Origin of the sequence: Thiohalorhabdus denitrificans (genome assembly GCF_001399755.1) — a bacterium.
Lineage (GTDB): Bacteria > Pseudomonadota > Gammaproteobacteria > Thiohalorhabdales > Thiohalorhabdaceae > Thiohalorhabdus > Thiohalorhabdus denitrificans.
The window spans coordinates 283,615-447,509 of the sequence record NZ_LJCP01000011.1 but is presented as its reverse complement, the minus strand read 5'-3'; the positions used below and the strand labels follow the sequence as shown (position 1 = coordinate 447,509).

The 163,895-nt window shown below is 70.4% G+C and carries 176 protein-coding genes and 1 riboswitch (1 of these 177 running past the window's edge); of the genes, 108 read left to right on the top strand and 68 right to left on the bottom strand.

The window, feature by feature from the left end; genetic code table 11:
* The first annotated feature begins 144 nt into the window (after positions 1–144).
* The 12 genes from AN478_RS11630 (at position 145) to AN478_RS11575 (ending at position 10,368) form a co-directional block, all read left to right on the top strand.
* Entirely contained in the window at positions 145–717 is a 573-nt protein-coding gene (locus tag AN478_RS11630; RefSeq protein ID WP_082433054.1) for a TlpA family protein disulfide reductase, read from the top strand.
* Between the two features lie 138 nt (positions 718–855).
* On the top strand, positions 856–1,389 hold the full coding sequence (locus AN478_RS11625) for a tetratricopeptide repeat protein (RefSeq protein WP_054966762.1): 534 nt from the start codon (positions 856–858) through the stop codon (positions 1,387–1,389).
* An 82-nt stretch (positions 1,390–1,471) separates the two neighbouring features.
* Complete coding sequence (gene accB, locus AN478_RS11620; protein ID WP_054966761.1) at positions 1,472–1,921, top strand: acetyl-CoA carboxylase biotin carboxyl carrier protein; 450 nt, start codon at positions 1,472–1,474, stop codon at positions 1,919–1,921.
* An 8-nt stretch (positions 1,922–1,929) separates the two neighbouring features.
* Positions 1,930–3,273: an acetyl-CoA carboxylase biotin carboxylase subunit gene (accC, locus tag AN478_RS11615; protein WP_054966760.1), complete on the top strand. Its 1,344-nt coding sequence runs from the start codon at positions 1,930–1,932 to the stop codon at positions 3,271–3,273.
* Between the two features lie 53 nt (positions 3,274–3,326).
* Positions 3,327–4,202, top strand: coding sequence for a 50S ribosomal protein L11 methyltransferase (gene prmA, locus AN478_RS11610; protein WP_054966759.1), 876 nt, complete (start codon positions 3,327–3,329; stop codon positions 4,200–4,202).
* Positions 4,203–4,205: 3 nt separating this feature from the next.
* Entirely contained in the window at positions 4,206–5,024 is an 819-nt protein-coding gene (locus tag AN478_RS11605; RefSeq protein WP_054966758.1) for a DUF3426 domain-containing protein, read from the top strand.
* A 104-nt stretch (positions 5,025–5,128) separates the two neighbouring features.
* Positions 5,129–6,121, top strand: coding sequence for a tRNA dihydrouridine synthase DusB (gene dusB, locus AN478_RS11600; RefSeq protein WP_269434447.1), 993 nt, complete (start codon positions 5,129–5,131; stop codon positions 6,119–6,121).
* A gap of 1 nt (position 6,122) precedes the next feature.
* Complete coding sequence (locus AN478_RS11595; protein WP_054966757.1) at positions 6,123–6,392, top strand: helix-turn-helix domain-containing protein; 270 nt, start codon at positions 6,123–6,125, stop codon at positions 6,390–6,392.
* 35 nt (positions 6,393–6,427) lie between these two features.
* Positions 6,428–6,736: a 2Fe-2S iron-sulfur cluster-binding protein gene (locus AN478_RS11590; RefSeq protein WP_054966756.1), complete on the top strand. Its 309-nt coding sequence runs from the start codon at positions 6,428–6,430 to the stop codon at positions 6,734–6,736.
* A gap of 128 nt (positions 6,737–6,864) precedes the next feature.
* Complete coding sequence (gene purH / locus AN478_RS11585) at positions 6,865–8,430, top strand: bifunctional phosphoribosylaminoimidazolecarboxamide formyltransferase/IMP cyclohydrolase (RefSeq protein ID WP_054966755.1); 1,566 nt, start codon at positions 6,865–6,867, stop codon at positions 8,428–8,430.
* Between the two features lie 88 nt (positions 8,431–8,518).
* The gene (gene purD / locus AN478_RS11580) at positions 8,519–9,796 is read left to right on the top strand and encodes a phosphoribosylamine--glycine ligase (protein WP_054966754.1); all 1,278 of its coding nucleotides are present in this window, start codon (positions 8,519–8,521) and stop codon (positions 9,794–9,796) included.
* 11 nt (positions 9,797–9,807) lie between these two features.
* Positions 9,808–10,368 carry an L-threonylcarbamoyladenylate synthase gene (locus tag AN478_RS11575; RefSeq protein ID WP_231627405.1) on the top strand — a complete coding sequence of 187 codons (561 nt, stop codon included), beginning with the start codon at positions 9,808–9,810 and terminating at the stop codon, positions 10,366–10,368.
* A gap of 176 nt (positions 10,369–10,544) precedes the next feature.
* Here the strand turns inward: AN478_RS11575 and yihA are convergent, their stop codons facing one another.
* Complete coding sequence (yihA, locus tag AN478_RS11570; protein WP_054966753.1) at positions 10,545–11,156, bottom strand: ribosome biogenesis GTP-binding protein YihA/YsxC; 612 nt, start codon at positions 11,154–11,156, stop codon at positions 10,545–10,547.
* Between the two features lie 163 nt (positions 11,157–11,319).
* On the opposite strand from yihA, the gene AN478_RS11565 reads away from it, so the two are divergent.
* Both AN478_RS11565 and AN478_RS11560 read left to right on the top strand, forming a co-directional pair.
* Positions 11,320–11,664 (top strand): c-type cytochrome, encoded by a 345-nt coding sequence (locus AN478_RS11565; RefSeq protein ID WP_054966752.1) that lies wholly within the window; start codon positions 11,320–11,322, stop codon positions 11,662–11,664.
* 123 nt (positions 11,665–11,787) lie between these two features.
* The gene (locus AN478_RS11560) at positions 11,788–12,471 is read left to right on the top strand and encodes a c-type cytochrome (RefSeq protein WP_074471237.1); all 684 of its coding nucleotides are present in this window, start codon (positions 11,788–11,790) and stop codon (positions 12,469–12,471) included.
* A gap of 316 nt (positions 12,472–12,787) precedes the next feature.
* On the opposite strand, the gene ccmI is transcribed toward AN478_RS11560, so the two are convergent.
* From ccmI to thiE, 11 genes are all read right to left on the bottom strand, one after another.
* Complete coding sequence (ccmI, locus tag AN478_RS11555; protein WP_054966750.1) at positions 12,788–14,032, bottom strand: c-type cytochrome biogenesis protein CcmI; 1,245 nt, start codon at positions 14,030–14,032, stop codon at positions 12,788–12,790.
* Entirely contained in the window at positions 14,029–14,517 is a 489-nt protein-coding gene (locus AN478_RS11550; RefSeq protein ID WP_082433051.1) for a cytochrome c-type biogenesis protein, read from the bottom strand. Before AN478_RS11550 ends, ccmI begins: the two co-directional genes overlap by 4 nt.
* Positions 14,514–15,050: a DsbE family thiol:disulfide interchange protein gene (locus tag AN478_RS11545; RefSeq protein WP_054966749.1), complete on the bottom strand. Its 537-nt coding sequence runs from the start codon at positions 15,048–15,050 to the stop codon at positions 14,514–14,516. Before AN478_RS11545 ends, AN478_RS11550 begins: the two co-directional genes overlap by 4 nt.
* Before the next feature lie 3 nt (positions 15,051–15,053).
* Positions 15,054–17,051: a heme lyase CcmF/NrfE family subunit gene (locus AN478_RS11540; protein WP_054966748.1), complete on the bottom strand. Its 1,998-nt coding sequence runs from the start codon at positions 17,049–17,051 to the stop codon at positions 15,054–15,056.
* Positions 17,052–17,064: 13 nt separating this feature from the next.
* Positions 17,065–17,520: a cytochrome c maturation protein CcmE gene (gene ccmE, locus AN478_RS11535; protein WP_054966747.1), complete on the bottom strand. Its 456-nt coding sequence runs from the start codon at positions 17,518–17,520 to the stop codon at positions 17,065–17,067.
* A gap of 10 nt (positions 17,521–17,530) precedes the next feature.
* Positions 17,531–17,686 (bottom strand): heme exporter protein CcmD, encoded by a 156-nt coding sequence (ccmD, locus tag AN478_RS11530; protein ID WP_054966746.1) that lies wholly within the window; start codon positions 17,684–17,686, stop codon positions 17,531–17,533.
* 4 nt (positions 17,687–17,690) lie between these two features.
* Positions 17,691–18,434 carry a heme ABC transporter permease gene (locus AN478_RS11525; protein WP_054966745.1) on the bottom strand — a complete coding sequence of 248 codons (744 nt, stop codon included), beginning with the start codon at positions 18,432–18,434 and terminating at the stop codon, positions 17,691–17,693.
* Between the two features lie 79 nt (positions 18,435–18,513).
* On the bottom strand, positions 18,514–19,182 hold the full coding sequence (ccmB, locus tag AN478_RS11520; RefSeq protein WP_054966744.1) for a heme exporter protein CcmB: 669 nt from the start codon (positions 19,180–19,182) through the stop codon (positions 18,514–18,516).
* A 2-nt stretch (positions 19,183–19,184) separates the two neighbouring features.
* Complete coding sequence (gene ccmA, locus AN478_RS11515) at positions 19,185–19,847, bottom strand: cytochrome c biogenesis heme-transporting ATPase CcmA (RefSeq protein WP_054966743.1); 663 nt, start codon at positions 19,845–19,847, stop codon at positions 19,185–19,187.
* A 243-nt stretch (positions 19,848–20,090) separates the two neighbouring features.
* Positions 20,091–21,374, bottom strand: a complete 1,284-nt coding sequence (hemL, locus tag AN478_RS11510; RefSeq protein WP_054966742.1) for a glutamate-1-semialdehyde 2,1-aminomutase — start codon at positions 21,372–21,374, stop codon at positions 20,091–20,093.
* A 71-nt stretch (positions 21,375–21,445) separates the two neighbouring features.
* Positions 21,446–22,114 (bottom strand): thiamine phosphate synthase, encoded by a 669-nt coding sequence (thiE, locus tag AN478_RS11505; RefSeq protein ID WP_231627403.1) that lies wholly within the window; start codon positions 22,112–22,114, stop codon positions 21,446–21,448.
* 99 nt (positions 22,115–22,213) lie between these two features.
* Between thiE and AN478_RS11500 the strand changes: the two genes are divergently transcribed.
* Positions 22,214–23,356 (top strand): glycosyltransferase, encoded by a 1,143-nt coding sequence (locus AN478_RS11500; RefSeq protein ID WP_054966740.1) that lies wholly within the window; start codon positions 22,214–22,216, stop codon positions 23,354–23,356.
* A gap of 225 nt (positions 23,357–23,581) precedes the next feature.
* Here the strand turns inward: AN478_RS11500 and thiD are convergent, their stop codons facing one another.
* Positions 23,582–24,397 (bottom strand): bifunctional hydroxymethylpyrimidine kinase/phosphomethylpyrimidine kinase, encoded by an 816-nt coding sequence (thiD, locus tag AN478_RS11495; protein ID WP_054966799.1) that lies wholly within the window; start codon positions 24,395–24,397, stop codon positions 23,582–23,584.
* Between the two features lie 107 nt (positions 24,398–24,504).
* Positions 24,505–24,924: a protoporphyrinogen oxidase HemJ gene (gene hemJ / locus AN478_RS11490; protein ID WP_054966739.1), complete on the bottom strand. Its 420-nt coding sequence runs from the start codon at positions 24,922–24,924 to the stop codon at positions 24,505–24,507.
* A gap of 105 nt (positions 24,925–25,029) precedes the next feature.
* On the opposite strand from hemJ, the gene AN478_RS11485 reads away from it, so the two are divergent.
* The 3 genes from AN478_RS11485 to AN478_RS11475 all read left to right on the top strand — a co-directional run bounded on the left by AN478_RS11485 (position 25,030) and on the right by AN478_RS11475 (position 27,909).
* On the top strand, positions 25,030–25,671 hold the full coding sequence (locus AN478_RS11485; protein ID WP_054966738.1) for a hypothetical protein: 642 nt from the start codon (positions 25,030–25,032) through the stop codon (positions 25,669–25,671).
* Positions 25,672–25,840: 169 nt separating this feature from the next.
* The gene (locus AN478_RS11480) at positions 25,841–27,130 is read left to right on the top strand and encodes an adenosylmethionine--8-amino-7-oxononanoate transaminase (protein WP_054966737.1); all 1,290 of its coding nucleotides are present in this window, start codon (positions 25,841–25,843) and stop codon (positions 27,128–27,130) included.
* Positions 27,131–27,246: 116 nt separating this feature from the next.
* A complete protein-coding gene (locus AN478_RS11475) occupies positions 27,247–27,909 on the top strand; it encodes a hypothetical protein (protein WP_054966736.1) in 663 nt (220 codons plus the stop codon).
* An 81-nt stretch (positions 27,910–27,990) separates the two neighbouring features.
* Here AN478_RS11475 and bioD read toward each other — a convergent pair whose 3' ends face one another.
* Genes bioD through AN478_RS11440 form a run of 7 tightly spaced genes read right to left on the bottom strand, consistent with a single transcriptional unit; the run spans position 27,991 to position 32,985 of the window.
* The gene (gene bioD / locus AN478_RS11470; RefSeq protein ID WP_054966735.1) at positions 27,991–28,698 is read right to left on the bottom strand and encodes a dethiobiotin synthase; all 708 of its coding nucleotides are present in this window, start codon (positions 28,696–28,698) and stop codon (positions 27,991–27,993) included.
* Complete coding sequence (locus tag AN478_RS11465) at positions 28,695–29,378, bottom strand: methyltransferase family protein (RefSeq protein WP_054966734.1); 684 nt, start codon at positions 29,376–29,378, stop codon at positions 28,695–28,697. The genes bioD and AN478_RS11465 overlap by 4 nt, the downstream gene beginning before the upstream one ends.
* Positions 29,363–30,181, bottom strand: coding sequence for a methyltransferase domain-containing protein (locus tag AN478_RS11460; RefSeq protein WP_054966733.1), 819 nt, complete (start codon positions 30,179–30,181; stop codon positions 29,363–29,365). Before AN478_RS11460 ends, AN478_RS11465 begins: the two co-directional genes overlap by 16 nt.
* Entirely contained in the window at positions 30,150–30,896 is a 747-nt protein-coding gene (locus tag AN478_RS11455) for an alpha/beta fold hydrolase (protein WP_054966732.1), read from the bottom strand. Before AN478_RS11455 ends, AN478_RS11460 begins: the two co-directional genes overlap by 32 nt.
* Positions 30,893–32,068, bottom strand: coding sequence for an 8-amino-7-oxononanoate synthase (gene bioF, locus AN478_RS11450; protein ID WP_054966731.1), 1,176 nt, complete (start codon positions 32,066–32,068; stop codon positions 30,893–30,895). The genes AN478_RS11455 and bioF overlap by 4 nt, the downstream gene beginning before the upstream one ends.
* A 4-nt stretch (positions 32,069–32,072) precedes the next feature.
* Positions 32,073–32,414, bottom strand: a complete 342-nt coding sequence (locus tag AN478_RS11445; RefSeq protein WP_176758720.1) for a tetratricopeptide repeat protein — start codon at positions 32,412–32,414, stop codon at positions 32,073–32,075.
* Positions 32,415–32,436: 22 nt separating this feature from the next.
* Positions 32,437–32,985, bottom strand: coding sequence for a hemerythrin domain-containing protein (locus AN478_RS11440; RefSeq protein ID WP_054966730.1), 549 nt, complete (start codon positions 32,983–32,985; stop codon positions 32,437–32,439).
* A gap of 310 nt (positions 32,986–33,295) precedes the next feature.
* Between AN478_RS11440 and AN478_RS11435 the strand changes: the two genes are divergently transcribed.
* Both AN478_RS11435 and AN478_RS11430 read left to right on the top strand, forming a co-directional pair.
* Positions 33,296–33,622 (top strand): c-type cytochrome, encoded by a 327-nt coding sequence (locus tag AN478_RS11435; RefSeq protein WP_054966729.1) that lies wholly within the window; start codon positions 33,296–33,298, stop codon positions 33,620–33,622.
* 45 nt (positions 33,623–33,667) lie between these two features.
* Positions 33,668–34,054, top strand: coding sequence for a c-type cytochrome (locus tag AN478_RS11430; RefSeq protein WP_054966728.1), 387 nt, complete (start codon positions 33,668–33,670; stop codon positions 34,052–34,054).
* Between the two features lie 69 nt (positions 34,055–34,123).
* Here the strand turns inward: AN478_RS11430 and AN478_RS11425 are convergent, their stop codons facing one another.
* Positions 34,124–35,023, bottom strand: coding sequence for a choice-of-anchor L domain-containing protein (locus AN478_RS11425; protein ID WP_054966727.1), 900 nt, complete (start codon positions 35,021–35,023; stop codon positions 34,124–34,126).
* A 114-nt stretch (positions 35,024–35,137) separates the two neighbouring features.
* On the opposite strand from AN478_RS11425, the gene AN478_RS11420 reads away from it, so the two are divergent.
* The 6 genes from AN478_RS11420 to AN478_RS13655 all read left to right on the top strand — a co-directional run bounded on the left by AN478_RS11420 (position 35,138) and on the right by AN478_RS13655 (position 40,880).
* Positions 35,138–36,451 carry an ABC transporter substrate-binding protein gene (locus AN478_RS11420; RefSeq protein ID WP_054966726.1) on the top strand — a complete coding sequence of 438 codons (1,314 nt, stop codon included), beginning with the start codon at positions 35,138–35,140 and terminating at the stop codon, positions 36,449–36,451.
* Positions 36,452–36,548: 97 nt separating this feature from the next.
* On the top strand, positions 36,549–37,328 hold the full coding sequence (locus tag AN478_RS11415; protein WP_317622999.1) for a carbohydrate ABC transporter permease: 780 nt from the start codon (positions 36,549–36,551) through the stop codon (positions 37,326–37,328).
* Positions 37,329–37,459: 131 nt separating this feature from the next.
* Positions 37,460–38,299, top strand: coding sequence for a carbohydrate ABC transporter permease (locus tag AN478_RS11410; protein WP_054966725.1), 840 nt, complete (start codon positions 37,460–37,462; stop codon positions 38,297–38,299).
* Positions 38,300–38,623: 324 nt separating this feature from the next.
* Positions 38,624–39,016, top strand: coding sequence for a TIR domain-containing protein (locus AN478_RS13665; RefSeq protein ID WP_074471239.1), 393 nt, complete (start codon positions 38,624–38,626; stop codon positions 39,014–39,016).
* 12 nt (positions 39,017–39,028) lie between these two features.
* Positions 39,029–40,348 carry a TRAFs-binding domain-containing protein gene (locus tag AN478_RS13660; protein ID WP_074471240.1) on the top strand — a complete coding sequence of 440 codons (1,320 nt, stop codon included), beginning with the start codon at positions 39,029–39,031 and terminating at the stop codon, positions 40,346–40,348.
* 85 nt (positions 40,349–40,433) lie between these two features.
* Positions 40,434–40,880, top strand: a complete 447-nt coding sequence (locus AN478_RS13655) for a DUF4231 domain-containing protein (protein ID WP_074471241.1) — start codon at positions 40,434–40,436, stop codon at positions 40,878–40,880.
* Positions 40,881–41,041: 161 nt separating this feature from the next.
* Here AN478_RS13655 and AN478_RS11405 read toward each other — a convergent pair whose 3' ends face one another.
* Entirely contained in the window at positions 41,042–41,734 is a 693-nt protein-coding gene (locus tag AN478_RS11405) for a dienelactone hydrolase family protein (RefSeq protein ID WP_231627402.1), read from the bottom strand.
* Between the two features lie 233 nt (positions 41,735–41,967).
* Here AN478_RS11405 and AN478_RS11400 point away from each other — a divergent pair, with 233 nt between their 5' ends.
* From AN478_RS11400 to AN478_RS11370, 7 genes are all read left to right on the top strand, one after another.
* Positions 41,968–42,696, top strand: coding sequence for a class I SAM-dependent methyltransferase (locus AN478_RS11400; protein WP_054966724.1), 729 nt, complete (start codon positions 41,968–41,970; stop codon positions 42,694–42,696).
* Positions 42,697–42,825: 129 nt separating this feature from the next.
* Positions 42,826–43,722 carry a fumarylacetoacetate hydrolase family protein gene (locus tag AN478_RS11395; RefSeq protein ID WP_054966723.1) on the top strand — a complete coding sequence of 299 codons (897 nt, stop codon included), beginning with the start codon at positions 42,826–42,828 and terminating at the stop codon, positions 43,720–43,722.
* Positions 43,723–43,727: 5 nt separating this feature from the next.
* Positions 43,728–44,852: an ABC transporter ATP-binding protein gene (locus AN478_RS11390; RefSeq protein WP_054966722.1), complete on the top strand. Its 1,125-nt coding sequence runs from the start codon at positions 43,728–43,730 to the stop codon at positions 44,850–44,852.
* Between the two features lie 66 nt (positions 44,853–44,918).
* Entirely contained in the window at positions 44,919–46,196 is a 1,278-nt protein-coding gene (locus AN478_RS11385; protein WP_074471242.1) for an efflux RND transporter periplasmic adaptor subunit, read from the top strand.
* Positions 46,193–49,333 carry an efflux RND transporter permease subunit gene (locus AN478_RS11380; protein ID WP_054966720.1) on the top strand — a complete coding sequence of 1,047 codons (3,141 nt, stop codon included), beginning with the start codon at positions 46,193–46,195 and terminating at the stop codon, positions 49,331–49,333. The genes AN478_RS11385 and AN478_RS11380 overlap by 4 nt, the downstream gene beginning before the upstream one ends.
* A 4-nt stretch (positions 49,334–49,337) precedes the next feature.
* Positions 49,338–49,958, top strand: a complete 621-nt coding sequence (locus AN478_RS11375; RefSeq protein ID WP_143004061.1) for a hypothetical protein — start codon at positions 49,338–49,340, stop codon at positions 49,956–49,958.
* Between the two features lie 131 nt (positions 49,959–50,089).
* On the top strand, positions 50,090–51,523 hold the full coding sequence (locus tag AN478_RS11370; RefSeq protein WP_054966718.1) for a sensor domain-containing diguanylate cyclase: 1,434 nt from the start codon (positions 50,090–50,092) through the stop codon (positions 51,521–51,523).
* 12 nt (positions 51,524–51,535) lie between these two features.
* Here the strand turns inward: AN478_RS11370 and AN478_RS11365 are convergent, their stop codons facing one another.
* A complete protein-coding gene (locus AN478_RS11365; protein WP_143004062.1) occupies positions 51,536–51,880 on the bottom strand; it encodes a hypothetical protein in 345 nt (114 codons plus the stop codon).
* Positions 51,880–52,383, bottom strand: coding sequence for an Hsp20/alpha crystallin family protein (locus tag AN478_RS11360; protein ID WP_054966716.1), 504 nt, complete (start codon positions 52,381–52,383; stop codon positions 51,880–51,882). The genes AN478_RS11365 and AN478_RS11360 overlap by 1 nt, the downstream gene beginning before the upstream one ends.
* A gap of 75 nt (positions 52,384–52,458) precedes the next feature.
* On the opposite strand from AN478_RS11360, the gene AN478_RS11355 reads away from it, so the two are divergent.
* The 3 genes from AN478_RS11355 to AN478_RS11345 all read left to right on the top strand — a co-directional run bounded on the left by AN478_RS11355 (position 52,459) and on the right by AN478_RS11345 (position 54,582).
* Positions 52,459–52,791, top strand: a complete 333-nt coding sequence (locus tag AN478_RS11355; protein ID WP_399354422.1) for an antibiotic biosynthesis monooxygenase family protein — start codon at positions 52,459–52,461, stop codon at positions 52,789–52,791.
* Between the two features lie 398 nt (positions 52,792–53,189).
* Positions 53,190–54,095, top strand: a complete 906-nt coding sequence (locus AN478_RS11350; protein ID WP_054966714.1) for an RsmB/NOP family class I SAM-dependent RNA methyltransferase — start codon at positions 53,190–53,192, stop codon at positions 54,093–54,095.
* On the top strand, positions 54,070–54,582 hold the full coding sequence (locus AN478_RS11345; protein WP_054966713.1) for a hypothetical protein: 513 nt from the start codon (positions 54,070–54,072) through the stop codon (positions 54,580–54,582). The genes AN478_RS11350 and AN478_RS11345 overlap by 26 nt, the downstream gene beginning before the upstream one ends.
* 35 nt (positions 54,583–54,617) lie before the next feature.
* On the opposite strand, the gene AN478_RS11340 is transcribed toward AN478_RS11345, so the two are convergent.
* The 4 genes from AN478_RS11340 to AN478_RS11325 form a co-directional block, all read right to left on the bottom strand.
* A complete protein-coding gene (locus AN478_RS11340) occupies positions 54,618–55,700 on the bottom strand; it encodes a methyltransferase (protein ID WP_054966712.1) in 1,083 nt (360 codons plus the stop codon).
* Between the two features lie 113 nt (positions 55,701–55,813).
* Positions 55,814–57,415, bottom strand: coding sequence for a R3H domain-containing nucleic acid-binding protein (locus AN478_RS11335; protein WP_054966711.1), 1,602 nt, complete (start codon positions 57,413–57,415; stop codon positions 55,814–55,816).
* Between the two features lie 274 nt (positions 57,416–57,689).
* Positions 57,690–58,064: a hypothetical protein gene (locus tag AN478_RS11330; protein WP_054966710.1), complete on the bottom strand. Its 375-nt coding sequence runs from the start codon at positions 58,062–58,064 to the stop codon at positions 57,690–57,692.
* Positions 58,065–58,100: 36 nt separating this feature from the next.
* Positions 58,101–58,499 carry a hypothetical protein gene (locus AN478_RS11325; RefSeq protein ID WP_054966709.1) on the bottom strand — a complete coding sequence of 133 codons (399 nt, stop codon included), beginning with the start codon at positions 58,497–58,499 and terminating at the stop codon, positions 58,101–58,103.
* A gap of 233 nt (positions 58,500–58,732) precedes the next feature.
* Here AN478_RS11325 and AN478_RS11320 point away from each other — a divergent pair, with 233 nt between their 5' ends.
* The 6 genes from AN478_RS11320 to AN478_RS11295 all read left to right on the top strand — a co-directional run bounded on the left by AN478_RS11320 (position 58,733) and on the right by AN478_RS11295 (position 64,361).
* The gene (locus tag AN478_RS11320; RefSeq protein ID WP_054966708.1) at positions 58,733–60,166 is read left to right on the top strand and encodes a hypothetical protein; all 1,434 of its coding nucleotides are present in this window, start codon (positions 58,733–58,735) and stop codon (positions 60,164–60,166) included.
* Positions 60,167–60,216: 50 nt separating this feature from the next.
* Positions 60,217–61,263, top strand: a complete 1,047-nt coding sequence (locus tag AN478_RS11315) for a M14 family metallopeptidase (RefSeq protein WP_054966796.1) — start codon at positions 60,217–60,219, stop codon at positions 61,261–61,263.
* A gap of 37 nt (positions 61,264–61,300) precedes the next feature.
* Complete coding sequence (gene msrA / locus AN478_RS11310; RefSeq protein ID WP_054966707.1) at positions 61,301–61,753, top strand: peptide-methionine (S)-S-oxide reductase MsrA; 453 nt, start codon at positions 61,301–61,303, stop codon at positions 61,751–61,753.
* Positions 61,754–61,823: 70 nt separating this feature from the next.
* Positions 61,824–62,204, top strand: coding sequence for a DUF423 domain-containing protein (locus AN478_RS11305; RefSeq protein WP_054966706.1), 381 nt, complete (start codon positions 61,824–61,826; stop codon positions 62,202–62,204).
* 144 nt (positions 62,205–62,348) lie between these two features.
* Positions 62,349–63,971, top strand: coding sequence for a BCCT family transporter (locus AN478_RS11300; protein ID WP_074471244.1), 1,623 nt, complete (start codon positions 62,349–62,351; stop codon positions 63,969–63,971).
* A gap of 9 nt (positions 63,972–63,980) precedes the next feature.
* Entirely contained in the window at positions 63,981–64,361 is a 381-nt protein-coding gene (locus AN478_RS11295) for a group III truncated hemoglobin (protein WP_054966705.1), read from the top strand.
* Positions 64,362–64,498: 137 nt separating this feature from the next.
* On the opposite strand, the gene hemH is transcribed toward AN478_RS11295, so the two are convergent.
* From hemH to AN478_RS11270, 5 genes are all read right to left on the bottom strand, one after another.
* On the bottom strand, positions 64,499–65,614 hold the full coding sequence (gene hemH, locus AN478_RS11290; RefSeq protein ID WP_054966704.1) for a ferrochelatase: 1,116 nt from the start codon (positions 65,612–65,614) through the stop codon (positions 64,499–64,501).
* 115 nt (positions 65,615–65,729) lie between these two features.
* A complete protein-coding gene (locus AN478_RS11285) occupies positions 65,730–67,031 on the bottom strand; it encodes a tetratricopeptide repeat protein (protein ID WP_054966703.1) in 1,302 nt (433 codons plus the stop codon).
* A gap of 144 nt (positions 67,032–67,175) precedes the next feature.
* Positions 67,176–67,646 (bottom strand): hypothetical protein, encoded by a 471-nt coding sequence (locus AN478_RS11280; RefSeq protein ID WP_054966702.1) that lies wholly within the window; start codon positions 67,644–67,646, stop codon positions 67,176–67,178.
* Between the two features lie 50 nt (positions 67,647–67,696).
* Positions 67,697–68,368, bottom strand: coding sequence for an anti-sigma factor family protein (locus AN478_RS11275; RefSeq protein WP_054966701.1), 672 nt, complete (start codon positions 68,366–68,368; stop codon positions 67,697–67,699).
* Positions 68,369–68,405: 37 nt separating this feature from the next.
* On the bottom strand, positions 68,406–68,972 hold the full coding sequence (locus AN478_RS11270) for an RNA polymerase sigma factor (protein WP_082433047.1): 567 nt from the start codon (positions 68,970–68,972) through the stop codon (positions 68,406–68,408).
* A 123-nt stretch (positions 68,973–69,095) separates the two neighbouring features.
* Here AN478_RS11270 and AN478_RS11265 point away from each other — a divergent pair, with 123 nt between their 5' ends.
* The 4 genes from AN478_RS11265 to AN478_RS11250 are packed head-to-tail and all read left to right on the top strand — an operon-like array spanning position 69,096 to position 73,457.
* Positions 69,096–70,049 carry an AAA family ATPase gene (locus AN478_RS11265; RefSeq protein ID WP_054966699.1) on the top strand — a complete coding sequence of 318 codons (954 nt, stop codon included), beginning with the start codon at positions 69,096–69,098 and terminating at the stop codon, positions 70,047–70,049.
* Positions 70,049–71,014: a DUF58 domain-containing protein gene (locus AN478_RS11260; RefSeq protein ID WP_054966698.1), complete on the top strand. Its 966-nt coding sequence runs from the start codon at positions 70,049–70,051 to the stop codon at positions 71,012–71,014. The genes AN478_RS11265 and AN478_RS11260 overlap by 1 nt, the downstream gene beginning before the upstream one ends.
* Complete coding sequence (locus AN478_RS11255) at positions 71,011–72,990, top strand: transglutaminase TgpA family protein (protein WP_074471245.1); 1,980 nt, start codon at positions 71,011–71,013, stop codon at positions 72,988–72,990. Before AN478_RS11260 ends, AN478_RS11255 begins: the two co-directional genes overlap by 4 nt.
* On the top strand, positions 72,987–73,457 hold the full coding sequence (locus AN478_RS11250; RefSeq protein WP_054966696.1) for a potassium channel family protein: 471 nt from the start codon (positions 72,987–72,989) through the stop codon (positions 73,455–73,457). The genes AN478_RS11255 and AN478_RS11250 overlap by 4 nt, the downstream gene beginning before the upstream one ends.
* A 6-nt stretch (positions 73,458–73,463) precedes the next feature.
* Here AN478_RS11250 and AN478_RS11245 read toward each other — a convergent pair whose 3' ends face one another.
* A complete protein-coding gene (locus AN478_RS11245) occupies positions 73,464–74,189 on the bottom strand; it encodes a hemerythrin domain-containing protein (protein ID WP_054966695.1) in 726 nt (241 codons plus the stop codon).
* A 123-nt stretch (positions 74,190–74,312) separates the two neighbouring features.
* Here AN478_RS11245 and AN478_RS11240 point away from each other — a divergent pair, with 123 nt between their 5' ends.
* The 5 genes from AN478_RS11240 (at position 74,313) to AN478_RS14775 (ending at position 79,613) form a co-directional block, all read left to right on the top strand.
* Positions 74,313–74,564, top strand: coding sequence for a hypothetical protein (locus AN478_RS11240; protein WP_054966694.1), 252 nt, complete (start codon positions 74,313–74,315; stop codon positions 74,562–74,564).
* A 433-nt stretch (positions 74,565–74,997) separates the two neighbouring features.
* Positions 74,998–75,414, top strand: coding sequence for a secondary thiamine-phosphate synthase enzyme YjbQ (locus tag AN478_RS11235; RefSeq protein ID WP_054966693.1), 417 nt, complete (start codon positions 74,998–75,000; stop codon positions 75,412–75,414).
* 20 nt (positions 75,415–75,434) lie between these two features.
* Complete coding sequence (gene pepN / locus AN478_RS11230) at positions 75,435–78,104, top strand: aminopeptidase N (RefSeq protein ID WP_054966692.1); 2,670 nt, start codon at positions 75,435–75,437, stop codon at positions 78,102–78,104.
* 435 nt (positions 78,105–78,539) lie between these two features.
* Entirely contained in the window at positions 78,540–78,899 is a 360-nt protein-coding gene (locus AN478_RS11225; protein ID WP_054966691.1) for an EF-hand domain-containing protein, read from the top strand.
* Positions 78,900–78,974: 75 nt separating this feature from the next.
* Positions 78,975–79,613, top strand: a complete 639-nt coding sequence (locus AN478_RS14775; RefSeq protein ID WP_054966690.1) for a hypothetical protein — start codon at positions 78,975–78,977, stop codon at positions 79,611–79,613.
* 94 nt (positions 79,614–79,707) lie between these two features.
* On the opposite strand, the gene AN478_RS11215 is transcribed toward AN478_RS14775, so the two are convergent.
* Complete coding sequence (locus tag AN478_RS11215) at positions 79,708–80,241, bottom strand: retropepsin-like aspartic protease (RefSeq protein ID WP_054966689.1); 534 nt, start codon at positions 80,239–80,241, stop codon at positions 79,708–79,710.
* 451 nt (positions 80,242–80,692) lie between these two features.
* Positions 80,693–81,040, bottom strand: a complete 348-nt coding sequence (locus AN478_RS11210; RefSeq protein WP_054966688.1) for a hypothetical protein — start codon at positions 81,038–81,040, stop codon at positions 80,693–80,695.
* Between the two features lie 378 nt (positions 81,041–81,418).
* On the opposite strand from AN478_RS11210, the gene AN478_RS11205 reads away from it, so the two are divergent.
* The 13 genes from AN478_RS11205 (at position 81,419) to AN478_RS11145 (ending at position 95,129) form a co-directional block, all read left to right on the top strand.
* Positions 81,419–84,073: a glycoside hydrolase family 15 protein gene (locus AN478_RS11205; RefSeq protein ID WP_054966687.1), complete on the top strand. Its 2,655-nt coding sequence runs from the start codon at positions 81,419–81,421 to the stop codon at positions 84,071–84,073.
* A 138-nt stretch (positions 84,074–84,211) separates the two neighbouring features.
* A complete protein-coding gene (locus AN478_RS11200) occupies positions 84,212–84,874 on the top strand; it encodes a c-type cytochrome (protein ID WP_054966686.1) in 663 nt (220 codons plus the stop codon).
* Between the two features lie 28 nt (positions 84,875–84,902).
* Entirely contained in the window at positions 84,903–85,877 is a 975-nt protein-coding gene (locus tag AN478_RS11195; protein ID WP_082433046.1) for a c-type cytochrome, read from the top strand.
* 191 nt (positions 85,878–86,068) lie between these two features.
* Positions 86,069–86,425: a DsrE family protein gene (locus tag AN478_RS11190; protein ID WP_054966685.1), complete on the top strand. Its 357-nt coding sequence runs from the start codon at positions 86,069–86,071 to the stop codon at positions 86,423–86,425.
* Positions 86,426–86,541: 116 nt separating this feature from the next.
* Entirely contained in the window at positions 86,542–87,639 is a 1,098-nt protein-coding gene (locus tag AN478_RS11185; RefSeq protein ID WP_054966794.1) for a 4Fe-4S dicluster domain-containing protein, read from the top strand.
* Positions 87,632–88,471 carry an FAD/NAD(P)-binding protein gene (locus AN478_RS11180; protein ID WP_054966684.1) on the top strand — a complete coding sequence of 280 codons (840 nt, stop codon included), beginning with the start codon at positions 87,632–87,634 and terminating at the stop codon, positions 88,469–88,471. Before AN478_RS11185 ends, AN478_RS11180 begins: the two co-directional genes overlap by 8 nt.
* A 121-nt stretch (positions 88,472–88,592) precedes the next feature.
* Positions 88,593–89,075 (top strand): FKBP-type peptidyl-prolyl cis-trans isomerase, encoded by a 483-nt coding sequence (locus AN478_RS11175; RefSeq protein ID WP_054966683.1) that lies wholly within the window; start codon positions 88,593–88,595, stop codon positions 89,073–89,075.
* A 549-nt stretch (positions 89,076–89,624) separates the two neighbouring features.
* Positions 89,625–90,854: a hypothetical protein gene (locus AN478_RS11170; RefSeq protein ID WP_054966682.1), complete on the top strand. Its 1,230-nt coding sequence runs from the start codon at positions 89,625–89,627 to the stop codon at positions 90,852–90,854.
* Positions 90,855–90,980: 126 nt separating this feature from the next.
* A complete protein-coding gene (locus AN478_RS11165) occupies positions 90,981–91,289 on the top strand; it encodes a hypothetical protein (RefSeq protein ID WP_074471247.1) in 309 nt (102 codons plus the stop codon).
* A 122-nt stretch (positions 91,290–91,411) separates the two neighbouring features.
* Complete coding sequence (locus AN478_RS11160) at positions 91,412–92,764, top strand: TonB-dependent receptor (RefSeq protein ID WP_054966680.1); 1,353 nt, start codon at positions 91,412–91,414, stop codon at positions 92,762–92,764.
* A 13-nt stretch (positions 92,765–92,777) separates the two neighbouring features.
* The gene (locus AN478_RS11155; protein ID WP_054966679.1) at positions 92,778–93,680 is read left to right on the top strand and encodes a metal ABC transporter substrate-binding protein; all 903 of its coding nucleotides are present in this window, start codon (positions 92,778–92,780) and stop codon (positions 93,678–93,680) included.
* 7 nt (positions 93,681–93,687) lie between these two features.
* On the top strand, positions 93,688–94,317 hold the full coding sequence (locus tag AN478_RS11150) for an ATP-binding cassette domain-containing protein (RefSeq protein ID WP_082433045.1): 630 nt from the start codon (positions 93,688–93,690) through the stop codon (positions 94,315–94,317).
* A complete protein-coding gene (locus AN478_RS11145; protein WP_054966678.1) occupies positions 94,314–95,129 on the top strand; it encodes a metal ABC transporter permease in 816 nt (271 codons plus the stop codon). Before AN478_RS11150 ends, AN478_RS11145 begins: the two co-directional genes overlap by 4 nt.
* Positions 95,130–95,139: 10 nt before the next feature.
* On the opposite strand, the gene modC is transcribed toward AN478_RS11145, so the two are convergent.
* The 4 genes from modC to AN478_RS11125 all read right to left on the bottom strand — a co-directional run bounded on the left by modC (position 95,140) and on the right by AN478_RS11125 (position 98,625).
* Positions 95,140–96,219, bottom strand: a complete 1,080-nt coding sequence (gene modC, locus AN478_RS11140; RefSeq protein ID WP_054966677.1) for a molybdenum ABC transporter ATP-binding protein — start codon at positions 96,217–96,219, stop codon at positions 95,140–95,142.
* A 31-nt stretch (positions 96,220–96,250) separates the two neighbouring features.
* A complete protein-coding gene (modB, locus tag AN478_RS11135) occupies positions 96,251–96,931 on the bottom strand; it encodes a molybdate ABC transporter permease subunit (RefSeq protein ID WP_054966676.1) in 681 nt (226 codons plus the stop codon).
* 6 nt (positions 96,932–96,937) lie between these two features.
* Positions 96,938–97,615, bottom strand: coding sequence for a molybdate ABC transporter substrate-binding protein (gene modA / locus AN478_RS11130; RefSeq protein WP_231627401.1), 678 nt, complete (start codon positions 97,613–97,615; stop codon positions 96,938–96,940).
* Between the two features lie 200 nt (positions 97,616–97,815).
* Positions 97,816–98,625: a TOBE domain-containing protein gene (locus tag AN478_RS11125; RefSeq protein ID WP_054966675.1), complete on the bottom strand. Its 810-nt coding sequence runs from the start codon at positions 98,623–98,625 to the stop codon at positions 97,816–97,818.
* A 157-nt stretch (positions 98,626–98,782) separates the two neighbouring features.
* On the opposite strand from AN478_RS11125, the gene AN478_RS11120 reads away from it, so the two are divergent.
* The 3 genes from AN478_RS11120 to AN478_RS11110 are packed head-to-tail and all read left to right on the top strand — an operon-like array spanning position 98,783 to position 101,324.
* Positions 98,783–99,589 carry an NADH-quinone oxidoreductase subunit B family protein gene (locus AN478_RS11120; protein WP_054966791.1) on the top strand — a complete coding sequence of 269 codons (807 nt, stop codon included), beginning with the start codon at positions 98,783–98,785 and terminating at the stop codon, positions 99,587–99,589.
* Positions 99,586–100,887 (top strand): Ni/Fe hydrogenase subunit alpha, encoded by a 1,302-nt coding sequence (locus tag AN478_RS11115; protein ID WP_054966674.1) that lies wholly within the window; start codon positions 99,586–99,588, stop codon positions 100,885–100,887. The genes AN478_RS11120 and AN478_RS11115 overlap by 4 nt, the downstream gene beginning before the upstream one ends.
* Positions 100,884–101,324 (top strand): hydrogenase maturation protease, encoded by a 441-nt coding sequence (locus AN478_RS11110; protein WP_054966673.1) that lies wholly within the window; start codon positions 100,884–100,886, stop codon positions 101,322–101,324. Before AN478_RS11115 ends, AN478_RS11110 begins: the two co-directional genes overlap by 4 nt.
* On the opposite strand, the gene AN478_RS14770 is transcribed toward AN478_RS11110, so the two are convergent.
* Positions 101,321–101,866 (bottom strand): hypothetical protein, encoded by a 546-nt coding sequence (locus AN478_RS14770; RefSeq protein WP_054966672.1) that lies wholly within the window; start codon positions 101,864–101,866, stop codon positions 101,321–101,323. The two genes, AN478_RS11110 and AN478_RS14770, sit on opposite strands and share 4 nt — an antisense overlap.
* A 147-nt stretch (positions 101,867–102,013) precedes the next feature.
* A riboswitch (cobalamin riboswitch) is annotated at positions 102,014–102,217 on the bottom strand.
* A gap of 96 nt (positions 102,218–102,313) precedes the next feature.
* Here AN478_RS14770 and AN478_RS11100 point away from each other — a divergent pair.
* From AN478_RS11100 to AN478_RS11090, 3 genes are all read left to right on the top strand, one after another.
* Positions 102,314–102,862 (top strand): hypothetical protein, encoded by a 549-nt coding sequence (locus AN478_RS11100; RefSeq protein ID WP_054966671.1) that lies wholly within the window; start codon positions 102,314–102,316, stop codon positions 102,860–102,862.
* Positions 102,863–103,022: 160 nt separating this feature from the next.
* Positions 103,023–103,718, top strand: coding sequence for an MBL fold metallo-hydrolase (locus AN478_RS11095; RefSeq protein WP_054966670.1), 696 nt, complete (start codon positions 103,023–103,025; stop codon positions 103,716–103,718).
* A gap of 687 nt (positions 103,719–104,405) precedes the next feature.
* Positions 104,406–104,984, top strand: a complete 579-nt coding sequence (locus AN478_RS11090) for a hypothetical protein (RefSeq protein ID WP_054966669.1) — start codon at positions 104,406–104,408, stop codon at positions 104,982–104,984.
* Positions 104,985–105,367: 383 nt separating this feature from the next.
* Here AN478_RS11090 and AN478_RS11085 read toward each other — a convergent pair whose 3' ends face one another.
* On the bottom strand, positions 105,368–105,682 hold the full coding sequence (locus tag AN478_RS11085) for a carboxymuconolactone decarboxylase family protein (protein ID WP_054966668.1): 315 nt from the start codon (positions 105,680–105,682) through the stop codon (positions 105,368–105,370).
* A gap of 126 nt (positions 105,683–105,808) precedes the next feature.
* Here AN478_RS11085 and AN478_RS11080 point away from each other — a divergent pair, with 126 nt between their 5' ends.
* From AN478_RS11080 to AN478_RS11065, 4 genes are all read left to right on the top strand, one after another.
* Entirely contained in the window at positions 105,809–106,489 is a 681-nt protein-coding gene (locus AN478_RS11080) for an ABC transporter ATP-binding protein (RefSeq protein ID WP_231627400.1), read from the top strand.
* Complete coding sequence (locus AN478_RS14765) at positions 106,486–109,026, top strand: ABC transporter permease (protein ID WP_054966667.1); 2,541 nt, start codon at positions 106,486–106,488, stop codon at positions 109,024–109,026. The genes AN478_RS11080 and AN478_RS14765 overlap by 4 nt, the downstream gene beginning before the upstream one ends.
* Positions 109,027–109,185: 159 nt before the next feature.
* The gene (dtd, locus tag AN478_RS11070) at positions 109,186–109,641 is read left to right on the top strand and encodes a D-aminoacyl-tRNA deacylase (RefSeq protein ID WP_054966666.1); all 456 of its coding nucleotides are present in this window, start codon (positions 109,186–109,188) and stop codon (positions 109,639–109,641) included.
* Positions 109,642–109,643: 2 nt separating this feature from the next.
* Positions 109,644–110,738 (top strand): lipocalin-like domain-containing protein, encoded by a 1,095-nt coding sequence (locus tag AN478_RS11065; protein WP_054966665.1) that lies wholly within the window; start codon positions 109,644–109,646, stop codon positions 110,736–110,738.
* 100 nt (positions 110,739–110,838) lie between these two features.
* Here the strand turns inward: AN478_RS11065 and AN478_RS11060 are convergent, their stop codons facing one another.
* Genes AN478_RS11060 through AN478_RS11050 form a run of 3 tightly spaced genes read right to left on the bottom strand, consistent with a single transcriptional unit; the run spans position 110,839 to position 112,884 of the window.
* The gene (locus AN478_RS11060) at positions 110,839–111,186 is read right to left on the bottom strand and encodes a rhodanese-like domain-containing protein (protein WP_054966664.1); all 348 of its coding nucleotides are present in this window, start codon (positions 111,184–111,186) and stop codon (positions 110,839–110,841) included.
* A 2-nt stretch (positions 111,187–111,188) separates the two neighbouring features.
* Positions 111,189–112,526, bottom strand: a complete 1,338-nt coding sequence (locus AN478_RS11055) for an MFS transporter (RefSeq protein ID WP_054966663.1) — start codon at positions 112,524–112,526, stop codon at positions 111,189–111,191.
* On the bottom strand, positions 112,519–112,884 hold the full coding sequence (locus tag AN478_RS11050; protein ID WP_054966662.1) for an ArsR/SmtB family transcription factor: 366 nt from the start codon (positions 112,882–112,884) through the stop codon (positions 112,519–112,521). Before AN478_RS11050 ends, AN478_RS11055 begins: the two co-directional genes overlap by 8 nt.
* 312 nt (positions 112,885–113,196) lie before the next feature.
* On the opposite strand from AN478_RS11050, the gene AN478_RS11045 reads away from it, so the two are divergent.
* The 9 genes from AN478_RS11045 (at position 113,197) to AN478_RS11005 (ending at position 122,973) form a co-directional block, all read left to right on the top strand.
* Positions 113,197–113,775: a TMEM165/GDT1 family protein gene (locus tag AN478_RS11045; protein WP_054966661.1), complete on the top strand. Its 579-nt coding sequence runs from the start codon at positions 113,197–113,199 to the stop codon at positions 113,773–113,775.
* 57 nt (positions 113,776–113,832) lie between these two features.
* The gene (locus AN478_RS11040) at positions 113,833–114,477 is read left to right on the top strand and encodes a cation diffusion facilitator family transporter (protein ID WP_054966660.1); all 645 of its coding nucleotides are present in this window, start codon (positions 113,833–113,835) and stop codon (positions 114,475–114,477) included.
* Positions 114,478–114,560: 83 nt separating this feature from the next.
* A complete protein-coding gene (locus AN478_RS11035) occupies positions 114,561–114,959 on the top strand; it encodes a BlaI/MecI/CopY family transcriptional regulator (protein WP_054966659.1) in 399 nt (132 codons plus the stop codon).
* A 2-nt stretch (positions 114,960–114,961) separates the two neighbouring features.
* The gene (locus AN478_RS14155; protein ID WP_054966658.1) at positions 114,962–115,927 is read left to right on the top strand and encodes a M56 family metallopeptidase; all 966 of its coding nucleotides are present in this window, start codon (positions 114,962–114,964) and stop codon (positions 115,925–115,927) included.
* Positions 115,928–116,000: 73 nt separating this feature from the next.
* The gene (locus tag AN478_RS11025) at positions 116,001–117,215 is read left to right on the top strand and encodes a TolC family protein (protein WP_074471249.1); all 1,215 of its coding nucleotides are present in this window, start codon (positions 116,001–116,003) and stop codon (positions 117,213–117,215) included.
* A 33-nt stretch (positions 117,216–117,248) separates the two neighbouring features.
* Positions 117,249–117,599, top strand: coding sequence for a DUF3147 family protein (locus tag AN478_RS11020; RefSeq protein ID WP_054966656.1), 351 nt, complete (start codon positions 117,249–117,251; stop codon positions 117,597–117,599).
* 171 nt (positions 117,600–117,770) lie between these two features.
* Entirely contained in the window at positions 117,771–118,070 is a 300-nt protein-coding gene (locus AN478_RS14150; RefSeq protein ID WP_054966655.1) for a hypothetical protein, read from the top strand.
* Complete coding sequence (locus AN478_RS11010; protein WP_176758721.1) at positions 118,015–119,667, top strand: efflux RND transporter periplasmic adaptor subunit; 1,653 nt, start codon at positions 118,015–118,017, stop codon at positions 119,665–119,667. The genes AN478_RS14150 and AN478_RS11010 overlap by 56 nt, the downstream gene beginning before the upstream one ends.
* 204 nt (positions 119,668–119,871) lie before the next feature.
* Positions 119,872–122,973, top strand: a complete 3,102-nt coding sequence (locus tag AN478_RS11005; protein WP_054966653.1) for an efflux RND transporter permease subunit — start codon at positions 119,872–119,874, stop codon at positions 122,971–122,973.
* Positions 122,974–123,091: 118 nt separating this feature from the next.
* Here the strand turns inward: AN478_RS11005 and AN478_RS11000 are convergent, their stop codons facing one another.
* The 8 genes from AN478_RS11000 to AN478_RS10965 form a co-directional block, all read right to left on the bottom strand.
* On the bottom strand, positions 123,092–123,619 hold the full coding sequence (locus AN478_RS11000; RefSeq protein WP_054966652.1) for a Spy/CpxP family protein refolding chaperone: 528 nt from the start codon (positions 123,617–123,619) through the stop codon (positions 123,092–123,094).
* Between the two features lie 154 nt (positions 123,620–123,773).
* Entirely contained in the window at positions 123,774–125,861 is a 2,088-nt protein-coding gene (locus tag AN478_RS10995; RefSeq protein ID WP_054966651.1) for a copper-translocating P-type ATPase, read from the bottom strand.
* A gap of 42 nt (positions 125,862–125,903) precedes the next feature.
* On the bottom strand, positions 125,904–126,137 hold the full coding sequence (locus AN478_RS10990; protein WP_054966650.1) for an SHOCT domain-containing protein: 234 nt from the start codon (positions 126,135–126,137) through the stop codon (positions 125,904–125,906).
* Positions 126,138–126,206: 69 nt separating this feature from the next.
* Positions 126,207–127,001 carry a copper resistance protein B gene (locus AN478_RS10985; RefSeq protein ID WP_054966649.1) on the bottom strand — a complete coding sequence of 265 codons (795 nt, stop codon included), beginning with the start codon at positions 126,999–127,001 and terminating at the stop codon, positions 126,207–126,209.
* A gap of 18 nt (positions 127,002–127,019) precedes the next feature.
* Positions 127,020–128,819 (bottom strand): copper resistance system multicopper oxidase, encoded by a 1,800-nt coding sequence (locus AN478_RS10980; protein ID WP_054966648.1) that lies wholly within the window; start codon positions 128,817–128,819, stop codon positions 127,020–127,022.
* 237 nt (positions 128,820–129,056) lie between these two features.
* Positions 129,057–129,464, bottom strand: a complete 408-nt coding sequence (locus AN478_RS10975; protein WP_054966647.1) for a hypothetical protein — start codon at positions 129,462–129,464, stop codon at positions 129,057–129,059.
* A 90-nt stretch (positions 129,465–129,554) separates the two neighbouring features.
* Entirely contained in the window at positions 129,555–130,781 is a 1,227-nt protein-coding gene (locus tag AN478_RS10970) for an amylo-alpha-1,6-glucosidase (RefSeq protein ID WP_176758722.1), read from the bottom strand.
* A 68-nt stretch (positions 130,782–130,849) separates the two neighbouring features.
* Positions 130,850–131,557 (bottom strand): DsbA family oxidoreductase, encoded by a 708-nt coding sequence (locus tag AN478_RS10965; protein WP_054966645.1) that lies wholly within the window; start codon positions 131,555–131,557, stop codon positions 130,850–130,852.
* Between the two features lie 128 nt (positions 131,558–131,685).
* Between AN478_RS10965 and AN478_RS10960 the strand changes: the two genes are divergently transcribed.
* From AN478_RS10960 to AN478_RS10930, 7 genes are all read left to right on the top strand, one after another.
* Entirely contained in the window at positions 131,686–132,609 is a 924-nt protein-coding gene (locus tag AN478_RS10960; protein ID WP_054966644.1) for a DMT family transporter, read from the top strand.
* 111 nt (positions 132,610–132,720) lie between these two features.
* Positions 132,721–132,960: an SHOCT domain-containing protein gene (locus tag AN478_RS10955; RefSeq protein ID WP_054966643.1), complete on the top strand. Its 240-nt coding sequence runs from the start codon at positions 132,721–132,723 to the stop codon at positions 132,958–132,960.
* A 27-nt stretch (positions 132,961–132,987) separates the two neighbouring features.
* Positions 132,988–133,482, top strand: a complete 495-nt coding sequence (locus tag AN478_RS10950; protein ID WP_054966642.1) for a hypothetical protein — start codon at positions 132,988–132,990, stop codon at positions 133,480–133,482.
* The gene (locus tag AN478_RS10945; protein ID WP_054966641.1) at positions 133,466–134,080 is read left to right on the top strand and encodes a class I SAM-dependent methyltransferase; all 615 of its coding nucleotides are present in this window, start codon (positions 133,466–133,468) and stop codon (positions 134,078–134,080) included. The genes AN478_RS10950 and AN478_RS10945 overlap by 17 nt, the downstream gene beginning before the upstream one ends.
* Before the next feature lie 178 nt (positions 134,081–134,258).
* A complete protein-coding gene (locus AN478_RS10940) occupies positions 134,259–134,657 on the top strand; it encodes a heavy metal-responsive transcriptional regulator (protein ID WP_176758735.1) in 399 nt (132 codons plus the stop codon).
* Positions 134,658–134,769: 112 nt separating this feature from the next.
* Positions 134,770–137,286 carry a heavy metal translocating P-type ATPase gene (locus tag AN478_RS10935; RefSeq protein ID WP_054966639.1) on the top strand — a complete coding sequence of 839 codons (2,517 nt, stop codon included), beginning with the start codon at positions 134,770–134,772 and terminating at the stop codon, positions 137,284–137,286.
* Positions 137,287–137,321: 35 nt separating this feature from the next.
* Positions 137,322–137,525 carry a CopZ family metallochaperone gene (locus AN478_RS10930; RefSeq protein WP_054966638.1) on the top strand — a complete coding sequence of 68 codons (204 nt, stop codon included), beginning with the start codon at positions 137,322–137,324 and terminating at the stop codon, positions 137,523–137,525.
* Between the two features lie 82 nt (positions 137,526–137,607).
* On the opposite strand, the gene AN478_RS10925 is transcribed toward AN478_RS10930, so the two are convergent.
* From AN478_RS10925 to AN478_RS10900, 6 genes are all read right to left on the bottom strand, one after another.
* On the bottom strand, positions 137,608–138,396 hold the full coding sequence (locus tag AN478_RS10925) for a sulfite exporter TauE/SafE family protein (protein WP_054966637.1): 789 nt from the start codon (positions 138,394–138,396) through the stop codon (positions 137,608–137,610).
* Positions 138,397–138,655: 259 nt separating this feature from the next.
* On the bottom strand, positions 138,656–139,111 hold the full coding sequence (locus AN478_RS10920) for a rhodanese-like domain-containing protein (RefSeq protein WP_074471250.1): 456 nt from the start codon (positions 139,109–139,111) through the stop codon (positions 138,656–138,658).
* Positions 139,112–139,145: 34 nt separating this feature from the next.
* Positions 139,146–140,261, bottom strand: a complete 1,116-nt coding sequence (locus tag AN478_RS10915) for a methyltransferase domain-containing protein (RefSeq protein ID WP_054966636.1) — start codon at positions 140,259–140,261, stop codon at positions 139,146–139,148.
* Positions 140,262–140,293: 32 nt separating this feature from the next.
* Positions 140,294–140,632, bottom strand: coding sequence for a DsrE family protein (locus tag AN478_RS10910; protein ID WP_054966635.1), 339 nt, complete (start codon positions 140,630–140,632; stop codon positions 140,294–140,296).
* Positions 140,629–141,639 (bottom strand): VTT domain-containing protein, encoded by a 1,011-nt coding sequence (locus tag AN478_RS10905; RefSeq protein ID WP_054966634.1) that lies wholly within the window; start codon positions 141,637–141,639, stop codon positions 140,629–140,631. The genes AN478_RS10910 and AN478_RS10905 overlap by 4 nt, the downstream gene beginning before the upstream one ends.
* Entirely contained in the window at positions 141,626–142,495 is an 870-nt protein-coding gene (locus AN478_RS10900; RefSeq protein ID WP_054966633.1) for a sterol desaturase family protein, read from the bottom strand. The genes AN478_RS10905 and AN478_RS10900 overlap by 14 nt, the downstream gene beginning before the upstream one ends.
* Before the next feature lie 92 nt (positions 142,496–142,587).
* On the opposite strand from AN478_RS10900, the gene AN478_RS10895 reads away from it, so the two are divergent.
* Positions 142,588–143,265, top strand: a complete 678-nt coding sequence (locus AN478_RS10895) for an ArsR/SmtB family transcription factor (protein WP_054966632.1) — start codon at positions 142,588–142,590, stop codon at positions 143,263–143,265.
* A gap of 150 nt (positions 143,266–143,415) precedes the next feature.
* Here AN478_RS10895 and AN478_RS10890 read toward each other — a convergent pair whose 3' ends face one another.
* The 4 genes from AN478_RS10890 to AN478_RS10875 form a co-directional block, all read right to left on the bottom strand.
* Entirely contained in the window at positions 143,416–144,102 is a 687-nt protein-coding gene (locus AN478_RS10890; RefSeq protein ID WP_054966631.1) for a TIGR04282 family arsenosugar biosynthesis glycosyltransferase, read from the bottom strand.
* On the bottom strand, positions 144,099–144,806 hold the full coding sequence (locus AN478_RS10885; RefSeq protein WP_054966630.1) for a TIGR04283 family arsenosugar biosynthesis glycosyltransferase: 708 nt from the start codon (positions 144,804–144,806) through the stop codon (positions 144,099–144,101). The genes AN478_RS10890 and AN478_RS10885 overlap by 4 nt, the downstream gene beginning before the upstream one ends.
* A complete protein-coding gene (arsS, locus tag AN478_RS10880) occupies positions 144,799–145,764 on the bottom strand; it encodes an arsenosugar biosynthesis radical SAM (seleno)protein ArsS (RefSeq protein ID WP_054966629.1) in 966 nt (321 codons plus the stop codon). Before arsS ends, AN478_RS10885 begins: the two co-directional genes overlap by 8 nt.
* 286 nt (positions 145,765–146,050) lie before the next feature.
* On the bottom strand, positions 146,051–147,493 hold the full coding sequence (locus tag AN478_RS10875; protein WP_054966628.1) for a dihydrolipoyl dehydrogenase family protein: 1,443 nt from the start codon (positions 147,491–147,493) through the stop codon (positions 146,051–146,053).
* Between the two features lie 233 nt (positions 147,494–147,726).
* Here AN478_RS10875 and AN478_RS10870 point away from each other — a divergent pair, with 233 nt between their 5' ends.
* The 3 genes from AN478_RS10870 to selD all read left to right on the top strand — a co-directional run bounded on the left by AN478_RS10870 (position 147,727) and on the right by selD (position 151,599).
* Positions 147,727–147,954, top strand: coding sequence for a hypothetical protein (locus tag AN478_RS10870; RefSeq protein ID WP_054966627.1), 228 nt, complete (start codon positions 147,727–147,729; stop codon positions 147,952–147,954).
* An 83-nt stretch (positions 147,955–148,037) separates the two neighbouring features.
* On the top strand, positions 148,038–149,153 hold the full coding sequence (locus tag AN478_RS10865) for a cobalamin-independent methionine synthase II family protein (protein WP_054966626.1): 1,116 nt from the start codon (positions 148,038–148,040) through the stop codon (positions 149,151–149,153).
* Positions 149,154–149,250: 97 nt separating this feature from the next.
* Positions 149,251–151,599, top strand: coding sequence for a selenide, water dikinase SelD (gene selD, locus AN478_RS10860; RefSeq protein WP_074471251.1), 2,349 nt, complete (start codon positions 149,251–149,253; stop codon positions 151,597–151,599).
* Positions 151,600–151,752: 153 nt separating this feature from the next.
* Here the strand turns inward: selD and senB are convergent, their stop codons facing one another.
* A complete protein-coding gene (gene senB, locus AN478_RS10855) occupies positions 151,753–152,712 on the bottom strand; it encodes a selenoneine biosynthesis selenosugar synthase SenB (protein WP_054966625.1) in 960 nt (319 codons plus the stop codon).
* 54 nt (positions 152,713–152,766) lie between these two features.
* On the opposite strand from senB, the gene senA reads away from it, so the two are divergent.
* The 11 genes from senA to AN478_RS10805 all read left to right on the top strand — a co-directional run bounded on the left by senA (position 152,767) and on the right by AN478_RS10805 (position 159,785).
* Positions 152,767–154,104, top strand: a complete 1,338-nt coding sequence (senA, locus tag AN478_RS10850; RefSeq protein ID WP_054966624.1) for a selenoneine synthase SenA — start codon at positions 152,767–152,769, stop codon at positions 154,102–154,104.
* A 105-nt stretch (positions 154,105–154,209) separates the two neighbouring features.
* Positions 154,210–154,557 (top strand): YnfA family protein, encoded by a 348-nt coding sequence (locus AN478_RS10845; protein ID WP_231627398.1) that lies wholly within the window; start codon positions 154,210–154,212, stop codon positions 154,555–154,557.
* Positions 154,558–154,665: 108 nt separating this feature from the next.
* Entirely contained in the window at positions 154,666–155,019 is a 354-nt protein-coding gene (locus tag AN478_RS10840; RefSeq protein ID WP_054966623.1) for an ArsR/SmtB family transcription factor, read from the top strand.
* A gap of 40 nt (positions 155,020–155,059) precedes the next feature.
* On the top strand, positions 155,060–156,148 hold the full coding sequence (gene arsB / locus AN478_RS10835; RefSeq protein ID WP_054966622.1) for an ACR3 family arsenite efflux transporter: 1,089 nt from the start codon (positions 155,060–155,062) through the stop codon (positions 156,146–156,148).
* Complete coding sequence (locus AN478_RS13985; RefSeq protein ID WP_156344093.1) at positions 156,145–156,288, top strand: hypothetical protein; 144 nt, start codon at positions 156,145–156,147, stop codon at positions 156,286–156,288. Before arsB ends, AN478_RS13985 begins: the two co-directional genes overlap by 4 nt.
* Before the next feature lie 102 nt (positions 156,289–156,390).
* Positions 156,391–156,819 carry an ArsI/CadI family heavy metal resistance metalloenzyme gene (locus tag AN478_RS10830; RefSeq protein WP_054966621.1) on the top strand — a complete coding sequence of 143 codons (429 nt, stop codon included), beginning with the start codon at positions 156,391–156,393 and terminating at the stop codon, positions 156,817–156,819.
* Between the two features lie 9 nt (positions 156,820–156,828).
* Positions 156,829–157,254, top strand: coding sequence for an arsenate reductase (thioredoxin) (gene arsC, locus AN478_RS10825; protein WP_074471252.1), 426 nt, complete (start codon positions 156,829–156,831; stop codon positions 157,252–157,254).
* A 145-nt stretch (positions 157,255–157,399) separates the two neighbouring features.
* Positions 157,400–158,353, top strand: coding sequence for a permease (locus AN478_RS10820; protein WP_054966620.1), 954 nt, complete (start codon positions 157,400–157,402; stop codon positions 158,351–158,353).
* A 14-nt stretch (positions 158,354–158,367) separates the two neighbouring features.
* Complete coding sequence (locus AN478_RS10815) at positions 158,368–158,727, top strand: hypothetical protein (protein ID WP_054966619.1); 360 nt, start codon at positions 158,368–158,370, stop codon at positions 158,725–158,727.
* A 30-nt stretch (positions 158,728–158,757) separates the two neighbouring features.
* Entirely contained in the window at positions 158,758–158,997 is a 240-nt protein-coding gene (locus tag AN478_RS10810; protein WP_054966618.1) for a thioredoxin family protein, read from the top strand.
* A gap of 353 nt (positions 158,998–159,350) precedes the next feature.
* Entirely contained in the window at positions 159,351–159,785 is a 435-nt protein-coding gene (locus tag AN478_RS10805) for a MerR family transcriptional regulator (protein WP_231627397.1), read from the top strand.
* Between the two features lie 10 nt (positions 159,786–159,795).
* On the opposite strand, the gene AN478_RS10800 is transcribed toward AN478_RS10805, so the two are convergent.
* The gene (locus tag AN478_RS10800) at positions 159,796–160,197 is read right to left on the bottom strand and encodes a YHS domain-containing protein (RefSeq protein ID WP_054966617.1); all 402 of its coding nucleotides are present in this window, start codon (positions 160,195–160,197) and stop codon (positions 159,796–159,798) included.
* A 149-nt stretch (positions 160,198–160,346) separates the two neighbouring features.
* Here AN478_RS10800 and AN478_RS10795 point away from each other — a divergent pair, with 149 nt between their 5' ends.
* Entirely contained in the window at positions 160,347–160,700 is a 354-nt protein-coding gene (locus AN478_RS10795; protein WP_054966616.1) for an NfeD family protein, read from the top strand.
* Positions 160,701–160,751: 51 nt separating this feature from the next.
* A complete protein-coding gene (locus AN478_RS10790; RefSeq protein ID WP_054966615.1) occupies positions 160,752–161,003 on the top strand; it encodes an SHOCT domain-containing protein in 252 nt (83 codons plus the stop codon).
* 85 nt (positions 161,004–161,088) lie between these two features.
* On the opposite strand, the gene AN478_RS10785 is transcribed toward AN478_RS10790, so the two are convergent.
* Both AN478_RS10785 and AN478_RS10780 read right to left on the bottom strand, forming a co-directional pair.
* A complete protein-coding gene (locus AN478_RS10785; protein ID WP_054966614.1) occupies positions 161,089–162,048 on the bottom strand; it encodes an ICP22 family protein in 960 nt (319 codons plus the stop codon).
* 947 nt (positions 162,049–162,995) lie between these two features.
* Entirely contained in the window at positions 162,996–163,475 is a 480-nt protein-coding gene (locus tag AN478_RS10780) for a hypothetical protein (protein ID WP_054966613.1), read from the bottom strand.
* 153 nt (positions 163,476–163,628) lie between these two features.
* Between AN478_RS10780 and AN478_RS10775 the strand changes: the two genes are divergently transcribed.
* Positions 163,629–163,895, top strand: the beginning of a protein-coding gene (locus AN478_RS10775; protein ID WP_054966612.1) for a hypothetical protein. 348 nt of this gene lie beyond the right edge of the window; only the first 267 of its 615 coding nucleotides appear in the window; the start codon lies at positions 163,629–163,631; the stop codon falls past the right edge of the window.

Here is a 163,895-nt window from a genome sequence, read left to right as displayed (position 1 = left end):
CCGAGCAGAGCGGCGCCCACAAGGAGCTGCAGCGCCGCTTCAACATCATCGGCCCGCCCGCCATCATGTTCTTCGGCCCCGACGGCGAGGAGATCCAGTCCGCACGCATCGCCGGGTACAAGGACGCCGGGGAGTTCGAGCGCCATGTGCGCCAGGTCTATGGCGGCTAGCGGCGGCCGGCTCCTGGCCTCCCTGGCTCTGGGGCTTGCCCTGGTGCTGGGCGGCTGCGGGGGCGGGGAGGAGGTGGTGATTCCGGCGGAGGAGGCCGAGCCCGCTCCCGCGCTGGAGCGGACCGGGCTGCAGGGGGAGCCGGTGGCCCTCGAGGACTACCGGGGCCGAGTGGTCCTGCTCAACTTCTGGGCCACCTGGTGCCCCTTCTGCAAGAAGGAGATCCCCCATCTCATCGAGCTCCAGGAGCGATACGGCGAGGAGGGCCTCCAGGTGGTGGGGGCCGCCCTCAACTGGAAGCTGGATAGCCGGGAGCCCAACGATCCCCAGGTCTTCCATCAGAATGTGGAGCGCTTCCACCTGGAGCAGGGCCTGAACTACCCCGTCCCCCTGATCAAGGAGGGTATGGACGAGGTGATGGCCCGCTTCGGCGATCCGCCGGGCATCCCCTATACCCTGCTCATCGACCGGGAAGGGCGGATCCGGCAGATGTTCCAGGGCAACCCCGGGAAGGAATCCCTGGAGAAAGCCGTTAGAACCCTCCTTTAGCCCTCCCGATCCCGACCTGTTATTGGACTTTACGGGACGATGCCTATAGGATGGCCGGTGCTTCGCGGGGTCCGGTCCCGGACCGGAACTGGGGGAAGGGTCCGGGCGTTCACGGCCCGGGTTTGAACGGATACCGGCATGATCCATGTGGAGCAGGCCATCCAGGAGGCCAACGGGGCCTATTCCGACGGGCGCCTGGAAGAGGCGGAACGGCACCTGCTGGCTGTCTTGGAGTTCGACGACTACGAGCCGCGGGCCTTGCGCCTGCTCGGCCGGATCGCCATGCGCCAGGGCCAGCCGGAGCGCGCCGCGGAGCTCTTCCAGCGCGCCCTGAAGGCCCGCGATCCCGAGGCCGAGGGCGCTCCCTCCGGGCCCAGGCCCACCCCAACCCTCGCCGAGCTGTATTTCCAACAGGGCTACCACGAGGCCGCCGCCGGGGTGTACCGCGAGCTCCTGAAAGGGGCCGCAGAGGATCCCCGGGCCGACGAGTGGCGTCGCCGGCTGCACGAGCTGGAGCAGGGCACCGCCGAGGAGCCCGCCGCCCCCGACCCGGCGGAGGGGGAGGAGGCGGCCGGGCGGCTGGAAGGCTTCGTGGAGCAGGTGGAGCGGAGTGGTGAGGTGCGCCGGCTGCAGGCCTTCCTCGACCGGCTGGAGTCACGCACTTCCCGCTAGCCCGAGCAAACGCCAAGGGACCGGGCCCGGGGCCGCCAGTCGTGGGGTGGCCGCTCGCTGCGGTTTGAGTCAGGGGGATTGTATGGATATTCGCAAGATCCGGCGATTGATCGAGCTTCTCGAGGATTCGGACGTAACCGAGATCGAGATCGCCGAGGGTGAGGAAAGCGTGCGCATCAGCCGCGGCAGCCCCGCGGCCCCGCCGCCGGCTCCGGTCCAGCCGGCCCCGGCCCAGCAGCCCGCCGCCGCGCCGGCTCCGGCCCCGGAGGCGCCCGCGGAGGAGGAGTCGGGCATCAAGGTGGAGGCGCCCATGGTGGGCACCTTCTACCGCGCCTCGTCGCCGGAGGCCGAGCCCTTCGTGCGCGAGGGTGACCGGGTGAACGTCGGTGACACCCTCTGCATCATCGAGGCCATGAAGCTGTTCAACGAGATCGAGTCGGAGTATTCCGGGCGGATCAAGAAGATCCTGGCGGAGAACGCCCAGCCGGTGGAATACGGCGAACCCCTCCTCATCATCGAACCGGACGCGTAGGGGGACCGATGTTCGACAAGGTCCTGATCGCCAACCGAGGCGAGGTCGCCCTGCGCATCCTCCGGGCCTGCCGGGAGCTCGGCATCAAGACGGTGGCCGTGCATTCCCAGGCCGACCGCGACGCCAAGTACGTCAAGCTCGCCGACGAGTCGGTGTGCATCGGCCCCAGCCAGTCCGGGGACAGCTACCTGCACGTGCCCGCCATCATGAGCGCGGCGGAGGTCACCGACGCCGAGGCCATCCACCCCGGCTACGGCTTCCTGTCCGAGAACGCCGACTTCGCCGAAATCGTACAGTCCTCCGGCCTCACCTTCATCGGGCCCACTGCCGAGCTGATCCGCACCATGGGCGACAAGGTGGCCGCCAAGCGGGCCATGAAGGAGGCAGGGGTGCCCTGCGTGCCCGGCTCCGAAGGCCCCGTGCCCGAGGACGACAAGGAGCTCCGGGATCTCGCCCGCGAGGTGGGCTATCCGGTCATGATCAAGGCGGCCGGCGGCGGGGGCGGCAAGGGCATGCGCGTGGTCCACACCGAGGCCAGCCTGTCCAACGCCGTTTCCATGACCAAGGCGGAGGCCGAGAAGGCCTTCGGCAACAGCATGGTCTACATGGAGAAGTTCCTCGGCCAGCCCCGGCACATCGAGTTCCAGGTGCTCGCCGACCAGCACGGTAACGCCATCCACCTGGGGGAGCGCGATTGCTCCGTGCAGCGCCGTCACCAGAAGCTGGTGGAGGAGGCCCCGGCCCCGGGTATCGACGAGGAAACCCGCCGAAGGATGGGCGAGCGCTGCGCGGAGGCCGCCCGCAAGCTGGGCTACACCGGCCTGGGCACCTACGAGTTCCTCTACGAGAACGGCGAGTTCTTCTTCATCGAGATGAACACCCGCCTGCAGGTGGAGCACCCCGTCACCGAGCAGATTACGGGGGTGGACCTGGTCAAGGAGCAGATCCGGGTGGCCGCCGGACAGCCCCTGCGCTTCCGGCAGGAGGACATCGAGATCGAGGGCCACGCGGTGGAATGCCGGATCAACGCCGAGAATCCGGAAAAGTTCACCCCCTCGCCGGGGACCATCTCCCACCTGCACCTGCCGGGCGGCCCCGGGGTGCGCATCGACTCCCACGCCTACACCGGCTACGTGATCCCGCCGTTCTACGACTCGCTGATAGGCAAGCTCATCGTCGAGGGCGAGGACCGGGAAGAGGCCATGGCCCGCATGGGCCGGGCGCTGGAGGAGTTCATCGTCGGGGGGATCGAGACCACCATCCCCCTGCACCAGCGCCTCCTGCGGGACGGCCGCTTCCAGGCGGGCGGGGTGGACATCCACTTTCTCGAACGCTTCCTGGGCGAGGAGTGATTCCGTTCCGCGGGGTCTGTGGTCCCGCGGGCCCGTGCTGAAGAGGGCTGGCCGTGGAATGGCTTGAGGTTCGCATCACCGTCCCGCTGCAGCAGCTGGACGCGGTGGAGGAGGCCCTGGCTGCCGCCGGGGCCGCCTCGGTCACCGTGGCCGGGGCGGACGACCAGCCCAATTTCGAGCCTGGGGCCGCCTGGGGAACCAACCTGGTCTCGGCCCTGTTCTCCGCCGCGGAGCTACCCGCGGATCTGGAGGTCCGACTGGCCGCCGCCGCCGGGGAGGCCCTGGCCCTGGAGCAGGTGCCGGTGGAGGGCCAGGACTGGGCCCATGCCTGGAAGGCGCGCTTCGGCGCCTTCCCCGTGGGGGAGCGGCTCTGGGTCCGGCCGAGCTGGGTGGAGGAGCCAGCTCCGCCGGGCCGGGTGGAGCTGGTCCTGGATCCGGGGATGGCCTTCGGCACCGGCCAGCACGAGACCACCCGGCTGTGCCTGGAATGGCTGGACGCCCGCGTCCATGGGGAGGAGGCCCCCGCCGTCCTCGATTACGGCTGCGGCAGCGGCATCCTGGCCATCGCCGCCGCCAAGTTGGGCGCCTCCCGGGTGCTCGGCGTGGACAACGACCCCCTCGCCCTGGAGGCGACGCGGAACAACGCCGCCATGAACGGCGTGGCCGACCGCGTGGCCGTGGCCGCCGTGGAGGAGGGGTTGGAGGGCGAAGGGCCCTTCCCGCGGGTGGTCGCCAATATCCTCTCCGGGACCCTGGTAGAGCTGGCCGACGAGCTGACCGCCGCCACCGCGCGGGGGGGCGAGCTTAGCCTGTCCGGGATCCTGGCGCCCCAGGCAGAGGCGGTGCGTGCCGGCTTCCCCGGAATCCGCTGGACCCGCGAGGCCCGGGAAGGGGAGTGGGTGCGGCTGGACGGCGTGCGGGAGTCCTGAAGGATGGAGATCCGCTGCCCCAACTGCGATACCCGGTTCCGCGTCCGGTCGGGCCAGATCCGGGAGGAGGGCACCAAGGTGCGCTGCTCCGTGTGCACCTTCCGTTTTTGGGCCTTTCCCGACGGCAGCGTACGCAGCGCCGTGGAGGACGCGGCCCCTCCGGAAGGGTCGGCGGGCGGCGCGGAGGAGGGTGCCGCGGCCCCGGCCCCGGACCGAACGGAGGAGAGCAGCGGGCGCCGCAAGGGCCGGGGGGCCAAGACCCTGCGGCCACCGGCCCCCGCCGGGGCCGTGGGACGAGGGGCGGGCCTGCTGCTCAAGCTCCTGGTCTTCCTGCTGGTCCTCGGCCTCCTGGTGGAGCTCGGCTACGCCTTCCGGAACCACTGGCTCGCCTGGCCGTGGGCCCGGTCCGCGGCGCAGACGGCCCTGGAATGGTCGGGCCTCGAGGTGGAGCTGCCGGTGGCCCTGCGTCATTACCGCGCGGAGCGGGTGGAGGCCCGGCGCGAGCCGTTGCGCTCGGGGCGCCACGTGACCCTTCTGCAGGGGGTGCTGGTCAACGACGCCCCCTTCGCGCAACGCCCCCCCCAGCTGGAGATCCAGGCCCTGGGGTCCGATGGGGAGGTACGGTACCGGCGCATGAAGCGGCCCGGCGCTCGCCTGGCCCTGGAGGAGCCGCCCGATATGCGGGAGTTGGGGCGGCGTTGGGAGCAGGCCCGGCGCGATTTCCCGGAGCGCCTGCGCTCCGGCCAGGAGGTGCCCTTCGCCGTGGTCCTGGAGGACGTGCCCCCGGGGATGCAGCGCTTCCGGATCGAGATGGTCCCCTGATCCCCGGGCCCCGGCCCGTAACCCGTTGATCCCCCATGTCACCCCGGAATACAATAGCCGGTTTCCCCAACACCGGCTCGCGGAAGGAGGGCCCGCCCGTGGCGCTGCAACCGCTGGCCATCGGCCCGCATATTCTGGCCAATAATCTGGCCCTGGCCCCCATGGCGGGGATCACCGAGCGGCCCTTCCGTCGCCTGTGCCGGGAATGGGGGGCAGGTCTGGCGGTATCGGAGATGATCCCCAGCCGGTCCATGCTGGCCGGCGACCGGTTGGCCCTGTCCAAGGCCGACCACACCGGCGAGGAAGGGTCCGTGGCCGTCCAGATCGCCGGCGGGGACCCGGACCTGCTGGCCGAGGCGGCGCGCTGGAACGAGGCGCGCGGCGCGGACATCATCGACATCAACATGGGCTGCCCGGCCAAGACCATCTGCAAGCAGGCGGCGGGCTCCGCCCTCATGCGGGACGAGGCCCTGGTCGGGCGCATCCTGGAGGCCGTAGTGGGCGCGGTCTCCGTGCCGGTGACCCTGAAGATGCGCACCGGCTGGGATCGTCAGCACAAGAACGCCCCCCGCCTCGCCCGGATGGCGGAGGAGGCCGGGATTCAGGCCCTGGCGGTCCATGGCCGGACCCGCGCCGACCGCTACCGGGGAGATGCGGAGTACGAGACCATCGCCGCGGTGAAGGAGGCCGTTTCCCTGCCGGTCTGGGCCAATGGCGACATCCGCACCCCCGAGGACGCGGCCCGGGTCCTGGATCAGTCCGGGGCCGACGGCGTCATGATCGGTCGGGGCGCCCAGGGGCGGCCCTGGCTGTTCCAGTCGGTGGCCCACTACCTGGCCACCGGCGAGGTGCCGCCGGAACCGGGGCTCGCGGAGCGCGGACGGGCGATCCTCATGCACTTGGAGGGGCTGAAGGAATTGTACGGTTCGGTACGGGGGGCCCGCGTGGCCCGCAAGCACCTGGGATGGTACGCCGAGGCCCTGCCCGGTGAGGCCGGCCGGGCCTTCCGCGCGCAGGCCAACAAGGCCGAGGCGCTGGAGCGCCAGGAGGCCCTGGTCCGCGGGGTCTTCCTGAACGACGACCAAGAGGCCGCCTAGGGTGTCGGGTCCCCGATCGGAACCGGATCCGGAGTACCCGGGCCTAAAGGCGTGCATCGAGGAGGCCCTCGACCAGTATTTCGCCAACCTGGACGGGGAGCAGCCCTGCGGGCGGCTCTTCTATCTGGTCCAGGGCGAGGTGGAGCAGGCCCTGCTGGAGCGCATCCTGCGCGAAACGGCGGGCAACCAGCGGCGGGCCGCGGAGCTCCTGGGTTTGAATCGCAACACGCTACGGAAGAAAATCCAGGAATACGGCATCAGCCCCAAATAGCCTGCAGGCCCGCGCAGCGGCCGAGGGGGTCGAGGATGGACGGCGTACGGCTTACCGTGGAGCCGGAAGGCGCCGAGGTGGAAGTGCCCCGCGGTACCACCCTGTTCGAGGCGGCGCGCCGGCTCGGCATCTACATCACCAGCGACTGCGGCGGTCACGGGGAATGCGGCAAATGCTTCGTGCGACTCCGTGGCACGCCCCGGCCGCCCACCGAGATCGACCGGCGGATGCTGGCCGAGGACCGCCTGGAGATGGGCACCCGGCTGTCCTGCCGGTACATCCTGGAGGCCGACACGGTCGTCTACATTCCCCCCGGGAAGCGGCGCCAGAACCGCTTCGCCTGAAGGGGCCCGGACCGGAACCCTGCGGGGCTGGATGGCGCCATCCAGCCCCTTTCGCTTTTCGCTCGTAGCTCGCGGGACCGTTGGGAACCAGCAAACCGGCCAGAACCGGTGAGGTGAGGAAAGAGGACATGGGAGAGATCAAGCGGGCGCTGATCAGCGTCTCGGACAAAAGCGGCCTGGAGGAGCTCGCCCGCAGCCTCCACGAGGAATTCGGGGTGGAGATCCTGTCCACGGGCGGTACCGCGCGCCTGTTGCGGGAAGCGGGCGTCCCCGTGACCGAGATCTCCGATTACACGGGCTTCCCGGAGCTGTTCGAGGGGCGCGTCAAGACCCTGCACCCGCGGGTGCACGGCGGCCTGCTGGCCCAGCGCGGCAAGCCGGAGCACCGGGAGCAGATGGCCGCCAACGACATCCCCGGCATCGACCTGGTGGTGGTCAACCTTTACCCCTTCGAGGACGTGGTGGCCGACCCCGAGGCCAGCCTGGAGGAGGCCATCGAGAACATCGACATCGGCGGCCCCACCATGCTGCGCGCCGCGGCGAAGAACCACGCCAGCGTCACCGTGGTGGTGGACAGCGACGATTACAGCCGGGTCCTCAAGGAGATGCGCTCGAGCGGCGGGGCCGTAGGGGAGAACACCCGCTTCGGTCTGGCCCGCAAGGCCTTTGCCCATACCGCCCGCTACGACGGCGCCATCGCCGATTTCCTCGGTGCCATCCGCGAGGACGGCAGCCGGGAGCACTTCCCGGAGACGCTCAATCTCTCCCTGCAGAAGGCGGCCAGCATGCGCTACGGGGAGAACCCCCACCAGCACGGGGCCTTCTACGTGGAGCCCAAGGTGGGCGGGGCCAACGTGGCTACCGCCACCCAGCTGCAGGGGAAGGAGCTCTCCTACAACAACGTGGCCGACCTGGACGCGGCCTTCGAGGCGGTGAAGGAATTCACCGAGCCGGCCTGCGTCATCGTCAAGCACGCCAACCCCTGCGGCGCGGCCCAGGCCACCGACGTGCTGAGCGCCTACCGGCAGGCCTTCGAGTGCGACCCCACCTCCGCCTTCGGCGGCCTGATCGCCTTCAACCGGCGGGTGGACCAGGCCACGGCCCGGGCCATCCTGGACCAGCAGTTCGTGGAGGCGGTGATCGCCCCGGCCTACGACGACAGCGCCCTGGAAGCCTTCGCCGGCAAGGCCAACGTGCGGGTTATGCAGACCCCCGCTCTGACCCTGGCCGACACCAGCCGCTGGGACTACAAGCGGGTCAACGGCGGTCTGCTGGTGCAGGACCGGGACACCGTGCTCTACGAGGCGGACCAGCTGCAGGCCGTCACCCAGCGGGAGCCCACCGAGCAGGAGTGGCGGGAGCTGCTGTTCGCCTGGCGGGTGGCCAAGCACGTCAAGTCCAATGCCATCGTCTACGCCAAGGATCTGGCTACGGTGGGCATCGGGGCGGGCCAGATGAGCCGGGTGGACTCCGCCCGCATCGCCGCCCAGAAGGCGCAGTCGCCCCTGGCCGGATCGGTGATGGCCTCGGACGCCTTCTTCCCCTTCCGCGACGGGCTGGACGCCGCCGTGGAAGTGGGCTGCACGGCGGTGATCCAGCCGGGCGGTTCCATCCGCGACAACGAGGTGATCGAGGCGGCGGACGAGCACGGCCTGGCCATGGTCCTGACCGGCATGCGGCACTTCCGCCACTGAGGACCGAGGTTCGAACGCGGCCCCGTAAGGGACAACAGCAGCGCGTCCACCCGCCCGGGTGGACCCAGCACGTTGGGGAGCAGCGACCATGCGTATCCTGGTAATCGGTGGTGGCGGACGCGAGCACGCTCTGGCCTGGAAGCTGGCCCGGAGCCCCCGGGTGCAAGAGGTGATCTGCGCCCCCGGCAACGCCGGCACCGCGGCCGAGCCCAAGGTGACCAACGCCCCGGTGGCGGACGACGACCTGGACGGCCTGCTGCGCCTGGCCCGGCGGGAGGCGGTGGACCTGACGGTGGTGGGTCCCGAGGCCCCTTTGGTGGCGGGTGTCGTGGACCGCTTCGAGGCGGCGGGGCTGCGCTGCTTCGGCCCCTCCGCGGCGGCGGCGCGGCTGGAGGGCTCCAAGGCCTTCGCCAAGGACTTCATGGCCCGCCACGCCATCCCCACCGCCGCCTACGGCACCTTTACCGATTCGGCGGACGCGCGCGCCTTCGTGGAGCGCCTCGGCCGTCCAGTGGCGGTGAAGGCCGACGGCCTGGCCGCCGGCAAGGGGGTGGTACTGGCCGATGACGCCGCCGAGGCGAACGCGGCCGTGGAGGAGATGCTCGGCGGGCGGTTCGGCGGGGCCGGGGCCCGTGTGGTGGTGGAGGAGCGCCTGGAGGGCGAGGAGGCCTCCTTCCTTTGCCTGGTGGACGGCGAGCACATCCTGCCCCTGGCCAGCTCCCAGGACCACAAGACCCTCAACGAGGGGGACACCGGCCCCAACACCGGCGGGATGGGGGCCTATTCCCCGGCCCCGGTGGTCACCGGCGGCGTGGCTCACCGGGTGATGGAGGAGGTGGTTCGTCCCACTGTGGCCGGGATGGCCGCCGAGGGGACCCCCTTCCGCGGCGTGCTCTACGCCGGGCTCATGATCCACCAGGGCCGGCCCCGGGTGCTGGAGTTCAACTGCCGCTTCGGCGATCCCGAGTGCCAGCCCCTGATGATGCGCCTGCGCAGCGACCTGGCCGCCCTGTTGGAGAAGGCCGCCGAGGGCCGGCTGGACGCCAATGAGGCGGCCTGGGATCCGCGCCCGGCGCTGACGGTGGTGCAGGCGGCGGGCGGTTACCCCGGGGCCTACGAGAAAGGCCACCCCATCGACGGCCTGGATGCGGTCCCGGAGGGGGACCAGCTCAAGGTGTTCCACGCCGGAACCGCGCGGGGCCCGCAGGGGGTGGTGACCGCCGGCGGGCGGGTGCTGGGGATCACCGCCCTCGGCGCCAGCGTGGCCGAGGCGCGCGACCGTGCCCTGGGCGCCGCCGACCGCATCCGCTGGCCGGGGGTGTATTACCGGCGGGACATCGGCCACCGCGCCCTCGGGCGGGGCTGAGGCCGGTCCCCTTGGCGGGCCCGCCCCCGCTAGACGTGGAGGCCGGTGCGGCCCTGCTCCGGGAAGGCGGGGTGCTGGCCTATCCCACGGAGAGCTGCTTCGGCCTGGGCTGCGATCCCCGCAACCAGGCCGCCGTGGAGCGGGTCCTGGCGGCCAAGGGGCGGGCCGAGGCGAAGGGCCTGATCCTGATCGGCGCCTCCTGGGAGCATCTGGCGCCCTACATGGGCCGGCTGACCGTTCCCATGCGCCGGCGCATGGACCGGGCCTGGCCGGGACCGGTCACCTTTCTGGTGCCGCCCTCAGCAGCGGTTCCACCCTGGGTGCGGGGGGATCATGCCCGGGTGGCGCTGCGCTGGACCGCCCACCCCCACGCCGCCCGCCTGTGCAAGGCCTTCGGCGGCGCCCTGGTTTCCACCAGCGCCAACCGGGAAGGCGAACCGCCCGCGCGCACCGCGGTCCAATGCCGGGAGACCTTCGGCTCCGCCCTGGACGGCTGCCTGCGGGGCCGGGTGGGTCCCCGGCGGGCCCCATCGGCCATCATCGACGCCGAAACGGGGTGCCGGCACCGGTAGCAAAAAATTTTTCGGCCCGCCGGAACTCCCACTATCAGCTGGCCTCTAATCCTATGAGACGGCCGAAAGCCGTCTCCGGCCCTGCCCCGCCCGTCAGGGCCGGTTCCTGGTGCCGCCCCTTCCCCGGGGGCGGGTGGAGCCCCGGTTTTCCCCCTTTTCCGGGGCTCTTTTTTTATCTATTCGCCGGAGTCAAACTCCAGCCACGCCCCCAGCCTTTCCCGCGCCTCCTCTACGCCGGTGCCCTTGAGCGCCGAGAACAGCTGCACCCCCACCTCCGGAAACCGACTGGCCAGATCCGAGCGCAGGAAGTCCAGGGTCCGCCGGGCCTCGTTTTTCTTGGCCTTGTCCGACTTGGTCAGCAGGACATGCAGGGGCAGGTCGTAGAAATCCGCCCACTCCAGCAGCTGCTTGTCGAAGTCCCGCATGGGGCGGCGGATGTCCATGATCAGAACCAGGCCCGCGAGGCTGCCGCGCCCGTGGAGGTATTCCTCCATGAGCCGGCCCCACTGCGCCTTCACTTGCGGCGGGACCTTGGCGTAGCCGTAGCCCGGCAGGTCCACCAGGCGCCGGTCCTCGCCCCCTAATCCGTAGAATATGAGCTGCTGCGTGCGGCCCGGCGTGGAGCTGGTGCGGGCCAGCTTCTTGCGCTGCAGGATCGCGTTCAGGGCGCTAGACTTTCCCACGTTGGAATGGCCGGCCAGCGCGACCTCCCGGCCGCTGTCCGGCGGGAAGTCCGAGGCGCGGGCGGCGGCGATCAGGAAACGGGCTGCAGGTAGGGAGATGTCCATGAAGGCAAATTTGACCCATGTATAAGAGTGTTCTTATACTATAAAGTTGGCGCGGATCAGACAAAAGGATTGACCCGTTCGGATTCGATGAGGGCGCTTGGAATTACCAATTCGATCGGCCCGCGGGCCGGTCCCATTCTCCGTTAGACCGGGAGGAAAAGCCATGAAGAAGACTCTGATTGCCGTAGGCGCCGGTATGGTGCTCAGCCTCGGTGCCGGCAACGTGCAGGCCCAGGACGGCGAGGCCGCCGCCAAGGAGCTGGGCTGCACCGCCTGCCACGCGGCCACCACCAAGCTGGTGGGCCCCTCCTATCAGGCCGTCGCCGAGCGCTATGAGGGCGACGAGGCCAAGATCCTGGAGACCGTGAAGAGCAACGTGAAGAACGGCGGCTCCGGGAACTGGACCGACGTGACCGGGGGAACCCCCATGCCGCCTCAGCCCAACGCCACCGGCAAGACCGAGCAGCTGAAGGTGATCGCTTCCTGGATCTCCGGGATGGCCGAGTAGGAACCCCCAGTCGCATGGAGGCAATCCTCCAGGCGCGAGCGAGGCCGGGATGGTACCCTATCGTCCTGGCTTCGCTTGTATAACGGGAACCGGGTTCTCGTTCCACAAGTAAGGAGACGGTCAATGCGGACTATGTTTTGGGCGGCCGCCATGGCAAGCGCCCTCGTGGTCACTCCCGCCCTCGCCGCCGCTGAGGACCAGGCAGCCGGCGAGGCCAAGGGCGACGCCGAGGCCGGCAAGAAGCTGGTCATGCAGGGCAAGCCCGACGAGCCCACCGTGATGCCCTGCCAGTCCTGCCACGGGCAGGATGGCAAGGGTCAGGCCCCATCCAAATTCCCTCGCCTCGCCGGTCAGGACATGCAGTACATGGTGAAGCAGTTGAAGGACTTCGCCAGCGGTGACCGGACCAACTATCCCACCATGACCAACATCGCCAAGGGCATGTCCGAGGAAGAGATGTGGGATGCGGCCCGCTACTACCACGAGAAGCAGGTGAGCGTGGAAGGGGCGGATGCGGAGCAGTCGGTGATCGATATGGGCGAGCAGATCGCCGAGCGCGGCGTACCGGAGGAGGACGTCCCGGCGTGCACCTCCTGCCACGGCCCCAAGGGCAAGGGCGTGCCTCCGGTCTTCCCGCAGATCGCCGGCCAGCATGCCAGCTACATCAAGAAGCAGCTCCAGGACTGGGAGGGCGGCAACCGCGCCAACGATCCGGCCAAGATGATGACCGAGATCGCTCCCAAGCTGTCCGAGGAGCAGATGGAGGCCGTGGGCGCCTACTTCAGCAACGTGGATGCCCAGAACTAAGGCCTGAAGGCTCCACCCGGCTACGCGCCGGGACCGTTAGCCGAGCGAGGGACCCGGATCCGGGTCCCTTTTTTCGTGCCATGATACGGGAAGTTGGCTCGGCTTAGGCCCTTTTGGGGGGTCTTGCCGGGTGCCGTTCAACGGACGACGTGGCCCGGATAGATCGCAAGGCAAGGGATCCGGAACAGCAACGGGCCCAGGGGCTGCGGAGTCCGCCCCGCAGCCCCTGGGCCCTGGAAAGGGGTTGGGCCCCCGCCAATCGCTTCAGGGGCTTCTTAGGAAGGGCACCGCCCCGGCCCGGCGGTGCCCGTTTGCCCTATTGGACCACCTGGTCGATGGTGACGGAGACCTCGCGGCCATCGCGGACCTTGAGCGGGTTGGTGAGCCCCTCCAGGTCCCCGGGCTGGGCCTGGGGCTGGCCGCCCTTGGAGATGCGCGCGCCCACCACCACGCGTTCCTGGGAGGAAAGCGTGCGGTTCCCCGCCATGGCCTGGGAGTCGTCGAGGGTCACCTCCACCGGCAGATCCTCCACCCGCTTGCGCACCGCCGCCACGGGCATGGGCGGACCCTGGGCGGCCCGGGCGAAGATGAAGACGGTATCCCCCGGTTCGGCCTGCTCCTGCAGCTCCCCGGCCAGCTCCACCCGGACGGCCATGGCAGCGCCACCGGCAGCCTCGTTCTCCGGCCGGTCGATGGAGACTTCCTCGGGGCTGATCCCCTCGGCCTGTGCGATGTAGCCCTTGAGCATCTCCACGTTCCGGTTATCCGGGGGCATCTGCGCGGCAAGGCGACGCCAGAGCTGGCCCGCCTCCTCGCCGTCGCCCCGGGACATGGCGGCCGAGCCGGCCATCCACAGGGCCAGGGCGTTGTTGGGGTCCTTCTCCAGGGCCTTGTCCAGCAGCTCGGTGACCTCCCCGGTCAGCTCGCGGTCGTTGGCCAGGGCGATGGCCTCCGCGTAATGGGCCAGCAGCTGCGGCTCGTCGCCGATGAGCTGCCGGGCCTGGCGATAGGCGTCCACCGCCTCGCCGAACTGCCCCTGGGCGCGGTAGGTCTGGCCGAGCAGGACCCAGGCCTCCCCGGCCCGAGGGTTCTCCTCCAGGAAGGCGCTGAGGCGGCTGGCGCGCTGTTCGGGCGGCATCTGGGAGAAGGAGCGGATCTCACGCTCGCTCAGGCTGGTGGGGGGCGCCTCGGCCACCAGCTCGGGGCGGCCGGTGGCGAGGTAGAGGGAAACGGCCACCACCGGAAGCCCCACCAGCAGGCCCACGAGGGTCTTGCCGCCCATGCCCGTGCGGTTGCCCGGGCCCCCAGCCCCCTCCTCGCGGCCGGGGACCTCGCGCAGTACCTCCCGCTCCAGCTCCGCGCGGCCCTGCTCGTACTCCTCGGGCGTGATCTGCCCCCGGTCCCGCTCGGCGGAAAGCTCAGCGAGGCGGTCGCGGAACACGGCGAGGTTCGCCTCGCTGTAGGAGGTCTCGCTCGCCCGGGACCGCCCCAGCAGGGCCGGAACGACCGCCAGGGCGGCCGCGACGATCAAGAGCGCGACGATGATCCAGAACAGGGTCATTGGGAGGAGTCCTTGTCGGAATCGGTGCCGAGGAGCCGCGCGGCGCGCTCCCGCTCATCGGGGGACAGGTCGCCCGGGTCGGCCCGCTGCCGACCCCGGGAGACGGCAAGCCAGATCCCCGCCCCGATCAGGAGCAGGGCGAAAGGCCCGAACCACAGCAGGTAGGTGGCGGGCTGCACGGGGGGGCGGTAGAGGACGAACTCGCCGTATCGGTCCACCAGGTAGTCCACCACGGCCTCGTCGCTTTTCCCCTCCTCCACCAGCTTCTGGTACACCTCGTCGCGGAGGTCCTGGGCGAGGTCGGCCCGGGAGCCGGCCAGGGACTCGTTCTGGCAGACGAGGCACCGCAGGTCCTCCAGGAGGGCGTTGTAGCGGTCCTCCTGGGCGGGGCTGTCGAACTCGCGGATGGGCTCGGGCGCCGCCAGGGCGGTCCCAAGGGGCGGCAAGGCCAGGGCCAGGGCGAGAAGGGCGATCCAGGGTCTCATGAGTCCGCTCGCAGCTCTTGAACCAGGGGCAGGATGGTGGTGCGGAAGTCCTGCCGGGTCATGGGGCCGATGTGCTTGTGGCGGATGATGCCGTCACGGTCCACGACGAAGGTCTCCGGGACGCCGTAGACCCCCAGGTCGATGCCGGCCTCGCCCTCGGGGTCGAACAGGCTAACGTCGTAGGGGTCCCCGCGCTGCTCCAGCCAGCGCTGGGCGTCCGGACGCTTGTCCTTGTAGTCGAAACCGATAATGGTGAGGTTGGGGTGGTCGCGGCTGGCCTCCATGAGCACGGGGTGCTCCTGGCGGCAGGCCACGCACCAGGAGGCCCAGACATTCAGGAGGTAGACCTGCCCCTTCAGCTGTTCGGTGGAGATGGTCCGATCCGCCTCGTCCACCGAGGCCAGGGTGAGGTCCGGCACCTCCTTGCCCACCAGGGGTGAGGGGACCCGCTCGGGGTCCATGGTCAGCCCGATGCCCAGAAAGATCACCAGGACCACGAAGAAGACCAGGGGGATCAGGTAGCGCAAGCGCACGGCTCAGCCCTCCCCGGCGGCCAGGGGCTCGCCGGTGGTCGTCCGGGCGGTCTCCCGCCGGCGCGCCAGTCGGTAGCGCCGATCGCTGATGGCCACCAGACCCCCGGCGGCCATGAACAGGCCGCCCAGCCAGATCCAGCGGACGAAGGGCTTGTGGTAGATGCGCACGCTCCAGGCCTCGCCGCCGTCGCCCACGGGCTGGCCGAGGGAGGCATAGATGTCCCGGCTGAGCCCCGGGTCGATGCCGGCCTCGGTCATGGGCTGGCCGCCGGAGGCGTAATTCCGCTTCTCGGGGTGCAGGACCGTCACGGCCTGGTCGTCCTTGCTCACCGCGAGGGTGCCCCGGGCGGCCTGGTAGTTGGGGCCCTGGACCTGTTCCACCCCGTCGAAGCGGAAGGTGTACCCGCCCAGCTCGGTGGTCTGGCCCGGCTCCATGCGCAGCCGGGTCTCCGTCTCCTGGGTGGTGGAGATGGTGATGCCCACCACCGTCACCGCCAGGCCCAGGTGGGCCAGGGCCATGCCGTAGGTCCCGGCGGGCAGCCGGCGCAGGCCCTCCATGACCCCGCGCTTGCTGGAGAGCTGGGTCCAGACGGCCTGCACGCTGGTGATGGCCACCCACACGGCCAGCAACAGGCCCACGGCCACCATGAGGTAGTCGGAGGCGGTGGTGACCATGGCGGCGGCGCCCAGGCCCAGGACGACGGTGCCGAGGAGGGCGTAGCGCAGGTGGTGCCACAGCCGCGAGGCGTCGTCGCGCTTCCACCGCACCAGGTTGCCCACGCCCAGGAGGACCATTAGGACGCCCATGATGGGCACGAAGACGGTGTTGAAGTAGGGCGGGCCCACGGACAGCTTGCCCAGCCCCAGGGCCTCGATCACCAGCGGGTAGATGGTGCCCAGCAGGACGGTGGCCATGGCCACCACCAGCAGGATGTTGTTGGCGAGCAGCAGGGTCTCGCGGGACACCGTGGAGAAGCGGGTGCCGCTGTCCAGGGTACCGGGGCCACGCAGGGCGTAGAGCAGCAGGGAGCCCCCCACCACCAGGGCCAGGAACGCCAGGATGTAGACGCCCCGGCTGGGATCAGAGGCGAAGGCGTGGACCGAGGTGAGCACCCCGGAGCGCACCAGGAAGGTGCCCAGCAGGGACAGGGAGAAGGCGGTGATGGCCAGCAGCACCGTCCAGCTCTTGAACACCCCGCGCTTCTCGGTCACCGCCAGGGAGTGGATCAGGGCGGTGCCCACCAGCCAGGGCATGAAGGAGGCGTTCTCCACCGGATCCCAGAACCACCAGCCGCCCCAGCCCAGCTCGTAGTAGGCCCACCAGCTGCCGATGGCCACGCCCAGGGTCAGGAAGATCCAGGCCACCCCCACCCAGGGCCGGGTCCAGCGCGCCCAGGCCGCGTCCAGGCGCCCGCCCAGCAGCGCGGCGATGGCGAAGCCGAAGGCCACGGTCATGCCCACGTAGCCCATGTAGAGAATGGGCGGGTGCATGATCATGCCGATGTCCTGCAGCAGCGGGTTCAGGTCCGAGCCGTCGGCGGGCACCGGGGTGAGTCGCTCGAAGGGGTTGGAGGTGAACAGCATGAACAGGTGGAAGCCGATGCTCACCAGCCCCATGACCCCCAGCACCCGGGCCCCGAAGTCGGCCGGAAGGCTCCGGCTGAACAGCGCCACCGCCAGCGTCCAGCCGCCGAGGATCAACGCCCAAAGCAGGATGGAGCCCTCGTGGCCGCCCCAGACCGCGGTGATCCGGTAGTAGAAGGGCAGGATTTCGTTGGAGTTCTGGGCCACGAAGGCCACGGAGAAGTCGTTGACCACGAAGGAGTAGGTCAGGATGGCATAGGCGACGGCCAGGAAGCCGAACTGGCCGATGGCGGCGGGCCGGGCCACCGCCATCCACTCCGGGATCCCCCGCGCCGCCCCCCACAGGGGCAGGATCGACTGGGCGAGGGCCATGCACAGGGCCAGGATGATCGCGATAGTGCCTAGTTCTGGGACCATTGGGGGGAGCTGCCTACTTGTCGGCCATGGAATGGGGGGGCTTGCCGCCGGCCTTCTCCAGGGCCTCGGCGGCCTCGGGGGGCATGTACTCCTCGTCGTGCTTGGCCAGCACCTCCTCCGCCAGGAAGACCCCCTCGCCGTTCAGCTTGCCGTTGGCGACGATGCCCTGTCCCTCGCGGAACAGGTCGGGAAGGATGCCGCTGTACTCGATGGGCACGTCATGGGCGGTGTCGGTGATGACGAAGCGCACGTCGAGGCTCTCGTCGTCCCGTTCCACGCTGTCTTCCTTCACCAGGCCGCCGATCCGGAAGGTGCGGTTTTCCGGCGCCTTGCCCTTGGCGATCTCGCTCGGGCTGTAGAAGTACACTAGGTTCTCGCGGAAGGCGGTCAGCCCGAGGGCCGTGGCGCCGCCAACACCGATCAGGATCAGGAGCACCAGGTACAAGCGTTTCTTGCGGCGGGGGGTCATCCACTCCTCCTCAACGCCGGTTGCGGCGAGCGATTTGTCTGAGGGTCCGGCGCTCGCGCCAATGGGGAACGACGAGATTCACCAAAAGGATCACCAGGGCAAGGCCGTAGGACGGCCACACGAAGACGCCGTAGCCGCCCATGTAAAAGAATTCCTGTAGTGTCATTCCCTTAGTTTCCCTTCTCGTCCGCCAGTTCCCTCACCCAGCTGCTTCCGGCCTCCGATTCCAGGATCTCCACCCGGACGCGCTTGAAGGCCACCGTGAAGAAATAGAGCGTGAAGCCCGTGGCCATGATCAGCAGGGGGATCAGCATGCCCATCGAGATGGAGGGGGCGTCGAACTTGGTGACGGTGGGGCCCTGGTGCAGGGTGCTCCACCACTCCACGGAGTAATGGATGATGGGGATGTTGACCACGCCCACCAGGGCCAGCACCGCCCCTGCCCGGGCGGCGGTACGGCGATCCTCGATGGCCGACTGCAGGGCGATGAAGCCCAGGTAGAGGAACAGCAGGATCAGCTCGGAGGTGAGCCGCGCGTCCCACACCCAGTAGGTGCCCCACATGGGCTTGCCCCACAGGGAGCCGGTCACTAGGGCCAGGAAGGTGAACGACGCCCCCAGGGGCGCGGAGGCGCGCATCATGGCTTCCGCCACCTTCATGCGCCACACCAGCGTGATGATGCCGGACACGGCCATGACCATGTACACGAACATGGACATCCAGGCCGCCGGGACGTGGATGAAGATGATCCGGTAGCTGTCGCCTTGCTGGTAGTCCGCCGGCGCCACCACCAGGCCCCAGTAGGTCCCCACCGCCAGCAGCAGGGCCGTGATCGCGCCCAGCCAGGGCGTCAGGCGCCGGGAGAAGCCGTAGAAGTAGCGGGGGGAGCCGTACTTGTGGATCCACTGGAACATGACTAGCCCGCCTCGCATGCAGTGGGTGGGTGTGTGGCGATCATAGGAAAGCCTCGAATACGGGACCCCGAGGGCCCGGTCAGGCGACGCTGATGCGCAGGGCCGCGGCGGTGGCCAGGGGCGCCAGGGTCAGGGCCAGGACCAGCAAGGCGGCCAGGAAGTACAGCTGCCCGGCCACCGGCAGCCCGGCGGCGGCGTTGTCCACGGCCCCGGCGGCGAAGATCAGCACCGGTATATACAGCGGAAGCACCAGCAGGGTCAAAAGCAGCCCCCCCCGGCGCAGGCCCACGGTCAGGGCGACGCCGATGGCGCCCACCATGGACAAAACCGGGGTGCCCAGGGCCAGGGTGGCCAGCAGTACCGGCAATGCCTCCAGGGGCAGGTGCAGGAACAGGGCCAGCAGCGGCGAGATGAGGATCAGGGGCAGCCCGGTCACCAGCCAATGGGCCAGCACCTTGGCCACCACCAGTAGCGCCGGGGGGTGGGGCGACAGCAGCATCTGCTCCAGGGAGCCGTCCTCGAAGTCGGAGCGGAACATGCCGTCCATGGACAGGGTGGCCGCCAGCAGGGCCGCCACCCAGATGATCCCCGGCGCCACGCGGGTGAGGATGTCCTGCTCCGGGCCCAGGGCCAGGGGGAACAGGGTCACCACCACGATGAAGAACATCAGGGGGTTGCCCAGCTCGCTGCGGTGGCGCAGGGCCAGGGTGAGGTCGCGCGCGAGGATGGTGGCGAAGGCGCGGCCCATGTTCAGTCCCCCTCCGTGGCCGCCTCGGGGCCCAGGTGGATGCGGGACATGGTGGCGGCGCCCAGGTCCACGGGCTGGTGCGTGGTGATCAGCGCCATGCCGCCGGCCTCGCAGTGCTCGCGCAGCAGCGCCTCCACGTAGGCCTTGCCCTTGCGGTCCAGGGCGGTGAAGGGCTCGTCGAGGATCCACAGCGGCGTGGGGTGGATGAGCAGGCGCGCCAGGGCCACGCGGCGGGTCTGCCCAGCGGAGAGCTCGCGCACCGGCTTGTCCTCGAAGCCCGCCAGGCCGATGCGGGCCAGGGCCTCGTCGGGGTCCATGGCAGCCCAGCCCGCGCCCAAGGCCGAGGCCACCCGCAGGTTCTCCACGGGCGTGAGGTCCGCCTTCACCCCGTGCGCGTGGCCGATGTAGGTGAGGGCCTCCAGGAACTCCGGGCGCACCTCCTCCACGTTGCTTCCGCTCCAGCGCACCTCCCCCTCGGCGGGCAGGGCCAGCAGGCACAGGATGCGCAGCAGGCTGGTCTTGCCGCTGCCGTTGGCGCCCTCGATCTGGATCAGCTCGCCGGGGCCCAGGGAGAGGTTAAAGCCCTCGAACAGCACGCGGTCACGGCGCACGCAGGAGAGCCCCACCCCCTCGAGCCGGGGGGCGCTCCCTTGCGCGGCAGCCACGGGCCCGTGCCCGGGCTGGTCTGCGGGGGGTGCGGCCGCGGGCTGCCGATCCGTTTCGCTTGCCATGGAGATGCCGGGGTAGGTTGCCTGGAGTGCGACGGGGCGCAAGCTTAGCATGGGGCCGGTTCGGCTGTCATGGCGGGCCCTTTCGGGCTCGGCCGGGATATTCCGGCCCCTGAGACGCCGAACGGCCCGGAAGGTTCCGGGCCGTTCGGGGCGAGCCGCACTGATTCCGGCCAGGTCCTAGGCGATCCCCGCCAGCACCTTGTGGGCCGCCTCCAGCGTGGCGTCCACGTCGGCCTCGGAGTGGGCGCGGGAGAGGAAGCCGGCCTCGAAGGGCGAGGGGGCCAGGTAGACCCCCTCCGCGAGCATGCCGTGGAAGAACTGGGCGAAGCGGTTGGCGTCGGCGTCCGCCACGTCCCGGAAGGTGCGCACCGGCCGGTCCGAGAAGAACACCCCGAACATGGCCCCCACGTGGTTCTCCACCATGGGCACCCCCGCCTCGGCGCCGGCCTCGGCGAGGCCCTCGGCCAAGCGGGCGGTGCGCTGCTCCAGGTCGGCGTGGAAGTGGGCGTTGTTGATGGCCTTCAGGGTGGTGATCCCGGCGATCATGGCCACCGGATTCCCAGACAGGGTGCCGGCCTGGTAGACGGGGCCTTCCGGGGAGAGGTGGGCCATGATCTCCTTCTTGCCGCCGAAGGCGCCCACCGGCATACCGCCGCCGATCACCTTGCCAAGGCAGGTGAGGTCGGGGGTGACGCGGTAGTACTCCTGGGCGCCGCCGGCGGCCACGCGGAAGCCGGTCATCACCTCGTCGAAGATCAGCACGGTGCCGTAGCTGTCGCACAGGTCCCGCAGGCCCTGCAGGAAGCCCGGCTCCGGCGGCACGCAGCCCATGTTGCCGGCCACCGGCTCGACGATGATCGCCGCCACCTCGCGGCCGATGTCCTCGAACAGGGCGGTGGCGGCGTCGATGTCGTTGTAGGGCAGGGTATGGGTGTGCTGGACCAGGTCCTTGGGCACCCCGGGGCTGCTGGGCACCCCCAGGGACAGGGCGCCGGAGCCCGCCTTCACCAGCAGGCTGTCCACGTGGCCGTGGTAGTTGCCCTCGAACTTCACCACCTTGTCGCGGTTGGTGTAGCCCCGGGCCAGGCGCAGGGCGCTCATGGTGGCCTCGGTGCCGGAGTTGCACATGCGCACCTTGTCCACCGAGGGCACCATCTCGGTGATCAGCCGCGCCATGTCGGTCTCCAGCTCGGTGGGGGTGCCGAAGCTCGTGCCCCGGGCCACCGTATCCTGGATGGCGGAGACCACCTCCGGGGCGGCGTGGCCCAGGATGAGCGGCCCCCAGGAGCCCACGTAGTCGATGAACTCCCGGCCGTCGGCGTCCCACATGCGGCTGCCCTCGCCCCGCTCCATGAACAGGGGCGTGCCGCCCACGGGCTTGAACGCCCGCACGGACGAGTTCACACCGCCGGGGATGTACTTCTGGGCTTCCGCAAAGAGCTGTTCCGACCGCGTCGCCATGACACCACTCCAAAGGGGGGTTCCGGGAAACCGATCAAGCTAAAAGGTGCCCCCGTGGCTGTCAATCGCCCTCACCAGTGCAGGCGCAGGAGGTTGTTGAGCCGCTGGGCGGCGGCGCGGATGTCCGGGGCGTCCAGGATGCCGCTGATGGCCGCGGCGGCGTCGGCGCCGGCCAGGGCCAGGGGCCCGGCGTTGTCGGGGGTGATGCCGCCGATTACGACGATGGGCAGGTCCAGCTGGGCGCGGGCCCGCTTGAGGAGGGAAAGCGGGGCGCGCACCGCGGCCGGCTTGGTGGGGGAGGGGTGGAAGGAGCCGAAGGCCACGTAGTCGGCGCCGGCGCGGCGGGCGGCGAAGGCCCGGCCGATGTCGTTGTAGCAGGAGGCCCCGATGACCGCCCCCGGGCCCAGCAGCTCCCGGGCCGCGGCGATGGAGGCGTCGTCGCCGCCCAGGTGCACCCCGTCGGCGCCGGCGTCCCGGGCCAGCTCCGGGTCGTCGTTGACGATGCACAGGGCCCCATAGTCGTGGCACAGCGCCGCCAGGCCCCGCGCCTCCTCCAGGCGCCGCTCCCGGTCGGTGCCCTTGTCGCGGTACTGCACCAGGCGCACCCCGCCCTCCAGGGCCTCCCGGGTGGCCGGGAGCAGGCGCTCGGCGGACAGGTGCTCGCGGTCGGCGATCAAGTAGGCGCCGCGTATGGGCGACAGGCGGTGGTCCATGGCGGCGGATACGGCTTCCCCTGGCATGGCTCGGGTGCTCCCATGGGTTGCAGGAACGGGCTTGTCCCATCTTGGGGCGCGGGCCGGGAAGTTCAACCCGCCCCACCTTCTTGAGAGGGAAAGCAAGTGGAGACCGCACTTTTCGGGCTGGCTGCTGGCGGCGCGGCCCTTTGGACCGCGGTGCTGGTGCTGCCCTGGCGACCCTGGAGCACCCGGGAGCGCCTGGAGGCGGCCCCGGGCGCCAGGGCCGCCGACCTCCGGGACGTTACCGCCGTCATTCCCGCCCGCGACGAGGCCGCCTGCATCGGCCGCACCGTCCGTGCCCTGGCTCGGCAGGGAAGGGGCCTGCGGATCCTGGTGGTGGACGATGGCTCCACCGACGGCACCGCGGCGGCGGCCCGGGCCGTGGGCGGCGAGGGGGTGACGGTGCTTCACGGCGAGCCTTTGCCCGCCGGCTGGCAGGGCAAGGTGTGGGCCCTGGAGCAGGGGGTCCGGCGGGTGGACACGCCCTATGTGCTGCTCCTCGACGCCGACATCGAGCTGGAGCCCGGGACCCTGCTGGCGCTGCGGGACAAGCTCCGGAGCGAGGGCCGTAGCCTGGTGTCGCTGATGGCGGCCCTGCGCATGGAGTCGGCCTGGGAGCGCCTGCTGCTGCCCGCCTTCGTCTTCTTCTTCAAGCTGCTCTACCCCTTCGCCCGGATCAACCGGCCGGATCGTCGCGTGGCCGGCGCGGCGGGGGGCTGCATGCTCCTGGAGGCGGAGGCACTGGAACGGGCCGGGGGCCCGGCGGCCATCCGTGACGCGGTCATCGACGACTGCGCCCTGGCCCGACGGCTCAAGCGGGGAGGCGGCTCGGTCTGGCTGGGGCTTACCCGCTCGGCGCGCAGCCTGCGGGCCTACGGTTCGCTGGGGGAGATCCACGACATGGTGGCCCGCACCGCCTTCACCCAGCTGCGGTATTCGGCGAGCCTACTCACCGGTGCCACCGCCCTCATGGCCCTGGCCTTCTGGGGCCCCCTTCTCGGCCTGGCGGCGGGCGGCCCGTCCGGGCGCCTGGCCGGTGGACTGGGGCTGGCCGCCATGGCCGCCGCCTACGCCCCCACCCTGCGCTTCTACGGCCTGAACGCCCTGCGGGGGCTGGCGCTGTCCCTGGCGGGCACCCTGTTCCTGGCCATGACCTGGTCCTCCGCGGGGCGCTACTGGCGGGGCGTGCGGACGCGCTGGAAGGGGCGGACCTATGCGCGGCTTGGTCAGGATGGGCGGGGGTGATGGCCAAGGTGACCGGAAGGGAAACCTCACCCCCCTGGCAAAAGGGTCCTGTGGGAGCGGTCCGCGACCGCGACTTGTTAAGGCGGTCCATCGCGGTCGCGGACCGCTCCCACAGCTGCATCCCGTAGGAACGGCGTCTACGCCGCAATTGTCGGCAAACGCTGCATCCGTTCGCGGCGGGACGCCGCTCCTACCGGCCCGTGCTGGGGCTGGAGCGTGGGCGGCTCAGTCCTCCTGCTCCCAGCTGTGCCAGTGGAACAGCCGGTTGGGCACCGCCTGGCCGTGGCCGGGGGTGTAGGCGGCGCGCAGGGCGCGGAAGGTGAAGTCGATGCCGGTGCGCACCGATTCCACCACCTCGCGGCCATCGGCCAGGGCGCAGGCGATGGCGGTGGACAGGGTGCAGCCGGAGCCGTGGTAGCCGCGATCGGGCAGGCGCGGGTGGGAGAAGCTGGCCTCCTCCTGGCCGAAGGAGAACAGCCGGTCGGAAACCACTTCCTCTTCCGGGTGGCGGTGGCCGCCCTTCAGCAGGACGTAGTGGGCGCCCTCCCGCAGCAGTTCGTCGGCGACGGCCTCGGGCACGGTCTCGCCGCCGGTGAGCGCGTGGGCCTCGTGCTCGTTGGGGGTCAGCACCGTGGCGCGCGGGAACAGGGTGCCCTGCAAAACCTTGGCCAGGTCCGCCTGGGCCAGATCGCCGCCGCCCTGGGCCACCAGCACCGGGTCCACCACGGCGGGGATCTCCGGGTACTCCGCCAGCAGATCGGCCACCGCGCGGGCGTTGTCGGCGCTGCCGAGCATGCCCACCTTCACGGCGGCCACCGGGATGTCGGTTAGCACCGTCGCCACCTGCTGCCGCAGCTCGTCGTCCGGGGTGACCCGGAACCCGTGCACATTGCGGGTGTCCTGTACGGTCAGGGCGGTGATGGCCGCCGCGCCGTGGCAGCCGAAGGCGGCGATGGTGGCCAGGTCGGCCTGGATGCCGGCGCCGCCACTGGGGTCGGAGCCGGCGATGGTCAGCACGGTGGGCGGAGCCACCGTATCCATCACCTCCGCCATCTGGGTGGCGGGATAGACGACCGGTTTGCCTTCTTCGGCCATGGGAGATCCCTTCGGCTGACTAGGACGATCAAGCGCCGGCTTCTGCCGCGCCTTTATCCCCCGGGCTTGAGCTCCACCAGCAGGACGATGGCCACCAGCAGCAGCGTGGGGAATTCGTTGAGGGCGCGGTAGAAGCGGTCGCCGCGGGTGTTGGCGTCGGCGGCGAACACCTTGCGCAGGTGGCCGAGGTAGAAGTGGTAGGCCAGCAGTACCACCACCAGGGCCACCTTGGCGTGCAGCCACCAGCCGGCCCCCCACCAATAACCGAACCACAGCCACAGCCCCAAGACCACCGTCACCACCATGGCCGGGGTCATGATGCCGCGGTACAGGCGCCGTTCCATGGTCTTGAACAGGGTGGCGGTCTCGGGGTGGGGGTCGGCGGCGTGGTATACGTAGAGCCGGGGGAGGTAGAACAGCCCGGCGAACCACGCCACCACCGCCATGATGTGAAACGCCTTGAGCCAGAGCATAGCCGCCTTCCGGGGATGTGCCGCAGTTTCCAAGGTGCGCCCGGAACGATAGCATACGAAGCGGACGGCGGCCCGGCACGGGCGCCCAGCCGAGGAGGCACAGCCATGACCACTCCGGACAGCCGGCGGCGCATCCTCCTGACCCAGGAGGCGGCGCGCCTCATGGTGGAAGAGGGCATCAAGGACTTCGGGGTGGCCAAGCGCAAGGCCTCCCGGCACCTCGGCGGCGGGCCGCGCAACACCAAGGACCTGCCCACCAATCGCGAGATCCAGGACGAGGTGGAGCTGCGCCTGCGCATGTACCGGGACACCCCCGACAGCCGGGCCCACCTCCGCAACCTGCGCGAGGCCGCCCTGGACGCCATGCGCTTCCTCGCGGAGTTCCGCCCGCGCCTGGTGGGCTCGGTGCTCGACGGCACGGCCACCGAGCACTCCGACGTGAACCTGCACCTGTTCGCCGAGACCCCCGAGGACGTGGAGATCTTCCTCCACGATTCCGGGATCCCCTTCGAGCGGATGGTCCACCGGCGCCAGGTGGGCAAGGAGGCGGAGGAGTACCCGGCCATCGCCCTGGTGGTGGACGGCGTGCGGGTGACGGCCACCATCTTCCCGCCCGAGGGCATCCGCCAGGCCCCCCGCTCCTCGGTCACGGGCAAGCCTGTGGAGCGGGCCAAGATCCCCCAGGTGGAGGCGCTGATCGCCGAGGAGGGGGAGCCCCTGCCCACGGGGACAGGCACGGACGACTGAGGGCCGCGGGGCCAGAATGCAGGGTCCCGGCGGCCGTTCCGTCGCCCGCGGAAGCGGGCTCCTACCGCCGGCTATTGGCACTCGTAGGAGCCCGCTTCAGCGGGCGATTCAACAGGCCCAGGCTCCCGAACAGCCAAACAGCACTCGCAGAAAAAGGGGCCCCGAACCCATGACGTCCAACCCCACCCATGGCACCGAACGGACCGACTGGCCCGAGCGGTCCCTGGACCACGTCTGGTACCCCTACGCCCAGATGCGGGATATGGCTCCGCCCGTGCCGGTGGCGGGGGTGGAGGGAACCCGCATTCGCCTCGCCGACGGCCGGGAGCTGGTGGACGGCACCTCCTCCTGGTGGTCCGCCTGCCACGGCTACCGCCATCCCCACATCATGGAGGCGGTACACCGCCAGCTCGACGTGCTGCCCCACGTCATGCTCGGCGGCATGACCCACGAGCCGGTGGTGCGCCTGGGCGAGCGTCTCGCCGCCAAGGCGCCCGGGGATCTGGCCCACACCATGTTCACCGACTCCGGCTCGGTGGCGGTGGAGGTGGCCCTGAAGATGGCCCGTCAGTACTGGGACAACCGGGGCGAGACCCAGCGCGACACCTTCATCGCCTTCGAGAACGGCTACCACGGCGACACCGCCGGCTGCATGGGGGTCTCCGACACCTACCGCGACCTGCGCCCCCGCTTCACCGGCCTGGCCCACGAGCACCTCACCGTGCCCCTGCCCGCCGAGGAGGGCCCCTGCGCCCTGGAGCGGGTGCTGGCGGAGCACGGTGACCGCATCGCCGGGGTGATCATCGAGCCGCTCATCCAGGGGGCCGGCGGCATGTTGGTGCACTCCCCGAAGGTGCTGCGCCGCGCCGCGGACCTGGCCCAGGCGGCGGGGACCCTGTTCATCGCCGACGAGATCGCCACCGGCTTCGGCCGCACCGGCAGCCTGTTCGCCTGCGAGCAGGCGGGGGCGGAGCCCGACATCATGTGCCTGTCCAAGGCCCTCACCGGGGGCACCATGGCCATGGCCGCCACCATGGCCACGGAGCAGGTGTTCGCCGGCTTCCACGGCGACGACGAGTCCACGGCGCTCATGCACGGGCCCACCTTCACCGGCAATCCGCTGGCCGCGGCCGCCGCCAACGCCTCCCTCGACCTCTTCGAGACGGAGCCGCGCGTGGCCCAGGCGGCCGCCCTGGAGGCCCAGCTCACCGAGGAGCTGGTCCCCCTCGGTGAACTCCCGGGCGTGGTGGATGTCCGCATTAAGGGAGCCATGGGCGCCGTCCAGGTGGCCTCGGACCGCCACAAGGACTGGATGCGCCACCGTTTCGTGGAGCACGGCGTGTGGATCCGCCCCCTGGGCGACGTCGTCTATGTCACTCCCCCGCTGACCCTCGCCGCCGAGGACCTCTCCCGCCTGACCGATGCCATGGGCCGGGTGGTCCGGGAGGCCTTCGCCTGAGGCAGCGCGGTGCCGCGTTTTCCGGGATGCGTGCTTGCAATGGTGCCCCCCGGTGCGCGATGTTTGTGGGAAAACCGGGTGCGGTTATTTGATCCAGGGAGGAGGCGAGCTCAGCCATGGCCATGGCCCAGCCCCAGCAATCGCCGAATATCATGAGTATGGCCATCCGTGACCCCCACCGAGGCCTGTACCAGGTGGCCTTCAACGACGGGGTTTCCGGGGTCCGGGTGGAGATCCCCTTCGAGGAGGCGGCCAGTGTGCGCGAGGCGCGCATCAAGGCCGAGCACACCCTCCAGTACCAGGAGTGGCTGCGGCACAAGCGCCTGCGGGAGCACCGCATCCGGCAGCTGGTGGGGGACTACAACGGGCTGGTCTACAGCAAGCCCGTCCCCGGCAGCGACGACCTCACCGACGTGGATCCGGACGGCATCGCCGACCACCTGATCGACCGCTTCGCCGAGGGCGAGCGCCGCAGCGTCTCCTACGGCGTGGGCGCCATGCTGCGCCACACCCTGGTGCTGCAGGAGGCCGCCCACCGCCTCCAGGGCGAGGGGGAGTGGTCCCTGTCCTACGCCTACCGCATGCTCGAGGACCTGCGCCTGATCCGGCACCTCGGCGAATCCCTCACCGTGCGCGAGGTGGAGAAGGATGCCCGGCTGGAGGACGCCGTGCGCTACTGGAACGCCATCAAGGACGGCCACCTCTCCCCCGCCATCCGGGACCAGCTCCGCCGCCGCGCCAAGTCCTGGCTGCGCCGCTACATGAGCCAGCCCGACTGAGGGGTGGCATCGGCGAAGGGATGAACGCGAAGACCGGGAAGCGATTCCCGGTCTTTGTTTTGCCGGGCCGCTCCTCCCGGCTTATTCCCCCCGGCCGATGCCGAAGGCCTCCACCAGGTCGGGCAGCTCCGGCGCCGTCTCGCCCTCCGCGGCGCGCGGCACCACCGCCACGGGCACGTCGGGATGGAAGAAGCTGAGAGTGCGGCGGGTCTCTTCGGCGGGGACCGGCTCCTCGGCGCTGCGGTTGAGCACCAGGCCGGCCAGCGGCACCCCGGCGTCCTTCAGGCACCGGAGGGCGGTGAGGGTGTGGCTGAGGGTGCCCAGGTAGGTGCCCGCCACCAGCAGGGCGGGCCATTGCAGGTCGCGCATCCAGTCCAGGAAGGTGGTGCTGTCGGTGAGCGGCACCATGACCCCGCCCACCCCCTCCGCCAGCACGCAGCCGTCGGTCTCCCCCTCCAGGCTCTCGCAGTAGCCCGTCAGCATCTTCAGGGACAGGATGCGTCCGGCACGGTCGGCGGCCATGTGGGGCGACATGGGCTCGGCGAAGCGCTCCAGGCACAGGCGTTGGTGGGCCGCCCAATCGTCCGGGTCGTAGCCGCAGGCCGCCAGCAGCTCCCGGCCGTCGGGGCTCCACAGGCGGCCCTGGTCGTCGGCCTCGCAGCCGCTGCTCACGGGCTTGGTGGCCTCAACCGTCTCGCCGCGCGCGCGCAGCTGCCGGGCGATGGCGGCGCTTATGTAGGTCTTGCCGATCTCGGTGCCGGTCCCGGTCACCACCAATGTGCGCGTCATGCGTCCTCCTCCCCATTGGCCCTACGCACCAGCTCCTCCGCCTGGGCCCGGGTGAGACGGCGGCCCGGCAGGGGGAACAGCCCCGGCACCCGCTGTCGATAGGCCCGGTAGGCGTCCCCGTAGGTCTCCATCAGCTTCCGCTCCTCCAGCCGGGAGCCGATCACCAGATAGACGGTTATGGTCAGCGCCGTCAGGAACAGGGCTAGGTCCAGGTTGCGGGTCCAGAGGATCACCAGGCCGAAGAAGTACCACGGATGGCGCACGTGGCGATGGAAGCCCGACAGGCGCATGGGCTCCCACGGCTCCACCCCGCCGTTGGTGATCTCCGGGGCGCGCCACTGGCGCAAGCCCAGGAAATGCTCCATGTCGTAGGCCCGCAGGCTGGCCACGAAACCAGCCAGCGCCAGCAGCGCCGCCCCCTGGGCGAGCCACCAAGCCGGCCCCGACCACTGCAGCACCATGGGACCGTCCAGGGTGAAGGTCAGCCACAGCGGCGGCACCAGCAGGAGCACCGCCAGCCCATTGTAGGCCAGCCGGTAGACGCGGACCGCGGCCGGCCCCTGGCGCGCCGCCCACGCCTTGGGGCGGCGTGCGGCGAGCAGCGAGTGCACGGCGAAATAGGCCGCCCATAGGGCCACCAGCCCCAGGTAGGGCCCCGCCGATCCTAGGACGTCTTCCATCCCACCAGGTACCCCACGTTCCAGGTGACCGGCACCGTGCCTTCGGGGCGGCCGGTGGCCTCCCGGTAGGCGCGGCACAGGGCGCCCAGGTGGCGTCGACCGCGCAGGCCGCGCGCCCGGCCGGGGTCCTTGGCCACAGCGCCCAGGCCCTTGAGGCCGCGCAGCACCTCCATCGGGTCGGCGGCGCGGTCCACCTCGGGGGCGGGCCGGCACTCCCCGGCGCGTAGCCCCGCGGCGGTGACGGCCGCCGCGGCCTCGGGGGCCTCCAGGAAGGGCCCCACCCGGCCGCCGTTCGTCCCGCGCAGGGCGGCGTCCAGCTCCTCCAGGGTCCCAGCCAGCAGGGTGCTCGCCACCAAAAGGCCGCCGGGACGGAGGATCCGGGTCACGCCGCGCAGGGTGGCCTCCAGGTCATTGGACCACTGGAGGGTCAGGGAGGATACCACCGCGTCGAAGGACCCGGCGGCGAAGGGCAGCTGGTCGGCGTCGCCGGTGACCGCCGGGTGCCCCGGCACCCGGCCCCGGCGGGTCATGGGGTGGGCCAGGTCCAGGGCCAACAGGGAGCCGGGGGCCCCTTCGCCCCGCATCAGGTCGCCCCCCACGTAGCCCGTTCCGCAGCCGAGGTCCAGGACCCGCTCCGCGCCCCACGGGGCCAGCCGGCGGTACAGGGCGGCCACCTCCGCGGCCACCCGGCGCTGGAGGTCCGCGTGGCGGTCGTAGGTGGCCGCCGCCCGGCCGAAGTCCCGGCGCACGGCGCGCTTGTCGAAGGGGGCCTCAGGGAGCGAGGTCTCGGGCGAATCCGGCAATCTGCTGCCCCGTTTCCTCGGGATGGGTGATCTGGGGGGCGTGGCCCGCCCCCCGAACGATGTGCGCGCGGACCCCGGGCCCGCAGCCCAGGAAGAACTCCACCGCGGCGGGGTCCACCACGGCGTCCCCCGAACCGTGCAGCACCAGCACGGGCAGATCCAGGCGCGGCGGTTCGGCCGTAAGGTCCGCCTCCCCCAGCACCTCCAGCCAGCCCGTCAGCACCGAGGGCGCCGTCCCCGCGGCCAGGAGCCGATCGCGGATGGCGGTCGGGGCCCAGGCCGAGCGGGCCGCCCGGTCGCCCTGGAACTGCAGGGCGTAGAAGCGCCGCAGGGTGCCGGCGGGGTCCTGGTCGAGCCCGTCGCGGAAGCGCCGGAAGACCGTCGAGTCCAGCCCGGCGGGGTAGGTGGCGCGGGCCAGGAAGGAGGGCGGCGTTGCCAGCAGCACCAGGCCGCGCGGCCGCACGGCCCCGGAGCGCACCGCCTCCAGCGCCGCCAGACCCCCCAGGGACCAGCCCAGGAGCAGGCCCCAGTCCCCGGCCAGGGCGTTGGCGGCCGCCCGCAGGTCCGGGCCGCCGGGCACCGGCTCCCCCTCCGCGGCGGCATGGCCGGGCAGGGCGTTGCCGGTGAGCTCCACCCCCTCCGGCTGCAAACGCTCCCAGCAGGCCGGGGTGTGCCCCCAGCCGGCTACCGCCAGGGCGCGCAGGGCGGTGCTCACGGGGCCTCCGCGGCGGTCTGCCGCACCCAGGGGGCCAGGGCCCCGGCCAGGGCGTCCACGTCCGACTCACGGTGGGGGGCGCGCAGGGTGACGCGCAGGCGGGCCGTGCCCTCCGGCACCGTGGGCGGGCGGATGGCCTGCACCAGGTAGCCGGCGGCGGCGAGCTCCTCCTGCGCCGCCAGGGCGGCGCGGTCGGCGCCGAGGATGACCGGGACGATGGGGCTCTCCGGCGCGGGCAGGCCCAGGCCGGCGGCGAGGCGCCGGGCCAGCTCCAGGGGCCGGCGGCTCAGGGCCGGGTCGGTGCGGATGCGGCGCAGGGCGGCGGTGTTGGCCGCCACCGTGGCCGGTGGCAGGGCCGTGGTGTAGATGAAGCTGCGCGCCCGGGTACGGATCAGGTCGGCCACCTCCCGGGCGGCGCACAGGTAGCCGCCGTACCCGCCCACGGCCTTGGACAGGGTGCCCATCTGCAACGGCACCTCCTCCGCGCTCAGCCTGGCCGCGGCGGTGCTGCCGGCGCCGCCGCCGAGCACGCCGACGCCGTGGGCGTCGTCGGTCATGAGCCAGCAGTCGTGCTCCGCCGCCAGGGCGGACAGCTCGGCCAGGGGCGCCAGGTCGCCGTCCATGGAGAACACCCCATCGGTCACCAGCAGGCAGTGGCGGTATCGGCCCCGGTAGCGCTCCAGGCGGGCCCGCAGGGCGGCGACGTCGGCGTGGGGGTAGCGGATCATCCGCGCCCCGGACAGGCGGGCGCCGTCCACCAGGCAGGCGTGGTTGAGCTTGTCGGCGAGGATCAGGTCGTGGCGATCCACCAGGGCCGGAAGGATGCCCAGATTGGCCAGGTAGCCACTGCCGAAGACCACGGCGTCCTCGGTGCCCTTCAGGGCCGCCAGCTCCGCCTCCAGCTCGGCGTAGGGCGGGTGGTCGCCGGTGATCAGGCGGCTGGCGGCGCCGCCGGTGCCGTGCTCCGCCAGGGCTCGCTCGGCGGCACGGGCCACCTCCGGGTCGCGGGCCAGGCCCAGGTAGTCGTTGGAGGAGAAGTCCAGCAGCTCCTGGCCGTGGCGCGCCACCAAACGGCCGTCGCCGGTGCCGGTGGCCACGGGCCTTCGACGGCGGCCGGCGGCCTCCAGCTCCTCAAGGGTCCGGCGGGCGTGCTGGCGTAGGGAGGCGGGCATGGTCTCAGCGGTTCCGCAGCGGCTTGCCCTTGTCCAGGCGCTTCCGGAACACCTCCATCTCCTTTTTGGCCTGCAGGTCGCCCCGCTCCTCCGCGTGGGCGATGCCCCGCTCCAGGGTGGCGCGGCACTCCTCCGCCGCGCCGAGGGTGTCCTCGGCCTCGGCCAGGGCCTTGTAGGCGGCGGAGTAGGCCGGGTCCTGCTCCAGGCACTGCCGGAGGTGCTCCGCGGCCCGCTCCGGGTCGTCCTTGTGGAGGTACTCCAGACCGATGGAGTAGCGCAGCAGGGGCCCGTCCTGACCCTGCTCCAGCATGCCCAGGAAGGCGTTCAGCTTGTCGGTGGCGTCCATGCCGATTCCCCGTGCGCGTGGGCTACCTATTGTGCCGCACCCCGCGGCGTTGGGCCATGGCGGCGCCCAGGGCGCGGCGGTCCTCCTCGTCCAGCAGGCGCTCCGCCGCCGGCAGCAGGTGGGCGTTCTCCCGGCGGACATGGTCCAGCTGGCCGTCCCGGAAGTGCCGCGCCGCCTCCGTGTAGCGTTCCCGGTCCACGCCGCGACCGTCGTGAAGGGCCTCCAGCAGGGGGCGCAGCTCCCGCCAGCGCTCGTCCAGCGCCTCGTGCTCGGCGGCCAGCTCCGCCAGCAGGGCGGTGAGCTCCGACGCCTCTTCGGGGCCGAGCCGCGGACGGAGCCGGGGGAGCAGGTCCTCCTCCTCGTCGGCGTGATGGAGGGGCGCCGCCTGGTTGAAGTAGCGCAGCACCTGCCCGGAGCTCTCCCGCACCGGCCGTCCGGGAGGCGTTCCCTCCTCCAGGTGGTCGGCGATATGCGCAGCCAGCTCGGCGAAGCGCTCCACGCGGCCGTGGCAGGCGCGCAGCAGCTGCAGTGGGGTGTCGAAATCCGGCGCGGAACCGTCGTCCAGGGGCATGGCAAAGCTCCGAAAGAGGGGACCATTTGGATCAGCGTGGCGGGGTGGGGTTCCCTGTCCCCGGCCATACTAATCAAAAAGATAGTAATGTAATAATTTAAAAATTGTCATGCTCTCTAAATTAAAGAGATCCGTATATTGGGTTATTGCATGGAACTGTAATGTTGTTGTTTGCTAAAAAAAGGTGTTCAAGGTAACTTTGCAACAGGTACAGGTTTAAATTCTGTTCATACGGATCCGCTTTTCTGTCCGGACTGTCCCGGAGAGCCGGAAAGCGGAGGGTCCGGCAGGGCATAACACAGGAGCGGTCATGAGGCATGCAAGCGTCTGGCTGGGACTGGGGGCGGCTCTCGTGGCGGGAGGACCGGCCATGGCCCAGTCGCAAGGGGATCCCGTGGCGGGCGAGGAGAAGGCCTACCAGTGCATGGGCTGCCATGGGGTGGCGGAGTACACCAACGCCTACCCCACCTACAACGTGCCCAAGGTAGGGGGACAGCAGACCCAGTACATCGTCTCGGCCCTGGAGGCCTACCGGAGCGGGGACCGGGAGCACGCGACCATGCAGTCCCAGGCCCGGTCCCTCTCCGACGAGGACATCCAGGATATCGCCGCCTTCTTTGCCCAGGAGGGTTCCTAGGGGGCGACGGACTGCTTGAGACCAATTCCGCGCGTGGAGGGGAGCATGAAGCGTACCGGCATTGTACTGATGAGCCTGATGCTCGGCGGCGGGGCCGGAAGCGCCCTGGCCGAGGAAGGCCACTCGTCCGGGCCGGAGGATTCCGGGCTGACGGCCAAGGAGATCGTCCAGGAGGGCATTCCCGACAAGGGGGTGGCGGCCTGCCAGTCCTGTCACGGGGAGACCGGCGAGAGCCCCGTCCCCATGTACCCGCACCTGGCCGGGCAGTACGAGTCCTACCTGAGCCACAGCCTGCGTGGGTACCGGGACGGGAGGCGTGACGAGGCGACCATGAAGCAGCAGGCCAAGAACCTCACCGATCGGGAGATCGACGCCCTGGCCAGCTATTTCTCCTCCCAGCAGGATTCCCTCGACGTTCCCGGCAACGACTAGACGGTCCGGCCCGCGGGCGCGGGACGCAGGGGGCGGCCGGCCGAGGCCGCCCTTTGCGCGTGCCGGGGCTCAACCCGGGGAAGGCGCGCCGACGGCCTTGCGCCCCGCCCAGCCCAGGCCCGCGAATCCGGCCCCGAGCAGCAGCAGGGTACCGGGGGCGGGCACCGGGGTGGTGCCGTCGCCGGGCCGGCTGGTGAAGGACCCCCCCTCGATGAAGACCCCGGAGTCCAGGTCGTTGTCCCCGGTATCGGCGATGGCCAGCTTGATGGTGTGGCTGCCGGGCTCCAGCCCCGTGGCGGTTGCGGTGAACACGTCCGTGAAGCCGTCGTATTCCAGGTCGAAGAAGGGCCCGCCGTCGTCGAGGTCGTTGTTGTTGAACAGGTCGGCGTTGGAGGCGTCCTTGCCCAGGGGGTTGCCGCCGTTGACGTTGTTGATGCTCACCGGCGTGTCGGTGCCGGGGATGTTGGCGATGTTCTCCCCGTCCACAAAGAAGGCGAAAACGTCGTTGAACGAGGAGCCGACGAACTCGTTGTACTCCTCGGAGGCGAAGACGTAGTCGAAGGCCAGGTTGCCGCTGTCGGTGGAGAAATCGAGCTCGAGGACGGCGGCGTCCCGGGTCTCGCCCGGCGCAACCAGGGCATCCAGGTCGGGGTCGCCCGGGGCCCCCGTCTCCGTGGAGGTGTAGTCGCCGTGGTTGGATCCGTCCACGTTGGCCGCGGAGCCGCTGGTCATGAGGACGCCCTCCTCGATGCCGATCCCCGCGTCGTTACCTCCTGTAAAGATTCCCGACTGTGCGGCGTCCGGTCCATCGCTGTAGCTGGGGGCGCCATCCAGGGTGATCCCCGGTCCGAGGACGGCATCCACCAGGGTGTCGGCGTCCTCCGAGGGGTCCACGGCGATGGCGTGGACCGGCCCCGTGCCGGCCAGCAGCAGCGCCAGGGCGGTGCCCGTGCCGTAGGTCCTTGTCATGGCAAAGTCCTCTGGTGTTTGGTTGGGAGACACCCCTTCCGGAGCAACACCCATGCCTGACCGGATTTCCCCTTGTTAAACAAAGCGAAAAAAACGGGACACCGCGGACACGGAGTGGACGGCCGTCCAAGCTGTAAAGCGATTCGACACCTGCTGCCGATTGCCCTCCTCCTGCTCGCGGGCTGCGGCGGGGAGGACGGGGAAGGGGGGGCGGTCCGCCTGGAGGCCTGGCACCACGCCGGGCGGGAGGCGGAGCGGCGCACCATCCGGGAGCAGGTGGCCCGCTTCAACGCCCAGCACGAGGGGGAGATCCGCATCGAGCTCACCCTCATCCCCGAGGGCTCCTACAACGCCCAGGTCCAGGCGGCCGCCCTGGCCGGGGAGCTGCCGGACCTGTTGGAGCTCGACGGCCCCTACCTCTACCAGTACGTCTGGCAGGGCAGCCTGCGTCCCGTGGGCCCCTTCCTGCCGGAGGACACCAGGGCGGACATCCTGCCTTCCATCCGCGAGCAGGGCACCTTCAGGGGGCGGCTGTACTCGGTGGGGGCCTTCGATTCAGCCCTGGGGCTGTACGCCCGGCGCGACCGGCTGAAGGAGATCGGCGCACGGATCCCGGAGGGGCCGGGGGAGGCCTGGAGTGTAAAGGAATTCGAACAGGTGCTGGGCCTCCTGGCGGAGGCGGACCCGGACGGGGCCGTCCTCGACCTGCACCTGAACTACGAGGGGGAGTGGTTCCCCTACGCCTTCGCGCCGGTGCTGTGGTCGGCGGGCGGCGGCCTCATCGCCCGGCCGGACCACGATCGGGCGCGGGGGGTGCTGGACAGTCCGGAATCGGTGGCCGCCATGGAGCGGCTCCAGGGCTGGATCGAGGCGGGCTACGTGGATCCCAACCTGGACGACGCCGCCTTCACGGAGGGGCGGGTGGCCCTGTCCTGGGGCGGCCACTGGAACTACCCCCGCTACCGCGCGGCGGTGGGGGAGGACCTGGTGGTGCTGCCGCTGCCCGACTTCGGCCGGGGCACCCGCACCGCCCAGGGCTCCTGGAACTGGGGCATTGCCCGGGCCTGTCCGGACCCGGAGGCCGCCGGGGAATTCCTGGCCTTCCTGCTGGAGGACGAGGAGGTCCTCGCCATGACCCGGGCCAACGGCGCCGTCCCCGGCACGCGGCCGGCGCTGGAGCGCTCCCCCCTCTACGGCCCCGACGGCCCCCTGCGCCTGCTGGCGGAGCAGCTGCAAGGCGGCCAGGCCGTTCCGCGCCCCCGAACCCCCGCCTACCCTGTGATCTCCACCATCTTCCAGGACGCCTTCGCCGACATCCGCCACGGCATGGACGTGCGGGAGGTGCTAGAGCGGGCAGCGGCGGAGATCGACGCCGACCTGGAGGCCAACGAGGGCTACCGGTTCCCCGAAGAACCACGAAGGCGGTAAAAAGTCGATGTAGGAGCGGCGGCCCCCGCCGCGACCACTTTGAATAGCCCGGGCGGCTGCGGCGTGGATGCAGCTCCCGACATCGCCGAAAATGGCCATGCCACTGCGGAATCGCTGGAAATCCTTCATCGACCGCGAAACCCCCGCCGCCTGGCTGCTGGCGGCCCCGGCCCTGCTCGGCCTGCTCGCCTTCGTGGCGCTGCCCTTCCTCCTGGCCCTGGCGCTGTCCTTCACCGACCTGCGCATGGGCTCGCCCCTGCCCGTGGAATGGGCGGGCCTGGAACAGTACGCCCGCATCCTCTCCGACCCGGGCTTCCTCCACGCCCTGCGCAATAACGCGGTGTTCGCCGCGGTGGTGGTGCCGCTGCAGACGGCCCTGGCTCTGGGGCTGGCCCTGCTGCTCGACCGGCCCCTGCGCGGCATGGTGGTGTTCCGCACCCTGTTTTTCCTGCCGGTGGTGTTCCCCATGTCCCTGGTGGCGGTGGTGTGGATCCTGATCTACGCCCCCGGCACGGACGGGCTCATGAACGCCGCGCTGGCCACGCTGACCCTCGGTGCCTGGGAGCCCGTGGACTTCCTGCACGATCCCCGCTGGGCGCTGCCGGCCATCATGCTGCTGTCCATCTGGCAGGGGGTGGGCTTCCAGATGGTCATCCTGCTTGCGGCCCTGCAGGGGGTGCCGCAGACCCTGCACGAGGCCGCCCGACTGGACGGCGCCGGGCCGGTGCGCCGCTTCTGGCACGTGACCCTGCCGCAGCTGCGCAACCCCCTGATCTTCGTCGCCCTGGTCACCGCCATCCTCGCCTTCCGGCTGTTCGACCAGGTGCAGATCATGACCCAGGGCGGGCCGCTGGACGCCACCACCACGGTCATGTAAGAGGCGGTCACGGCCGTGTTCGAGCGCCAGCGGGTGGCGCAGGGCGCCGCCATGACCGTGGTGTTCTTCCTGCTGGTTCTGGTGGTGACCCTGGTGCAGCGGAGGCTGGTGCGCGAAAAGCGGGAGATCGAATGAGGCGGCTTCGGGGGGGACTGCAGGCGCTGCTGGTCTACGCCGTGCTGGCGTTCCTGGCGGCGGTGTACGTGGCCCCCATCGCCTTCATGGTGGTGGGCAGCTTGAAGCCGGACGCCCGGGTCCTGGCGGACATGGGCAGCGCCGCGGCCTTCGTGCCCGCCGAGGCCTCCCTGGAGAACTACCGCGACGTCTTCGGGCGGGTGAGCTTCGGCCGCTTCCTGTTCAACTCGGTGCTAATCACCGGCGCCATCATGCTCGGCGGCCTGCTGGTGAACGGCTTCCTCGGCTACGCCCTGGCGCGGCTGCGCTGGCGGGGGCGGGGCTGGGTGCTCGCCGGGTTGCTGGCCCTGCTCATCCTGCCTCTGGAGGCCATCGCCGTGCCGCTGTTCTACCAGGTGACCCTGCTCGGCTGGCGGGACACCTACGTGGTGCAGATCCTGCCCTTCGTCGCCCACGCCTTCTTCGTCTACCTGTTCTACGTCTTCTTCCTGGGGCTGCCGAAGGAGCTGGAAGAGGCGGCGCGCATGGACGGCGCGAGCGTCCTCGGCACCTACTTCCGCATCATCCTCCCCAACGCCAAGCCGGCCTTCGCCACCGTGGCCATCCTCACCTTCCTCTTCCAGTGGGGCCAGTACCTCTGGCCGCTCATGGTCACCAGCGGCGAGCGCGTCCGCCCCCTGCCCGTGGCCATCGCCGCCTTCCGCACCCTGCCGCCCCTGCAATGGGGGGATATCCTCGCCTTCGGCGTGATGATGGTGGCGCCGGTGATCGTGGTGTTTTTGGCGTTTCAGCGGTGGTTCGTGCGGGGGGTGGCGGAAAGTGGGTTGAAGGGGTGAGGGGGTATTGGGGGAACCGGAATGCAGAAATGGAGCATGGGTCCCAAGGAATTTATGCGCCTCAATTACGGGAAAAGGTGGAACCTTGTCTGATGAAAGAATTCCTTCAGAATGCATATAACTCGGTAGGTGGTTGTAAAATAAGGCTCCCCAAGAAAAACTAATCCTGGATTTTATGCTTATATGGTCCTTCCCGTTATTACATAAAAAATACCGTAAAAGTACCACTTCCACCTTGCTCAGGCGAGTTAACGCTATCCATGGGAAGGCGTATAGCTGGTAGGTCAATTAGGGTACGAAAACCGTTAAAGCAAGGAGAACAATATGCCTAATGTGTGTTTTTTTAGTTTTACGGAAGCTGACCGTGGAGTAGTTCTTACTATTAAAGGGAGAGCTGTTAACTCGAATTACAATGCTCTTAACTTTCGCGTGAAGGATCTTCTTAAAAGATGGGATACCGAGGATATTTCTGTTATTCGCCAAGCCATCTCAAAGGCGATGAAGGGTACCTCGAGGACAATTGTTTTTGTGGGTGAAAGGACTCATCGGAGTCGGTGGGTGCGTGAAGAAGTAGAAACGACCCTAGGAAACCGTAAACCGGTATATGCGATTAGGTTGAAAGGTACAAATGGTTCAAAGCCAAAGGTTTTAGAGGAAAATGGTATCACCCTTTACGCTTGGAGCGAGAAAAGGCTTCAGGATCTAGCAACACGGTAAAGGGAATAATTAATGAACCCTTATTGCTTTGTTCTTATGCCATTCGGAAGAAAATCGGATGAAAGCGGGCGGGTTGTAGAATTTGATGTTGTATATGATCAGATAATTGCTCCTGCAATACAGGAAGCTAGCTTAGAGCCTATAAGGGCAGATGAAGAAATAATAGGCGGTATCATCCATAAACCCATGTTTGAGCGCCTCATGATGTGTGACTACGCTGTAGCGGACTTGACAACCGCAAACGCTAATGTGTTTTACGAGTTGGGTGTAAGGCATGGTGTCAGGCCATATAGTACAGTTGCCATTGCCGGAAGTGGCATGCGAATGCCATTTGATGTATCTCCCCTAAGAGCAATTCTTTACAATGTAGACGACTATGGATTTCCAGAAAATACTATAAAAGTTAGGCAATCATTAACCGAAAGGCTTGAAGCTTGTCGTGATCCAGAAGATGACAGCCCTTTGTATCAGCTCTTAACAGATGTGCCTCGGCCTGACCTTCAAAGGCTGAAGACGGATGCATTCCGAGATATGGTTGAGTATTCAAAGGCCATGAAAGAACGCTTAAGGCAGGCCCGGGAACAGGATGGTGATGCAATTGGAAGAATTGAAAAAGAAATTAACGTGGTCGACGCTGATCCGGCTATTGTTATTGACTTATTTCTTTCCTATAGGGCGGTCAAAGATTGGGATAGAATGATTAGCTTGACCGATAAGATGGCTCCTCCTCTGAAACAAACAATTCTTGTCCAAGAACAGTTGGGTTTTGCCTTAAATAGGATAGGACGCCACAAAGATGCAGAGGGTTTGCTTAGAGAATTGATTAATAACTATGGGCCTAGTAGTGAAACCAATGGGATTCTAGGACGAGTGTATAAGGATCAGTGGGTGAAGGCGAAAGCGAGCCAAAGTCCAGCAGCAGGTGCCTTCTTAAAAAAGGCTATTGACGCATACAGGCAGGGCTTTGAATCGGATTGGAGAGATGCCTATCCAGGAATTAACGCTGTAACGCTGATGGAATGCTCCGACCCTCCCGATCCAATGCGGGAGGAGCTTATTCCGGTGGTTGCTTATTCAGTAAAAAGGCGCTTGGCTAGCAAGGACCCTGATTACTGGGATTATGCAACAGAGTTGGAAATACATGTTTTGTCGCAAAAACGCGAAGAGGCTCAAAATGCTTTGGGGAGAGCTATAGCCTCGATCCGAGAAAAATGGGAGCCAGAAACTACGGCGAACAACTTAAGGATGATAAGAGAGGCGCGTGAAGGCCGGGGGGTTGACTGTGAATGGATTAAGGATATTGAAATTGTTCTAGAGAAATACCGAACATAATTTGACCGTTGAATATGCAGAACAAGTCCTTTAAACAGTGGCTACTATGTACCCTTTCTGATAGATAGGTTATACAGGAAAGCAGATGAACGCTGAGGAATATTTGAAAGATCGTGTTGAAGACCAAATTAATTGGTATGACAGGAAAAGTCAGAGTAATCAAAGATGGTTCAAGCGGCTCAGGGTAGGCGAGATTGTTTGCGCGGTAAGCATTCCTTTCTTGTCAGGCAATATACACGTATATCAGGACAATATTAGCGTTATTGTTGGCGGGCTTGGGCTCATTGTTGCATGCATCGCGGGCCTGCTCGGGTTATATCAATTCCAAGAGCACTGGATTGAATATAGGACCACCTGCGAATCATTAAAAAAAGAAAAGTACATGTTTCTAACGTGTTCCGACCCCTACGATTGTGAAGATGAGGAGCGCCTTCAAATGTTGGTTCATCGGGTTGAAGCATTGATATCAAAAGAGAACACCAATTGGACCCAGTACATGACTCAGGCAAAGGAGGAAAAGAGGAATGGCTAAGGAGCACATTTTCCTGATTTTCGACTAGAATTAAATTAAAAATACGGATCTTTCCGCCGTTTGGGAGCTCGGGTTAAGTTGGAGTTTGGTTTTGCCATTTGCCTTGGCCGGGGTTCTCGATATCACCCGAGCCCCTACTCCCCCCGGCTACTCATCCCGTTTTACTTCAAATGCCTATCAAAAAACCCCATAGTCCGCTCCCAGGCCAGCTCCGCGGCCTCCGGATTGTGCTCTAACGGTTCGAGGTTGTACGAGTCCGCGGTCTCGTTGGCGAAGGCGTGCTTGGCGTCGTAGCGGTGGAACTCGTAAATCACGCCCGCCGCCTCCAGCTTCTTTTCCAGGTCGTCCACGCCGGAGATGGGGAACATCTCGTCCCGGGTGCCCCAGTGGCCGAGCAGTGGGGCCTGGATGTAGTTGGCGTCGACGTATTCGAGCGGGGGGTAGCCGTACCAGACCACGGTGGCGTCGCTCTCGGGGACGTGGACCGCCGCCAGTAGCGCCAGCGCGCCGCCCATGCAGAAGCCGGTGACGCCCACCTTGGTGCTGCCAGTGGCTTTGAGGTGCTGGACGGCGCCGCGCACGTCCTGCCCGGCGGCATCACTGAAATCGAGCCCCTTCATGAGGTGCTCGGCCTCCTCCGCCTCCACGGTCTTATCGCCCCGGTAGAGGTCGGGAACCAGCGCCCGGTAGCCCGCGGCGGCCAGCTCCTCCGCCACTCCCTTGATCTGGTCGTTCACGCCCCACCATTCCTGGATCACCACGATGCCGGGAGGCCCTGCGGGATGCTCCGGCTCCACCAGGTAGCCCTGCGCGGTCTGGCCGTCGGGCCGCTCGAAATCGATCATCTTGCCCATGGGTGCCTCCAGGGAATGGTTGGAAGGGGACTGGGCTGGCCAAGCGCAAGGGCGCAAGCCCTGCTCCCCACGCTACGCCTTCTCCCGAGCATGATTCACGCAGGCGGGGAGAGTCAGGTCAGGTTGGCTGCCCAAGAAGATAGGGGAGGCCGCCGCAAGTTGGGCCCAACTGCGGGCATGCGTTACTGTATTAGTTTTGGCTAATTAATTCCGGCAGGGAGAGATAACCACCCATGAGCGCAGCGAATATGAAGATCCAGGACCCCTCGGTGACCGAGGTGGTGGAAGAGGCCGACGTTTACTCCGAGCTGCTGCCCCTGGACGGCGCCCGGGTCATCGAGCTGGGCTGCGGCGCGGCCGCCCACACCCGCGCCATCGCCGGCACCGGCCGCCCGGCCTCGGTCCTGGCCTGCGAGGTGGACGAGATCCAGCACGGCAAGAATCTGGAGGCCACGGACGTCCCGGACACGGTGACCTTCGCCCGCGCCGGGGCCGAGGCCATCCCGGCTGAGGACGACAGCGCCGACGTGGTGCTGATGTTCAAGTCCCTGCACCACGTGCCCGTGGAGTCCATGGATCAGGCCATGCAGGAGATCCGCCGGGTGCTGCGCCCGGGCGGGGTGGCCTACATCTCCGAGCCGGTCTACGCCGGCGACTTCAACGAGGTGCTGCGCCTGTTCCACGACGAGGGCGAGGTGCGGCGCAAGGCCTTCGAGGCCGTGCAGCGGGCCGTGGACGGTGGCGTGCTGGAGCTGGTCGAGCAGCGCTTCTTCAACACCCGCAACGACTTCGACGATTTCGCCGACTTCGAGGACAAGGTGCTCGGCGTCACCCACACCGAGCACAACCTGAGCCCGGAGCTCTACGAGCAGGTACGCGAGACCTTCGAGGGCTACATGGGCCCGGACGGCGCCAAATTTGAGATGCCCATCCGCGTGGACCTGCTGCGCAGCCCCGCATAGCCCGGGCCGCCCTCCCGCGTCCGCCCCCGCGTTGTCGCCGTGTCCGGTGTGTCCCGACGGCCTTGAGGGCCAGGCCCGCCTGCGTGTGTACAATCGGGGGAGGACCAGCCAACCCAGGAAAGGTGGCGCATGCGCCTGATCTCATTCCAGCGGGAGGGCAGCACCCGCATCGGCCTCGTGGAGCTGGAGGCGGGGCGGGTGGTGGACCTCCAGGCGGTGGAGCCGCGGCTGCCGCGGGACATGGCCGATTTCGTCGCCGGCGGCGAGGCCTCACTGAACGCGGCGCTGGAGGCCGCCGAGCAGGCGCCGGCGGAGGCTCGGCCGGCCCTGGAGGAGGTCAGCGTCCTGGCGCCCCTGCCGCAGCCAACGCGCAACGTCGTCTGCGTGGGCAAGAACTACGCCGCCCACGCCGGGGAGTTCTCCGGCACCGCGGGCTCGGCAAGCGGGGTGAGCGGCGACTTGCCCGAATACCCCATCTTCTTCACCAAGGCCCCCACCGCCGTCTCCGGCCCCGGCCAGCCCATCCCCGCCCACCTGGATCCCACCGAGTCCGTCGACTACGAGGGCGAGCTAGCGGTGGTCATCGGTCGCGGCGGCCGCGGCATCCCTGCCGCGGAGGCCTTCGACCACGTCTTCGGCTACACCATCGTCAACGACGTCACCTCGCGCACCCTGCAGAAGCGCCACACCCAGTGGTTCCTGGGCAAGAGCCTGGACGGCTTCTGCCCCATGGGCCCCCTGCTGGTGACCGCCGATGAGCTCTCCGAGCTGGACACGGTGGAGGTGACCACTCACGTCAACGGCGAGCGCCGCCAGGCGGGCCGTCTGGACGACCTGATCTTCGATATCCCCACGCTGATCGAGACGTTGTCCGCGGGCATGACCCTGCAGCCCGGGGACATCATCGCCACCGGCACCCCGGAGGGCGTGGGGGCGGGCTTCGACCCGCCGCGCTACCTGCGCTCCGGCGACCGGGTGGAGGTGCACGTGAGCGGCATCGGCACCCTGCGCAACCCCGTGGAGTAGGGCCCGTGGCCGCCGTGGCCCTGGAGAGGGTGGCGAAAACCTTCCCCGACGGCACCGCCGCGGTCCGCGACCTGTCCCTGGAGGTCGCGGACGGCGAGCTGGTGGTGCTGGTGGGGCCCTCCGGCTGCGGAAAGTCCACGGTCCTGCGCCTGATCGCGGGCCTGGAGGCGGCCACCGGCGGCACCGTGCGCATCGGCGACCGGCCGGTGAACGACACGGGCCCCGGGGAACGGGACGTGGCCATGGTGTTCCAGAACTACGCCCTGTATCCGCACATGACCGTGCGTGGCAACCTGGAATTTCCGCTGCGCATGCGGGGCCTGGGGCGGGCGGAGCGCCGCCGCCGCGCCGAGGAGGCCGCCCGGCTGCTGGGCATTACGGAGCTGCTGGAGCGCCGGCCGAAGGCCCTGTCCGGCGGCCAGCGCCAGCGGGCGGCCATGGGCCGCGCCCTGGTGCGGGAGCCCGCCGTGTTCCTCATGGACGAGCCGCTGTCCAACCTGGACGCCAAGCTGCGCGTGCGTATCCGCGCCGAGATCGCTGCCCTGCAGCGGCGTCTGGGCGCCACCACCATCTACGTCACCCACGACCAGGCGGAGGCCATGACCCTGGGCCACCGGGTGGCGGTGCTGCGCGACGGCGTCGTGCAGCAGATGGACGCCCCGGACCGGTTGTACGCGGCCCCGTCCAACGCCTTCGTGGCCGCCTTCCTGGGCAGCCCGGGCATGAACCTGCTGCGGACCCGGATCCACCCGGAAGCGGGGGGCTGGCGCGCGGAGCTGGGGGCGCAGGAGGTGACCCTTCCGGTGGAGGTGGTGCCGGCGGCGCTGGCCGGGGGCGGGCCCCAGGAGGTGCTCCTCGGCGTGCGTCCAGAGGGTTTCGTGGTGCCGGGGGGCGTGGAAGGCGGGGAACGGCTGCGCCTGCCCGTGCGCATGCGCGAATTTCTCGGGCATGAGATCCTGTTGTACCTGGAGCCGCCCGTGTCCACGGTGGATCCGGAGTCCCCCGACACCGCGCCCCCGCTGGTGGCCCGGCTGGAGAAGGGGGCGCCGCAGCCCGGGGAGGTGGCGGACCTGGCCCTGGACCCCGGCGCTCTGCATTTCTTCGCCCCGGACGGCGCCCGCCTGGACTGAGCGCCGGCGTCCGGGCTCCGGGACAGCGGGCCCCGCTTGTCCCCGCATCGCGAGATTGGTCCCTGCATGGAAGCACTGCACCGGATGCGTCCCTATCTGCCGCCCCTGCTGATCCTGCTGATCGGCGCGGGCCTGTTCTGGGTGCTGGTGGTGACCCGCCCTGAGCCCCCGGCCAAGGAGGAGGGGGAGCCCGCCTGGGTGGTGGACGTCCGGACGGTCTCCCCCGGGCCGCGCGCCCCCACCCTCTCCCTGTACGGACGCCTGGAGTCCCCACGCCATTCCACCCGCACCGCCGCGGTGGAGGGCGACGTGGAGGCGGTGCCCGTTCGCGAGGGGCGGGTGGTGGCGGAGGGGGACCTCCTGGTGCGGCTGGACAGCGGGGACATCGAGGACGACCTGGCGCAGCGGCGCGCCGACCTCACGGAGATCGAGGCCACCATCGAGGAGGCCAGGGCCCAGCACCGGGCCGACCAGGAGTCCCTGGAGCAGCAGCAAGCCCTGGTGGAACTGGCCGGCCGCGCGGTGGACCGCGCCGAGGAGCTGGCGGGGCGCGACATGGGCTCCCGGGCGGAGCTGGACACCGCGCGGGAGGCGCGGCGCCGGGCCCGGCTGGAGCTGATCCGTCAGCGGCTGCAGGTGGAGAGCTTCGACGCCCGCCTGGAGGGCCTGGAGGCCCAGCGCCAGCGCGCCGCGGCCCAGGTGGCCCAGGCCGAGCGGGATCTGGAGCGCACCCGGGTGGAGGCGCCCTTCCGGGGGCGCATCACCTCCGTGGAGGTGGCCCCCGGCGACCGGGTGCGGGCGGGGGACGAGCTGGTGGGCCTGTACGACACCGACGCCCTGGAAGTGCGGGCCACCATCCCCGCCACCCGGGTGGAGGCCGTGGTGCGGGCCCTGGAGGCGGAGCGCACGATCACCGCCACGGTGCGGGTGGACGGCCGCGAGCTGGAGGCGGAGCTGGACCGCCTGGGCGGGCGCAGCCCGCAGGATTCCGGCGGGGTGGAGGCCCTGTTCCGGATCCGGGAGGAGGCCCCGGCGGACCTCGCCCTGGACCGTTTCGCCGAGGTGACGGTGGAGATGCCGGAGCGGCCGGGCCTGGTGGCCGTGCCCTACTCGGCGCTGTACGACCACGACCGCATGTTCGTGGTGCGGGAGGGACGCATGGTGCGCCTGGAGGTGGAGCGGGCGGGCCAGCACGCGGTGGCCGACGGCCCCAGCCTGGCCCTGGTCCGCTCCCCGGAACTGCGCGACGGTGACCGGGTGGTGACCACCCAGCTGCCCCGGGCCCGGGACGGCCTGAAGGTGCGGGTCCGCGAGGACGGCGAGGCGGGGGCGGGGACGCCGTGACAAGGGAGGACGGCCAGGGCTTCATCGCCCGCTTCGCCCGCAACCGCGTGGCGGGCCACCTGCTCATGGCGCTCATGGTGCTCACCGGCGTCTACGCCCTGAGCCAGATTAACACCCAGTTCTTCCCCAACTTCGACCTGGGCCGCATCACGGTGACCGTGGTCTGGGAGGGCGCGGCGGCCTCCGACATGGAGGAGGCCGTCACCCGCCCCCTGGAGCAGGAGCTCCGCAACCTCGACCACCTGGACAAGATCACCTCCACCTCCACGGAGGGTAGCTCCACCATCACCCTGGAGTACCGCGAGGACGCGGACATGGGGGAGGCCCTGGAGGAGGCCAAGTCCCGCGTGGGGCAGGTGCGCAACCTCCCCGAGGAGGCCGAGGAGCCCGAGGTCCTCCGCGTCACCCCGTTCGACCCCGTGGCCACCGTGCTCCTCTACGCCGAGGACGGCCCCGATACCCCCCAGGGCCGCGCCGAGCTGCGCGAGCTGGCCCAGGACCTGCGCGACCAGCTCCTCGACCGCGGCATCGCCAAGGTGGACATCAACGGCCTGCCGGAGCAGAAGGTGGCCATCCAGGTGCCGCCGGCGAACCTGCACGCCATGGACCTCTCCCTGGAGGAGGTGGCGGAGCGGGTGGCGGCCCAGAGCGTGGACCTGCCCGCCGGGGAGATCGGCGACGCGGTGGCGGGCCGGCAGCTGCGCAGCGAGACCCAGCGGCGGCGGGCCGTGGCCTTCGAGGACATCGAGGTGCGCTCGGGGACGGAGAGCGGGCGGGTGCCCCTGGGCGACATGGCCGAGGTGGAGCTGCAGGACCAGGAGGGCGAGGTGCGCCTGACCCACCAGGGCCACCCGGCGGTGGAGCTGGAGCTCAAGCGCAGCCAGACCGGGGACACCCTGGAGTCGGCGCGCATTCTCAACCGCTGGGTGGAGGAGGTGGAGCCCAACCTCCCGCCGGGCGTGGGGATGGAGACCTACGACGAGGCCTGGAGCCTGCTCCAGGAGCGCATCATGCTCCTGGTGAAGAACGGCGTCGGCGGCCTGCTCCTGGTGCTCGCCACCCTGTTCCTGTTCCTGCGCGGCCGGGTGGCGGTTTGGGTGGCACTGGGCATCCCCGTGTCCTTCCTGGCGGCCCTGGCCATCCTCCACGGCCTGGGCGGCTCGGTGAACATGATCTCCCTGTTTGCCCTCATCATGACCCTGGGCATCATCGTCGACGACGCCATCGTGGTGGGGGAGGAGGCTCTCCACCGGTACCAGGGCACCGGGGAGGGGCCCATGGAGGCCCCCGTCAACGCCGCACGGCGCATGTGGCCGCCGGTGCTGTCGTCGAGCCTGACCACCGTGGCCGCCTTCCTGCCCCTGATGCTGGTGGGCGGGACCATCGGCATGATCCTGTTCGATATCCCCGTGGTGGTGGTGTGCGTTATCGCCGCCTCGCTGCTGGAGGCCTTCCTGGTGCTGCCCCGCCACCTGGGCGGCGGGCTGGAGGGCATGGACCGCGAGCGCGACGGCCACGGCTTCCGCAGCCGCTTCGAGGGGGCCTTCAACCGCTTCCGCGACGGCCCCTTCCGCCGCACCCTGGAGTGGGCGGTGGTGTCGCGGGGAACCACCATAGCGGGTGGGGTGGCCGTGCTGGTGGTGGCCGTGGGGCTGCTGGCCGGGGGGCGGCTGCCCTTCTCCTTCTTCCCCACCCCCGAGGGCAATGTGATCCAGGCCAACGCCAAGTTCGTGGCGGGAACGCCGCGGGCCGAGGTGGACGCCTTCCTGGAGCACCTGGAGGAGACCCTGGCGGCCACCAACGCGGCCGTGCGGGGGGATCCCCTTCGCGTGGCCGTGGCCCGGCACGGCACCACCAGCGGGGAGGAGGAGACGGGGGGCGGCCAGAGCGGGGACCAGTTCGCCTCCATGGTGGTGGAGCTGGTCAGCCCCGAGGCGCGCGCGGTGACGGCCAGCGGGTTCATCGCCCGCTGGCGGGAGCGCATCGAGCGGCCCCCCGGTATGGAATCCTTCACCCTGACGGCCCGCACCGGCGGGCCGCCGGGCCGGGACATCGATATCCGCCTCACGGGCGCCGGCCCCGAGCGCCTCAAGGCGGCGGCCCAGGATCTGGCGGGCGCTCTGCAGGGCTATCCCGGTGTCTCGGCGGTGGAGGACGACATGCCCCACGGCCGCGAGCAGCTCCTCTACCGGGTGACCAGCGAGGGCCGGGCCCTGGGGCTCACCGAGGAAACGGTGGGCGGCCAGCTGCGCTCCGCCTACGCCGGCCACCTGACCCAGATCTTCAACCGCGGCCAGGACGAGGTGGAGGTCCGGGTGGGCCTGCCGGACGCCGTGCAGGACGACACCGGGGCGCTGCGCTGGCTGCCCGTCCGGTTGCCCGAGGGCGGCATGGCGCCCCTGGATTCGGTGGTGGAGCTGGAGACGGAGCGGGGCTTCGAGGCCATCCGCCACGCCGAGGCCCGCCTGGCGGTGCATGTGCAGGGGGATGTGGACCGGGACGTGACCAACGCCAACCGGGTGCTGGCGTCCCTGGAGGAGGGGGTGCTGCCCGGCCTGGAACGGGAGTACGGGCTCGAATACGAGTTCGTGGGCCAGGCGGAGGACCAGGCGGATACCCTGGCGGACATGCAGCGGGGCCTGCTCATCGCCCTGGTGCTCATCTACCTGGTGCTGGCGGCGGTGTTCTCCTCCTACGCCTGGCCCCTGGTGGTCATGGCCGCCATCCCCTTCGGCCTGGTGGGGGCCTTGGTGGGGCACTGGCTCATGGGTCTGGACCTCACCGTGCTGTCCCTGTTCGGCCTGTTCGGCCTCTCCGGGATTGTGGTGAACAACTCCATCATCCTGGTGAGCTTCTTCCGCGACCTGGTGGAGCAGGGAATGCCCGTGCGCGAGGCCCTGGTGGATGCATCCTGCCGGCGCCTTCGGCCCATGGTGCTCACCAGCCTCACCACCATCGCGGGCTTGACCCCGCTGCTGTTCGAAACCAGCCTCCAGGCGCAGTTCCTGATCCCCATGGCCGCCTCCATCACCTTCGGCCTGGCCTTCGCAACCGTGCTGGTGCTGGTGCTGGTGCCGGCCATGCTCTCCATGCAGCAGGACCTGGCGGGGGCGCGCCGCGAAGAAGGTGAGGTATGAGGCGATGAAAAGGGGGAAAGGGGGGAAGCGGTCGGGGCGCCTACGCAGGGCGCTGGCGGCCGGGGCGCTGGCGGCGGTACTCGCCGGTGGCGGCCCCGTCCCGGCTGCGGCCGTGACCCCGGACGCGGTGACCGTGTACGGAGGCCGTTTCAGCGTCAATCCCTGGGAGGACTTCTTCCTCAGCCCCGGAAACATCGAGTACCTGGACGGCTGGCTGCTGGCGGTGGCGCCGAGCTGGAGCCTGGTGGACCGCGACCCGCGCTGGGCCCTGGAGACGGAGGTCCAGCTGGTGAAGCACTTCGGCGAGCAGGACCACGAGGAGATCAACGCCGCCCTGACCTTCCGCTGGCGGGGCGCCCACGGGGGCCCGGGATGGCGGGCCGGCGCCGCCTTCGGCATCGGCCCCTCCTGGGCCAGCCGGACCCCGCGCCTCGAGGAGGAGATCAACGGCGACGGCTCCGAGCGGGTGCTGGTGCACTGGTTCATCGAGGGGACGCTGCGGCCGGCCGGCTTTGGGCCCTGGACGCTCGTCGCCCGCCTCCACCACCGCTCCGGGGCCTACGGCTGGGTGGCGGACGAGGGCGGCTCCAACGTGCCCTCCCTGGGGCTGCGACGGCGGTTTTGACGGGGTTGGGCGTGTGACTTGACCCCGCGAGCCGGCGGACGTTGTTTGTCCGCCGCGCCCTGTAGGAGATTGCCAGGAAGGGGAACGGACATCCCGTCCCGGCCATCATCCGTCAGGGGGAGAGCACGCCGTTGAACGCCTTGGATCGCATGGCCCCCTCGCCGGGCGGGACGGAGCCCTGGGGCACCGGCCTGCTTCCCGCCGGCTGGCTCGCCGATGGCTGGGGCTGGGCGGCGCTGCTGGCGGGGGTGGCCCTGGGCGCGGTCCTCTGGGCCCTTCGCGAGCGGGGACGGGCGGCCGGGTCCCGCGACGACGCCGGGGGCGTGCTGTCCCTGGCCGACCGCATCCCGGGGGCCCTGGTGGGCGTCGACGCCGGAGGCCGTATACGCTCCTTCAACCCCGCCGCCGAGCGGCTCTTCGGCTACCGGGCCCAGCAGGTGGTGGGCGAGCCGCTGGCCCGGCTGCTCCCCGACTTCGCGGAGGCGGGGGACAACCCCCTTCGCGATGTCCTGTCCGCGCCGGGCCCGGACGAGGCCCACGCGGAGCCGGCCCGAGAGGTCACCGGCCGCCACGCCGACGGCCATCCGCTCCCCCTGGGCCTGACGGTGGGCCGCGCCCCCGGGGCAGACGGCCAAGCGATCCTCCTCCTTCACGACCGCTCCCTGCAGCGGGCCATGGAGGACGCCCTCCACCGCGAGAGCCGCTTCGCCAACGTGGTGATCAACAGCCTGCCGGGGATCTTCTACCTAGTGGACCAGGTGGGGTGCTTCCGGCGCTGGAACCGCAACCTGGAGCAGGTGAGCGGCTACAGCGAGGAGGAGCTGGAGGAGCTGCACCCCCTGGAGCTGTTCCGGGGCGAGGATCGCGACCACGTGGCCCGAGCAATCCGGGAGACCTTCGAGACGGGCTCCTCCAGCATGGAGGCGGATCTGGTCCTCAAGTCGGGGGCGCGCCGGCCCTACTTCTTCACCAGCTTCCGGGTGGAGCTGGACGGCGAGCGCTACCTGGCCGGCATGGGCTTGGACATCAGCCACCGCCGTCACCTGGAGGAGGAGCTCACCCGCCTGGCCACCACCGACCTGCTAACCGGCGTGGCCAACCGCATGCAGTTCGAGCAGGATCTGGCCCGCGAGGTGGGCAAGGCGGAGCGCTACGGCCGGCCCCTGGCCCTGATCATGCTCGACGTGGACCACTTCAAGCGCATCAACGACAGCCACGGCCACGAGAGCGGCGACCTGGTGCTGCAGGAGGTGGTTGCGGTGGCCGGCACCCGCCTGCGGGAGGTGGACGTCCTGGCCCGCTGGGGCGGCGAGGAGTTCATGGTCCTGGCCCCGGAGACCGACGGCCACGGGGCCTTCGAGCTCGCCGAGCGCATCCGCCAGGCCATCGAGGAGCACGCCTACCCCATCCCCGAGGGGACGGTCACCGGCAGCTTCGGGGTGGCGGCGTACCGTCCCGGCGAGGGGGAGGACGGCCTGCTGCGGCGGACGGACCAGGCGCTCTACCAGGCCAAGGAGCAGGGCCGCAATCAGGTGGCGCGGGCGGAGCGGGAGGAGGTCCCCTGAGCGGCCGCCGTCCTACCGCTTCTTGGGCCGGGAGCGCGGCCGGAAGTCGGCGGGCTTGTCGGCGATCCAGGCCGTGAAGCGCTGGATCTCGGGGTGGCGGAGCAGGGCCTCGGCGGTGTTGTAGTCCCGGGCCAGCTCCTGCTCGGAGAGCACGGCGTGGATGTGGCTGTGGCAGGGCCGGCAGACGGGGAGGACCCGGTGCCTGGGCTCCTCGGTGCCGTAGCGCCGGCGCACCCACTTGCGCCGGTGCAGGGCGCGGGGAATGAGATGATGCACGGTGAGGCGGGGCCCCGCGCGCCCGCACAGGGCGCAGGGCTCCGCCTCGCCGGGGCTCCCGGGCGCGCTTGGCTCCCCGATCAGCCGGACTCCACGGCGATGCGCCGGCGCTTGGCCCGCTCGGACTTGGGCAGGGTCACCCGTAGGACGCCGCGCCGGTATTTGGCCTTGGCCTTGTCCTCCTCCACCTCAGCGGGCAGGGGAATGACCCGCTCGAAGCGGCCGTAGGCGGTTTCCAGCACGTAGTGCCGGCTCTGCTTGTCCTCGCGCTCCACTCGCTTCTCGCCGGTGACCACCAGGTAGCGGTCCTCCACCTGCAGGTCGAAGTCCCCGGCCTCCATGCCGGGTGCCTCCAGCCGCACCTCCACCTCGTCCTCGGCCTCGCGGACGTCGGCGGCCAGCAGGCCCCACCGCGGGCTGCGCAGGGCGATGCGGTCCTCCGCCGTTTCCACCTCTCCGGTATCCTTGGAGGGCACGAACCGGGTCAGGGCCCCCGCGGCGTTCTCCCGCAGGTGGTTCCAGCCTTCCAGGACGGAGTCCCAGGCGCGGCCGAGGCCGCGGCGTACTTGGTCCAGTCCGTTCACGTTGCATCCTCCCTCGTGCCTCGCTCCTTTTCCCTGTTTCAAATGGGGGCGGAGGAGGGGAAAATCAACACAGTGTTGGATACCGACCGACAGGAGCGAACCGTGATCGTGGTGGCCAACCGCATCCCCGTGGCCGAGGGCTGGGAGGAGGCCTTCGAGGAGCGTTTCCGTAACCGGGCCGGGCAGGTGGAGCAGCAACCGGGCTTCGTGCGCATGGAGATCCTGCGCCCCGTGGAGTCCGGACCCTACGTGGTTAAGACCTATTGGGAATCCATGGCGGCCTTCCGGGCCTGGACGGAATCGGAGGACTTCCGCGCCGCCCACGCCGACCCGCCGCCGCGGGAGATGTTCGCCGGGGACAACCGGATGGAGATCCACGAGGTGGCCCTTTCTCAGGAGCCGAAGTAACCAGGCAACATCAAAGCGCCAAGAAGCCAAGACGGCGAACCGCCAAGGACGCCAAGCACCCCAAGAAAGAAACGGTACAAAACAAGAAACCTGAAGCATCCCCTGGTGGGGAAGGGCCGTCGTGGGAGCGGTCCGGGACCGCGACGCCGTTTCTTGGTTCGGCGGTCGCGGCTGATAGCCACTCCCACCGCCTCGCGGGTATCACCGGAAGGGGAGACCCTGTTTCTACCGGGTTCTTCTATGCGCTTTTCGCCGTTCCTTGGCGATCTTGGCGTCCTTGCCGGTTATTACTGCCGTTTTTCTTGGCTTCCTGGTGCCTTGGCGTTTTCTTCCGCTGCCGGTTGCCTGCGCTGCCGGTCTCGGCTAGGTTATGGCGCTTTTCCGGAGGCCGGAGCCCCATGGAGCACCTGCGCCGCTACGCCCCCATCGTCGACGACCTGGACGCCTTCCTGGCGGCGGCCGAGGAGCCGCTGCACCGGGTGGTGTGGGCCAACACCGTGCGCACCTCCGCGGCGGAGGTGGAGGACTGGCTTCCCGACCGCTGCCCGGAGGCGGAGCGCATCCCCTGGTTCGACGCCGCCTGGCGCATCCCCGCCGGCGCCTCGCGGCCCGGGAAGTGGCCCGAGTTCGCCCTGGGGCTCATCCACAGCCAGGAGGAGGTGAGCCTGTGGCCGGTGTGGGCGCTGGACGCCCGCCCGGGGGAGGAGGTGCTGGACATGTGCGCCGCCCCGGGCAGCAAGGCCGCCCGCACCGCGGTGGGCATGGGCGACCGGGGCCGGTTGGTGGCCAACGACCGCAAGTGGGGCCGCCTGCAGGGGGTCCACGATGTGGTGACCCGCCTGGGCCTCACCTGCGCGGCCTCCGCCAACGCCAACGGCGCCCACATCCCGGGCGAGGCCTGCTTCGACCGCGTGCTGGTGGACGCCCCGTGCTCCGGGGAGGGCACCAGCCGCAAGGCGGGCGGCGGCAACCGCGCCCGCATCGTCCAGGACGACTTCCACAAGCTGGCGGCCATCCAGAAGAGCCTGCTGCGGCGCGCCGTGGAGCTGGTGCGCCCGGGGGGCACCGTGGTCTACGCCACCTGCACCTACGCCCCGGAGGAGAACGAGGCGGTGCTGGACGGCATCTACCCCGAGAAGGCGGCCATCGAGCCCATCCAGGTCCCGGAGGGAGTGCACGTGGCCCCGGGCGTCACCGAGTGGGAGGGGCAGCGCTTCCGCCCCGACGTGGCCAACGCCATCCGCTTCTGGCCCCATCTGAACGACACGGGAGGCTTCTTTGTCGCGCGACTCCGCCGCCTTTGAGCCCTATCCGGACCCCGGGGAGATCTGGCGCTACCTGGAGGACCGCTTCGGCCTGGAGCGGGACCTGTTCGCCCGTCATCGCCTGTGGTGGCGGGCCGGCGACAAGCGGGAGAAGCCTGTGTGGATCGTCCACGAGGACTGCGCCCCGCCGGTGGAGGTGAAGGTGGACTGGGTGGGCCTGTGCCTCATGCGCCAGCCCCCACCGCGCGGCTTCCCCACCAGCGCCTTCCTGCGCCGCTTCGGCGCCCCGGCCACCCGCAACGTGGTGGACGTGGACTGGGATACCGGCCTGCGGCTCATGTACAACCACCAGATCGAGCACGCCCCCCTGGACGACAAGGGCGGCCCCTACATCGTCCGCTCGCCGCGGACCGTGCTCGGGCGCGGCTGGGTGCGCAAGGGCCGCCTGATCCTGGATACCCCGAAGGGCTGGCCCAACCAGCTCATGCCCCGCACGGAGCTGGCGGAGGTGGGTGAGGCCCCGTAGCTGCCCCGTAGGAGCGTCCTCCCGGCCTTTTCCCCCTATAACCGCTCCAGCACGAACACCCCCGGATACAGGTTGGAGGTCTCCACCACCTGCACGTGGCGGATGCGGAAGCCGCCAAGCTGGCGCAGCGCGTCATTGAAGGCCGGGCGCTGGTGCACCAGCACCACCAGCCGCCCGCCCGGCCGCAGCACGGCGCCGGCCTGGCGGAGCAGATCCAGGTAGAAGGGGAGGAACTGGATGCCCCGGCCGATGCGCATGCCGTAGGGCGGGTTGGTGACGATGGCGTCGAAGAACCCCGCGGGGTAGCGCTCGGCCAGGTGGCGGGCGTCGGCCTGCTCCAGGTGGGCCCGCTCCTCCAGCCCCAGGCGGGTCAGGTTCTCCCGGGCCCCGTCCACCGCGCGGGCGCTCCAGTCGCTGCCGTGCAGCTCCCAGCCGGGCAGCAGGTGCCCCGCCTCGATGAGCACGGTGCCCGAGCCGCAGAAGGGATCCAGCAGGCGCCCGTTCGCCTCTTCCAGGCGGGCCAGGCGCAGGCAGGCGTAGGCCACGTTGGCCCGCAACGCCACCCGGGGATTGCCCGCCCGCTCGTAGCGGTTGGACAGGGCCCGGCGGGTCAGCTGCATGGCCACCGCGCATTGCGACCCGTTCACATCCACCCGCACGTTGACGGCGAAGCCCTCCAGGTCCACCGGCGCGCCGAAGCGCTCCACCAGCACCGCCCCTGCCTCCCGCTGCAGGTCGTGGCTGGTGAAGGGGTGCGTGCCCGTCCGCTGGCTGGTGACCCGGAAGGGGGGCGCCTCTTCCAGCTCGGGCAGGGGCAGCGCGCGCAGTTGGGCCTCCAGGGCCTCCAGGGGCGCCTCCTCGGGGAGCTCGAAGGTGGCCACCGGGCGCAGGATGTGGTGGATGGAGCGCATGGCGCGGGCCGGCTCCAGGAGCCGTTCCAGCGGGGCCGGGTGGCGCACCCGCGCCCAGCCGGTGAACCCGGAGGGCAGGTGCTCCAGGGCGGCGGGATCCAGGCCGTGCTCCGCCAGGCGCTCGCCGAATTCGGCGCAGGCCAGCTCCTCCAGGCCGGGGTTGGTGGTGAAGGCCAGCTCGGTCAGGGGCGGCTTGGTAGGGGACACGGGTGGAATGGGCCTCCGGGCTGGAGCGGGTTGACGGGGAACGCTCCGCGAATGGGTGGTCGGTCGCGGTCATGGACCGCTCCCACAGCCCCCTTGCTGTCGGATTCGCGGCCCTAGGCGGGGTGGATGACCAGGTGGCGCAGCGGCTCGCTGCCCACGCTCTCGGCCACCAGATGGTACCGGACCGCCACCTCGTGCTGTACCTGGCGCACCTTGCCGGAATGGGGGGCCAGCTCGATGGGCTCGCCCTCGGTTAGGACCCGCCAGGCGGCGTCCTCGGCCTCGCGCACCGCGTCGCTGACCTCCTCGTCCTCCAGGCCGTGCAGGACGGTGAAGACCTTCTCCAGCAGGCGCCGGATCTGCGCGGTGGTGTTCTTCTTGACCACGTGCAGCGGTGCCCCGGTGGCGTCGAGCACCCGCTGCAGCCTGGGGTCCTCGGCCCGCGCGCGGCGGGCGATCACCAGGTTGGCCCGCTCCGGGCGGTCCACGGTGCGCGCGTCCAGACGCAGGTCGCGGATCACCCGCTCCACGTGGTCCCGGGACAGGGCGTAAGGGTAGATGCGCACGGGGCCGTCCGCGCCGAGCGGTCCCGGGGCGGGCTCCCGCGCCGGGGCCGCCGCGCGGGGCCCGGGGGGCTCCGGAGCCGCGGAGGCCTCCTTGCTTTCCGGGACCTCGGCGGATGGGCCGGGGGCGAACGGCGGGGCTTGCTCCTCCTCGGCCGGCTGGCCGTGGGGCGCCGCGGTACGGCGCTGGGGCCGGGGGTGCACGCCGCGCAGCAACTCGTCCACGGAGCGGGCGGTGTCGGGGTGGACGAGCATCTCGTGGCGGCTGGGCAGCTCCACCACGGACTCGAAGGTGGGCGGACCGCGGCGCTCGGTGACCGTCTTCTGGGTGCCGCGGAAGCGGGCCTCCTCGTCGCCCAGGGTGACCGTCTTCACCCCGCCCACCAGGTCGGCGAGGGTGGGGTTGGCCACCAGGTTCTCCAGGGTGTTGCCGTGGGCGGTGCCGATGAGCTGCACGCCGCGCTCGGCGATGGTACGGGCGGCGGTGGCCTCCTCGCGGGTGCCGATCTCGTCGATGACGATTACCTCCGGCATGTGGTTCTCCACCGCCTCGATCATCACCGCGTGCTGCTGGTCGGGGTGGGGAACCTGCATCCGCCGGGCCCGGCCGATGCCGGGGTGGGGGACGTCGCCGTCCCCGGCGATCTCGTTGGAGGTGTCAATGACCACCACCCGCTTGTTCAGGTCGTCGGCGAGGATGCGCGCCACCTCGCGCAGCATGGTGGTCTTGCCCACGCCGGGCCGGCCCAGCAGCAGCACCCCCTTGCCCGACTCCACTAGGTCGCGGATGGGCTCCACGGTGCCGTACACGGCGCGCCCGGCCCGCAGGGTCAGGCCGATGATGCGCCCCTGCCGGTTCCGGATGGCGGAGATGCGGTGCAGGGTGCCCTCGATGCCGGCACGGTTGTCGGCGCTGAACTCGCCCACGGAGGCCACCACCCGGTCGATGTGCTCCCGGGTCACCGCCCCGGAGGTCAGATCCACGGCGCGATCGGGGTAGCGGGCCTGGGCGGGCCGGCCCACGTCCAGTACCACCTCCACCAGGTCGGCATGGGGCAGGTCTTCCATGCGTTCCCGAAGGGGGTGGGGCAGGGTGGCGAGGAGGAGCTGCAGGTCGTCGGTATGAACGGGGGATTGATCGTTCACGGCCATCCTGGAAGCTGCGGGAAAGGAGGGTTTTCCTTATAGATCAGTGCGGAAGCCCGGGGTTCCCGGCGGGGAGGCCCCCGGGCCGGATCCCAGCCAGGGGGCGGCTATAGGGCCTTGAAAGCGTGCTCCTTTAGCCGGCAAACGGCCGGACGTGCAGCTTTCAGACAGCGCGGAGGGGCAGCGGCGCAATTGAGCCACGAGGCAAGAGAAGGTTGGGCATGGGCGCGTCCCGCACTTGGGCCCTCCCCGCCGGGGCGGAGTCCCGGAGGGGGCCCGGCTAGGAGCCCATCTCCTGGCGCAGCAGGAGCAGCATGATCACCATCAGGAAGGCCACCACCGCCCCGGAGAAGACCATCCAGGACCCCAGCGGCAGCCCGGCCCATCCCACCAGCTCGCTGGCGGCCCACAGGAGGCCGCCCAGCACCGCCCACCGGCGGATGTACAGCCCCATGTAGGGCCGCACCAGCGCGCGGTTGCGCTCCCGCCGGCGGTCCGCCTGGTGGCTGTCCCAGACCTCCAGCTCCTGGTCCTCGACCCGCTCGCCGTACTCATCCCGCTTGGGGCGGAACTCCTCGCCGCGGCGGTCCTTCACCGGCTCCAGACCGGGGTGGGCCGAAGGCAGGAAGTAGGCGCGGATGGTTCGCCACAGCATCACACCTTCCACCGGGATCGGATCCCGGAAGGCACCCTAGCTGGAAGCGTGGGGCGCGTCGACCACCGGCGGGCCGGCGGGCTTCCCGTCGCGCGGACGGAGCTTCTGGGCCGCCTCGGGCAGCCCCTCCTCGTAGTGCAGCGCCAGCGCTTCCCGCGCCCGCTCCCAGGCCCGCTCGAACTCCCCGGTGTCGTTGGCCGAGGTGATCTGGCCGGCCAGCGTGCGGGCCTCGAAGCGGTTCAGGCGCGGGTTGGCGCGCCGCAGCACCGCGCTCAGGGTGTGCGGGCTGGGGAAGGCGCCGCCGAAGGGCACCTCCTTGCGATCTACATAGCACTGGAGGGCCCCGCCGACGCAGTAGCCGCGCTCCGTGAGATGGAGACAGCGTGCCGGCATGGGGTGCGGATACATGGACCGGATGGCGCGGACGTCGTACATGCTGTGCCTCCTCAGGCAGCGATCTCGTTCTTTTCCATAGGATTACGCGCCCGGGAGGAGCACCCGGGACGCATCGCCTCTTTCCCATTTAGACCATGGAAGCCGGTTTTTCTCATCCCCTTAGGGGTTTGGAAATCTCCATGGGGAAAAATCCGTAGTTGCGGCCCGAAGACACGCGGGAGCCTGAAGAATGTATACTGGTCGCCCACTTCCCATCCGGGAAAAGGCCGGCCATGGGGCGCGAGATCAAGGGCGGCCGATTCGGCCAGCGGGATTTCGACCGGTTCGCCCGGCGCTTGGACGAGGAGACGGAGCGGCTCAGGGAGCTGTTCCGGACGGGCGGCCTTTCCCGGCGCGGGCCCATGGGGGGCTATGAGCTGGAGGCCTGGCTGGTGGACGGCGAGCAGGCCCCGGCTCCGATCAACGAGGCCTTCCTGGCGCGCGTGGGCCTGGAGGCGGCGAGCCCGGAGCTGGCCCGCTTCAACTTCGAGCTTGGGGCCGACCCCCGCCCCCTCACCGGGGACGCGCTGGGGCGCATGGAGGCGGAGCTGGCGGCCCACTGGGCCCGCTGCCGGGAAGTGGCCGCCGCGCTGGACACCGCCCCGGTGATGATCGGCATCCTGCCCACGGTGACCGACGCCATGCTCGGCGTGGCCAACATGTCGGGGCAGGAGCGCTACCGGGCCCTGAACGAGCAGGTCATGCGCCTGCGCCGGGGCCGCCCCCTGGTGCTGGACATCCAGGGGGCCGAGTTCCTGCACACCGAGCACCGCGACGTGATGCTCGAGGCGGCCACCACCTCCTTCCAGCTCCACCTGCAGCTGGATCCCGAGCGGGCCGCCCGCTACTACAACGCGGCCCTGGTGCTCGCGGGCCCGCTGGTGGGGGCCACCGCCAACGCGCCCTTCCTGTTCGGCAAGCGGCTGTGGCGGGAGACGCGCATTCCACTGTTCGAGCAGGCGGTGGCCGCGGGGGGCTTCGGCGGCGCCGCCTTCGGGCCGGTGAAGCGGGTCTCCTTCGGCAGCGGCTACGTGCGGCGCTCGCTGCTGGAGCTGTTCGAGGAGAACCGGGCCCACTTCCCGGTCATGCTGCCGGTGGACCTGGAGGAGCCCGCGGCGCACCTGGCGCACCTGCGCCTGCACAACGGCACCATCTGGCGTTGGGTGCGGCCGCTGCTCGGCTTCGATCCGGACGGCGCCCCGCATCTGCGCCTGGAGCACCGGGTGGTGGCCGCCGGGCCCAGCGTGCCCGACACCGTGGCCAACGCCGCCCTGTTCTACGGGCTCATCCGCCATCTGGCGGAGCGGCCCGCGCCGCCGGAGGACATCCTGGAGTTCGCCACGGCGCGGGAGAACTTCTATTCCGCCGCCAAGCACGGCCTGCGGGCCAACCTGACCTGGCTGGACGGCAAGCGGCGCCCCCTGGGCGAGCTGCTACGGGAGCACCTCCTGCCCCGGGCCCGGGAGGGCCTGGAGGAGCTGGGCTGCACCGGGGCGGACATCGACCGCTACCTGGGGATCTTGAGCGAGCGGGTGCGCCGGCGGCGCACCGGCGCCGCCTGGCAGATCGCCTATACCGAGGCCCACGGTCGGGACTTCCCGGCCCTGGTAGCCGCCTACCGCACCCACCAGGACAGCGGCGCGCCCGTCCACGAGTGGCCCGTCTAGCGGCCTGCTAACGGCCGCCGCGGGGACCAACCCAAACGAGGGAAGCAGTGGTGGACACGGAGGCAAGCCGGGCCACGAATCCGGCATCCCCCGAGCTCCGGGAGTACGAGGGGTTGCCCGCGGGGCTGCTGGACCGCGGGCCCCACGAGCTGGCGGAGGCCCTGGGCGGGCCCGCCCTCATCCACCTGCCGGGCCGGCGGGAGCCGGCGCTGTTCGTATCGGTGCTTCTGCACGGCAACGAGACCACCGGCTGGGAGGCGCTGCAGCGGGTGCTGCGGGACCTCGGCGGCGAACCGCTGCCCCGGGCGCTGAGCCTGTTCGTGGGCAACGTGGCGGCGGCCCGCCGCGGCCGGCGGCACCTGCCGGGCCAGCCGGACTACAACCGCGTCTGGCGGGGCGGGGGTACCCCCGAGCACGCCCTGGCGGCCCGGGTGCGGGAGCGCATGGCGGCGCGGGGGGTGTTCGCCAGCATCGACATCCACAACAACACGGGCCGCAATCCCCACTACGCCTGCATCAATCGCCTGGACCACCGCTTCCTCCACCTTGCCACCCTGTTCAGCCGCACCGTGGTCTACTTCACCCAGCCCGACAGCGTGCAGTCCAACGCCTTCGCCGACCTGGCGCCGGCCACCACGGTGGAGTGCGGCCGCCCCGGGCAGCCCGAGGGTGCGGCCCACGCCGCCGAGCTGGTGGAGGCCGCCCTGCACCTGCGGGATATCCCGGCGGACCGCGTGGCCCCGCACGACTACGACCTCTACCATACGGTGGCCACGGTCAACGTGCGCGAAGGGGTGGGCTTCGGCTTCGAGGGCGGCGAGCTGGTGCTCCGCGACGACCTGGACCGGCTCAACTTCCGGGACCTGCCGGCCAGCACGGGCCTGGCCGAGGTGCGCGGGAGCGGCGAACGGGCGGGGGACTACGTGGTCGCCCACGACGAACGGGGAGCGCGGGTGGAGGAGCGCTATTTCACCCTGGACCGGGGCGAGCTGCGCACCCGGCTGCCGGTGATGCCCTCCATGCTGAGCCACGATCCCGACATCATCCGGCAGGACTGCCTGTGCTACCTCATGGAGCGCCTGCCGCCCGTGGAGTGACGGATCGTTTCCGTCGAACTGGACCAAGGAGGCCAACATGGCGACGGCAACCTTCGGCGCAGGCTGTTTCTGGGGAGTGGAGACCGCCTTCCGTCGCGTGGAAGGGGTTACCGACGTAACGGTGGGCTACAGCGGCGGCACCACCGCGGAGCCTACCTACGAGCAGGTGTGCACGGGGCGCACGGGGCACGCCGAGGTGGTGCAGGTGGAATACGACCCGGGACGGGTCAGTTACGAGGACCTGCTGGAGGTGTTCTGGTCCGTCCACGACCCCACCCAGGTGAATCGGCAGGGCCCGGACGTGGGCACCCAGTACCGGAGCGTAATCTTCTACCACGACGCCGACCAGGAGGCCGCCGCCCGGGCCTCGCGGGAGCGCGCCCAGCAGCGTTTTCGGGGGGAGATCGCCACCGAGATCGTGCCCTTCGAAGCCTTCTACCCCGCCGAAGAGTACCACCAGCGCTACCTGGAGAAGCGGGGGATGGCCTGAGGGGAAGGTGCCCCCTCGGATGGGGGAGAATCGGACCGGCCGTTTCCGCCACCACACAAAAGGAGGACCCATGCCCGCAGGCCGGCTATTCCTGCTCCTCGGGGCGCTCAACGGCGCCCTGGCCGTCATGCTCGGCGCCTTCGCCGCCCACGGATTGCGCGATCGCCTCAGTGCCCGCCTTCTGGAGGTGTTCCACACCGCGGTGGAATACCATTTCTACCACGCCCTGGGGTTGGCGCTGATCGGGCTGGTCGTCCTGAGCCTCGGCCCCACCCCCTGGCTGCGAGCCGCCGGCTGGGTGATGCTCGCTGGGATCGTGGTCTTCGCCGGCACCCTCTACGGTCTGGCCCTGGGCGGTCCCGGCTGGCTGGGGGCCATCACCCCCGTGGGCGGCACGGCCTTCATCGTCTCCTGGCTGCTCCTCGCCGTGGGGGCTTGGCGCGCGCCCTGACCCTTGCCTGCCCCTTGCTGGTCGGGCAGGGGCGGGGCTGATAGAGTCCCGTAACCCCTACTGGCAATTGCGGAAGTCCGGACCGGAAGGGCCGGCAACCGTTCGGCCGGGCCGGGACGGCCCGGAAGCAGGAGGCGTGTGTCCATGCAGAACCTGGTGCTCCGAAACCGGCGGGGCGAGCCGTTCATCGACCTGAACCCGGTGGTGTTCTTCGTTGCCGTGGCCCTGATCGTGCTGTTCGTGGTCGTCACCATCGCCAATGTGGACATCGCGGAGGAGGTGTTCAGCGCGGTCCAGGGCACCATCGCCACCTACACCGGCTGGTTCTTCGTCCTGGCGGTGAACGCGCTGCTGATTTTCATGTTCGTCCTGCTGTTCACCCGTTTCGGCCACATCCGCCTCGGCGGCAGCGAGGCCCGGCCCGAGTTCAGCTACATCGGCTGGTTCGCCATGCTGTTCTCGGCGGGCATGGGCATCGGCCTGGTGTTCTACGGGGTGGCCGAGCCCATCCTGCATTACGTCGACCCGCCCCTGAGCCCGCACAACGCGGAGGCCGAGACGGTGCTGGCCGCCCAGGACGCCATGGGCATCGCCTACCTCCATTGGGGCCTGCATGCCTGGGCCATCTATGCATTCGTCGCCCTGTGCCTGGCTTTCTTCGGTTTCAACCGCGGCCTCCCACTGTCCATTCGCTCCGTCTTCTACCCGGTCCTGGGCGAGCGCATCTACGACTGGCCGGGCCATGTGATCGACATCCTGGCCACCCTCGCCACCCTGTTCGGCGTGGCCACCTCCCTGGGGCTGGGGGTGCAGCAGGTGAACGGCGGCCTGAACTACCTGTTCGGCCTGGAGCAGGGTCTGCCCGTGCAGATCGTGCTGATCGCCATTATCACCGCCATCGCCACCGTGTCGGTGGTCTCCGGCCTGGACAAGGGCATCCGGCGCATCTCCGAGACCAACATGGTGATCGCCGGGCTTCTGCTACTGTTCGTGCTGCTGGTGGGCCCCACCCTGCTGCTGCTCAACGGCTTCGTGGAGAACCTGGGCTTCTATCTGCAGAACTTCCCCACCCTGGCCACCTGGACGGAGACCTACACCCAGACCCAGTGGCAGAACGACTGGACGGTGTTCTACTGGGGCTGGTGGATCGCTTGGTCGCCCTTCGTGGGCATGTTCATCGCGCGGGTCTCCTACGGCCGCACCATCCGCGAGTTCATCGCCTCGGTGCTGTTCGTGCCCACCCTGGTCACCTTCGTGTGGCTGACCATCTTCGGCGACAGCGCCCTGCAGATCGAGATGATGGGCGAGGGCGGCATCGCCGCCGTGGCCCAGGAGGACGTGGCGCGCTCCCTGTTCGCCTTCCTCGACCACCTGCCGCTGGCTGTCATCACCAGCCTGCTGGCCACCCTGGTGGTCATCACCTTCTTCGTCACCTCCTCCGACTCGGGCTCGCTGGTGATCGACATCATCACCGCCGGCGGCAAGGCCAACCCGCCCACCACCCAGCGGGTGTTCTGGGCCGTCTCGGAGGGCATCGTGGCGGCGGTTCTGCTGATCGGCGGCGGGCTCACCGCCCTGCAGACGGCGGCCATTACCACCGGCTTCCCCTTCGGCATCCTGCTGCTGATCATGGGCTACACCCTGATCAAGGGCATGCAGCACTACGTCTATCAGCAGGGGGTGGACCTGCGCCCCTGGCAGGAGCGCGGCGTGCCCCTCGGCACCGAGCGGGAATACGGCCCCAACTCCTCCGAGCCCCGGGAATAGGAGGGGCCCATGGTCCGCAAGCTCGAGCCGCTGTGCGACAAGATCGGCTACGCCCGGGTGGAGGCCGTGGTCCACGACTTCTACCAGCGGCTGCGCGCCGACCCCGAGCTGGGCCCCTATTTCACCGGCATCCCGGACAAGGCCGCCCACGAGGAGAAGGTCATCGGCTACTGGTGGCTGGCCATGGGCGGCCGCATGCAGGAGCCGCCCTTCGTGGACATGATCGGTGCCCACCAGGGGCTGGGGATCACGAATCGGCTGCTGGACCGCTGGCTGGAGCTGTTCGGTGCGACGGTGGACGAGCACCTGGAGCCGGAGCTGGCGGCGCAGTGGCGGCAGATGGCCACGGCCGTGGCCGACAAGCTCCGCGCCAACGTGGTGCGGGGGTAGGGCCAAGGCGGTCTCCGGTACAGCCCGCTTTAGCGGGCGCACCGGGTGCCAACCTCGGAGCTGATCGGGGGATCGCCGACTAAAGCGGGCTCCCACCGGGGGTACAGACCAGCTCGGGGGGGCAGGGGCGCTTTCCCTTACCGATCCGCGCCCAGGGCGAGGGCCCGCTCCCGGCTGGCCTTGGCCTCCGCCTCGGCGCGCCGGGGCTCCCAGTCCTCCAGCTCCGGCCAGCCCCGGCTGTGGCGTGCCGCCAGGTCGGCCAGGGCGTCCAGGTGGTCGGCGCGGTCGTTCAGGGCCGGGATGTAGTGGAACTCCTCGCCGCCCGCCTCAAGGAAGTACTCCCGGTTCTCGTCGTTGATCTCCTGGAGGGTCTCCAGACAGTCGGCGGGGAAGCCGGGGCAGATCACGTCCACCCGTTTCACTCCCTCTCCGGGCAGGGCCTGCATGGTGGCGTCCGTGTAGGGCTGCAGCCACTCCGCCCGGCCGAAGCGCGACTGGAAGGTCACCTGCCAGCGCCCCTCCTCGAGGCCCAGCTCCTCGGCGAGCAGCCGGCCCGTGGCCTGGCATTCGCAGTGGTAGGGATCGCCCTGCAGCAGGTAGCGCTTGGGCACGCCGTGAAAGGACATCACCAGCCGGTCGGGCTCGCCGTGGGCGGCCCAGTGTTCGCGGACGCTCGCGGCCAGGGCCTTTATGTAGCCGGGGTCCTTGGGGTAGTGCTGCACGAAGCGCAGTTCGGGCACCCAGCGCCAGCTCTGCAGCTCCGTGGTGACGGCGTCGAAGGTGGAGGCGGTGGTGGAGCCCGAGTACTGGGGGTACAGGGGCAGCACCAGGATGCGCCGGGCGCCGGCGCGGTTCAGCTCCGCCAGCCCCTCCGCCAGGGAGGGCCGACCGTAGCGCATGCCCAGGGCCACCTTCACCGGCCCCTTGAACCGCTCCTCCAGCCGCGCCTGCAGGCCCTCCTGCTGGCGGTGCGATACGGCCAGCAGGGGCGAGCCCTCGCCGAGGGTGTCCCACACCTGGCGGTAGGCCTCCGCCGAGCGGGCCGGCCGGGTGCGCAGGATGACGCCGTGCAGGATGAGCCACCACAGGGGGCGGGGCACCTCCACCACCCGGGGGTCCCACAGGAATTCCCGCAGGTAGCGGCGCAGGGACGGGGAGTCCGGGGCATCCGGGGTGCCCAGGTTGGTGAGCAGCACCCCGGTGCATTCCGGGCTGCCGTGGCGGTAGTCCGGTTCCCCCTTGAAGCGCGGCATGGTTCTCCCTTGCTGGGGCGGTGCCCCGACGGTGGCAAGACGGCCCCCATTGTACCGTTCCGGCGTTGCACAAGAAGGCCCGGGCCCCGGCCCGGGACGAAGGGGCAGCCGTGAGCTAGAAGAACCGCTCCACCCGGATGGCGTAGACGTTGGCCTCGTACTCGTAGTTGGGATCGGCGAAATCGATGTTGGAGTCGTTGCGGGTGTACTGGTACTCCAGATTGGCCCAAAGCTTCCAGGGCAGCTGGCGGGACAGGCCCACCTCGCCACGGATGCGGGTGTCCTCGCGGGTGACCTCCCCGGCCGGGGTCCGATGGGGGTCCTGGTAGCGGCTGAACCGGTAGGAGCCGGCGAGGTCCACCTCCCAGTACCGGGCCAGCTTCCAGCGGGTCTCCAGATACCCCAGGTGGCGGATAGGGGAGACGCTGGCGTCGGGGAGGTCGTCGCGGTCGTTGTACTCCAGCTCGTAGCCCGTCTCCAGGCCATAGGCCTCGCTGTCGTATCGCCATTCGGCGCCGGCCCGTTGCCGGGTTCCGGACAGGTGCTCGAACCGGTTCGCCCCGTCCACGAGGCTGAGACGGTAGCGCAAGCGCAGGTCCTGGGTGGCGGTTACCGCCCGTAGGGCGTCCACTTCTCCCGTGACCACCCGCTCGAAGGGGTCGCCTCCCAGGGTGATCCAGTCGCCGTAGGCGGCCAGATCCAGGGCCCAGGGTCCGGAGCTCCGGTCCCATTCCAGGCCAGCGCGAAGGTAGGTCTGGTCGAAGGTATTGCGGTCGGCGTAGTCCAGGATCAGGGCGCTGGCCTTGAGCTGCAGGCCGTGGTCGGGGTCCCCCTGCAGCTGATAGGTCCCGGCGGCGAGCGCCTCCAGGAAGGTGTCACTCTGGCCGCTGGTGATGGGGCCGTCGTCGGGCTGGAGAGTGACGTTGTCGCTGTAGCCGCCGCCCAGGGAGACGAGACCGGAGAAGGGGGACCGGTCGGCGCGGGTAGTCTCCCGCTCCGGGAGCTGGTCGGCGGCCAGCCTTTGGATCTTGGGGTTATCGGCCGAGCGAAGGGCGGCACGGAAGTGCTCTCGGGCCGTCTCCGGCTCGTTCAGCTTCCGGGCCACCAGCCCCAGGTTGTAATGGGCAAGGGCCGCGGAGCCCGGATCGTCCAGAAGCCGCTGAAAGGCCCGGCGGGCTTCCGGGTAGCGGCCCAACCGGTAATAGGCGGTCCCCAGGTTGTGGTACAGGGAGGGCTTGTCCAGGCCCGCGTCCCGGGCGGCCTCGAAATGGGCCAGGGCCTCCTCCAGGCGGTCCGCCCGGTAGGCGGCGACCCCCTTCTGGAAGGACTCGGAGCCGGATGCGGCCTGGGTGGCGACTGGGAAAAGCAGGGAGAGAACGAGAAGGACCGGCAGATACCGGTGGGCCCTCGTGGCCATGCGTGGTCCCCTTTTTCTCGCGCAAGGATGCGGTCGGTAAGGCGGCAAGCGGCCCGCCGGTGGAGCCGGCGGGCCGCTTGCCCGCATTCTAGCCAGCTCGCTGGCCGATGCGTAAGGGTTACCCCGTAAGAAACCGGATGGGCCTTACCGCATCCCCTCCCGGGTCTGCTCCTTGTACCCCTCGGCCTCCTCCTGGAGGTCGCCGACCTCACCGGCCTCGCGGGCCTCCTTGTGCTCTTCGCGAAGCTCCTCCTGCTCCCGCTTCATCTCGCGGGCGTTCTCGCGAGCCTCGTCGGCGAGCTCCCGGGCGTCCTCGCTCTCGATGCCGCCATCCTGGGCCTTTTCGGCGAGCCCCCGGGCTTCGGTATCCATGCCCATGGTCTCGCCTTCCTCGGCCCGCTCGCCGTCGCCGTTCTCCCCGCGCGCCCGGGCCTGCTCGGCGGCCTCCTCGGGCAGCTCGATGGAATTGGACACGGACTCGGTCACCTCCTCGCCGGTGGCGCCCTCTTCGACCACGTCCATGGTCACCTCGGCCCCTTCTTCCTGGGCCTGCGCGGGGACGGCCATACCGGCGGCGAGCAGGGCGATGGCGGCGGTCATGGTGGGATTGCGCATGGTGGTTTCCTCCCTCTTGGGTTTGTCGGTAGGTCCCGACGCTTGTCGTCTCAGGTTTGCCGCAGGCCCGGGGCCCGGCTGGACTCCGGGGACCTGCGGGGAACGATGCTCAGTTCGAGCCGCTGCTGGCGGTCCCCGTAGCGGACCGCGGCCTTCAGGCGCCCTTCCCGGGCCCCGCGCAGCACCACCGGCAGCTCCAGGAGGTTGGTGCCGGGCTCCAGGTCCGCCCGCCAGCGCAGGCGGGCCCGTCCCGGCCGACCCGCCAGCTCCAGGCCCTCCGGAAGCTCGATGGAAAGGTCGGCACTTTCCACCCGCCGGGAGCTGCGCACGAGCAGCTTCACCGTTTCCGCCTGGCCGGGGGTGAGGGCCACGGTGGCCGTCCCCTGTTCCGCCGGGGCGGGGCCGGGGTGCATGGCGGGCTGGAAGAGCCAAGCCCCCAGCGCCAGCAGCAGGCTGGCCGCCAGGCCCGCCGTGCCGGCCAGGGCGGTGACGCGCCCCCGGTGGCCCCGCTCGGCGCGTTCCTGCGCCCCGGCCACCAGGTCCCGGGAGGGCGCGGGTACGGGCAGGTCCCGCAGGGCCTGGCGCAGGGTCTGGGCCTCGGCGAGTCGGTCGGCGCATGCGGGGCAGCCGTCCAGGTGGCCTTCCACCTCCCCGAGGAGGGGCCCGTCGAGGGCGCCGTCCAGGTAGTCGTCGATATGTTCTCGGGCGTTGTCGCACTGCATCTTGCTTATCTCCTACCCCCTAGCACGTCCCGCGGCCTCAAAGGGTTCCATCTGCGTCGAGCAGCTCCCGCAGACGGGCGCGGGCACGGTGTAGCCGGGATTTCAGGGTGCCCGCCGGGACTTCCAGCAAGGTCTCCAGCTCGGCGAGGGTGTAGCCCTCCATGTCGTGGAGGGCCACCACGGCCCGGTGGTGATCACCGAGCCGGCGCAGGGCGTTCTGCAGGCGGGCGCGGGTGTACCGGGTCTCGGTCTCCTCTTCGGGACCGGGGGTGTCGCTGGGCACCTGGTCGGAGGGGTCGCCCTCCGATTCCTCCCGGGCCTCGCCGATGGGTACCACTCGGCGGCGCGTCCGCTTGCGGTGGCTGTCCACGAACATGCGGTAAAGCACCCGGGTGAGCCAGGGACGGAGATCCTCCACCGCGGCCAGCTCCCCGGTCCGGGGGTAGAGCTTGACCAGCAGGTCCTGGACCAGGTCCTCCGCTTCCTCCCGGCTGCCGGTGAAGCGGAAGGCCAGGCGGTAGAGGTGGTCCACGTGGGGACGGACCAGGGCATCGAAGTCCGCCGTGTCCCCCCGCACGTCGTTCCTGGGCTTCGGTGCGTTCATATCCCCCTACACGTCCGCCGTCGGCGGATGGTTCCACCTGTCCGGAGGAAAAGGTACATTCGGGGCTTCGGTCCGGGGACAGTGTCCCGCCCCGAATTCCCGCATAGTGGAAAGGTCCGCGGCATGTCCGGCATCGCATCGAAAGGAACGGCTCCCGTCGAGGAGGCGCCCCTGCGCGCGCTCCTCGATGGCGTCAACCAGGTCCTGCTGGGCAAGGAGGAGGCTGTCCGGCTGGCCGTGGCCGGTCTGCTGGCACGGGGCCACCTGCTCATCGAGGACCTCCCCGGCGTGGGCAAGACCACCCTGGCCCACGCCCTGGCCCGCCTAGTGGGCCTGGACCTGCAGCGGATTCAGTTCACCAGCGACATGCTGCCGGCGGACATCATCGGCGCCTCGGTGTACGAGCGGGCCACCGGCGGTTTCGTGTTCCACCAGGGGCCGCTGTTCGCCCAGATGGTGCTGGCCGACGAGGTGAACCGCGCCACCCCCAAGACCCAGAGCGCCCTCCTGGAGGCCATGGGCGAGGGCCAGGTGACCGTGGAGGGGGAGACCCGGCCCCTGCCGGAGCCCTTCTTCGTCATCGCCACCCAGAACCCCCTGCACCAGATCGGGACCTTCCCCCTGCCCGAGTCCCAGCTGGACCGCTTCCTCCTGCGCCTGACCCTAGGCTACCCGGACGCCCGGGCGGAGCGGGAGCTGCTGGAGGGCGAGGACCGCGGGGCGCTGGTCCAGCGGATGGCCCCCGTCATGGCGCCGGAGGACTTGGCCAGCCTGCAGGAGGCCGTGCCCCGCGTCCACGCCGCCCCGCCGCTGCTGGACTACATCCAGGCCCTGCTGGGGCACACCCGCGAGGCGGGGCGCTTCCGCAGCGGTCTCTCCCCGCGCGCCGGCCTGGCCCTGCTGCGGGCGGCGCAGGCCTGGGCCCTGGTGGACGGCCGGGAGGCGGTGCTCCCCGAGGACGTCCAGGCCGTGTTCCCCGCCGTGGCCGGGCACCGGCTCCACCCCGCCGGGGCCGCCGAGGGGCAGTCCGGCGACGCCCACGCCGCCGCCGTCCTGGACGAGGTGGCCATCCCCTGATGCGGACGCCGCGCCTGCTGCGGGGGCTGGTGGACCGTCTGGTGGACCGGCGCATGGGGCTGCAGGGGGCCACCGTCCGGCTCACCTACCGCCGCATCTTCATCCTTCCCACCCGCGCGGGCATGGGGTTCGCCGCCCTGCTGGCGGCCGTCTGGCTCGCGGGTGTGAACTACGGCAACAGCATGGCCTACCTGCTGGCCTTCCTCCTGGCCGGGACGGCCAACGCCGCCCTGCTCCATACCTTCCGCAACCTCTTGGGCCTGCGCGTTCTGGGCGCGGAGGCGGAGCCCGTCTTCGCCGGCGGCGTGGCCCGCTTCCGGGTGCAATTGGGAGACCGGGACGGGCGGCGACGCCCGGGGCTGTTCCTCCTGCGCGAGGCGCGGGAGAGCCCCGCGGTGGACCTGGCGCCCTCCGGGGGCGGCAAGCTGGTCCTCGAGGTACCGGCCCCGAACCGGGGCTACCTGCGGGTGGGGCGCTTTGTGGTGGGGAGCCGCTTCCCCACCCGGCTGTTCCAGGCCTGGTCGTGGGTGCGGCCCGACTGGGGCTGTGTGGTCTATCCCCGCCCGGAAGATGGCGCGGTTCCGGAGCCCGCGGGCGGAACCGCCGCGGCCGGCGAGGCGGAGGAGGGGGCGGCGGGCGATGGCGACGAGGATTTTCGCGGCCTGCGGCGCTACCAGCCGGGGGATCCGACGCGGCATGTGGCTTGGCGGCTGGTGGCCCGCGGGCAGGATCCGCACACCAAGGTGTTCGCCGGGGCGGCGGTGAGTCCCGTGTGGCTGGACTGGGCGGCCTTGGAGGGGCTGGATGCGGAGGCCCGGCTGGCGCGCCTGACCCGCTGGATCCTGGACGCCGAGCACCAGGGCCGCCCCTACGGGCTGCGCCTGCCGGGGGAGGAGATCCCCCCGGGGCGGGGCCCGGACCACCGTCATCGCTGCCTTGCCGCCCTGGCGTACCACCCGGCATGAGCCGCGTACCGGCCATATCCACGGCCATGGTAACCGCCCTGCTGGCGGTGCTGGGCGGGGTCCTGGTCCCCCACTTGGCCCACCTGCCGCTTTGGGTGACCGGCGGGGTGGCGGCGGCCGGCCTGCTGCGCCTGTGGATCGCCCGCACCGGCCGCGGCCTGCCGCCCCGGTGGCTGCTGGCGGGCCTGACCCTGGGGGGGACGGCCGGCGTCTGGGCGGCCTTCGGCACCCTGGCCGATCTGGCCGCGGGCGTGGCCCTGCTGGCGGCCATGGGCGGCCTGAAGCTCCTGGAGCTGCGCCGCCGCCGGGACGCCCTGGTGCTCCTCTACCTGGGCTTCTTCCTGCTGGCCGCCCAGTTCCTGTTCTCCCAGGCCCCCTGGACGGTGGCCTACCTCCTGGGAGGGATGTGGGTGCTCACCGCCCTGCTGGTGGCGGCCGGGCGGGACGCGGAGGAGGAGTCGCCCTGGGCCCATGCCGGCCTGGCGGCGCGGCTGGTGGGGCAGGCTGTGCCGGTGGCCGCGGTGCTGTTCCTGCTCTTCCCGCGTCTGGACGGCCCCCTGCTGGGGCTGCCCGAGGAGGGGAGCGCGGTGACGGGCCTGGACGACCGCCTGGCGCCGGGGGCTGTTAGTCAGCTCAGCCGCTCCGACGCGGTGGCGTTCCGGGCCACCTTTGCCGATGCCCCGCCGCCCCCCGGCCAGCGCTACTGGCGGGGCCCGGTGCTGGCCGCCTACGACGGCCGGGAATGGCGCCCCGCGGCGGCCTCGGAGGATCCGCCGGAGCTCGGCGGGGAGGCGGGCTCGGAGCTGGACTACCGGGTGCTGCTGGAGCCCCATTCCCGCAGGTGGCTGTTCGCTTTGGATCTGCCGGCGCGGGATCCGGGCGGGGCCCGCCGCAACGGCAATGCCGTGCTACGCACCGAGGAGCCGGTGCGGGAGGTGACCCGCTACCGCATGCGCTCCCGCCTCCATGCGGGGCTGCGGGAGGATCTCTCCGGGGAGGCGCGGGACCGCCACCTCCGCCTCCCCAAAGAGGCCCACCCCCGCGCCCGGGCCCTGGCCGAGGAGTGGCGGCGGGAGGCGGCGAACGCCGGGGAGGTGCTGCGGCGGGCCCTCGCCCACCTGCGCCGGCAGGACTTCGCCTACACCCTGCAGCCGCCGGCCTACGGGGAAAACTGGGTGGACGGTTTCCTGTTCGAGGACCGCCGGGGGTTCTGCGGCCACTACGCCGGCGCCTTCGCCTTCCTGATGCGGGCGGCGGGGGTGCCCGCCCGGGTGGTGACGGGCTATCTGGGCGGCGAGCCCAACCCGGCCGGGGACTACCTGATCGTCCGCCAGTCCGACGCCCATGCGTGGACCGAGGTATGGCTGCCGGAGGAGGGCTGGGTGCGGGTCGACCCCACCGTGGCCGTTTCGCCGGCCCGGGCGGAGGAGGGGCTGGCGGGATCGGTTCCGGAGGAGGACCCGGTACCCGATATGGCCCGTTCGGAGGGGAGCTGGCTGCGGGATGTCCGGTTCCGCCTCGACGCCCTGGAGACCGCCTGGAACCGCTGGGTGCTGGGCTACGACGCGCAGGTGCAGCGGGACGTCCTGGGGAGGTTCGGCCTCGGCGACTGGCCGCGCATGGTGGCCGGCCTCGCCGCGGGCCTGGTCCTGGCCGGAGGACTGGTGGCCGGGCTGGTGCTCTGGCGGGGGCGCACCCGCCGGGAGCCCGCCGTGGCCGCCTTCGCCCGCCTGGAGCGCAAGTTGGCCCGGGCCGGGCTCCGGCGCCACCCGGCGGAGGGGCCGGCGGCCTTCGGCGAGCGCGCCGCGGCGGCCCTGCCGGACCAGGCCGAGGCGATCCGCCGGGCCATTTCCGCCTACATCCGCCTGCGTTATACGCTGGAGGGCGCACCGGAGGGACTGCGCGAACTGCGGCGTAGGGTGGCCGAGGTGCGGGTCCCCAGGAAGCCGAAGGCAGCCGGGGAGGGCCAGGGATGATCCAGGGGCTGGTGGCCGACGCCTTCCCGTGGGGGGTGGTGGCGGGGCTGACGGCCCTGGTGCCCGGCCTGTGCGTGCTCCTCCATTACGAGGGCCTCCGGGCCCTCTCGAACGGCCTCGATCGACTCCCGGGGCGGCCCCGGCCGCGGATCGTGGTTCTGGTGCTCTCCCTGCTGCTGCTCCACACCGTCGAGGTGGGGCTGTTCGGAACGGCCTTCTTCCTCGTCCCGGATGACGCGGGGCTGGGAACGATCGTGGCCCGCAGTCCGGAGGTGGGCATCGCCACCCTGATGGACCATCTGTATTTCTCCGCCACCGTCTACACCACCGTGGGCTTCGGGGACATGGTCCCCCAGGGCCCCGTCCGACTGCTGGTTGGCCTGGAGGCCATCACGGGCCTGGTGCTGATCACCTGGTCCGCCTCCTTCACCTACCTCGTCATGCAGCGGTACTGGAACGGTTCCTGAATCGCCTCACTCGGGGAGCCGGTCGTCCTCCGCGCCGTTGAGGATCCCCTTGGCGCGCTCCAGCAGCCCGGGGGCGGGCTCGCGGCGCAGGGCGGCGTCCCATTGCGGGAACAGGTTCTGCTCCTCGCGCCCCTCGTGCTTGGCCAGCCCCCCGGAGAGGATGCCCATGAGGGCCGCGATCATGGAGGCGTCGGCCGCCTCGCCCAGGCTGGCCATCTCCCGGATCTCCGCCAGCTCCTGCAGGATGTTGTCGTGCTCGTGGAGCATGGTGTTGGTGGGGTCGCCGTGGGGGCTCTCCTCCGGGATGCCGAAGTGGGGGGCGAGGACGTCGTTCTCGCAGTAGATGTGGCGGCGCAGGCCCTGGTAGCAGGACTCCACCAGCGGCAGGGCGGCGTCCACCTCGCCCTTGTTGGCGTGCTGGAGGGCAATGGCGAACAGCCGGTCGAGGCGCTCGTGGTCCCGGGAGAGCAGTTCGGTGAGGGAGTCGGGCTCCACCGCATCGCGGTCCACCACCCGGACCCGCCAGGTGCCGTGGTCGGCCTCGGCGACCTCCCAGTGGAAGCGGTTGCGCATCATGAGGGCCACCGCCTGCATGAGCAGGCTGGGCTCCTCGGCGAAGAGGAGCTCCAGGGTCTGGCCCTCCTCCCTCTGCTGGACGCCAGCCAGGGCCGCCATGCGGGGCCGGGATTCGTCGCGGAGGTCCAGGGTATGGGGCTGATCGGCTGCGGTCATGGTCTCTCGCTCCGTTTCGGTCTACCCTTGCTTCCCGTGAACAGGATCCCGTCTTTCCGGAGGCCGATGGCCTCCCCGGGAAGTGCGGTTCAGCCTACCCCTACCCATCCAGAGAGCAAAGCCATGGCTGACGATTACCGCCCGGCCCTCGCCGACTATTTCGACCAGCTGGAGGAGAAGTACGCCGACGGCAACGGGGACTTCTCCTTCGACGCCCTCAGCGACGAGGAGCTTCTGGAGGTGGAACGTCTGGGGCGGCACGCCATCTACGAGGACCCCCAGGTGACCGCCCAGGAGAAGATCAACCTCAAGCCGCTGCTCATGCTGGTGGAGAAACAGCGGGAGAAGCGGGGTCTGCCCGCCCCGGACGCCTGATCCCGCCCGTTCCCTCAAGTTCCAGCCGCCGAGCCTCCTCCCGCCGTTGACCGCGCCCGGTGGGCGGCGTAATGGGTCGGGAGAGGAGCCTTACCGTTTCCGGCCCGTGCGGCCCGTGTCCCCGGGTGGCGGGGCGATTGCGGCCGGAATGAAAAGGGCGGCGGCCGGCCTGGCCCCGAAAGGTGGCTCTGGGCGTGGCCGGGATGCGTCGGTGGAGACGTTCTTGGGGCTTCGGGCCACTCTCTTCCAGCCGGACGCTCACCAGCTAGGCCTTCGTCGGCCTCTCGGACGGTGCCCCCGATTTCGGTTTCCGCCTGGGCGTGATCCAATGGTTCTGAAGGTCGCGTCCGGCTAGCCCCACCCCTTTGGTTTCCCATCCGTTCGGGGTACCTTGTCCCGCTTTCCACGCAACCGGAAACGGGAGGACGGCAGCATGGTGGTCCAGGAGCTCCTTACCGTCGCCACGGAAGGGCGGGGTACCTACGAGATCACCGACCGCATCCAGGAGGTGGTGCGGAATGCCGGGTGCCGGGTGGGCACCTGCCACGTCTTCCAGCACCACACCAGCGCCTCCCTCATCGTCACGGAGAACGCCGATCCCACCGTGCGCCGGGACCTGGAAACCATCGCCGAGCGACTGGCGCCGGACGGGGACCCGGCCTACCGCCACGACCTGGAGGGCCCCGACGACATGGCGGCCCACATCCGCAGCGTCCTCACCAGCACGGAGGTCACCCTGCCGGTGTCCGAGGGCCGCTGCGTGCTCGGCACCTGGCAGGGGGTCTACCTCTGGGAGCACCGCTACGCCGGTTTCCGGCGCCGGGTGACCGTGACGGTGCAGGGCGAATAAGCAACAGGAAGGAATCCCCCATGGCCGATAGCCGACAGCAGCAGTCTCCCCGGCCCGTCCGGCTGGCGGAGTACACCCCTCCCGCCCACCTGGTGGATACCGTGCAGCTGCGCTTCGAGCTGGGGGAGGAGTGGACCACGGTGAGCTCGCGCCTGACCGTGCGGGCCAACCCCGAGCGGATCGAGGCCGGCCCTCTGGTCCTGGACGGCCGCGAGCTGGAGCTGCTGGAGGTGGCCGTGGACGGCCGGCCCCTGGGCGAAGGGGAGTACGCGCTGGACGCGGAGTCCCTGACCATCCCGGAGGTCCCGGAGCGGTTCACCCTGGAGGTGACCACCCGCATCCGGCCGCAGGAGAACACCGCCCTGGAGGGCCTCTACAAGTCCAGCGGCACCTTCTGCACCCAGTGCGAGCCGGAGGGCTTCCGCCGCATCACCTACTTCCCCGACCGCAGCGACGTCATGGCCCGCTACACCACCACCATCGTGGCCGACGCGCAGCGTTACCCGGTGCTGCTGTCCAACGGCAACCGCATCGGCGCCGGCACCCTCACCGACGGCCGGCACTGGGTGCAGTGGGAGGACCCCTTCCCCAAGCCCTCCTACCTGTTCGCCCTGGTGGGCGGCGATCTGGCCCGCGTGGCCGACAGCTACACCACCATGAGCGGTCGGCAGGTGGCCCTGCACATCTACGTGGAGCATGGCAACGAGGACAAGGTGGACCACGCCATGCGCTCCCTGAAGGAGGCCATGGCCTGGGACGAGGCCACCTATGGCCGGGAGTGCGATCTGGACGTCTACCAGATCGTGGCGGTGGAGGACTTCAACATGGGGGCCATGGAGAACAAGGGCCTCAACATCTTCAACACCAGCGCCATCCTGGCCAAGCCCGAGACCGCCACCGACGCTGACTTCCAGCGCATCGAGGCCATCATCGGCCACGAGTACTTCCACAACTGGTCGGGCAACCGGGTCACCCTGCGCGACTGGTTCCAGCTATCCCTCAAGGAAGGCTTCACCGTCTTCCGCGAGCAGCATTTCTCCGCGGACCGCTACTCGGCCCCGGTGCAGCGCATCGAGGACGTGCGCCGGCTGCGCACCGCCCAGTTCCCCGAGGACGACGGGCCCACCGCCCACCCCGTGCGGCCGGACTCCTACATCGAGATCAGCAACTTCTACACCCCCACCGTCTACGAGAAGGGCGCGGAGGTGGTCCGCATGATGTACCACCTGCTCGGCCCGGAGGACTTCCGGCGTGGCACCGACCTGTTCTTCGCAAGCCACGACGGCCGGGCGGTGACCACCGAGGACTTCGTGCGCGCCTTGGAGGAGGCCAGCGACCGGGACCTGAGCCAGTTCCGGCTGTGGTACACCCAGGCCGGCACCCCGCGGCTGTTCGTGGACGCCGAGCACGATCCGGGGGCGGCCACCTACACCCTGCACGTCCGCCAGGAGGTGCCCGAGACCCCGGGGCAGGCCCACAAGCAGCCCATGCACATCCCGGTGGCGGTGGGCTTGCTGGACCGGGCGGGCAACGCCCTGCCGCTCCGGATGGAGGGCGAGGAGCCGGGTGGGACGACCCGGGTGCTGGAGCTGCGGGAGGCGGAGCAGTCCTTCACCTTCACAGGCGTGGGGGAGGACCCCGTTCCCTCCCTGCTGCGGGGCTTTTCCGCCCCGGTGCGCCTGGAGCACGACCACCGGGACCAGGATCTGGCCTTCCTGCTGGCCCATGACGAGGATCTGTTCACCCGCTGGGAGGCGGGCCAGGAGCTGGCCTGCCGTAGCCTCTTCCGCGGGGTGGCGGCCTACCAGGCCGGGGATGAGATGCGCCTGGACGAAACCCTGGTGGAGGCCTTCGGGGGGCTGCTACGCGGGGACGCCGGGGACAAGGCCCTGGTGGCAGAGGCTTTGACCCAGCCCGACGAGGGCTATCTGGCCGACCTGATGGACTGGCCGGTGGATCCGGAGGCCATCCACCAGGCCCGTCGCTTCACCCGCGCCCGTCTGGCCCAGGCCCTGGGTGACGATTTTCTTTACAGCTACCAGGCCAACCAGGAAGGGGGGGAGTATCGCCCCGATCCGGGGGCCATCGCCCGCCGGCGTCTCAAGAACCTGTCGCTGGCCTACCTGGTGGCGGGCGGCGTCGGGGAGGGGATCGAGGCCGCTCGCGAGCAGGTCCACACAGCCACCAACATGACCGACCGTCTGGGCGCGCTGCGGCCCATGGTGGCGGAGGACGTCCCCGGCACTGCCGAGTCCCTGGAGGCCTTCTACACCCAGTGGAAGGACGAGCCGGAGGTGATGGACAAGTGGTTCGCCATCCAGGCCACCTCCCCCCATTACGGCACCCTGGCGGGAATCCGTCGCCTGCTGGAGCACCCCGCCTTCAATTTCAAGAACCCCAACAAGGTGCGGGCGGTGCTGGGCGCCTTCGCCCGCGGCAATCCCTACCGGTTCCATGCCCCGGACGGTGAGGCCTATACCTTCTTCGCCGATCAGGTGCTGCGCCTGGACCGCATCAACCCGCAGATGGCCGCCGCCTTGGCCCGGGCCTTCAGCCGCTTCCGGCGCTACGACGAGGCCCGGCAGCGGCTCATGCGCGAGCAGCTGGAGCGCATCCGCCAGGATCCGCAGCTCTCCCGGGATACCTTCGAGATCGTTACCAAGAGCCTGGGCGCCGAGGAGAACGGCTGAGCCAGCCGGTGGTCGTCGGGATGTCGAAAAATCTTACGGTCCCCGCCCTGTCTTCCAGGGAACAGGGCGGGGTTTTCCCGCATGAGCGCCCTCGGGGGCCGTTCCCTTGCCCACGCTCCGTGGGTTCTTGAAGCCGCTGCCGATTCCACTTTCCCTTCCGCCTCCTTTCCCCCGTTCGCGTTCCCGGATCCCGCATCCGAGCCCTTCCGGCCCCTTTTTCCTAAGGGAACCTCCGGAGGTCTGGTACGAACCGTTCGTGTCGAAAAATTTGACCCCGGGCCGGCCCGGGCCCGCCCTGTCCCGCCGCGCCGGTGGCGGAGACGGCTGTAATCCCCGCGCACGGGCCACCTGGCACGACCTTGGCAGGGAAGGGGTAACGGGGGGCGATCCAGCCCCTCGACGGCATTGCAACCACGACCAAGGGGAATTCCAGTCATGCAAGCCAATCGTAGCCTAGCCCTGGTAGCCGCTTTGCTGATCGGCTCCGCCGGGGCCGTCCAGGCCGAGATGCATGAAGAGGGCCATGCGGGCGGAACCGAGAAGTTCGAGAAATACGACAAGGACGGAGACGGCAAGATCAGCATGGAGGAGGCCAAGGAGGCCGGCACCGAGAAGTTGTCCGAAAATTTCGAGTCCTACGACCAGGACGGTGATAACGCCCTGGACCAGGGCGAGTTCGCCCGCTTCGAAGCGGAAGAGACCGGCGAGAAGGAGGGCGGCATGGAAGGCCACGAAGGCGGTGGCATGGAACGCCAGGAAGGCGGTGGCATGGAGCAGGACGGCGGCGGCATGTAACCGTCCCGCTCGGCCATTGCGGTGGGGCCGCGGGGCCCCACCGCCCGTTTGCACGCATCCGCAGAGGTGTTCGCTATGGAACGGAAACGGAGCCTCGCCCTGGTGGTGGCCCTTCTCGTGGGCGCCTACGGCACGGCGCTTTCAGCAGGGCAGGATATCCAGTTCGAGCGCTACGATCGGGACGGTGACGGGGTGATCAGCCTGGACGAGGCCAAGGCGGCGGATTACGAGGTTCTATCGGAACGGTTCGAGGCCTACGACGAGGACGGCGACGGCGCCCTTACTCCCGGGGAGTTCGCCCGCTTCGAGGAAACCGGGCTGCTCGGCTTCGACGATTACGACGTCGACGGCGACGACAACATCAGTGCCGCCGAGGCGGAGGAGTACGGGCCCGAGGAGCTATACGGCAACTTCGAGGAATACGACCTGGACGAGAATCAGACCCTCGACCGGGACGAGTTCGCCCAGTTCAGGGACGACTACGCCGAGCAGGTGGCGGAGGGCGACAGGATAGAGCGCTACGACACCAACGGCGATGGGGTCGTGAGCATGGAGGAGGCCCAGGAAGGCCCCGCCCTGCTCTCCGAGCGCTTCGAGGAGTACGACGTGGACGGCGACGGCAACCTCGACGAGGGCGAGTTCGCCCGGTTCGAGGCCGATCACGGTGGAGACATGGAGCGCAAGCGGGAGCGCCAGACCAACGGCATGGATTAGCGGCCGGCCGTTGCCGGCCCAAGAGCGGTGCAGCGCCGGGGGCCTTGCTCCCGGCGTTCTTATGTCCAGCCCGCGGTGTGGAAGCCCGGGGGCTCTAGGGGCGCGGAAGCCCCCCCTCACCGGCGTCGGCGGCGGCCAGCGCACCCTTCCCGGGTGCCCGGGCGGTACGGCGGTCGCACTGGCCGAGCTGCAGGGTGGGCGGATCCATGGAGATCCGGATGGAGCCGGCCCGGCGCAGCGCGCTCAGGCCGAGGATGGGGCGCGAGCTGTCGGGGAACACGGCCGCCTCCACGCCATCCAGGAAGCAGTCCTCGCCGATCCGCACCCGGTCGATCCGATAGACGGGCACCACCTTGCGGCTGCCGTCCGCCATGCGCCCGGCCAGGTTTTTGACGAAGGTGGCCTGCCCACGGTCCTGGAGGTCGCGCAGGGTGGATTCGCGGATGGCCATGTGGCTGGAGCCGGTATCCACCAGGAAGTCCGCCGACAGGGAGCCGCCCAGCTCTACGGGAACATAGAAGGTGGCGGCGCCCTTTTCCTCCATGGGGATGCGGGCATCCGCGGCCCCGGCAGCAGGGGCGACCAGCAGCAGGACGATGGCGATCGGGGCGAGACGGGAAAGGGTCATGGTTCCGGGGCACCCTGGCGTAAAAAGTGAGCGCATACTACCATCGGGCTTCGGGGGTTCCTAGGGTATTCCCGGAATTTTCTAGGGGAGGCCCTTAGGCCGGCGGTATGGCGCGGGGCGCTGGGTGTGACCGGGTGCGCCCGTTTCCCAGGTGGCGTTACCGCCGGCGCCCTCGCGCATCCCGCCGGGCCTCGGTGGGCGGGTCCTCTCTTACCCCGTGGCGGGAACGGATACGCGGGGAGTTCTTGGTGGGGTTGCTGAAGGCTACCTTGCCGTGGAGGACGCAGCCCTTCATGCCCGGATCGCAGTCCCGGTTCGCCACGCGCCGGCAGCGGCCTTCGGATTCATGCGGGCATCCCCAGCTTCCCATGGGATCCTCGGTGGTGGGAAAGTCCGCATTCATTGTACGGAATGCGCCACCCACCGTCAGGGGGCCGGGCTCCGGCGGGGATCAGGCCCCAAGGGGGTCGGTCTCGAAGCTCGCCTCGGCGGTGGCCCGATCGATGGTGATGCGGAGGAAACCGTCCGCGGGCACCGTGTGGGCCTGGTCGGCGCAGTAGGAGGGGACGCGGCCGGTGAAGGAGACGAAGGCCTTCACCCGGAGATTGTCGGCGGACTCCTCCAGCTGGTGGACGGAGAGGCGCAGGTCCACGTCGAAGCCGGGCCAGGCCTCCAGGGGGCAGAAGTCCTCCAGCGGCACCCCCCAGTTGTTGCGCAGGAGCTCCTCACGCAGGGTCTCCTCGAAGGCGGGCGTTCCCGCCGCCCGCAGGCTTTCCCGCAGATGCACCGGTTCGCTCATGGCTCCCTCCACGCAATTTCCGAGCGTTCCACTAGGGATTGAGCAAATAATGTAAATGGGATGCCATTTTTGGTCCAGCCGGCATTTCCCGGACGGAACCTGCTTCCCGCCGGGGAGTTTGGGCGGTGGTCCCGCCCCGGTTAGAATCAGGGCGGTGCCCCCCGGTTTCTGCCCGGGGGCCCTCGACCCCGCGGGCGTAAGCCCCGGTGCATGCCACCACCCTCGTGCCCATGGGCGCGAACCCGGTCACAGTGTCCATTCCCCTTTCATGCATGCAGCCATCCCGGCTCCGGGGAGCCGTCCCGGCGCGGGCCGGACGCCCGGCGGGCCCGGACGGTCGTTCACCCATTGCCGCGGACCGGATGCAGGAGAACGTGCGTGCCCTATAAGAAGATCGGCGACCACGGAATCATTGGCAACGGCGCCACCATCGCCCTGGTGGGGCTGGACGGGGCCGTGGACTGGATGTGCAGCCCCAACATGGATTCGCCCTCGGTGTTCGGCGCCATCCTCGATGACCGTGCGGGCGGGCGCTTCGCCGTCACCCCCGAGGCGTCCTGGGATTCGTCCCAGCACTATTTCCGCGAGACCAACGTCCTGCAGACCCTGTTCCGCACCGCCGAGGGGGAGGCCGAGGTGGTGGACTTCATGCCGGCGGGGGAGGGGGCCCGGGAGCTGGCCGGCGGGCGGGACCACCTGATCCGCCGGGTTACGGCGCTGGCCGGGGAGATGGTCCTGGCGGTGGAGTGCAGTCCGCGCCCCGACTACGCCCGCGCCCATCCGGAGCGGGAGTACCTGGACGAACGCCGCTGGCGGGTCCCCGACGGGGAAGCGTTCCACGTCTTCTCCGCCACCGCACCCCTGGATTGGGAGGGGGAGCGCGCCCGGATCCGCCTGCGGGCCGGGGAGCGGGTGTTTCTGTGCTTCAGCCGCGGCGGGGAAGGCCTGGCGCAATCGGGTGCGGAGCACCTGCAGGCGGTTCTGGAGGCCACCCACCGGTACTGGCTGGACTGGTCGCACACGGAGGAGGTGACGCGCTACCCGGCGGAGCGCTTCTGGCGCGAGAGCCTGGACCGGGCCGCCCTGGTGCTGAAGCTCCTGCAGTACGAGGACACCGGCGCCATCGCCGCCGGGGCCACCACCTCCCTGCCCACCATCCTCTACGGCGAGCGCAACTGGGACTACCGCTTCAGCTGGATCCGGGACACCGCCATGACCCTGGCGGCGCTGTTCGAGCTGGGCCACTCCGAGGAGGTCACCCGCTACCTGGACTGGCTGAAGGAGCTGTGCGCCCACGAGCCGCCGGGCCGTCTGCAGATCATCTACCAGCTCACCGTGGCCGAGCCGCCCGGCGGCGAGACCCGGCTGGAGCACCTGGAGGGCTACAAGGGCAGCTATCCGGCCCACATCGGCCAGTACAACGTGGGCCAGCACCAGCACGACATCTACGGCGAGCTGCTGGAGACCATCTTCGCCGTGTCCCGCTACGTGGGAAAGATCGACCTGGAGCACTGGGAGTACCTGCGCCCCATGGTGGACACGGTGTGCGAGATCTGGCGCGAGGCGGACTCGGGCATCTGGGAGATGCGCACCGGGCCCCACCACTACGTTCACTCCAAGCTCATGTGCTGGGTGGCCCTGGACCGGGGCATCAAGGTGGCCGAGCACTACGGCCTGCCCGGCGACCTGGAACGCTGGCGGGCGGAGCGTGCCGCGGTGCGCGCGGATATCCTCGAGCGCGGCTATCGGGACGACCTGGGCTGCTTCACCCAGCACTACGACACCGACGCCGTGGACGCCTCCCTGCTCATGATCCCCATCGTGGGCTTCCTGCCGGCGGACGATCCCCGGGTGGCGGGCACCATCGCCCGCATCGAGGAGGAGCTGCTGGTGGACGGCACCATGCTGCGCTACCGCATGGACGACGGCCTGCCGGGGCAGGAGCACGGCTTCATGATCTGCCTGTTCTGGTACGTGGACTGCCTGATCCTGCAGGGCCGGCTCAACGAGGCGGGGGCACACCTGCGGCGCATCGACCGCTTCTCCAACCACCTGGGGCTGTTCGGCGAGCAGTACGATCCGCGGTACAAGGAGATCACCGGCAACCTCCCCCAGGCCTACTCCCACATCGGCTTCGCGGTGACAGCCATCCGCTACCTGAACGCCCGTCGCACCCAGAGCCCACGGCCTCATCGGCTGGGCTGGCCGGCGCGCCTAACCCTCCTGGCCCGCCCGCGGCTGCTCAATCCGGAAAGCCCGGTGGGACCGCCGCGCGAGAATCCGGCGGAGGAGGTGAAGCGGGCGGTGAACACCCTGCGCGGCCACTTCTACGACGGCCACCGCCAGCGGGTGGATTACCACCTGGTCCGGGGGTCCGGCTACTACCGCCGTTTCCGCGAGGTGGCCGCGGATCTGGCCGCCTATGACCCAGGCAGCCTTGCCACCGACGCCGAGCGCATGGCCTTCTGGATCAACGTCTACAACGCCATCGTCATCCACGGCGTCATCGAGCTGGGGATCCGGGACACCATCCGCGAGGTGCCCTGGTTCTTCCGCGGGGTGCGCTACCAGGTGGGCGGGCACACCTTCACCCCCAACGAGATCGAGCACGGCATCCTGCGGGGCAACCGCCGGGCCCCCTGGCGCCTGCGGCGGTCCTTCGGACCGCGCGATCCCCGCCGGGAGCTGGCCGTGTGGGAGCCCGATTTCCGCGTCCATTTCGCCCTGGTGTGCGGCAGCCGGTCGTGTCCGCCGGTGGAGGTGTTCGAGGCCGAGGGCCTTGATGGGCACCTGGAGACGGCGGCCAAGATCTTCCTGAACGCCACCACCCGGGTACAACCGGGGCGGGAGACGGTGGGGGTGTCCCGCCTCTTCTGGTGGTACCGGCACGACTTCCCCGCGGAGGACCCGGAGCTGGTCCGGTACATCGCCCGGCGCCTGTTCGATCGCGAGCTGGGGGCGTGGCTGGAAAAACGGGCGGATTCCATCCGGTTACGCTATCTGCCCTACGACTGGCGGCTGAACGAGTCTTAGATAGGGTATGGAAATATTATTAAATAAAAATATAATGTCGCGCCTTTTGGCCCGGTTCCAGACGTGCCGGGCGCGAAAGCGTTCCCCAAGGATCCCGTAACCACGGGCTCTCGGGGTCCACCAGAAGGAGTTTCAACCATGGCCAAATCCTACGCCGGCAAGGCCCTCACGGGCCTGGGCCTGCTTACCCTTCCGTGGGGCGTCCTGGCCAGTGACCTGGGCGAGACCCTCGCCCAGCAGGGCAATGACCAGGGTGCCCAAGCCTGCGTGTCCTGCCACGGCGCCGACGGCAGCGGCAACGCCGCCGCCGGCTTCCCCCGACTGGCTGGCCTCGACGCCGCCTACCTCGCCAAGCAGCTGGAGGACTTCCAGTCCGACGCCCGGAACCAGCCGGTCATGAACCCCATCGCCCAGGGGCTGTCCGCCGAGGAGATCGAGGCGGTGGCCGGGTACTACGGCGATATGCCGGCCCCCGAGAGCGCCGGGCAGGGCACCGACGCCTCCGAGGATGTGCTAGCGCGGGGCGAGGCCATCGCCGAGCGGGGCATGTGGGACAAGGGCGTGCCCGCCTGCACCAGCTGCCACGGCCCCGACGGCCGCGGCGTCGGCGAGGCCTTCCCCACCATCGCCGGGCAGCACGCCGGCTACATCACCAGCCAGATCGAGGCCTGGCAGTCCGGCCAGCGCTCCAACGACCCCAACCGGCTGATGGCCGAAGTGGCGGAGCGCATGACCGACGAGGAAGCCGAGGCGGCGGCGGCGTATTTCGCCTCCCTTCCCGCCCCGGGCTCCCAGGAATAACCGGCAGCCAGGCAAGGAGAGAACAGCAATGGATAGGACCCGAAAGGTGCGGAACCAGTCCGGTCTGGTGGGCGCGGGCCTGCTGGCGGCGTTCCTGATGACCGGCCCGGCCGCGGCCGAGGACAACCTGGACGCCCAGGTGGAGCTGGAACAAGCTCCCGCCGCCGGCGAGGAGGGGTACCACCAGCCGCCCGCCATCGCCGACATCCCCGACGACCAGTTCGGCGAGGCGGTGCGCCGCGGCATGAAGGCCTTCAACAATACCCTGGAATACGCGGGCGAGTACGTGGGCAACGGCCAGAACTGCTCCAACTGCCACGTCGGCAACGGCACGGTGGCCAACTCCGCGCCGCTGTGGGGCGCCTGGCCCGTCTACCCCAAGTACCGGGGCAAGAACGACCATGTGAACACCATGGATGAGCGCATCCGCGGCTGCTTCACCTACTCCATGAACGCCGGGGACTCCGAGGCCGGCGGGCCGCCCGAGCCGGATAGCCAGGTCCTCAAGGACATGCAGGCCTACATGTTCTGGCAGGCCCAGGGCGCCCCGGTGGGCGAGAACCTGCCGGGCCGGGGCTACAAAGACGTGCCCATGCCCGAGGACGGCTACAGCGTTGAGCGCGGCGAGCAGGTGTACGACGCGCAGTGCGCCATCTGCCACGGCGCCGACGGCCAGGGCGAGTTCTCCGAGTCCGGTGAGCAGATATTCCCCGCCCTGTGGGGCCCCAAGGCCTACAACTGGGGCGCCGGCATGCACCGGGTGAACACCGCCGCGGCGTTCATCAAGTACAACATGCCCCTGGGCAAGGCCGATCCGTCCAAGCTGGAGGGCGCCCTGAGCGACCAGGAAGCCTGGGACGTGGCCGCCTACATCAACAGCCACGAGCGCCCGCAGGATCCCCGCTTCGAGGGCACCATCACCGACACCGAGGAGGCCTGGCACCAGCACGAGTGCATCTACGGCCACGAGGTGAACGGCGCGGAGCTCGGCCAGGGCGCCTGAAGACCCGGTCCGAGCCTTCGTAGCAGGAAAAGGGCGCCCCTCCGGGGGCGCCCTTTCTTCTTCGGGGACCTCCTGAATGCGCGGGGTGGCCCGTTCTCCCCCCGAATTGCGTTAGAATTTCGATTTCCCCGCCGTGCGGGGAGCTTCCCTGAGCCTGCAATTTCCCCCAGCTAAAGCGAGGTCTGTTCACCATGAAAGTGGTCGTTTCCGTTACCCACGGCACCGATGACCCGACCCAGGCCACCCTCGGCGTGCTGGCCGCCAAGGCCGCCGCGGACCAGGGCCACGACGTGACCCTGTGGCTGCAGGGCGAGGGGGCCGTGCTCGCCAACAAGCATGTCTATCCCCACGTCCAGGGGGTGAACATGCCGGCCATGAAGGACGCCGTGGAGGCCCTGGTGGACAAGGGCGTGCCCTTCTGGGTCTGCAAGGCCTGCGGCGCCGCCCGGGGCGTTACCGAGGACAACTGGGTTTCCACCGCTTCCTACCAGGGCATGGGCGACTTCGTGGGCGCCGCCCTGGCGGCCGACAAGAACATCGACTTCTAGGCGCTCTGGATCCTGGAGAACAAAGGGCCCGCCGGCTCGCGGCGGGCCCTTTGTTGTTGGCAGGTGGGCGACGAGACGGGTTACAAAGGGTGGAGGACCGTCTGGAGGATGCCCCCATGGCCGACCGTTTTCTGCCCCGCGACCGCTTTCCCGCCCTGGTGGAAGCCCTGCGGGACGCCGGCTACCGCTGCCTGGGGCCGCGGGTCCGGGAGGGGGCCATCGTCATGGAGGAGGTGGAACGGGCCGCCGACCTCTGCTTCGGCCTGCGCGACCGCCAGGCTCCGGGCTCCTACCGCCTGGAGGAGGGCACGGGGCGCCATTTCGCCTGGGCCAACGGCCCCACCGCCCTCAAGCCGCTCACCTTCGTCCCCCGGGAGACCCTGTGGCGGGCGCGTCGGGAGGGTGGGGGCCTGCGCTTCGAGGCCCCGGAGCCGGAGGTGGGCCCCCTGGCGGTGATCGGCGCGCGCGCCTGCGACCTGGCGGGGCTGGCCCTTCAGGACCGCCACTTCCTGGAAGGCGAGCCGGATCCCTTCTATAAGGCGCGCCGCGAGCGCCTGTTCCTGGTGGCCGTGAACTGCACCCACCCCGCGGACACCTGCTTCTGCGCCTCCACCGGCGACGGCCCGCGGGCCGAGCACAGCTTTGATCTGGTGCTCTCGGAGCTGGACGAAGGGTTCCTGGTGGCGGCCGGGGGCCCGGCCGGGGCGGACATTCTGGCGGCCCTGCCCACCGAGGAGGCGGGCGAGGAGCGGAACCGGCGGGCCGACGCCGAGATCGAGGCCGCCGCGCAGGCCCAGAAGCGGTCCCTGCCGTCCCGCAACCTGCGGGACTTCCTGTTCGGGCGCCAGGAGCATCCGCGCTGGGAGGAGGTGGCCGAGCGCTGCCTGTCCTGCGGCAACTGCACCAACGTCTGCCCCACCTGCTTCTGCCACAGCCAGGAGACGGTTCCCGACCTGGAGGGGGAGGTAAGCGACCAGGTCCGCCAGTGGGACTCCTGCTTCACCAGCGGCCACAGCTACATCCACGGCATCGTGGTGCGGGCCACCACCGCCAACCGCTACCGACAATGGCTCACCCACAAGCTGGGCGGCTGGCACGACCAGTTCGGCCGCAGCGGCTGCGTGGGCTGCGGCCGCTGCATCACCTGGTGCCCCACCGGGATCGACCTCACCGAGGAAGTGGCCGCGCTGGGCGAGGAGCCGGGTGGTGCGTAGGGGCGGGGCGTGGCTCCCCCGGGAGGCGGAGGTGGCGGAGCGGGTGGAGGAGAGCCCCGGCATTGTCACCCTTCGCCTGCGCCTCACCGACCCCGAGGCGCGGCGGCAATACGGCTTCCAGCCGGGCCAGTTCAACATGCTTGGCGTTTTCGGGGTGGGGGAGGTGGCCATCTCCATAAGCTCCGACCCCGGGGATCCGGAGCGGATCGGGCACACCATCCGGCGGGTGGGGCGGGTGACCAACCCCCTGGTGGCCCTCGACGAGGGCGACCGCCTCGGGCTCCGCGGGCCCTTCGGCCGCGGCTGGCCCCTGGACCGCTCGGAGGGCCGGGACGTGCTGGTGGTCACCGGCGGCCTGGGCTGCGCCCCGGTGGTGTCGGTGATCGAGTACATCATGGCCCGCCGGTCCCGCTTCGGCCGCCTCACCATCCTGCAGGGGGTCAAGCACGGCGCCGACCTCATCTGGCGGCCCCGCTACGAGGCCTGGGCCCGGGATCCCGACACGGAGGTGGGCCTGGCGGCGGACGTGCCGGGGGAGAACTGGCCCGGGCACGTGGGCCTGGTCACCGAGCTCTTCGACCGGGTGCGCCTGCGCCCGGGGCGGACCGCGGTCATGATGTGCGGACCCGAGCCCATGATGCGGGCGGGGGCGCGGGAGCTGGTGGCGCGGGGCTTTCCCGCGGACGACCTCTGGTTGAGCCTGGAGCGCAACCACCACTGCGGCAACGGGCGCTGCGGCCATTGCCAGCTCGGGCCCTATTTCGTCTGCCACGACGGGCCGGTGTTTGCCTACAGCCAGGTGGGTTCCCTCCTCGCCATCCCGGGGTTATAGCCCCCGCGGTTGGTCCCGGGCCCCCGGGTGAGTTATCGTGGGGAGTCAAGTGCTTTTCTCAGGCGCAGCGGTCCGTTTTCACGCCGCCGCCTGAATCATTTTTCAGCAGAAGGAACCGATCATGCAGGCTGCCAAAAACCGGGTCGTCTCCATCGACTACACCCTGAAGGACGCCGACGACCAGGTAATCGACACCTCCGAGGGCCGCGAGCCGCTGGCCTACATCCACGGTATCGGCCAGATCATCCCCGGCCTGGAGACCGCCCTGGAGGGCAAGGGCCCCGGCGAGGACGTCTCGGTCACCATCACCCCCGAGGAAGGCTACGGCGAGCGGGACGACTCCATGGTCATGCAGATCCCCCGCGAGCAGTTCGAAGGGGCCGAGCAGATCGAGCCCGGCATGCAGTTCCAGGCGGAGACCGATGAGGGCGTGCGGATCCTCACCGTGCTGGAAGCCGGCGATCAGGAGGTCACCGTGGACGGGAACCATCCCCTCGCGGGCGTCACCCTGAACTTCGACGTGAACGTGGTGGACGTGCGCGACGCCTCCCAGGAGGAGCTCGACCACGGCCACGTGCACGGCCCCGGCGGCCACGACCACTAGGCCGTCGGCGGGTGCCGGCGGGGATCCCCCGCCGGCATTCCTTTTTTCTGCCAACCCTCCCCGCGGCATGCTCCCCCATGGGCATCGCCCTGGCGTGGTCGCCCACGCGCTTCTTCTCCCTTCGCCTTCCCTGGTGCCCGCATTCTGACCGCCTGCGCCGCGGCCGAACCACGGTCCCGCGGACGTACGGCTCGTTCCCCCTTCATCCCTCCTGCTAGCACCCCGTGACCCACACAGCGTTGGTCCCGGAGCCGTCCGGCCTCGCCACGGCATCCCCCCTCGAACTCCCTCCCAATGACCTGGCTCCTCCCCTGGAGTGATTCCTAATGGGAATCAATCTGGATGTTCCTCGCCCGTTCGGGCGTTTTCCCTTTGCTTCCCAGGTGTTTGCACTCACTACCCCACGACTGCCGCTTAAAAGGAGTTATTTTCTCGGATAGGTGGATGGTAGGGCCTTCCCCTACACTGCCTGGAGTGCCATAATCCGGATCCCTACGGGAATACCCCAATATCTTGCGGGAATATATCTAGGGATTTACCCCGGAGCCGATGGCAGCCTACCTCCAGTCCTCCCTATCCGTCCGCCTCAAGCGGCTTACGCGCCTTACCGGCCTGTTCGCCGGCCTCCTCCTGTCCGCCCAGGTGGGGAACGCCGCGCCCGCGCTGGAGCCGGGCCCGGCGCAGCCCCTGAAGGGCATCGGGGGCGCGGAGGGCGGACCGGGTTACCAGGCCGTCGCCGATCCCGGCTTCAACCTGCAGCCCCGGGACCTGATCTTCTCCGCCTCCCCGGACCCCGACCTGAAGGCCCTGATCAAGGGCGCCATGGGGCCGGACGGCGAGGTGCGTCTCGAGCAGGCCTTCCTGGAGCGCCCGCTGCGACCCTCGGGTGTGCGGTGGAAGGCGGGGCGCTTCTACTCGGACATCGGCTATCCCCACCGCGAGCACCCCGCCCAATGGGGATACACCCAGGGCCACGTGCCCTACGGGTTCCTGAAAAAGCCCTTCCATCTCAGGGACACCGGCCTGCAGCTCACCTGGAAGGCGGAAGCCAGCTACCACCTCCGGCTGGGGGTGGAGGCCTTCCAGGGCGAGAGCGGCCAGCTCAACCGTTTCGACGGCAAGGAGGTCTTGGCGGGTGCGGGGCTGGGTCGGCAGGCGGTGGGCCGCTACGGGGAGGCCTCGGACGGTCCTCGGCTCTATACGGCCTTCGCGGAGGCGGCGCCCCCGCTGGGCGGCCCGCACCGGCTCCAGGGCAGCGTTTTCGGCATCCTGGACAGCGACCGACAGGAGCTCCGGTACGCGGGCTCTCCGGAGCTGCAGCAGGGCAGCTACTGGATGGCCGGTACCAGCTGGGTCTATAGCCGGAACACCCCCACCGCCTTCGGCGACGGCCGCCTCAAGCTCAGTGCCGAGTACCTCCACGCGGAGAAGGACCTCGAGGTGGCCTACCACGCCGACGAGCCGGGGCTCGTGGGGGAGGACCGGCGGCGCACCGAGGAGGCCTATTCCCTGCAGGCGCGTTACGGATTCAGCCCCGAGGTGAACGCCGATGTCCGCTTCGACCTGGTGGGGCTGGTGAGCGGCCTGCGGACGGAGGGCAGGGACCAGACGGCCACCCACCTGGCACTGGAGAGCACCTGGTCCCCCACGGAGCATTCCACCCTACGGGCCCGCCTGACCCGGGACGCCGGCGAGCGCCCCGGCCCCCGGAGCTCGGAGAGCCGCTTCATGCTCCGATACAGCCTCGACCTCGGCCACTTCGGGGGCGACTTCCTCTAGTCGGGCCCTTGGCCGGGTTTGCGGTACGTCCCCGAGTGCCGTAACTTGATGGCTTACCTGTTGTCCCTGGAAGGGAGACCCTCCGGACCCCGGTGCGCCGTCTCCCCCCGCAAGGCCGAGCGCTTCATGACCCGTCGCACCCCTGCAAGCTACCGGCATCTGGCCCACGCCGCCGCACGGCGCTGGCGCCTGCTGGCCCTGCTGCTGGCCCTGTTCCTGGGCCAGGTGGGGCTGCAGTCCCATGCCGTGGAGCACGCCCTCGCCGACGGCGAGCCGGTGTGCGAGCTGTGCGTGGTCTCCGAGAGCGCGGCGGCGTCCGCCCACAGCGCTCCCTTCCTGCCGGATACCGTGGCGGTTACGCCGGTGCTCGGCCCGGAGTCCGTGCCGCCCGAGACCGCCCTCCGGGCGGCGGCCGCCCGCGACCCTCCCGCCTGACCCTTTCCGTTCACAGCACCGTTTGCGCAAACCGCGCGTGGATCCTCCGGGGACCCGGCACCGCCGGCGACCCGTGACCGGTACCGCGCGGCGACGGCCATCGCTTTGGAAAGGGTTTTCCCATGCAACGCACCGCTTGGCTGGCGGGCATCGCCCTCGTCGTGGGCGCGGGTGAGACCGCCTTTGGGCAGACCGCCCCGTACCCGGGGGCCGGAGCCGCCGGCTCCAGCTCCGCCGAGGTCACCTCCGGCAACCGCTTCAACCCCGATATCTCCGTGATCCTCGAAGGCAACGCCTACTGGGACGACGCCGACGGCGAGGGCGCCGGTCTGCCCGGCCTAGCCGAGGGCATCAACGCCGCCCACGGCGGGGCGGGCCACGACCACGGCCACGCCCATGGCGGCGACGAGCCGGGCTTCAACCTCAAGCCCACGGAGCTGCTGTTCTCCGCCAGCGTCGATCCCTATTTCGACGCCTTCGTGCAGGCGGTGATCGAGGACAGCGGAGAAGTCGGCCTGGAGGAGGCCTACTTCACCACAACCGCGCTGCCCGCCGGGCTCCGGGTGAAGGGCGGCCAGTTCCTCTCCGGCATCGGCTACCACAACGAGAAGCACCGCCACCAGTGGGAGTTTATCGAGCAGAACCTGCCCTACCAGCACCTGCTCGGCCCCCACGGCCTCATGGATTCCGGCGTCCAGCTCACCTGGACCCCGGCCACGCCGGTCTACACCCACTTCGGCGTGGAGGCCCTGCAGGGCGACCAGGAGGTTGTGGGCCGGTTCGCCGGAGAGGAGGCCATCCACGGCCTGGAGGAAGAAGGTCATGTCACCGGGGGCACCCTGGACCCCTACCGGGACCCCGACGAGGGACCGCGGCTGTTCACCGCCTTCGCCAAGGTGGCGCCCGACCTGGGCTACTCCCACGAGCTGCAGGCGGGGCTGTTCGGCGTTTACGCCACGGACCATCAGGAGATCCACGGCGGCGAGACGCTCCCGGTCCACGTCACCAACGGGCAGTCCTGGGTGGTGGGCACGGACTGGGTCTACGCCTACGACGCGCCCGATCAGTACGGCAAGGGCGACATCAAGCTCCAGGCCGAGTACCTCTACGCCGTGAAGGACCTGGAGGTGGCCTACCACGCGGAGGATCCGTCCGTGGAGGGCGACCGGCGGGAATTCACCGAGGACGGCTTCTACGTTCAGGGCCGCTATGGCTTCGCCGCCAACTGGCGGGCGGGCGCCCGCTACGACATGGTGGGCCTGACCAACAAGCGGGAGGGTCCGGGGACCGCCACCCACTGGGACCGCTCCGAGCGGATCTCGGCCAATGTCACCTGGAGCCCCAGCCACTTCTCCCGGCTCCAGGCCCAGTGGTCCCGGCCGGAGATTGCCACCGACCACGGCACCGAGACGGCCAATCAGTTCTTCCTGCGCTACATCCTGAGCCTGGGCCAGCACGGCGCCCACGACTTCTAGCAAGGAGGCGACCATGATCCGCGTTTTTCTGACCATCATTTTGACCCTGGCCGCCGCCTTGCCCGTCATGGCGGAGACACGGGTGGCCGCCACCACCACCTCCATGGCCATGCTCGCCCGCACGGTGGGCGGCGATGCGGTCTCCGTGACCACCCTGGCGCCCCCGGACCGGGACACCCACTACCTGCAGGCCAAGCCCTCCATGATCCGGGACCTGCGCAGCGCGGACCTGGTGGTGGCGGTGGGGGCCGAGCTGGAGGTGGGCTGGCTGCCCGCCGCCATCCGCAACGCCGCCAACCCGTCCATCCGGCCGGGCCGTCCGGGCTACTTCGAGGCCGCCGCGCAGGTGGAGCTCCTGGATGCCGGGGGGCGGGCGGACCGCTCTGGGGGCGACGTCCACCCCGCCGGCGACCCCCACGTGAACCTGGATCCCGTGCGCATGGCGGCGGTGGCCGAGGCCCTGGCCGACCGCCTGGCGGAGCTGGAGCCCGGCCACGCGGCGGCCTTCGGGGAGCGGGCCGCCGCATTCGCGCAGGAGGTGGAGCAGCGCCTTCCAGCTTGGGAGGAACGGGTGGCCGACAGTCCGGGCGTGGTGGGCTTCCACAAGGACATCCGTTACCTCCTGGAGCGGCTGGAGGTGCCCATCCGCGGGTACCTGGAGTCCAAACCCGGGGTGCCGCCCTCGGGCTCCCACCTGCGGGAGCTGATCGCCGCGCTGAAGGGCTCTGGGCCGGGGGTGGTTATCCGCCATCCCTTCCACCCAAGCGGCCCGGTGGAGAAGGTGGCGGGCGCTACGGGCTGGGCGACGGCCGCCCTGCCGCTCGATCCCCCGCTGGGCGCCACCGACGAGGACTACTTCGCTCTCATCGAGGACTACGTGGAAGCCGTCGCCGCCCCGCGGCGGAAAGGGGAGTGAGGGAGCCATGGCCCGAGCGACCGTCCAACATCCGGAGGGGACGGGGAATGGTCCCGCTCCCGGGGAACGCGGAACCGCCCCGCTGGTAACCGCCGAGGAGGCGGTGGTGGGCTATGAGCGACCCGTGCTCGGCCCCCTGTCCTTCCGGGTGCGGCCCGGCGACGTGGTGGGCGTGTGGGGCCCCAACGGCGCCGGCAAGTCCACCCTGCTCAAGGCCATTGCCGGGGCGGCGCGGGTGCACCGCGGTCGCCTGGAGCGGCCCCCGGACCTGCGCCTGGCCTACCAGGCCCAGCGCCCGGCCCGCCTGGCGGAGATGCCGGTGAAGGGCCGGGAGCTATTGGCGGTCATGCAGGCCGACGACCGCAGGCCCCCGGAGCGCCTGCGGCCCTGGCTGGAGCAGCGTCTGGACCGCCTCTCCGGCGGCCAGCTGCAGCTGCTTACCATCTGGGCCTGCCTGGCGAGCGGGGCCCGCCTGGTCCTGTTGGACGAGCCCTCCAACAACCTGGACCCGGAGGGAATCGACCTGCTGGTGGAGCTGCTGGGGGCCCGCGCGGCGGGGGAGGCGGTGCTGGTGGTGAGCCACGAGGCCCCCTTCCTGGAGCGGGTCGCCACCCGGCACCTGGAGGTGGGGGCATGAGCCCGCTGGAGGCGCTTACCGACCCGCTGTTCCGGCTGCCCTTCGCTGCGGGCCTGCTAGCGGCCCTCACCCTGCCCCTGCTGGGCAACCTGCTGCGCCTGCGCGAGGAGTGGCTGGCCGCCCTGGGCCTGGCGCACCTGTCCGCCGCCGGGGCCCTGGGCGGCCTGGGGCTGGGGATCCCGGCCATTGCCGGCGGGCCGCTGACCGCCGGAGTGGGGGCCCTGTTCAAGGGCCTCGCCGGGGCCCACGGCAACACCGCCTACGCGCTCATGATCCTGCTGGGCTGGAGCGCTACCCTGGTGCTGGCCGCCAACACCGCCCTGGGCGAGTCCCTGGCCCACGCCATGGTGGACGGCCAGCTCTACTTCGCCGGCTGGCCGGAGCTGGCGGGCCTGGCCCTGTTCGCCGGGCTCACCCTGGCGGCGCTGCCCTGGCTCATGCCGCGCCTGCTCCGCGCCCGCTTCTTCCCGGAGCACGAGCGGGCCAACCAGTTGCCCGCCTGGCGCTGGCACCTGGCCTTCGACCTGCTGGTGGCGGCGGGCATGGCCCTGGGCACGGCCACCGTGGGCCTCATGGGCGCCTTCGCCCTGGCCTTCCTGCCGGCCTGGGCGGCCTTCGGCCTGGCCCCGGGGTGGCGGGCCGGGCTGGCGGTAAGCGCGTCCCTGGGGCTGGCCGCCTACCTGGGCGCCTTTGTCGCCGCCCTTGTGCTCGACCAGCCCTTCGGCCCGGTCCTGGTGGCGGCCCTGCTGGTCCTGAGCGTGGCCGCCCGGGCCTACGGACGCGTCCGGCGGGAGCCCGCGGGGGCGGTGTAGGCCGCCGAGCTCAGTCGGCCAGGGCGATCCCCTTGATCTGGGCGAAGACCTCCATGCCCGGCTCCAGGCCTAGGGCGTCCCGGGACTTGCGGGTGATCCGGGCCAGCAGGGGCGCGCCCCCGGCCTCCAGGCGGACCATGACCCCCTCGGCGCCCTCCTCCCGCATGTCCGCCACCCGGGCGGTGAGCACGTTGAGGATGGAGGTCTCCCGCGGCGGCTGGCGGGTCAGGCTGACGTCCCGGGCGCGGATACGCACGCGCACCGGGGCGTCCGGCGGGCGGTCGAGGGCCGGGACGCTCAGCCGGCCCCCGGGGAAGCTCAAGCTGGTAAGTCCATACCCGGGCTCGTGGCCGGCCACCCGGGCCTCCACCACCGCCTCGGCGGGCTCGCCGTGGGCCAGGGGCAGGTCGAGCCGGGTGGCCATCTCCGCCAGGGGACCGGTGCCCTGGACGTGCCCGGCTTCCAGGAGCACCAGGTGGTCGGCGAGGCGGGCCACCTCGTCCACGGCGTGGCTGACCAGGAGCACGGGCAGCGCCAGGCGGTCCCGCAGCCGCTCCAGGTAGGGCAGGATCTCCGCCTTGGCCGCCCGGTCCAGGGCCGATAGGGGCTCGTCAAGGAGGAGCAGGTTGGGCCCGGCGAGCAGGGCGCGGCCGATGGCCACCCGCTGGCGCTCGCCGCCCGAAAGCCCGGCGGGCCGCCGCTCCAGGAGTGGCTCCAGGCCCAGCAGGTCGATCACCTCCCCCCAGGCGAGCCGGCGCGGGCCCCGGGCGCGCCGATAGCCGTAGGCCAAGTTGCCGGTCACCGTGCGATGGGGGAGCAGGGCGGCCTCCTGGAACACGTAACCCACCCCCCGGCGATGGGGCGGGCGGAAGAGGCCCGCGTCCTCGTCCTGCCACACCGTACCGCCCACCTCCAGGTAGCCCTCCGGGGCCCGCTCCAGACCGGCCACGCAGCGCAGCAGCGTGGTCTTGCCCGATCCGGACGGGCCGAACAGCGCCGTCACCCCCCCGGGCGGGGCCTCGAAGGCCGCCTCCAGGTGGAAGTCGGGGCGGTCCAGGGCAAAGCGGGCCTTCAGGGCGGCCTCGGTCATGGTTCGCTCCTTCCCGGGCGCGCGGGCCGGCTCACAGTCCCACCACCTGGTAGCGGCGGTTGAGGGTGTAGACCGCCAGCAGCAGCAGGAAGGAGAACACCAGCAGGATCCCCGACAGCAGGTGGGCCTGCCCGTAGGCCAGGGATTCCACGTGGTCGTAGATGGCGATGGAGGCCACCCGCGTTTCGCCGGGGATGTTGCCGCCCACCATGAGCACCACGCCGAACTCCCCGAGGGTGTGGGCGAAGCCGAGGGTGGTGGCGGTGAGGAAGCCCCGGCGGGCCAGGGGCAGGGTGACGGTAAAGAAGCGGTCCAGCGGCCCGGCGCCCAGGGTGGCCGACGCCTCCTGCACTCGGCGGTCGAGGCCCGCGAAGGCGTCCTGCAGGGGCTGGACCACGAAGGGCAGGCTGTAAACCAGCGAGGCCACCACCAGCCCCTCGAAGGTGAAGGCCAGGGCGCCGATCCCCAGGGCCTCCAGGGGGCCGCCGATGAGGCCCTGCGGGCCCAGCGCGACCAGGAAGTAGAAGCCGAGCACCGTGGGCGGAAGCACCAGAGGCAGGGCCACCACCGCCTCGATGGCGGGCTTGAGGCGGGCCCGGGTGCGGCCTAGCCACCACGCCAGGGGCGTGCCGATCAGCAGGAGGATGGCGGTGGTGATGCCGGCCAGCTTGAGGGTGGTGACCAGCGCCGTCAGGTCGGCGGACTCCAGCATGGCCGCTCAGGCCCCCGGGTCGTAGCCGAAGTCGGCGAGGATCTCCCGGGCCTCGGGCCCCTGGAGGAAATCCAGGAAGGCCCGCGCCGCCGCGTTCCGCGCGCCCTGTTCCAAGAGCACCGCCTGCTGACGGATGGGCTCATGCAGATCGCCGGAGACCACCCAACGGGAGCCTTCCCCCGGGGCCTCCGGCCCGCTGACCTGCGCCAACGCCACGAGGCCCAGCTCCGCGGCCCCGCTGGCGGCGTACTGGTGGGCCTGGGCGATGTTCTCGCCACGCACCACCCGCGGGCGCAGGTCCTTCCAGAGGTCCAGGGACCGCAGGGCCTGCCGGGCGGCGAGGCCGTAGGGGGCGGTGCGGGGATTGGCCATGGCCAGGTGGCGGAAGTCCCCCGCGGCCAGGGTGGTCTTGCCGCGGACCCGGTCCGGATCCGGGCTCCACAGCACCAGCCGGCCCACCGCGTAGGTGAAGCGGGAGCCGGTCACCGCCGCGCCCTTCTCCTCCAGAAGGCGCGGGCGGCGGGCGTCGGCGGCGAGGAAGGCGTCGAAGGGGGCGCCGTTGCGGATCTGGGCGTAGAGCTTGCCGGTGGAGCCCGTGCTGATGCGCAGGTCGTGGCCGGTGGCCTCCTCGAATCGGGGCTCCAGGGCCTTGATAGCCGCCGTGAAGTTGGAGGCCACCGCCACCCGCACCTCGGCGGCGTGGGCGGGGAGCAGACCACCGACTATCGAAACGCCAAGGACGCCAAGAAAACGGACCAGGCGAGACCTGCGCCGCGGTTGGGCCCTGCTAGAGGGTGGCTTATGGAAGGGAGCAAGCTGGGTCATCGCAGCCCTTTCATTCTTGCCTTTCTTGGCGGTCATGGCGTCCTTGGCGGTTCGGGTTTTCAGCCGTTCACCGCCAGGATCACGTGGGAGGCCTTGATCAGGGCGCAGGCCGCTCCACCCTCGGCCAGGCCCAGGGTGGCGACGCTTTCGTTGGTGACCACCCCGGTAACCGTGTTGCCGCCGCCCAGCCGGAGGGTAATCCCGGCCTCCACCTCGCCTTGATCGATCCGCTCCACGGTCCCGCACAGCCGGTTGCGCGCGCTGGTTCGCAGCCCCGCATCCTCTCCGGTCAGGATGATGTGGGTGGCCTTCACCAGGGCCAGCACCTCGGTACCCTCGGCCAGGGCCAGCTCCCGGACGCTTTGGTTGGTGATCACCGCCACCAGCGGCTCGCCGCCGCCCAGGCGCAGCACCACTTCCGTATTCACGGAGCCGGACTGGATGTCCGTTATCCGGCCCCACCACTGGTTCCGCGCGCTCGTCCGCATGGCCAACCTCCCCATCAGGGCCCGCAGCCGCTCCGGGTCGCCGGACTCGGCCGCCAGCATCTCCAGGAACCGGGTGTAGGCGGCCTCAGCGGCCCGGAACTCCTCGATCATCCGCCGCCCGTGCTCGGTCAGGCGGGTTCCGCCGCCGCCCCGGCCCCCGGTGACGCGCTCCACCAGGGGCGCATCGGCCAGGTTGTTCATGGCCTCCACCATGTCCCAGGCCCGTTTGTAGCCCATGCCCATGGCCCGCGCCGCCTTGGCCATGGAGCCCAGCTCGTCGATGCGCTCCAGCAGCTCCGCGCGGCCCTGGCCGAGGAAGCCCTGATCCTCCTTCTCGAGCCAAAGACGGCCGGCGGGATGGGTGGGGAACGATGGGGGCACGGGGCGCTGCTCCGGGGACGCGCTTTCGTTATATTCGAGCAGATATAACGCTAGACGGCAAGCCACGGGGCCGCAGGGATTCCCTGGCAGGCCGGCGTTCCGTACTGTGGCTGGAAGGGAGCGCCAACCTACACCCTAAACCCTGGGAGAAATGGGAATGGGAAAGGCGGGTGATGAAGCCAAGCCCCGGGTGGCCGTGCACAAGTTCAGCTCCTGCGACGGCTGCCAGCTGGCCTTCCTGGATCTCGGCGAGGATCTGGTGCGACTCGCCGAGCTGGTGGACTTCGTCCACTTCGCCGAGGCCGGACCGGTGGACCCCGAGGCGGAGACCGACATCGCCTTCGTGGAGGGCAGCATCTCCACGCCCGGGGAGGCGGAGCGGATCAAGAGGATCCGGGCCAACACCCGCTACCTGGTGCCCATCGGCGCCTGCGCCACCTCCGGCGGCATCCAGGCCCTGCGCAACCTCCACGACGGCAAGCAGTGGCTGGCGGACGTCTACCCCTCCCCGGAGTACGTGGAGAGCCTGGCCACCTCCACCGGCATCGCCGACAACGTAACGGTGGACTACCAGCTGTGGGGCTGCCCGGTGAACGGGCGCCAGGTGCTCGCCGCGGTACGGGCCCTGCTCTGGGGGGTGGATCCGGTTCCGGAGCGGGACAAGGTTTGCATGGAGTGCAAGCGGGCGGGGCATGTCTGCGTCCTGGTGAGCCGGGGCCAGCCCTGCCTGGGGCCGGTGACCGTCACCGGCTGCGGCGCCCTGTGCCCTGCCTTCGGCCGCGACTGCTACGGCTGCTACGGGCCGGCGGAGAACCCCAATCCCGATGCCCTCGGGCGGCGCTTCGAGGGCCTGGGGCTGATGCGCGAGGACGTGGCCCGGCGCTTCCATTTCATCCACAGCCACCGGGAGCCCCTGCACGGCGCCGGCCTGCGCTGGGGCGGTGGCGGCGGGAGAGGCCCGTGAGCGACCAGACCCGCCGCATCGATATCGACGTGCCGGTGCTCTCCCGGGTGGAAGGGGAGGGCGCCCTGGAGGTGCACGCGGCGGGCGGCCGAATCACGGACCTCAAGCTCCGCATCTTCGAGCCGCCGCGCATGTTCGAGCGCTTCCTGGAGGGGCGGGGCTACCACGAGGTGGCGGATGCGGTGGCGCGCATCTGCGGCATCTGCCCGGTGGCCTACCAGATGAGTGCGGTGCAGGCCCTGGAGTCCATCTTCGGCGTGGAGCCCGGTGACTGGGTGCGCGCCATGCGCCGGGTCTTCTACTGCGGGGAATGGATCCAGAGCCACGCCCTGCATATCCACCTGCTGGCCCTGCCGGACTTCTTCGGCTACGACAGCGCCCTGGCCATGGCCGCCGACTACCCGGGGGAGGTACGCCGCGGCATGCGCCTGCAGGCCCTGGGCAACGAGCTCATGGCCCTGTTCGGGGCGCGGGCGGTGCACCCCGTGGGGGCCCGGGTGGGCGGTTTCCACCACGCGCCGAAGGCCGCAGACGTCGCCGACCTGCGGGGCCGCCTGGAGGCCGCCATTCCGGAGGCGGAGGCCCTGGCGCGCTGGGCGGCGGGATTCGATCTGCCGGACAACGGCCAGGAATTCCCCTGCCTGGCCCTGCGCAACGGCGCCGACTACCCCATGAACCGGGGCCGGATTGCCGCTTCCACCGGCCTCGATGTGCCCGTGGCCGAATTCGCCGACCACGTCACCGAGGAGCAGGTGCCCCACTCCACGGCCTTCCACGCCCGCCTGGACGGCGAGCCCTACCTGGTGGGTCCGCTCGCCCGGCTCAATATCAACGCCGACGTGCTGCCCGCGGCGACCCGGGCCCTGCTGGCGGACACGGGACCGGCGCTGCCCTCCACCAACCCCTTCCACTCCCTGCTTGCCCGAGCCCTGGAGATCCACGCGGCCCTGGTGGAGGCGGTCCGCCTGCTGGGCGACTACCGGGTCCCGGAGCGGCCCTACGCCGAGGTCGCGCCCCGGGCGGGCACGGGGTACGGGGCCACCGAGGCCCCGCGGGGGGTCCTGTGGCACCGCTACGAGACCGACGACGCCGGGCGCGTCACCGCGGCCCGCATCGTGCCGCCCACGGCGCAGAACCAGGCGCGCATGGAGGAGGATCTGCGCCTCAGCCTGGAGGCCCGCGGCCTCGACGCCCCGGACGACGAGCTGCGCTTCCTCGGCGAGCGGGTGATCCGGAACTACGACCCCTGCATCTCCTGCGCCACGCACTTCCTCGACCTCACCGTCCACCGCCGATGAGCATCGCCGTGCTCGGCATCGGCTCCCCCTTCGGCGGCGACCGGGTGGGGTGGGCGGTGGTGGAGGCGCTGCGTCCGGAGGCGGAGGCGCGCTGGCCGGCGGTGCGGCTTACGGCCCTGGACCGCCCGGGCCCGGGGCTGCTCCCCCACCTGGAGGGCGTGGGCTACGCCGTGCTGGTGGACGCCGTGCGCAGCGGGGCCCCGCCGGGGACCCTGCACCGGTTCCGCGGCCTGGATGGGCTCCCCGCCGCCGATCCTCTGTCCTCCCACGGCTTCGGGCTGGCGGAGGCCCTGGCCCTGGCCGAGCGGGTGGGGGTCCTGCCCGAGTGGGTGGTGGTCGGGGTGGAGGCCGATGTCCGGAAGCCACCGCCGGAGGCGGTGGTGGCCCGGGCCGCCGCGGCCGTGCGGGAGGAGGTGGCCGCCCGGAGTCGCCCCTAGGCGCCCCCGCACAGGCGGTCCAGCACCGCGGCCTGCCCCGGGCTCGTCAGCGCCAGCACCCGTACCAGCGACGCCTCGCGCATGCCGTCGCGCAGCTGGGCTCGGCAGAGCCGGTGGATGCGCGGACCGTCCAGGAGGGGCTCCTCCAGGGACCGGCAACGGCGCTCCAGCACCGCCTCCACGCGCTCGCGGGCCAGGGGGTCCGCCCCCGTGTCGGCGCGCCGCACCCAGAGGACCGGGCCCCGTCCCGCGCGGTAGGGGCGGAAGAAGCGGGCCGCCGCGGGCCGGCCGGCCTCCAGCAGGGCGGCCCACAGCTGGTCGGCGAGGTCCTCCGGAGCCGGCGGGGCATCGGTCGGGAGCCGCTGCAGCAGGTCCTGCACCTGGTGGTTGATCCGCTCCTCGGCGGTCGGACCGGTCCCTTCCTGCAGGCGCAGGACGCGGCGCAGGTGGTCGGCGGCCAACTGAAGCGGGGAGGCGGAGTCCAGGGAGGACGGGAGGGCGGGGCCCACGCAGGGGCCGGGACGGGGGGAACGGCTGCTCATGGGGTCTCCAATCGCCGCAAAAGCGCGTTATCGGTCGATTGGAGCCTACGCGGCGGGGCCGGGAGCACGGGGGCGCGGCGGCCCGCCGGTCCCGGGAGCCCTGGTCCGGAATCCGGACGCCGACGCGAAGGCTCGCGGGTCCCGTCCAGGGGACGGGGCTCTCCGGCAGGTCTTCGGACTCAGGGGCAGCCTACGGCCGCGGCTTCCCACCCCGAAGGGCAGTGCCCGAGGTCGGCGACCTCGTGCGGTTTTCGTTCCCCAACACCGCTGCGCGTCAGTCCCGGATTCGCACCGGGTTCCCTCTTGCAACACCCAATATTTTGGGGGTGAACCGGAGATAAGGCCCAAGATACGGGCAAGGGCGGGGCGCTGGCAAGGGGCATTGCAGGGATCGGGGAAATCCCCTAGGTTTGCGCGGTACCCGAGACCGCAGCCCCTGGAGGAATCATGCGCCCTGCCCGGACCCTGTCCCGCTTCGTCCTGCCCATCCTGCTGCTGGTCGGATCCGCCGCCCAGGCGGGGCCGGTGGCCGGCCCCAGCCTCTTCGGCGGCCTGGCCTTCCACGACAACCGCTTCAGCGACTCCCCCGCCGACCGGGACTACTCCAGCCACGGGGCCAATCTCGGGCTGGACTACCAGGTGCCGGTGAACGGCGCCTTCTCCTGGAACCCCTTCTTCAGTCTTTCCCTGGAGACCAGCGACGACCTGGCCGGGGACCCCTCCGTGCGCAACAGCATCCTGGGCCTGGAGGGGCGGGCGTGGTACCGGACCATGTTCGTGGGCGCCCACCTGGGCCTGCACCGCCAGGTGGTGGACGGCGACCGCTACACCCGGGACGGCATGGGCCTTGGCTGGGGCTTCAGCCTGGGGGTCCAGGGCCCCGGCGAGCTCTACACCATGGGCATGCTCACCCGCGCCGAGGGGCTCGGGGTCTGGGACGGGCGGGACGTGGACTACACCGGCCTGCGGTTCCGCATCGGCTACCGCTTCCACTAGCCGGGCCTTGAAACGGGTCCCGACCCGCCCCACCTCCATCCGAAAGGCCGACGGAAAAGGTCGGGAACTCTGCCCGGCCGCTGCTTTCCAAGCAGATTAGAAAGCGCTAATACTCTAAAACTCCAGTCGTCCGCGCCGTCCGGACCAAGGAGGGAGCACCATGATCTTCCGTCAGCTTTTCGAGCCCGAGACCTCCACCTACACCTACCTGCTGGGCGACGAGGAGACCCGCGAGGCCGTCCTCGTGGACCCGGTGGCCTCCATGGTGGACCGCGACCTGGAGGTCCTGGCGGAGCACGGCCTGACCTTGCAGTACGTCCTGGAGACCCACGTCCACGCCGACCACGTGGCCGCCGACAACGAGCTGCGCGAGCGCACCGGCTGCCGCGTCGGCCTGCCGGAGCAAAGCGGGGTGGACTGCGCCGATTTCCGCGTGCGCGAAGGCGAGCCCATCGAGGTGGGCAGCGTGCGCATCGAGCCCCTCTTCACCCCGGGCCACACCGACGACAGCCACAGCTACGTGGTCGGGGACATGGTCTTGACCGGCGACACGCTGCTGATCGACGGCTGCGGTCGCACGGATTTCCAGAACGGCGACGCCGAGGCCCTGTTCGAGTCGGTGCGCAACAAGCTGTTCGCGCTGCCGGAGCAGACCCTGGTCCATCCCGGCCACGACTACAACCACCGCCATGTCTCCACCATCGGCCAGGAGAAGGAGCGCAACCCGCGCCTGGGGATGGACAAGAGCCACGACGAATTCCTGGCGATCATGGCCAACCTCGACCTCCCCTATCCCAAGCGGATCGACGAGGCCGTGCCCGCCAACAAGCAGTGCGGCCGCAAGCACGCCGCCTGACCCTGCAAGGCCGTTTCTCCCCTCACGGCCGGGCGCCGGGGCGATTGCCCCGGCGTTTTTTTGTCCTTGCTCCTTATTCAACCGTCTGATAGAAAACGGGCGGAGGCCGTATTAAAGTTACGGGATTTGCGCTCCGGAGGGGCTATGGGCGTGTCCTGAGGAAGCTGCACCAGGACAAGGGGGAAGGGAATGTCCGCATCACGCGTCAGGCTCGCCGGGGCGGGCCTCATTTTCACAAATAATTTTGTTTTTGGGTCGCATATTTATGCGTCAGAACTTAAGGACCCTTTGTATAGGGACGAGGATATATCCAGGACCGAGGTTGAGGTGGATTACAGGAAGAGGGCGGACGGCTTTTACCAGTATGAATACTTCGTTGCCGCCCCGGAGGAAAATAAAGGGATCATTTCAGGGCTGGATCTCGATATATCTTGTTACAAGACCATCGAGTATTCCGGAGAGCTTCCCATTCCCCAGGGAAAGGAGGGATATATTGGGATATTCGCCGATGGTGAGTATGTTCCTTCCGCGGTAAATGCGGAATGGGGAAGTGCTTCCGTATTTGGAATCGGTATTTCCAGGGAAGCGTCATGGGGCTTGTACCAAAAGCCCGGGCAGGAAAGGGACGGCCTGACTATCGTAGCTCCTACTAAGCCTGGCCTCCGTCAATATCAATTGACTCCGGCCATGGATAACAACCCAGATGAATGGGACTACGCGTCCTACGGAGAGCACGACCCCCGTCTCCCCTGGATCGAGGACTTCACGGTCACCGGGATGATCGCCGGCCCCGCCTGCCCCGGGGTGACTCCGCCGCTGGAGGAGGAGGAGGTCTTCCTCGGCAACCGGCCTGGTCGCGAGGACGAGGCCGCCAACCGGCTGCTTTCCTACACCCGGCCCCTGAAGAACCGCCTCCACGTGGACGGCAAGAAGACCTTCGCCATGACGGTACGCTACGGCGAGGGCATCGACCCCAAATCCTTCCATGCCCAGCCGGGTTGGTTGAAGCGCTACTTCAACCCCCAACCGGGTACCGAGGAAAGGGTGGTGATTCCCCTGAAGCGCCACCGCACCCGGATCCAGCTCGAGGTCCACCCGGAGAAGGAAACCGGCCCGGAGGCGGAGCCGCACAAGGGCAACGCCGAGCACCACTCCCGCAAGGATCGCGACGTCTTCGAGGTCCGCCACGACGGGATCGAGCCGGAGCGGGAGGATTTCCGGGGGCGTGCTCCGGATTCCGCGGGCCCATCCGATTCCTCCCGCTAAATGCCCCGCCCGGCAGGATCGCGGCGCCGAGTCACGCCAGCGAGATCGATCCCGCGCCAATCCAGGAGGGTGGGGGCAGGTATGCTCAATAATCCCCAGAATTTCAGTTGGTTGACTTAAATCCCCGGCTGCAGGAGACTTACGCCCACGCCGAAACCAAATGGTAGGTAGTTCAGGCCCTGTGGAGGGAGCGTTCCCGGCCCGCGCACTCCCTCCGGGCCGCTTTGCCGGGCGGAGGCCCGGGAGTTACCGCGCCACGGGGATGCCGGCGGCACCAGGGGAAGGGCCGGGAAAAGACCGAGCTGTCCGCCCTGCGGACGGCAAAAGGGGACCACGCCGGGGATACGCTCTCCGGCGTTTTTTGTGCGCCCCGGCCGCAGGGCTCAGCCCGCGCCGATCACGTCCTCCACCCAGCTCAGGGCCGCGGAGGTAACGGGGAACCCTATGGTGCTGGTGAGGACCACCAGGGTGTGTCGGATCTCCTGCGGGGTCGCTCCGGCCTCCAGGGCGCGGCGGGTGTGGCTGTGGACGGCGCCCTCGGACCCCAGCGCGGCCGCGGCCGCCAGCTGCACCAGGTTGGTGGTGCGCTCCTCCAGGGGGCCGGCGTCACGCGCCGCCTGCCCCAGGTCTTCGAGTGCCTCCAGATAGCGGGGGAATTCCTCCCGGAGTTGCTCGTAGTGGCGGGGAAGATCGTTCATGGCCGTCTCCTTGCTCGGGGGTAGTCGCCACCGGGTCCCCTTGACCAGCTTTGGTCGGGAGCGCGGGCCTTGCAACCCCGGCGGGGCGCCGGTAGCGTGAATTTTCCCGCCACACCGGAGGCTTCATTGGCCCAAGCCGAATCCCATGCGGTACAGCTGGAGGGAATCCGCTTCGCCTACCCCGGCGCCGACCGCCCCCTGCTGGAGGACCTGGACCTGACCCTGGCCCGGGGCGAGCTCGCCGCCGTTCTGGGGCCCAGCGGGGTGGGCAAGTCCACCCTGCTCAACCTGGTGGCGGGGCTGGCGGTGCCGGAGGTCGGCCGGGTGACGGTGCTCGGCACCGAGGTGACCGCCCTCGACGAGTCGGCGGCGGCCCGCTGGCGGCGCGCCCACCTCGGCTTCGTCTTCCAGCAGTTCCATCTTCTGCCTTACCTGACGGTGGCGGAGAACGTGGCCCTGCCGCTGGCCCTGCAGGGGGAGCGCTGGGAGGACGAGGGGGTCCGGAGCTTCCTGGGGCGCCTGGGCCTGGCGGAGCAGGCGGACGCCTATCCCCGCCACCTCTCCGGCGGCCAGGCCCAGCGCACCGCCATCGCCCGGGCCCTGATCCACCGCCCGCCGGTGCTGCTGGCGGACGAGCTCACCGGCAACCTGGACGAAGAGACGGCGGTGGCGGTGATGGACCTGCTGGTGGAGGCGGTGGAGGAGTTGTGCACCACCACCCTGGTGGTGACCCACGCCCCCGAGGTGGCCGCGCGCGTCCACACCCGCTACCGCCTGGCCCACCACCGGCTGCACCGGGAACCGTGAAACCCCTCCGGCTGCTCTTCCGGGCCCTGGTCTGGGCCCCGTTGGCGGGGCGGCCCATGCAGGCCGCCGGCATGGCCCTGGCCATCGCCCTGGGCGTGGCCATGGTGGCGGCCATCCACTGGGTCAACGCCTCCGCACTGCACAGCTTCGAGCAGGGCGTCTCCGCCCTGTCGGGCCGCTCGGGCACCACCGTGCAGCCCGCGCAGGGGGCCCTGGACGAGGACCTCCTGCCCCGCATCCGCGCCCTGCCGGAGGTGGCGGAGGCCTTCCCGGCCCTGCGCGCCGAGGTGCCGGTGGCCCATGGCGCCGACCTGCCGGTGCTGGGGGTGGACCTGCTGCGCGACGCCGCGGTGCGGGGCGACTACCTACCCGAACTGGGCGAGGAGGGGGTGGCGTTCCGGGACCTGCTCGCCAGGGGGGCGGTGCTGCTGGGTCCCGACGCCGCCGAGCGCCTGGGCAAGGACCCCGGTGACACCCTGCGCGCCCAGGTGGGCGCGGAGCCGGTGACCCTGCGGGTGGTGGGGCTTCTGCCCGCCGGGACCTTCTGGTCCGACGGGGCGGTGATGGACATCGCCACCGCGCAGTGGACCCTGGACCGCGTGGGGGAGCTGGACCGCATCGACGTGGTGCTGGAGGACCCGGACCGCCGGGCGGCCTTTGCCGAGCGCCTGGAGGAGCTGGCCGGCGAGGCCGCCCGCCTGTCCCGACCGGAGCTGGAGGCCCAGCGCCTGGACGCCATGACCCGGGCCTACCGCACCAACCTCAACGTCCTGGCCCTGGTGGGCCTGCTCACCGCCGCCTTCCTGGTCTACAGCCTGCTCACCCTGTCCATGCGCCGCCGGCGCGCCCAGTTCGCCGTGCTGCGGGTGCTGGGCATGGAGCGCGCCCGGCTGGCGGCATGGCTCCTGGGCGAGGGGCTGGTGCTCGGCGTGGTCGGCTCTGTCCTGGGCCTGCTGCTGGGCCTGGCCCTGGCCTGGGCGGGGGTGGAGGCTTTGGGCGGGGATCTGGGGGCCGGCTACTTTCGCGATCTCCAGGCGCGGCTCCACGCCGAGTGGTGGGACATGCTCGCCTTCGGCCTCCTCGGGGTCCTGGCCGCGGTGCTGGGGACCCTCGCCCCGGTACTGGACAACGTCCGCGGCGGTGGCGAGGCCGCCATGCGCCGGGGCGGCGCCGAGGAGCGGCGCGGGGCGGGGGCGGGCCTGCGCCTGGCCCTGGCCGGGCTGGCCCTGGCGGCAGCGGGGGTGCTGACCCGCCTGCCGGCCTGGGAGGGGCTGCCGGTGGCCGGTTACGGGGCCATTCTCCTGGTGCTCGGCGCCGGCCTGCTGCTGGCTCCCCTGGCGCTGCGGGCCTTCGCCCGCGCCCTGCCGGTGGGGCGGCGCCACGTGGCGGCGCTGGTGGCCCGCTCCCAGCTCCTGGGCGCGCCGCGTCGGGCCGCCCTGGCGGTGAGCGCCGCCCTGGTGAGCTTTGCCCTGCTGGTGGCCATGTCCACCATGATCCACTCCTTCCGCGGCAGCGTGGAGGCCTGGCTCAACCAGATCCTGGCCGCCGACCTCTACGTGCGTGCGGGCGCCGGCGGGCAGGCCACCCACATCCCCGCCGAGACCTGGCGAGAGATCGAGGGCTGGCAAGAGGTGCGCCGCCTGGACCCCTTTCGCCGCGCCGAGCTGGACTGGGCGCCGCGGGGATCGGAGGCCACGGAGGCCCCGGTGGAGGTGACCGCCCGGCGCCTGGACCTGCCCGAGACCCGGGGCGCCATCGAGGTGATGCGCGGGGAATGGCCGGAGGCGGGGGAGAGCCGGGCGGTGCTGGTCTCCGAGGTCTTCGCGCGACTGTACGGCGCGCAGGTGGGCGACACCCTGCGCGTGCCCCTCGGCGGCGAGGCCCGGCGCCTTACGGTTGCCGGGGTGTGGCGGGACTACTCCTACCAGTGGGGCCACCTGCTCATGGACCGCCGCACCTACGCCGAGCTGGCCGGGGACCGTAAGGTGGACCAGATCGGCCTGTACCTGGAGCCCGGGACCGACCGGGGGGCGCTGCGCAAGCGCCTGGAGCGGACCTTCGCCGATACGCCGGGCCTGGAGATCGCCGACGCCGGGGAGATCCGAAGCACCAGCCTGGAGATCTTCGACCGCAGCTTCGCCGTGACCTACGTGCTGGTGGTGGTGGCGGTGGGTGTGGGCCTGGTGGGCACCCTGCAGTCCCTGGCGGTGCAGGCCATCGAGCGGCGCGGCGAGCTGGCCATGCTGCGCTTCCTGGGCTTCCGGGTGGCGGACGTGGCCCGCTCCCAGGCCTACGAGGCCGGCCTCACCGGGGCCTTCGGCGGGGTGCTGGGCCTGGCGGTGGGCGCGGGCGTGGCCTGGATCCTGGTGAAGGTGGTCAACGACCAGTCCTTCCTGTGGAGCCTGCCCGTGGACTTCCCGGCCGGCCTGCTGGCCGGCGCCTGGCTGGTCCTCACGGCCGCGACAGGCGCCGGCGGCTGGCTGCTGGGGCGCGCCCAGGGCCGCCGGGACCCGACGCGGGCGGTGGGGGAGGAGTGAGGAGAGAGGGCGCCGGGTAGGGTACCTGTGGGAGCGGCTATCAGCCGTGACCCCTCCAGCCCCTCTGGGCCTCCACAGGCGTCGCGGCCACTGGCCGCTCCCACAATTGCCTATCCTGAACCAACCGGATGGCCAATTTCCGAAAAGAGGTTCGCCCCCATGATCGGACTGCTGCAGCGCGTGACCGAGGCCCGGGTGACGGTGGCCGGCGAGGCCGTAGGCGCCATCGGCCCCGGCCTGGTGGTTCTGGTGGGCGTGGAGCGGGGCGACGGCGAGGCCCAGGTGGAGCGCCTCCTGGAGCGGCTGCTGGGCTACCGGGTCTTCCCCGACGAGGAGGGCCGCATGAACCGTTCCCTGCGCGACACCGGCGGCGGCCTGCTGCTGGTGCCGCAGTTCACCCTGGCCGCCGATACCCAGAAGGGCACCCGCCCCAGCTTCGGCACCGCCGCCCCGCCGGAGGAGGGCGAGCGCCTGTTCGGTCACCTCCTGGAGCGGGCGCGGGAGGCCCATGATCCGGTGGCGGCGGGGCGCTTCGGGGCCGATATGGAGGTAAGCCTCACCAACGACGGCCCCGTGACCTTCTGGCTCCAGGCCCCTCCGGACCAGGGGAAGTAGCCTTGTCCTGCTCCCGCCGTGCCTTCCTCCGTCTGTTGGCCCTGACCGGCCCCGCCCTCCTGCCCGGCGTTGGGCGGGCTGCCGGGTGGGCACCCTACGGCGAGGTGACCCGCAAACGGCCCGTGCGCCTGCCCGCCGACCACGCCGCCCACCCGGATTTCGCCATCGAGTGGTGGTACTTCACCGGCTTCCTGGAGCTGTCCGGTGGCGGCCGGCGCACCTTCGAGGTGACCTTCTTCCGCAACAGGCCCGAGCCGGGGCCCTGGGAGGACAACCCCTCCGCCTTCACGCCGCGCCAGGTGATCAGCGCCCACGCCGCCCTGGCCGACCCGGCCACCGAGGACTTCCGCCACTGGCGCCGCCTGGCCCGGGTGGGTCCAGACGGCGGGCGGCTGGGAACGGGCCGCCTGGAGGTGGGCATCCGCGACTGGCTGCTGGAGAGCGACCCCGAGGGCTTCTGGCGGCTGCGCATGGGCGGCGAGCCCGGCCCCTGGGACCTGCGCCTCTCGCCCACGGGGGAGGCGGTCCGCCAGGGCCCCCAGGGCGTGAGCGCCAAGAACGCCGACGGCTCGGTGGCGAGCTACTACTACACCTACCCGGCCATGCAGGTGCGCGGCACCCTGCCGGTGGACGGCGAGACGCGGGCGGTGGAGGGTACCGCCTGGTTCGACCACGAGTGGACCTCCACCTTCCTGCCGGAGGGCACGGCGGGCTGGGACTGGGTGGGGCTGCGCCTGGACGACGGCGGCGGGCTCATGGCCTACCGCTTCCGCGACGCGGCGGGGGCCACGGCCTACGCCGCCGGCACCCGCATTCACCCCGACCGCTCCGTGACGCATCTGGGCCCGCGGGAGGTCCGCTGGCGGGCCCTGCGCCGGTGGACCTCGCCGGAGACCGGCCACACCTACCCCGTGGCCTGGGAGATCCGGGCCGGCGAGCTCACCCTGCGCGCGGAGCCCCTGTTCGACCACCAGGAGATGCGCGGCACGGGGCCCTTCAATCCCACCTACTGGGAGGGCGCCATGCAGGTCTCGGGGGACAGGCAGGGGGAGGGTTTCCTGGAGATGACCCGGTTCGGCGCCGAAGGGCCGGGCTAGTCCGGCTCTGGTCACGGGTGCGTTAAAAATGCGCGGATAGCCTTTAAGAGGCGCCGTAAGCACCTGAATGCGAACAGAAAATCAGAAACGCCGGGCAGGGCTACGTCTTTTCCTGCAGGGCCTTCCAGGCCGCCAGCCCGCCGTGCAGGACCCGGACGTTCACGCCCATCTCCTCCAGGGCCCAGCCCGCCAGGGTGGAACGGCCCCGGCCGCCGCAGTAGACCACCACCGGCTGGTGGGGCCGCTCCAGATGCTCCTCGATCTGGGCCTCCAGCTTGTCCCGGGGCAGGTTGACGGCCCCGAGGATGTGGCCCTCGGTGTATTCCTCCGGCCGCCGAACGTCCACGATCAAGGCCCCGTCCGCCTCCAGGCCGGGAAGATCGCCGGGCTCCAGGTGCGGGACCCGGGCCTCGATCTCCTCCAGCAGCTCTTCGTAGCTTCGGGCCATGATCATTCCTCCACGGCGGGCCGGAGTTGGGGAGCGGGGTTGAGGCGCGGGTGGGTCTCCTCGGCGGCGAGCAGCACCCAGAGGCCCGACAGCCCCATGGCGATGGCGGTGAGCCAGAAGCCGGTCTCTAGGGCGCCGGTGGCGTCGGCGGCGAGGCCGATGGCCAGGCCGCCGAGGCCGTAGCCGGTGTCCCGCCAGAAGCGGTAGACGCCCAGCGACGAGCTCCGCCAGTTGGGGTGGGAGATGTCGCTCACCGCGGCGATGAGGGTGGGGTAGAGCAGGGCCATGCCCACCCCGGCCACCGCGGCGGTGGCGCACCACAGCCAGAAGCCCTCCACCAGGAGGGTGGCCGCCACCCCGGCCCCGCAGATCCACATGCCGGCCACGATGGGGCCCTTGCGGCCGATCCGGTCGGAGAGGGGGCCGGTCCACAGCTGGCTGGCGCCCCACACCACGCCGAACACGCCCACCACCCAGCCGATGGCTACCACGGTGAGCCCCTGGGCGTGCAGCCAGGCGGGGAAGAACGCCCACACCAGGGCGTCCACGAACTTCTCCACGCTGCCTGCCTGGGACAGGGCGGCGAAGGTGCGGTGGCGGAAGGAGACCAGGGTGAAGATCTCCCGGGTGCCCGGATGGTCGGAGACGTTTTCGGGGAAGCGCGGGCGGGGTCCCTTGTGTGTGCCGCTGGCGTGGGCGTGGGCCTCGGCGCGCGCCCAGTGCAGGGTCTCGGCGGCGAACAGCCAGGCGGTGGCCAGGGCCACCAGGGCCACGGTCAGGCCGAACAGGAACAGCGCCCAGCGCGGATCCATGTCCGCCGCCAGGTAGCCGGTGACGACGCCGGCGATGGCCACGCCGGTGTAGCCGGCGAACTCGTTGAAGCCGGTGGCCAGGCCGCGCTGCTCGGCGCGGGTGATGTCCGCCTTGGAGGTGACGGTCATGGACCAGGCGAAGCCCTGGTTCACGCCCAACAGGACGTTGGCGGCGACGATCCAGTCCCAGGAGGGCGCGTAGAGGATCAGGAAGGGGATGGGCAGCGCCGCTAGCCAGCCCCACAGCAGTACCCGGCGCCGGCCCACCCGCTCCGAGAGCCGCCCGGCCACGAAGTTCAGCGCCCCCTTCACGAAGCCGAAGCTGATGATGAAGGCCATGAACAGGAGGTAGGAGCCGGGCGCGAGGCCGAACTCCTCCTCGGCCAGGGCGGGCACCACGTTGCGCTGCAGGCCGATGGTCAGGCCGACGAAGAAGACCTGCAGCATCTGGAAGAGGAACTGGCCCAGATTGGGGCGGATGCCGTGGGTGTAGGCGGCGTGTCCTTTCCCTTCCGGAACGTCAGCCATCGCCGGCCTCCCCGGTGCGGCCGCCGTCCAGGGGGGCCAGGAAGGGCCGCACCGCCTCGAAGGACTCCACCTGCTCCAGCACCAGCTGGCGCACCCCCTCGCACACGGAGAACACCGCCGACGAGGCCACCCGGTAGTAGCAGAAGGAGCCCCGCTTGTCGCACAGCACCAGGGCCTGGGCCTTGAGCACGGAGAGGTGCTGGCTGACCGCGGTCTTGGAGAGGTTGGTGGCCTCGGCGAGCTGGGTTGCCGTGCGCTCCCCCGCGCGTAGGGCGTGGATGATCTCCAGGCGCTTGGGGTGGCCGAGGGCCTTGAAGACCTCCGAGAACAGGGCAAAACGGGCGGGCTGCTGGCTCATGGTTCAGTAGTCCAGGAGTTGCAAATTCTATTAATTCTTTAATCCGCAGTTCTTCACCCTGTCAACGGTTCCGGGGGAAGGCCGCCTTTCCCGTTAACCGCAGGAACTAGAGGCAGGAACCTTCACCCGCCTTGTGGCCGATCCCGGGGCCGGGAAGGGGGATCTCCTCGGCCTCGTGCGCTGGGCCGCTGCTAACTCGGGCAGGGGCGGTGCCCGCCAAACAAACGTGCGGGCAGGCCTGGGACCGTGACGGGATGAGCCGGCGGGCCTGGGGCGGTATCCTGTACCGCTTCCCCGGCCCGAGGAGCGCCCATGAGCCTGGCCACCGTCGCCTCCACCTTCGCCGTCCTGTTCATCGCCGAGCTGGGCGACAAGACCCAGCTGGTGGCCATGAGCCTGGCCCACCGCCACCGGGCCGCCCCGGTCCTGGCCGGCATCCTGGGCGCCTTCCTGGTGCTGAATGTGCTGGCGGTGGCGGTGGGCGCGGCCCTCTACGAGCTGGTGCCCGAGCGCTGGATCCTGCTGGCGGCGGGGCTGCTGTTCCTGGCCTTTGGCTACCGCATCTGGCGCGAGGGCGAGGAGGACGAGGAGGTGGAGGACGTGGCCGCCCGGGGCGGCTGGCGGGTGGCCCTCGGTAGCTTCGCCCTGATCTTCGTCGCCGAGCTCGGCGACAAGACCCAGCTCGCCCTGGTGGCCCTGGCCGCGAGCACCGGCGACACCCTGGCGGTCTTCCTGGGCGGAACCCTGGCCCTGTGGCTGGTGTCCGTGCTCGGAGTGGTCGTCGGCGCCACCCTGCTGCGCCGCGTCCCGGCGGTTTGGGTGCACCGGGTGGCGGCGGCGCTGTTCCTGGCCTTTGGTGCCTGGGCCCTGTGGCGGGCCGCGACTCTGTAAAATGGGGCCGGCGGCACGCCCAAGAACCCGGAAGATCCTGAGTCCTAGGAGGCAATCGTGAGCGGATGCTGCGGCGACGATTCCTGCGCCCCGACCGCTACCAACCAGCACCAGTCCCGCACCCTGAAGGCGGTGCTGGGCATCAATACGGTCATGTTCGGCGTGGAGCTTACCGCCGGGCTGCTGATCGGCTCGGTGGCCCTGCTGGCGGACTCCCTGGACATGCTCGGTGACGCCCTCACCTATGGGGTGAGCCTGGTGGTAGTGGGCGCCAGCGTCCGCAAGCGGGCCGGGGCCGCCCTGTTCAAGGGCCTGATCATGCTGGCCTTCGGCCTGTTCGTGCTGGGCCAGACCGCCTACCGGGCCTTCCTGCCGGAACTGCCTGCCGCCCTGCCCATGGGGGCGGTGGCTGCCGTGGCCCTGGCCGCCAATGTAGTGTGCTTCGCCCTGCTGTGGCGGCACCGGGGCGAGGACATCAACATGCGCTCGGTGTGGCTGTGCTCGCGCAACGACCTGATCGCCAATACCGGGGTGATCCTGGCTGCCGGCGCGGTGGCGATTACCGCCACACCGTGGCCGGACTTGGCCATGGGCCTGGTGATCGCCGCCGTGTTCCTGCATTCCGCCTGGGAGGTCCTGGTTGATTCCTGGAGGCAATGGCGGATGGTCCCCGCGGGTGACGGCGGAGGCGCCACGGGGTAACCGCGGAGGAGTTGCGCCCGCGGCGCGGGTTAGGGTAAAAACCGATCATGGATCGGTTTTTTGGGGCGGAAGGACATTCTCATATGACAAACCTGCGGTTGGGCGAGCTCGAGGTGGCGGTGCTGGAGGATCTGTGGGCCCGCGGGGCGGACCACGCCAAGGCGGTCCACGGGCGCCTCGGGGCGCGCCGCGGCATCTCCCTGAACACCATCCAGTCCACCCTGGAGCGGCTGTACCGCAAGGAGCTCCTGCATCGGACCAAGGAAGGGCACGCCTACACCTACCGCCCCGCCCTGGAGCGCGAGGAACTGCTGGCGCGCCTGATCGAGGGGGCCACCGCGCCGGTGGCCGGCGAGGAGGGGGCCGATACCCTGCTCACCGCCTTCGTGGATTTTGCGGCCGAACAGGATGAGGCGGCCCTCGACCGCCTGGAGGCGCTGATCGCTTGGAAGCGGGCCCAGGGCGCCAAGGGCTCGGACTGACCATGCCCTCCTTGATCCTGATCCTGGCGGCGGTGGGGCTGGTGGCTGGAGCAGTGGCCGCGGCCCTCAGCCAGCTTGTTCGGCCCAGGGTCCTGGGCTTGCTGCAACGAATGCCCGTGGAGCAGCAGGCCAATCTGTTGCTGGTCTGGGCGCTCCTCCCCCTGCTGGCCGGGCTGATGGCGGTGGCCGTGGTGGTCGCTCCTTCTGTCTCGGCCGCGCTGGGCCTGACGGCCGACCACTGCCTGCTGCACGGTACCCACCACAGCCACCTCTGCCTGCTGCACCCCGGCACCACGCCGGAGGTCCCCGGGGCGTGGGCCCTGCTGGGCCTGTTGGCCGCGGGCCTGACCTTGGGCGGGGTGTACAAGGTGCGAGTGCTGGAGCGGGCCAATCGACCGTGGCGGACGCTGCGGAGGGTGGCCCGCGAGGAGCGCCAGGGGCCGACCCGGATCCTGGAAACTGCCCAGCCCGTAGCCGCCACGGTGGGCTTGCTGCGGCCCAACGTGCTGTTCTCCCGTGGGCTGTTGGACCTCCTTTCTCCCCAGCAGGACCGAGCGGTGCGGGCCCACGAGGCCGCCCATCGGCTTCGCCGGGACCCCCTGCGGTTGGTTTTGGCGCGGCTGGGCACGGTCCTGCACCTCCCGGGTACCGGCCGGGCGTTGTACCGGGAGCTCGGACTGGCCGTGGAGCGCGCCGCCGACGAGGCGGCCGCTCGAACCGTGGGCGATCGGGTCACGGTGGCCGAGGCGCTGCTGGCAGTGGCCCGCATGCGCCCCGTTCCCGCCCCGGGGCCGGGGTTCACGGGGGATCCCCTGGAGGCCCGGGTACAGGCGCTCCTGGAGGATGTCCCCGCCGGCCTTCAACCTTGGCGGGGAACGGGCTCCGCCCTGGTGGGGCTCGCCCTGGCGGCACTCTCCTTTTCTCCGCAGTTCCACCACGGCCTGGAAACCCTCCTGGGCCACCTCTAGAGGAAGCCACATGGGCGGACCCCGAATTTCTTTCGCCACGACCAAAAAACCGATCATAGGTCGGTTTTCGGCCGTGGGGCTTCTCCTGCTCGCTGGCCTGGGTCCGAGCACGGCAGCGGTTGGGGCGGGCTCGGCGCTTACTATCGAGCGGGCCCTTAGTCTGTCCGAGGAGTACGCCCCCCTGCAGCGGGAGCTCCAGGCGGAGGTGGAGCTGGCGGAGAGCCGGGCCCTCGAGGCGTCGCTGTGGCCCAATCCGCGCTTGAACCTTTCCCAGGAGCGCTTCTCGGCGGACGGCAGCGAAACCACCCAACGCTTCTACAGCCTATCCCAGGAGTTCGACCTGTCCGGCCAGCGCGGCCTGCGGACCCGGGCGGCCCGTGCCCGCGCCGAGGGCGTGCGGCGGGGCAACACCTGGACGCGCCTGGAGCACCGGGCCCGGGTCCGGGAGCGCTTTTTTGTGGTGCTGGCCCAGCGGCGGCGGGTGGCGGCCCTGCAGGAGAGCCTCGAGCGCCTCGACCGGGTGGCCGGCATCGTCGCCGAGCGGCGCCGGGCCGGGGCCGCCTCCGGGTACGACCAGCGCCGGCTGGAGCGCGAGGGGGCGGCGCTGCGCGCCCAATTACGTCAGGCCCGGGCCGAGCGGGCGCGCGCCTGGTCCGCCCTGCGGGCCCTGCTGCCCGAATCCGCCAGCTTGCCGGAGAAGGTGGCGGGAACCCTGCGTCCCGGGGAGGTGGCCTCCCTGGCCCGCTACCGGGAGGCGCTGAACCGGCGGGCGGACCTGCGGCGCCTCCAGGCCGAGGCGCGCGCCGCCGGGCTCAGCCGGCGGGCGGCGAATCGGGCCTGGATCCCCGACCCCACCGTGGGCCTGGGCTACACCACGGTGGACCAGCCCGGGGCGGAAGGGGGCGGGCCGCTACTGGAGCTGGCCTTTCCCATGCCGGTCTTCGACCGGGGCCAGGCGCAGGCGGCTGCCGCCAGCGCCCGCCAGACCCGGGCCGAGGCCCGCTACCGGCGGCTGCTCGAGCAGGCCCGAGCCCGGGTGGGCGGCCTGTGGCGGCAGACGCGGGAGCTGGACGAGGCCACCACCGAGTTCCGGCAGCAGGCCCTGGCCAAGTCCCGGGAGGTGACGGAGATCGCGGAGACTGCCTACCGCGCCGGGGAGCTGGGCATCCTGGAGCTGCTGGATGCCTACCGCGGCCAGCTCGATGCCCGCTTGCGCGCCCTGGAGATGGCGCGTGCCGCCCGGGCGAGCTGGATAGATCTGGTGCGCACCGCCGGTTCCCGTCCGTAGTTCCTGTACAGCCGAGATCCGGGGAAAGGGGCAGTGGGCTATTACCTGATCAAGGCGGTGATCACCGCGATTCTGGTGGTCGCCATTTCCGAGGTGGCCAAGCGGAGCTCCCTGGTCGGGGGCATCCTGGCCTCGGTCCCCATTACGTCCGTGCTGGCCATGGTCTGGCTGTATGTGGATACCGGGGACGTGGGCAAGGTCAGCGCCCTTGCCACCAGCGTGGCCTGGCTGGTGCTGCCCTCCCTGGTGCTGTTTGTGCTTCTCCCGTGGCTGCTTCACCGGGGCGTGCCTTTCCCCCTGGGCCTGGTCATGGCCATCGCCGCGACGGCCCTCGCCTACGGGGGCATGGTCCTGGTGCTAGCCCGCTTCGGCATCCGGCTCTGAGCAGGGGGACAAGGAGTGTTTTGCTCCAGAAAGGTTTTGAAAGCCCCCAGCCTTAAAAAAGGCCGGTGTAGGAGCCCGCTTTAGCGGGCGATTGCTCGATACCGAAGATCCTGTGGGGCCAACCGGCCCGCCGTGCGGCCTCTTCAATCTCACCCGAAACGGGAGTAACCCATGAAGCATAGCCTCTTGATTAGCCTCTTTGCCATCGCCCTGAGCACCGGTACCGCCGTCGCCGGGGAGGGCCACGACCATTCCGGCGGCCACGCCCATGGCCATGAATCCGGGGCGAGCGATGCGCCCGAAACGGAAGCCTTCTACGCGGGGGAGGACCAGGGTCCGGGCGAGGTCGGAGAGGCCCACGGCGACTACGCGCACGAAGAAGGCCACAGCGGCCACGAGCAGGGCGAGTCCGGGGATGACCACGACGAGCATGCGCATCGGGATGCCGACGGGCATGGCCATGACCACTGAGCGGTTCGTCCGCCGCCTGGGGATCCTGCTCCCCGGGCTGCTGGCGGTGCTCCTCGCCGCCTGTGATGGCGACTCGGGGCATTCCCACGGCGGCGAGGAAGGCGGTCACGACCACGCCGCCGAGGACGGAGGCGCGGCGGTCCCCGAACGGCCCAGCCGGGTGGTGACCCGATTCAACGACGCCACCGAGCTGTTCGTGGAGTATCCGGTGCTGGTGGCCGGCAAGACCTCCCGCTTGGCCGCCCATCTCACCTGGCTGGACGGCTACAAGCCGGTGGATTCGGGCCGGCTCACCGTCACCCTGAACCGCGACGGAAAGATGGTTGCCGGCTTCCGGGTGGGGAGGCCCACCCGGGACGGCCTGTACACCCCGGAGGTCAAGCCCCGCGAGCCGGGGGTCTTCACCATGGTCCTGACCTGGGAGGAGGGCGACCGGCGCACCGTGCACCGGCTGGAGGGCGTCCGGGTCCATGCCAGCCGCGCCGAGGTGCCCGAGGACCAGTCTGGGAGCGAAGAGGGGGAAATCACCTTCCTCAAGGAGCAGCAGTGGCGGCTGCCCTTCGGCACGGCGGTGGCCACCAAGCGCCGCCTGCGTGCCACGGTGCCGGCCACCGGCACCCTGCGGGCGGCCCCGAGCGGCGACCGCAGGGTTACCGCCCCGGTCCCTGGGCGGCTGGAGGCCCCGGAGGGGGGCTTCCCCGAGGCCGGGCAGCAGGTGGCTGCCGGGGAGGTGCTGGCCCGCATCGTGCCGCGCCTGGGCACCGGGACGGACCTGGCCACCCTGCGCCTGGCGGTGACCGAAGCCGAGTCCGAATTCCGCATGGCCCGCCGCGAACGGCGGCGCCTGGAGGGACTGCTGGCCAAAGACGCCGTGTCCGAGCGCCGGGTGGCCGAGGCCCGCTCCCGGGCTCGGGTGGCCCGCGCCCGGCTGGAGGCGGCCCGCCAGCGCTTGGCCGCCTACCAGCCGGAAAAGGGGGAGGGCGACGGGCCTGCCGGGGTGCCGGTGCTCGCCGGGGCCGAGGGCCGGGTCGCCGAGCTGCGCGCTACGCCGGGTACCTCTGTGCGGGAGGGGGACGACCTGATGCGGGTGGTGGACCGCCGCCGGTTGTGGCTGGTGGCCCGGGTCCCGGAGGCGGAAGCGAGCCGGCTACCCCAGCCCACCGGGGCCTGGGTCACGCCCACGGGGCAATCACGGGCCCTCAAGGTGGATACCGCCGCCGGCGCCCGCCTGCTTTCCGCCGGCCAGACGGTGGATCCGGCCACCCGCACCGTGCCCGTCACCTTCGCCCTACCCAACCCCGGCGACCTGCGCGCCGGCACCAGCGCCGCGGTGCGGGTCTGGACCGGAGAGGCCACCAAGGCCCTGGCCGTACCGAAGGCGGCGGTGCAGCGGGAGGCCGGGGAGGCGGTGGTCTACGTCCAGGCCGGCGGCGAATCCTTCGCCCGCCGCCCGGTGACCCTGGGCATGCAGGACGGGGATTACGTGGCGGTAACCAGCGGCTTGGCGCCCGGCGAGCGGGTGGTGACCCAGGGCAGCTACCTGGTCCGATTGGCCGCAACCGGCGATACCGGCGCTGGCCACGGGCATGCGCACTAGGTCGTTTCCCGCACCAGGACCACCCTGGTGGGCATGGTGTTGGAGCGGTTTCCAGACCGCGACTCAGTTTCGCCGATGAGCCTGGCTGCGTGGGAGCGTTTTCCAGGACTGGCGGCCCCGCTTCGGAAGGTCGCGACCTGGAGGTCGCTCCTACAACGGCAAGCCGCCCGCCGCACCTTTCCGCATCCCCGTTAAGGAATCGCCATGATTGGCCGAATCGTCCAATGGTCCCTGCAGTTCCGGCTGTTCGTGCTGGTGGGGGCCGCCCTGCTCATGGGGTGGGGGGTCTACGAGTCCATGCGCAGCCCCGTGGACGTCTTCCCCGAGCTCACCGCCCCCCGGGTTACCGTGGTCACCGAGGCCCACGACATGGCGCCCCGCGAGGTGGAGCGCCTGGTCACCCATCCGGTGGAGACGGCCTTGAACGGCTCGGCGGGGGTGCGCCGCATCCGCTCCTCCACCGGCGTGGGGATCTCGGTGGTGACCGTGGAGTTCGAGTGGGGCACGGACATCTACCGGGCGCGCCAAGTGGTGTCCGAAAAGCTGCAGGGGGTGCGCGAGGCATTGCCGCCGGGGGCAGGGCAGCCCACCCTGGCGCCGGTGACCTCGGTGATGGGCGAGGTAATGTTCCTGGCGGTGACCGGCGAGGCCGACCCCATGGCCTTGCGCACGGCCGCCGACTGGACGGTGCGCCGGCGTCTGCTGGCGGTGCCGGGCGTGGCCCAGGTGATCCCCATCGGTGGCGACGTCAAGCAGTACCAGGTGCAGGTGCAGCCCGAGCGGCTGGCCGCCCACGGCGTGGGCCTGAACCGGGTGGTCGAGGCGGTTGGCGACACCAACCGCAACGTCTCCGCCGGCTTCTACGTGGACAGCGGTCGCGAGCTTCTGATCCACGGCCTGGGCCGGGTGTCTGACCCCGACGACATCGGCAACACGGTGGTGGCCAGCCGCGACGGCCACCCCATCAAGGTCCGCGATCTGGCCGAGGTGACCGTCGGTGCTGCCCCGGTACGCGGCACCGGCTCTCGCAACGGCGAGCCGGCGGTGGTCCTGGGCGTCCAGAAGCAGCCGGGGGTGAACACCCTGGCCCTTACCGAGCGACTCGATGCGGAGATCGAGGCGCTGCGCACCGACCTGCCGGAAGGGGTGAACCTCAAGACCGATCTGTTCCGCCAGGCGGATTTCATCCACACCGCGGTGGACAACCTGCTGGAGGCGCTGCGCGACGGCGCCATCCTGGTGGTGGCGGTGGTCCTGCTGTTCCTGGTCAGCCTGCGCGCCGGGCTGGTGAGCCTGGTGGCCATCCCGCTGTCCCTGGTGGCGGCGGTGCTCGCCCTGCGCGGGCTGGGCGGCACCCTCAACACCATGACCCTGGGCGGCCTGGCCATCGCCATCGGCGCGGTGGTGGACGACGCCATCATCGTGGTGGAGAACATCGTCCGCCGCCAGCGGGAGAACACCGCCCGCCCGGAGGGCGAGCGCCGGCCCGCCATCCGGGTGGTGGGGGACGCCACGCGCGAGATCCAGGGCTCCATCGTCTTCGCCACCTTCATCATTATCCTGGTGTTCACCCCGCTGTTCTTCCTGCCCGGCATCGAGGGCCGCTTCATGGGGCCGCTGGGCTTCGCCTACATCGTGGCCCTGGCCGCATCCCTGCTGGTGGCGATCACCGTGACGCCCGCCCTGGCCAGCGTCACTCTGCCGTTCTCCCGGACCGTGAAGCGCGGCTCGGAGCCGCGCATGGTGGAGCGCACCAAGCGGGCCTTCGCCCCGCTCCTCGATGCCACCCTGCATCGCTGGCGGGCGCTGACCGCCGCTTCCCTGCTGGTGCTCGCCGGGGCCGGGGCGGCCCTGACCTGGGCCGGGCAGTCCTTCCTGCCGGAGTTCAACGAGGGCTCGCTCACCGTCAGCGTGGTGACCCGGCCGGGCACCGCGCTGGAGGAATCGGACCGGCTCGGCGGCATGGTGGAGGCCATCCTCCTGGAGCACCCGGAGGTGACCTCCACCGCGCGGCGCACAGGCCGGGCGGAGCTGGACCCCCACGCCCAAGCGGTGTACGCCAGCGAGATCGACGTCTCCCTGGATCTGGGCGACCGCCCCAAGGCGGATCTGCTGGCCGACCTGCGCCAGGAGCTGAAGGCGGTGCCGGGGACCAACGTGGTCATCGGCCAGCCTCTGTCCCACCGCATCGACCACATGCTCTCCGGGACCCGGGCCAACATCGCCGTGAAGCTGTTCGGGCCCGAGCTGGACCGGCTGCGGGACCTGGCCAAGGAGGTGCAGGGCGTCATGGAAGGGGTGCCAGGGGTGGTGGACCTGGCGCGCCAGCCGCGCGCGCAGATCCCCTTCCTCACCGTGGACTACGACCGCGACGCCATCGCCCGCCACGGCCTGACCACGGGCGAGGTGGGCCGGGCGGTGCGCACCGCCTTCACCGGCACCACCGTGTCGCGGGTGCTCCAAGGCCAGCAGGCCTTCGACCTGGTGGTGCGTCTGCCGCCGTCCGCCAAGGGCGACCGCGACGCCATCGGCGAGGCGCCCATCACCACCGCCGACGGCACCCAGGTGCCCCTACACGCCCTCGCCGACATCCGCGAGACGCGCGGGCCGAACTCCATCCTGCGGGAGGACGTGGCGCGCAAGATGATCGTCATCGCCAATGTCTCCGAATCCGATCTGGTGGGCGTGGTGCGCGAGGCCCAGGATGCCGTGGCAGCCCAAGTGGAGCTGCCCCCCGGCTACCGCATCGAGTACGGCGGTCAGTTCCAGGCGGCCCAGGAGTCCACCCGTGCCCTGCTGTGGATGGGGGCGGTGGTGCTGGCGGGAATCTTCCTGCTGCTCTATGTGGCCTTCGACTCGGCGCGCGACGCCGCGCTGGTCATGGTCAACCTGCCGCTGGCCCTGATCGGCGGCATCGCGGGACTGTTCGCGGCCGGCGGGGTAATCTCGGTGGCCACCCTGATCGGCTTCATCGCCCTGTTCGGCATCGCCACGCGCAACGGCGTCATGCTGGTGAGCCACATCCACACCCTGCGCGGGCAGGAGGGCGAGGGCCCGCTGGAGGCGGTGCGCCGCGCCACCCTGGAGCGGCTGGTGCCGATCCTGATGACCGCCCTGTCCGCCGGCCTGGGGCTGCTCCCTCTGGCCTTAAGCGCCGGCCAGCCCGGCAGCGAGATCCAGGCGCCCATGGCCATGGTGATCCTGTTCGGGCTGCTGTCCTCCACCGTGCTTAACATGGTGGTGCTGCCGGCGCTGTACCTTCGCTTCGGGGCGGCGGGTCGGCAATCCCGGGAAGAGCGGGTCTGATCCGGTTGGGGCCAACTGGTGCGGGGTCGGTGGCAGGAAGGCGACAAGTTAACCGGCGGAGCAAGGACGGCAACGCCCCGGGAAAATGCCAGGGCGCAGGAGGGGATAGGCGGGACCGCTAGTTCTTGTCCTTATGCTTGGAGCCGTGCTTGCCCCCGCCTCCCATGTGCTTCTTGTGCATGCGCTGCTTCATCTGCTTCAGCTTCTCGCGCTGCTCCTCGGAGAGGATGCCCATCATCTCGTTCCGGGTGCGGACCTTCTCCTGGAGCATGGACTTCTTCTTCGCCGAGATCTGATCGTGAATCCGGCCCACCTCCTCGGGGCTGGGCTCGTCCTTGCGCATCTCCTGGCCCATCTGCCAGCGCAGCTGCTGCATCTCCACCTTGGTGCCCGCCATATGCTCGGCGAGCTTCTTGTGGATGTCGGTCATCTCCTGGACCTGTTCCTCGTCGAGATCCAGGGCGTGCATGACCTTCATCATCTTGTCGCCCGGCATCATGCCCTTGCCGCCACCGTCCATCATCATCCCATGACCGCCGCCCATCTTGCCGTGGCCGCCGTGCTCGTTGGCCAGGACGGGTCCGGAAAGGGTCAGGGCGGCGGCGGTGCCCAGCACGGTGAGGGCGTTGCCTAGTTTCGCGTTCATGGTCGGGCTCCTATGGTTTCCAGGTGGTTGGATGGCTGAGTAGGGAAGGAAGGTTGAAACGTTTCCTTCCACCATGGAGGCGGCGGTTGCCCGCGGTCCAGAATTTTTAGGTGGGGGTTCCGTTCCGGCCGTGGGTTTACCGTTCTCCAGCCGCTCAGGCCGCCGCGGCGTCCCCGCCCCTGGGCCGGAAGCGCTCCAGAAGTTTGGCGTTGACCGCCACGATCACCGTGGAGGCGGACATCACCGCCGCCCCCACCGCCGGGGCCAAGAGGATGCCTGCCCAGTAGAGGGCCCCGGCGGCGAGCGGGATGGCTGCGATGTTGTAGCCCGCCGCCCACCACAGGTTCTGGAGCATCTTGCGGTAGGTGGCGGCGGAGAGCTCGGCCACCGCCGCCACGTCGCGGGGATCGGAGTTCACCAGCACGATGTCCGCCGACTCCACGGCCACGTCGGTGCCGGCGCCGATGGCAATGCCCAGGTCGGCCTCCACCAGGGCCGGGGCGTCGTTGACGCCGTCGCCCACCATGGCCACGGTCAGCCCGCGCTCCTTCACCTGGCGGATCCGCGTCGCCTTCTGGTCCGGCAGCACCTGGGCGAAGTAGTCGTCCAGGCCCAGCTCGTTGGCCACCGAGCGGGCCACCTCCTTGGAGTCGCCGGTGAGCATCATGCACTGGATGCCCATGGCCTTGAGGCGGTCGATGGCCTCGCGCGACTCCTCGCGGACGATGTCCGCCAGGGCGATGGCGCCCACAAGGTCTTCGCCGCGCAGCACATAGACCACCGTGCTGCCCTCGGCGGCCAGCCGCTCGGGGCGCTCGTCCGCGACCTCGATCCCCAGGCGCTCCACATGGCCCGGGCTCACCACCCGGACCGTGGCGCCGTCCACCTGGGCCTCCACCCCCTCGCCCGGCAGGTTGCGGAAGTCCCGCGGCTGCGGAACGTCAAGGCCGCGCGCCCGGGCGCCCTCAGCCACCCCGCGGGCGATGGGGTGCTCCGATTGCCCCTCCAGGGCGGCGGCCAGCGCCAGGACCTCGTCGGCGCCGAGGTCGCCCAGGGGCACCACCTCCCGCACGCCGAAGCGGCCCTCGGTGAGGGTGCCGGTCTTGTCGAAGACGATGGCGTCCAGGTCGCGGGCCCGCTCGAAGGCGGCGCGGTCGCGGATGAGCAGGCCGCTGGCGGCGGCCTTGGTGGTGGAGACGGCCACCACGAGGGGCACGGCCAGGCCCAGGGCGTGCGGGCAGGTGATCACCATGACCGTAACCATGCGCTCCAGGGAGAAGTCGAAGGCGTAGCCGGCGGTCAGCCAGGCGGCCAGGGTGACCGCCCCCACGGTCAGGGCGATGTAGGTGAGCCAGGCCGCCGTGCGATCGGCCAGGTTCTGGGTGCGGGACCGCGACTCCTGGGCCTGGCGCACCATCTCGATGACCTGGGAGAGGTAGGTGTCGGCCCCCGTCTTGCGGATCTCCAGGGTGAGGGCGCCCTCGCCGTTCACCGCGCCCCCGATGACCTCGTCGTCCGGGCCCTTGCCCACCGGCTTCGACTCGCCGGTGAGCATGGACTCGTCGAGGCTCGACCGGCCCTCCTGGATGACCCCGTCGGTGGGGACCTTCTCGCCGGGCCGCACCAGCACCCGGTCCCCGGCGGCGAGCTGGTCCACCGGCACCTCCTCCGTCTCGCCGTTGGGGCCGATCCGGAGGGCGGTGGCGGGCATGAGCCGGACCAGCGCCTCCAGGGCGCCGGAGGCGCCCATGATCGAGCGCATCTCGATCCAGTGGCCCAGCAGCATGACGTCCACCAGGGTGGCCAGCTCCCAGAAGAAGACCTCCCCCTCCAGGCCGAGCACCACCGCCGCGGAGTAGACGAAGGCCACGGTGATGGCCAGGCCGATGAGGGTCATCATGGCCGGCTGGCCCTGCCGGAGCTCGGCGGTCAGGCCGGAGAGGAACGGCCAGCCGCCGTAGAAGAAGACCCCGGCGGCCAGGGCGAACAGCAGATAGCGGTCGCCGGGGAAGGCGAGCATCCCTTCCAGGCCGACGAAGGACTGGATCATGGGCGACAGCGCCAGGATGGGCACGGTCAGCACCAGCGACACCCAGAAGCGGCGCCGGAAGTCGGCGATCATGGCGCCGTGGTTATGGTGGCCGTTGCCGGAATGGTCCTGGTTGCCGTGCCCTTGCTCGTTGGCGGGCTGAGAAGCATGGTTATGGCGCGTGGCTTGGGCAGAGGGGGCGGGATCGCTCATGAGGCCCTCCGGTTGGCCGGTTAAAAGTTCCCCGCGAGAAAATTACTCCTCCAGGTCCTCCCGCTTGCGCCGGTACTCCTCCTGATCGATTTCGCCCTTGGCGTAGCGCTCTTCCAGGATCTCCCGCGCCCGGTTACGGCCGGAGCGGTTGTCAGCCCTATCCTGTGGGTAGCCCGACATCATCCCGCGAACGAGGAAGATGACCGCCACGATCAGCAATATCCAGACCAGCAGCATGAAGGGGCCGCCGGCCCCGAATCCTTCCATTCCCATCATGCCTGCTTCCTCCTGGGGAGGAGGCCTTTCCAGGGCCTCCTCGGCGTTGGCCGGTTGGTTGGCCCGCTTTCAGAACCACACGCGAACCCCGGCCAAGGTGGTAAAGCGGGTGGCGTCCCCGCCTTCCGCCTCCGCCAGATCCGCCGTATCTCCCAACTTACGATTCCAGGAGACGCCGATGTAAGGGGCGAATTCCCGGAAGATCTCATAGCGCAGGCGCAGGCCCAGCTTCACGTTGGTGAGCCCCTCGCCGACGCCGAATTCTTCCACCTCGCTGAAGGCGTAGGCGGTCTCCAAACGGGGCTGCAGGACGGTGCGCTGGGACAGTAGCAGGTCGTATTCCACCTCCAGGTCGGCGGAGGCGTCGCCGTCCTCGGAGACCCGCAGATTGGTGTCCACTTCGAACCACTGCGGGGCCAGGCCCTGCAGGCCCAGTACCGCCGAGAAGCGCTCCCGGTTGGGTCCGGGGCCGTATTCAAGCTCGTAACTGCCGCCCACCTGGAGGTCCCAGAAGGGGGAGATCAGGTGGCCGTAGAGCAGATCCGTCTGCTCCAGGTGGCCGCCCTCGCCGGCGGGGTCCACCACGTTCTCGCCCTCCACCTCGAGCCAGACGCGGTGGAAGTCGCCGCCGTACCAGCCGGTGGCCTCATAGTTCACGGTGTCCTCGTCCTCGCCACGCGCGTACTCCAGGCGGTCGAACAGCAGGCGGCCGGTCCAGGCGTGGTCGTCCACTGGGGCCTCCCAGCCCCGTTCCTTGGCGTATTCGGCTTGGCCGTCCGCCGGGGCGACGGCCGGCCCGGCCAGCAGCAGCCCGGCCAGGGAAAGGCAGGTGGCCAGGCGCGTGATGCGATTGTCGCTCCTCATGATGGGATCCCCGATCCGTTAGGCGACATGGACTACGCGGGCCATGCCGGCGTGCAGGTGGTAGAGCAGGTGGCAGTGGAAGAACCAGTAGCCCGCCGCGTCGGCATGGATCTGGGCCGACAGCATCTCGCCGGGCTTCACCACGATGGTGTGCTTGCGCGGGATCAGCCCGCCGTGGCGGTTCTCCAGGTGCATCCACATGCCGTGCAGGTGGATGGGGTGATCCATCATGGTGTCGTTGACCATGATCAGCCGCAGGCGCTCGCCGTGGTGGAAACGGATGGGGCCGTCGGCGTCGGAGAACTGGTCGCCGTCGAAGGACCACATGTAGCGGCCCATGTTGCCGGTGAGGTGGAGCTCGATCTCCCGCTCCGGCTCGCGTTGGTCGGGGTAGGGGCGCCGGGCCTTCAGGTCCTCGTAGGTGAGCACCTTGTGCTCCACCTCCTGCAGGCCCACGCCGGGATCACTCAGGCGGTATTGCGGATTCATGGCCACCATGGCGGCCCCGGCGCCGTGCTTGTCCGGGCCGTGCATGACCTTGCGCCCGTTCAGCACCCAGTCCTGCGGGCCCGAGGCGCCCATACCCCCCATGCCGCCGTGGCCCATATCGCCTCCGTCACCGCCTTCCATGGAGCCGGAGCCGCCGCCCATATCCATCATGCCGGGGCCCATGCCCATGTCCTCCAGATCGCGGCCGGGGGTGGGGCGCAGCTCGGGTATCTCGGCCGCCATGCCGGCGCGCGGGGCAAGCGTCGCCCGGCCCATGCCGGAGCGGTCCATGGCCTCCGCCACCAGGGTGTAGGCGCGGTCCTCCGTGGGCTCGACGAGGACGTCGTAGGTCTCGGCCACGCCGAAGCGGAATTCGTCCACCGCCGCCGGCTCAACCGGCTGGCCGTCGGCCTCGATGACGGTCATCTTCAGCCCCGGGATGCGGATGTCGAAGAAGGTCATGGCGGAGGCGTTGATGAAGCGCAGGCGGACCCGCTCGCCGGGCCGGAACTGGCCGGTCCAGTTGGCCTCGGGGCCGAGGCCGTTGATCAGGTAGGTGTAGGCGGCCCCGGTGACATCGAGCATGTCCCGCGAGCTCATGCGCATGTCGCCCCAGGCGGTGCGCTCCGCCCAGGTCTCCTGCCAGCCCTTCTGCTCCACGTCCTGGAAGAGGTCCCAGACCGTGCGCTTGTGGTAGTTGTAGTAGCCCTCCGCCACGGTCAGCTTGCGGAAGACGTCGTGGGGGTCTTCGAAGGTCCAGTCCGACAGCACCACCGAATACTCGCGGTCGTAATCGGGCGTGCCGGAATCCTCCTCGGCCGGGTCGATGACCAGTGCCCCGTACTGGCCGAGCTGCTCCTGCAGGCCCGAGTGGCTGTGGTACCAGTAGGTGCCGCTCTGCTTCACCGGAAAGCGGGCCTCGAAGGTCTCCCCGGGCGGGATGCCGGGGAAGGACACCCCGGGCACGCCGTCCATCTCGAAGGGCAGCAGGATGCCGTGCCAGTGGATGGAGGTGTCCTCGTCGAGCCGGTTGTGCACCCGCAGCACGGCGTTGCGGCCCTCCTGCAGGCGGATGATGGGGCCGGGGACGCTGCCGTTGATGGTGATGGGATGGGCCTCGCCGCCGGCGAGCTCCATCCGCTGGCGCTCGATGGTGATGTCGACGATATCGGTATTGCCTTCGCGCCGGCGCGGCGCCACGGGATTGCCGGTCTGGTTCCAGGCAAAGGCCGGAAACAATCCTTGAACCCCCGCAAGCAGCCCCGCGGCCGTCGTGCTCCGCAGGAACTGGCGCCGGGTAAAGGGGGCGGGTTTCCGCTTGTCATCCATGCTCATTTCCTTGGCAGTGCCCGATAGGAGGGGAAAAGTCGGTTTCGACAGGCTCTTCTCTGGAGTCCCGGCTTCGTTGCGCGGGTGCCTTGCCGACGCCGCAGGCTCTTCTCCGCGCGGGTACGGTCGCTAAAAGACCCGCAGCACAATAAAGCGGGGAGCAGTCAGGGCCGAAGTGGGGGAAACCCTGGAAGGCCAAAGCGGATAACCGTAGCTTCCGGTTTCCCGAAGGGCGGGTTAAATCAGGAAGGACCGGATAAGGAGGAAGGTGGCTGGCCGGGGGTGGTCGGGTTTGCGGTGCGGGCTCGGTCTCGCGCGCTGGCCGGAAAATCCGGTCTGGAAAACCTCGGCCGGGGCCTGCCAAGCCGCAAAGAGCGCCTCTGGGGAGGCGGGGGAGAACAGGTCGCTGCTCCCCTTGATGGCCACCTGGTTGCAGTCATGAAGACAAACGAGGGCGTCGGGCTCCCCGTGGGGAATAGGTCCGGAGGCCTGCTGGTGGCCGGAGGGGCTCTCTTGCTGGGTATTGGCCCAGGGATGGTGGTCGGGGGTGCCGGCAATGACGCACGGGGCCGCCAGGGCCATCCAGAAAACGGCCCAGAGGGTCATCAGCTGCCGAGTCAGATGGTGGTGACGCCAACCAGCCATGCGAACTCCCCCTGAAAAGTCCGCCAGGGGCTCCCTGCATCCTAACCATGGCGACCGCCAGGGTGTCCAGGCTCCCTCACCGGGGCTGGTCTACCGGAAAACGGGCTGGCCCGCCACGGCGTGGTGGGCGATGACTGCCCCGGCCGCGCTCCAGCCCTGAAAACGATTACCGCCGGCGGTCAGCTCCCGGCCGTGCACATACTCGGGAAAGGACCAGGGCTCCCCATCCATGGGCAGGGCACTAGCCTGATCGATGGCGGCCAGGATCCTTTGGGCCTGTTCAGAGCGGCCGCGCCGGGCCAGATCGGCTACGTAAAAACCGGACAGCATGGGCCAGAGCCCGCCGTTCTGGTACTCGTACGGCTGGTTCTTGAAGGCGTAGGAAAAGGTCATCTGCAGGTCTTCCCACTCCTCGTCGCGCGGGGTGATCACCGGGTGGAAGGCGGGAACCAGCGGCATGTCCGCCGGGAGCAGGTTGCTTACATAGTCGTCCACGGCTTCCCGTTGTGCGTCATCGGCCACGCCCGTTAGTGAGGCCAGGATGTTGGCGAAGGCATCGAAGCGGTAGCCGTATCCCGAGGGGGAGAAGAAGGGCAGCCAGTGCCTGCCGTGGCAAAAGCAAGCCGCCTCCCGGCCCTTCTCCCAGAGGATTTCGTGATAGGCATCGGCCGGCGGCTCGGTTTCTCCATCGAAGAACCAGTAATTGGCCCGGATGAAATGCCGGAGCCGGGCCATTCGTTCCTCCAAAGGATGATCAGCGGACCCGTGCATCTCGCGGTGAATCCGCGCCAGTTCCCACTGCGCCCGCAGGTAGAGGAGCTGGTCGTAGAGCACATAGCCGTTTTGCAGGTATTCGTCCGCCCAGTCCCCGGTAAGCGGGACGTAGAGCAGCCCGCGGTTGTTGAATTCCCAGGCACCGAGCAGGAACTGGACCCGCTCCAGGGTCGGGGAAACCGCCTCCAGGAAGGCCTCGTCGCCGGTGGCCTGCCAGTACTGGCCGCAACCGATGACGAACCAGAGGTCGGCGTCCACCCGGCCGGTGGTGCCGCCGTAGCTGGTCCGGTCCGCTTCCGGGTCGACATTGCTGGGGATCTCCCCGTGGCGCCCCTGGTACCGGGCCAGGGTCTCCAGGGTCCGGCGGAAGGTGTGGGCCAGGTCCTCATCGCCGCTCATCAGGGCCGCGAGCCCCAGGATGACCCCGTCCCGCGCCCAGACGCGCCGGTAGTTGGCCCGCTTCACCGGACTGGCCAGGAAGCCGTAGGAACAGGTGCAGGCCTGAAGCAGCTCCAGGGCCTTGCGGTAGCCGGTGTCCGCCATGGTGGCCTCCCTCAATCAATGCAACGGGTTCTGGAGGGGCTTGGAAAGATCCCCTTAGTCCCCGCCGTTCAGCACCAACTTGCCTCACCGGATTGGGGGTTGTGGAGCAGCTCCCGGACGTTGGCCTCCAGAATGCGGTAGCCCACATTGCCGAACAGCCGCTGCCGGCCGCCGTTCAGCACGAAGGTGGGACTGCCGGGGACCTGATAGCGGTCCCGCAGCTCCAGGTCCGCATGCAGGGCGGCATGGGCGTCTCCGCAGTTGCTCAGGGCGCGGATGCGCTCCACGGGCAGGCCCAAGGTCTCGGCCACGGCATCCTGCACCTCCCGCTGGGCGATGTCCTCCGCCTTCGCGAAGAAGCGTCGCCGCAGCTCCCAGGCGGTCTGCTCGAACAAGCTGCGGCCCTGGAATTCGTCCATCGGCCCCGCGGGCAGTTCACCGCGCTCCTCCAGCAGCTGGACCGCCTTCAGGAACAGGTGCGGGGAGGCGCTGGAGGCGGGGGCCACCTCCCGCCAGACCCCGGGGTGGACCTCCACGTGGTCCCAGCCCGCGGCCACTTCCCGAATGTGGTCGCCGAAGCCGGCATAGCCGGCGCGCTCCCGCCAGCCTTCGCCGATCCGTTGCCGGGTGTCGCCGAACAGGGGGATGAAGCGGTAGGTGACGGCCACCTCCTCGGGGAACTGGCGCCGTAGCTCGTCCAGCCGCACCTGCCCGCCGTAGGCCCAGATGCACAGGACATCGCTGAAGTGTTCGATGGTGACGATCTGTTCGGTCATGCTGGTGCTCCAGGGTGGAATGCGCGCATGTCACCCGAAAAGCGTGCGCTTCCTTGGACGCTTTTTTCCAGCGGCGGTTGCCTGGGTCCCGCTACCGGCCGCTGCACGGCAAAGGGCAAGCGACGACCATGAAAACCCTTCTCCTGCTCCTGCTGATCACGTTCTCCGAGGCGACCATCGGCGTCTTCGTGAAGCTCGTTGACGGGCGGATCCCCATCCAGACGCTCAACTTCTATGCGCTGGCCTTCGCCGCGGCCTTCCTCATGGCGGCCATGCCGCTGGCTACCGGGCAGGCTCCGCGCTTTCCCAAGGGGAACCTGAAGGATACGGCGGTTATCGGGGCCCTGATCGCCCTGCAGATCAGTGTCTTCAACTTCGCCATGACCCTGGCCCCTATCGCCAACGTGGTGATCTTCTGGAGCGTCGCGCCATTCTTCACCTTCATCTTCTCGGCGCTTTTTCTCGGCGAGAAGGCGCGCAAGAGCTACCTCCTGATCTTCGCCGTGGCCATCGCGGGGATCGTGCTGGCAAAGCCCCTGGAAGGCGGAAACATGGCGGGCAACCTGGTGGCGCTCGCCGACGGCGCCGTCTATGCGGCCATGGTTACCTACATGCGCCACGAGGGGAAAACCGAGGCGGGCAACGACATCGCCTGGTCCATGCTGGTGGGGGCGCTGCTGCTCTTGCCCGCGCCGTTCTTCTTCGGCTCCGGGGCCGCCACGGCCATGGTCCCGTATCCCGCGCTCGGGGCGGAGCTGCCGGTGCTGCTGTGGGCGGCCTGCCTGGGAATCATCTCCACCGGCTTTGCCTATTTCGGCATCTCCATCGTGCTGAAGCGGCTCCGGGCCAATGCCTATTCGCTGGTGGACATCATCGTCTCCCCCGTGGTGGCGGCCTTGCTGGGCTACCTGATCTTCGGCGAGGCCCCCTCCCTGAACATGATCTATGGCGGTGCCCTGCTCCTCGGCGCTGGATTCTGGCTCACCTATGAGATGTCGCGGGGCCGTGAGGACCAGGCTGTGCATCCGGACCAATGCGCAAAGATGGCCTGATACCGGCTCCGTGGAATTGCTCCCGGGGCTGCCTGGCCGGAGGAGCTATTGGCATTGCGGCGATTCCGATGGCCCCGGTCCGGTTGCCGGAGGACCAGGAAGGGTAATGCTATGTATGGACACGACGGTTTCTGGATGTGGGGGGTTGGCGGGATCTTCATGATCCTGTTCTGGATTCTGGTGATCCTGGGCATTGCGGCCCTGGTGCGCTGGCTGGCGGTGTCCAATGGCGGGCGGCCGCGGAATGAGGAGCGCAGTCACCGGGCCCTGGAGGTTCTGGAGGAGCGGTATGCCCGCGGTGAGATCGACCGGGAGGAATACCTGCAAAAGAAAGAGGACCTGAATGCCTGACCGGCCGGTCCCGAGCCGTATTCACCCATGAGCGGGGAGGTGCCGGTTGCCGGGCGTCTTCGGGCCCTCTCGCGGATCCCGGAGGCTCGGCTCCTGGGGCTGGGTCTCCCCCTGGAGCTCCTCTGGGAGGTGGCCCAGTTCCCGCTGTACACGGTTTGGCATCAGGCCTCCTGGGGGTACAGCCTCTTCGCCTTGGTGCACTGTACCTTCGGGGACCTGCTCATCCTGCTCGGCGCCTTCGAGCTCTCCGCCCTGGCTCTGGGGAGCCGACGTTGGCTGGCGGAGGCCCCGCTTCGGTTCCTGGTGGGCGCGGGTCTGTTCATTTTCCTGGGTGCCGCCTACACCGTGTTCAGCGAGATCTGGAATGTGCAGGTTCGCGGCAATTGGGCCTATACGGAGCTCATGCCGCTTCTGCCCGGCCTGGAGGTGGGTGCCACCCCTTTCCTGCAGTGGGTGCTGATCCCGCCGGTTCTGGTGGGATACTTGCGAATCCTGGAGCGGGCCCATGCGCAATCGCCTTGACCCGGTACGCCGGCGCTATGACCGGCTGGCCCCGGTATATGAATGGTTCGAAGGGCCCATGGAGGTGCTGGCCATGGCGGCCTGGCGGCAGGACCTGGTGGCGCGGGTGCAGGGCCCAGCGGTGCTGGAAGCGGGGGTGGGCACGGGCAAGAACCTGCCCCTCTACGGGTCCGGTCTGACGATTACGGCGGTGGACCTCAGCTCGCGCATGCTGGAACGCTCCCGCAGGAAACCAGTCCGTTCCCCGGTGCAGCGCCTCGTCATGGACGTGGAGCATTTGGGATTTCCGGACAATACCTTTGATGAGGTACTAGCCACCTTCCTCTTCTGCTCCGTGTCCAACCCGGTGCGCGGCCTGTGTGAGTTGGCTCGGGTGGTCCGACCGGGCGGCCGGGTATTGTTGCTCGAGCATGTGCGCCCCGGCGGGCCCCTGCTGGGGCCCCTGTTCGACCGCCTGAACCCCCTGGTGCTGCACACCATCGGCCCCAACATCAACCGGGATACGGTGGGGAACATACGGGAGGCGGGCCTGATGGTCGAAGAAGAGACGGATCTTTTCCGGGACATCGTCAAGCGCCTCGTTTGCAGGGTCCCCTAGGGTGTAGCTGCTCCCGCCATAAAGGCGTAACAGCCGCCGTTCGCCCCCGAAGCCCACCAGCGACAGCATTCCTCGTGGCCGGTATCCGGGCGGGAACTCCTTGACGCACCCTGGGTCTCAAGCTTACAACTAGTTGTAAGGTGTAATCCGGCACATGGAGGGCAGGCCCTTGAGCACCATGACCATCGGCCAGCTGGCGGGCGAGCTGGGCTTGGCCACGGAAACCCTTCGCTACTACGAGCGCCGGGGCCTGGTGACGCCGAGTGGGCGGTCCGGATCCGGCTACCGCCTGTATGGCGAGGATGCGCGGGAGCGGCTGCGCTTTATCCGGCGGGCGCAGGCGCTGGGCTTCAGCCTCGACGAGGTGGCGGAGCTGCTGGCCATGTCCGACAACCCCCATGCGGATGCCGGCGAGGTGAAGGCGCTCACCGACCAGCGGATCGCCGACATCGAGGCCCGCATCCGCGATCTGGAGCACCTGCGCGACGGGCTGCAAGCGCTGTTCGAGCAGTGCCCCGGGCACGGTTCCACGGCGGACTGCCCCATCCTCGGGGCCCTGAACCGGGATGATGAGTAGAAAGCCGGAACGGAGTCCTGTAGGAGCGACCTCCAGGTCGCGACATCTAAATGGGCACGTTGCGAATCGCTGCTGAATCAATGGGCGGCTTGCTCCCCATGGAGGGAAACGCATGAAAGAGCTGGACCTGGGCATCGAAGGCATGACCTGCGCCTCGTGCTCCTCGCGCGTGGAGCGGGCCCTGAACAACCTGGAAGGGGTCTCCGAGGCCAGCGTCAACCTGGCCTCGGAGCGGGCCGCGGTCCGGTACGACCCGGAAGCGGTGGACGCCGAGCGGATCGCCGAAACCGTCAGCAATACCGGCTACACGCCGCTCATCGCCGAGTACGAGATCGGCGTGGGCGGCATGACCTGCGCCAACTGCTCGTCGCGGGTGGAGCGCAAGCTGAACAAGCTGCCCGGCGTGGTGGCGGCCACCGTCAACCTGGCCACCGAGCGGGCCACGGTGCGCTACTTCCCGGAGACCGTCTCCCCGGATGCAATCGCCGAGACCATCCGCCGCACCGGCTACGAGCCCCGGCCCCTGGAGGGGGAGGCCGCCGGCGAGGACGCCGAGTCCCGCCGCGCCCGCTCCCTGGCCGGGCTGCGCCGCGAGGTGTGGCTGGCCGCGGCGCTCACCGTGCCGGTGCTGGTGCTCGCCATGGGGCACATGGTGATTCCGGGCCTGCACGGGCTGCTGGCCGCCGCGGCGCCGTGGCCGGGGACCTGGGAATGGGTGCAGCTGGTGCTGACCACCCTGGTGCTGGCCGGCCCCGGCCGGCGCTTCTGGGGCCCGGGCCTCCAGGCCTACCGCCACCTCTCCCCGGACATGAACTCCCTGGTGGCCACCGGCACCGGCGCCGCCTGGCTCTACAGCACGGGCGTGGTGGTGGCGCCGTGGCTGTTCCCCCCGGAGGCGCGCGGCCTCTATTTCGAGTCCGCGGCGGTGATCGTCACCGTGATCCTGTTCGGCAAGTACCTGGAGGAGGTGGCCAAGGGGCGCACCAGCCAGGCCATCCGCAAGCTGGTGGGCCTGCAGGCCAAGCAGGCCCGGGTGCTGCGCGACGGCCGCGAGGAGGAGGTGCCGGTGAGCCAGGTGCGCACCGGCGACCTGCTGGTGGTGCGCCCCGGCGAGCGCATCCCGGTGGACGGCCGGGTCACCGAGGGCAGCAGCTACGTGGACGAGTCCATGCTCACCGGCGAGCCGGCCCCCGTGGCCAAGTCGGCCGGCGACGAGGTGGTGGGCGCCACGGTGAACCAGCACGGCGTCCTGCGCCTGGAGGTCACCCAGGTGGGCAGCGACACGGTGCTGGCGCAGATCATCCGCATGGTGGAGCGGGCCCAGGGCGCCAAGCTGCCCATCCAGGGGCTGGCCGATCGCGTGGTGCGGGTATTTACCCCCTCCGTGCTGGTGGTGGCCACGCTGACCTTCCTGACCTGGCTCGCCTTCGGCCCCGCGCCCGCCATCACCCTGGCGCTGGTGAGCGCCGTGGCGGTGCTGGTGGTGGCCTGTCCGTGCGCCATGGGCCTGGCTACGCCGGCGGCCATCATGGTGGGCACCGGCCGGGCCGCGGAGCTGGGCGTGCTGTTCCGCAAGGGCGAGGCCCTGGAGGCCTTATCCCGCGTGGACACCGCGGTGTTCGACAAGACCGGCACCCTCACCGAGGGCCGCCCCCGGCTCACCGACCTGGAGTCCGAGGGCGACGAGGCGGGCGCGCTGCGCCTGGCCGCGGCCGTGGAGGCCGGCAGCGAGCATCCCCTGGGCGCCGCGGTGCGCGAGGCGGCCGCCGAGCGGGGCCTGGAGCTGCCCGAGGCGGCGGATTTTGCCGCGGTGCCCGGCCACGGGGTGCGCGCCACCGTGGACGATCAGACGGTTCTGGTGGGCGGCCGCCGGCTGCTGGAGGACGCCGGCGTGGACGCCGGGCCCTGGGCGGAGCGCACCGCGACCTTGGCCGCCGAGGGTAAGACGCCCATGTACCTGGCGGTGGATGGTACGGTGCGGGCCGTGCTGGCGGTGGCCGATCCCCTCAAGGCCGAGGCGGCCGCCGCGGTTGCCGCCCTCCGCGACCGGGGCCTGCGCGTGGCCATGATCACCGGCGACAACCGCGCCACCGCCGAGGCCATCGCCCGGCGGGCGGGCATCGACGAGGTGCGCGCCGAGGTGCTGCCCGACGGCAAGGCCGAGGCGGTGGAGGCCATGCAGGGCGAGGGCCGGCGGGTGGCCTTCGTGGGCGACGGCATCAACGACGCCCCGGCCCTGGCCCAGGCCGAGGTGGGCGTGGCGGTGGGCACCGGCACCGACATCGCCATCGAGGCGGCGGACGTGACCCTGGCGCGCGGCAGCCTGGACGGGGTGGTGACCGCTCTGGACACCGCCCGCCGCACCCTGGGCACCATCCGCGGCAACCTGTTCTGGGCCTTCGCCTACAACGTGGCCCTGATCCCGCTGGCGGCCGGGGTGTTCTACCCGGCCCTGGGCTGGACCCTGAACCCCATGGCGGCGGGCCTGGCCATGGGCCTGTCCAGCCTGTTCGTGGTCTCCAACAGCCTGCGGCTGCGGCGCCTGCGGCCGGTCCGGCTGCCCGTGGCGGAAGGGTCCGCCCCAGCCGCGGAGGCGCCGGGCGCCCCTAGCCCGGCGCGGGCCGCCTGATTACCACCAATGAGACGAACCAAAGGAGCATGACAATGGCGGGTACCACCCTGAAGGTGACGGGCATGACCTGCGGCCACTGCGTCAACGCCGTGAAGGAGGCCCTGGAGGAGGTGGAGGGCGTGGAACGCGCCGAGGTCTCCCTCGAGGAGGGCAAGGCCGAGGTGACGGGAACGGCGGATCCCTCCGCCCTGCTGAAGGCCGTGGCCGAGGAGGGCTACCAGGCCGAGGTGGCTTAAGTCCCGCCAGACGGCCGAGCGGATGGGGCCCGGATCGGGAGGATCCGGGCCCGATGTCGTTGCAAGCCGGGTCTGGCGGCCATCAGGCCATGCCGGCTGCCAATTGGTCGTAGAGGATGTAGGTGGCCACCAGCAGCAGGAATACGGCGAAGCCCTTCTTGAGGCTGCCGCTGGAGATGCGGTGGCCGATCCAGGTGCCGGCGAAGCTGCCGGCGATGGCCACGGCGGTGAACACGCCCATGAGCTGGTAGTCGATGGGCACGTCGCCGGCGTAGCCGAAAAAGCCTGCGTAGGACTTGATCGCCACGATGGCCAGGGAGGTCCCCACCGCCTGCTTCATGCCCAGCCCCGACAGCAGCACCAGGGCGGGCACGATGAGGAAGCCGCCGCCGACCCCCACCAGTCCGGTCAGGACGCCGACGGCCACGCCGTGGACGGCGATATGTCCGTAACGGATGTTCTCCAAGGCGCCTTCCTCCACCGACGCTGCACCGACGGATTGGTGCTGCTGGCGGGGCTGGGCGGGGCGAAGCATGCGCCAGGCCGCGGCGTACATCACCAGGGCGAAGATGCCGAGCTGGATCACTACCGGGGTGAAGACACCCAGCCGGGCGCCCGCATAGGTGCCGAGGATGCCGAAGGCCCCGAACACCAGGGTGACCTTGGGGTTTACGTTGCCCTTACGATAATGCTGGGCGGCGGCGAGGGTGGCGGTGATGGCCACGATGCCCAGGCTCATGGCGATGGCGGACTTGGGCTCCACATGCAGCAGGTACAGCAGGGCGGGCGTGGTGATGATGGAGCCGCCGCTGCCGAAGATGCCCAGGACGATGCCGGTGGCCAGACCGGCGATGATGGCGGAAAGGGACATGGCGGAACTCGGGTTGGGACTATCAAATACTCAAAAGACTAGTTGAACATTGGGCCGCGCGCAACCTTCCGCTCCGGTCGCTCCGCTTGCGGTTGGTTGGCGTCGATTCCTTACGTCAGCTCCGCGTGGGCGAGGACCAGGGCCGTGGCGGCCCGCTCCACGTCCCCGCGGGTAGTGGAGTGACCCACGGACAGTCGCACGGCCCCGGCCGCCCGCTCCCGCCGCCGTGGGCAGGGGGAGCGCCTCCGCAGGGGGTTGCTCACTCCGCCTGTTTGTAGGCCTCGAAGCCGCCCTTGGCCTTCCAGGCGTCGAAGCCGCCGGCCAGGATCTTGACGTTGTCGTAGCCCGTCATGCGGAGCGCCAGAGCCGCCTGGGCGGAGAGGCTGGAGGTGTTGCAGTACAGGAGCACCGGCTCGTCCTCGGGGATCCGGTCCCGCTCGTTGAGGACCTGGCGCCATTCAATGTGCTCGGCGCCGGGGATGTGGTCCTCCTCGTACTGACCGGCGTCGCGGGTGTCGATCACCACGAAGCGCTCCCAGAGGTCGGGGGTGATCTGCTCGGGACGCACGCCGCCTCCGCTGTAGGACTCGAAGGCGAAGTGGTCGCCCAGCGCGGCCTCCACGGCGTCGTCGCCGGCCTGGGCCGGCGTGGCCAGGCCGAGCGCGCCCAGGAGGAGGGCGGCGGGGAGGGCGTGACGGAGCATGTTGCGGTTCATGGGGCTTCCTTTGCGGGTTGGGGCAAGGGGCGGGCTAGCAGCAGGAGCCGCCTCCACCCCCGGCGTGGCCGCCGCCCTTGGTCTCGGCGGGGGCACGCCGGGTGCCCGGCGGGGCGCAGAAGGTGGCCGGCTCGCCATTCTCGGCGGGCGCAATGCCGATGAAGTCGGCGGCCTGGGGACCCTCCGTAAGGTGGCGGAAGGTGCGCTCGCAGACCGCCATGCGCGCCCCCCGCGGGAAGATGTGGCCCTCGTCGTCGGTGACGCTGGCGAAGGGTCCCCGGTAGACCACCGCGTGGCCGTAATCCAGGCAGGGCCCGGTCTCGGGCTTCACCGCGGTGAGGGTGACGGAGCGGAATTCGATGCCCTCCACCACCTGCCAGGGCTCGGCGTCCCATTTGTCGTAGCGGATGGCGGCGAAGCCGGCGCGGGCGAAGGCGGCGGCGAAGTCCTCCTCCTGGAAGGCGCCGCTGATGCAGCCGCTCCACAGCTCCGGGTCCGCCTTCAGGGACTCCGGCACCGGCTCGTCGCTGACGATGTCGGAGACGGCCACCCGTCCGCCCGGGCGCAGCACCCGGTGGATCTCCCGCACCAGCTGCTCCTTGTCGGTATCGCGCACCAGGTTGAGGACGCAGTTGGAGACCACCAGGTCCACCGAATCGGCGGCCACCAGCGGCGCCTCGGCGCGTTGGCGTTCCCGCCACGCCTCCAGGTCGGCCAGATCGGCGCTGGTGCCTACCGGGTGCTCGGCCAGGCGGCGATCCTGGGCCTCCAGGTCCAGTCCCAGGTCCTCGATGCGGCCCTTGCGGAATTCCACCCGGTCGCCGCCCAGGCGCTCGGCCATCTCCGGCTGGTACTTGCGGGCCAGGGCCAGCATGTCGTCATTGGCGTCCACGCCGATCACCCGGCCCTCGGGCCCAATCAGCTGGGCGGCCATGTAGCAGATCTTGCCGCCGCCGGCGCCCAGGTCCAGCACCGTGTCGCCTTCGCACACATAGCGGGAGGGGTCGCCGCAGCCGTAGTCCTTCTCCAGGATCTCGGCGGGCAGGGCCTCCAGCAGGGCGGGGTCGTAGTCGGTGGGGCAGCACAGCGCCGGCTCCACGGCCTGGGCTCCCCGGGAGTAACGGTCCATGACGGGATCGTGGGCGCTCATCGCGGTCTCCTCGTGGCAGTTATCGGCCGGGATCAGAAGGTGAGGACGGTGTCGCTGGCGGCCGCCCAGCCGGCCAGGGCCTTCATAGAGCCGCGCTCGATGCCGGGCCGCAGGTCGGCGTCGGCAAGGCCGGCCCCGTCCAGGGCCTTGCCGCAGGCGGAGACGGCCAGGTCCGCCTCCATGAGCTCCTCCATCAGCTCGCCCTGCTCGGGGTAGGCGTCGCGCCCGGCGAGGGCGGCCGCGCCGCGCAGGAGATGGATCCGCACGTCGTGGCCCTCGGCGAGGGCCGCACCGGCGAAGCGCAGGCCCTCACCGGCGGCGTCAGGATCGGTGGCGGGATCCGTCTGCAGGATCACCAGGGTAGTGCTCATCCGGTGGCCTCCTGTGGTTGACTGTCATTAGGTCCGGCACCCTCGGCCACGGGCAGGCCCGCTTCGTTCCAGGCCGTCATGCCACCGCGGACCACGTGGACGTCGGCGAAGCCGTTGCGGGCGAGGAGGTCGGCGGCCTTGGCCGAGCGGCGGTCGGTCTTGCAGAACAGGGCCAGGGGGCGCTCCGCGGCGTCGGCCAGCTCGTCGAGGCGCCGTGGCAGCTCGTCCACGGGGATATTGATCGCGTCGGGGATGCGACCCAGCTCCCCGGAGAGCTCGGCGGGGGAGCGTACGTCCACCACCAACAGATCATCGCCTGCCTCCAGGCGGCGGTGGACCTCGTCCACATCCAGCATGGGCCGTCGCCGCAGCCGGGCCACCAGTCGGGGCAGGAAGGCCGCCAGGGCCAGCAGTCCCAGCCCCAGCAGGCCCTTCTGGATCAGCCCCTCGGCGCCGGTGGCCGCCTCGCGGCCCACGTAGCCGAGGTAGGTGTAGGCGGCGGCCCCCGGGGCCATGCACACCAGGGTGGCGACCACGTAGGGCAGTACCGGGATGCGGGTGAGGCCCAGGGCGTAGTTGAGCAGGTTGTAGGGGAAGATGGGCACCAGCCGGGTGAAGGCCACGAAGCGCCAGCCCTCCGCCTCCACGCCCTCCTTGAGCTGCTTCAGACGGCCACCGGCGCGCTCGGCCACCCAGTCGGAGGCCAGGTAGCGGGCGATGAGGAAGGCCAGGGTGCCGCCGATGGTGGCCCCGGCCAGGTTCACCGCCGTGCCCAGCACGGGCCCGAACAGGGCGCCGCCGGCCAGGGTCAGCACGGAGCCGGGCAGGAAGAGCACCGCCCCAAGGGTGTACAGGGCGAGGAACAGCAGGGGGGCCAGGCCCCCGGTGCCCTGGATCCACGCCTCCACATCGGCGGGGTCTATCCGGTCGCGGTAGAATAGGGCGGCGGCGACGGCCAGGAGCAGCAGGCCGCCGAGCAGCCAGCGCAGCCACTTAGGCGGTGCCATCGGTCTTCTCCTGGAAACGCTGGTTGATGGGGTATTCCGGGGTGCCGCCGCGGAACGGGATGCCGATGAGCATGCCGTCGAGCCACTCCGCGGCTCGCGGATCGCGCACGCTATGGATGCCGATGGTCATGCCCTCGTGGCCGGCGCGCGGCTGGTCCCGGTAGGTGCCCAGCAGGCGGTCCCACCAGGGCAGGTTGAAGCCGAAGTTGCTGTTGGTCTCGTCGCCCTCCAGGGAGTGGTGCACGCGGTGCATGTCCGGCGTCACCACGATCCAGCGCAGGACCCGGTCCACGCCGGTGGGCAGCCGCAGGTTGCCGTGGTTGAACAGGGCGGTGGCGTTGAGCAGTACCTCGAAGACCAGCACGCCGGCGGGCGAGGCCCCCAGCGCCACCACCGCCCCCAGCTTGAGGACCATGGACAGCACGATCTCGACGGGATGGAAGCGCAGGCCGGTGGTGGTATCGAAGTCCAGGTCGGCGTGGTGGACCCGGTGCAGCCGCCACAGCGCCGGCACGGCGTGGAACATGACGTGCTGGAGGTAGACGATCAGGTCCAGGATCACCACGCTGAGCACCAGCACCAGGACGCCCGGCAGGGCCCACTGGTTGAACAGGCCCCAGCCCTGGCTCTCGGCGTACAGGGCGGCGCCCACGGCCGCGGCGGGAAACAGCAGGCGCAGCAGGACGGTGTTGAGGACCACCAGGCCCAGGTTGTTGAGCCAGCGCACCCAGCGCGGCTGGCTGCGGGGCCGGCGGGGTACCGCAGCCTCTGAGAACAGCATGACGCCGAGGACACCCAGGAAGAAGCCGAGGCGGATCTGGGGCTCGTAGGCGAGCAGCAATTCCGAAACCGTCATGGGGAACCTCCGCCATAGGTCTGGTTCGGGTTCAGGGCTGAACGAGCTATAGAGTACAATGTTCAATTGATCATTCAAATAGTGGATGCACCATGAGTGACTTCAAGCACGCGCTCGCCGAGCAGTTCGCCCGCGTGGGCAAGGCGCTCTCCAACGCCAACCGGCTGGAGCTGCTGGAGTACCTGGCCCAGGGCGACCGCAGCGTGGAGGCGCTGGCGCGGGTCTCGGGGCTGAGCGTGGCCAACGCCTCCCAGCACCTCCAGCAGCTGCGCCAGGCCGGGCTGGTGACCACCCGCAAGGAGGGGCTCTACGTCTACTACCGCGTAGCGGGGGACGAGGTGGTGGAGCTGCTGGACGCCCTGCGCAAGGTGGCGGAGAACAACCTGGCGGAGGTGGAGCGGCTGATCGCCTCCAACCTGGCCACCAAGGACCGCATGGACCCCCTGGCGGCCGAGGAGCTCCTCAGCCGGGCCCGGGACGGCGGGGTTACGGTGCTGGATGTCCGCCCCGAGGAGGAGTACGCCGAGGGCCACCTGCCCGGCGCCGTGAACGTCCCCCTGGAGGATCTGGAGTCCCGATTGGAGGGTCTGCCCCCGGACCAGGAGGTGGTGGCCTACTGCCGCGGCCCCTACTGCGTGCTGGCCTACGAGGCGGTGGCGCGCCTGCGCGAGCGGGGCTACGAGGCACGGCGGCTGGAGTACGGCTACCCGGAGTGGAAGGCCGGGGGCCATCCGGTGGAGGAGGATTCCGGGGAGGGGGAAACGAAGTAGGAGGGCCGTTGGGCCCTCTCTGGGTACCCGTCTGTCGGATACGCTGGCCGGCCCGGATAGAGCCTGAATCGGATTGTGGGAGCGGCTATCAGTCGCGACCGCTGGCGATTGGCAACCGCGTCGCGGTCACGGACCGCTCCCACAGGGGCGCTACCCGTTGGTCGGGTCGAGAGCCTCTGGCGGCTGGCCCTGTTGTGGGGCCAGCGGAGTGAGGCCCCGCAACAGGGCCGGGTCGAGGCGCGCCAGATCCTCCGGCCGGTCCACGTCCCAGGTGGCCGGCAGCTCCCGCCACTCCGCCCCGGCGGCGCGCAGGCGCTCCCGGCTGACGGCAGCCACCCGTTCCGTGCCCCAGGGGATGGCCCGGAACAGCTCCGGCAGGGGACGGGCGAGCCCGATTAGCCCGTAGCCGCCGTCCTCGGTGGGCTGGAGCACGGCATCGGCGCCCTCCGCCAGGGCCCGAAAGGCGGCGGCCACCGACTCCGGCCCCCGCTCCGGCAGGTCTGTACCCACCAGTACCGCCGGACCGCCCCCGGCCAGGGCCTCCTCGAGGGTGTGGCGCATGCGCTCCCCCAGGTCCCGGCCGTGCTGGGGCCGCAGGGGGATGCGGTGGCGGCGGGCGCAGGCGCGCAGGAAGGGGGCGCCGGCGGGCGGCGCGGCGTACAGCCGGGTCCGCCAGGGACCGGCCCCCGCCAGGCGCTCCAGGGTGGCGGCGGTGAGGCGCATGTGCAGCCGCACCCGGTCGCCCGCGCCCAGGGCGGGCGCCAGCCGCCGGAAGACCCGCCCCGGAACGGGGGCCTTGGCGAACACCAGCAGCCGAGCCGAAGGCGCCTTCCTCATCCCTGTTTGTACCGTGCGGCGAGCACGGCCGGATCGGCCCCCAGCCAGTAGCGCAGACGCAGGCCCCACATGAGCAGGATGGTGCGCAGGACGCCGTTGTCCTCCCAGCGCCGGCTGGAGGTCCGGATGGGTGCCCGCAGGCACAGGGGGCGCCCGCAGCAGGCCTTGAGGGCGGCGCTCAGGGCGATGTCCTCCATCAGCGGCTGCTCGGGAAAGCCGCCTTCCGCCTCGAAGGCGTCCCGCTCCACGAACAGGCCCTGGTCGCCGGTGGCGATGCCGGTGAGGCGCGAACGCGCGTTCATCAAGCTCCCCACCACCCGCAGCAGGGGATGGCGGCCGGCGCCGCTCAGGCGCACGTCGAACCGGCCCCAGGAGCGGCCGTTCCGGGCTAGGCCCGCGAGCAGGAGGCGGTCGCCGTCCTCCGGTGGGCGGGTGTCGGCGTGCAGGAACAGCAGTACGCGGCCGGTGGCCTCGGCCGCTCCCGCATTCATCTGCCGCGCCCGGCCCTGCGGCCCTTCCAGGACCCGGTCGGCCCAGGGCGCTGCCGCCTCCAGCGTGCCGTCGTCGCTGCCGCCGTCCACCACCAGCACCTCGGCGCCGCGCTCCCGCCACTCCTGCAGGGGGGCGAGGGCCGCGGCGATGCCGGCCGCCTCGTTCAGGGCCGGAACCACCACCGACAGCTCCGGCGTGCCGGACTCAGCCAAGGGCGCCGCCGCAGCTGGAGCCCTGGCCCGCCGTGCAGCCGTAGCAATGCTCGCGCACTACCACCGGACTGCCGGCGAGGTCGGCGCCGATCAGGTCGCGGATGTGGGGCCGGTCGGAATGGCCGGGGCCCTCCAGCGGCAGGTCGAGCATCTGGTTGAAGTCGCAGTCGTAGACGTAGCCCCGCCAGTCCACCGACAGCAGGTCGCGGCACATGACCCCCTCCAGGTTCTCGGCGCGGTGGGCCCCCTTGAGCAGGGCCAGGTAGTCGTCGAACCGGCCGTGGGAGAGCAGGGTGGAGCCGAAGCGCTGGATGGGCATGTTGGCGATGGTGAACAGGCGGTCGAAGACGACGCCGAATTCGCTGCCCAGGTGCTCGCGGTAGGCCGCCTCCAGCTGTTCCTGGTCCGGCGGCAGGCTCGGCCCCTGGGGGTTGTAGACCAGGGTCAGGGTGGGGGCGTCGCCGCCGGCGCCGTAGCCCAGGGCGTTGAGGCGCCGCAGGGCCCGGATGCTGGCATCGAACACCCCCTCGCCCCGCTGGCCGTCCACGTTGGCCTCCTGATAGCAGGGCAGGCTGGCCACCACCTCCACGCCGTGGCCGGCGAGGAATTCCGCCAGGTCCTCCTGGCCGGGCTCCTCCAGCACGGTGAGGTTGCAGCGGTCGATGACGTGGACGCCGCGCTCCCGGGCCGCGGCCACCAGGTCCCGGAAATGGGGGTTCAGCTCCGGGGCGCCCCCGGTGAGGTCCAGGGTGGCGATCTCCCCGGCGTCCATGAAGGCCAGCAGGTCGTCCACCGTCTCCCGGTCCATGACCTCGGTGCGGTTGGGCCCGGCGTTCACGTGGCAGTGGAGGCAGGTCTGGTTGCAGCGGTAGCCCAGGTTCACTTGCAGGGTGGTGACGGCGCGCCGGGTGAGCGCCGGGAAGTCGCTGTTCTCCAGGTGGGGCAGGGTGGCGTGCACGGTCAGGCTCCTCTATCCCTATAGCCCGCAATCGGGCGCGGAAACGGGGGTATACCACGGAGGGCACGGAGAACGGCCCATTGCTCCTGCCAGCCGGCCTGTAGGAGCGGCTATCAGCCGCGACTTGCCGAATGGGGGAGCGTTCGTCGCGGCCAATGGCGGCTCCCACAAGCGCTTTGCCCTGGAAAGCGCGGTGATCTGAACCGGCCGGCTAGCCAGAGTTTCCCCTGTGTCCTTCGTGAGGGCTGTGGTGATACTTGATTTCTTGGGCCGCTGTTCAAACGGTTCAAGGTACCAGCCGGTTGATCCAGCCAACCAGCCGCTTGACTCCCGGCTGGAAGAGCCGCTCGCCGTAGTATTTCTCCACTGCCCGCTTGGCGATCTCGGCCAGCGTGGGGTAGGCGTGGACGGCGCTCGCGATGTCCTTGGGCTTCAGGCGGCCGCGCACCGCCTGCGTCAGCTGCGGCAGCAGCTCGCCGGCGTGGGGGCCGACCACGGTGGCGCCGATGATCCGCCCGCGCCGGAACACCAGCTTGGCGAAGCCGGTTTCTTCGCCCTCGGCCAGCGCGCGATCCAGGTCGGCGAAGTCGGCGCGGTGGGCCTCCACGTCCCCGAATTGGCGCTCCGCCTCGGCGGCGGTGAGGCCCACGTGGGCCACCTCCGGGTCGCTGTAGGTGACCCGCGGCAGGGCGGTGAGGTCCGCCCTGGCCGGCAGCCGGAACACGGCGTTCTGGATCACCACCCCCGCCTGGTAGTTGGCCAAGTGGGAGTACTGGTAGGGCCCGCAGACATCGCCCACCGCGAAGATGTGCCGGGCGCTAGTGCGCTGGCGCCGGTCCACGGCCACCGCGCCGTGGTCGTCGAGCCGCACCCCGGCGGCCTCCAGATCCAGGCCGGCGGTGGTGGGTTGGCGGCCGGTGGCCACCAGGAGGCGAGCGGCGCGCGCCTCCGTGCCGTCGGCGAGGCGCAGGGCATGACGTTCCCCTGCGTGGCCCGGGACGACTTCCCGCACCCGGGCCCCCGTGCGCACCGCCACGCCGTCGGCCTCCAGGGCGGCGCGCAGGACCGCCGAGGCCTCCGAGTCCTCCGCCGGCAGCAGGCGCGCGCCGGCCTGGAGCAGTGTGACCGCCCAGCCCAGGCGCCGGAACGCCTGGGCCATCTCCACGCCCACCGGTCCGCCGCCGATCACGGCTAGGGACCCCGGCGCCTCCGCCACCGAGAACAGGTCCTCGTTGGTCCAGTAGCCGGCCGCCTCCAGGCCCGGGATGTTCGGCACCGCCGGGGCGGAGCCGGTGGCCAGGACGATGCGGCGGCCGTGCAGGACGCGGTCGCCCGCTTCCACCCGGTGGGGGTCCAGGAAGCGGGCGGCGGCGAAGATCACCTCCACGCCGTAGGCGCGGAAGCGCTCCGGGTCGTCGTGGGCCTGCAGGCGCTCCACCACCGCGCCCACCCGGCGGCGCACCGCGCCCATGTCGATCTCCGGGGCCTGGGCCAGCAGGCCGAAGTCGGGGCCGCGGCGCATGAGGCTCGCCACCCGGGCGCTGCGCAGCAGGGCCTTGGAGGGTACGCAGCCGGTGTGCAGGCATTCGCCGCCCAGCTCGCCACTCGCCTCTACCAGCGCCACCCGCAGGCCGAGCCGGCCGGCCACGCTGGCCACGGAGAGGCCGCCGGAGCCGCCGCCGATGACCACCAGGTCGAAACGCTCTTCGGGGCTATGCGGAGCGGTCATTTAGGGGGCCAAAGCTAGGTGAGGACTGGCTGGATAACCCCTGAGGTTGTGCCCTCCAGGGCGCAAAGGGCGGTGTGGGAGCGGTCCGAGACCGCGACCTGCCTGGCGGGGTACGCCGGTCGAGGTCCCGGACCGCTCCTACAAGGGAGCCTGGGCGTTCTCGAGCACCGTCGTGCAGGCAGGTAGAATCCCTAGGCTCTGGCCACCGTCTACCCAAGGAAACCGTCTCCGTCATGCAATGGATCGATCGCATACCGCTGGGCTCGCTGGTGTTCGGGGCGCTGTTGCTGGGGCTGGCGCCCTTCGCGCCGGAGCCCCACCTGTGGCAGAAGCTCAAGATGCTCGCCGACGGCAGCCTGAGCCGGCCCATCGACATCTTCGATCTCTTCCTGCACGGGGCCTTGCCGGTGCTGCTGGGGATCCGGCTGGTCCGGGTTGCCTGGCCCCGGGCCGCGGAGTGACCCGGGGCCAGGCCCTTCCCAGCCCCTTCCAAGGCCCCTAATAATAGGGGACGACCGGGGCGCTTGCTATGGGGAGGCCGGCCATGATCACAGCCCATACGGACGTGGTGGGCAGCCTCCTGCGCCCGGCGGAGCTGCTCCGCGCGCGGGAGGAGCGGGCGGCCGGGCGCCTGGATGCCCCCGCCTTCAAGGCCGTGGAGGACGCCGCGGTGGACGGGGCCGTGCGCCTGCAGGAGGAGGCGGGCATGGCCGTGGCCACCGACGGCGAGATGCGCCGCCTCTCCTTCCAGAGCCAGATGACCGAGGCGGTGGAGGGGTTCGGCGAGTGGGATCTGGACGCCTTCCTGTGGGGGAACTGGCAGGGGGACGCGGAGACCGGGGACTGGTCCCGGGAGCGGCCCACCCGGCTCGGGGTGGAGGGGCGGCTGCGGCGCCGGCGCTTCCTGTCGGTGGAGGAGCTGGTCTACCTGCGTGCCCGGGTGGGGCCGGGGACGGTGCCCAAGGTGACCCTGCCCAGCCCCAGCCTGTTCGCCAGCTTCTGGGACCCCGAGCGCTCCGCCGGCGCCTACCCCACCCTGGAGGCCTTCCTCGCCGATGTGACCGACCTCCTCCGGGAGGAGGTGGCGGAGCTGGCCCGGCTCGGCGCCCGGTACCTGCAGCTGGACGCGCCCCACTACCCGCTGCTGCTGGAGCCTGGCACCCGCGCCTTCTACGAAGCGCGCGGGGGGAGCTGGCGGGACTGGCTGGCCCGGGGCATCGAGCTGGACAACGCCGTCATGGACGCCGCCCCGGGGGTGACCTTCGGCTTTCACCTGTGCCGGGGCAACCAGGGCAGCCGCTGGCTGGTGGAGGGCGGCTACGACCCCATTGCCGGACCCGTCTTCCGCGGCACCCGGGCGCAGCGTCTGCTGCTGGAGTACGACGACGAGCGGTCGGGCTCCTTCGCTCCATTGGCGGAGGTGCCGGAGGACAAGACGGTGGTCCTGGGCCTGGTCACCACCAAGACGCCGCGCGTGGAAAGCCCGGAGTGGCTGGAGGGGCAGGTCCGGGAGGCGGCGCGGTACGTGCCCCTGGAGCGCCTGGCCCTGTCGCCGCAGTGCGGCTTCTCCACCTCGGTGGTGGGCAACCGGGTCACCGTGGAGGACGAGCGGCGCAAGCTGGCGGCCATCCGGGACGCCGCCGAGCGGCTCTGGAGGTGAGGCCCGGAGCGGTGCCACACATCCCGAAAACCTTTTATCCTCGGCCACTTCCCTGTGTATCCTGCCCATTCCCCGTCCAGGAAATTAGGATCGCTCCATGAAGGGATCCAGCAATGCCCCCGTCCTCAAGGATTTGGTTCTGGTGGGGGGCGGCCACAGCCACATCGCCGTCCTGCGGCGGTTCGGCATGCGCCCCGAGCCGGGGGTGCGGCTGACCCTCGTGGTCCGGGACGTCCACACCCCCTATTCGGGGATGCTGCCCGGCTACGTGGCCGGCCACTACGCCTACGACGAGTGCCACATCGACCTGCGGCCGCTGGCCCGCTTCGCCGGGGCCCGTCTGATCCACGCCGAGGCCGCCGGTCTGGACCTGGAGGAGGGCCGGGTGCTCTGCCACGGCCGACCGCCGGTGGCCTACGACCTGGTGTCCCTGGACACCGGATCGCGGCCGGACACGGGCAGCGTGCCCGGCGCCGCCGAGCACGCCATCCCGGTCAAGCCCATCGACGGGTGGCTGGCGCGCTGGGAGCGGGTCAAGGCGGAGGCCCTGGAAGCGTGCGGGGACTACCGCGTGACCGTGGTGGGCGCGGGGGCCGGCGGGGTGGAGCTGGCGCTCTCGGTACGCCACGCCCTGCGGGGCGCGGTGGCCGACGGTGGCGGCGACCCCGACCGCCTGCAAATCGATCTGGTCTCCGCCGAGGACAGCGTGCTGCCCGACCACAACCGCCGCGCCCGGTCCCGGTTCGGCCGCATCCTGCGTGAGCGCGGTATCGGGGTGTATACCGGGGCCGCGGTGGCGGAGGTGGGGCCCGGCGGCAGACTGCACCTGGAGGACGGCCGGGAGCTGGAGACGGACGCCCCCTTGTGGGTGACCCGCGCGAGCGCCCCGGAGTGGCCCGCCGCGTCTGGCCTGGCCACGGACGAGGCCGGCTTCGTGGCGGTGAACGAGCACCTGCAGTCCACCTCCCATCCCGAGGTCTTCGCCAGCGGCGACATCGCCTCCATGGTGGGCCATCCCCGCCCCAAGTCCGGGGTCTACGCCGTGCGCCAGGGCCCGCCCCTGGCGGCCAACCTGCGCCGGGCCCTGCTGGGCCGGCGCCTCAAGCGCCACATCCCGCAGCAGGAGGCCCTGGCCATCATCAGCACCGGCGACCGCCACGCCGTGGCGGTGCGCGGCCGCTGGGCGGTGGAAGGGGACTGGCTGTGGCACGCGAAGCGCCGGATCGACCGGCGCTTCATGGCGAAGTACCACGACCTCCCACAGATGGAGGAGGACCAGGAGACCGAGGTCCGCGAGGAGATCGCCGGCGGCCCCGAGGCCCTGAAGGAGATCGCCTCGGTGGCCATGCGCTGCGGCGGCTGCGGGGCCAAGGTGGGCAGCTCGGTGCTCTCCCGCGCCCTGGCGCGCCTGGCCCCGGTGGACCGCGACGACATCCTGCTGGGCCTGGACGCCCCGGACGACGCGGCGGTGGTGGAGGTGCCCGAGGGCCAGGTGATGGTCCACACCGTGGACTTCTTCCGCGCCATGGTGGACGACCCCTACGTGTTCGGGCAGATCGCCGCCAACCACAGCCTGGGCGATGTCTTCGCCATGGGCGCCGATCCGCAGTCCGCCCTGGCCCTGGCCACCCTGCCCTACGGCCGCGAGGAAAAGGTGGAGGAGCAGATCTACCAGATGATGGCCGGCGCCCTGTCCGTGTTCGAGGACAGCAATACGGCCCTGGTGGGCGGGCATACCGGGGAGGGCGCCGAGCTGGCCTTCGGCTTTGCCATCAACGGCCTGGTGGCCCGGGACCGCATCCTGCGCAAGGGCGGCATGCGGCCGGGCGACGTGCTGATCCTGACCAAGCCCGTGGGCACCGGCACCCTGTTCGCCGCGGACATGCGCCACCTGGCCAAGGGGCGCTGGGTGGCCAAGGCCCTGGAGGCCATGGTTACCTCCAACCGGCGCGGCGCCGAGTTGCTGTTCGCCCACGGTGCCACCGCCTGCACCGACGTCACCGGCTTCGGCGTCCTCGGCCACCTGGTGGAGATGACCAAGCCCTCCGGGGTGGACGTGGAGGTCCGGCTGGAGGACCTGCCGGTGCTCGACGGCGCCCTGGAGACCGTCCGCGCCGGGGTCTTCAGCTCCCTGCAGCCGGAGAACGTGCGGTTGCGGCGCGCGGTGAAGAATCCCGAGGCCGCCGGTGCCGACGAGCGCTACCCGCTGCTGTTCGATCCGCAGACCGCCGGCGGCCTGCTGGCCAGCGTGCCGGAGGAGGCGGCGGCGGACTGCTTGGCCGCCCTGCGCGAGGCCGGCTACCCCGAGGCGGCGGCCATCGGCCGGGTGCGGGAGGCGGAGGGCGGCGAGGAATCGGTGACCGTGGTACCCGCGGGCGGTGCGGTCGGGGCCGATCCCCGGGAGGTCGGGGGCTTCCGGCGCTGGACCCAGGGCGTCACGCCTTGAGGCCGGAACCGGGATCCCCACGGCGGGCCCGGAGAACACTGAAATCGGCCCCCCGGATGCCCCTGTGGGAGCGGCTACCAGCCGCGACCGGCCAAGGGCGCCTCCGTCGCGGCCGATGGCCGCTCCCACAATGGCCAGCTCCCTTGGTGAGGGTCAGGAGGCCGTGAGCTCGTTCATCAGCCCCCGCCAGGCCGCCGCCTCGCGCTCCGGTTCGAACAGCGGGGCGCGCTGGCGGCAGTGCTTGGTGAGGGTCGCGTAGAAATCGGGATCCCCTTCGGCGCGGCGCAGGAGGTCGGTGAGGGCGGCGGTGTCCTCCACCGGGAAGCGGCCCGGATAGTCGCGGCCGAGCAGGCCGGTGTTGCCCGGGATGGCCGAGGCCAGCACCGGGACCCCGGCGACGATGGCCTCGCCCACGGCGTTGGCGCCGCCTTCCATGCGGGAGGAGTGGACAAGCAGATGGGCCCGGGACAGCGCCCGGCGCACCCGCCAGCGGGGCATCTCGCCGTGCCAGCGGTAGCGTGGGTTGTTCGCCATCTCGGCCCGCGCCGCCTCCGCCCACTCCGCGTCCGGCGCCAGACCGAAGTGGTGGACGACCACCCGCGAGTCCGGGGGCAGTCGCCGGGCGGCCCGGGCCGGACGGAAGGGGTCCTTCTCGTGGCGCAGGTGGCCCACCACCAGGGCGCGGAATTCCCCCCGCACGGGCTGCCTGGGGCCGGGCGGGGGCGTGGCCGACTGGATGATCACCGTAAGGCGGTCGTGGAAGCGCGCGGGGATGTCGTCGGCGGCGGCCTCGTGGATGGCCACCAGCCGGTCGGCCAGGCCCATGGTGCGGTGGGTGGTGTCGGGATCGGACGCCTGGAAGCGGTAGAGGTCGGTGCCGGTGAGCGCCACCACCAGGGGCCGGTCCGGATGCCGGTCCCGGAAGCGGGCGGCGGCCCCCGCGCTGCGCCAGGCGTGCAGGGCCACCATGGCGTCGGCGGGCTCGTCGGCGTAGTCCGTGGCGACGTCCACGCGGTGGCCCCCGGCGCGCAGGAAACGGGCCCAGCGCTCGGCGGTGGCGCGGTTGCCCGAGCGGGAGCCGCGGGCGGCGGGGGTGATCATGCGGATGCGCACGGGGCCTCCGTAGTGGCGGAGCGATACACCATAGACAGGGCGAGGTAGGCGATCATGACGCAACCGGTACAGGCGGACATCCTGCTGGACATGCTGGCGGACGCCCGGGCGCGCACCTTCGAGTTGGTGGAGGGCCTGGACGGCCCCCAGCTCACCGAGCCCATGCTGCCCACCGTGAACCCGATGCTGTGGGAGATCGGCCACGTGGCCTGGTTCCACGAGCACTGGATCCTGCGCCATCTGGACGGCCGGGATCCGCTGATCCCCAACGCCGACGAGCTCTACGACTCTTCGGCCATTCCCCACGACGACCGCTGGACCCTGCCGCTGCCGCCCCTGGAGGATACCATCGCCTACATGACCGAGGTGCACAACGCCCTGGTGGCCCGCCTCGAGCCCCTGGGCGGCCAGCCGGCCCCGGTGGCGGACAGCTACTTCTACCAGCTCACCACCTACCACGAGGATATGCACGACGAGGCCTTCACCTACACCCGCCAGACGCTGGGCCAGCCCCGGCCCGACTTCGCCGACACGGGGGGCGGCCTGGACACCGACGACCATCCGCGGGCCGGGTCCCTGGCGGGCGACGTGGAGGTCCCGGGAGGCACCTTCTGGCTGGGGGCGGCGGAGGACGAGCCGTTCGTGTTCGACAACGAGAAGTGGGCTCACCGGGTGGACCTGCGTCCCTTCCGCATCGCCCGTGCGCCGGTCACCAACGCCGAGTTCGCGGCCTTCGTGGAGGATGGCGGCTACCGGGAGCCGCGCTGGTGGTCGGAGGCGGGGTGGCAGTGGCTGCAGGCCCAGAAGCGCGACCACCCCGTCTACTGGCACCCGGAGGGCGGCGGGCGCTGGCTGGTGCGGGACTTCGACGCCTGGCGGACCCTGCCGCCCGACGCCCCGGTGATCCACGTCAGCGCCCACGAGGCCGAGGCCTACTGCCGCTGGGCGGGGCGCCGCCTGCCCACCGAGGCGGAATGGGAAGCGGCCGCCGCCGGCGAGCCCGACGGTCCGGGCGTCGGGCTCGCCGAGCGCAAGCGCCGCTTCCCCTGGGGCGAGGCGTCGCCCACCTTCGACCGCGCCAACCTGGACGGCCGCTATCTCGGGACCCTGGACGTGGCCGACTGCCCCGAGGGCGACAGCGCCTTCGGCTGCCGCCAGATGATCGGCAACGTCTGGGAGTGGACCGCCTCGCCCTTCGAGCCCTATCCGGGCTTCAGCCCCGATCCCTACAAGGACTACTCCCAGCCCTGGTTCGGCGACAACCGGGTGCTTCGCGGCGGCGCCTGGGCCACGCGGGGGCGGATGCTGCGCAACACCTGGCGCAACTTCTTCACCCCGGGGCGCTGCGACGTGCTGGCTGGGTTCCGGACCTGCGCGTTGAACGAGGAGTGAGCGCGTGCGTGGGTGGGCTGGCCGCCCGCGACTGATATGGATGGGGTGCACGGCCCAATCTTGACCTCCGGGTACCGGGTGGTGACCGTCCGCGAAAGGGGTGCCGTGGAATCCGTTTTCCTCTTGCTCCGTCCCCTGGGGCTCTACCTGGGGGCGGCCCTGTTCGAGATCGGGGGCTGCTTCGCCTTCTGGGCGTGGCTGCGCCTGGACAAGAGCGCCTGGTGGCTGCTCCCCGGCCTGGTGGCCCTCGCCGCCTTCGCCTACCTGCTGACCCGCATCGACACCGATTTCGCCGGACGCGCCTACGCCGCCTACGGCGGGGTCTACATCGCCTCCTCCCTGCTGTGGCTGTGGGGGGTGGAGGGGCAGGTCCCCGACCGGTGGGACGGGATCGGGGCGGCGGTGTGCCTGCTCGGGGCCGGGATTATCCTGCTCGGTCCGCGCGGGGCCTGAAGGCCGGGAACCCGTAAAGAGGGCCGTGGTCTTTTTATATGGATAAACGCATATTGACATATGTGGCTATCCATATACGCTGGGACCAGCAAAACCGAGGAGGTGGTCATGGCGTGTCAGGCGGAGGAATTTTTCCGTGCCCTGGGGGACGAGACGCGGCTGCGCTGCGTCGCCCTGCTGCAGGCCGAGGGCGAGCTGTGCGTCTGCGAACTGACCCATGCGCTGGGCCTGGCCCAGCCCAAGGTCTCCCGGCACCTGGCCCAGCTCCGCAACGCCGGAGTGGTGGCCTCCCATCGGCGCGGCACCTGGATGCACTACATGCTCCACCCCGAACTTCCGGATTGGGCGCGCCGGGTCGTGGCGGAATGGGCCGCCGCCTGCGCCGACCGGGCCCCCTTCGCCGAGGACCGTCGCGCCCTGCAGGCCATGCCCGACCGCCCGGAGAAGGCCTGCTGCGCCTGATCCGCCTTCTTCAGCCGAGCGTACCGCCCGGGAATTGACCATGAGCCAACGCGAAACCGCCCTGGAGGCCCCCGACGTCCGCGAGGGCATGGGCCTGTTCGGGCGCTATCTCTCCGTGTGGGTGGCCCTGGCCATCGTCGCCGGCGTGGCCCTGGGCCAGCTCGCCCCGGCCGTGCCGGCGGCGTTGTCACGCTTCGAGTACGCCCAGGTCTCCATCCCGGTGGCGATCCTCATCTGGGCCATGATCTTCCCCATGATGGTCCAGATCGACTTCGCCTCCATCCTGGGGGTGCGCCGCCAGCCCAAGGGGTTGGCCATCACCACCGTGGTGAACTGGCTCATCAAGCCCTTCACCATGTTCGCCATCGCCTGGTTCTTCCTGATCGTCCTGTTCGCGCCGCTGATCCCGGCGCCCCTGGCCCGGGAGTACCTGGCCGGGGCCATCCTGCTCGGGGCGGCGCCGTGCACGGCCATGGTCTTCGTCTGGAGCTACCTTACCCGGGGCGATCCCGCCTACACCCTGGTGCAGGTGGCGGTGAACGACCTGATCATGCTGTTCGCCTTTGCCCCCATCGTGGTTCTTCTGCTGGGGATCTCCGACATCACCGTGCCCTGGGACACGGTGGCCCTGTCGGTGCTGCTCTACATCGTCATCCCGCTGGCGGCGGGCTACGCCGCGCGGGTGACGCTGATCCGGAGCCGGGGCGTGGAGTGGTTCGACAATGTCTTCATGCCGCGTATCGGGGCGGTAACCCCCGCCGGCCTCATCCTCACCCTGGTGCTGCTGTTCGCCTTCCAGGGCGAGGTGATCCTGGCCAATCCGCTGCACATCGTCCTGATCGCCATCCCGCTCACCGTGCAGACCTTCCTGGTCTTTTTCCTTGCCTACGGCTGGGCCTGGGGGTGGCGGGTGCCGCACAACGTGGCCGCGCCGGGGGCCATGATCGGGGCGAGCAACTTCTTCGAGCTGGCGGTGGCGGCGGCCATCGCCCTGTTCGGCCTGCAGTCCGGGGCGGCGCTGGCCACCGTGGTGGGGGTGCTGGTGGAGGTGCCCTTGATGCTGGCCCTGGTGAAGATCGCCAACCGCACCCGCCACCGCTTCCCGGCGGCCGGGGGCGCGGGCGGATGAGCGCCCCGGAGGGGCGCATGCACCCGGACGCCGCCCGCGGGGTGACCAAACGGGGCAGGGTCCTTGCCCTGCGGTGGTCGCCGCGCCACGGCCGCGGGCCTCAGGTGTTCGTGGAGGCGGCTGGCACCCAGGACATCTAGAGCAGGGGTGGCTGGCCGGTCGGAGGAAGCTGCGGCCTTTTATATATGGATAAACGCATATGGCGATATCGGAATGTGCAGCAGCAAGCAAAGGAGTAGGCCATGAACCGTTTCCATGTGCACGTCGCGGTGGATGATCTGGAGCGCAACAAGGTCTTCTACAGCAGCCTGTTCGGCGCGGAGCCGGCGGTGAGCAAGCCGGACTACGCCAAATGGGAGCTGGAGGATCCGGCGGTGAATTTCGCCATCTCCGCGCGGGGGCGGGCGCCGGGCATCGACCACTTGGGCATCCAGGCGGCCGACGAGGATGGCCTGTCCCGGCTGGAGGAGCGGGCCCGGGCCGCCGATGCGGGGGGCCTCAAGGAGGCGGGCACCACCTGCTGCTACGCCGTCTCCGACAAGTACTGGGTCACCGACCCGCAGGGCGTCGCCTGGGAGACCTACCACACCCTGGACGAGGCGGCGCTGTTCACCGAGCCGGCCGGCGGCTGCTGCGGGCCGGAGACCGGCGCCTCCTCCTGCTGCGATTAGGGGGTCCGCGTGAACATCCTCTTTCTCTGCACCGGCAACTCTTGCCGCAGCCAGATGGCCGAGGGCTGGGGCCGCCACCTGGGCGGCCCGGATCTGAACTTTGCCTCCGCTGGCATCGAGGTCCACGGCCAGAATCCCCGCGCCATCGCCGTCATGGCCGAGGCCGGCGTCGACATCAGCGGCCAGGAGTCCACCCGCCTGGACGATGAGCTGCTGGCCTGGGCCGACCGGGTGGTCACCGTCTGCGGCCACGCCGACGAGCACTGCCCCATCCTTCCCCCGGGCACCGCCAAGGAGCACTGGCCGCTTTCGGACCCGGCCAAGGCCACTGGCAGCGAAGCAGAGGTTATGGATACCTTCCGTGCCACTCGGGACGAGGTGGAGCGGCGGGTGCGGGAGCTGGTGGGGCGGCTGCGGGAGGAAGTCTCCGGGTAGCGCCTTCTCCCTGTAGGAGCGGCCAGTGGCCGCGACGGGAACGGCCCCGGTGGGTCGGGACCGCTAGCCCTCCCGCTGGAATCCGCGCCGCGGTGGATGCGCGGCCGGTCACCGGGAGTCGACGATCTTCACTGTGGAGGTAGCGATGTTCTCCGCCCTGGGCGATTGGATCGCCTACGCCTTGCTGGGCCTAAGCCCCGAGGGGTCCCTGGGTCCGGCGGTGCAATTCTTCGTCATGGACACCGCCAAGATTTTCGTGCTGCTGGTGGCGGTGATCTACGTCATGGGCCTGCTGCGGGCCATGATCAGCCCGGAGCGGGTGCGCGAGTACGTGCGCGGCAAGCCCAAGGGCGTGGCCCGCTCGCTGGCGGTGGGGCTGGGGGCGGTGACGCCGTTTTGCTCCTGCTCCTCGGTGCCGCTGTTCATCGGTTTCGTGGAGGCGGGCATCCCGCTGGGGGTGACCTTCTCCTTCCTCATCGCCAGCCCCATGATCAACGAGGTGGCGGTGGTGCTGCTGCTGGGCATCCTGGGCTGGAAGCTCACCGCCATGTACGTGGCGAGCGGCCTGGTGGTGGCCTACGCCGGCGGCGCCCTCATGGAGCGGCTGCGCCCCGAGCGCTGGGTGGCCGACTACGTCTGGAAGATCCGGATGGGCGAGACCGCCCAACCGGAGGTGGACACCAGCATCAAAGGCCGCCACCGCTTCGCCGTGGGCGAGGTCCGCGAGATCGTCGGCCGCATCTGGAAGTGGGTGTTGGCCGGCATCGCCGTGGGCGCCGCCTTCCACGGCTTCGTGCCCGAGCAGTGGGTGAGCACCTACCTCGCCGGCGGCCAGTGGTGGACGGTGCCCGCGGCGGTGGTCCTCGGCGTGCCCCTGTACGCCAACGCCACCGGCGTCATCCCAGTGGCCGAGGCCATGCTGGCCAAGGACGTGGCCGTGGGCACGGTGCTCGCCCTGATGATGGCCATCGCCGCCCTGTCGCTTCCCGAGATGCTCATACTGCGCAAGGTCCTGCACTGGAAGGCCCTGGCGCACTACGCCGCCATCCTCGCCGGCGCCTTCATGCTGGTGGGATGGGGCTTCAACCTGGCTGCCTGAAGGAGACCGTACTGATGAGCCAAGAAAACGCCCCCGAGCTGCACCCCTCCATCGTCGCCCTGGCCACCCTCGCGGCCGGCGTGGCGGCGGGCCATCCCACCCAGCCGCGCTGCCAGCTGAACCGGCTGCGGGATATGGGAATCCCCGAGTCCCAGATCGGAACGGTGGTGGAGCTGGCCCGGCACGTGCGGGACGAGGCCGCCGGGCGCGCCGACGAGGACCTCGACGGCGCCCTGGGAACCGCTCCGGCCGCCGAAAAAGCGGAGACCACGGGCGGCTGTTGCGGCGCCGAGGCGGAGAGCGACCCCGAGCCGGCCGCCGGAGGCTGCTGCGGCAGCGAGCCCCAGCCCACCAAACCAGGAAGCTGTTGCTAGAACCGCAACCAACCGAACAGGAGAACGACCATGACCAAGGAAGTGAAGGTGCTCGGCACCGGTTGCGCCAACTGTCAGACCACCCTCCAGCTCATCGAGCAGGTGACCGCCGACCAGGGCGCCGAGATCGATCTGCAGAAGGTGGAGGACATCGGCGACATCATGAGCTACGGGGTCATGTCCACGCCCGGCGTGGTGGTGGACGGCACCGTGGTTCACGCCGGAGGCGTGCCGGACCGAAAGGCCGTGGAGGGCTGGCTGGCGGGATAGCCGTCCCCCTGTCCTTCATCAACCCCCTGTCATGCCGATTGAACCCGGCCCCACCCCCGGGGTCTTTAAAATAGCGGTCCACCCTTTCTGGTCGCCCATTTTTGTCTCGGTTCTAAGGGCCCCTTGACTCTGTATCACGGTACGGAGCGTAAACTGCCCGCCGATTGCGCCTATGCAGGGGTGTCCCTAATGCTGTATCGGGGAAAGCGGATCGGGTCCGGACCGGGGCCGGACGCTGGCCAGCCGCCCCTCCCGGCCCGGTGTGCGCCCGGCCCCGGCCGGCGGAATGCGGGATCAGCTGGGCCATACGGCAATCCCCGGAGCCCGGGGCTCCAGTAATGTAGGGCCGATCAGTGAACGATGCTCACCAGCCGCGCATGACCATAGGGGTTTTGGCCCAGAAGGCGGGGGTCAACGTGGAAACCATCCGCTACTACCAGCGCAAGGGGCTTCTCCCCGAGCCGCCCCGCCCGCCCGGGGGCGTGCGCCACTACGGCCCGGAGGTCGTCGACCGCATCCTCTTTATCAAGCGGGCCCAGTACATGGGCTTCACCTTGCGGGAGGTGGGGGAGCTGCTGGATTTCGGCTCCAGGGGGTGCGGGAAGGTGGAGCGCCTGGCCACCGCCAAGCTTGGCGAGGTGGACGACCGCATCGCCGACCTGCGGATCATTCGCCGGGAGCTGGAGAAGCTGCGGGAGCAGTGCCGGGAAGGGCGGGTAAGCTCGGAGTGGGACCTGGTCCAGACGGTGATCGCCGGGGAATTGGACCCGGGCTCCGAGCGGAGCTAGGAGGAGGCGCCTACCCCTCCTCCGCCTCGAAGTGCACGAAGGCGCGGCGCAGCCGCTCGCCCCATCCGGCGCCCAGCCGGTCGCCGGCCTCCATGAGCTCCCTTTCCAGACCCTCCATGCTGGCCTGCCCGGGATCGTAGGTGATTTCCAGGCGGTCCCCGCGGAAGCCTACTGTCCGGACTCCCATCATTCCTTCCAGCAGTTCCCGGAGCGTTTCGGCCTGGTCGGGCGAGGGTTGCTGGCCCAGCCGCAGGCGCCGCCGCTTGGCGGGGCCGGATGCCCGGTTTGGAGCGCCCTGCCGGCTCAGGAAATGCTCCGGGTCCTGCAGGAAGCGTTCCTGGCAGGATGGGGAGCAGAAGGCGAAGTACATGCCCCGGAATTCCAGCTCATTGCGACTGGAAAGGGGGCGCATGGCGCATACTGGGCAACGGGTGGCGGGCATCTTCCCTGTGCTCCCGGATAGGTGGCAGCTTGGCTCCAGCGGCTCGCCCTGGAGCCTACGTATGGTAAACGGGTTTCGGCATGGCTCAACGGCATCTTTACCCTCGGATACTGGGCGTAGTGGCCTGCGAGGGGGTCCTGGCGGCCGGGGCCGGTCTGCTCTGGGGCGCCTGGGGCCTGGCCGGGGCCCTCGCCGTTATCCTGGCGGTGGGGGATATGCCGGTGGTAAGGCTCCTGGACCGCCATCTCCCGGCGCGGCTGGGCAAGGAGGCCCTGCCCGGTTGCCGGGGCCGGGTGGCGGAGGGGTTCCGGGAGAGCGGCGGCAAGGGCGATTGCCGGGGGCGTATCCGGCTCCAGGGGGCCCTGTGGTCCGCCCGGCTGGATTCGGCGGCCGGCCACCGGCCCGGCTGCGGGGAGTATGTCCGCGTCTGCGGCCTGGAGGGGTTGACTCTGGTGGTGCGGCCCGAGCGGTAGATCGGGGGCGCCCGGGGCTCGGGCTGGGACGCAGCGCATTGGGAGGCGCGTATGTGGATGTCCGACGGTCACGGCCTTTGGGGCTTGGGCGGCGTTTTCATGATCCTGTTCTGGGTGCTGGTGGTGCTCGCCATCGCCGCCCTGGTCCGATGGCTGGCGCTGGGTCCCGGGCGACCCGGCGAAGGCCCGGATACCCCTAAGCGAGACAGGCCCAGGGCCATGGAGCTCTTGGAGGAGCGCTATGCCCGCGGGGAGATCGACCGCGAGGAGTTCCTGCAGAAAAAGCAGGACCTGGAACCGTAGAACGCCCCGGCGACGAATCGTCGCCGGGGCGCCATGCCGTCGAAGCCGTCCTCCGGCCCGTGCCCCGGAGGAACGGACGGGCGGGTTAGCCGCGTAGCCGGCCGAAGCGGCGGCCGAAGCCGCCCAGGAAGGCGAGCATGCCCATGGCGAGCAGGCTCAGCACGCCTGGCTCGGGGATCTCCGCATCGGGAGCGCCCGGGCCGTCTCCCTCGGCAGGCGGAGTGGGCTCGGCGCCGTCATCCGCCTCGGCAACGATGGCGCCGCCCGCCACCGGCAGGACCTCTTTGTAGCCGGCGGTGCCGTCCACCTCACCCTCCGTGCCGACGCCGTCCTCCTCGGTGGTGCTCAGACCGTGCAGGACGATGGCCCGCTGCTCCATGGGCAGCAGGTCGTCCCGGGAGAAGTCGTCGCCGAAGATATCCTCGTCGCTCAGGTCGTAGGTGGCGCTGAAGTTGATGTTGCCGTCCTCGTCAGCGATGGGGAAACCTCCCTCTCCGCCGTTTCCATTACCCTCCTGATCCTGGTCCTGATCAGCCTGCTGATCCTGGTCCATTTCCTGCAACTGCTCCTGGTCCATCTGTTGCGCCTGCTCGGGTAGCTCCCCCTGCTGTGGACCGTTCCCGTTTTGCGGCCCTTGGGCATTCTGGGGACCCGGCCCACCTTGGGGAGCCTGGTTCGCCTGGGGAGCAGGCCCCTGAGCCCCGTCGGGGGTTGAGGTCAAGGGAAGGATTACTGGTCCGACCGTGGTGGTGGCCTCCTCCAGCTCGATGAAGCCGTCACCGTCCGCATCGGCATCCATGCCGGGGAGGGCGGCCGGCGAGTCGGGCGGACCATGGATATGCTGCGGATGGGTTTCATTGGGCTCCAGGCCGGAGGCGTTGATCTCCACGTCCAGGGAGTCCCCCTCCAACTCCATGCCGGCGTTCCCGCTTACCCCCGAGTCGTTCAGGGGCTGGAGGTCGGCGCTGAAGGGCGCCCCCCAGGCCAGGGCGGGAGCCGTCAGCAGGAAGAGGCCGCATAGACGTATCCGTTTCGCGCTTGCCATTGTTTCGCTCCTTGGTTGATGAGAGGCCTGTGAAACGATTCATACAGGGCCCTGCGCCTTCTATGCGGCAAGCGCTGTGCCAAGCGTGTTACCTCCGGAAATTCCGGGGAACTTCGTAAAGCAGGGCGGCACTCGGGAGCGGATAGTAAAGGCAGGGAACACCCTCCATGGCCCATGGCCAAGGGCGGCCGGCGGTACTAACGGTTCATATCCTTCATTTTTTTCGTTAGGGGACCGGGTTGAAGGAAGGGAAAGGGCGGAGACAGGCGGGGAAACGTGTAAAGTTCGCCGACTTTGCCAGGAGTGGCCCTGGTAGGGGGGAGCACCCAGTCACTGGTTTGGCGGCCGGTGGCGAAGGGGAAAAACCGTTTCGATCTGGGGGGTTGCCGTTTGGGGGAAAGGCAGGAGGATGGCCGGCGTGCGGCACGGGGCACCGGTAACGAGCCCAACAGAACGGCCCTTTCCCGCCGGCGGTGGGGCCCAAAAAAAGGCCCCGGAAGTTCCGGGGCCCGGCCTCCCAGCCAAGGGGGGGAGCCAGGAGCTAGACCTGGTCAGGGCGCTTTAGCCGGCTTCCGGGTGGCCAGGGTCCATTCCCGCCGGACCTGCTGAATCCCTTTGCTGCCCTCCGAACCAGGAGTGTTGCCTCATGGTGACGCGAAGCATCTTCCATGCCAGAAAATTTATTCCTTATAAACAATGAATTGGGGATTTCATCGGGAAAGGGGAAGGGGGGCATGCCAAGTTTTCCGACAAGGTCGTGGCCTCGGGGCGCGGGTGCAAGGCAGCTTGACGGTCGGCCGGCTCCAGCGGCCCCCGGTAGGGGGGCGACGGGGGGTACCGGGGCCGGCATGAGCCGATGCAGACCCAAGAGGAAGGGGCTCGCCCCGCAGCCGCCAAGGCCGGGCCCTGGAGCGGGCCGGCCGGGGAAGCGGGCTGTTCCGGGCCCATCAGGGAAAGCGGTACGCGCCCCAGCGCAGCGTGAGCAGGGCGCCCACCAGCAAGGCCAGAGCGCGGGGGTCGAAGAAGGTGTGGTCCAGCCAGCCGCGCAGCAGGGAGAGGGCCCCGGCGGGGTGCCCGGAGGTGGCCAGGGCGGCCGCGCCATGGGGGACCTTCCGCTCCTGGGCATCCCTGTGGGGGCTGGTGCGCGGAGCGGCGGCATCCCCGGAAAGCCTGGCCGCCCGGTGCAGGGCTCCCGCGCTTGGGCCCTGAGATCCTGCGAAGGGAGCTGTTCCGGCCGGTCGGGCCGTGGCCGCTGCCGGGCGGTAGGGGTCCGGCGCTGCTTGGACCCCCGTTCCCGGATACGGCCCGGGGAATTGAGGCGAGGAGGCGGCGGGGACCGGGGCGGTTCCCGAGGCGAGGAGGCCGCAAGGGAGCAGCAGGGCCAGTACGGCGGTAAGAAGCGAGAAGGCCGGTTTTCCTTTGAGCATGGGTACCCCCCGATCGCTGCGGTGTTCCGGGCTCTCCGGGGGTGTCCTGCATCAATTGTTCCTTTTTTCGTTTCGTAAAAATTTCAATAAGGTGTACGTTCTTCCCTGGGTAGGGGGGCGGGAAGGTGTCAATTCCCCCGACGAGGAGCGTGGATGCAGGAGCAACCACCAGCCGCCGGGGTGCTGGCCGCCCGGCTGCGCACCCTGGTGGGCGCGGCCCGGAACGGGGGGGTCCGTGGCGAGGCGGTGGAATACCTCGCCCGGACCTCCGCCTATGTGGCGGGCATGCTGGACCTGGAACCCGACGGAGCACCGGTCCCAAAAGCCGACGAGCCCGGACGCCCGGTAACAGGCCCCGGCGACCTGCAGGCGTGCCTCAGCCACCTCATCGTGCGCGCGGAGGCGGCGGGCGTGGAGCCG

Coding starts and splice junctions, on each gene's coding strand:
- AN478_RS11630 (WP_082433054.1), top strand. CDS start 145: ATGTGCGCCAGGTCTATGGCGGCTAGCGGCGGCCGGCTCCTGGCCTCC.
- AN478_RS11625 (WP_054966762.1), top strand. CDS start 856: ATGATCCATGTGGAGCAGGCCATCCAGGAGGCCAACGGGGCCTATTCC.
- accB (WP_054966761.1), top strand. CDS start 1,472: ATGGATATTCGCAAGATCCGGCGATTGATCGAGCTTCTCGAGGATTCG.
- accC (WP_054966760.1), top strand. CDS start 1,930: ATGTTCGACAAGGTCCTGATCGCCAACCGAGGCGAGGTCGCCCTGCGC.
- AN478_RS11605 (WP_054966758.1), top strand. CDS start 4,206: ATGGAGATCCGCTGCCCCAACTGCGATACCCGGTTCCGCGTCCGGTCG.
- AN478_RS11590 (WP_054966756.1), top strand. CDS start 6,428: ATGGACGGCGTACGGCTTACCGTGGAGCCGGAAGGCGCCGAGGTGGAA.
- purH (WP_054966755.1), top strand. CDS start 6,865: ATGGGAGAGATCAAGCGGGCGCTGATCAGCGTCTCGGACAAAAGCGGC.
- purD (WP_054966754.1), top strand. CDS start 8,519: ATGCGTATCCTGGTAATCGGTGGTGGCGGACGCGAGCACGCTCTGGCC.
- yihA (WP_054966753.1), bottom strand. CDS start 11,156: ATGGACATCTCCCTACCTGCAGCCCGTTTCCTGATCGCCGCCGCCCGC.
- AN478_RS11565 (WP_054966752.1), top strand. CDS start 11,320: ATGAAGAAGACTCTGATTGCCGTAGGCGCCGGTATGGTGCTCAGCCTC.
- AN478_RS11560 (WP_074471237.1), top strand. CDS start 11,788: ATGCGGACTATGTTTTGGGCGGCCGCCATGGCAAGCGCCCTCGTGGTC.
- ccmI (WP_054966750.1), bottom strand. CDS start 14,032: ATGACCCTGTTCTGGATCATCGTCGCGCTCTTGATCGTCGCGGCCGCC.
- AN478_RS11550 (WP_082433051.1), bottom strand. CDS start 14,517: ATGAGACCCTGGATCGCCCTTCTCGCCCTGGCCCTGGCCTTGCCGCCC.
- AN478_RS11540 (WP_054966748.1), bottom strand. CDS start 17,051: ATGGTCCCAGAACTAGGCACTATCGCGATCATCCTGGCCCTGTGCATG.
- ccmE (WP_054966747.1), bottom strand. CDS start 17,520: ATGACCCCCCGCCGCAAGAAACGCTTGTACCTGGTGCTCCTGATCCTG.
- ccmD (WP_054966746.1), bottom strand. CDS start 17,686: ATGACACTACAGGAATTCTTTTACATGGGCGGCTACGGCGTCTTCGTG.
- AN478_RS11525 (WP_054966745.1), bottom strand. CDS start 18,434: ATGTTCCAGTGGATCCACAAGTACGGCTCCCCCCGCTACTTCTACGGC.
- ccmB (WP_054966744.1), bottom strand. CDS start 19,182: ATGGGCCGCGCCTTCGCCACCATCCTCGCGCGCGACCTCACCCTGGCC.
- hemL (WP_054966742.1), bottom strand. CDS start 21,374: ATGGCGACGCGGTCGGAACAGCTCTTTGCGGAAGCCCAGAAGTACATC.
- thiE (WP_231627403.1), bottom strand. CDS start 22,114: ATGCCAGGGGAAGCCGTATCCGCCGCCATGGACCACCGCCTGTCGCCC.
- thiD (WP_054966799.1), bottom strand. CDS start 24,397: ATGGATACGGTGGCTCCGCCCACCGTGCTGACCATCGCCGGCTCCGAC.
- hemJ (WP_054966739.1), bottom strand. CDS start 24,924: ATGCTCTGGCTCAAGGCGTTTCACATCATGGCGGTGGTGGCGTGGTTC.
- AN478_RS11485 (WP_054966738.1), top strand. CDS start 25,030: ATGACCACTCCGGACAGCCGGCGGCGCATCCTCCTGACCCAGGAGGCG.
- AN478_RS11480 (WP_054966737.1), top strand. CDS start 25,841: ATGACGTCCAACCCCACCCATGGCACCGAACGGACCGACTGGCCCGAG.
- AN478_RS11475 (WP_054966736.1), top strand. CDS start 27,247: ATGGCCATGGCCCAGCCCCAGCAATCGCCGAATATCATGAGTATGGCC.
- bioD (WP_054966735.1), bottom strand. CDS start 28,698: ATGACGCGCACATTGGTGGTGACCGGGACCGGCACCGAGATCGGCAAG.
- AN478_RS11465 (WP_054966734.1), bottom strand. CDS start 29,378: ATGGAAGACGTCCTAGGATCGGCGGGGCCCTACCTGGGGCTGGTGGCC.
- bioF (WP_054966731.1), bottom strand. CDS start 32,068: ATGCCCGCCTCCCTACGCCAGCACGCCCGCCGGACCCTTGAGGAGCTG.
- AN478_RS11445 (WP_176758720.1), bottom strand. CDS start 32,414: ATGGACGCCACCGACAAGCTGAACGCCTTCCTGGGCATGCTGGAGCAG.
- AN478_RS11440 (WP_054966730.1), bottom strand. CDS start 32,985: ATGCCCCTGGACGACGGTTCCGCGCCGGATTTCGACACCCCACTGCAG.
- AN478_RS11435 (WP_054966729.1), top strand. CDS start 33,296: ATGAGGCATGCAAGCGTCTGGCTGGGACTGGGGGCGGCTCTCGTGGCG.
- AN478_RS11430 (WP_054966728.1), top strand. CDS start 33,668: ATGAAGCGTACCGGCATTGTACTGATGAGCCTGATGCTCGGCGGCGGG.
- AN478_RS11425 (WP_054966727.1), bottom strand. CDS start 35,023: ATGACAAGGACCTACGGCACGGGCACCGCCCTGGCGCTGCTGCTGGCC.
- AN478_RS11415 (WP_317622999.1), top strand. CDS start 36,549: ATGCCACTGCGGAATCGCTGGAAATCCTTCATCGACCGCGAAACCCCC.
- AN478_RS11410 (WP_054966725.1), top strand. CDS start 37,460: ATGAGGCGGCTTCGGGGGGGACTGCAGGCGCTGCTGGTCTACGCCGTG.
- AN478_RS13665 (WP_074471239.1), top strand. CDS start 38,624: ATGCCTAATGTGTGTTTTTTTAGTTTTACGGAAGCTGACCGTGGAGTA.
- AN478_RS13660 (WP_074471240.1), top strand. CDS start 39,029: ATGAACCCTTATTGCTTTGTTCTTATGCCATTCGGAAGAAAATCGGAT.
- AN478_RS13655 (WP_074471241.1), top strand. CDS start 40,434: ATGAACGCTGAGGAATATTTGAAAGATCGTGTTGAAGACCAAATTAAT.
- AN478_RS11405 (WP_231627402.1), bottom strand. CDS start 41,734: ATGGGCAAGATGATCGATTTCGAGCGGCCCGACGGCCAGACCGCGCAG.
- AN478_RS11400 (WP_054966724.1), top strand. CDS start 41,968: ATGAGCGCAGCGAATATGAAGATCCAGGACCCCTCGGTGACCGAGGTG.
- AN478_RS11395 (WP_054966723.1), top strand. CDS start 42,826: ATGCGCCTGATCTCATTCCAGCGGGAGGGCAGCACCCGCATCGGCCTC.
- AN478_RS11385 (WP_074471242.1), top strand. CDS start 44,919: ATGGAAGCACTGCACCGGATGCGTCCCTATCTGCCGCCCCTGCTGATC.
- AN478_RS11375 (WP_143004061.1), top strand. CDS start 49,338: ATGAAAAGGGGGAAAGGGGGGAAGCGGTCGGGGCGCCTACGCAGGGCG.
- AN478_RS11350 (WP_054966714.1), top strand. CDS start 53,190: ATGGAGCACCTGCGCCGCTACGCCCCCATCGTCGACGACCTGGACGCC.
- AN478_RS11335 (WP_054966711.1), bottom strand. CDS start 57,415: ATGGCCGTGAACGATCAATCCCCCGTTCATACCGACGACCTGCAGCTC.
- AN478_RS11330 (WP_054966710.1), bottom strand. CDS start 58,064: ATGCTGTGGCGAACCATCCGCGCCTACTTCCTGCCTTCGGCCCACCCC.
- AN478_RS11325 (WP_054966709.1), bottom strand. CDS start 58,499: ATGTACGACGTCCGCGCCATCCGGTCCATGTATCCGCACCCCATGCCG.
- AN478_RS11320 (WP_054966708.1), top strand. CDS start 58,733: ATGGGGCGCGAGATCAAGGGCGGCCGATTCGGCCAGCGGGATTTCGAC.
- msrA (WP_054966707.1), top strand. CDS start 61,301: ATGGCGACGGCAACCTTCGGCGCAGGCTGTTTCTGGGGAGTGGAGACC.
- AN478_RS11305 (WP_054966706.1), top strand. CDS start 61,824: ATGCCCGCAGGCCGGCTATTCCTGCTCCTCGGGGCGCTCAACGGCGCC.
- AN478_RS11300 (WP_074471244.1), top strand. CDS start 62,349: ATGCAGAACCTGGTGCTCCGAAACCGGCGGGGCGAGCCGTTCATCGAC.
- AN478_RS11295 (WP_054966705.1), top strand. CDS start 63,981: ATGGTCCGCAAGCTCGAGCCGCTGTGCGACAAGATCGGCTACGCCCGG.
- hemH (WP_054966704.1), bottom strand. CDS start 65,614: ATGCCGCGCTTCAAGGGGGAACCGGACTACCGCCACGGCAGCCCGGAA.
- AN478_RS11285 (WP_054966703.1), bottom strand. CDS start 67,031: ATGGCCACGAGGGCCCACCGGTATCTGCCGGTCCTTCTCGTTCTCTCC.
- AN478_RS11280 (WP_054966702.1), bottom strand. CDS start 67,646: ATGCGCAATCCCACCATGACCGCCGCCATCGCCCTGCTCGCCGCCGGT.
- AN478_RS11275 (WP_054966701.1), bottom strand. CDS start 68,368: ATGCAGTGCGACAACGCCCGAGAACATATCGACGACTACCTGGACGGC.
- AN478_RS11270 (WP_082433047.1), bottom strand. CDS start 68,972: ATGAACGCACCGAAGCCCAGGAACGACGTGCGGGGGGACACGGCGGAC.
- AN478_RS11265 (WP_054966699.1), top strand. CDS start 69,096: ATGTCCGGCATCGCATCGAAAGGAACGGCTCCCGTCGAGGAGGCGCCC.
- AN478_RS11260 (WP_054966698.1), top strand. CDS start 70,049: ATGCGGACGCCGCGCCTGCTGCGGGGGCTGGTGGACCGTCTGGTGGAC.
- AN478_RS11255 (WP_074471245.1), top strand. CDS start 71,011: ATGAGCCGCGTACCGGCCATATCCACGGCCATGGTAACCGCCCTGCTG.
- AN478_RS11250 (WP_054966696.1), top strand. CDS start 72,987: ATGATCCAGGGGCTGGTGGCCGACGCCTTCCCGTGGGGGGTGGTGGCG.
- AN478_RS11245 (WP_054966695.1), bottom strand. CDS start 74,189: ATGACCGCAGCCGATCAGCCCCATACCCTGGACCTCCGCGACGAATCC.
- AN478_RS11240 (WP_054966694.1), top strand. CDS start 74,313: ATGGCTGACGATTACCGCCCGGCCCTCGCCGACTATTTCGACCAGCTG.
- AN478_RS11235 (WP_054966693.1), top strand. CDS start 74,998: ATGGTGGTCCAGGAGCTCCTTACCGTCGCCACGGAAGGGCGGGGTACC.
- pepN (WP_054966692.1), top strand. CDS start 75,435: ATGGCCGATAGCCGACAGCAGCAGTCTCCCCGGCCCGTCCGGCTGGCG.
- AN478_RS11225 (WP_054966691.1), top strand. CDS start 78,540: ATGCAAGCCAATCGTAGCCTAGCCCTGGTAGCCGCTTTGCTGATCGGC.
- AN478_RS14775 (WP_054966690.1), top strand. CDS start 78,975: ATGGAACGGAAACGGAGCCTCGCCCTGGTGGTGGCCCTTCTCGTGGGC.
- AN478_RS11215 (WP_054966689.1), bottom strand. CDS start 80,241: ATGACCCTTTCCCGTCTCGCCCCGATCGCCATCGTCCTGCTGCTGGTC.
- AN478_RS11210 (WP_054966688.1), bottom strand. CDS start 81,040: ATGAGCGAACCGGTGCATCTGCGGGAAAGCCTGCGGGCGGCGGGAACG.
- AN478_RS11200 (WP_054966686.1), top strand. CDS start 84,212: ATGGCCAAATCCTACGCCGGCAAGGCCCTCACGGGCCTGGGCCTGCTT.
- AN478_RS11195 (WP_082433046.1), top strand. CDS start 84,903: ATGGATAGGACCCGAAAGGTGCGGAACCAGTCCGGTCTGGTGGGCGCG.
- AN478_RS11190 (WP_054966685.1), top strand. CDS start 86,069: ATGAAAGTGGTCGTTTCCGTTACCCACGGCACCGATGACCCGACCCAG.
- AN478_RS11185 (WP_054966794.1), top strand. CDS start 86,542: ATGGCCGACCGTTTTCTGCCCCGCGACCGCTTTCCCGCCCTGGTGGAA.
- AN478_RS11175 (WP_054966683.1), top strand. CDS start 88,593: ATGCAGGCTGCCAAAAACCGGGTCGTCTCCATCGACTACACCCTGAAG.
- AN478_RS11170 (WP_054966682.1), top strand. CDS start 89,625: ATGGCAGCCTACCTCCAGTCCTCCCTATCCGTCCGCCTCAAGCGGCTT.
- AN478_RS11165 (WP_074471247.1), top strand. CDS start 90,981: ATGACCCGTCGCACCCCTGCAAGCTACCGGCATCTGGCCCACGCCGCC.
- AN478_RS11160 (WP_054966680.1), top strand. CDS start 91,412: ATGCAACGCACCGCTTGGCTGGCGGGCATCGCCCTCGTCGTGGGCGCG.
- AN478_RS11155 (WP_054966679.1), top strand. CDS start 92,778: ATGATCCGCGTTTTTCTGACCATCATTTTGACCCTGGCCGCCGCCTTG.
- AN478_RS11150 (WP_082433045.1), top strand. CDS start 93,688: ATGGCCCGAGCGACCGTCCAACATCCGGAGGGGACGGGGAATGGTCCC.
- AN478_RS11145 (WP_054966678.1), top strand. CDS start 94,314: ATGAGCCCGCTGGAGGCGCTTACCGACCCGCTGTTCCGGCTGCCCTTC.
- modC (WP_054966677.1), bottom strand. CDS start 96,219: ATGACCGAGGCCGCCCTGAAGGCCCGCTTTGCCCTGGACCGCCCCGAC.
- modB (WP_054966676.1), bottom strand. CDS start 96,931: ATGCTGGAGTCCGCCGACCTGACGGCGCTGGTCACCACCCTCAAGCTG.
- AN478_RS11120 (WP_054966791.1), top strand. CDS start 98,783: ATGGGAAAGGCGGGTGATGAAGCCAAGCCCCGGGTGGCCGTGCACAAG.
- AN478_RS11110 (WP_054966673.1), top strand. CDS start 100,884: ATGAGCATCGCCGTGCTCGGCATCGGCTCCCCCTTCGGCGGCGACCGG.
- AN478_RS14770 (WP_054966672.1), bottom strand. CDS start 101,866: ATGAGCAGCCGTTCCCCCCGTCCCGGCCCCTGCGTGGGCCCCGCCCTC.
- AN478_RS11100 (WP_054966671.1), top strand. CDS start 102,314: ATGCGCCCTGCCCGGACCCTGTCCCGCTTCGTCCTGCCCATCCTGCTG.
- AN478_RS11095 (WP_054966670.1), top strand. CDS start 103,023: ATGATCTTCCGTCAGCTTTTCGAGCCCGAGACCTCCACCTACACCTAC.
- AN478_RS11090 (WP_054966669.1), top strand. CDS start 104,406: ATGGATAACAACCCAGATGAATGGGACTACGCGTCCTACGGAGAGCAC.
- AN478_RS11085 (WP_054966668.1), bottom strand. CDS start 105,682: ATGAACGATCTTCCCCGCCACTACGAGCAACTCCGGGAGGAATTCCCC.
- dtd (WP_054966666.1), top strand. CDS start 109,186: ATGATCGGACTGCTGCAGCGCGTGACCGAGGCCCGGGTGACGGTGGCC.
- AN478_RS11060 (WP_054966664.1), bottom strand. CDS start 111,186: ATGGCCCGAAGCTACGAAGAGCTGCTGGAGGAGATCGAGGCCCGGGTC.
- AN478_RS11055 (WP_054966663.1), bottom strand. CDS start 112,526: ATGGCTGACGTTCCGGAAGGGAAAGGACACGCCGCCTACACCCACGGC.
- AN478_RS11050 (WP_054966662.1), bottom strand. CDS start 112,884: ATGAGCCAGCAGCCCGCCCGTTTTGCCCTGTTCTCGGAGGTCTTCAAG.
- AN478_RS11045 (WP_054966661.1), top strand. CDS start 113,197: ATGAGCCTGGCCACCGTCGCCTCCACCTTCGCCGTCCTGTTCATCGCC.
- AN478_RS11035 (WP_054966659.1), top strand. CDS start 114,561: ATGACAAACCTGCGGTTGGGCGAGCTCGAGGTGGCGGTGCTGGAGGAT.
- AN478_RS14155 (WP_054966658.1), top strand. CDS start 114,962: ATGCCCTCCTTGATCCTGATCCTGGCGGCGGTGGGGCTGGTGGCTGGA.
- AN478_RS14150 (WP_054966655.1), top strand. CDS start 117,771: ATGAAGCATAGCCTCTTGATTAGCCTCTTTGCCATCGCCCTGAGCACC.
- AN478_RS11010 (WP_176758721.1), top strand. CDS start 118,015: ATGACCACGACGAGCATGCGCATCGGGATGCCGACGGGCATGGCCATG.
- AN478_RS11005 (WP_054966653.1), top strand. CDS start 119,872: ATGATTGGCCGAATCGTCCAATGGTCCCTGCAGTTCCGGCTGTTCGTG.
- AN478_RS11000 (WP_054966652.1), bottom strand. CDS start 123,619: ATGAACGCGAAACTAGGCAACGCCCTCACCGTGCTGGGCACCGCCGCC.
- AN478_RS10995 (WP_054966651.1), bottom strand. CDS start 125,861: ATGAGCGATCCCGCCCCCTCTGCCCAAGCCACGCGCCATAACCATGCT.
- AN478_RS10990 (WP_054966650.1), bottom strand. CDS start 126,137: ATGATGGGAATGGAAGGATTCGGGGCCGGCGGCCCCTTCATGCTGCTG.
- AN478_RS10985 (WP_054966649.1), bottom strand. CDS start 127,001: ATGAGGAGCGACAATCGCATCACGCGCCTGGCCACCTGCCTTTCCCTG.
- AN478_RS10980 (WP_054966648.1), bottom strand. CDS start 128,819: ATGGATGACAAGCGGAAACCCGCCCCCTTTACCCGGCGCCAGTTCCTG.
- AN478_RS10975 (WP_054966647.1), bottom strand. CDS start 129,464: ATGGCTGGTTGGCGTCACCACCATCTGACTCGGCAGCTGATGACCCTC.
- AN478_RS10970 (WP_176758722.1), bottom strand. CDS start 130,781: ATGGCGGACACCGGCTACCGCAAGGCCCTGGAGCTGCTTCAGGCCTGC.
- AN478_RS10965 (WP_054966645.1), bottom strand. CDS start 131,557: ATGACCGAACAGATCGTCACCATCGAACACTTCAGCGATGTCCTGTGC.
- AN478_RS10960 (WP_054966644.1), top strand. CDS start 131,686: ATGAAAACCCTTCTCCTGCTCCTGCTGATCACGTTCTCCGAGGCGACC.
- AN478_RS10955 (WP_054966643.1), top strand. CDS start 132,721: ATGTATGGACACGACGGTTTCTGGATGTGGGGGGTTGGCGGGATCTTC.
- AN478_RS10950 (WP_054966642.1), top strand. CDS start 132,988: ATGAGCGGGGAGGTGCCGGTTGCCGGGCGTCTTCGGGCCCTCTCGCGG.
- AN478_RS10945 (WP_054966641.1), top strand. CDS start 133,466: ATGCGCAATCGCCTTGACCCGGTACGCCGGCGCTATGACCGGCTGGCC.
- AN478_RS10940 (WP_176758735.1), top strand. CDS start 134,259: ATGACCATCGGCCAGCTGGCGGGCGAGCTGGGCTTGGCCACGGAAACC.
- AN478_RS10935 (WP_054966639.1), top strand. CDS start 134,770: ATGAAAGAGCTGGACCTGGGCATCGAAGGCATGACCTGCGCCTCGTGC.
- AN478_RS10930 (WP_054966638.1), top strand. CDS start 137,322: ATGGCGGGTACCACCCTGAAGGTGACGGGCATGACCTGCGGCCACTGC.
- AN478_RS10925 (WP_054966637.1), bottom strand. CDS start 138,396: ATGTCCCTTTCCGCCATCATCGCCGGTCTGGCCACCGGCATCGTCCTG.
- AN478_RS10920 (WP_074471250.1), bottom strand. CDS start 139,111: ATGAACCGCAACATGCTCCGTCACGCCCTCCCCGCCGCCCTCCTCCTG.
- AN478_RS10915 (WP_054966636.1), bottom strand. CDS start 140,261: ATGAGCGCCCACGATCCCGTCATGGACCGTTACTCCCGGGGAGCCCAG.
- AN478_RS10910 (WP_054966635.1), bottom strand. CDS start 140,632: ATGAGCACTACCCTGGTGATCCTGCAGACGGATCCCGCCACCGATCCT.
- AN478_RS10905 (WP_054966634.1), bottom strand. CDS start 141,639: ATGGCACCGCCTAAGTGGCTGCGCTGGCTGCTCGGCGGCCTGCTGCTC.
- AN478_RS10900 (WP_054966633.1), bottom strand. CDS start 142,495: ATGACGGTTTCGGAATTGCTGCTCGCCTACGAGCCCCAGATCCGCCTC.
- AN478_RS10895 (WP_054966632.1), top strand. CDS start 142,588: ATGAGTGACTTCAAGCACGCGCTCGCCGAGCAGTTCGCCCGCGTGGGC.
- AN478_RS10890 (WP_054966631.1), bottom strand. CDS start 144,102: ATGAGGAAGGCGCCTTCGGCTCGGCTGCTGGTGTTCGCCAAGGCCCCC.
- AN478_RS10875 (WP_054966628.1), bottom strand. CDS start 147,493: ATGACCGCTCCGCATAGCCCCGAAGAGCGTTTCGACCTGGTGGTCATC.
- AN478_RS10870 (WP_054966627.1), top strand. CDS start 147,727: ATGCAATGGATCGATCGCATACCGCTGGGCTCGCTGGTGTTCGGGGCG.
- AN478_RS10865 (WP_054966626.1), top strand. CDS start 148,038: ATGATCACAGCCCATACGGACGTGGTGGGCAGCCTCCTGCGCCCGGCG.
- selD (WP_074471251.1), top strand. CDS start 149,251: ATGAAGGGATCCAGCAATGCCCCCGTCCTCAAGGATTTGGTTCTGGTG.
- senA (WP_054966624.1), top strand. CDS start 152,767: ATGACGCAACCGGTACAGGCGGACATCCTGCTGGACATGCTGGCGGAC.
- AN478_RS10840 (WP_054966623.1), top strand. CDS start 154,666: ATGGCGTGTCAGGCGGAGGAATTTTTCCGTGCCCTGGGGGACGAGACG.
- arsB (WP_054966622.1), top strand. CDS start 155,060: ATGAGCCAACGCGAAACCGCCCTGGAGGCCCCCGACGTCCGCGAGGGC.
- AN478_RS13985 (WP_156344093.1), top strand. CDS start 156,145: ATGAGCGCCCCGGAGGGGCGCATGCACCCGGACGCCGCCCGCGGGGTG.
- AN478_RS10830 (WP_054966621.1), top strand. CDS start 156,391: ATGAACCGTTTCCATGTGCACGTCGCGGTGGATGATCTGGAGCGCAAC.
- AN478_RS10820 (WP_054966620.1), top strand. CDS start 157,400: ATGTTCTCCGCCCTGGGCGATTGGATCGCCTACGCCTTGCTGGGCCTA.
- AN478_RS10815 (WP_054966619.1), top strand. CDS start 158,368: ATGAGCCAAGAAAACGCCCCCGAGCTGCACCCCTCCATCGTCGCCCTG.
- AN478_RS10810 (WP_054966618.1), top strand. CDS start 158,758: ATGACCAAGGAAGTGAAGGTGCTCGGCACCGGTTGCGCCAACTGTCAG.
- AN478_RS10800 (WP_054966617.1), bottom strand. CDS start 160,197: ATGCGCCCCCTTTCCAGTCGCAATGAGCTGGAATTCCGGGGCATGTAC.
- AN478_RS10790 (WP_054966615.1), top strand. CDS start 160,752: ATGTGGATGTCCGACGGTCACGGCCTTTGGGGCTTGGGCGGCGTTTTC.
- AN478_RS10785 (WP_054966614.1), bottom strand. CDS start 162,048: ATGGCAAGCGCGAAACGGATACGTCTATGCGGCCTCTTCCTGCTGACG.
- AN478_RS10780 (WP_054966613.1), bottom strand. CDS start 163,475: ATGCTCAAAGGAAAACCGGCCTTCTCGCTTCTTACCGCCGTACTGGCC.